This window comes from Kouleothrix sp. 19917, assembly GCF_057073505.1.
In genome coordinates this window covers 340,165-567,718 of sequence record NZ_CP097100.1, presented here as the reverse complement: position 1 = coordinate 567,718, position 227,554 = coordinate 340,165, and the positions used below count along the sequence as shown (strand labels likewise).

Here is a 227,554-nt window from a genome sequence, read left to right as displayed (position 1 = left end):
CATCCCCTCTGATCTCCCTCCCGTTCAGGCCGATGCCGACCGGATCACCCAGGTGCTGATCAACCTGCTCGGGAACGCGCTGCGCTACACGCCGTCAGAAGGTAACGTACGGGTGAGTGCCGAGCGGCAGGGGGATTCGGTCGCATTCCATGTTGCTGACAGCGGCATCGGCATCGCGCCGGAGCATCTACCGCAGCTGTTCGAGCGCTTCTACCGCGTCGATAAGGCTCGCTCACGCGCGCTCGGTGGGAGCGGTATCGGGCTGACGATCGCGAAGGCGCTCGTCGAGGCGCACGATGGACACATCTGGGCGAGTAGCCCCGGCCTGGACCAGGGCGCCACGTTCTCCTTCACGCTCCCAATCGCTCCGGGCTAAAAATCAGAGTGTCTCCCGCTGCTTTTCCCCTGTTTGGGCTCCCCGCTGCACGATATCCTTGTATTCCCTATCCTTACAAATGGCTCGATTTCTTGACCAAACCTTGATGATCGCGCGCATCAGGTCTTGATCTGACCCTGCTATACTCCAAACCATCAAACGAAACGACGCGCGCAAGCGCATCTGAAATAGCAAGGAGGCACCAACGATGATGGGCGGGTATGGACTGATGGCCGGCTTCGGCTGGCTGGGAATGCTGGTGATGGCACTGTTCTGGATCGGTGTGATCGTGCTCATCGTCTGGGGGCTGACCCATGTCTTCTCCACGCAGCAGCCCGGAGCCGAACTCGACGCGGAGGAGATCCTGAAGCAGCGCTACGCGCGCGGTGAGATTAGCCATACAGAGTTCGTGCAGGCGCGCGAGGCGCTACGGTGAGCGTAGTTTCGGCCGACGTAGGGGCACTGAGAGCCGCCCCGCGTTCCGGCTAATAATGAGGAGAGTATCATGAAGACTCGATCGATCGTCATCATCGGCGGGAGTGTGCTCCTCGCCGCAGTGGTGCTGGGCGCAATTGGGCCGTTGCTGCTTGGGGCGGCCTTCGGCGGAAGCGCGTATGGTGGGATGATGGGGCCTGGCATGATGGGCGGATATGGCATGATGAGCGGTTTCGGTTGGCTGGGCATGCTGACCATGCTACTGTTCTGGATCGGAGTGATCGCGCTGGTGGTTTGGGCACTCGGCAACCTGTTTCCGGCGCGACAGGCCACCGTCGACCCGGACGCGCTGGAGATCTTGAAGCGCCGCTACGCGCGGGGCGAGATCAGCCACGAAGAGTTCGTGCAGGCGCGCGACGCGCTGCAGTGACCGCAAACGTAGCGATCTAGGGGGGCGGTGCATCAGTTCGTCCCCGATCCTGGAAAGACGATGTCGCTCACGGGCGACAAGGAGATAACGATGAAAGCACGTTGGATCGGTGTCACTGGCGCCGTGTTGGTCCTGACCGCGCTGGTGCTGGGCACGCTTGGGCCGCGCCTGCTCCCAACCGCATTCTGGAGCAATGCCCCGGTGAGCTTGAACGGACCAGGCATGATGAACGGTGGGATGATGTCTGGCATGATGGGCAATGCCATGATGGGCGGCAACGTGATTGGGGATCCTAGCACACCCTTCGACCAGCGCTTCCTCGACCAGATGATTGTGCATCACCAGGGCGCGGTCATGTCGGCGCAGATGATGATCGCAGACTCGGCGCGGCTGGAGCTGCGCGACCTGGCCCAGCGGATCATCACCGCGCAGCAGCGTGAGATTGCGCAGATGCAGCAGTGGCGCAACGACTGGTACGGCGCCAGCAGTACGGGCACGATGCCCAGCATGATGAACGGCGGGATGATCGGCGCCGGTATGATGAACCGCGACCAGATGCGCCAGATGATGGGGGCGAACGCTGATTTCGATCGCATGTTCCTGCAGATGATGATCCCGCATCACCAGGCCGCGATCAGCATGGCCCAGCAGGCGCTCAATCAGGCGGAACACCCGGAGCTCAAGACGCTGGCGCAGAGCATCGTCACGACACAGCAGGCGGAGATTAGCGAAATGCAGAGTTATCTGCGCGACTGGTACGGCGTGCAAGGACAGTGAGGGTGCTGGATAAGATGGCGAACAGGCGGCGATGTGGACCGGCACGGCTTGTCCGGCCGTGTCGCCGCCTATCGTCCCACCAGATCCCGCTACCGACCAAATCGGTTTCACAGGAGGATGCTATGACTGGAACCATGAGCGACGACACATTGCGCGCCCGGCTTGATCTGTCCTATGCGCAGGCCATCGAGCGCGTGACCGCAGCGTTGAAAGAACAGGGTTTCGGCGTTCTGACCGAGATTGATGTCCAGGCGACCCTCAAGCAGAAACTCGGCGCCGATTTCCGCAAGTATACCATTCTGGGCGCCTGTAACCCGCCGCTCGCACACCAGGCGCTGACCACCGAACTGGAGATCGGGCTGCTGCTGCCCTGCAATGTGATCGTGTACGAAGACGACGGTGGAAGCGTGATCTCGATCGCCGATCCAATCGCCATGTTGCAGCTGGCAGACAATCCGTCGCTGGAAAGCGTCGCCACCGAGGCGCGGACCCGCCTCCAGCGTGTGATCGCGGCCCTGAGCAGGTAAGCGAGCTGGTCGAGTGGCCCTCCGGCGCGCTTGCTGGCGCCGGGGGCTGCTCACAGCTCTTCAGCGCATCGCTCTTGGCGCCACAGATTCGCGCTCGCACTTCACCAGAGCGAATCATTGCTGCCGCACGCGCGCGGAACACATCCGGCTCCCGATCTGCTCAGCTACCCCTCAGCCGTTCCTCAGCCCATCCTCAACCACACATATGATAATCAGGTTGAGCGTTTTGTTTCTCCCCTTGGAGCGCGCTGTTGGCTTGTGGCCGCACGCGGCGCGCCCCCAGGGGGTGCAAGGGCTGTTCACTACCCCCAGTTCGTTCAAGCTGAAAGGAGCGACCCATGAATCACAACAGCGATGGTGGCTGGAAGATGTGGCTGCCGATGATCCTCTGCTGTCTTGCGATGATTGGAGCGCTGCTCCTGATCGGGGGATGGCCGCGCTGAGGCGCCAGGAGCTGACATGGTGCTCGCGTTCGCGACGCCAGGGCTGGAATGATAGAGGGAGGTCGGTATGGCTCGCGACTCGATACCCGCGCCTGTGAGCGTGGTGTGGCAGCATACCGTCGCGCTGATCGATCGGCTGTTCCCACCGCCGCGGTCCTTTGCCGTGCGCCTGTGGGATGGAACCAGGCTGCCTGCTCTGGCGCCAGCGTTCACGCTCGTCCTCAACCACCCTGGCGCGCTACGGCGGATGTTCGCGCCGCCCATCGAGCTGTCACTCGGCGAGGCATTCATTTGTGGCGATTTCGAGATCGACGGCGATATCTTCGCCGCCGTCGCGCTGTTCGACGACCTCGCGGCGCGGCAACTCTCGCTCCGCGACCTCGCCACCGTGGCGCGCGACCTCCTGGCGCTTCCAATGCCCGTGGCAAAGTCCGCCGGTCGTGGGCCGGCGCGGCTGCACGGCGCGTTACACTCGCGCGAGCGCGACCGCGCCGCCATCCAGTACCACTACGACGTCGGCAACGACTTCTACGCAGCTTGGCTCGACGCGCGCATGCAATACTCCTGCGCTTACTTTGCGACCGGCACGGAAGACTTGGACACGGCGCAAGAGCGCAAGCTGGACTACATCTGCCGAAAGCTACATCTCAAGCGCGGCGAGCGGCTGCTCGACATCGGCTGTGGCTGGGGTGGCCTGGCGATGTACGCCGCCGAGCGCTACGGCGTTTCTGTCCTGGGCATCACCCTGAGCGAACAACAGGCCTACTACGCGAACGCGCAGATCGCCCGCGCCGGCCTGGGCGCGCGGGCCTGCGTCAAACTGTGTGACTATCGTAGCATCGGTGCCGGTTGGTTCGACAAGATCGTCAGCGTCGGCATGTTCGAGCACGTCGGGGTATGCCGCCTGCCACACTACTTTGCCCACGCGTACCGGCTGCTCAAACCCGGCGGGCTGTTCCTCAACCACGGCATCGCCCGCCGTGCATCGCTGCCCGCAGCGCTCGCCGGCACAGCGGCCTGCTGCGCCCCGCGACGTGCGAGCCGTGAGGCAGGCTGGCAGCGCTCGCTCCGCCGGTGGCTCCTTGGCGAGGGGCAGTTTGCTCAGCGCTATGTCTTTCCCGACGGCGAGCTGGCTCCAGTCAGCGCTGTGAACCTGGCCGCCGAGCGGGTGGGCTTTGAGGTGCGTGACGTGGAGAATCTGCGCGAGCATTATGCCCTGACCCTGCGCCACTGGGTCAGCCGATTGGAGGCGCGCCGACATGAGGTCATCGCGATGTCCGATGAAGCAACGTACCGCACATGGCGGCTGTATCTGGCGGCATCCGCCCACGGCTTCGAGCGCGGCATTATCAGCGTCAATCAGACGTTGCTGTCGAAGGCGGACGGTGGCAAGAGCAGCCTGCCGCTCACCCGCGCTGATCTGTATGTCCACTAGTTAACATTCAGAATAGACGGGTTTTGGCTTCCTGACGCTCTAAAACATGATTCGCAACTTGACGGCGTTATTTCGCTTCCTGATGCAGTGAGAGGCGATTTTGCCCCGTTATTCTGAATAAGGTCTACTAGCTCCCGCAGCTTCGCTCACACAGCGGGTCGCCCAAACGTCACAATTCACGTTGATTACGACAGTCGCGACTGGTGATTCGAAGCAGGAGGGACCAATTGTTGCGCTGGTAGGAGATCTGGCTCACCAGAATTTTACGCTCGGCCAGGAGCAGGACCATCTCACTTTTTTTCTGCGGACGCCCATATCTGGCGAAAGCGCGTCGGAAATCCCCGAACTATTCGTACCAGAGGTTTTCGCGGACACGCGCCCGCATCAAGTAATTGTGACCTACAATCGCGGAACGTTTCAGTTCTACATTGATGGCGTACGCCAGCCACACGCACAGATCATCACACCAGAGTATACATTTTTCGGCTACTTGCTGCCACCGCAGATCGCCTCCTGGATGCAGCACAAATTGTTGAATCCTGACGAGCGCTACGCCTTGCTCTATAAGCTGCTCTATGAAAGTTTGCTGTTTCTCCCGCTCGGGTTGCTCCTGGCACTCGTGATGAGATACCTGCCATCTGTAGTTAGTCCACGTCTGCGTGGTGGATTACTGGTTGCCGGTATAATCCTACCCGCTGTCCTTCTGGAAGCCGAGCGGGTGCTGGCGGGTGGCCAGACGATGCAGTGGATCAACCTTGCGCGAGGCCTGATTCTGATAGCATGTTCCTGGATGTTCTTCCGGGCGCGGATAGTATCGTGGGGCCGATATAGGCAAAAGGAGATGCGCTCGCGTGCTGGAGTTCAGCCATTCGGTCATGAAATGGCTCGTCCGACGCTGCCGGAATGACGGCCATCTGCCAGGAGTGCCGGAGCGAGCTGGTGATTGGCCCCTGCGGCGCCTGCTGCCTTGCCCGGCGACGCTGGTCGTGTCGCTAAGCGCGATCCGATTGGGCCGGCTGGGCTGTGGCGAGGCCGGCGGTTTGCTGCCCTACCACGCGCTGTCGCTGCTCGCTCTTCTTGCGCTCGTCCTGTCATCCTGCAATTGAGGCGTGCTGGCGGGGGTGTCTGCTACCAGCGAGCAGGAAGAAACACCAGCATTCGCGTCGGATCGATATCATACAGCAGCGTCTGCCGGGGCAAACGCAGCAACTGCCAGGCCAGGTGCAAATCGCCGACTGCGCCAGGCGTGTTCGTGAGCAGCACGCTGAATGCGACGCTTGCGACATAGTGGTTGGGCACGGCGAGCAGTGGCAGCATCGTGAGGGTGATCAACACAAGCGGCGCCAGTGCAACTGTGAGCGCATGATCGCGCGCTTGAAACTGCCCGAACGCGGCCGCATACGCAAGGAGCCGCCCCATGTCCATCCCATAGGACACGCGGTGCTTGTAATGACGAAGGACAAGCCCGTGGATAAGCTCATGGAAGAAGAGGGTCGCAACAGAGGCAGCGAGCATCGCTGCGATCGCAACAATATCCAGCGGCACCTCGATCGGTAGCGACAGGCCCCCATGTAGCCCGAGCGTCATGACGCTCAGCAATGGTAGCATGATGACGAAGACCACTGCTGCGACGACGTTGAGTACAGCCCCGGGATGATACACGAGATATCCCGATCCGTATCCTGCCGGCGCTGCCGGCAGCGAGTCGCGAGTTGAAGCAGGTGTAACCATCTCCACGCTTCCTATGCTGATCTGCATCGCGCCCTTAACTTCACCGGATGCTGTGAGGCGAAGCTGAGTTCTTGAGTCGGTCCTGGACCAGCGACGCCCAGCCTAACGAGTCCAGTCGTACGCTGTTATCGTCGGGATAGTAGACCAGCACCGCTCGCTCAAAATATTGCATCGTGCGCCACCGGCCGTCGGCCGCTAACCCCTCGAACTCCTCCGAGAGCGGGCGGCCGAGCAGGAGCATCCCATCGTTCCGCTCCCAGTAGGTCAGGAACGCCTCGCGGACAACGTGATCGGCGTCAGGGACGGAAGGCCCACCGGGCGGCTCAACCGTGGGCGGCAGGTTGCGTCCCACAAGGGCAGCATGACCAAGCGGCGCCAATTGGACCAGGTAGGGCGTGTCAGCCTGACCGGGGTGGATTTCCAGGATCGCCCGCTCGAACACCTGATGGGTGATCTCGCCGATGCGCTTCGATGGCGCCAGCGGCAGGCCGAATCGCTCAGCTCCCCCGTGGGCCTTCCAGAAGCGCCAGATCAACGCGGGCATCAAGAAACCGTGCTCCTCGCGATCCTCAGGCAAGAACAGCAACTCCGCGGCTTGAGCCAATACCGCCCGCACGCCGGCCAGATTCTGCGCAAAGTCAGGATTGATCCCGTCAAACAACTCCGGCGTGATCGCCGCGATCCCCAGGCTGCCAGCCCAATCGTGCATGCCACCGGTGATCATGTAGTTCGGCCAGAAGCGGTCATAGCGATAGCCGGTAGCGGTTGCGTAGACCTTCGCCAGCGCGATCGAAGGCGCGTGCTCGCAAAACGCTGGAAACACGTCGCCGCCGGATGTGTGGTAGAAGATCACGCCCGCCGCATCGAGCAAGAAATCGCGAATCAGTCGACTCTCCAACTCGGACTCGACGTATGGCCCACCGGTGTCGGACTCGATTCCGTAAGCGCCCTGGACGCGGATGTTCCAGTCGTTCTCCCGGCAAGCATCCAGGTTCGTGTTCATGTTACGGTTCAGGTCTACGCCATTTGCGTTAAAACGCGAGCCGAGTGCCAACCCATCCGGGTTGAGCGTCGGGATGATGTACAGCCGCACCGAGGGCGGCACCTCGTCCGGGTTGTTGCGGAAATGGTCGGCAAGCTCGCTCGCAAGCTGGAACGTGTTGGCCTCCGGACCACCGTGGGCGTCACCGACGAGTACAAACTTGCGCGGCCCATCGCCGATCTTGACGGCGGTGATCGGCCGGCCGGCGCCAGAGCGACCGAGCGTCAGCTCGGCGACATTGGATGCGATACCAGGTGGTTCGGGGAACCAGGGCAGTATCACAAGGGCTAGAAGCAGTGAGGTGAAGTTGCGTACCATGGAACACCCGTCGTAAATGCACTCCTGAGCGTGCTGAACCGCCGCGTGACCGATTATACATCAGAGCTGAGTCGCGCTCACAGTGCGCCTGACTGTCATAGGCGGCAACCGACTCGCCATTTCGCCTGCGCGCTCTCTACCGGCAACACACTCATACAATTGACGCGGCTTGCGAACAACGGAATACGGGTATCGTCGCCTCACGCTGTCCATGTTCGTGTCACTTGGTCGCTCCTTCGGTTCGTCGATCACGTGGGAAAAGACACAGTGATGTAGCAAAACGCACGTTCTGCCCATAAACTGAGCGATTTTCCATCTGGTAAATGTACGCTGTTGCGGCAGTTGAGCGCGAACAGTACACTCCACCAGACAGGAGTGCAATGATTCGGCGCTCCTGTGAGTCGATAGTTTGTAGCATGATGCTCTATGCGATTACCCATGTGGAGGACAAGCGGATGCGGTTTCAACGATTGTACAAAGTGTTCGTGCTCGTGCTCGTTCTGGCGGCGCTGTCCGCCTGTGCGGCAAGCCAGCCCGCCGCCCAGTCTCAGCCGACCACGGACGCGTCCATGCCTGGAATGGATCATGGTGCGATGTCCCAGCCCAGCCCACAGGCGCAGCCGACGTCGCCCGCGAGCACGCCAGGGATGCAGCATGGCCCGACCGCGCAGCCCGAAGCAACCGTCGCGGCGATGCCGGGGATGGATCACGACGGCGGCTCACAGACGGAAGGTGGCCACACCATGGCGCCCGTCGATGTAAGCGGCGCGCCTGCGGCAGCGCCTGACGCGCGCGGCAATCAACCCCTGGAGCCGAAGCTCGTCGACGGCGTGAAAGAGTTCGAGCTGGCCACGAGCGTCATCAAGTGGAACATCTTACCGGACGTGCAGGTCGGCGCCTACGCCTACAACGGCCAGGTTCCCGGCCCGCTCATCCGTGTCAACGTCGGCGACCAGGTGCGCGTGCGGGTCAAGAACAACCTGCCCGAGCCGACCTCGGTCCACTGGCATGGATTGAGCATTCCCAACGCGCAGGACGGCGCTGCCGACGTGACGCAGCCGCCGATCAAGCCAGGGGAGACCTTCACCTACGAGTACACCGTGCCAAATACACCGGGTACCTTCTTCTACCACACCCATGTCCAGGGCGATCGTCAGCAGCCGCTGGGCCTATACGGCGCGCTGATCATCGACGACCCAAACGCGCAGCCCGACGCCAGCCAGGAATACATTGTGGAGCTGGGCGAGTGGCGCGTCGCGGACGGGCAGACCTTCCTAGCAATGGAGTTCGATGGCATGCTGCCGAACTTCTTTACGATCAACGGCAAGAGCTACCCGGCCACAGAGACAGTCAAGGCGAAAGTGGGCGAGCGTATACGCTTTCGCTTCATCGGCAGCGGGCAGTTCATCCACCCCATGCACATCCACGGCGGACCGTTTGAGATCGTCGCGACCGACGGCAACCCGGTGCCGGAGGGTGCACGCCTGACGAAAGATACCGTGCTGGTCGGACCGGGAGAACGCTACGATGTCGTCTGGACCGCACGGGAGCCAGGCAAATGGCTGCTCCACTGCCACATCAACCACCATATCACCAACAATGGGGCTGAGGTTGCGGGCGGCGGCGGCCTGACGATGGTGATCGAAGTAGCACCATAGACCAGTTCCCCAGCGCTGGAGAACGGGGTGCCGAATGTCCAGGACAACAGTAATCCACCGCTCTCTGTTAGTGTGTCTGTGCCTGGTTGCGCTCCTTGGGGCTGTCTCGGCACGGGCGCAGCCGCCGCCGCCTGATGACCCGCTCAACCAGGTCGGCTTTGATCAGCGGCTGAACGAGCAGGTCCCGCTCGATCTCGTGTTTCGTGATGAGACCGGAGAGTTGGTTCGGCTCGGCGGCTACTTCGCTACAAAACCGGTGATCCTGACGCTCAACTACTATGAGTGTCCAAACCTCTGCACACTGGTGCTCACGCAACTCGTCGAAACGATGCGCAAGCTGCCGTTCGACGTCGGGGACCAGTTCGAGGTGATCACGGTGAGCATCGATCCACGCGAGACGCCCGCGATCGCCAGCGCGAAGAAGGCGACCTATATCGAGCGCTATGGGCGCAGGAGCGCGGCTGACGGCTGGCACTTTCTCACCGGCGAGCAGGCCGCGATCGAGCAGCTGGCCCAGGCGATCGGCGTCCGGTATGCGTACGATGCCCGGCAGGATCAGTACGCCCATCCGAGCGGCATCACGGTGCTTACTCCCCAGGGGAAGATCTCGCGGTATTTCTATGGCATCGAGTACTCGCCCACCGACCTGCGCCTGGGTCTCGTGGACGCCTCCGCCGGCAAGATCGGCTCGCCGGTTGACCAATTGCTGCTGCGCTGTTACCGCTATGATCCGGTCACGGGACGGTACACTGTCGCCATCATGAGCATCGTACGGGTCGTTGGGATCGCCACGATCTTGATTCTGGGAGTGTTTGTCCTCGCGATGGTTCGCCGCGAGCGACGATCCACGTCGCTGTCTTAGTTCCGCCGTAGCCCGTGGGAGATTCTCAGGGCCGGTTCCGGCGCCAGTAATTGTACGATTTGCTTCAACAGTGGAGCAAATCGTACAGTTACTGGCGCTGTCCTAGCGATTCAGTGCTGGCAACTGGTCATGATTTGCCGCGTTGCGCTGTGCTCCCTATACTGGCAGTGACATGCGGTAAAAGGAGGCCGTGTATGGATGCAATACCGATCTTTCCCGCGCTGCTGGCCTTTATGATCGCGGCGCTGAGTGCGCTTGGCTACGCGCTCCATCGCCTTGCGGAAGTGCCACATGGCTTCAGTGCGCCACCCGGGCCGGCAGCTCACTGTGCGCAGTGCGGGCGGAGTCTCGATAGTAGCTGGAGTCACTGTCCACGCTGTGGAACGTCGCGCGAACTGCCGAGCGCTGCTACGCACACGCCGCAGTAGCTCCATGATGTCGCCAGGCTCCAGAACAGTGCCAACGCACCATGACCGCATGTGACTTCGCCTGGCACACAGGAGCGATACACCGATATGGTTGAGCAGAAGGTGCATTGAGGAGCACAATGTCTGGTGATCCGTTGCCCGACTATGGTCCGATAGCGCGACGCCGGGCGACCAATCGTCGCTCGCGCCGCCGAGTCCCGCCTCACCATGCGCGACGACGCCCCGCTACCATGCTCCGCGTTGTTGCAGGCCTGTTTGGCACGCTCGTCTTGTTGCTACTCCTCGTCGCGATCGCCGGCCTCACCGCCCTGGACCGCGCCTACAGCGGGCGGATCATCTCCAACGTCGCCGTCCGCGGCCTGAACCTGAGCCAGATGCGGCCGGACCAGGCACGCGCCGCGCTGCACCAGCGCTACGCGGCGTTCCTGGCGGCGCCCGTGACGTTCCAGTTCGAGGGATATACCTGGCGACCAACCGCAGCGCAGATCGGTATATCGCTGGAGATCGACGTGGCGGTCGATCGCGCCTATGCCGCCGGGCGCGGGCCCAATCTGGTTAATGGCCTTTCAGAAGCGCTGGCAATCTGGCAGAACGGTATCGATCTCCCCCTGCGCCTGATCGTCGACCAGCGCCGCCTGCAGGCGTACATCACGAGCCTGGCGCGCGAGGTAGAGGCGCCACCGCAGAATGCGCACGTGACTGTCCTCAAGGGGCGGATCGTCAGCATGGCGCACCAGATCGGACGCCAGACGTTTGTTGACCAGACCGTGGGCGATGTGCTGGCGGGACTCGCGGCGCTGCAGCCGCAGACCGTCACGCTCCGCACCCGGATGCTGCGCCCGCTGGTCGATGACGCCGGCGTGGCGGAGGCGCGCCGACAACTGAGCGGGCTCTTACAGTCGCCGATCGCACTGACCGCCGGTGAGCAACGTTGGACCTGGACGCCGGAGGAACTGGGGAATATAGTCGAACTCGCGCGTGTTCCGAACGATGAGGCGCCAGGGTCGCGCATCGTCGCGACCCTCAACCGCGATCTGCTGGCGCGGCGATTGAATCAACTGGCGCAGGAGATCGACGCCGCTCCCGTCGAGCCGCGTCTGCAGTTCAGCACGACGGGGCTGCGGATCACAAAAGCGGGACGTGACGGTGCGAGGCTGGAGGTGGGCCAGGCACTCGACCAGCTCATGGCGGCGCTCTGGGAAGACCAGCGTACGATCGCGCTGCCAGTGACAGTACTCCAACCGCAGGCGCGGCCGGAGACACTGGCGCACCTCGGCATTGTCGAATTGGTCGCGCAGGGCAAGAGCAGCTTCGAAAACTCGGCGCCCTACCGCGTGACCAACATCCAGGCCGGCGCGCGCCAGATGAACGGCGTGCTGATCGCGCCTGGTGAGGAGTTTTCCTTCAACCGGACCATCGGCGCGGTCGACGAGTCAAACGGCTTCACGCAGGGCTACGCGATCATCGACGGGCGAACGCAGCTTGAGTGGGGCGGGGGTGTCTGCCAGGTGTCCACAACGGTCTTCCGGGCCGCCTTCTGGGCCGGCGTGCCGATTACCGAGCGCAACCAGCACTCGTTCCGCATCCGCTGGTATGAAAAGTTCGAGCCGATCGGTATGGACGCGGCGATCTTTACGGGGCCAGACGGCTACGATCTGCGGTTTGTCAACGACACCGCTCACTGGTTGCTGATGGAAACCGTCGTCGATACCGCTGGCGAGGTGCTGACCGTGAACCTCTACGGCACCAGACCCAGCCGCGAGGTGATTCAGACGCCGCCGGCGATTACGAACGAGGTACCAGCGCCGACCAAGCCGCGCTACGTGGATGATCCAGGCGTTTCGGCCGGCATAGTTAAGCAGACCGACACCGCGCGAGGAGGGATGGACGTGCGAGTGGGCCGAATTGTGAAGCAGAACGGGAAGGTGCTGTTACAGGATACGTTCTTCAGCCGCTTCCAGCCCTGGCCAGATGTTTTTGTGCGCGGCACTGGACCGTGAACGCAAGATACAGACAATCAGTATCAAGAAGGCGGAGCTGTGCTGGTGCTTGACAAGATGCCAGGCGCAAAACATCCTGATCAACTCAGGTTGCACTTGTGGAGGCATGAGCATGGAGCCGGGATATATCACCTGGAGCAGCACTCCGACTGGCTGGCTGGCAATGATCCGAGACGCACATGGCAGGACTTGGGCAGTGAGCATCAGCAGAAGTGAGGGACAGCGAATGCAACTCACAGTGACGATGCTATGCCGAGAGGCTGGACTGTACCGCAGCAATAACATGGCCCAGACGTTCAGTGAAGCTCAGGAATGGTGCTATGAGCAACTGGGATTGACCGATGCATGATTCCTTTTGCCAGGCTGAAGCATCTGGGTATTAGCGAGATGTCAGTTCAACTACCTGAGGAGCTGGGCACATGCACCAGGCTATTCTGGACGCTTGGTAATGCGCTGCTGCTGCTGGGCGTTGTGCTACTGCTCTACGTCGGCGGCGTGTATGCGCAGGCAGAGTACAGCCGCTATGCCGCACGCGGGGATACGGATGCGCCCGCACCGCGAGCGGTCGGCGTAGTGGCGCGCGAGGCGCCGGTGCCATTCACGGCGCCGATCCTCAGCACCGCCTCCATTGATGGGCAGATTGCCGGCGCGATCCCCGACGCCGCACGGGCGGCGCATGAATCGACGGTCACGCGAGTGGTCATCCCGAGCATTGGCGTGGACTCGAAGGCTGTGGAGGTCGGCTGGGAGGTCAAGGAGCAGAACGGCCAGCAGGTCGCGGCCTGGCAGGTGGCCGAGTACGCGGTGGGGCAACACCGCGGCTCGGCCAACCCCGGCGAAGGTGACAATATCGTGCTGGCAGGTCATGTTGGTGGCTACGGGAAAGTGTTCAAAAACCTGTTCTACGTCAGGCCCGGTGATCAGATCACGCTCTACAGCGCCGGGCAGCAGTACCTGTACGTCGTCCAGGAGCGGCTGCTGCTGGACGAGGAAGGCGTCTCGCCGGAACAGCGCGCGGCCAACGCGCGCTACATCGCGCCGACTAACAGCGAGGTTGTTACGCTACTCACCTGCTGGCCGCCCACGGGGCCGGACAAGTTCAGGCAGCGGGTGGTGGTTCGCGCGGTGCCATTCGGCGCAAACGCGGCGGTACAACCGCTGAGCCAGAGCAACTGGACGGCGCGTTGACTCGGTCGCGAAGGAGCGCAGATGACAACAGCCAGCAATGACTTCGGGCCTCGTGGCTTCGCCTTGAAACCGCTGCATCTAATCGGCGTCGCCATAATCGTGATGGCGATCGCGATGGGGTATTCTGGCCTGCGAACCGCCTTTCGACCCTACACGACGAGCGTGAGCGAGGCAATCAGGAGCGGGCGCAGCGTCCAGCTCGCCGGGTTCCTGAACCCGGCCGACCCGGCAGCTACGACGCCGACGGCAACTTCGCATTTAGCCTGCAAGATAGCAGCGGCAAGGTGGTGAAGGTCGTCTACACCAGGCCCAAGCCGGCGAACTTCGAACAGGCGGTTAGTCTTGTGGCGATCGGCCGCCACGATATGACGAAGGGCGTGTTCCTGGCTGATGATATGCTGGTGAAATGTCCCTCGAAGTATCAGGAGCAGTTCGATCAAGGCGGCGGTAGGTAATCGTCAGTTGTCAGTTGTCCGTCGGTCGCGGCGAGACCGAATAGCAGCACGGCGACTGATATTAACAGCGAGAAGAGGCAACTATGTATTTGCTCGGCACGATCTTCATTGTGAGCGGCATCGCCGCGGCGCTCCTCGCGACAGTGAGCTATGCACTGGTAATACGCGGCAACACTGCTGCGCTGGCTTATGGGCGGCTGGGAACCAATGCAGCCCTGGGCGCGGTGCTGCTGATGGTGGCGCTGCTGGTCGCTGTGTTCGTGGCGCGGCGCTACGACATCAAGTATGTCTACGACTACAGTTCGGCCGATTTGGAGTTTCGTTTCCGTGTGGCCTCGCTCTGGGCCGGCCAGCCGGGCTCGTTCGTTATCTGGGCGCTATGGGGACTGATCGCCGCCCAGTTCCTCATCCGCCGCACACGCCACGCCGAGCCATATGTCCTGAGCATCTTCATGCTGATCCAGGCGGCCCTGCTTTTCTTTATGTTGATCATCAACCCGTTCGCGCCGTACACTGACCCAACCACCGGCGCCGCACTCGCGCCGTCTGATGGCAAAGGGCTGAACGAGCTGCTGCACAACCCCTGGATGGTGATCCACCCGCCGATCCTGTTCGTCGGCTACGCGCTGCTGGCGCTGCCGTTCGCCTTCGCCGTCGCCGGCCTGTGGCGGCGCGACTACGATGGCTGGGTGCAGCGCGCATTGCCCTGGACGCTGGCGGGCTGGACATTCCTCGGACTGGCACTCCTGCTGGGCGGCTATTGGGCCTACGAGACGCTCGGCTGGGGCGGCTACTGGGGCTGGGACCCGGTCGAGAACTCCTCGCTGGTACCCTGGCTCACCGCCACCGCGTTGATTCACGCCATGCTGGTCCAGCGCACGAACGGCGGGCTGCGCAGATCGACATTCGCGCTGGCGATTCTGACCTATATGCTGGTCTTCTACGCGACGTTCCTGACCCGCAGCGGAGTCCTGTCCAACTTCTCAGTCCACTCGTTCGCCCAGGAGGGGCTGAAGGTCATTATGACCACAGCGCTCGGTGTCATTACCGTCAGCGGCGTCGCAGTGCTGGTGTGGCGCTGGCGCGATATCCCGAGCCGGCCGCTCTCCGAGAAGCTGCTCTCGCGCGAGAGCTTCTTTGTCCTGCTGATCCTGGGATTACTGGTGATCGCCACTGTGATTGGGATTGGCACCTCAATGCCAGTGATCTCGGCCATCCCCGGCGTCGGCCACACGCTCCAGCGTTTCCTCGGAGCGGCATTCGAGCTGGATGACGGCACGCGCTACAACCCGAACGCATCGCCATTCACCGACGGGCGGTTCGGCCTCGTAGGCAGCTTCTACACCGCCACGGTTCCGCCGCTCGGAGTTATCCTGGCGCTGCTGCTGACTATCGGACCGTTGCTGGGCTGGCGCGACACGAACATGCGTCACCTGCTCAAAGCGCTGCGCTGGCCGGCGCTGGCCGCGGTGGCGCTCACCTGCGGCGTGCTGCTGATCGGCGTGCGGGACCCGCTGCCGCTGGCCTATATCGGCCTGGGCACGTTCGCCGCCGGAACAAATGTGGTAATGATCGTCCGCACCTTGCGCAGCGGCTGGCTGCGCATCGGCGGCTACCTGGCGCATGTTGGGATGGCCGTGCTGATCGCCGGCGTGGTCGGCTCGACATCCTATGCGACGCCAGACCAGAAGATCGTTGTATCAGCGGGTGACGCTATCCGCGCCTATGGCTATGACTTCACCTTCAACGGCTGGCGTACCACGCCGCAGGGGAAGGGCATGCTCGACATGACGGTGCGGCGGGACAACGACACCTTCAGCGCGACCCCGCTGCTGTACTATAATAAGCGGATGGGCGCGACAATGGCGACGCCCTCGATCAAGAGCGAATTCGTGCAGGATCTGTACATCTCGCCCGTCGAATACCAGCCGCCGATCGACCGCAACACCGCGCAGCTCCTGGTCAACGACAAGAAGGAGATTGGCCCCTATACGATCACGTTCCTGGGGTTTGACGCCGCCGCGATGCATGAGGGCGACAGCGGCGATATCGGCGCGCGGCTCCGTGTGACGTATCAGGGGCAAGACACGATCGTCAAGCCCATCATCCGGCTCATCGCGAACGAGAGCGATCCAGCAAAGGCGTTCCAGCGGATCGCGGCAGTGCTGCCCGGCGGCAAGGATGTGGTGTTCGAGGACTTCGATCCGGTCCAGCGCTGGGCGTTCGTCCGGGTGAACGGACTGAATTTGCCGGTCGATCCGGCCAAGGCAGTGGTGAGCGTCAGCCTCAAGCCGGGGATAGTCTTGGTCTGGCTCGGCATCGTCATCGGCGTGCTGGGCGGGCTAATCGCACTGCTGCGGCGCACACTTGAGGGCCGGGCGCGCCTGGGTGGGCAGCGGGTGCGGCTCCCGCGCGGACTGGGCGAGCTGGCGAAGAGCTTTGGGTTCGGCACGACCAGGCAGCAGCCGGCGGAGTAGCGTTGTTCTGACATAGAATGGTACCAGCCTTCCAAGACCAGGAACAAGCATGAACGAGCGTGCGCAGCCTCGTTCGAGGACTGCGCACGCTTGTGCGCTCGTTTAGTTCTTCTGCTGCATGGTCTTGCCATAGAAGGGTGCCTGCTGATTGCCGCCCGGGCCTGACTGCGGTTCCCTGGTCACCGTTACCTCGCACCCGCACTTTGGGTCATGGCACTGGTAGAGGTTCCTTTTTTCCAGGCCATTGTGTCTGATCTCTTGTTGGTTGTTGCCTCTATCTCTGCCTCACGCACGCTGCATCTTTGTGGGAAGGAGCCGGCCAGCAAATGAGTTGATAAGCACCACACTCACACTCACCGCCATCGCCAGCATGGCCCACACCGGCTGAACAACTCCACTCACTGCCGCGAGAACGCCGATGCCATTGAAGGCAAGCGCAAGCGCGACATTGGTGGCGGTCAGGTTGTAACTGCGCCGCGCAAGTTCGCGGGCTTGCCCAAGTGTTTCAAGCCGCTCGCTGACAAGCACCACATCAGCCGCATCAATGGCGATGTCGGTTCCGGCACCAATCGCAATGCCGACATCAGCTTGCATTAAGGCCGGAGCGTCGTTGATGCCATCGCCGACCATTGCGACCTTTGCTCCCTGCGCCTGAAGACGGCGGATTTCGTCTGCCTTGTCTCCGGGCAGTACCTCGGCAAGCACCCGAGTAATGCCCAGCGCATCGGCAACCGTCTCAGCTGTCTGGCGGTTATCACCGGTGAGTAGCACAACATCAAGCCCCAGGCGCTTGAGCTGTGTGACCATCTCTTTTGCTCCATCTTTGAGCTGGTCTGAAACGGCAAGCAAGCCGGTTGCCTTTCCATCAACCGCGACAAGCACCGCTGTTTGCCCCTGCGCTCGCGAACGCTCCAAAAGCGGTTGAAGTGTCGATGTATCGATACCCTGCTCGCTCAAAAAACGTGGGGTGCCGACCAGCACAGTGTGTCCCTCCACGGTTGCAAGAACACCACGGCCGGGGCGCGCATCAAAGGTCCTGGGAGTTGAGAGCGTCAATCCCTGCTCCTTCGCCGCGGTGACAATGGCGTGCGCAAGCGGGTGCTCCGAGAGGCTCTCAGCACTCGCTGCCAGACGCAGCACCTCCTGGCCACCGCCATCCGCTGCCTGGCAATCCGCCAGCGTGGGCTTCCCCACCGTCAGCGTTCCGGTCTTGTCGAAGACAATAGTTCTGACGTTTTTGAAGACGTGGAATGCCTCACCAGAGCGCATCAGGATGCCTCGCTCTGCTGCCTCGCCGCTCGCCCGGACAATCGCGAGCGGTGTCGCCATGCCGAGTGCGCATGGGTAGCCCATAATCAGTACGCTTAAGGCGGCAAAGCCTGCTCGCAACCAATCAGGCTGTCCCACCCATACCGAGGGAAGGAGTGTCCAGACAAGCAAGCCCACCGCACTTGCCGCAAACACTGCTGGCACGTAGACGAGTAACACCCGGTCAACCAGCCGCAAAATTCCTGGCTTCATTGCACGGGCTTCCGCGACCTGGCGCGCGACGTTTCGCAGGAATGTATCTTTGCCGACGGCACTCACCCGAATAACGAGGCTACCGGTCTGGTTGAGCGCGCCGCCAATGACGGTATCCCCTGGCAGTTTGTCATGTGGGATAGGCTCACCGGTGACCAGGCTCTCATCAACGGCTGAGGCGCCATCGACGGTCACCCCGTCCACTGGAATGCGCTCACCGGGTCGCACACGAACCAAATCGCCCACGGCCAGGCGGTCAAGCGCCACCTCAACCTCTTCCCCATCTGCCTCAATCTGGCGCGCTGTCGGCGGCTCTAGCGACAGGAGCCGGCGCACCGATTGTGAGGCGCGCACGTGCACAAGAACCGAGACGTAGCCACCGATAAGGTGGAAAGCCAGCACAAAGACGGTTGCGCCAAAGAAGCCACCGGCCGGCACTGCAGGAATGAGCAAGCCCACACCACCGCCAATCACGCCACCAAGAGCCGAAGCCGAGACCAGTACATCTTGATTGAGAATACCGCGCCGGATTGACTGGTAGCCGTTGCGCACGATGATAAAGCGCGCTGGGCCAAGGGAGGCAAACAGCGCCAGTGCCGCCATTGTCAGTGTCCGCCAGAGGCTTGGACCATCAAACACGGTTATGAGCATGAGCGCCGATGCGGCGATAAGCAACACACCCGCGATAATAGCCTTGCGCAGCGCGATGCGTAGTTCACGCTCCTCTTGGGCAAAGATTTCTGCCTCATCTGGTGCGTGAACCGTAAAACCAATGTCCTCCAAAGCCTGCTCAATAGCGGCGGCGCTCACTCGTGTCGGGTCATAATGCACCAGGGCCTCTTGATGGGCAATACTGACCTGCACGTCTTGAACCCCGCCAAGCAGACCAAGTGTGGTATGGATTGACTTCGTGCATAGCGAGCAATGCATACCGCCAAGCTTCATTTGCAGCTTTGCGGCACCATTTCCGGGAACGACCTCTTCGTGGGGAGGTGCATCCTCTTCTACCGTCTCCGACTGAGACGCTGCGCCATCGGTTGTCGTCACCTCATAGCCCATCTGTTCAAGACGCGCCCGGACCTGTTCAGGTACAACTTTGGTCGGATCAACAGTAACCGTAACCTGCTGCGTTTTGGCGCTGGCCTGCACGTCCTCAATACCTGGCATGTGCCACAGTGCAGTACCGAGGCGCTGCTCACACCCGGCGCAATTGAGCTTTTGCTCACCCGTGATTCTAAAATTGATAGTCTGTGCCACAGTACATCTCCATTGTATCTGTTGTAGCAGGTGAAGAATTGCCCTGCGCCTGCTACACGAGTGTACTATACACCTTCCAGCTAACTGGAATGTCAAGGGAAAATGTGTTAGCATTATCTCAAAATGAGATGAAGAGGTATCAAGATGGAATACATAGCAACTGCACATCAGGTGCGTATAGGCGAACTGGCCACTGAACTAGGGATTAACCCAAAGACAATACGCTATTATGAGGAAATCGGTCTGCTGCCACGTGCAAAGCGGACTGACAACGGTTATCGGCTCTACGGTGATGCTGACCGTGAGCGGTTGCATTTTATCAGTAAGGCAAAGGCGGTCGGACTGACGCTTGAGGAGATTGGCCAAATTCTGGCGTTGCGGCGCACCGGCGCCCCGCCGTGTGAGCACGTCGTAGGACTCCTTGATCACAAACTACGGGCCGTGGAGGAGCAACTCCGCACGCTCTCGGACTTCCGCACGGAGCTGCTGACGCTCCGTGAAGAAGCACGTCAAACGCGGCACACGGATGCCTGTGTCTGTGGGATTATTGAACAACACACAGCACGCCACGGAGAGGAGTAGAAAGGGCCATGAACCGGGCCGAACGGTGCGCCCAATGGACCTGAAAGTTGTTGCTTTAAGACGACCGCCCGGCCGTACTTACGCCAACCATATCCGATCTGCGACCATCGCTCCAAACAACAGCGCCAGGTAGAGTAATGAGAATTTGTAGAGTCTCCAGGCAGCGCCGGTTGTCCCTTCACGTCGTAGTCGCAGGGCGTAACGAGTAAAGATGGCGCCAAGTGCAAGCGCCATCAGCAGGTACGGCAGCCCCATGATGTGAAGCGGCGTCAGCAGCAACGACAGCGACACCATCTGTATCGTGTACAGCACAATCTGCCGCCTGGTCTCGTCCTCGCCAGCCACGACTGGTAACATTGGCACGCCCGCGTTTGCGTAATCTTTCTGGCGAATGAGCGCCAGCGCCCAGAAGTGTGGCGGCGTCCAGTAGAAGATGATAGCGAACAGGAAAAGCGATGAGAGCGTTAAACCGCCAGTTACCGCGGCCCAGCCCACCAGTGGCGGAAACGCGCCGGCACCGCCGCCAATCACAATGTTGCTAGGCGAGCGACGCTTGAGCCACAAGGTGTAGATACCGACGTAGTAGACGAACCCAGCCAACGCCAATACCGCCGTCAGCAGGTTGACGAACATCGCCAGGATGACGAACGCCAGTGCCGCTAACACAATCCCGAGGACCAGTGCATGCCAAGCCGGGATCCGATTGCCTGGCAGTGGTCGTCGCCCGGTACGGCCCATCTTGATGTCGATATCGCAATCGAAGTAGCAGTTGAGCGCGTGTGCGCCCGAAGGCATAAGCCAGCCGCCGATCATTGTCCAGAACACGAGTTCAGGGCTGGGTAGCCCCGCGGGCGTGATACACATCGCTGCCACAGTCGTAAGCATGAGCAGCGTGATCACCCCCGGCTTGGTCAGGCTCATGTAGTCTTTTATGCGGGCAGCTGAACCATGGAAGAGCTGAACGCCCGAAGCGGTGGAAGGAGTGTTCGATACTTTGCCGCTCTGCTCGCCCGCGTCCCGCCTTACCAGTGGAGGACGAAGCGCTCGGGTTGCCAGCACGACCAGCAGCGCCCATATTATCGCCCCGAGCGCGAGGTGTGCGCCCTGGGTGAAGGCTATGTCATTTCTATTGCGTACAAGGAGCAGGTGCGCGATACCGACAGCGTTTTGGAGCAGCATCAAGCCAAATGACCAACCTGCCGCCCGTCGCAGGGCGCGCTCAGGCCGCACGCGCCATGTTTGGAATGCCAGGACTGCCATCAGCAGGGTCGCTAGCGCTGCGAGGACTCGGTGCGTCATCGCGATTAGTGCCAGATCGCTGGGCGCAGGGCAGAACGGCAGTGCGAGGCAGTCCCAGACGGCACGGCGATCAGTGACGAGCGCGCCGACAACCAGCGCGAGGTAAAGCGCGCCAGCGCTTGTGATCGCCAGAGTGCGGTAGCGTCGCTGGACTGCCTGTGCGCGGCCAGCGAGTCGTGGCTGCGCAGTAACGGGGCCGAGTTGAGTATTCGTGTAGATATACAGCGCAGCCCCAAGCGCTATCATCGCTATGGCGCTCACTACCGCACCCGTCATCGCGGGTACAAACCCACCAAACACTGTCAACCCGTACCCTGCAATTGCAGTGGCGGTGAGGAACCAGCGTGCGCCGCCTCCGGTGAGCGTTGGCGAAGATTCGGGTGCGCTTTGGTCATGCATAAGACATCTCTTCCGTGATTCTTCTGGCTGGCGCGCGTGAAATAATCACCATGGTTACAGCCCAGGCGGATAGTCCAAGCGCTACCATCCAACTCTACCCGTGCGCCTGCGAGCGCGCTATGTATCCTCAAAGCCGCAAGAGGGCTCTGTTACCTGATCAAGCCAGGTACGTGGCCACTAGCGACCGACGAAGAGCTCCCTGATCCACTCTTCCAGGCTGAGCACCCACTGCGTGAGCGATGTCTGCACCGCCCAGCGGCTCAGCGTCGTGAGCTGGCCGGTCGCCAGCAGTACGCCCATGGCGATCAGCAGCAGGCCGCTGGCGATGCTAGTGGTGTGGAGGTAGAGCGTGGTGAAGCCCAGATTGAGCGAGAAGCCCCGCCCGCGCAAGATCCGCCAGACACGCGAGTTGCGGTCACACCGGCTGAGGTAAGTCGCGAGGGCGATCAGCGGCATGCCAAGGCCGAGTGCGTAGATAAACGCCAGTACGGCGCCCTGCGCCACCGCCAGGCCCTGTGTTGTCGCCAGCATCGTGAGCAGCGCGCCCAGGATGGGGCCGACGCACGCGGTCCAGCCGAGCGCGAAGGTCGCACCGTAGACGTAGGCGCCCGCCACACCCACGCCAGGCCGGCCGGCAATCTGGATGCCAGAAAACCCCTTACCGAGGATACTCATGACGCCGAAGCCGATCACAACCATGCCGCCGATGAGCGTGAGCGTTGAGAGGTTGCGGAACAGCAGCTGGCTTAATGCGGTCGCGCTGGCGCCGAGCACGACTATCGTCGTTGCCACGCCGAAGAAGAATGCCATCGTAGTCAAAATCATCCGCTCGCGCCCGGACTGAACAGTGTAGGCAAAGTAGGCCGATAGTACAGGCAGACAGCAGGGCGAGAGGAAGCTGAGCATGCCGGCAAGGAACGCCGCAGGCGCCAGTACCAGTGCGCTCGCGCCGCCGGTTGGCGAAACGATCTCCTGCCCGCCACTACGCAAGCCCAGCAGTGCGATCAGCGCGACGGCTAGCACCGCGCCAAAGCCGACGAGCAGCGGGCGCGCCCAGGAGCGATCTGGCGGCGCGGTCTCGGTAGCGCTCGCTGGCGCTGGACGGACATCATAGCTCGACATAATACCTCCAACTACATGCAGGGTTGCCATTGAGTTGAGCCACGGGTACTGCTCCGTTCTCCTGGTACGAACGCTACTTCGTTACAATCGCATATCCCGCCCGTTCCCACGCGATCATGCCTCCGTCCAGATTCCACACGTTGGTGTAGCCGGCTTTGACCAGCTCGCGCGCGGCGATGTCGGACATACGCCCACTGCGGCAGTACACCACAATCTTCGCGTTCTTGTCAGTGGGGTACTCGTTAAGCTTTCGCGTGGTCTGGTCGAATGGGATGAAAGCGTCAGTAGGCCCGATCTCACCCTCATAGGGGATGTGCGTGTTGACGAAGAAGAAGTCCTTGTTCTTCAACATCTCGGCGAACTGCTGCGGCGCGACGTTGCTGTACGCGCCGCCCGCGACCCGCAGTGGTACGCCTGCCGGCGCAGCGGCTGGCACCTCGCCGCCGCAGCCGGACAGCAGCACAAGCGCGGCGAGTGCGATCGGCAGGAGCCGCCAATGCTTTCCCATCATGCTGTTCATACAGTTTCCTTAGCCGTTCACTGCTTACCGAGCGCCGCATCGAAGATCAGCGTGTCGATTAGCTGCTCGACCGGCGCGCGGTCGTCGGTGAAGGGGGCGTAGCGCGCCGTCTCAATGCGGAACTCACGGATCGGCGCGGAGCCTAGACGGAGCGACCAATCCATCACTGCGCGCAGCGTGGGGTTTTGCATCCGCGCGTAGTTGGCCTGAAAATTCGCCACGCCATCACCCACCGGCCGGTTGACCCCAACGACAATCTGATTGGCGAAGCCGGCGGTGTCGATGATGAATACCTGTGGAAAGACCTCGCGCATGGTGCTGGCAAGGGCCTGCCCCAGCCGGTCGTCGCCGCCGACCCCCTTGCCGGCGTTCACCACGGCCACGCCGTCGGGGGTCAGTCGCGAGCGGACGAGTTCGAAAAACTCGACGGTCGTCAGGTGAAACGGCACATACGGCTGCCGGTAGGCGTCCAGACCAATGACATCGTACGCCCCTTGATTGGTCGTCAGCCAGTAACGCGCGTCCTGCGCGTGGACACGGTAGTTCGGATAGTCAGTCGCGACCGCGCTGTCGCGCATACCAAAGTACTCGCGGCCGAGCGCGATGATACGCGGGTCGATCTCCACCGCGTCGATCCGCGTTCGCGGGCCGTACGTCGCGAGAAACTGCGCCGGTACCGTGCCGGTGGCCGAGCCGAGCATTGCCAGGCTCGCCACCGCCGAAGGATCTCGATCCGGCACGAAGTACGGCGCCACGGCAAAGTAATCCCACGGCCCGCCGCCTGTCAGTAGATCCAGCGGATCGCCGGTTTCCTCGAAGCGCGTGTTACGGATGGACTGGATCGCCTGGCCCTCGTTCATGATCAGGTTGACCGTCATGCCACGCGGCGTCTCCCGCGTGGCGACCTGGAGGTAGTTGTACGCCGATTCTTCTTCAGCGACCAGCACGCAGCCTAAGCAATCGGCCGACTTGATGCTGTCGCGCGTCGCCGTCGTATAGTAGAACAGGCCGGCGACTATCAGCAGCGGCAGCAGGTAGCGCCAGTCGCGCAGGCCGAGCAGGCCCGTGATGATCAGGAACACGGCGATCAGGTAGATCGTGCGGGTGGTGCCGATCGCTGGAATGAGGTACAGTGCGGCCAGAAACGTGCCAACGATCGAGCCGACGGTCGATAGTGCCGACAGTGCGCCGGCCACACTGCCAGCTACCGCCACACCGGCCTCGACCCGTTTGAGTTGGAGCCGGACGGCGAACGGACTGACCATCGCCATCAGGATGACCGGCAGGGAAAACAGAACGAGCACGCCGAACAGCGCGCCCAGGAAGCCGCCGACCAGGAACTGCGCCAGCGCCTGCTGGGCGAAGCGCAGGATCGGGGCTGAGAGGAGCGGGATGAATCCGGTCAACAGGCCAGCCCAGACGATCACCTGGTAGAGCGTCCGCTCGTCGGGTCGGCGATCGGCGAGCGAACCGCCGAGGCGATAGCCGATCGCCAAATAGACCAGCGTCAAGCCGATCACGGCGGCCCAGATCGGCTGGGAGGTGCCGAAGTAGGGGGCCAGCAGCCGGGAGGCGACCATCTCGATCCCCAGGGTGCCGATGCCCGCGAAGAAGACCACCAGCAGCAGAAAACGACTTGAGCGTACGACCACATCGCGCTGTGCCGGGATGGATTGTGTTGCTGATTCACGTTCCAATGGTGTCTCGTCCTTCCAGGGTTGTACAACACGCCGCCGCGGCTCACGATCTCGCGGCCTTAGGGCTGGCCGCCTCGTGCGGCGATGGCATTACGGTGTCTGCTGGTTGACCTGCTCCTGTGCGGCCCGGATGTCCGCCGGCCAGCGGCTCTTAATGTAGGCTAGCACCGCCCAGATCTCATCGTCGCTTAGGGCGCCACCAAAAGGCGGCATGCCGCTCTGGTAATCCGACGGCACGGCCGCCTGCCCGCCACGCTTGACGATGTCGAACAACAGCACGTCGGCGTGGTGCCAGGTGTGGCCGTTCACATCGTGTGGCGGCGCGGGGCGCGGTCCGTTCAGCGGCCCTTCTTTCCAATTCGGCTGACCCTCCAGGTTCACGCCGTGACAACTGGCACACCGCGCGGCATACACCTGCTGACCAAGCGCGACCTGCCGGACGTCGTTTGGATTGGCGCGGCCGGTTCGGGCCGCGCCGCGCAGACTCAGCGCGACGAAACCAACCACCAGCGCCGCGATGAGGCTGGCGACGAAGATTCGCATGCCCCTGCCGCGCGGCATCTCATGAGACTCCGTCACCTTCGCACCTCCACCCCCGCTGAACAACGTACGAGAAACACATGCCGCAGTCCGAACCGGCGAGGCTGACGTACCCCTGCGATGCCCGATCGGACAGCATCAGGTAGCGCCGAGCACTGGGATGGATAGGCTGTGGTCTAGCTGCCTCTAAAGCTCCGCCGACGACCCCGCCGGCAGCGGCTGCGGAGCGGTCAGGGGATGCTGCCGTACCCAGTAGAGCGCATAGAGCAGCAGCCCCAGGCCAAAGACCTGCGCCACACGTACTCCTCCAGGCAGCACCAGCGAATCGGCGCGTAGCGCCTCGACCAGCAGCAGCGTAAGCCCTTGCAGGCCCAGGTACATCGCTGCGAGTGCTCCCACCTGCAGCGACCGTCGCGCCAGCTGTCGCAGCGCAAACAGGCTGAGCAGCGCCGCAAGCGCAAAGTAAATCTGTGTCGGGTGGCGAGTAGCTCCAAACAGCGAGACGCCCCAGGGGAGCGTGGTTGGCATGCCAAATGCCTCGCCGCTGAGCAGCAGCCCGACGCTCGCAATCGCCTGCACGATAGGCAGCGTCAGCGCGGCGGCATCGGCCACTTTCAGCTCATCAAACCCGTTCCAGCGGCACCACACATAGCCGGCCAACAGCCCTCCCAGCAGCGCTCCCGGCCAGGTGAAGTCGCTCACGCGCAGCGCGACGAACAGGGCCGGGTTGCGGCCATAGAGGTCCAGATTGAACAGCCCGTACCACAGCCGCGCGCCGAGCACTGCGCCGATCATCACGGGATAGAAGCAGGTATCAGCCTGCTTCGCCAGCTGCTCGCCGCCGCGGGCGCGCGCGACGCGTGACAGCAGCGAGCTGCCCACGAGGATCGAGAGCAGCAGCACCAGACCGCCGCTGCTGAGGCGAAATGGCCCGATTTGCACCAGTGGATACATCTACGCGCCTTCCTGCAGCAGTTGTTCGACTGTGCCAGCGATCACGGTGCGCGGCATCGGCCCGCGGTAGACCGCGCGAATGATCCCCTTGCGATCCACGAAGAAGCTCGACGGCAGCGCGTAGGCCTGGTAGGTCTGGCTTACAGTTCCATCCAGGTCGAGCAGCGCGGGGAACGTCAGCTTGTACTCGCGCATAAACGCGGCGATCGTGCGCGGGTCTTCCTGTACGTCTACGGCCAGCACGGTGAAGCCCTGGTCGCGGTACTGCTCGTAGGTGGCCTGGATCGTCGGCATCTCGGCGCGGCAGGGCGGGCACCAGGTCGCCCAGATATTGATCAGCGCCACCTGGCCCTTGATCTTGCTAAGCATGACGCTTGTGCCATCCAGGGCCGGCAGCGTGAAATCCGGCGCCGGCCGGTCGGGCAGTGGCGCCGGTGTGGTGTCGGCGCTGACCGACCGGGCCGGCGCGGCGGCTCCGCCTGATGGCCCCACGCGCGTCGCGGCGATGAAGAGGCTGCCCGCCAGCAGCACGCCCGCGAACAGCAGGTTCCACTGGCGGCGGGTTAAGACGATCATCAGCGTATCCTTTGTATCTGTCCTGTCAGCGTTCTAATCCGACCGCCGCCCACTACGGCGCCGCCGTGGTAAATGGAAAGAAGTTGAACGCGATGCTCGACGGCCGTCCATCGGAGCCTGTCTCAGCCGAAGATGGCGCAACGGCCTCCACCCATCCATCGCGGCCATCAGGGAGCCGGATGCGGTACCAGAGCCCGTATGCTTCGGCGCTGGTTCCCCGCGAGTCTTCTGGCCCCGCCCGAACACCAAGCAGCTGGAACTGCTCGTCCGGCCGCAGCTCCAGATCGCCCAACGACTGCCGCGCCTCGTCACTGCCGGGCGGTGCCGACCAGAGCGTGACGCTGGATGAGGCCGGCCTGGAGGCCACCACGACCTCGCCAAGCGCGCCGCTTGCGTCGGAGGCGAGCGCGCGCCCGGCGATGACGTGGGTCGGGTTACGCCAGCCGAGGTCGCTGGGGTGGTCGGGCGCATCAATCGGCCAGTAACCGGGGCCGGGCGGGCAGTTCACGCCACAGCGGTAGCCGTAGCGCGGCGCCGCGCCGTTGACCTCGCGCTGGGTCAGAAAGGTACGAATCTCAAAGTGCAGGTGCCCTGGCGCCCTGGGGGCATCCGGCCCGACCGTCCCAATCAGACTGCCGCGTGAAACCCACTGACCAGCTTTGACAGCCAGCGCCGGATCGAGGTGCCCGTACATCGAAAACAGGCCATCCGTGTGTTGGACGATCACGACTCGTCCAGGGTAGTTCGCTCCCGCGTAGACCACGTCACCATCAGCGACCGCGTAGACGCGCGCGCCCACCGTGGTGCCTTCGATCGCGTACCAGTCCTCGGCGGTGTGCCACCAGCCTGGATTGAACCAGGTGTTCTCCGCGGCGTAGCTGTGTCGAATAACGAATCCATCGCCGAGCGGGCGGCCAGGTGCACCGATTGGGTAGCGGTACAGGGGGGTTGGGTAGATGGCCTGGGTAGCCGCCGGCGCTGGCGTGGACGGTAACGCGCTCGGAGCGGGCAACGTGGGCGAAGGAGCACGGTTTTCCGTTGGCGCAACGGTAGAGGACGTCGCAATCGACGTTGGCAGGCTCCCGACTGCTGTCGGGAGTCCGGACGATGCCGAAACGCCAGCTGTTGGCGCGCCACTGTCCGATACGGATGTCGAGGTCGTGCTGCACGCTAGCAGCGCCAAGAGCGCAATCGCCATCGTTAGCCCGAGGCGTATCGTTGTGCTCCCATCTCGATTGTATGTCCAATACTGTCGATCGGTCATCGATTCTATCAGGAACTTGCCGTCCACGCAGGCATTGCGCGACGCCAACTGCGAATTTGTTCCTCAGCGGCCTATAGTGTACTGCAAGCGGGCGGGGGTGCAAAAGAATCCTGATATCATCGATTTGCGCCCTTCTGATCGCGTCAAGAGTGTGGCTTTTGCTTCATATGTGTGGGATTTGCGCCAGCACGTCAATCCACAGCCCATGACATCACGTGCACTGCCAAAATCACTTGCCTCCCGTTGACTTAGACGATGTGCCGATTCCAGTTCTCGTAGCGCTCGCGAATCTTTCCATGCAGCACGCAGAAGCCGATTATGAAGCCGCCGATGATCACCGCCTTCTCAGTCTACTTTCCAAAGGTTCGGTGTACAAATTGACTCAGCGGCGCCGCGCCCGGACTTCCCGCCACAGTCCCAGGCTGAGCAGCACGGCGCCAAGTGCCACCAGGCCTACTTCCACGTAGACAGCCCAGGCGCCCGGCACCGCACGATGGAGCCCCAAGAGCCAGTGCGCCAGTATGTTGTCTACTATAGCCAGCGTCCCAAGCGCAATGAGCGCGCCGTTAATGAGCGGATCATTGCGAGCGGCCTTAGAGATATCTGCTGGACGCTCCAAATCATCTATCCTTTCGTCCATGATCCGCTCTGTTCGAGAGGCTGTTTTCCCGCAGCCCAGGGCCTCGCTTACGCCACGTGCAGCGTTAGAGCGCCGGCGCACCCAGAGCAGCCCGACGAGCGTGATATGAGCGCCAGTTCCACTTATTGACAGCAATTCCTCTATCATTATACCATTAACAATGGTACCTTTGACAAGCGTACCCTCGTATGTATAATTGAGCGAGATGTGCGCTAGAGTGGTGGCGTCGTTGGTACTGGTGCGTCCGAGCCAGGAGGATGGCAGTCGTTCTACATTGGATATTGGGGCAGCGTCCTCGCAGGATACGACGCGATTACACTGTAGGAATGGGCCTCCTGACGGCTCAGGATATGCTGCTGACGGAGACAGTGATGACGGTTGAGCTTGACTTCAGCGTGGTGCATCCCGATCGCCCCGGCATCCGCAAGGTGCTGGGCGACCTGGAGGCCGAAATTATGGAACTGATCTGGGCGCGGCCGCTCGATCAGGGCACGACCGTCCGCGATATCTTCGAGGTCTTATACGAACGGCGGCTCCTCGCGTCTACGGACGAGCGCCGGCGCATCGCCTACACCACGGTCATGAACACCATGACTCGCCTAGCCAAGAAACAGCTGCTCCGCACCGAGAAGCAGGATCAAGCCTACATCTATTACCCGAACTTCAGCCAGGAGGAGTTCGTCTCTCGCTTTGTCGAGCACATGCTCGAGAACCTGCTGGTCAACTTCGCCGGCGCCACGCTCAATGGTCTGAGCACGATCGCGGACCCGCAAGTCGCCGCAAAGGCCCGGCAACTGCTCGACAAGATCGCGCGCCGGCGAGCGACAGAGGAGGGCACATAGTGCATACGCTGCTTGGTCTCTCCAGCCTGCTGCTGGTGCTGCTCGGCAGCGCGCTGGCGCTCGGCCTGCTGCGGCGCCTGGGCGGGTGGGCATTGCGGCGCGACATGCAACTCGTAATCCTGGTTGCGCCGATTGTGAGTCTTACGCTGGGACTGGGCGGCCTGCACCATTTCGTCGGTCGCGCATGCTTCATGAGCGCCCCGACGTGGGATTATACGCTTGGTGTGGCGCTACCACTCACTATGGGAGGTATTGCGCTCGGCGGGCTTGCCCTGGGCATGATCCGGCTTGTGCTCCTGGCGTGGGTAATGGCGCGCCGGAGTGTGCCAGCGGAGCCGCAGCTCCAGGCGGTCGCTGATGCCCTCGCGGAGCGGCTGGGGGCGGCACGGCCGCAGGTGCGGCTATGCTCCTATGACCGGCCACTGGCGCTCACCTATGGGCTGTGGCGGCCGACCGTGCTCCTCTCGACCTGGATGGTCCGGCAGCTGGATAGGCGCGAGCTGGAGGCGGTCCTGGCTCATGAGATCGGGCATGTGGCGCGGCGCGACTATTTCGTGATCTGGCTGGCGACGGTGCTGCGCGACGCCTTTTGCTACCTGCCGACGAGCTGGGCAGCCTACCGCCAGCTCCAGCACGAGAAAGAGCTGGCCTGCGATGAACTGGCGGTCGGGGTGACGCGTCGGCCACTGGCGTTGGCGAGTGCGCTCACCAAGGTCTGGCAACAGGCCCTCGAAGGGCCGCGCATCGGTACGGCGCTGTCGCTCCTGGGGGCGGGCGAGGCGATCGAAGGCCGTATCACGCGATTGCTTGATGCGCCCCCAGCCAGCCCAGGTGCGCCGCGAACCCGCCTGTTTGCGCTGGGTGCCGGCGTCGCCGGACTGGCTGGGCTTGTGGCCCTTCAGGCCGTGAACGTGGCCGTACTGCTGGCACCCATGGGCTGTGGCCCGGCTGCGCCGCTCTGGAGGGTGTTCGTATGAATGAGTGATTGATGCCAGGATGCCGCCTGCTCGCGCCCGAGATGGGAACCACGATCGGCATTGCGTGTGCTGTGCTTGCCCTGCTCCTGCTTGCGGTCATCGCGCTCGGTTTCGGGCCGCTGCGCACCTGGATCGGATTTGGGAGGACGCATGCCGCCTTGTCTTTCGGCCAGTGAAGAAAGTGGCTTGCTCGCCACCTGGCGTCTATATCGTCAGCCTGGGCGGAATCATCCAACAACGGCTGGTTTTCTGCGCCTGGTGTACCAGCTTTCATCGTACCTATATCAGTGGAAGGAAGTGCGCTGGGTGTACGGCTGACGCCAGATCTGACAGACACCTTATCAGCGCATCAGCTCCCGACACCGGGGCTGCCCGGTTGACACTGGCTATTAAACCGACATATCGTAAACGAGGAGGACCAAACCATGGCGTATATTCTGTCACTGCTGCCGCTGCTGGCCTGTCCGGTCATGATGGGCGCGATGATGTGGTTGATGATGCGGGGGAACAAGGATCAGTCGGCCGACCAGGTGCGCCAGACACACATCACCCCCACTGACACCGATCACCCCTCGAACGGTGTACCGCAGAGCTCGATGAGCGGCTTCCACATCTGTCTGAATTGGAAGGTCGTCACCGGGCTGGCGGCGGTGGGGTTGGGGATCTGGGCCATCACGCCGGGTCTTGTGTGGGCGGCAGTGCCGATCCTGGTCGTGCTGGCCTGCCCGCTCTCGATGCTGTTGATGATGCGTGGCATGGGTGGTGGGCAGTGCGCGACCCTGCCTGGGCAGGAGCAGCGCACGGCGCACGCCAGCATGTCCGATGAGCGCCTGGCGGAACTGCGGGCGCAACCCTCGGCCGTTACCCGCGAGATCGCTGAACTGGAAGCCGAGCGATAGACGCATGAACTGGCTACCGAAACGACGAACTCCGCTCATGGTGATGAGCTGGAGCGCCACCCTTGTGGCGGGTTTGCTCTTGCTGGCCCTGGCTGCTATCAGGTCAGGTGTCCCAAGCCAGGGCCAGCTCCCCGATGCGGTCGGTGACTTCGGGGCTGCCCCGGCGTTCGCGCTGACCGATCAGCTTGAGCGGCCAGTCAGTTCGGATATGTTCCGCGGCAAGGTCCTCATCGCCAACTTCATCTACACGAGTTGTAACGATATTTGCCCGTTGCTCTCAGTCCAGATGCAGAGACTCCAGAATCGCCTGCGCCAGGAGCAGCTCCTTGGCAGCCATGTGCAACTGCTCTCCTTCACCGTTGACCCGGTACGCGACACGCCTTTGGTGCTGCGGAACTATGCCCAACGGCATAACGCCGACCCGGATACCTGGCGCTTTCTCACCGGACCAGAGGACACGGTCAAGCCGTTGATCGTGGAGGGCTTCCGCCTCGGCGTGCAGGCGCTGCCGCCAGCTACAGCTACGCGCAGCCTGGATGACAATGGTGCCGCCACGAACACGGAATATGAGGTCATGCACAGCGGCCGGTTCGTCCTGATCGACAAGCAGGGGCGCATCCGAGCCTATTATGACGGGCAGGAGGTTGATCTGGAACGCGTTGTGCGCGACATCCGCGGGCTGGTAGGCTGATGATCGCGGTACGAGGGCACCGGAGGAGCCTATGGGCAGGGTTGCACAGGATTGGTTCAGCATCCTCAACACACTGCTGGCCTGGTGTTCCTGCTGGCAGGGCTGAACGATACGTTCCTGTATCTGCTGCTAGCCGTGCTGCCATCGTGAGGAGCCAGGCCTCCCTGCGAAGATTCAGCGCCGCCGATCAGCGGAAGCGCACGGTGTGACAAAACGAGTAACCGTATGGACCAACAGAGTCCGGCTGAACACCGCCATGAACGGCAGGGAATTCCCAGAGCTTTGCGGCTGGCTGTCCTGGTGACCATGCTCGTCGCACTGATGACCGGTGCCGGCGTGTTGCTGGCGAGTCGGCTCGCACGCTCCGATTCTGGGCCGGCGGTTCTCGATCCGGCGGCGTTCGTCGCTCAACAGCCCGCCAGCAGCACTGGTGGTGGGGTTGCTCCGGCGGTAGACCAGCAGGCGCCAGACTTCACCCTCAAAACCCTCGACGGGGGCGAGGTCACGCTGTCCAGTCTCCAGGGCAAACCGGTGCTGATGAACTTCTGGGCAAGCTGGTGCGCGCCATGCCGCGTCGAGATGCCCGACCTCGTGCGCGTCTAATGAGGCGCACAAAGCGGATGGCCTGGTTGTGCTGGCAATCAACATGACCTTTCAAGACTCGGTTTCGGATGTGCAGGCGTTCGTGAAGGAATTCAACATGACTTTCCCAGTGCTTCTCGACGAGACCGGGGCGGTCGCGCACGACCAGTATTGCTTGCGCGGGCTCCCAATGAGTTTCTTCGTTAACCGGAAGGGTATCATCGTCCGCCGTCACATCGGGGCCATGCGCGGCGAGCAGATCGACCAGTTCGTGGGCGAGCTCCTGCAATGAACGGCTGCGTTGTGCCGGTTCAACGAAACGCTTTCCTATCGCGTAGGAGTAATGTGATGGCAGATCAAACCACCAAGTCGCGGGCGCGTCGTGCCCGCACGCGTGGTCGCACGACTGGGAGTGGTCGTATTGGGATATCGAGGCTTGTCCTGATTATCGGATTCCTGTTGGTTCTCGTGGCGATTGTCGCGGTCGGAATCTCACTACGGCGGGGAGGCAGTGAAACCGGCGGCGCTATCGCGACACTCCGAACTGGTGACTTTCACGCCCTTGCCTTCAGCCACAGTAATCCGAACACCGTGTTTTTCGGCCACCACAACGGCATCATGCGCAGCGACGACGGCGGCCGTACGTGGACATCACTGGTCGATCGCCCGAACTTCGACGCCATGAGCCTGGCCGTGAGCGGCGCCAACGGGGGACCGATCTACCTTGCCGGCCACGACGTGTTCCAGATGAGCGCAGACGGCGGCAAGACCTGGCAGCCGGTCAAGCATAACCTCCCAGGCACCGATATTCATGGCTTTGCGATGAGTCCGGACGATTCGAACCGCCTCTACGCCCTCGTTGCCGGTCAGGGAGGCTTTCAGAGCGGCGATGGTGGACGGACGTGGCAGCCACTCGGTGGTCTGCCAGGTGATGTGATGGCGCTCGCCGCGGCCGGCGGCAGCCCAGAGACGATCTATGCTGGTAGTATGAGCGCTGGTGTCCTGCGGAGCGCCGATGGCGGTCGCGGTTGGGTGCCCGCGACAAACGGGCTTGCGGCGCGCGGCGTGTATGCGCTCGCGATCGATCCATCGGCGCGACAGACAATCTATGCTGGTGTTGATGGCGGCCTCTACAAGAGCGTTGACGCGGGCGCCTCCTGGAGCAAGCTGGCCTTCCCCGGAGACAACGCCATTGCCCTCACGGTCAGCCCATCGCAGCCGAATGTCATCCTGGCGATCAGTGTGCAGGGCCAGCAGGGGCTGGTTTACCGCAGCGAGGATGGCGGCCAGAGCTGGGGCGCGTCGCAGTGAGGCCGGCGTGGGAGCGAATGCGGCGATGAGGAGGATCGCTATGGCAGAATTGCGCAATGCGGGGCGCCGGGTGATTTCTCAGGCTGATGCAGACGCTATCGCTGCCAAAGCCGGGATGCACAAGCCGCTCCTCGCGGCCCGGCAGCAGGCCGCAGGCACCAACCGGCGCGAGTTCCTGGCCGTCGCGATGGCTGGCTCGGCGGCGCTCTTGGCGGTCGCCGGGATCGTTTTCCTGACCGCGCCCGATCCGTCGGCCGACCCGCTCCTTGGGTCGGTACTCAGATTCGCGGCGGATGTCGACGAGAACACCGGCGAGAAGATCTATCCGGTAGCGGGCGGCTTCGCCTACCCGCGCATCAAGGCCGGCACGTTCGGCGGCATCTTCACGCTGGAGCAGAAGGCCAGCATATTCACGGAGGGCGACCCGCCGCTCCTGGTTGCGGACGGCAAGTTCTACATCGCCAAAGTGCCGCCCAACGCGAGCCTGAAGCCGGTGCCCGATGAGGACGGCCGCGTCAATGCCGCCAACATCATGGCGATCTACCAGGTCTGCCCGCACCTCGGCTGCCTGGTTCCGTATATCGCGTCCGAACATCGGTTTATCTGCCCGTGCCACGGCTCGACCTATGAGCGCGACTCTCAGTATGTCCGCGGGCCGGCGCCGCGCAACCTGGATCAGTTTCGCGTGACAGTTGTCAACGACACTATCGTTGTTAATACCGGGCAGCGCGTGCTGGGGCAGCCACATTCCTAAACATGGTGGTGGCGACGCTGGCCAAGAAGTGGGCACACGATATGGCATCCTCGAAACTGTATACAAAGGTTTTAGGAGCTGGCCATTCAGAGACAATCGTATTTCTGCCAGGCTTCACCGGCTCCCACGAGGTCTGGAACCATGATTTTCAGGCGCTCAGCCAGTGCTACCGGCTGGTCTTGCTGGACATGCTCGGCTTCGGCCATTCGCCAAAGCCCGCTATCGACTATACGCTCGATGATCACCTCGGCGCGATCCACCGTACGCTCCACTCATTGGGGGTGGGTACGGCGCACCTGGCCGGCCATTCCATGGGCTGCCTGCTTGCGCTTGCCTACGCGAACCGCTACCGAGCGGAGGCCGGGAAAATCGCGCTGTTTGCGCTCCCCTGGTATCACAGCGAGCAAGAGGCGCGCCAGATCATCGGGAAAAGTTCGCTCTTCAACCGCTGGCTGGCGTTGGACACCCCGCTCGCGCGGATCGGTTGCGCGGTCATGTGCCACCTTCGACCCCTCCTGATGGCCGTCGCGCCCGCGTTGTCCCCCGATGTGCCGGCGGTCGTCTCGCGCGACGCGCTGCGCCACACCTGGACCTCGTACTCGAAGACACTGAATCACGTCATCTTCCAGTTGCGTGCGGATGCGTTACTCCGTGACACTCGCAAGCCAGTGCTCATCGTACAGGGAAGGCAAGATACGATTGCTCCAATCGGCAACGTTATCGGCGCCGTTGACCGGCTTCCAAATGTCTGGCTGAAAACTGTTGATGCCGGCCATCGGTTGATTTTCACGCACAGTGACACTGTCGCACGCGAGCTGGTACGCTTTCTACAGCAACCGGCCTGAGACACATGAAACATGGTGCGAGTGGGCATGCTCGGACCTGTGACATCTCATCTGTTAGCGCTGCCGGGCTGAGGAAATACTGAGGTGCACATCGATACGCGTGCACAACGCCGACGTGGCCTGATTCTGGTAGTGGCAACCCTTACTCTGTCCCTGCTGGTTGTCGCCGGCGTCATTGTGGAACGTTCAGCACGGACACCGCTCGTCCAGGTTGGACAGGTAGCACCTGGTTTTTCGTTGCCATCGACGAACGGCGGTATCCAGTCGCTCGCAGCGGCGCGAGGACGGCCCCTCATACTAGCCTTTGTGCCGTCGGTCCAGTGCGACTTCTGTCGCGCGCAGCTTCGCGCCCTCCAAGCTGCGCTGCCGGACCTGCATACGTATGGAGCTGCGGTCTTCGCGGTATCAGCAGACACTCCGGCCGTGCAGCGTGCAGCCGCCGCCGAGCTCGGCCTGGCCTACCCGCTTCTTTCCGAGGGGCCAACGGTCAACCAGCACCCGGTCGGCTCAGCCTACGGCGTCTACCACTTGCGGCAGCGCCATCCAGGCCCGGTAGATGCGAACGCGATTGTGGTTATCGACGCGAACGGCATCGTCCGCGCAGTACGAGTGCGGCCTGGTCAGCAGATGAGCGCGGCTAACGTGCTGGACATCGTAGACGAAGCGATCGGCAGCGAAGGGGGCGCCAAATGAGCTGCGGCCCCGCAATGACATACTGGCGTATTCTGGCCTGGCTCTTCGGCCCATCACTACCGCTGATGCTTGTCTTCATCCTCTACCAGCGCTTCGACGGCACGCCGCATTTTTTCCTCCACACACTGATGGGCTGGGATGTCGGGCTCATCGTGCTACTCGCGGCGATGCACTATGGGCGGCGTCCAGCTCGATGGGATGGCATCCTTCCATTCCTGCTGGCGCTCTACGCGCTAACACCTGACTTCGTCTACATGGCCGGTCCGTTCCACCGCGACTGGATGGACGTCTTCCTGTTCCACGTCGCGCTCGACGAGATTCTTCCGTTCGCGCTGCCAATGCTGGCGCTGATATGGGTGGTGCTGCTGGTTGAATACGTCCATTGGTGGCCGACGCCTTTGCAGCACACTCAAGACGAGCGGTGGCGTACCATCGTAGCCTGATCGCTTTGCACTCCGCTATCGATTGGGTTGAGCAGTGTGGTATTTGCATCCTTGCTGCGGCATTTCACACACGTCCAAGCCGCGCATGCACCCGATTCGCACTCGGGCAGTTAAAGATTTGCACGCAGGTGCCTGGCGTTGCATGATTCGCGCCATAGCATAACATTTCAGTTTGGTCCACAGGTTGAAGTATGCACAACAAACAGACGGCTGAACAGATCATCGCGCGAGCACAGCAGGAACTGGCCGCGCGCCGTGCGGCGGAGCGTGAGGGACGCTGGAACAACCCCTGGGGCAGGCTCCTGCCGGGGCTCGCAGTGGCTATCCTGCTCGCGTTTCTCGCAGCACCACTCCCGCTGCCGCGCAAACTTCTGCTCGCGATGGGCGGGGTGTGCGGGCTGCGGCCGGCGCACTCGTACTTTGCAGGCGCGGTGCAACTGCCGATGGAGTCGCGGATGGTGGGAATCTACGCTGGCTTTTCACTGACGCTGATCGCGCTCCTGGTCTTCGGGCGGGCCGGCGCACGGCGTCTTGGAAACCGGCCCACGATCGTCCTCCTCGCGCTGTTCTTCGCCAGTATGGCCTTTGATGGGATCAATTCGACGCTGACGGAGCTGGGCCTGCCGCACCTCTATCAGTCGACCAACGTCACCAGGCTCGTGACAGGCCTGCTCTCGGGCATCGCCATCGCGCCGTTTCTCGTCTGGCTCCTCGGGGTGATGGCGACGCCACGTGCGAGTGGGCCTGCGCAAGCGGTTGTGCGCTCGCCATGGGAATTGCTGCTGCCCATCGCGGCGTGCGGGGGCTTTGCGATCCTGGTCATGAGCGAGCAGGCGGCATTCTATTACCCGATTGCGCTCCTCAGCGTCGGCGGAGTCGTCGTTGTGCTGGCGATGGTGGCGCTGCTCGTTGTGTTGGGGATGAGCGGCCTGGATGGACGCGTGACACGAATGCGCCAGATCTTGGTGCCCGGCGCGCTGGCGCTGCTCATCGCGTTCACCGTGCTTGGGCTCACTGCAGCGATTCGCTGGTCCGTTACAGGCATCTGAGGCGCGTGAGGAAACATTTGGACCTGACGGAGATGCTGGACTGGCGATGTGATAATCGTATTCAGGAGCGAAAGGTATGTCTCGAAGTCGAACGGCGGCTCAGCACCGAAGCGGCAGGCAAGCCGGACGTCGGCGCACAAGGCGCAACACGCGGACGATTATCGGCATTGTGGTGGCAGGCCTCATCGTCGTCAGTCTTGCTGGCCTGCTGATCGCGCGCCAGATAACATCCGCGGTACCCGGCGAGCAGCGCATAGCTAACCAGGGGGCCGGACACATCGCGAACGTGACGGATCCGCATACACCCTACAACTCCAACCCTCCGACCTCTGGTATCCATATCGGCGGCGGCACCGCCCCGTGGGGCGTTACGGGCCAGCAACTCCCCGACGAGCAGACTGTACACAACCTGGAGCATGGGGGAGTCGTCATCCACTACCGGCAAGGGCTCGACCAGGCGACTGTCGACCAGCTGACCACCCTGGCGCGCGATCTTCAGCGCCAAAACCCGTGCATCCTGCTCCAGCCGCGCGCGGCGGACAAGCTCGATGCACCGATCGCCGTGACCGCCTGGAACTACCTGCTCGAGCTCCAGCGCTTTGACGCCGATACGCTGACGAAATTCTTCCAGGCCCACATCGGGCGCGGGCCTGAGGCGGTTTGCCAGCGGTAGCACCAGAAGTAGGATTATGGCAATGGAGACGTACTACACCCTGCTTGACGTGCCGATCGATGCGCCCCAGGCGGATATTGAGGCGGCCTACCGCCGCCAGCGCGAGCAATACAATCCTGAGCGCGTCACCGCGCTTGGCGAGGATTTCCAGAGTATCGCTACGGTGCGCACCGCCGATCTCGATCGCGCGTATACCGTCCTTTCTGACCCGCGGCGGCGCCATGACTATGACGTAAGCATTGGCCTGGCGCCGCGCACACAGCTGGACGTGGTTGCGCGGCGGGCGGGGCTGAGTCGACGCGAGGTGGGGCTTGCAATTGGCGGCGCGCTGATGGGACTGCTGGTCATCGCAGTCGTATGGGTACTGAGCGGGCAGCGTGTCCGTCAGAACATCACACCGGTCGGCGAGGTGCGTCGGCCGGCGCCCGAGCTTGCCCTACCCTCACTTGAGGGCGGGACGGTGCGGCTCAGCGACTACCGCGGAAAGGTCGTGCTCCTCAACTTCTGGGGCACCTGGTGCCAGCCGTGCAAGGAAGAAACCCCAGCGCTCCAGCGGGCGTACCAGAAACTACGCGACCAGGGACTGGTGATTATTGGCGTGGATCTGCGCAACCAGGAGCGCTCGGGCGCAGACGGCGATGCCGACGTGCGGAAGTTCATCGAGGGCTACGGCGTCACCTACCCGATCGCGCTTGATACCACCGGCGATGTCGCGCGCGCGTACCAGATCCTGCCCATCCCGACGAGCTATTTCGTCGATCAGTCCGGCACGATTCGCTACATCGCGGTGAGCAAAATCACCGAGGCGGACGTCGAGGCGATCTTCAACCGGCTCAAGCGGGAAGCCGCGGCAGTGGCGGGAGCCGGATCGTAACAATGGAGCTCACATGCGCTGGTCGGCGTGAGTCCGGCGCGGGTTCGGTCAGGCAAGGAGCAAGTGTATGCCGAAACGACGTACCCTACGGCCTGGCGCGCGTGGCGAAGAGGTCATTGGTGCGCTGCTGGGGTTTCTCTTCGGGTATATAGCCGCTGAAGCGTTGATGGGACGATACGTGCATCCCCTGCATTGGGTGGCTGCTGTGGTGATCGCCGCACTCGCGTATGGAGGGACGTTCCTCTGGTATCGCTGGCAATATCCACGACGGCGGAGCGCAACGCCAGCGAATCGCAGCCAGAGCGCGCAGCGCCGCTGGCGGTTGCCGTGGCGGCGCTGACTCGTCAGCGTCGGACGCGACTATTGTGCCTGGGAGGGTGTGGGATAAGACGGACGGAAAGGAGCGCACATGGTGCGTGTCCATCTACGTTTCTTGGTCGGTGCCGCGGTGGTATCTCTGGCGCTGGTTGCGAGCATTCCCTGGGCGCGCCGGGCGGTCGCAGGCCAGCCGACCGTCGCCGATTTCGCACCCACGTATGCACCACGCGAAGCCGCCACCCGCGTGGCCACGGCACAAGCGGCACAGGCACAGTATCGCCGCTCTACAGATCCAGCGGCAACCGATCCAAGCCAGCTCCCGCTCGTCCCCACGGTCTTTTTCCCGCAGACCGGCCACCACCTCAGCAATCGCGCCGGCTTCCTCGACTTCTGGCGCGCGAACGGCCAGGTGGTAATCTTTGGCTACCCGGTCACGGAAGAGATCATCGAAAATGGGCGCGTCGTCCAATACTTCGAGCGCGCGCGCTTCGAGTTCCATCCCGAACTGATGGGTACTGTGAATCAGGTTCAACTCGGCCTGCTTGGGCGCGAGATCCTGGCCGACCGTGAAGTGGCTGGCGTGCCCGACCCGCAGAACGGCGCGCGCTATTTTCCTGAAACCCAGCACACCCTGTCAGGCGAGTTTCGCGGCTACTGGGAGCGGCGCGATAGCGTGAACATCTTCGGCTACCCAATCAGCGAAGAGATCGAGGAGGATGGAAGAATCATCCAATACTTCGAGCGCGCGCGCCTCGAATACCACCCCGACGATATGGCGCCCTTCTACCGCGTTATGGAACAGGCGAATGGCATCTCGCTCAATACGCTGCACGAGGTTGTGGTCAGCGATCTCGGGCGGCAGGTAGCTCGGCTGCGCGGCATCAAGACCGCGCCGGTGGCCCCACTTGTAGGAGCGCGGGAGTGGTCGCCAGCGCTGTGGAATCGCCGGATTGAGGTGAGCCTGTCGGAGCAGTGGCTGACGGCCTACGAGGACGATCTTGTCGTGTACCGCGCGCCCGTAGCGACTGGACGCGACGGTTTCAATACACCAACCGGCAGCTTCGCGATCTACGACAAGCTGCCGGTGCAGACGATGACCGGTTCAGCTAGCGGCGAGAGCTGGTTCGTGCCTGATGTTCCCTGGGTGCAGTATGTCGTCGGCGGAGTCGCGCTGCATGGCACCTACTGGCACAACCAGTTCGGCACCGGCTACCGGCTTTCGCACGGCTGCATCAATCTGAGTATGGACGATGCCGAGTGGCTTTATCGTTGGGCAGACATCGGCACCCCAGTTGAGGTGCGCGCGTAACCAGTGCGCAAGCGCCTGAGATAATAATGTTCGGACGAATCGTCTTGACGCTCCACCTGACAGCCGCTCTAGCGGTGCGCAGAAGCGGCTCATGAGTCAGCAGTGCACCGGACATGCAGGGGACGCAGTGTCACCAGGGCGCGATTAACCTTCTCCATCGACGCGTGTACGTCCTACTCAGCAGCTCGCACCAGCTGCTTCAGATAGTTCAACGCCAACCGTGCTATGGCGTGCCCTGCTATAGCTCGCATCTCTCCGAGATCGCCGATGGGATTGCGCCGTGTGATTGTATGATGATGGCTGATGGTGGGTTCAAACGCCTGGGCCATCAGCAACAGCGGCAACGTGCGATTCGTCGCCTCGATTTCCACTGCACCATCGGTCGGCCGGGCATGCCAGACAACTGGCAGTGCGATGAAGGGAAGTCCCGCCCTATATGTACCTCCCTGGCTGCCAGCGCTGCGAGCACGTGACCCCGCGGCTTCCATAGCGTTTTCAAACGAGCCTAAACATCAGACCCCACCGACATTTTACGAGTAATGCCCTCACGCGCCTCACGGAAGATTCTAGCCACCTATGCGCCATATCCTACAGAGCCGTATGATATCCCACATATCATCAATTAGCCACCCCCTCCAACATCCCATACTGATGCGTAGTAGCAGTTGCGGTCCAGGCGTCACTTGCAAAATTTGTTAAGAAAGTTGTAGACTTCGCGGATCCCAATCGTCTGTTGAAGGTCCATGTATTAGGCAAGCCCCAATGCTGCCTGGATACCGTGTCGGCGTCGAGCCGCCGACGGCACAAGGAGGTGCAGCTGCGCGAGGTATCCCATTGTCCATTTCCGCTATTCGGTGCGAGCGAATCGCTATTCTGAAGGAGGACTTCTTGTGAAACACCGCTCTATTCTGGCTGTGCTGTTGCTGATTGTGCTGGCCCTCACCGCCGTTCCGTCCGCTTCGGCAGCAATTTCAGTCGACTCGTCAGCGCTGCGCAACGCCGTCACCGTGGGCGCGATTACTGACCACCTACAAGCATTCCAGACAATCGCCGACACCAACGGCGGCGAGCGCGCCTCCGGCACCCCTGGATACGACGCGTCGGTCGCCTATGTAAAGAGTAAGCTGCAGGGCGCGGGCTACACAGTGACGCTCCAGCCGTTCCAGTTTCCGTTCTTCCGCGAGTTGACGCCGGCTGTGCTCCAGCAGACCGCGCCCAATGCGACGTCCTACGTCTACGGCGAGGACTTCTTCACCATGGACTACTCGGGCAGCGGCGACGTGACCGCGGACGTGCAGGCGGTCGATTTGCTGCTGCCGCCAACTGGCGGCTCGACCAGCGGGTGCGAGGCGTCCGACTTCGCCGGCTTCACGGCGGGTAACATCGCGCTGATCCAGCGCGGCACCTGCAACTTCTCCGTGAAAGCGCAGAACGCGCAGACCGCCGGCGCTACTGGCGTGATTATCTTCAACGAGGGCAACACCGATGCGCGCAAGCCGCTCTTCGGCGGAACGCTTGGTGGGCCTGGCATCACCATTCCGGTCGTCAGCGCCAGCTTCGCCCTCGGTACGGAGCTCAATAGCCTGCTCGGCAGCGGCCTGCGGCTGCGCCTCAAGACCGATACCATTTCGACGATCGCGACGACGAACAACGTGATTGCTGAGACGAGTGGCCGCGGTGACCGTGTGGTCGTGGTGGGTGCGCATCTCGATTCCGAAACCGGCACCGCGGCGCTCAACGACAACGGAAGCGGCTCGGCGACGATCCTGGAGATTGCGCTGCAGATGAAGAGGCTCGGCATCCAGCCGGTCAACAAAGCGCGCTTCATCTGGTTCGCGGCCGAGGAGAACGGCCTGCTCGGCTCTGAGTACTATGTCAGCACGTTAAGCACCCGCGACATCAAGAACATCGCCGTCAACCTGAACATCGACATGATCGCCTCGTCGAACTACGTGCGGTTCGTATACGACGGCAACGGCTCCAATACGGCGGTGGCTGGGCCGAACGGCTCCAAGGTTGTCGAGGATGTCTTCCGTGATTACTTCGGCGGCCAGAATCTCGCCACTGATCCAAGCGGCCTGACGGGAAGCTCGGACTACGCCCCATTCATGGATGTTGGTATTCCGATCGGTGGCGTATTCGCCGGCGCGGGTGACAGCAAAACGCCTGAGCAGGCGGCCGTGTACGGCGGCACCGCTGGCCTGCCGTATGACGAGTGCTACCACCAGCCGTGTGATAACTTTGCACACGTTACCCAGCCGAGTAATCAGACCGTGCTCGACCAGCTCTCGGATGGGACCGCGCACGCCGTGTTATCGTTTGCAATGACGACGTCGGCGGTGAACGGGACGGATAAGGGCAAAGGCAGCGGCCAGTACAAGAACCTCTTTGAGTACGACGGGCCGCTCGCGCAGCGGTAGGTTGGCTCCGCTCGCTCGTCGTGGCGGGGCGGCTGGTGACACGCCGCCCCGCTACCGGGTTGTTGAGCACTCCACCATATGATCGCTCTCGTCTGCAATTGCTCCTGTGGCAAAACACACGCAGCTGTAGCATAACCTCCATTTTTCACCCTCTCAGGCATCTATCAGCCCACGTTCAGACGCAATGCTTGACAGTTCTTCTCGTTCAGGTTACCTTCGCCGGTAAATGAACGGTTAAGCTACGTGTGAAGGAGGTGCTTGCCCGTACCAGACGCCCATCACCAGTAACCGCCGTAAGCTACAGATTTTTTCGGTATCACCTTGTATCCGCGGGGCAACGTGTATTACGTCCGCCGCCATCTCCGCTTTGTGATACCTGTCGTTGCACGCTGTAGCTTGTGTAGGTGCCTCACGCGTGAGGCCGCAGCGAGGAATGCTCCATGACCGACTTCTCCGGTTCGGCCGCCGACCACGATACGCACGCGCTCACCGCCCGCGCGCTTCGTCAGCGACAGCGTTATACTCGATCGGTTCAGCGTTCGCAGACCCTCACCACAACCATCGCCAAATACGCACACGCGTTCCCAGGCGCACTGCCCGCCCGCTACGTCATGCATGCCCTGGTTGCGCTCTTTGTCCCGCTGGCGATACTTGCCAGCCAGATTCCGCTTGCGATTCCTTTGGCGCAGCCGCAGGCAAACGCGTCAGACGGCAGCACAGGCGATTTCGTCGCGCCCATCGCACCGTTGTCACTTGACGCAAACACTGATAGTGATGCGCCTGCCCCAGATAGCGCATTTGCTGAAATCGACGCGCTACCGATAGCATCGCTGCGCCCTGAGCTACTAAAGGATCAGCCAATCGACGCAACGGTGGTGGCTGATCTGGCGAACGTACGCGGCGGCCCCGGCACGGACTATGACAAGGTTGGCACGTTGCCAGCGGGAACACCACTCCTGCTCCTGGCACAGTATAACGGCTGGTATCAGGCGCGGCGCGATGACGGTAGCACCATCTGGGTCGCCGCCGAGTTGCTCGACCTGGATGCGGCTGTCGCTGACTTCCTGCCGGACGCGACGAACATTCCCGCGCCGCCTCCACCGAAGATCGGCCTGGTCGCCGAGGAGGGACTGAACCTTCGCGACGGTCCCGGCACAGGGTACATCGGCATGACCAAGCTCCCGTCCGGCGCTCAACTCGACCTGCTGGCGCGCTACAACGACTGGTTCCAGGTGCAGACGGAGGATGGCAAAGCTGGCTGGGTACTCGCGCAGTATCTCTCGATCGGACCAGGCGTCGTGGATCGGGTGGAGACCGTCACAACCGTCCCCGATCTCAATCCAGCTCTGGTTGGATTGGTGAGCGAGGCGAACGTCAATCTGCGCGGCGGTCCGGGTGTGGCGTATGACAAGCTCGGCGCGCTCGGCCACAACACGCAGCTCGACCTGCTGGGCCGCTACCAGGATTGGTTCAAGGTTCGCACGCCGCGCGGCACGGTTGGCTGGGTGTCAAACGAGCTGCTCAACGTCAACGACTACGTGATGCGGCGCGTGCCGGCGGTGCGCGAGATCCCCGCGCTGGCACGGCCGAAGCCGGCGAGCCGCCCTCAGACGCAGAGCCGGCTGGCGCCAGCGCCAGCCGCCACCGCAGGGAGTGTGGTCGAGTTCGCGATGCAGTTTGTGGGATCGCGCTACGTCTGGGGCGGCGCCAGCCCGAAGGGGTTCGACTGCAGCGGGTTCACGCAGTACGTGTACAAGCAGTACGGCCTGAACCTGCCGCACAGCTCGGCGGGCCAGTACAGTACCGCGTACGGCACGACGATCTCGAACCCTGACGATCTGCGCTCCGGCGATATCGTGTTCTTCGTCAACACCTATAAGCGCGGCATCAGCCACGTGGGCATCTACGTCGGCGGCGGCAACGTCGTACAGGCCCTGAGCCCGAAACAAGGCGTGGGAGTAGCGAACCTGAACGGCGGCTACTGGGCGCAGCACTACTACGGCGGCATACGGCCGTCACGCTAGCTCGACTCGATTCGGGCTATCAGTACCATCAGCATACGCCTCTTCGCCGCTGGATGATCGCGAAGGAAGAGAGAGACAGAGCAGTTCGGCGCATGAGGGGTGTGGCACCGATTCGTGATGAAACAGCCAAAAGACAGAAGCAGGCGTGTCAGCGGCGACATTTTTGCTCATGTACTATGGCTGTTGGATGCACGAATCGTTGCTGCCCCCTTGAAGGGTGACGACATAAAACCGCGAGAATCGTGGGCTAAGAAGAACATCGCTTCAGAAAGCTATGCTTTTCTCATCAGGCCAGGCGTGGGACCTCCGACTGTGCAGATGATCCGCTGGCTTTATCGCAGGCTTTCGCCATCCTGATTCGTTAGCGTACAAACCACCTATTTGATACGCTGACCTGTAACTCAGAGCTTTACCAATCCTGCGCGTATTGCCACAAGTGCTGCCTGCGTTCGCTCGGCCACACCGAGCTTTGAGAAAATGATGCTCACGTAGTTCTTCACGGTACCATCCGAGAGAAACAGCCTTTGTGCTATCTCGGCGTTGCTCATACCACTCGCAAGCAGCCCAAGCACTTCGCGTTCGCGCTCGCTCAGCCCACTGATCACTTTTCGGTCCGGCAACGCCCGATCACCTTGTTCGGCGACGTGTTTGAGTAGTTTCGGCGCCACTTGCGGATCAATATGGCTCCACCCCTTCATCGTCTCCCTGATCGCTTTGAGTAAGTCTTCCTGGGGCGTATCCTTCAAGACATAGCCGGCCGCTCCAGCGCGAATCGCATCGATGACCCATTCATCGTCAGCATAGGTGGTCAAAACCAGGATGCGGACATCTGGGAATTGCTCACAAATCGCCCTGGTTGCCTGGATGCCGTTCATCCGCGGCATTTTGAGATCCATCAGCACCAGATCCGGTTGCGTTGTTCGTGTCAGTTCGATTGCATCGACTCCATTGGTCACCACACCAACCACCTCGATGTCTCGGACGCCTTCGAGAATGGCGCGCAACCCCTCGCAGACGATCGCCTGGTCGTCACAAATCAGCAGGCGAATGGTTCTCCTCGACTCCTCGTTCATTGGTTGCCTCCAAAGGAGAAGCAAATCTGTGTGCCCTTGCCGACCTGGCTCGTAACTGCGAGACGCCCACCGATCAGTTCGCTGCGCTCGCGCATCCCAAGCAAGCCATAATGGTTTCCCTCTGCGCCAAGATTGGGATCAAACCCGCATCCGTCATCGCCGATGAGCAGTCGTAAGTGATCGCGATCGCGTTTCAAGACGAGTTGGACAGTATGCGCCTGGGCATGCTCGGCGATGTTGGTGAGCGCTTCCTGAGCAATCCGGTACACACACTGCTCAACCTCAGCCCCATAATCGCCCAGATCGGCATCGATGGTCAGCTCAATGCCAAAGTCAAACCGCGTGGCGTAGGATTCGGCTAAAGCTCGCAGTGCCAGGGCCAGCCCCAGATCTTCGAGCGGCCTGGCGCGCAGCTCTTTGAGAGCGCGGCGGGTTTCACTCAGCCCTTCACGGATGGCTTGCAGCGAGTGGTTGAGCAGCACGTTGGCCCGTTCCACGTCCAGGCGCAGCATGGCTCGCAAGCCCTCCAACTCAACGGCAACCCCGCTCAGCGTGTGGGCCAGAACGTCGTGCAGCTCGCGCGCCATCCGATTGCGTTCGCGGCTGATCGTCAGCTGCTCCAGCGTGGAGGCGTAGAGCGTCAGGCGCGCATTGGCCTCGCTCAGACGCTGCCGCTGCTCTCTCTGGACGTTCATCAGCTTCACGATCATAAGCCCGACGAGCAAGAAGATAATCGTCTGGACAACAACGATACCCAAAAGTGAGCTGGAGATCATCTGCTCCAACACCATGCTTCGGGACAACAGGGCAATGTTCAGCACACTCGTCAGCGCACAGAACACGACCACCTGGCGCATCGCATACTGCCAGCTCAGCACGACCAGTGGAATCAACAGCAAGATGATCTGCCGCCACAGCACCACCTGCGCAAGTAGTTCTGGAGCGGTGTTGCTGGTGGCATGAAGGTTACTGAGGTTTATGTATGGATCGAGGATCGGTCCTGCCAGTGCGCCTGCGGCTGCCCAGGCAATGCCAATCGGGAGATAAAAGGATTTGAGAGTGCGCCGCAGAGTAGGGATCGACAAATACACGAACAACAGCCCAGGCGAAAGCAGGCTAAAGACAGCGAGCGGAACGACTGCGGAAGGTGGTGGAAAAGGGGCAACCAGCCAGTGCGCTATCGCGAGCGTGGCGATAGCGAAGTGCATGCTGACGAACAGGCGAAAGGTTGGCAAGACGCCGGGTTCTAATTCTCTACTCGGTTTCATGCCTTGATCATACCATGCACGAGTGCTTCTTGTTAGTGACGACGGCAATTTGGTTCCGTGACCAAGGTCACAACAAAAAGATTACCCAGGTCATAGCGGTCCCTTACCCCAGACACTACAAAACAGTGCGCTTTTCGCTTATCCTACGAACCGTTGCAGCATCGTTCTTTGATCGTGCATTTGCCGCGGTGAAAGCATCCAATAGAACGCTGATTATCGCAAACGGGTTCGACGAGAATTTCCTAAAATGAAAGAGGACACGCCCATGGCCGACTTGCCCCCCACCCGCGACGCCAGCGACGACACCGGCGTAAGGCCCGGCACACCACGCTGGGTGAAGGTGTTTGGGATCATCGTCATCATCCTGGCCTTGTTGGTCGGCATCATCATGTTCACCGGCATCGGTGGTCAGCACGGCCCTGGTCGCCATATGCCGTCCGGTGATGCTGGTCGCCAGATATCGCTCTCCAGCGTCAGAGAAAACTACACACCGCCCGGCGCTGAACTTGGTGGCTACCTATGATCATGCCACCCGGCCTGCGCAAGTTCGTGCTCAGCGTGCACATCACGACGTCCGTCGGATGGATCGGCGCGATCATCGCGTACATCCCCCTCGACCTCACAACACGTAGCAGTCAAGATGCTGAGACGCTGCGCGCGGCCTACCTCGCCATGGAGCTGATCGCAGTGTGGGCCATCGTCCCCCTGGCGTGGGCCGCGCTCGTCACTGGGCTCATCATCTCGCTTGGCACGCCGTGGGGCCTATTCCGCCACTATTGGGTCCTGATCTCCCTTGTGCTCACGGCGGTCGCCCTCCCCGTTCTGCTGTCGGAGATGCGCACTATCAGCGCCCTCGCGAGAATTGCAGCGGATCCGACGACGTCCGATACCGCGCTCCGCGCGCTCCCCAGTACGCTGGTCCACTCTGTTGGCGGACTGATCGTCCTGCTCGTGGTCCTGTGGCTCAACGTGTACAAGCCGCGCGGCCTGACCCCGTACGGGTGGCGCAAGCAGCAGGAGCAGCGTCGGGCGTTGCAGCGCAGCAAGCAGGACGAGCAGCGTAAGGTGCCGCAGCTGTAGATCCAACGACTCCTGTTGGGCCTCGACCGGCGAACCGAACCGGTCAAGCCGGGCGACACCATCGTCGCAGCCTTGGGCGCACTACTATCTGAGTAAAGGTCATATGATGAATGACGGGAGATGACCGCCCCCTATTCATACAAACGGTGTGTTCATAACAAAAGAGCGGTTTTCTCTGAAAGGAGCACGATCGATGCATTCGTTCGGACGTCACCGCCACAACTCAACGGACAAGGCGTCGGCCAAAGGGACAAAAGGGCTGATTCTCAACCTCGGCTGGCGCTACGACCTGACGGCATGGTTCTTCGACACCTTCGTGTTCCGTGGCAAGTGGCGGGAGCTGCGGCAGAAAACCGCCGACCTGGCCGGCATTCAAGTTGGAGAGACGGTGCTGGATGTGGGCTGCGGCACGGGAACGCTGGCGATTGAAGTCCAGCAGCGCGTTGGCCTAACGGGCCGCGTCTACGGCGTTGATCCGGGGACAGAGCAGATCGCTCGTGCCCGTTCGAAAGTGGCTCGGCGCAACGTGCCGATCGATTTCCAGATCGGGGTGATCGAGCAGCTCCCCTTCCCCGATCAGACGTTCGATGTGGTGCTCTCTACCCTGATGATGCATCATTTGCCCGATAGCCTCAAGCGACAGGGACTGGCTGAAATCGCTCGTGTGCTCAAAGTCGGCGGGCGCCTGGTGATTGCCGATTTCAAGCCCAAGCGGGAACGCCACGGCCAGGCTGCGCGATTTCACGCCGGGGGGAGCAGCATGCAAGAGCTGGCTGCCCTTGTGAAGGAAGCCGGTTTCTCACAGGTGGAAACAGAGGAGATGCAGCTCTCACGCTTCTCTGCTTTCCCAGGAGCAGGCTTTGTCAGGGCACACAAAAGCTAATACGAATTCGCCTAACCGTTTACAGGGGTATCGAAAATTATGCTGCATTAGAAAGCCGTGCAGCGGTCTATCTCCATAAGTAAATCAAGCTGGATCGGGGCAAAAAGTGTAAAGGTTTATAACTTGGCGCAAAGAAAAGAGGACTCTATGACCCATTCAAACAAAAAGAGAATGAGGCCCCTTCTGCTCGTGGCAACTGTGGTGATGATCATCATAGCAGTTAACCTGCATGCCGTTGGTGCTATTTTGCTCTCTAAAACAGGCTTCGGTGTATTCTCTCTGAGCAATCCGATCTCCTATGTCCTGATAGGATTGTTCTTTGTCGCTGCCATGTTCAAGCTCAAGCATTTGTTAGGCTTTATGCACAGAAAAGAGAAACAATCAGCGCGGGAAATTACGAATGGCGTAAGCAGCACGGGTGGCGTGCAACACGAGCAGAGCCGGGAGTAGCTACCGTAGTAAAGCTCCTCCTGCTGTGACCGCGTTCTGCTCGAGCCCGCACCTCTCCCCGGCGCCCAAGTGGACCCAGGCCGCGCAGCACAATCCAGGCCAGGCGAATGCCGCCGGGCGGGGTTCGCTCGTTGTTTCGCTAATCTGCGCAGGCGGGTTGGTGACTTGTTGCGATGTGTAGCCATACCCACATGAAAGACGCTGTGGGTGGCGTCGTCGCGGCGATGGTCTTTCACGCAAGACGAACGCCGAAGTGATCCTTGATCTCCGAGACGAGAACCGCCGACATCGATGAAAGAAGGAAAGCATATGAGTACACTCAAGGTTCCCGGTGCGCAGTTGTATTATGAGGTGACAGGCTCCGGGCCACTCCTGATCCTGATTCCAGGGGCCAGCGGCGTGGGGGAGGTCTTCCGCCAAGTCGCACGCGAACTTGCGGCACGGTATCAGGTGGTCACCTACGACCGCCGCGGTTTTTCTCGGAGTCAACTCAACGGACCTCAGGACTATGATCACCGGCTCTCTACCGATGCCGATGATGTCTGGCGCTTGATCGAGCATCTGACGGACAAACCGGCGACCGTCTTCGGCAACAGCTCGGGAGCGATTGTCGCACTCGAAGTTCTCATCCACGCTCCCAAGCGGCTCCAGACTGTGGTTGCCCACGAGCCTCCAGTCGTTTCACTGCTGCCCGATGCGGCGAAATGGTGGGCCTTTTTCGACGGGATCTACGACACCTACCGCAAGGATGGGATTCCCAAAGCCATGCACCAGTTCGCTAGCACCATAGCTGGAAAAGGAGACCACCAGCTGATGGAGCGTTATATGACAAAGCAAGCCAACGAGTACACCATGGCTAACGCTGCGTACTGGATGGAGCATGAGTTGCGCCAGTATCCGCGAGTTGAACTCGATCTCGACGCCCTCGCTGCGCATGTCAGGCAGCTCATGCTCGTTGGAGGGCGCGACTCCCAAGACCAGATGACGTACCAACCAAACAAGGTGCTGGCGAGGCAGTTGGGACTCGATATTGTTGATTTGCCTGGCGGACACCTCGGCTTCATGGCCTATCCCACCGAATTTGCAACGGAGCTCATGAATGCGCTCAGTCGATGACGCGCAAACCGCAGGCGTCGGAGAGAGCGTTTGCCCACGATGAGGAGAAGCGCAAGTCGATTCTTGATGTATTGCATGCGCCTGTGGAGGCTCTGCGTGAATTGCAGTAATACGCGGTCAGCGACCGCGTAGAACGTTCTGACGGTGATCGTGAGCACTGCTGCCTGACGGCGCCCGCGACACTCGCTAGTCTCTACAGTGTTGGCGCGCTCACCTCACGCAGTCGACAGGCCGAGGTTGCCAGGCGCGGCGCACAGGTGATGCCGTTCGATCTTGATGCGACGACCCAGATCTTTCAGCCTCACGACAACGGCGGCAGATAGCAGGTGATCGCCGACAATCCCAGTGACACCGCGCAGATCGCGCTCATTCGCGCACACTTCCAAGAGGAAGCCGCAAAGTTTCAGCGTGGCCACTTCTCCGATCTGACCACGATTCCCAGCATGGATATGCCGGCGGCGCAACTCCAGGCCGGCTACGCTCATATCGCGGTCACGTCCACTGAGCTGCCGAACGGCGCGCAACTGCGCCACAGGAATCAAACGGCTCCAGCCAACGCCCTCGGGCGACGATGGATCGACATCTGGCGGCGACCAGCACGGCTTCGAGCCGATGAGTAGCGTCGCCAGTTGGTCCCCGACCTCAACGAGATGCTGGAATTGGCGGGTGAGCTGACGTTCGTGCCAGGCGGTTAGGATCGCTTCAACGCTTGAGAAGTACTCCTACAGCGTCGCAGACCCGATGCTGGTCTCGAAGGCGATCTGCGACATCGTGAGCGGCCGCAGCCCGTGCTCGGCGAGCAGCGCCGCAGTGGTATCCAGGATCCCGCACCTCGCGGCGCTACGCCTCGATCGTCTCGTTCCACAGCCTCGGCATCACCCCCTCCGCATCCAGCGGTTCGTCAAGCGCTGCACAGCAGTCGGTATCGTTCCCGCAACTCCAGGAGGCCCTGCGCTTTCCAAAAGGCTCCGTTGAATCCTTGTTCGAGGGGTGGGCTCTGGGAGCTGTGCCACGACCCCTTCCGCATGTTGGCTATGAAGCCCGCCACGTTCTCAGGGAGCCCCCAGCGCCCGCAGCTTGCGGTAGCGCGTGCGCACCCGCCGCGAGTATAGTATAGATGACGGCGGTGTCCAGACACTCTAGCTTTGACACAGACATACTGTGGTAAACTTTCTCACGATGACCTTGACAACCCGCGACAGAAGAGACGCACATGGCTAACCTGGGATGCAAGCTGAGCTGACTGGAGGGATGTCATGCTTCAAATCAACCGTTCGATCATGACGCACCGCAGACTGCTCCTGTTCAAATGGCTCATGATCTTCCTACCTTCCGTTACGGTCACGCTGGGCCACAGCCTGCTGGAGCACACCGGGGGTGGAGAACACACCGGTGGTGGGACATACGATCTGCCAGCGACCCTGCTCGTGACATTCCTGGGCCTGGTGCTGACCTACCTGTTTGTCGAGACCCTGTTCAGGGTCCTGCGCAGACTCCAGGCTGAGGCAGTGGCCCGCGAGCAGGACATCCAGATCATGAACGCCGTGATGCAGGAACGCGAGCGGTTGAGCAGGGAACTCCACGATGGTGTGGCCCAGCTCGTCGCGCATCTGCTCTTGCGCCTGGATACTATCAAGGAGCTGGTGCAGGCAGAGCGGCCACAGGAGGCCGAAGCAGAGCTTGAACACTTGCACGAGGTTGCCGACGAAATCTACCAGGATATCGGGGAGTCCATTACTGGGCTGCGCACCAACCTGACGGAGCGAGGGCTGGTCCGCGCACTCCAGGACTACCTCGACCAGTTTGAGGAGCGGCACCAGATTGCCACCAGCCTCCGAACAGATGACGCGGCCGACCAGCTCTCACCGCTCGCAGCGCTCCAGCTCTTCAGGTTCATCCAGGAAGCCCTGACCAATGTTCGCAAGCACGCGGCGGCACACCAGGCCACTGTGACGCTCATGTCCGACGGGTCAGGGCAACTGAAGGTCGTGATTGCCGATGACGGCCAGGGTTTTATCCCTGGCAACCAGAGCAACGGCAAGGCGCGGCCTTTGGGCCTGACCAGTATGCGCGAGCGGGTCGAGGCCCTCGGCGGCACCTTCCAGGTGACCAGTCAGCCCGGTTCGGGCACACAAGTGAGTGCGACAATCCCCATTCCACCATCCAGAAGGGAGAGTGGGCATGCAGCCCTTGCGACTCCTACTGGTTGATGACCATGCGCTCTTTCGCGAGGGGCTGATCTCGCTCCTCTCCTACCAGGACGATTTCACCGTCGTTGGAGAGGCCGAGGACGCCGAGAGCGCCCTCGCTCAGGCGCGTGCGCTTGAGCCGGACATCGTGCTGATGGACATCGAGCTCCCCAGAGAGGACGGTGTGAGCGCGACGGCGCGGCTGAAGCTGGAAATGCCCGGCGTCACCGTCGTGATGCTGACGGTGCGCGACGACAGTCAGACTCTGTTCGAGGCGATCAAGGCAGGAGCGCAAGGCTACCTGGTCAAGAACGTGCGGTCCCGCGAGCTGCTGGAGCAGCTCCGTGGCCTGGCGCGCGGCGAGGCTGCAATCTCGCGTCGCATGGCTGGTCGGATCTTGGAAGAGATCCGCGGCCAAACTGCGCCTTTCGGGCCTGAAGAAGAGCTCACTGCCCGAGAGATGGAGGTGCTGGAGTTGGTGGCAGCGCGCCTCTCCAACGCCGAGATCGCTGAGCGTCTGGTGGTCAGCGAGCACACAGTCAAGAATCACATGAAGAGCATTCTCTCCAAACTGCACCTGCGCAACCGACACCAGGCAGCCGCCTATGGCGTCGCCCGTGGCTGGCTGCCACGCCTCAGGCGGCGTGGTTAGCATTCTCCTCTCACTCCCTCTGATCTCGCGAACTGTCTCGCAAAAATAGCCCTTTTCTTCTCTCCTCTGCCTTCCAGGGGTCATGTCCGGCGGACTGCTGCGACCTATACTACCAGGTGAGAGCGTCAACGCAGGTGGCTCTACGGAAGGTAGGCTTTTGATCATCGTCCGTGAGTTGCTCAGCATCTGACAAGGCGTCACCTACCAAGCAGGGAAATGGGCTTGGGTCTGACAGCCGAGTGCAGCCCGGAAGGCCGGCCCAGTGAGATTTCAGAGGAGCATTGAGAATGCAACCAGCCACCCGATCTGCGAATCAACCGCTTGGCGGCAGCAGCGGCGACTGGCGTCATCGCCTTCTTCGCTTCCATGTGCCGCTCGCGCTCGCAAGTGCCGTGATCATTGTGCTCTTCATGACGCTCCCGCCCTTCGACCCTCAGGCGTATCCCCAGATGGACATGGGCAGTGCTGCTGCGCTTCCCCAGCGGCCAGGCGAGGGCGGAATGGGCGGAATGGGCGGAGTGATGGGTCACGGTGGGAGCCAGACCTCACCACCCACAGGTCACGGCGCGAGCCAAACTCCATCACCGACGGGTCATGGTGGGAGCCAGACGCCGCCAGCGACTGATCACGGCAGGGGTCAAACGCCACCAACGGGTCACGGCGGGGACCAGACCGGACCGATGGATCCTGGCGAGATCACGGAGGCCAGAGGAAGGAGCTACCTCACCCAGCGGTTCACCGTTGCCACCGGCTACGTCGCCCTCGGGCTGCTCGGGCTCACGCTCCTGATCGGGCCAGCCAACCTGCTGCTCCGCAGGCGGAATCCCGTCTCGAGCTATCTGCGCCGTGACGTGGGGACGTGGACGGCCCTCTTCGGCGTCGTCCACGTGATCTACGGATCGCTGTTGCATAGCGGTGGACAGCTCTCCGGCATCCTCAATTACTTCTTCGTGCCCGACGGCAGCCCGCGGCTCAATAGCTTCGGGCTAGGGAACTGGACCGGACTTGCCGCCACAGTGATCGTGGTGGGGTTGCTCGCTCTTTCCAGCGACTTCGCCCTGCGCAAACTCAAAGCCAGGACCTGGAAGAACCTCCAGCGCCTGAACTACGCCTTGTTCGCGCTGGTCATCGCGCACGCGTTCTTCTACGGTGCGCTGTTGCGGACGACCTCCCCCTTTACGCTCCTGCTCGCCCTCAGCGTCATCGCAGTCTTCGCCGGGCAGGCGGTGGGGGTCTGGCTATGGCGGCGCAGGCACGCTCGTACAACAGCAAGGCAGCCAGCGTGAGCGACGCTCAGCGGGTGCTACTGAGTGACGGAACACGGGGAAGACCTCAAGATCAAGGAGTTCGGCCATGCGAGACACCACCATAGATCCAACCACCATATAGAGAGATCGAAGAGAGGGCGGTCCGAGCGCCCCGTCTGGAGGTTGACGAGGGACGTCGGCTGGGCGAGGTGACGGCTGGCTCAACAGGCTCCGCGCCCCACGGCTGAGGAGCACCATACTCGTCGCGTGTTGTGGAGAGGATGGACCGGGCTGTTGCTCGGCTGCTCCACGTACAGCCGCAGCCACTTGTGCTGTGAGAGGCTGTCGCCACCACCAGTAGCTGGCCGTTCGAAACGGCGCTGCTCGTCTCGGCGGTGCGCTGCATCTTACAGATGCTGGCCTTCAGGCGCGAAAGCCCGCCAGCTTCAGCGGCCACATGAAGCGCCAGGCTTCAGCGGCTTCAGCCCAACGCTGCATAACCAGACCATCGATCGACCATGCAAACACCCATCCATCAGATTCAGCGGTGGGATGATGCCGCTGCAGCGCGTCCGAAAGCGATAAACTGCTTGCGCTAGAACGCATTTTCTGATAGACTTGGACATGGCCTATAAAACTGCCGCCACCACCGCCACAGTGCAGCTTGTTGCCTTGCGGCAGCTCGATCCCGCGACCCGCGCGCTCTGTGACACGCTGCGGCGGGAAGCGGGGCGCTGCTGGAGCGACTTGGTGCAGGCGCACGTCGCCGCCCGCGAGCAGGGCGTGTGGCTGGCCGAGGCCGACCTGAACGCGCAGACGAAGGGCTCTCGCTAGGCGCTCCACTCGCAGAGCGTCCAGTTTCTCGCTCAGCAACTGCTCGCCAATGTCGCCACCGCCCGTCAAAACCGTGCTGCCGGAGCGACCGACGCCAACTACCCCTACCGCGAGAAAGCGTACCAGACCGTGAGTTGGAAAGGGCAGGCGATCCGCGTGGTCAACGGCCGGCTCGTGCTGCCGAATGGCCGCAGAGAGCGTGATCTCGTGCTGCCGCTGCCCTTGCGTTTTCGTGCCGCCTCCATCCGCCAGGTCGCGCTGTTGTGGCGGGCCGATCACTTTGAGCTTGCGATCACCATCTCCGGCCCGCCCGACCCGCCCGTCCGCGCCGCTGACGACGCCGACGGCCGCACCGCCGGGGTTGACCTGGGCGAGATCAACATCGCGGCCATCGTGACCGACCACGGCGACGCGCTCGTGCTCAACGGGCGCTATCTACGCTCTCTCAAGCGGCTGCGCAACAAACGACACAGTACACTCACGGCCAAGCTCGCAGGCTGCCGCAAGGGCAGCCTGCGGTGGAAGCGGCTCAAGCGGCGCAAGGCGCAAGCCTCGGCCAAGTTCTATCGCCAGCAGCGCCACATCCTCCACATTGCGAGCAAGCGCCTGGCCGACTTCGCGAGAGCGCAAGGCGTGACAAAACTGGCGATCGGCGACGTGCGCGAGATCGCCAACGGCATGGACAAGGGCCGCAAGACCAACCAAAAGCTGTCGCAGTGGGCGCGCGGCCAGTTCGAGCGCTATGTTCGCTATAAGGCGCGGCGGTTCGGCTGCACGACCGGCCACCTGCCCGAAGACTACTCGACTCGGACATGTTCGGTGTGCGGGCATGTTTACACCTGCGCACCACGAGGGCGCGTCTATCGCTGCTCTGGCTGTGGCGCGAGTGTCAACCGGGATGCCAATGGCGCGGCGAACATCTGCTCGCGGGCGGTGTTCGGCGGCTATGGGCGCGTCCAGGTTGCTAAGACCACGTATCGGCATGCCTGTCATGTCGTAGCGCCCCGGACATGGGCCAGGGCCTCGCGCTCTGTTGCTGCGCGGCGCTAACGCCGCCAGAAGCCCGCCCCATTGAGGGGTGGGAGTGTCACGCTACATCGTGCTGCCGTTCGTGCTCCCGCTCTGGGGGATCGCCACGGGCGCTGCGCTCGGCATCCTGTTGACCGTGGACGTGATCGCGACCATCGCCATCGTCGCCACGCTCCGCCGGCTGTGGCGGCTCCAACACCCGCGCCGCTGGCAGTACCTGGCGCTGGCAGTGCTGGTGGGCTTCTTCTTCATGAGCGATGTGCGCGTACTGTTCGTCTAGCCGATATGGCCGAACAGAAATGAACGCCGCGCTCGACACGTTTGTGCATCCGAGATCTGAAGTCGATGGCGTCGTCTGTGGCTGGCTGCTTCGCTCCAGGCGACGTGGTTAGCATCTTCCTCTCACTCCCTCTGGTATCGCGAACCGTCTGGTAAAAATAGCCCTTTTCTTGTCTCCTCTGCCTTCCAGGGGTCATGTGCAACGGACTGCTGCCACCTATACTAGATGCGAGCGTCAACGCAGGGGGCTCTACGGAAGGAACGCATGTGGTCGTCGTCCATGAGTCGTTCAGCACCTGCCAAGGCGTCACCAATTTCGAATCAAGCAGAGGGGGACACACACATGGCTGACTTGTCCGCCGAGCCCGACAACGGCGGCGACACCGGCGATGACACCAGCGTAGGGCCTGGCCGCAGATCGAAGCCCGGCATGCCACGCTGGGTGAAGGTGTCTCTGATCATCGTCATCGCCGTTCTGATCCTGCTGGTCGTCTTGATGCTCACTGGCGTTTTCGGTGGTGGCCACGACCCTAGTCAGTTCGGCCCTGGGCCCCACGTACCTGGGGGCGCTACACCGCCCTCCAGCCCATAGCTACGATCACTGCGCGCTGGGAGCACACTGGTCCACTCCGGTGGTGGCACGGTAGTGTTGCTCATGATCCTGGTGCTGAATGTGTACAAGCCGCAGGGCATGACCCGGTACGGGTGGGGTAAACAGGAGCAGGCGCCGGTGCTCGTGCCGTAGATGCAGCGAGCGATCTCGAACACCCGTTCTCGCTCGACAGTTCAGAAACCGGTCTTAAAGGACGCAGTCACTAAGCAGTCAGGAGGTTTGATAATGATGCACTTGCTTCGCGAAATGATGCACTCGCTTCGCACTTCGCCGATCTTCGCAGTCTTCGTGCTGCTCACCCTTGGATGGGCTGGGGTCATCGGACTGATGGTTTTCCTGATGATATTGCAGCCCGGCTTCATGGGCATGGCGCACGGCACCCAGCCAAGCCACCGCGTCCACGACCTCACGTACGGGTTTCTCTTCGGGGTGGCCGTCCTCGGGATGCTCGCCCAGCTCCGGCGGCCCACGAAGAACGTCGCCAGTATGTTGATGGCGCTGATTCCCTGGGTCGGGCTGCTGCTGGCCGCTGTCCTCTCGACAGACGCGGGCGTAATACGCTCTGCAGAGAGGATGTCGGTCGCCTTGCTGACGGTCATTGTCGCACTGCTTCACCCGAGCGGACGTGATTTCTTCCGTTCGTTCAGTGTTTCGCGAGTCAACTGGGTGATGCTGGCACTGGTCATCATCGCAGCGGTGCCGCTGCTCGTGTTCGCGTCCACGAACATCGGCCTGCAACGGAGCGTCCCCGACGACCATGCCGCCCTCGGCCACTACGGTTTCATGGCCGCCTTCAGCTTCACCATCATTGGGGTGGGCCTGCTGGCGAGCTTGCGGCCTGAGGGCTGGAGGCTCACGGCGTGGGTCGCCGGCCTGCTCCCAGCCCTGCTCGGGCTCACCTCGCTGCTGTTCCCGAACGTCTCCTCCAGTCTCGGCCTGGTCTGGGCGCTTGCGGCCATTGCCTGGGGCGTCGTGTTCGTCGCCGCGGCCAAGCTCACCAAGGGTACGGAGAGTCCGACGCTGCTCGGCTCAGGGGGCGTACTATCGAAATCGGAACGGGGTTGAGGACATTGGAGAAGAGGATATTCGAGGCGGCGCTACGCCTCGATCGTCTCGTTCCACAGCTTCGGCATCAGCCCGGTATACCTGACGGCGGTATCGAGGCACTTTAGATTTGACAGAGACATACTATCTCCATCACGATCACCTTGACAACCACGCGCGACAGAGGAGGACACGCACATGGCTGACTTGCCACCCTACCGCGAGAAAGGCAACGACACCGGCGTAGGGCCCGGCACACCACGCTGGGTGAAGGTGTTTGCAATCGTCGTCATCGTCCTGGCTCTGCTGGCCGGCATCATCGTGTTCACTGGCGTTGGTGGTGAACACGGTCCTGGTCGCCACCTCCCCTCCAGTGGCTCTGGTGGCCAGACACCACCCTCCAGCGTCATAGTCATAGAAGACGACACACCGCCCGGTGCTGGCTTTGGTGGCCACGCAGCGTCTGAGGGTGGCGAGCTATGATCATGCCACCCGGCCTGCGCAAGTTCGCGCTCACTGTGCATCTCACGTCATCGGTCGGCTGGATTGGCGCAGTCGCCGCCTATATCGCGCTGGACGTTGCCGTTGCGAGAGGCCAGGATGCTCAAACGTTGCGTGCCGCCTATCTGGCGATGGAGTGGACCGCTTCGTTCGTGATCGTCCCGTTGGCCTTGGCCACTCTGCTGACCGGGCTGGTGATGTCATTGGGGACTAAGTGGGGCCTGTTCCGGCACTACTGGACGGTGATTTCACTCCTGCTGACCGTGTTTGCCACGGTCGTCCTGCTGGCGGAAACGCGGACAATCAGCTACTTTGCAGACAGAGCAGCAGATCCGGCAACCTCCGACGAGGGGCTGCGCGCCCTGGGGAGCACCCTGGTCCACTCGGTTGGCGGCATGGTGGTATTGCTCATCAACTTGTGGCTGAATATGTACAAGCCGCGCGGCCTGACCCCGTATGGCTGGCGCAAGCAGCACGAGCAGCGCAGCGCATTGCAGCGGAGCAGGCAGGATGAGCAGCCTAAGGTGTCGCAGCCGTAGATCCAGCGACTCCTGCCTCGGCCTCGATCGAGGGAATTGTTCCGGCGTACTGTGCATGCCCTCGCGCACTCACATTGGCTCCGAGGCGCTTATGCCGTACTTCTCCATACGATAAAGCAGCGTGTGACGGGTTAACCCGAGCAGTTCAGCTGCCTTGCTCTTGTTGCCCCGCACACGCTCAAGCGCCTGGCGGATCAGTGCCTGTTCTACCTGCTCCAGATGCACCCCCTCCGGCGGCAGCTCCATGGGACTGCGCGCCGCCGGTTCGGATCTCTGTTGCACCTGATCGGGCAGGTGCACTACGTCAATCGGACCAGATCCGGCGAGGCGGGCCGCCCGTTCCACCATTCCACGCAACTCGGTCACGTTCCCTGGCCACTCGTAGTGCTCCAGCACCTGTGCCGCCAGCGGCGTAATCTGCCGATCGCCGGCAAAGGCGCGCGCCAGCAGGAGCACATCGGCCCGCCGCTCGCGTAGTGGCGGCACGAACAGCCGCACTGGAATGAGCCTCTCGAATGCGGCGGGTAATCCACTGCCGGTGGGAGCGATGGCGAACAATCGCGGCCCGGCGCGGTTCTCCTGTGCTGCGAGCCGTTCGGCGAGCTGCTCAAGCACCGCCGGTGCATCCACGACACCTCGTATCACGAGCGATCCACTGCCGGCCTCCGCCCACGCGCCCCCGTTTTCGGTCTTGCCGAAGAGGACCACCTCTTGAGCAGCGCCCTGGTAGATCCCCAGGTCCAACTCGATCAGCGGCGCCTCAGCGCGCAGGCTTGCGACATGCATCGCGCGCGCAAGCGAGCTCCGCCCACTGCCCGATTCGCCAACCAGTACCACATGATGGTCGGTCAACGCGGCTTGTTGCGCCTGTGTAACCAGCTGCTGCCAGGACGCATCAACACCAATGAGCGCCTCAAACGCAGGAGTCGTGCGTTGTACGATCCTCAGCCGCGCGATCTCCTGTTGCATTGCGCGACGCTCCAACGCGCGCGCGATCTTGAAGATCACTTCCTCAACATCGAAGGGCTTGCGCAGAAAGTCGGCCGCGCCCAGTTGCATCGCCTCCACGGCGGTTGGTACGGTTCCATAGGCGGTCAGGATGATGACGACCACTTCAGGCCGGCGTTCGCGGATGCGGCGTAACAAGGTGAGTCCATCTTCGCCCTTGAGCTTGAGATCGAGTAGCACCAGGTCAACGCCCTCGCGCCCCAGCATTCCCAGACAGTCGCCGCCGTTCTCAGCACCATACACTGTGTAGCCGGCCTGCTCGAGCGCGCGACCGAGCACCCAGCGCATGTTCGGCTCGTCATCGACGATCAGGATGGTCCGTGTCATTGGCTCCCTCGTACACGGCTGTATCGCTGTGCATCGTACCACGTCGGCACTGCGCGAACAACGTGCGCCGGCTCATGTGGACGGGCTGCCAATCCCACGCCTGGAAGCTGTGTCTTTTCCTACACCAATGGGCCATTTCACACAACCGCACCCTGATTTCGTGTGACAGCGCCGCTTCCGAATGGTTTCAACCGCTAGGTTGGCTGAAGGCAGGCTACGGCTCGTCACTGCGCAATACCACTGCCTGCACGGTCTGAGCCGATGCGGGATGGCACGCCATGTGCGACGACGGTCGTACGCCAGCACAGCACGTCGAACGTGGGCAGCGTGCGAGGAGACCTGGCAATCGGCTTTGGACGATGAGCTTCAGCTCGCGCAGAGCTGTTGGATAAAAAGGAGGGAATGTCATGACTCAGACCGCGGGCCATATGAGCAGCGAGATGCAGCAGTGTATTCAGGAGTGCCTGACCTGCCACAGCGTCTGCCTGACGACCGTCCAGTATTGCCTGCAGATGGGCGGACGACACGCGGAGGCGCGCCACATCACCACGCTGCTCGACTGCGCCGAGATCTGTCAGACCAGCGCGAACTTCATGCTGCGCGGCTCAGAGCTGCACACGCGGACGTGCGGGGTCTGCGCCGAGATCTGCGAGCGCTGCGCACAGGACTGCGACCAATTCGGCGACGACGCGCAGATGCGCGCGTGCGCTGAGGAGTGCCGCCGCTGCGCGGATTCTTGCCGCCGGATGGCCGGGATGGCGGCGTAGCGGAGCTGTCTCTACTGGCTGCGCTGTGATGGTGTGCTACCCACGGATCACCGTCACAGGCAGCGAGCACTTTTGAGGCAAGCAACTTGAGCCGTGGGTGTGATCACTGTGAGCTGTTTGTGCAGGAGGTCCGCCGGTTTTACCCGTTTTTCCCCTTCGTTGTGGCCCGCGTGCGGCAAGCGTTCGACTGGCAAGGCTACCACTTCCCCAAGCGGAGAAAAGTCATCCTGGACCTGTACGGCACCAACCAGGATGCACGGTTGTGGGAGCAGCCGGAAGCGTTTCGGCCAGAACGCTTCCGCCACTGGGATGAGAGCCCCTTTGCGTTTATTCCCCAGGGAGGCGGCGAGCATCAGCAAGATCATCGCTGCGCGGGTGAATGGATCACGATCGAGCTCATGAAGGTGGCGCTGAGCTTCCTGACCAGGTCCATGACATATGATGTGCCGGAGCAGAATCTGCGCATCAGCCTGTCGCGCATGCCGGCCATACCGAAAAGCCGATTTGTGATCAGCAAGCCTACGATAGTGGGCGCCGGCAGCGCGACCGGGCGGATCGCCCGTAGGCAGGAGATCACCGTGGAGGGCGACCGTGGGGTGGTGGAGCTGGAAAAGACGAAGGACGCGGCCATCTCCTCCACCGTTAACCGACGAGATGTACGCATCGCCCTGTTCCTTGCGGGAGCGATCGGCTTGCTGCTCGTGCTGGGCGGGCGGCTGCGACAAGGCAGCCGCCGTGCTCCAAAATGATCGGGCCGATGCCAGGCGAACAGGCGCAGGCTGAGATCGCCGGCGTGCAAAAGCGGCTCCATCGCGCGATGGGGGCCGCTCGGCATTGTGCGGGGTTAGCTACCGCCCGGCTACCTGCGCGCCCATCGACTGCGTCAGCGCGTCAGTAATCGCCTGGTCCTCACCGGCATACAGCGCGACGATCCGCCCGGCCTGGTAGAAGTGCGGCGGCGCGACCCAGTCGATCATCATCGTCGGTGGGTTGCCGTCTGGTCCAAGCTGCCCCACAGCGTCTTTCGCTGCCGCCGTGTCAGCAAACTCGAAGACCTGGACGTCCGCGGCGTTGACCTTCAGCGCCGATCCGGTCACGTCGAAGAACGGCTGCTCGACCTCGCCCGCATTCTTCACATCCAGTCCAGCAGCCCGCAGCGCATCGGTCAAACTTTTGAGATCCGTCACCTGCCGATCGCCAGCGCTGGCTTCCGCCGTTGCGCCTGGCGAAACGGTTGTCGACGGACGAGCTGGCAGGTCCAGTTCCGCGACCGGCGTACCCAGGACGCCCTCGAGCAGCTTCAGCGTCGCGGCATCATCACCCACGTAGAGCGCGATCACGCGCCCGCTGTGGTACGCATGCGGAGAAGCCACCCAGCTGATCATGGTGGTTCCGCGCCCGGCAAACGTGTCGGCGAGCTTCGCGACGTCTGCCTGCGCGGCAGCTTCGTTCTCGTATTCGAATACCTGCACGTCCGCGCCATTGACCGTGAGCAGCGTGCCACTCACGCTCAGAAAGGGCTGCTCGACCGTAGCGCCGAGCTGGACGTTCGCCCCGGCCTTGCGCAATGCGTCGAGCAGGCTCTCCTGGTCGTTCACTGGCTCACCATGACTCGTGACCACGGTGGTCGTGCTGGCTGGTTCATTTGCACTGCCGTCACTGCCCTGCGTTGGCGCTGTGGTCGGTTGCGCCGCTACGGTCGGCGCGACCGTCGCACCCGGTCCGCTGGTCGGTTGTGCAGCCGGCGCACCAGGCGAACGACCCGTCTCGGCCGTACCGCACGCGGCAAGCAGCAGGAGCAAGGCGACGGTCGCATAACGCAGCCATAACTGTTGGAAAGCAACCTGGAACATGCCATCCCTCCTCTCAGCTGAGCCAGAGCATGTGAACGAGCACCGGGACGCCAGTTCACGTTCTGGACGCCGGAGGTAGCGCAGATGTTCCAGCAAATCACGACTGTGCGACTGGCGTCCTGCCAGATTGTGCGGGAACGGGGTCGGCAGAACGACGCAACACCGGCAGGCGCACGGTGAAGCGTGTCCCTGCACCTGGCGTGCTGTGGACATCAACGGTTCCTTGATGTTCCTGGACGATTTGCTGCACAATGCTCAAGCCCAGCCCGGTGCCATCGACACGCGTGGTAAAGAATGGATCAAAGACGTGAGGGAGATCATCAGCGGCAATGCCCCGCCCAGTATCGTGAACGGCGAGGACGACGAACGACGTCGCCGATTCAGCTCCTTGTACGCTCGCGCGCACGTGCACCTCGCCGCCCTCCTTCGTCGCGTTGATACCGTTCAGCAGCAAGTTTATGAGCGCCTGGTGCAGCAGCTCCGCGTCGCCTTCGAGGGGCGGCAGCGTGCCATCCACATCCGCGCTGAGGGAGACCCCGTGCTGCGCTGCATAGGCGCGCGTCAACGTCACGGTCCGCTCGATCAGCTCGGCGATGTCGACTGGCCCACGCTGCATCGGCGCTGGCCGCGCATAGGCCAGCAGTTGCTCAATCAGCCGGTCCACTCGATCGACCTCGCTCTGGATCACCTGGGTGTACTCACTCAGGGTCGCCTGATCGGCCAGCTCGCGCTGCAACATCTGCGCTGCTGCCCGCATGATGCCGAGCGGGTTACGAATCTCATGCGCCAGCCCGCCGGCGAGCCGCCCCAGCGCGGCAAGGCGCTGGGCGCGCTGGATTTGCTCTTCGAGCGCCCGCAGCTCGGTCAGATCGTCGAGCACGAGTACCGTCCCAATCGTCTCATCATGCGCGCCGACCAGCGGCGAGCCATGCAGCCCGAGCTGGCGGTTCTTGATGGCCACCTGGCGGTAGCCGCGCGCACCCGAGGCGAGATAGTCGCGGATCAGTTGCGGCAGCTGTGTGGTGCTGCCATTCGGGCCATGGAGCAGCGCCTGGGCGGCACGATTGATGGTTGTCACGTTGCCGTGGGTGTCCAGCGTCAGCACGCCACTGTCAATGCTTTCCAGGATTGAGGCAATCGATGCGCGCATGCGCTCGGCAACGGCTGCCTGCGTCTGCAGCGCCGCATTCGCGGCGGCGAGCTGCTGGGCGGCCTCCTGGGCGCGCTGGCGCTGACGGCGCTCCGCGTCAGCGAGACTGCCGGCGAACGCGCCGACGAACAGAAACACGGCGTTTTCCAGCAGATCGTTGACCCCATCGTCGAGCATGATGCCCCACGATAAGATGACGTGCGGGATGTAGAGGGCGCTGGCGGTCAGCGCGGTCAGCACCCCGCCGCGGCGGCCGTAGCGCACAGCGGCCACGGCAATCGGAACGTAGTAGAGGCTGCGGTAGATCGAGTGGTAGGGGATGAGGTGGATGTCGGTCAGGTAATGCAGCAGCGTCGTCCCTGCCAGCGTGATCAGCACAAACCAGAGGCTGATATCGCGGAGCGCCGGGCGCACCGGAAGCGACCCTGGGGCCGATGCATCAGCAATCTGCATACCCTGTTTGCCTTTCACAACGGCATGTATCCTGATACTACAGTTCGCGGTTTAGAGTGCCAGGCTTTTGAGATGGTCCTTCTTCTGTGTGCCCTCCGAGCGCGCGAAGCGCGGACCGATGCGCTCCGTCAGGGCCTCCAGCGCAGATGACCATTGCATCATCGCCATCATTATGAGCCTCCTGCCCGCGTAGGCAAGCAATCATGATACCATAGCACTTGCATGGTCGGGATGACGCCGGTGGCCCGGTCAAAATCTGCACGATCGGTTACAAGTACATTTGCAGCCGTCACGCAATAAACCCAAAGGGCCGCTCATGGGGGATGAGCGGCCCTTTGGGTTCTTGTATAGTGGCATATACATTGCACTTTTTTGTAGTGCAAAAGATGGTAGTGCCGTTGAGATGGTGTGTGGTGGATCACCACACCGGGCAGGCTGCGGCGCATCTTCCCGGCTTACTCGGGTCCACTACTGCATCATCGCACAACCGTATGTTAGGCATCTACATTGCACGTCGTCGTATTATTTCACACACAACTGTGTCAAATAACGCAAAAGAAACTGTCTGGCAGTGAACAAGTGTAGAAAATATGGTTCACTGTGGAAGGAATGGCGTCATGATTGTACTATGTCAGCGAGAGCCTGAGGGGATACGCGATGGCTTCGACTGTGTCTGCGGCACCTGGCGGAAGAGAACCACAAGCTACACATATATCATATCTTCCGGGACTTGACGGGCTGCGCGCGTTTGCCGTCGCCGCGGTCATGCTCTACCACGCTGGCTACAATGTCGCAGGCGGGTATCTGGGAGTCGAATCGTTTTTTGTCCTCAGTGGATTCCTTATCACTGCGCTTTTACTCGCCGAGTTCCGGCACAGCGGGCAGATTAGTATCACGTCGTTCTGGCTGCGCCGTGCGCGCCGCCTACTGCCTGCGTTGCTGCTCACCCTCGCAGGGACGTTCACCATTACCGCCATCCTGCTACCCAACGATCTGCGATCGCTTGCAGGCGATATGTTAGCAGCGCTCGGCTATGTCATGAACTGGAAGCTCGTGCTCAGCCAGCAATCCTATTTCGATGCCCTGGACCGCCCCTCGCTGCTCCAGCACCTCTGGTCATTGGCGGTAGAAGAGCAGTTTTATCCGCTCTGGCCTCTCGTGTTTGCCTTTGGAATGCGCTTGTTGCGTCCGCTCGGCTTTCTCGCTGGCGTTATTGCCGCTGCTATTGCGAGCGCAGTGCTACTGTTCGTATTGTATCAGCCAGGGCTAGATCCATCGCGGATCTACTATGCCACGGACACGAGAGCTTCGGCATTGCTGATAGGCGCTGCGCTGGCATTGGTATGGACGCCAGGTGGCATATCCACGGTGAATCGCAGAATCGGCCTCGCCCTTGACGTCGTGGGCGCGAGCATGCTTGTAGGGCTGCTACTCGCATACGGCTGGCTTTTCGAACAGCATCCCTTGCTCTACCGTGGTGGATTCCAGCTTGTGGCAATCGCCACAACTATCCTTATCGTCGCAACAACCTACCCCCACGCACGATTCCTGCCGCGGCTGCTCGAATTGGGCCCGCTGCGCTGGATCGGTCTTCGCTCCTACAGTCTCTACCTCTGGCACTGGCCGATCTTCATGGTCACACGGCCGGATATCGACGTTCCCTTTAGCGGCTGGCCGCTTGAGGTACTTCGGTTTGGCCTGACAATTACGATCGCTGCTGCGTCGTATCGTTTCGTCGAGCAGCCTATCCGCAAGCACGGCGTGGCTGGGACATGGAAAGCACTATGCCGCCCGAAGAGACAACTGATGTCACGGATCATGCAGCATTACGGATCGTTGGCAACGGGGGCGTGTGTGCTGCTCATCGTCATGGCCTGTGCGATTTCCATCGCGCTGCGTCCCACAAAGGCGGCCTCGCCACGCATGCATACCATCGCGCCGGTGTCGCCAACGGCAGCGTCCGCAGCATCACCCATCCCCACAGCACAACCTGACAGCGCGGGAACTGATGGACGTGTAGCGACGGTAATGCCTCGTAACATACCCACAGACGATGCGGATGTACGCGCCGCGCCCCAGACGCCCCAGCGCACGGCAACAACAGTCGCTCCTGCGCCACCGCTCGATCCTACGCTCACGACGGAACTGCAGCATCTTCTGGATCAGGCGGTTGCCGATGGCTTTGTTCCTGGTGCCGTCCTGTCAGTCAGTGTTCCGGGGCACACGTCGTGGACGGGCGCAAGTGGCCTCGCCGACCGCGAACAGGGTCTGGCAATGGAGCCAGACACCCCCGTGCGGATCGCGAGCGTCAGCAAGATGTTTACAGCAGTCGTTGTATTGCAGCTCATTGAAGAAGGAACCATCGAGCTGGATGCGCCAATCGCAACCTGGCTAGCAGATAGTGTTCCCAATGCCGACTCGATTACCGTCCGGCAGCTCCTTCAGCACACCAGCGGCCTCTATGATTATCTGGAGGACCGTAACTTTGTCGCCCAGACCCAACGCGAGCCGAACCGCGAATGGCAGCCCGAGGAACTCGTCGCCTATGCGACACGGTTTCCGCCAAACCCAGCGGGTCGCTGGGATTACTCGAGCACCAACTACGTCATTCTTGGTATGCTTGTTGAGCAGGTGACAGGCCAGCCGCTCGCACAGCAGATGCGGCAGCGCATATTCGAGCCGCTTGGAATGCGCCAGACATTTTTTCTACCACAAGAGACGGTACAGGGTACACTGGCGCACGGCTACACAAAAGGAACAGACATCACAAACGCATCGATGTCATTCGCGTTTGCGACAGCCAATATTGCGACGACTGCCGAGGAACTCCAGCGCTTTGGACGCGCTGTTTACGGAAGATCTGCTCCGAGCCGAAACGCGCGATCTGATGTTGCAATTTGTGAGTGGGAGAGCGCAATATGATATGCCTGACCTTGAATACGGCTTAGGTGTCATGCGTAACCAGTTGCCAATCAGAGACGATGCGGAGGGGCAGCAGCGCGGGAGTGAGGCAGGACTGGTCTTAGGGCACATCGGCGGCTATGGCGGCTTTCGCGCCGCATTGTGGTATGCACCGGAGAGCAATATAGTGATCGCGCTGAGCTTGAATCAAGCCCAGGTCGATCCGAATGATCTCGCGACAAGTGTACTTGATGCCATGCTCGCACGGATAGGGAGCTAAATGTTAACACGCCGTTTGCAGCAAGGCAGATATCTACGCGAATGTGATCCCGCTGTGTTGGGCTCACCAGAGCGGCATTGCGAGCAGGTGTCGTAAAACGTACATCAGTGTAGCAAATAGGGCATTTCACGAACGCGCAGATGCTGGAGCACGCTTTCATAGTGGCATCACGTTGCAGAACCTTGGGGAGGCACTATACCCGGCCATGCATCGAGACCAGTCTGCGGAGGATGGATGCGTCACGCGATCGCGTTTACGCGCACAATGGGTTGCTCGCGTGTGTCCTGATCATAACCCTCTTCGTTTATTTCCAGCGCTTACTGCTTGCTGCTGGCGGATGCTGCCTGTGTCGCAGCTATCCGCTCATCCAGCTCCTGGGGCGAAAACACCCAGAGCTGGCCGTCGGAGGCGCGGAACACCTGGTACTCCGGGTAGCCCGGCACGCGGCCGACGTTGACCAAGTCGCCATTGTCCTCAGGGTGGGTTACGCTCCAGCCAGGGTTCGGGTAGGGCTGGCCAGTCAGCGGGTCGATCCGCTGCGGCTGGATCTCGCCGCGGCGCAGCCGATCGATGACCGCCACGCGCAGCTTTTCGTCGAGCCCACGCTGTTTCACCCGGCCGGCGGCGACGAGTGCGTCACGGCGTTCATCAGGGGTGAGGAGGTTGATATACACCAGCTCGGGTTCAATAGGAGCTGCGATACGAACTGAGGTGGTCGCGCCTGTCAAGCGACAATTAGCTATCGCACCCAACGACAATTAGAACTTTCTGTTCTGGGTTGTTCGACCCTTGCCAACGTCAACTCGATTGTGGCTCACTCGTATTTGTACGTGTCGTTGGCTTCGACGATTTGGCGGCTCCATGCTCGGCACCCGCCTGTTTCGCTCGGTAGCTGTCGAGACTCATCATATCCAGGATGACCGAATGGTGTACCACTCGGTCAATTGCCGCCATCGTCGTCATCGGATCCTTGAAGATCCGGTTCCATTCTGAAAAGACTAAATTCAGTGGTCAGTATTACGCTGCGGCGTTCATAGCGCTCGGCTAGAAACGTGAACATCACCTCCATTTCGTCGCGGTCGTGTTGCACATAGCCAATATCGTCCAGAATCACACAGACATAGCGGTCCAGTCGTGCCAGTTCGCGCGGCAGCCGCAAGTCACGTTTCGCCGCCAGTAGTCGCTGCACCAGCGCAGCGGTACTGCTCCAATAGACAGACTGTCCTTGGCTCACGAGTGTGTGCCCAAGTGCAGCCGCAACGTGACTCTTGCCGGTGCCCGGTTTGCCGACTGCAATCACGTTGACCGCCTGCTCTACAAACGCTCCACTGCGCAGTCGTTCAATCTGCTGGGTCAACAGTGGGCCAAACAAGTTCAACTCCAGCCGCTGAAAGGTTTTTTCGCGCGGTAACTGGGACTCGCGCAGGAGACGTTCCAGACGACGCTGCTGACGGTAGGCGACTTCCTGCTGGGCCAGTTCATACAGAAAGGCTTCGTGGGTCAACCCTTCGCGAGCCGCCCGCATCGCCAGTTCATCAAAGCCGCTGGCACTATGGCTGAGTTGCAGCGCCCGCAGGAGTTGCGCCAACTCCTGATGTCGATTAGCCATTCGCACACCTCGACGCCAGCAGCGCGTCGTAGACGTGGAAGTCGAGGTCAGCTGGCTTGAGCGGTGGCAGGGCTGGCACGGTGCTCGCTCGCACCAACTCACGTACTGCATCGAATGTCGGAAGCGTCTGGCTCTCGACGAGCAACTTCACCGCTGTCTCGACATCCACTTCACTCGTTGAAGCGGCCAGATGCAAAATACGTAGGTACTCACGGTCGGCACGAGCAGGCGCCTTCTCTGCGAGCGTGTCATACAGCGTGCGGAAGGCCAGTGTCGGAAACAGTTCATCACGGAAGCGATACTGTACAAAAGCACCCGGCTTGCGTACGAGTGACCAGATTACATGGCGGTAGTCGATCCGCGCCCCATAGCGGCCGTGCAGGCGCGGCAGCGTGAGTGTGCAACTCGTGCCGACATACAGTTCGAGCACCTCAGCACGAATACGCACCGTCAAGGTCGTCCCAATCAGTCGAGACGGCACCGAATAGGTATTGTGGAGCACGCGAATGGTGCTGAAACGGCTGACGACCACGTGCACTTCGCGGCAGGGATGCAGTGGCGTTTTTGGCAGTGGTCGAAGGGTTGGCAACTCGTCGTTCCAGCGCGCAGCCCGAGTCTGGTTGCGCCGGCGTATCAGCTCTTGGAGCCAGATCGCGTAGGCGGCTCGGTCGGCAAAGTCGCGGCTGCCACGCACGCGTAAAGCCTGGTCGACCGCCTGCTTGAAGCGGAAATGGGCTTGCTCGACATCGCCGTTCTCGTGCGCTTCGCCAGGTGTGTTCGCCGTCGGGGTCATGCCATAGTGGGCCATCAGCGCGGCATAGGACTCAGTCCAATCGCGCTGGTGAGAAGGCCCAATCGCGCGAACCGCAGCCGAGAGATTGTCGGTACGGTGCTGCTGTGGGACGCCACCAATCTGCCAGAAGCAGGTTTCGAGGCCCTCGGCCAGCGCCTCAAAACTCTCGGAAAAGCAGATAGTGACCGCCTCGACATTGGAGTACGTCAAGACCAAATGAAACAGCAGGTGCGGAAATGGAACGTCGGCGAGCGTGATGCTCAAGTCATCCATATGGGTAAAGTCAGACTGTGCCAGACGACCGGGCTGGTGGACCTGCTCGAAGATGACCTCACGCTCGGGGCCGTGGAGCGCACGCCAACTCGCGACATGGCGCTGAAAGGTACGCAACTGACCCTCGGAGTAGCGCTCTGGTGCTTGTTCGCACAACAAGCCGAACAGCGTCTTGGCCTGCAAGGCCGGGTCGCGCTTGAGGTGCTGTTCGACCCACGGCCAGTCAGTCGCAAAAGGATTGGCACGGGTGCGGTAGGTGCGCGGTTGTTTGAGCGCGCTAGGAAGCTTTGCAGTTCGCACATACTTGCGGGCGGTCGGGACACTCATGCCAGCCCGGGCAGCTGCTTGTTCTAACGTCTTGCCATTCTTGCGTTCGCGGAGCATCAGGTGTACCTCGCTGTCGGTTTTCATGGCACCTCCTTCTGAGACGCCATGCTACGAGTAAGAGAGACGACCGGTGCAACCACGAACAGAAAGATCTAATCGCCATCAGGTTATAAGTCTAATGATCTTTGAACACGCGCCGGCTTGTGTTGACCGTGCCATGGATAGTGCCCCTTGTCGCTCGGGTAGTCTTAGGCGACAATCATACGACAAATGGATAACACATGCAATATGGCCCATTTGTCTCTTGCGTATACAATGGCTACAATGCTGCTTCATTTCCATAATATACCGAAGTTGACGTAATAATATACGACTGGCAATATTAGCATTATGCAGACGGTATCAACATCATACGCAAGAGTGTAAATGCGCGGAGCTTGCCATCATTCCGTATAAAGCATTCCTTTGTTGCATGCATCTACAACGCCACTCATTACTCGAAGTCGTGTAAAAATGCGCTCAAAAATAGCCAATGAGAAGGTGTGTTCTCAACGGCTATTGCAAAAACAGCAAGCTTGTGCTAGGATGAGAGGCGGGATCGCCTGAGGATCTTCAACCGTATCGTTGCTTCGATAACCCTTACGGAGAAGACGAGATGAACAAGCGTTTCCAGGAAGCAGTCTGGCTGAGTGTACGCTGTGTCCCGCTGCTCACCCTGCTTGGAGCAGTGCCGTGGATGCTCATGAAGTGGTACGCCCAGATGCCCGACCTGCTGATGCAGGCCATGCAGGGTGCTGGAACTGTCCTCCCTTGGCCGGCCATGGTGATCGACGCCCAGCAACTTGTCGCCGTCATCCTTCAGGATTCCGGGTATGTAGCCATGTTGGCACTCTGCTGGATCGCACGCACGGCATTTCCCGCGCTACTTCCGCGCGCCTTCGTCACCTTGATGCTGCTACTCCTGACACTCCCCTGGATGCACACGGGATTACCGCTGTTGTTCCCCAGCGCGCTCATCACCGTCGAGTTGTTCACGCTTTACCTAAGCCGGTGGCCGGCCCGGCGTTCTGATGCGGGGGCGATGGCACGGGCGTAGGCTTCCGACATGATCAAGACCGGTCTCTATAATCCCCAAAGGTTGAGAGGCATGTGATGAACAGACGCGATCTGCTTGAGGCGCTGGCCGAAGCCGAGGCTGAATTCGCCAGGCGCCAGGTGTGGGGATTCGGGCCAGCCGGGTTCGGCCCATACTCTCCCGAGGTGCTCAGGCGCTCGACCGCCCTCGACACACCTGAGCGGCCAGCCAAGCCGCGCTGGACCGGCCGCCCGCGCCGGAACAGCAAGCAAGTTCGTCGGGAGCGCGGCGAGATATAGATCCCCCGGCTGGCACCCGGTGAATCGGCCGACGATTGCACACCTGTAGTGATATATAGAAAAAGAGGGAGGGATAGCGAGCGATGTGGTCCGACAACGAAACCGACACCGATCTCCTCGGCGTCGATCGCCTCGTGGACACCCTGGTCTTTGGGGTTTTTTGCATATCGCCCCAAAAAGGTGTATTATCCGAAATCGTGTGTGCTCCGGTTGGTAGTCCCAGATCTGCCCTATCACGGGGCGGTTCCTTCGGCCGCTTCCTCCACCGGCACGATCGGGCGCTGGGCTAATTCTGCCACAATCCCATCGAGATTGATCGGCGTGGGTGCCTTGGTGAACTCATACCGGCCGTAGAAATTGATGTGTTGCCATGCCACCGGGGAAACCTGTTTCAGCACTGCCGCACCTTCTCTACCCCCAGCGGCTTCTTTATGCGCCAACAAGCGCGAGAGAATCGTGGCGTTGTAGTAGATAATGGAGTTGCTGATCAGCCGGCTGCACTCACTCCACAGCACCTGGTCGTCTTCGCTCTTGAAGCGCAGTTTGCCGAAGTTGGCGTAGGAGACCGCGCGGCGCAGTTGGTGGTAATTCTCGCCACGGTTCAACGCCCGCTGGACATTCTGGCGTAGTGGCGGCGAATCAATGTAGTCTAGCAGGTACAGGCTGCGGATGATCGCGTCATATTCCCACAGCGCGCGCCGCGTCTTGTTTTTGCGCGCGTAGGCGCTGAGTTTGCTCACAATAATGCTCTGGGTCGTCGTTTTCAGCGCCAACGAGACGAAGATCCGCTGGAGGTTGTCCCATTCTTCACGGATCAGCTCCGTATTGATCTTCCGGATGGGCTTGAGGATCAGATCGCCGTACTGGCGCGGATGCTGGAAACCATACAGCGCTGTTCGCATTTTCTCCTGGATGTTTTTGTAGCGCGGCGCAAATTGGTAGTTGAACATGTGCAGCAACGCAAAATTGACCTCGTTGGTGCCATGCGTATCGGTCGAATGGACCTGCGATTGGATGCTGGTGGTATTGTTGAACAGCAGATCGAACACGTAATGGCTTTCGTGTTCGTTGGCGCCAATAATGCGGGCGTTGACTGGAATATGATTGGCGATCAGCGTATAGGCGACGATGCCTCTTTGCAGGCCGAAATATTTGGAGGCGTGGCGGGCGTTGAACGTCGGCAGGCGGCTCTCAAACTTTTGGCCATCGCTGCTCGAATGGACGACTTCGCCCAGATCATAGTACTGGAAGATCGGGAGGCTGGCAATCGCATTGCTGACACAATCATTGGCTGCTTTGAGCGTTTCCGGGCGAATGAAATTCTCGGAGGTGCGGGCCAGCGTCTGGTAGGAGATATCCGAGATCTCGCCCATGCGTCCCAGGCCCATGTTGGTCCCCCAGGCGATCAGACATGCCCGCAGCGCGCGGTTGTCCGCCGCCTGTTTGCCATAGCGGCCCAAGACATGATCGAACTGCGTCAGAAACTGGCAGGCCTGATCGACAAAATGGAGGAGACTGCCAATATCGACCTGGCGCACCGTATCGAAGATCGGATGGTTAACGGGCTCACTGCCACGCGGATACTGCAATGTCCAGCGGATACGCTTACCCCGGCTTTTGATCTGGAAGTGGGTATTTTCTTTCTGCACGATGCGCTGATTCACGGCCTGAATGCGCTCTTCCAGTAGGCGTTCGAGCGCGGCGAGGTGGTCCTGGACCGGCTGGAGCAGAATGAGCAGCCCGGTTTGAACGATCAAGCGTTCCTTGTCCTTCCATTGCTGGTTGTCGAGCAGATCGTCCTCAAAACTGCGGAAGCGCACGCTGTGGCGGCAGAAGATATCCCCGGCTTCGAGCGCATTGCGCAGCAGCCGATAGACCAGGAGTTCATAGCGATCGGGGATGAGGCGTTTGTGCCCCGTCTCATCGTGGGTGTACAGGTAGCGCTTGTGGCGCACCGGAATAAAGGTGGTCGGGATGGTGTCGGCCGCGAGTTGCCCCAGCGATCGCCCGTGCTGAAAGGTGGTTTTCAAGAACTGGATGGCGCTAAGGAGCGGCGCATCCGCACGGGTCGCCGACAAATCGACGGCCAGGAGCAGCGGGCGCAGATGCAGTTTGAGCCGCCTGGCCTGTTTTTCAAACTGCTCCCAATGCAAGGCCTGCTCATCAAAGCTCACCTTGGTACTGATATAGTCGGCAATGCGGTCGAGTTTGTGCCGGTCCAGTATCGCAAACGCTTGCGTGCGGACATCCTCGAAGGGGGCAGTCGCAGCAATCTGATCGGAGGTAAACAGCTTGAGAATGTGCCCGGCTTTGGCGAGATCGGCATTCCGCTCCAGCCGTTGTTCGGCGATGTCGTCCTTGACGGCCACTTTCACCTCGTCGAGTGCTCCATTCACCAGATGAATGAAACAGGTCAAGAGATGATCGTGGACGCGCTGATAGCGGTGGAGGATAAAGCAGAGCAGGTAGAGATAGACCGTCCAGCGATCGAGTTGGGTCAGACGAAAGACCGAATAGTAACCCACCAGGGACGCATAGTACTTGATAGCTTCATTGGAGATCGCCAAATAAGGAACGATGCGCGTGGCCACCTGATAGAGCGGGCGGAGCGTATCACCGCGGTTCAGCTCCTGGCGCATTTCGGTGCGGGTAAACTCTTTTGGTTCACGCTTGAGCAGGGTGATGTGGTAGAGGCCATCAACATCGTCAAAGAGTTGGTCGAGGGTCGCACATTCCGCAGCGGTCAGGTGGGTCTGGAGCAGGGACATCAGGCGATTGTGCTCAGCGGTCAGGGCCTTGCCGACGATCGCTTCTTGCATCACCGTATAGCCCGGCAGCACCAGGCGCTGATCGATGAGATACTGGAGCACCGCGCGAAAGACATAGATGGGCTGGCTACTGATTCGGGCTGCCTGCTGCGCACGGAGGAGCAACTGGTGACGCTCGGCCGCCGTACACAGCCGATACTGGCAGAGTTCGAGAATGACCTGGCGCACCTTGAGGATTGTCCGTTTCGTGAGCGGGCGCACGGGACGATGGGTGGCATCAGGAAAATAGCGCTCGACGAGGTAGCTGACATCGTCGGGAACGTCAGCCAATGCAAACGTGAACAACAGCTGTTTGGCTTTGAAATAGCCCAACTGGAGGAGAAAATAGACCTGGACATGGAGGAGGCGGAAGCGCTGGAGGATCTGCTGTTCTGGCCCCGTGAGCGTAAAGTACAGTTCGCGCTCCTCAGCCGTGAAGCAGGGGCGCCCATAGAGCGCGTCAATTTCCTCCTCGGTGAGGATCTGGAGGCGCTTGGATAGTGTGGGTTCTTCTTGATCGGTCACGGACACCCTACGGACACAGTAGCAGCACCTTTGGGTAGATTCAGGTAGATGGTGCGAGTTACGGCCGGGGTGCGGCAATGACCCCCGCGCTTTGGCGCCACCAAACAGAACGTAACCACTCCACCAGCGCCAGCCATCGCACATGCGGGTCATACTCCCGCCCGCCCGATGGCGCCGCGAACCTCGTCCTCGCTCGGTTCGGTATACATTTGCGTCGTGGTGATGCGGCTATGCCCCAGCACGCGCTTGACTTCGGCGAGATCGGCGCCGTTCGTGAGCATGCGCCGCGCCAGACTATGGCGCAGCGTGTGCGGGGTCGCGCGCTCAAGCTGGCGCGCCAGGTCATCTAGCTCGCCGGCGCGGTCAAGCGCGACATGTGGCATGTCGGCCCGCAGGCGTGCAGCGGCAGAGAGCGCGTAGTGCTTCAGCCGGCGCTGGATGGTGCGCTGGTCGACTCCCGGCCGCGCGGGTCGGCCAGGGATGGTCGGGTCGAAGTTGAGCAGCAACCGCGCACGCTCCGCCTCGCTCCCGATCGCCGGTACGCCATCCGGACAGCGCAGGCGCATCAAGTAGGCTTTGAGCAATGGTACGGCATCACGATGCAGCGGCACGCGGCGGGACCTGCCGCCCTTGCCGCGCCGCACGGCCACGCTGAGGCCAGGGATATCCAGGTCGCGGATCTGGAGGTCACACACCTCCTGGACGCGCAGGCCGGCATAGACCAGCAGCGCCAGCGCCGCTTGATCCCGCAGCCGGAGCCGCGTATCTTGCTCTTGAACGACCGTGCGGAGCAAGGCATCCACCGCTGCGGGTGGGATGGCACGTGGGCCAGTCTCCTGCTCGGCGAGCGGCTTCAGTCCCTCGAACGGGTTCTCCGTCACCATCCCCCGAGCCTGCGCCCAGATGAAGAAGTTTTTGAGTGTGCGCGCGGCGCCGTTGATGGTGCGCGCGTTCTTGCCGTCTTCGACCTGCCGATGGCGCTGCCAGGCGGCGGCGTCGCGTGCGACGACGAGCGCGGGGTCGAGCGGACGCCGCTGGGTCGTCTCCCACCAGCGTGCGAAGCCGTGCAGTGCGCTGCGATCGGCCTTGATGGTCAGCGGCGCGGCGCCGGCCTCAGCGCGGGTCGTGAGGTAGTTGGTGATAGTGTCATGCATAGGCGTTGGTTCCCTCACCTGCGCTAAACAGGGGCATCGGATTTCCCATCATCGTCTTCCCATCCCTCATCGGCATCGTCCTCCCATTCCTCTTCGTCATCATCGGCACCACTGTTATCCCCGCGACCCCATCCGTCCTCGTCGCCGTACTCAGGCGCTTCGCCACCTATGATGAGCGGCTGTGTATCCTCATAGGCGCGGAGCAGCGGTGTGAACTCGTGCATGGCTCGCTCGATGAGATCAATCGTATCGTGCAGGCTGAGCCAGGGTCGTTCGTGGTGCAGGCCGTGTGCTTCGATCGCTTCCCACATGTCTTCGAGCGCCATGCGCACGGAATCCCATTCCGCAATCCACGCACGTACGGTACGCAGAGTCGACCCGGCGAAGCGCGCCTGGGCAGAGAGCGCCGCATCACGGGCACGCTCCGCCTGAGCCATCGCGGCGCGTAGCGCATGAGGCGCGGCGGCTCTGATCGTCGCATTCGCCGCGGCCAGCGCATCGCGGGTCTCGCGCCAGAGCGCAGCGTGCAAGGACGATGCTGGCGGCGTTTCCGCGTGGAGCGCAGCCACGACGGCCGCGCTGCTGATTTTGATGATGAGGCCACCGTCAGGATCATGATCGCTGTTCGCGAGTGCATAGAGGAGCGCCAGGTAGTCAGCGGCGAGTTGGTCGATCGGCGTGTCTTGCGGGTCGGTCTCGTCGCCGCCCACCGCGATAGGTGTGTCACCCGGCTGTGCGTGTATGTAGCCGTAGAATGCGGTCTCGGGGAACTGATCATCGTACAGGCCACTCACGAACAGGGTTGCACGATTGGGCATGGAGGGCGTCCTTCTCTTCCAGAGGTGCGGTCGTCAGAACATCCGTAGCTGCTCAGCATCGTCGTCGGCTGGCGGTGGGCCAGGGCGCTCACCACGCAGGATGGCATCCAGAAGATCTTCGACGCCGAGGTGTTCGGCCCAGGTATGGAGGTATCGCAGGTTGAGCACTGACCGATGGAGCCGCACCAACGCCTGCGCGTCCTCCCACTGGTGCGGCGAGAATTCGCCATTGATGTGCGCCCACTGCGCTTTTGCCAGCAGCGCATCCTCAATGCTCACCACCCAGAGCGGGCCACTTGGTAGATCCGCCCGGATACGCCGCTGCAGCTGCACCCGCTCGTAGCGATCACCAATCGGGATGAACACGTCGAGGCGGCGTCCCGTGGCACGATGGCCAACGTTAAAGCTCGGTCGCCAGCGCCGATCGAAATCGGGATCGCTGTGAAACCGCTGCGCCTTGTCCAGCGCTTCCTGGATGACCTCGTCCTGCACATCCCACTCTAGGGCGAGCGCCTGCGCCAGCCGCCGCACATGCGCCGGTTGCACATCAGCCAGGAGATCAATGTCATGCGTCCGTCGGGTGTGCTGGTGGACAATACCGGCCACCGAGCCGACGACGACCAGCGGGATGCCGAGGTCGTCGAAGATACGCACGGCCGCCGCCGCAACGCGCAACGTGGTCTGTATCTCACGATCCATAGCCACCTGCAACCAGCGTGTGCGCCTCGGCCATGTCGTAGCGATCCAGGGTGAAACGCTCGCTCGGCGTCAAGCGCCGGACATGGGCCAGCCAGCGCGCCTCGGCATCGAGCGGGCAATCCCAGGACAGCGGGATCGTGTCCCGTTGGCTCAGCAGGGTCTGGAGCACCATTCCCAATCCCGCCGCCTCTGTCGTAGCTAGGAGATAGTCCAGGTCGAGCGCAGCGCCCTGCACCTTCAACACTGATTGCACATCATACCAAAGTTGCGATCCAGGGGTGGGTCGCGCCGCGAGCGCCGGCAACAGGTCGAGGACTGTATCTTCAGGTGAGGCAACCGCCGCAGTGAAGTTGGTCACCTGGTCGAGCACCACCATCCACGCACGTCCGAACGCCACGCGTGCTGGCCCATTCGGCCGCGCCTGGCGCACCGTGATCGGCATCTGGATATCGCAGCGAAGCAGCCTGGCGGGGGCAATCCGCACATAGTCGGGAGCGAGCGCCGTGTCGAGTGCGTGCGCCTGGTCGTCCAAGAGCGCCGCCACGATTTCGACATCGAGCGGAAGGCGCCCGATGCCGTGGATGCCCGTGGCGATCGGGCCACTGAGCATGTGACGCACGCCGAGCAACTTGAGCGCGTCGACGACGGGTCGCAGTCCGACGATCACATCATAGCGCATACCGTGGAATCTCCTCGTCACGTGCTGCTGCGGTTCGCTCAGGCAGTACAGGTGTGTGGATGTGGCCACATGGTTGCCCACTGCGGATTGTACTGCACCATGTCCGACACGTCAAGCGGAGCGGTTGGTGGGCGACGCAGCGCACCATGTCCGACACGCTGGCCGGGTTGCGCCACGCCGCGTGACGGAGATCGGGGCCATGTCCGTCACGTGGAGCTGGTGGGGCACGGACCAGTGCCACTGTGCATGTTCATAAAGCTGGCATCCGAGCTGCTCCTACGAACAGCGCGTCTATAGTGCATCAGCACGCACAATTGAGCGCAACCGGGATGATAAAGTTGGCACCTCAAAGGGCCGAAACGACAACCATTGTCCGCGTTTTTAGGCGTTGTGATGCGGAGTGACGACTTTATTGTTTGAGGAGTCAACTTTGTTGTGCATGCACAGCCACACCGGCGTCAACGCGTCCCTTATGTTGAGCGCGCCTCGGAATCTTCCTCCTTATGTTTAGCGCACCCCTCGATTCTTTGGCCCGTTCCCACTGCCCCAAAGCGGCAAAAGCGCTGGCGCTCCGTCCGGGAAGTCACGAAGGCGGTTGCACGGCACAACACAACGTATGGCGCGCAAAAGTGCTACAATCTCTGTTGTGGTTTTCCCAGGGTTCGATGCTCTCTGACAGACCGCCTTTTTCCCCGGAAAACCCGGCTTTGTTTGCTCCTCATGGGCAAGGCATGGAATAAACGGCAACCAGGATGAACAGGGAAAGCGCGCCCCTTCTGAAGACGAAGTTTCATATCCCGCCACAGCGCCCCAATCTGGTCTTTCGGCCACGCCTGATGGCCCGGATGGAGGATGCTTTGCGCCTGCGGTACCGCCTGACCCTCATCTCGGCCAGAGCCGGTTCAGGCAAGACCACACTGGTGAGCGAGTGGCTGCATCAACAAGAACGACCTTCTGCATGGCTTTCGCTTGACGAGAATGACAACGACCCCTGGCTATTCTTTAGCTATCTGGTTGAGGCGTTAAGACAGCAGGGAATAACAGCCAGCCACACCGATCTGGGTGCGTTGGAAGCCGCAGAGATTCCACCGGCTGAGGTTCTGATCACCGGGTTGATCAATGATATAGCAGCCAACACGTCGCCTTTTATCCTTGTGCTGGACGATTATCATGTCATCCACAGCGATTGGATCCACCAAGCGCTTGGATGCCTGGTCAAGCATCAGCCGCCTCAGATGCACATGGTACTGACCACGCGCGTGGATCCACCGTGGCCGCTTGCCCAGTGGCGGGTTCGTGGTCAGTTGATCGAAATCCGGGATCACGATCTGCTGTTTACAGCAGATGAGATAGGCAAATTTCTCAACGAGGTGATGGAACTGGACTTGTCTGCCGAAGCAGTTGCCACGATCCAGGTCCGTACTGAGGGCTGGATCGCGGGAATGCAAATGGCGGCTATCTCGGCGCGGGGCCATAAGCAGGATGGGGATCTTGGCGTGTTCCTTGAGGCGTTTGGCGGCACCAGCCGTTTCGTTCTGGACTACCTCACGGAAGAAGTACTCAATCGCCAGCCGCCTGCCGTCCAGGATTTCTTGATTGAAACCTCCATCCTCCAACGGATGTGCGGTGGGTTGTGCGACGCCGTGCGTTCGGGTGGAGCGGCGGAGCAAGACAGCCAATCCATGCTGGCACTGTCCTGCTCCCCAAAAACTGTACAGAATCAAATGTGAGCCTTTTCTCAGCGCGGGGACGCGAGCGTAGCAGTCCGGTCAAGACGTAACAAGAGTTGGTCAGTACCGATCTCGCCTGCCAATCCGGTTTTCGGTCCCTGAGCCTTCCATAGGCGGTCTTGACTCGGTCTGCTGTACGGCGTCGTGGCCGCGCTGAGGAAACAAAAGGCTAACATGATGAATTGACTAGATCATGGGGCTCATCACAGCACAATTGGAGCGAGCGAATCTGTTTGTGATCCCGCTCGACGACGAGCGGCGCTGGTATCGCTATCATCACCTGTTCGCCGATTTGCTCCAGAGCGTGCTGAGACAGCGCCGGTCAACCGAACAAATCCGCGAACTGCACCGCTGCGCCGGTCAGTGGTACCGTGACCAGGAATTGCCAGCCGAGGCGATGACCCATCTCATGGCGGCGTCGGATTTCGAGCAGGCCGCCGCCATCATTGACGAGCATATCGCCGGGTTGATCCACCTGTTTTCCCGCAGCAAGGCCCCGCTCATCCTGGGTTGGATCGAGAATCTGCCCGACGAGATCAAGCGCAGCCGCCCCTGGATCGATGTCTATCGCGCCAGTATGCTGGCATTGAACCTTCAAGTGGACAACGTCGAGCCGATTCTTGTGGATGTAGAAAAGCGGATCGAGCCGAATTCCCCGCGCGCCGCAGCGATTCTGAGCCACATCGCCGCCGTCCGCGCCTATGCTGCCAATTTGCGTGGGGACGCGGCGCACGCCATCACGATGGCAGATCGCGCCAGGAAGCAGCTTCCTGGAGAGGAATACCCGGTCGCGCGGGGTATGGCGGCTTACACCCTGGCAGATGCCTACTTCGCCACGGACGACATGGACAGCGCCAGTCAGGCATTAGCGGATCTGCTCAGGGTTGGCGAGAAGGTGGACCAGCTGATGATGATCGTACCGACGCTGTGCGACCTGGCAGCCATCAAGAAAGTCCAGGGGCAACTTCACCAGGCGGAGGCGCTGTATGACAGGGCGCGTCAATGGCTGGCGGAGCGCAATGGCCTGGATTCGCGTTTTCGCTGTTCCTACGAGTTCGGCCTGGCTGATTTACTGCGGGAGCGGAATCAGCTCGATGAAGCCCACGACCACGCCGTAACCGGGATCGCGTATCGCAGGCGATTGGGTGGGTACAACCTGATTGGCGACCTCGCGTTGATGCGGGTCCTCCAGGCGCAGGGCGACGTGGAGGGGGCCATGAGCGCTCTGCACAAAGCCGAACAGGCTGTGCAGACCTATCCCTTCCAACTGGCATTGATGATCGAGTTCAGGGCAGCGCGGGTTGTCCAGTGGTTGGCGGCGGGGGACGTGGCGATGGCGAGCCGCTGCGCCAAGGCGTGCTCCGGCGGCTCAGAACAGGAAACAATCGCGTTGGCGCGGCTGTGGTTGGCCCAGGGGCGCGCGGCAGACACACAAGACTTACTGGCCCGGCAGCGTTTACTGGCAGAGACGGGAGGGCGCACTGGCCGCCTGATTGAAATCCTCAGCTTGCAAGCCCTGGCGCTGGACGCTCAAGGGGTGAGCGCCGAGGCGGAGGCAGTCCTGTCCCAGGCGATTTCCCTGGCCCGTCCAGAAGGGTATTTGCGTGTCTTTCTTGACCTGGGGCAACCCTTCCGCAACTTATTGGAGCAAACAAGCGCGTGCAGTTCTGGCGTCGGGCCGACGGCAAGCGCCCTTCTGAAGCGTTTCCAGCAGGCGAGCGGAGCGCAGACAATTCCGCTTCCGCCTTCCCCCGCCGAAACAACGATCGATCCGCTCACCGCGCGCGAGTTGGAAGTCTTGCGTTTGCTTGCCGAGGGCCTCTCGAACAAGGAAATTGCTGACAGGCTGGTCGTCTCCCCAGGCACGGTCAAACAGCACCTGAAGAATATCGGCAGGAAGCTCGACGTCCATGGCCGGATGCAGACAGTCAGGCGCGGCCACGAATTGAAGCTACTGTAGTCATTCTCTCCTGCACACGCATCTGGCGATTTCCACCGTAATTCGCCTGCTATATCCCTTTTCTATCCCCTAGATTCCCCATTTGGGGAATAGTGTCTCGCGGTTCAAGTCCATAGAATGGTATCCGTTATTGCGTGGTAAGCCGGCTCCTGAAGTTTCAGGCGAGGAGTGTACGCATGAAACGATTCATCAAGTGGGCCGCCATTGTATTCGGCAGGCTGATTGGTCTGGCTTTGCCGGCGTGTCTGGCGCTGTATCCCAATGGAAACCTTGGGGACGTTCTGCAAGGCAAGTCACATCTGATAGATTTCGATACCTGGAGCTGCGCTAAATGCCTGACGAGAAGCATATCGAAGGAAGCATGTACCACATCAGGGTGAAGGGCAACCTGGATTCCAAATGGGCAGACTGGTTCGAGGGTTTCGTCCTGACCTCGCAAGACGATGGCGAGACGGTTCTACGCGGTACGGTAGCCGACCAGGCGGCCCTGCACGGTGTGCTGGATAGGCTTAATGGTCTGGGTCTGCCCCTGCTCCTGGTGGCGCTGCTCGACCAGCTTCACGCCGGTAGACGTTGTCCGTTGTGCGGTCAGCCCATCGCGTTTAGGGAATGACGATGAACATGGAGGTATGGATGGTGTTGGACAAGGTAAATAACATCACGCATCGTCGGTTCTATCGTGGGCAGCGCCCCAGTCGGATCGGACGGCTGATCAACAGCTTTTTTGCCGCGATCCACTCGTCGGGCATCGCCCCAAGCTACATGGTGACCCTGGAAGTGACGGGACGGAAGTCAGGGCGGCTTATCGCGCTGCCGGTGGCGATGGCGCTTGTCGACGGGCAGCAGTACCTGGTCTCCATGCTGGGGAATGGAGCGCAATGGGTTCAAAACGTCCGGGCCGCCCACGGACGGGCGTTTATTCGACGAAAGGGCCGCACAGCGGTTCAACTCGAAGAGGTGCCGGTCGATCAGCGCGCGCCCATCCTGAAAGCCTACTTGCGGCGCGCGCCCGGTGCGCGCCCCCATATCCCCGCGGACAAGGATGCCCCGGTCGAGGCGTTCGAAGCGGTAGCGTCGTCTTTTCCGGTCTTCCGAATTGTTCCAGACAGCGCGGAATAAGACGCCTGGTTGGAGAGAATACGATGAGACCTGATGAACTTTGACGAACGAGATCGGTAGTCAGGGGGAGCGAGCGGCGCGAGCCAGCTTGCCATCTTTATAGTGAAAACTCAGGTTCATGCAAGGCTGAGTTGTTACAAGTCTCCGTAACCCAGGGATCAAAGGAGCAAAAGAGGAAGGACCTATCATGGCTTACATACTCATCACCGGAGGGACCGGCGGGTTAGGACACGAAGTGGTCACCCATATAAATCTGGATCGAAATAGGGTGCGTATCATGAGTCGGCGTAGCCGTCCCGAAAATCTCGACGCCCGTCTCGAATGGGCACAGGCCGATCTGAGCAGTGGGAACGGACTAGCCGAGGCGGTGAGGGGCACACAGACGATTTTGCATCTTGCCACGAACCCCATCCATATCCACACTGTGGACGTGGAGGGAACGCGACGCTTGCTTGAAGCGGCGCGCAGGGAACAGATTAAGAATTTCGTGTACATCTCCATTGTCGGGATTGAGCATTTCCCGAAAATGGGTTACTACAAAAGCAAGATCGCAGCGGAACGATTGATTGAGTCGTCGGGAGTGCCCTACACTATTTTGCGTGCTACGCAGTTCCATTCCCTCGTAGATATGATACTCAGAGCAGCTAATCATCTACCGTTCCTGCTCCTGCCAACTGATTTTCAAGGTCAGCCCACTGATTCAGGCGAGGTCGCTGCACACCTGATTCAACTTGGTGAAGAAGGTGCGAAAGGGCGCGTACCGGATATGGCAGGGCCAGATCTACTACGACTCGGCGACATGGCGCGTACCTGGCTAAAGACCCGTCAGATACGAAAAGCAATCACCCATCTACCAGTGTGGGGAGCAACGGCAAACGCTTATCGACGCGGTATGAACACTGCGCCAGCACAGGTTGTAGGCAGGGTCACCTGGACCGAGTGGGTGGAACGCACATACGGCCAGCTACAGGAAGCTCTATAAGAGCATAGGCAGCCCTGCCCGTCGTATTTTCACCCAACTGAGACACCAAGCGGATGAAGGGAAATAACGATGTACTGGAAACAAACGTTTGTACGTGTACTCGCATTGAGTGTCGGCGTATCTTATGGCGTGGGGGCGTTTTTGATGCTGTTAGTTCCACAATGGTTTTTCGAGCACCTGGGTAACTACCCGCCATACAATCGACATTATGTGGGAGATGCTGGGAGTTTTTTACTCGTATTGGGTCTGATGCTTCTCTGGGCGGTGCGGAATCCTGCGCGTCACCATATCATGATCACGTTGGTGGGCATCGGTAGCCTATGCCACGCGACGAACCATGTTATTGAAGATGTCATCACGAATCCGTCTTCTGTCAGCATCGTCAATATCTTCTTGTATTACGTGTTGGCAATTGCCTTGCTACTAGCAGGCTGGTGGGCATCGAGGGATCTCCTCGCATCGCATCCCGCGTGACAGAGTACCAGAAATTCAAGGGATTCTGGCACAAAAAATCGACAAACCCTTGATGCATTTGCGTTAAGCTAAAGGCTCATCCCATAAAAGCGTCCATGAGCGCGATTGCATGGCTCTCTGCCGCAGCGTCTGCACACATCCCGGTTGGGCCGCCTGACCCTTGCCCGTAGGCGTGACTGTAGGAAATCCTGTCTTATCGCACATGCGGAGTATAATTGGACGTATCGATGAGATGGCACCCTGTAATGACACACGCTTGTTCTAAGAGACGGTGCATGGCTTCCTGATGCCTTGCACTATCATTTTGAAGAAATCTAGACCAGCAGAGGGTACGCTGGCCTGTGACGTGCTTGAGAAGGAGAACGATGAAACGCACAACCAAAGTCGGTCTCGGTCTCCTCGCAGCGTGGGCGATTCATGATCTCGAAGAGGTGTGGACCATGAGTGCGACCAGCAAGGCGATCTCTGGCAAGCTGCCGAAGAATGCACCTATTCCGGCAGGCTTGCGGCGCGCTGGTATGTCGCAGAAGCATGTGCGCATAGGCATCGGGTTCATGGCATTGGTCATGAGTACGGCGGCAGTCCTTGGGGTGAGAAGCGAGGGCAGAGCGCCCTTTTTTCGTGCTGCATTGCTCGCGTTTGGGATCCATGGCTTCGGGCATCTGGCACTCACGGCCGCGTTCCGACAGTATACTTCAGGCGTAGCCACCGCACCGACCATCGTGATCCCCTTCTGGCTTTGGGCGCGGAAGGAACTCGCCAAGGAAGGTCTCACAGATTTGAATTGGACGACAGCACTGATCGCGCTGAGCTGTCTGTCGTTACTGCCAGCCGTACATGCGTTGCTTTACAAAATCCTCAAGGAGTAATCCAAGATGTCATCCGCGAACGTGGTGGCTTCCGTACGCTCGTCTCAGCTACAGCAAACGTTTCCGTAACGCAAGCACACGCGCGGCCGAACATTTCCATCACGCGGACATGCCAAAGACAGTCCACTTCTGTCAAGGGTTATAGTTTGACATCCACTCATAATCCTCTTTTCCTGGCTGCGGTAGAATCGAGGCTGGATATTCGTGCAGCACAGGAGGCAGGAGCATGAAATGGGAACTGGTGACATGAGACCCAAGAACGGGTTCTTGCGCATCTTTCGTGCAGCGGTTTGTTATTCCTCAATACAATGAGGTGCCAAATATCAGCTACAGGGGTATCGCACGATCTTTGCGCAAGAGCCAGTTTATTGGTCTCACGACACTCCGCGGGCCACCTGCCTTATTGCGATGCGTCACCTGCAACAATGACGCGCGACTGCACCTGAAGCCTCTCGGCGCGCATCAGCAGCGCGATAGCGTCGAGGTAGTCCTGTGCTTCGGCCTGCATGTGCGCTATCGTCAGATCGGAGAGCCTGGAGGTGTATGGGACCGGCTCGCCGCTCACGAAGTTGTAGGGATCAACGAGGTGCAGTAGTGTATACTCGGCCCCACGGCCTTCCCGAGCGCGACTGCCGCCACAAGGATCTGTTCCGCCAAAGCAGAACCATCGAGCAGGAGCAGCATGCGCTGGAATCCAGGGTGAGGCTCAACGTCGTCCGGCGTTGCATCGCCTGAGCGTAGCACCAGAGTCGGCGCCGGCCGCCAATAGACGAGCGCATCGGTGATGTCGCCGAGCCAGAAGCGCACCGGTCCATTGTGGCGGTGATTTGCCAGCACCACCAGATCCAGGTCGGTGACGTCCGGGCGGGTGGCGTTCGCGTGGCCATTTGGCCCATGCAAAACATCAGCAGTGATCGTCAGATCCGATCCCGCCGCGAGCCGATGGCGAATCTGTTCCAGGTAGCCCTGCGGACGCGTGCTGGGGACGGTAGAGCGACGTCGAGCGATGTTCCGCCTTCCAGCGTGCGGGCAGCTTCTGGTTTTGGTATGTAGAGTAGACGCAATATGGCATCCAAACCACGGGCGACCTGGACTGCTATGGGCAGCACATACTCATCGGCGGCCGAGTAGTCAAGCGGAACAATAACAGAGCGATACATAGCGGCTCCTTTCTGCGTCAAGCAGCCTGGTTCTACTGATCTCTACAATCCACCCAGAATCAATCTGGACTGCTAACAGCACTCTAGTCCATCACCCTGACTCCAGGATGAAGCCGGAGTGACGGGAGCCTTACTCATCAGCGCCGGCTGCCAGCAAATAGAGCAGGCGCTCCTCCTGCCGGCGCCGCAGCGGTTCAGTACCAGCGATCAGCGAGCATCATTGATCTGGATCAACGATCCGAGCGTCCGTCTATGCTAAGCTGAGCATGGAACCACTTGTAAAACTGCAAGGTTGTCGATTTTTGCACTGTGGCGTTGATCTGTAGTGCGGCAGCTGTCCCTCTCGCGCGCAAGCCGCACCGAGGGGTGAGCTGCCTAATGGAGATGCATGATGGCCGGCGAAGATGAACTATTGGCGGCGCTGCGCCAGGTCTACGACCCCGAGGTCGGGATCAACGTTGTCGATCTGGGGCTAATCTACGGCGTGGCGCAGCGCGACGACTGCGTCCATGTCGAGATGACGCTCACTACGCCGGGCTGCCCGCTGCACGACACGATCGGCCAGGCGGTCCAGCGCGCGCTGTTGCGCGTGCCCGGCGTCGCCCGCTCGGAGGTCGAGTTGGTCTGGGATCCGCCCTGGACGCCGCTGATGATCACCGACGCGGGGAAGCGTGAGCTGGGGTGGGCATAGACGAAAGCGAGTGCGATCATGACAACCGATCTCAGCGCAGATCGCGAGGCGGTGCTGGCCGCGCTGCGCCAGGTGCGCTATCCTGGCCGCAGCCGCGATATTGTGTCGTTCGGGTTGGTGCCGCATGTGGCCGCGTGCGATGGGCTGGTCAAGCTGATCCTGGCGATTGCCCACCTGGACGACGAGCGCCAGCAGGCGATTGCTGCCGCATCCGTAGAGGCCGTGCGGGCACTGCCCGGCGTGCGCGATGTGAGCTACGAGTTGACAACCCCCGGCGCGGCTGCCCGCCGCCCAGCCGCACGTGGGACGCTGCCGGAACGGCACCGTATTCCCGGCGTCGAGCGCGTCATCGCGGTCGGGAGTGGAAAAGGCGGCGTGGGGAAGACGACCGTGGCGGTCAACCTGGCGGTGGCACTGGCGCAGCGGAATCTACAGGTTGGCGTGCTGGACGCCGACATCTACGGACCGAATGTGCCGCGCATGCTCAGCGTCACCAGCCTGCCGCCGCCCGAAGGGCAGCGGCTGATCCCCGCAGTAGGCTGGGGCGTGCGCGTCATGTCACTGGCGCTGATCGCGCAGCACGACCAGGCGGTGGTCTGGCGCGGCCCGATGATCGGGAAGCTGCTGGCGCAGTTCCTCGATCAGGTCGCGTGGGGCGCGCTCGACTATCTGATCGTCGATCTGCCGCCGGGCACCGGCGATGCGCCGCTGAGCCTGGCGCAGCGCATTGCGCTCGATGGCGCGATCGTGGTCTCGACGCCGCAGGACGTGGCGCTGGACGACGCGCTGCGCGGCGTGGCGATGTTCCAGAAGCTAGGCGTGCCGATCCTGGGGATGGTCGAAAATATGAGCACGTTTCTCTGCCCGTGCTGCGGCCACGCCGAGCCGATCTTCGGGTCCGGCGGCGCCGAGCAGGCGGCCGCGCGGCTTGGCGTCCCGCTGCTCGGGACGCTGCCAATTATCCCAGCGATCCGGGTGGGTGGCGACAGCGGCCGGCCCGCGGCTGCCGTGCGCGATACGCCCCAGGCCGCCGCATTCGAGCGCCTGACCGCCGTGGTCCTGGAGGCTGTGTCGCAGCCGTCCGGCCATCCAAATACCAGTGGCCCGCCCAGCGATTGGAGTTAAGATCGTGACGAGCCGCAGGCGCATTCCGCTTGAGCCGGAGCCGATCGCGCCGCATATGTGTTCAGTCGATCTGCGATTGGACATTCTTCGGCGTGTCCCCTTTTTCTCTGGCGTCGCCGAGGATATCGCGGCGATCAATGTGCGCTTTCGCGAGCGCGGCTACGCCGCCGGCGAGACGATCTACATGGCCGGCGACAGCGCCGCGCGACTCTACGTCGTCGCGGTTGGCAAGGTCAAGGTCGCGCGACACACCCTGGCCGGCCAGGATGTCGTGCTCGACATCCTGGCGCCGGGCGAGCTCTTCGGCGCGCTCTCGGCGCTCGGCGATCCCGAATACCCCGACACCGCGCAGGCCCTCACGCCCAGTTGCGTCCTGGAGATCGCCGCCGAGGATTTCCAGACCATCCTGCGGGGCTATCCCGCCGTCGCACTGGCGGCGCTCGACATCGTGGCCGCGCGGCTACAGGCCGCGCACGAGCAGATCCGGCAATTGAGCGCTGAGCCGGCCGCGAGCCGCGTCGCCGCGGCGCTGCTCGCGCTGGCGCGCAAGCTGGGCGAGCCGCACGACGGCGCGCTGCTGATCCAGATGCCACTCTCGCGCGAGGATCTGGCGGCGATGACCGGCGCGACGGTCGAGACCGTCAGCAGGATCATGAGCAAGCTGCGCGCGGAGGGGGTTATCCGCAGCGGCCGGCAGTGGGTCGCGATCACCGATGATGACCGGCTCGCGGCGCTCACGGGCGAGGAGACCAGCTGAACTGGCGCGATAGAGCTTTCACGATACCCTTGATCTGGTGTGCTCCCAGGTCAAGGGCTTTTTTGTGCCGCTAATTGCGCTGGATCATTCAAAAGCAGCGCCGGTTCCGCTAGAGTATGGGCAGAAACTACAAGAATGGAGGTTTGAGATGAAAACCATACTTCGCAGCTCCGAGCTGTCCTGCCCATCCTGCATCGCCAAAATCGAGAAGTCCCTAAAATCGCTCGACGGCGTGACGAACGCCAGGGTGCATTTCACAACCGGCCGTATCGAGGTCGAGTACAACCCGGATCGAGTGAGTACCGACGTGCTCGTCAAAACCATCCGTGATGCGGGGTACAACGCGACCGTCACGGCGTTCTAGATCGCTGCGGTGGAGCGCCAGATACATACAGAAACCTGAAATGAGGCAGAGCAATGCTATTCAACACGTCATGGATCACCGATCCGCTTCGCCGCCGCCAGGCACTCACCGCCGCCAGCGGGGCGCTCATTCTAGCGGCACTGGCGGCAGACTACCTTGCCGAGCTATCCACGCTCGGCGCCGGCCTGATGGTGGCCGCGGCGCTGATGGCCGGCTCGGATATTGCAATGCGCGCATGGAGCGCGCTACGCAGCCGGTATATTGGCATCGAGCTGCTGGTGACGATCGCGGCCGTGGGCGCGATCGCGATCGGCGAGTTCTGGGAGGCCGCGGCGGTCACATTCCTGTTTATGCTGGGCGCCTACCTGGAGACCCGCACGCTGCAGAAGACGCGCCGCGCCCTGCAGGATCTGCTGGAGCAGGCGCCGCTCACCGCGATCGTCCTGCGCGATGGCCGGCAAGTCGAGGTCGCGGCCAGCGAGGTGCTGGTCGGCGAGACGGTGCTGGTCAAGCCGGGCGCGAAGCTGCCGGTAGATGGCGAGGTCATCGAAGGACGCGCGGCGGTGGACGAGAGCGCGATCACTGGCGAGTCGATGCCGGCCGAGAAGCGGGCGGGCGACCAGGTGTTCGCCGGCACCGTCAGCCAGGATGGCCTGCTGCGCGTGCGCGCCACCGGCGTCGGCGCCGACACCACGCTGGCGTGGATCGTCCGGCGTGTCGAGGAGGCCCAGGAAGCCCAGGCGCCGACACAGCGCTTCATTGAGCGGTTCGCGCGCTGGTACACGCCGGCGATCATCGGATTGAGCGCGGTCGCCTTCCTGGTCACGCGCGATATCGAGCTAGCGCTGACGCTGCTGGTGATCGGCTGCCCCGGCGCGCTGGTGCTGGCGACGCCAGTGGCGGTGGTGGCGGGCATCGGCCGCGCCGCGCGGCGCGGGATATTGATCAAGGGCGGCGCGTTCCTGGAGCGGGCTGGCGCGATCTCGGCCGTGGCGCTGGACAAGACTGGCACGCTGACGATCGGCAAGCCGCAGCTGACTGATGTGATCGCGCTCCAGCCGGCGCTGGCGCCGGCAGGAATGCTCGACGACCGTGCCGAGCTAGCCACAGCGCCGTCCGCGCGCTGGTCCGAGGCCGAAGGCGAGGTGCTGCACTGGGCCGCGATCGCCGAGTTCGGATCCGAGCACCCGCTGGCGCGCCCGATCCTGGCTGAAGCCGCGGCGCTCGGCGACGTTCCGCACGCCGACGCGTTCGAGCCATACCCTGGGCGCGGTGTCCGCGCGATCTTTCAGGGGCACGAGGTCGCTGTCGGGACAGTCGATCTGATGGCCGAGCTAGGGGTTGAGCCTGGCGCGGCGGCGCTGACGCACCTCGCCCGGCTGCGGTCGGCCGGCAAGACCGCCATGCTGGTCGCGCTCGACGGCATCGCTTTGGGTATCGTGGCGGTCGCCGACCAGATGCGCGTGGCGGCGCCGGCGCTGATCGAGCGGCTGCGTGCGAGCGGAGTGTCGCGCATTGTCATGCTGACGGGCGACGACCCACGCGCCGCGGAGGCGATCGCCGCCGAGGCTGGTGTCCGCGAGGTGTGCGCCGGGCTGCTGCCCGACGACAAGCTCGCGGCGATCCGCCGGCTGCAGGGTGATGGCCACGTCGTTGCGATGGCCGGTGATGGTATCAACGACGCGCTGGCGCTAGCGGCAGCGGACATCGGCATCGCCATGGGCGCGGCGGGTACGGACGTGGCGATCGAGACCGCTGACATCGCACTGATGACCGACGATCTGCTGAAGATCGCCGAGGCGATCAAGCTCTCCAGGGCGACACTGCGGACGATCCGGCAGAATGTTGCGATCGCCCTGCTGGTGGTGGCAGGCCTGCTGCCTGGCGTGCTGCTCGGCCAGGTGCACATGGCCAGCGGAATGCTCATCCACGAGCTGTCGGTGCTGGTGGTGATCGCGAATGCGATGCGGTTACTGCGGGCGTGAGATGCGCTTGCGCCTGTGGCGATGATACGATGTGGGATAGGTGGCTCGCATGGCGAGCGCGAGTGGTGCGCGACAGTTGCTGTCGCACACCACTCGCATTCGTCGTTGGTTGTCAGCGCACTGGCCCTGACCGCTGCTGATTGCGTGGCAGATCGCGCGTCGGTGGGTTGCCTTCGGCGAGCGCACCGTCCGCGAAGACGCCGCTGCTGATGACGCCGGTGGTGCCGTTGGTTCCAGCGTTGTCGCCAACCCAGTCAGTCGCGGCTGGAGTCGCAAAGACATAGTGACGCCAGGCAAGCGCGCCCTGGTCGGCTTCGCTGCGCCCGTGCTCGGGCGCAAGTTGGCGGCTCATCGCGCGCGGCGCGTGCCGGCGCAGAATCGGATCGGCACGTTCGCACGTCGGGCTGTCGAGCAGGACCGTGAGCGACCAGCAGATCGCGGACTGATCGCCTTCCCGAGCATGCGGGCAACCGTGGGCCGCCTGCGCGCCCATACGGATGTCGGGATAGGGTATCGCGGCGTCTTGCAGCTCGTGCAGGGCCGCCTCGGTGTCGGCCAGCCTGGTGTAGCGCGCGACGAGTGTCTCGAAAACGTGCTGTGGTTGCATGGTTCTACCTCGCTCTCATCTTGCGCTCAAGTATCCTCCGTCTTGATAGTGGGTTCCTTGCGCCAGCGCAAAGAGCGGCGCGGCCCATCAGGTTAAACTGTATGGGAAATGTTGAACCCGCAACACTTCGCCGCGGAGCTGGGAGCAGAATGTCGCGGCCGAGATGGAGAAACCCATGCCTGGATACATGCCGATCACCCCCGACATGACTGTTGCCGATATCATCGCGCGGCATCCGCAAGCCATCGATCTGCTGGCCGCGCAGCACTCGGCCTTCGAGCGGCTGCGCAATCCGCTGCTGCGCAAGGCTTTCAGCCGGCTCGTCACGCTGCGACAGGCCGCGGCGATCGCCGGAGTCGACCTGGTGGTGCTGATCGAGGTGCTGAATGGAGCTACCGACTCGGCGCTGCCCGCCGCCGATACAGCGGCGGGCGTACCGAGAGACCCACCGGAATGGTTTGACGAGACTCGCGTGGCGGCGCGCCTCGACGTGCGCGCGGCGCAGCGCGCCGGGCAGGAGCCGCTGGCCGACATTCTGCGCGCGGTTCGCACGCTGCCGCTCGGCGGCATCCTGGCGCTACACAACACCTTCGAGCCGCTGCCGCTCTACACATTGCTGGGCCGGCGTGGATTCCAGGCCTGGGCGCGCCACCTGGCCGAGGACGATTGGGAGATCTTCTTCGCGCAGGTCGCGCCCGCGCCGACGCATACCAGCGCTGAAGCAACCGATGCTACGCTGGCTCGGACGATCACGCTCGACAACCGCGGCCTCGAGCCGCCGCAGCCCATGCTGCGGGTGCTGGCCGCACTGGACGCGAGCGGCCCCCACGATACGATCGTCGCGTTGACCGACCGTGTTCCGCTGCTGCTGTTTGACGAGCTGAACGAGCGTAGGCTGGTCTACACCGCCGAGCAACAGCCCGATGGCGCGCACCGCGTGACGATCGCCAAAGGCGCGGTGCAGGCGCCCCAGAAAACGAGGTCGCTTGAATGATTGCCGATCTATCGATCAGCCGCGATACCGCGCCGGCGTTGAGTCTGCCATTGCGCTTCATTTTCAGCGCGGTTGGCGGCTTTACGCTGCTCGGCGGTGTGCTGGCGCTCGACGCGCCTGCGCTGCTCGGCTTCTACTTCGCCCCGCATGTGCTGACGCTTACACATCTATTTACCCTGGTGTTTGCCAGCATGGCGGCGCTAGGTGCGCTCTACCAGCTGGTGCCGGTGGTGCTGCGCGTCCCGATCGCCGATGAACGGCTGGCCCAGCTGGGGTTTTGGCCCTACGCGGTCGGCGCCCTGACCCTGGCGCTCGGCTTCTGGCACTACACCGTGCCGGCGCTGATCGTGGGCGGAACCCTGGTGCTCCTGGGCGTGGCGGTCGCGCTGGTCGTGCTGGCGCGCACCCTGCGGAGCGTTCCACAGCTCAACCTCACCGGGCGCTACATCATCAGCGCGCTGATCTACTTCGGGTTAGTCGTGGCGCTCGGCATTATCTTTGTCGTCAACAAGCGGCTGGCGTTCTGGCCGGTTGCGGTGCTCCCGAGCATCGCCGGCCACGCGCTGCTCGGCGGCGTGGGCTGGCTAACGCTGCTGATCGTTGGGGTGTCGTACAAGCTGGTGCCGATGTTCGCGCTGACGCACGACGTCGACGAGCGGCTGGGCCGGATCAACCTGGTGCTGTTCAACCTGGCGGTGCCCAGCCTCGCGCTAACCCTGCTGCTCGACGGCCCGGCCTGGCTGCGACTACCGCTGGCGCTGGCGCTCGCGGCCGCCTGTGGCATCTACATCTACGACATGCGTCGCATCCTGCGGCGACGGCTGCGGCGCAAGCTCGACATCGCGCTGCGCGCCTTTCGCATCGCGCTAGGCTACCTGGCGCTGAGCGCCGTGCTTGGCGTCCTGCTCGCCGCCGGGCTGCTCGACGAGCGTCTGCCGGCCGGGCGCGGCGCGATGCTGTACGCCTGGAGCGGCTTCGCGGGCTGGATCGGCCTGACGATTATCGGGATGCTGCACAAGATTGTGCCGTTCCTGCTCTGGACCCATCGCTTTGGGGCAAAGGCCGGCACAGAACGAGTGCCGCTGGTGCGCGAGTTGGTCGATGCGCGGCGGGCCGAAGCGACCTACTGGCTGCTCAATGCTAGCATCCCGCTGGTGTTGGTGGGCATGCTCTTCGGCCTGTTGTGGGTGACGACCGCGGGTGGTGTGGCGCTCGCGGTCGCTGGGCTTGTGTTCGCGAGCACGATGCTCAGTGTGTTGCGCCGAGGTTCTTGAGTACATTTCCGTACGCACGCGACAACTCACAGGCCGCAGGTGGCATCGTCTTGCGACACGCGACCGATTATAAAGCTGAAGTATTTGGCGCGGAACTTTCTATTCGCTGGCGATCGAGCCGCAGCTGTCGTACAATCACGGGCAGCAGCAGGGGCATGATGTCACTTCCGCCATATCGTGTATGAGGCTATGGCGACAGAAGGTGTCCCTGGCCAGATCGCGCAGCTGGGCGTGAATCTGGTCGCGCGCGAATGGGTCATTGAAGTACTCGACCAGGAGCGCGATCGGCAGGCGATGCTCGGGACGCGGGCAATAGCTATAGATCGGCTCGCTGGCGCTGTCACGGACGCCAAGAATGCCGTCGTCGGCAAGTTCGCGCAGCGCCTCCCGCGTGCTCCAGATATCGCGGTAGATCCGCTCAGTAATGGAGTGCGCGCTTCCCTCCAGACGAGGATTCTCGTGAAAGAGCAGGGCCAGGTGCAATTTGAGGGGTGAGTTGATCGCCTGCGTGAGCAGCCGCTGAATCGGCGGATCGATCGTCACTCGTTCGGCGGCTTCCGTTCGTGTCGAACTCACCATGATGCCCTCTTTCTCATGCGCCCGGGCGTCTACGCTCTGCTGATGGATCCAAGTATACGAGCAGCGCTGGCGCGTGTCCTTGCCCTAGCGCAAAGAGGGCGATCATTAGTGGATGGCGCTTCCGCTCGCATGATCGATCGTTGCCCAGAATGAGATAGGGTGTGAGAGAGGCACAGTAGTGATGGACGCCAATATGCCCACCTCGGTTCAGGCGACGGCCGATCTCCTCAGGCGGATCGGACTGTTTCAGGGCCTTGACGCCGACGCGCTGGCCGCGGTGGTGCAGGCCGCGCATATCCGCGCGCTGCCCGCAGGGTCGTGCTACTTCTTCCAGGGCGATCCAGCCACACAGTTCTACGTGCTGCTCGAGGGGCGCGTGCGCCTGACCCAGGTCACTGCGGAGGGGCAGCAGCTGATCCTGCGATTCATCACCCGCGGTGAAGGAATGGGAATCGTCGCCGTGCTCGGCGCCATGGTCTACTCTGCGTCGGCCGAGGCCCTCGACGCATGCCAGGCGCTCGTGTGGGAGGGGATGGCGGTCGCCGTGCTGATGGAGCAGTATCCGCGGCTGGCGCTGAACGGGATGCGGCTGCTGGCACAGCGGGTACGCGAGTTTCAGGATCGGCTGCGCGAATTGGCGACCGAACGGGTCGAGCGCCGGGTTGCCCGCCTACTGCTGCGCCTGGCGCACCAGAGCGGGCACAAGGTCGCGGGCGGCATCCTGATCGATCTCCCGCTGTCGCGGCAGAATCTGGCCGAGATGATCGGGACGACGCTGTATACTGTGAGCCGCATCCTCAGCCAGTGGGAGGCACAGGGCCTGGTCGAGACCGGGCGCGAACGGGTGGTGATCCGCCGCCCGCATGGGCTTGTGATCATCGCCGACGATCTGCCGGGGGAGGACGAGCCGCGTGCGTGAGCCACGCGGCCAGCCCACACACTTCGCCTGGCGGCGGGAGTTTGCGCTGGCGCAAAGAACGGTCGGCCGCGCGTCAGTATACTGGGTTGCTAAAGGAGACGTGTGATGGACACACGCAGCATTGCTCGCGATTGGACTATAGAGCGAATATTTTCTGAGTACCCCGCGGCGATACCCGTTCTGCTGGCACACCGGCTGGCATGCGTGGGCTGCTCCATGGCACGGTTCTGCACGTTGGAGGATGCGATGACGATCTATCGTCTCCCGCATGAACAGCTCCTGGAAGATCTCCAGCAGGCGATCGGCAATGTGCGTAGGCCGGCGGGTCAGACCGACGCCTAGCGAAACGGCGTCGGCCGGGTGATACAGGACGACGAGTGACCGCTCTTTCGGCGAGAACACAATCTTAAGCATAAGGACAGGAAGGAAGATCGATGCAGACTCTTGATGTTCGTACCATCGCGCCGCGCGAGCGCCACCCGCTGATCTTCGCGACGTTTGATGCGCTAGGATCTGGCGAAGCCTTTCTGCTGGTCAACGACCACGACCCCAAGCCGCTCTACTATCAGTTTAGCGCCGAGCGGCAAGGGCAGTTCAGCTGGGAGTACCTGGAGCAAGGGCCGGAGACCTGGCGCGTGCGGGTCGGCAAATCTGCACCGGCGACATAGGCGCCGAGGAGGAACCGCCGGACTCCGCTGGGTGAAGGTGGGGAATACTGATCGGCACGCAGCAGACGAGAACGCGGCCAAACGCCGTGGAGTGAGTGCGGCGTTGATCGAGCAATCCATTAACCAGACAGACAAGCGCGCCGCCGGCCTTCGGGGGCTACCGTTTCCAGCGCGTCGTAGAGCTGTTCGGCGTTGGGCAGCAGTTCGCCAGTGAGAGCATGAAGAACGGGAACAGTTCGTCGAACATCGCCTGTCCGATTGGGATTCGCTCTTCTTTTTCCTCATCCGATTGCATTGGCGTTCACCTCATTACTACCGCTGTCCAAGTGGGCGCGCCATAACCAGGACGTTGCCATCGGGATCGGCAAAGTAAGCCGCCTCATCTCCCCAGTCACGCTTGGCCAATTTGCTAAGCATGCGAGCGCCCGACGCCTCGAGCCGAACGATCGCTGCGGGCAGATCAGCGGGATAGAAATAAAGCTCGGTACCAGTCAAAGCCCCATCCGGTGTCGCATCAGGCGTCTGTCCCGTGTTGCGCCCGAACGCCCCGCGCTCGTAAAGTCCCAACCGCTGGTCGCCCGGCATCGCGAACTCAGCGTAGACTGGTACGTCCACCTCCTGCGGCCAGCCGAAAGCGCTGCGGTAGAACCGCACTGCGCGCGGCAGATCGCTTACCGCCAGGATGATCAGTGCTGGTTGAGCGTTCATAGTTTTCGGTTATCCGCTTCGCTGTTCGCCTAGCTCCTCGCGCGCCACCAGCAACAGGGCATCGATAGCCAGCAGCTTTTCGAACCAGCGCACTGGCTGAAAGGGTGCAAGCCGGCTTGCCGCTGGTGCGTCCGCCAGGAGCAAGATCAGTGGCATCTCCTTGGTCGAAGGCAGCCGGCGGAGCGCGCCGATCGCCTCCCAGTCTGGCTCATCTAGCAGGCCGGCATCCCGGATGATTAGCTGCGGCCCTCCTTCAGAGGAGGGCCGCTCCCCCTGAGACAGGAATTCCTGGATCTGGAAACCGCGCCTGTTCAGGTTGAGGCTGATCAACCGTCGTGTATCGGGGTCGCAGCTGATAATCCAGACCGTAGACCCGTCCAAGGCTCATACACCTTATGTTTCGCAACCGCTGTCGACGAAGGTATCTCACGGCGCGGTGAGACGGCGACCAGCCTCAGGCGACGTGGCGGGCGAAGTGCCGCCTGGGTTTATGCCGGAGCCACAAAATAGTATCCGACTCCCGGTTGGGTCAAGATATAGCGGGGGTTGCTCGCATCCGGCTCGATCTTCCGGCGCAGACGTCGGATGTAGGCCCACAGATACTCGGTCTCGTCGCCACTATGCAAGTGGAGGCGGTGGTCCAGCCCGCCCTGCCCGATCGCCGCGGCTCCATCCTGGATGATCCGTTTGTCCAGGCACGGCGGCAGCTTTGTTCCTATCGGCATGATGCGCCTCTGCGTAGTGGGGATGCTTGACTCGCCATCTTACCGGCAGGTGTGTGTTGTGGAGGAAAGATATCGCAACCGCCGGTTGCCGTTGCACAACTGACTCGCTCATCAAGCTGTTATCGTGAGCCTTGCATAACCACTATCCGACGCGGTTAGTTACAGTTACCGGACATTGCCGATAGTATCTGCTACAGCGCTCTCTTCACGAAGATATCGATAACAATTGGGCTGGAGATCTGCCTACCTAGACAGCCACCGACAGTCGATATATACTTTACGAACGATGAGCAGTAGTTGGTGCATGATGTGTCCTTGCTTCTTCTTCTCCACAATACACTTCACAGCTCCGATGTTGGCCTCAGGGGATCACAGTCGTGAGACTGATCTTATAGATCCCCCGCGGTCATTCGGTTTCAGCGACAACCGCGATCGTGGCTGCATAGACTGCCCAATGTGGACCACTGGTGTGTGACGCCGCACGATGTCTCAGAGGTAGCACCATGCTGACGCCTCCTATACGTCCATCCAGCAAGTACATGCTGCCGCGGCTGCTTACCTTGCTCCAACTGGTTTCGCGCGCCACAAGTCCGATCACCATCCTGGTTGGCGTGCTCGTCCTCGTCGGCTGGACCTTCGATATCCCCACGCTCAAGAGCGTCATTCCGGGCCTGGCTACGATGAAGGCCAACACGGCCCTGGCCTTCGTCCTGGCCGGTAGCGCACTATGGCTGGCGCGGAAGAACCCACTTACCCAGCGGGCGCGACACTGTGCGCAGGTCTGCGCGCTGCTCGTTGTCGTGGTCGGTGGCCTCACACTCCTGGAATATCTGGTCGGCATAGATCTCGGTATCGATCAATTCCTCTTCACAGAGCCCTCGGCAGCCGGTGTGACTGCGCCTCCTGGCCGCATGGCCCTCACGGCCGCTTTCAACTTCCTTCTCCTCGGGGTTGCCCTGCTGCTGCTGAGCACTGACCGCGCCTACGAACTGCTCCAGCTCCTCACCCTGACAGCCTTGGGCGTCGTACTGCTGGCGTTGGTCGGCTACGTCTACGGGGCCAGTACTCTGTATCACATTGGTCCCTACTCCTCTGTAGCGATACACACTGCGATGACGTTCGCGATGCTGTGCCTGGGCATCCTGTTTGCGTGTGCTGACCGCGGGTTGATGCAGATTATCACAAGTGCGAACGCGGGAGGCGTGATAGCCAGATGGCTGGTACCGCCGGCGGTCCTTGTACCTTTCCTGCTCGGCTGGCTGCGTTTGAAGGGACAACAGGCAGGGCTCTATCCCACTGAATTCGGCATAGCGCTGTTCGTGCTCGCAACTATAATCATTTTCACAGCGCTCGTCTGGTGGACTGCCAGGGCGCTCGATCTGATAGACCGCGAGCGGCAGCACACCGTCGATGAGTTAACGGTGGAAGTCCACGCCCGTGAGCGGGTCGAGGCTGCGTTGCGACAGCAGGCCGACCGCGTTCGCGTGCAGGCGGAGGCACTGCATGCCAGCGAAGCACGGCTCGCCGGTATCATCGCCTCAGCGATGGATGCGATTATCTCGATCGATGAGGCGCAGCGCATTCTGCTCTTCAATGTGGCCGCAGAGCAGATGTTCCGCTGCCCGGCGGCAGAGGCGATCGGCCAACTGCTCGATCGGTTCATTCCGGCGCGCTTCCAGGGCATCCATTCCGAGCAAATCCGTGCCTTTGGCCGGACCGGCATCACCAACCGGTCAATGTTGTCGCTGGGCATGCTCACCGCGCTGCGCGCGGATGGCGAGGAGTTTCCGATTGAGGCCAGCATCTCACAGGTGGTCGTGGCCGGGCAGCGAGTGTTCACGGTGATCATCCGCGATATCACCGAGCGCAAGCGCCTGGAAGCGCAGTTGCTCCAGGCGCAGAAGATGGAGAGCATTGGGCAGCTCGCGGGCGGGATCGCCCACGACTTCAATAACGTGCTGTCGGCCGTCATAGGCTTTCTCGGCACTGCCCAGCAACAGCTCTCTGAGGACCATCTGGTACAGCGCGATCTGCAGGTCGCGGAAGCCTCAGCATGGCGAGCAGCACGGCTCACGCGCCAGCTGTTGACCTTCGCCCGCAAACAGATCGTCGAGCCACATGTGCTCAACCTCAACGATGTCATCGTTGAGATGGATAAATTGCTGCGCCAGCTGATTGGTGAGGATATCGAACTGGTCTCCCTGCCTGCCGACGACTTAGGGCAAATCAAAGCCGATCCTGGGCAAATCGAGCAGGTGATCGCCAACTTGGTTGTCAATGCGCGCGACGCTATGCCCCATGGCGGCCGGCTCACAATTGAGACTGCCAACACTTGGCTGGATGCCGACTACACCCGCCAGCATGTCGGGGTAGTTCCCGGTGACTACGTGATGTTGGCAGTCAGCGATACCGGGACCGGCATGGACGATTCGGTGCAGAAGCATATCTTCGAGCCGTTCTACACCACCAAGGAGATCGACAAAGGCACCGGGTTGGGACTAGGGCGATGTGCTAGTTAAAACTCAGGTCGGAAAAGCAAGTTGCTTGATACGCAACCAGTCTGGGTTGCCGAGCAAGCGATTGATATAGATGCACAGCGTGTGAGCGGTCAGCTTGGTGTACAGCCGTGCGCACAAGCCCCAGAAACTATGCGCGTGGTTGCTCTCAATCTGAAACTGCTCAGTCAATTGCCCATTCACTGTTTCGATGATTTGGCGCACCTGGTTGAGCAATCGGCGCACCTCAGACGACACCTGCTGTTTCTGGTTGGCTCGCGGCAAGGTCAGCAATCGTATGCCACAGCGTTCGAGCAACTCTTTGGCCAGTTCGGCTTTGATAAAGCCTTTGTCGCCAATCACGGTCAGGTCACGTTTGTCTTCAAGCAGGTCACGAGCGGCATCACGCTCATCACAATTGGCACTCATCAACTCGAAGTCGAGTATCGTGCCGCCGACGGTGACCAGCAGATTGAGCCGATAGCCGTAGATCGTTCGTTTCTTGGTCGGGCAGCGGCCATAAGTTGCACCATAGGCGTCCCAATCACCCGAAGACGATGGTACCAAATGGAACTGAACGACTTCGATCGGGAGACTATCAATCACGCAGTGCGTATCCTGGGCGACATCCATCACGGCAAGCGTGATCAGACGAATATGGTTGATTGCGGCCATCAAGTTGCGTCGACGTCGATTGAAGCGCGAGCGTTCGGGTTGAACGGGAAACAGATGGGTGTAGTTGCGCCATTCGCCAATGAGATTGGTTTCCTTGTCCCACTCGCGGCATTCGCCCACAATCGCCATGGTGATCAGTTCGGCATCCGAGCAGCCTGGCTCGGGACCGGGTCGCGGATAGAGATGCCGAATCTGGAGCCAGATGTCGTCAATTAGTACGTACATGCACGTCACAAAGTCATCGAAATCGGTTATCATCACAATCCTCCAGGTGTGAAAGAGCTGACCGTCAGAGAGTCTCTCTGTAGCACCTGGAGGCTCGAATGTCAAACCATTTTAACTAGCACATCGCCCGACTAGCAACTTGTTATGGCATCGTCAAGCAGCATGGCGGGAACATCTGGGTCTATAGTGAACTCGGCCATGGCACGTCCTTCAAGATTTACCTTCCACGAGTGTATGAGCCAGCGGATATCCAGTCCTGGAGTGCCGATGATGCGCTCGTGCCGCGAGGAACAGAGACAGTGCTGTTGGTGGAAGACGAGCCGTTGGTGCGCGAGGTCGCGCTCCATATCCTTCAGGAGCAGGGGTATACCGTATTGGAGGCCGAGAATGGCGTCGATGCTCTGCGAATCACACACGAATATGCAGGGGCGACCATCGCTCTCCTCATCACGGATGTGGTGATGCCCCAGATGGGTGGAAAAATGCTAGTCGAGCAGGTGACCAGCGTGGATCCTAACATCAAAGTGTTGTTCATCTCGGGGTACGCCACCGATGCGATCGTCCAGCACGGTCAACTGGAGCCAGGGACAAACTTTCTCTCCAAGCCTTTTACACCAGCGGCATTTGCACGCAAGGTACGGGAGGTGCTGGACGCAGAGGCCGGGAGCAGTCCAATGAAGTCGATGAGGTGATTCAGCCTTTAAGCGCGGGCGCGGGGTAATGGTACAAAACGCGGCGCCGCGTGGGCGACAAACGCAGTGATAGCAACAACATACAGTCAGGGAGTCGCGCCTCCTCAGAGGCGCTGCAGGTCTGAATTGATAGCTTTGTAGCCGTGAAGTATTCCTACGCGGCACATGATTGCCCAGGTCATTTCAGCGATACAGACATGAGACCAAAGCGCGAGAGGGTGTAAAATAGATTGGCTCTCCGTCATCTTTCGTGCTTGAGCAGAACAGGCTTCAACCAGGTATACTACAGGGTTCCGTAGATTTTCCTAGTGGAGCCTTCTGTGACATACGTAACCCATCCTTTGGCGTTTCTGCTTCCTGGCTTTACCGTTATGGATATGCAGCTGGACGAAACCCGTCTTACAGTAACCGCTACAGCCGCGAGCCCAACCGCGCAGTGCCCTCGGTGCGACTGCACATCGACGCGCGTCCACTCGTACTATACGCGCTCGCCACGCGATCTGCCGCTGGTCGGCTATTCTCTTCGACTTGTTCTCCATGTCCGCCGCTTCCGCTGCCTCAATCCTGACTGCCCAAGCGTCACGTTTGCCGAACGACTCCCTGGTCTGCTGGCGCCTTCAGCGCAACGCACCTTACGATTGAGGAGCGCCTTGCACGACCTTGGTTTGGCCTTGGGCGGTGAAGCTGGATGTCGGCAGAGTCAGCGCTCTTCGATGCCTGCGAGCCCCGCGACCATCTTGCGGCTGGTTCATCGTGCTCCGCTCCAGCTGCGCCCAACCCCACGCGTGCTTGGGATAGACGATTTTGCGTTGTGCCGTGGTCGAGTATATGGCACGATACTTATCGATGGCGACACGCATCGGGTCGTGGATCTGCTGCCAGAAAGAACCGCCGAAACGGTTGCCACGTGGCTTGAGCAGCATCCTGGCGTTGAGATTATCACGCGTGATCGGTCGACTGAATATGCTCGGGGAGCGACCCAAGGCGCACCTGAGGCTGTTCAAGTTGCCGACCGCTGGCACGTACTCGGCAACCTGCGTGAGGCGCTTGAACGCATGCTCGACCGGTTGCGGCCTCAGCTGCAAGACGGTCGTACAGCATCTGCCGCTGACGATCATTCTCCCATCTTGCTCGCTGATCGCGATACCCGGCGTGGTACCAAGGATCAGGTTCGTCAGCAAGCGAGTCGCGCGCGACGCTATGCCCGATATGCGCAGGTGAAGCAGTTGCAAGCCGAAGGCGATGCCATCATCCAGATCGCCCGTAAGCTGCATATCAGCCGCCAGAGTGTGCGCAAGTATATGGCCAGTGACGTCTTTCCAGAAATGCCTGCTCGGCCACGTCAGCAGAGCATTCTTGACCCCTACCTGGTTGACCTGCAAGCGTGCTGGGATGCCGGCCAGCACGAGAACAAACACCTGTTGCAGGCGCTACGCGAACGAGGCTATCGTGGTTCAGTACGTCCGATTGTGCAATGGACAATGCTCCGTCGACCGCTGCTGCCAAATTATCGTCCACCCGCAGGGAGACGCCCAGCACGGCAGGTCGAGATATTCGAGCCGCTAAAGCCGAAGATGAAAGAGAAGTCGACAACCACATCGCTGCCAGCCTCGCGACGACTTGTCTGGTTGCTTCTGCATAAAGATGAGCAGCTTGATGACGAGGCCAAAGCGCTACGAGCGCGCCTGTGTCAGGTTAGCGAAGTTGCATTGGCGCAAAAACTGACACAGCAATTCAGAAATCTGATGCGAGAACAGGCTGTGGATGGGTTGCCTCCCTGGTTGGAGGCATGCCAGTCAAGTGGCATCAGTGAAATGGTCAGCTTTGCGGATGGGCTCCAGCGGGAAGAGCCAATTATACGGGCTGCCATAGAATCGCCCCACAGCAATGGGGTCACCGAAGGGCATGTGAACCGACTGAAAATGATCAAGCGCACCGCCTATGGGCGAGCAAGCTTCGAACTCTTGCGACGTCGCGTACTTGCCGATGTTTAAGCCATCTTATCCAAGCACGGAAGATGACGGAGAGCCAAACTACTTGACAGACTCAAGCGCGACCCTCCTCCTCTATTCGTGCAGTGCCAATACGTACCGTACCGGTTCGCCGGCGAGGAACGCTGCCCGCAGGCTCTGGTCGTCGATCGTCTCGGCGAGCGCGCGCACAAGCTCGGCCGCCTGGGTGAACGACCGGCGCGCCTGCGGCTGGTCACCATGCGCGAGGAGCAGATCCCCCAGTGCTGCATCGATCTGCCAGCGCTCATTGAGCAAGCCAAACGCTTCGGCGATGGCTCACGCGGCCTCCAGGTGGGCGATTGCCTGGCTGCGCTCGCCCGCCGACCCGGCCAGTACCGCTCGCGCACGCAGCTCCTGCAGGTGATACCGGCGGTTGCCCTGAAACTGCACACCCATGCACTTAGCCGCCTTTCGCTATGCGCTGCGGCAGTTTCTGCGCTTCAGCGAGGAGTCGGCGCGGTCGGTCGGCATCGAGCCACAGCAACATCAGGCACTGTTGGCGATCATGGGCTTCCCGGGACGCGATCGAATCACCATCAGTGAGCTGGCTGAACGGCTTCAGATTCGCCACCATAGTGCTGTGGGGCTGGTCGATCGGCTGGCTGCGCAGCGGCTGGTTGGACGTGAGTCGGCGATGGATGATCGGCGACAGGTGTATGTGCGGCTCACCGCACGTGGCGATGCGTTGCTTGAGCAGCTCGCCACCGCACACCGGGAGGAGCTGCGGCTGGGATCGCAATTAAGCGCTATATTAGAGCGTTTGAATGGAGGAACTGGTTCGCCGGTGATACTTTACACGAAGGTTCGAACGAAGATAAGCCGACAAATGCCGCTCTTTCGGTAACTGTTCACTGTTGGGGTAAAGAACATTCGGTCGAAGAGGTTGCGCCTTGGCTCAACAGCTTGACGCATTCCTCAAACGGGTTGCACTTGCGTGCCTGCCAGGTCTCGAACAGACTTGCCAAGCCCAGCCGAGTCTTGGTTCCCTGCTGGCTGCGCGAGCCGCCGCTGATCTTGCGCATGACAACCAGCGGCCGGATGCTGCGTTCGGCCAGATTGTTATCCGCACTCAAGCCATCGATCAGCACAAACTGGAACAACTCTTCCTCGTGCCGCAGCAACCGTTTCGCCAGCGCCTGGCAGGCATGCTTTTTGACCCGCGCATAGGCGAACCCGAGTGCGTGCGCCCGTGCCGTCAGTTGCACGTACTGCTGCTCGCGCTGCTCGCGTATCGGCTGCTCGTGCTCACGCAGCCAGCTTTGGGCATCGTCGTAGAGCGCTCGTACCTGCTGCGCCCACTGCAGTACCCCCGCATCGTCGGCGTGCTGCTGCTTCAGCTCCCGCAGCGCGCGCAGCAGATGAACCCAGCAGCGCTGATGCTTGCCGGCATAGATGTTGTAGCCGCAGTAGAAATCGCTCACCAGGTGGCCCTCAAACTGACCAGCCAGCATGCGTTTCACAACGGCCTGTCCACGTGAGTGGTCGTAGTCGTAGTAGCGCACAGCTTGCTCGCCTGGGGTTGAAAACGCCCAGATGTAGCCGTTCATTCCATCCTCGCGCCACGACGTTTCGTCGCCGTGCAGGATCGGACTGGCACGCGCCTGTGCCTTGAGCGCCTCGAGCTCGGCTTGCAACCTCTGCCGCAACTGATGGAGTAATTCCACGATTTCGCCTGTGCTGAGCAGCAATTGATGAACGCTGTGCAGATACGCCTGGATGCGGCGGATGGGCAAGCGCAGCGTGGTACGCAAGTAGCCGAGCAGGCTGATGATGCGCACGCCGATACGCCCTTGCCCCAGCACCTGACCACTCAGATCGAGCTTGGGGCTGTGCCAGCGCTGGCAGTGCGGACAGAAGCGTTTGATTACCCGATGTTCGACGACCTCGACCGGCTGCGGTTGAGGCAGTTCAATCACCTCACGCGAATAATCGAGGCTATCGCCTTGTAAGCGGTAGAGGCAGTCGGGACAGCGCTCAAGCGCATGCTCGACCGAGCGGGTCGGGGTCATTCGCTTGCGGTTGTGATTGTGCTGAGGTGCTCGCTTCTTGCGCGGCGATTTTGGCGAGGCTGGTTTGGGTCGATTAGGTTTGACGAAGGGTGGTGGCTCGTCGTGGTGCTGTTCCAGTTCGGCAATCCGAGCCAGAGCAGCCGCTAAGGCCTGCTCTAGCTCGCCGACGCGAGCGTGCAAATCGCTATTGACTGCGCGCAGGCGCTCAACTTCGTCTTCAAGCGTCATGCAGCCGAGTATAGCATAAGCTTAGGATAACTGTGAACAGTTACCTCTTTCGAACCTTCATGTAAAGAAATTTCACACGAAGGTTCGAAAGCATCCGCAGTACTTGCGATGTATCAGTTCAGCGTGGGGTCACAAAGGTCGCCTTCCCCTACCCCAGCAACCAGATACTCCCGCAGCGAATCTTCCAAGAACAGATCCCGTTCCACCAATGCGGCAATCAGCTGTCCAAGCGGCAGTGGGAGCAGCCGTCGGCGATAGGCCGCGCGTTTGCGCACCGCCTGGCTCTGGCCAGGATTTTCTTGCAGCAATCCTGCGTGCCGTACCGGCCAACGCTCAACCAGGTGTAGCGCCCGGTGGTAAGATGGTCGGGATGATCACCGAGCGCACTCTTTTCCGGTTGATTGTCTCGCAGCAGACTGGCGCGCTTGAGTGCGCAATCGCTGGTGAGCGCCCCTCGCCGATTGGGATGCACCGTGCATTCACGCGGGTGACCTGGCTGAGGCTGACGGCGACGGTTGACGCTGGTCGTTGAGGCGATGCCGGGTTCTGTCGATGTTGCTCGGGGTACGCGGCGTTGGGCGCAGCCTGACGTCGCACATCCGTTTGGCACAGCACATTGTGACAAAAGTCGCAGTGTATCTACAGTTCATGGACTATACTTTCTGCCATCCTCGCCGCCAGCACGGCGGCGAAGCAGCCTATCTTTGTCCCGATTGAACACTGGGACGTTGCACGAGAAAGGTGTTCCTGTGACCACAATACGGCTCATACCACCATCACGGGCGACGACGCGCTGAATCGGATCGTCGAGCAGTGGCCGCAGACGCTTTTGGTCTTCCAGCGCCTTGGACTCGACATATGCTGCGGTGGTGCGCTTCCGCGGCGGGTTGCGGCCGAGCATCACGGCCTCGATCTGAGTCTCCTTCTCACGGAGCTGCACGAGGTGCAAGACCTGGGGTGAAATGTCAAGAGGCACTTTGTGAGCACCCAGATCGACAACTGGAACACCTCTTTGGCAGCACAAACTCACCGTGCGCGTGACGATGTGTTTCGCACGGGTGTGCTGTATCCCAAATGCTGCCCGGCGCGGCGCCGCCCAGGCCCCGACTGGGGCGGGCGGCCGCCCGCCCCAGTCGGGGCCTGGGCGCGCACGCACCTCCTTTCGATCCGGTGGCAGCAGCAACGGCGGAACGCGGTCGATACAGGGCAGCAGACCAGCCCACCCGCGTCCCGCTTGCTGATGCAGCCGAACCAGCAACGCAGCTGCCTATGGATCGGAAAGATCCTCGATCGCGCTTGCCCGTTTCCCGCGCCGCTGGCGGGCCGGACGCACGGTGTGCGGAGCCGTCGCCATCTGACGGGGCGATCGCTCCTCAGGCGCCATGTAGCGTTTGCCCTCGCTCAGCAAAACATCGAGCAGCCGCACCAGTTTGCGGGCGGTCAACACCAGCGCGCGCTGGTGCGCGTGTTTGGGCGTCTCGGCATATTTCGCGGCGTAGTAACGCCCATATTCCGGGCAGTGCTGCCGCACGCTGTTGGCCGCCTCAACCAGATAGTAGCGCAGGTAGCTGTTGCCGCGTTTGGTCAACTCCGTGTCCTCGGCCTGGAACTGGCCCGACTCGCGGGTCTCCCAGGTCAGACCGGCATACTGGGCGATAGCCGCTTCATCATCGAAGCGGGTGATGTCGCCCAGTTCGGCGATCAAGCCGGCAGTCCAGGCCGGCCCCAGCCCCGGCACCGAGGCCAGCGTCTGCGGAATGGCCGCCAATTCCTGGGCGATCGTCTTATCCAGGATCTTGAGTTGGGTCTGGAGACACCGGATCGTCGCCAGCGTGGTGCCGAGCACCAGGCGCAATGGCTCCTGCAGCACTTTATCCAGCCGGTACGAGTCGCGGGCGGCGCGCTGAAGGGTGGCTGCCAGGGCGTCGGGGTCGCTGAAGCGCCCGCGCCCCTTGGCCTGGAGATAGCCGGCCAAGTCCGAGAGCGACTGCTGAACCAGTTCTTCGGTGGTGAACTCATCCAAGACCGCACTGCTGGTGGCCCCGAACGGGTCGCCAAACGGCGCAATCTGACCATAGGTCGAAAAGGTCAGGAACAGGAAGCTCAGGAAATAGCTCTTCTCGCGCGCCAGGTTCTGCGCCAAATGGCAGTGAAAGCGGGTCAAGCGTTGGAGTGGGGCGTAGCGCGCATCGAGCTGGAACGGCGAGGGCAGTTGGCGCCCAAAGCGCAACCGCTCGGCAATCAGAAACGCATCGGCGCGGTCGCTCTTGGGCAGTGCCCCATAGTTGGCCCGAAAGGTTTTGATCAGGTGCGGATTGAAGGCGTAAATCCGCGGCGCGAAGGGCGCCAGTGCTGCCGCGTCCTTGAGGGCGCAGGCCAGGTGCCACCAGAGCAGCCCGGTGGCTTCCATCCCGATGCGCAGCTGATCCACCAGGTGGGTCTGCGCGAGGTGGGCCAGGGTCGTCACCAGGGCATCCGCACCCGGCTGGGTGTTGGGGACGCTCCAGCGCGGCACGGGTTCAGAACCGTCGGCGAGCAGGAAGCAGACACTGGCGTCAGCTTGAGAGACATCCAGGCCGACATAGGCGATGGCGGGCATAACATACCTCCTTGTTGCCGGTCGGGCAGATCCGGGTGTGGCCGACGCCACAACATCCTCGCGCGTGATCAGAACTCGCGAACGTGGGTGTCTGTGTCGAACCAGCTGCTGCCCTGGCCCGACCCCACGTCCGGGGAACAACCTGAGGGTCAGAAGTCCACGTCGTACCCGGAGCACACAGTCTTTGGAGAGCGATCAGCGTCGCATGGAACAACAGCATTCGTTCCGACCGGCCATACGGCGTAAGGATCGCCCAGACCTGCCAAACCGTCAAGCGGTGGACGGGCAGCAGACCCGCCCACGAACTTAGTATACGAGGAACACCCCAATGATTGGCAGTGCGCGCGTTTGTGATCGCTGGGCTCGTCGGGCTGCCCTTGCGACGCTGCGTTGCTTGCTCTCGCAGCTGGGCATGGCCAGCGCGTAGCTGGCCATGGTGCGTCTGGCCCTCTTTGCTCCTCGCCGCCGATCATGATGGCCCGCTTATGTACACCCAAGCACGCTACTTCATCCGCACTGCACTGATCTATCTGCTGGCCGCGTTTGTCGTCGGCGGGCTGGTGTTGACGAACCAGGGGCTGGCGCTCGACGGACGGATCGGAGCGCTGCTGCCGGTCTTTTACCACCTGCTGATGGTCGGCTGGGTCACCCAGCTGATCTGCGGGGTCGCGTTGTGGATGTTTCCGCCGTTCTCACGCGATCAGCCACGCGGCGACGAGCGGCTGGGCTGGTTCACCTACGGCGCGCTCAACGGCGGTTTGCTGCTGCGCACGATCTTCGAGCCATTGCTGATCTGGTTGCCCATACCCTGGCTTCGCTGGCCGCTCGTTCTCTCGGGGCTGTTGCAGGTGCTGGCGATCTGGGCGTTCGTTATCGCGATCTGGCCGCGAGTGAAGCGCCGGTCGGTGGTGAGAGCAAGGGACAACCAACCAGGCACAAAGGCCGGCATTTGATCGACTGACCGGCGTGCTCAGGTTGACGTGTATGCCGCGACTAAGCCAACTCATGATCCGCACCGCGCTCGTATGGCTGGCGGTCGGCTCCGCCGTGGGCGGGGTGGTGCTGGTGAACAAAGGCGTGCCGCTGCTGCCATGGCTGTGGACGCTGCGAGCGGCGCACGTTCATATGCTGCTGGTGGGCTGGACGGTACAGCTCGCATGTGGGGTGGCCTTCTGGATCTTGCCGCGGCTCGACGCCAGCGGCTCGCGGGGCAACGAATATCTGGCCTGGGGCTGCTACGCGGCGCTCAACAGTGGTGTCCTCCTCGGGGTGCTCTCTGACCGGCTGGCCGGGCTGGAGAACTGGGCGGCATGGCCTATCTTTGGCCGGCTTTGGATGGTGCTGCCGACACTGATGGGGCTGCTGTACCTCCTTGCTGCGGCACTCTTCGTTGCCCACGCCTGGCCGCGCGTCGTGCCGTTCCGCGCGCTGCCGCGCCCCGAGCGCGATCAACAACCGTAAGCCAGCGCTCGCTCTTGCATGACCATCCAAGCGTCGATTCCTTCTGCTCTTCGCTGCCAGCACAGACGCGCTGGTGACGGCTGTGTTCTCCGTTGCACCAACACACGCAGGTGGCCAGGCCAGCCGCTCTGTCGATTGCGTGGGTCAACCGAACATACTCGGCCACCGCTGGCGTCGCCAGATCCTCCAGGGCCTGCTGTGTTGCACTCAAGACATCCTGGAAGCAGCTCGCGTTCCGCTGGATGAGTTCTGTCGGTGCAACTGGCGCATATCGCGCTCCGCTTAGCACATCGAGGCGAACTACTGCCCCGCGCTCCTGAAGCTTCTGCGACAGCAACGACCCAGCCATCCGTCGCTTATATCTCTGCTCCAAACGCATGCCGCAGAAAGAGATGGATCCCCCCGTTTGACGCCCACCAGCGTTCCCCAAATCGGGTGCCCAGGCGCAAACCGCTTCCTTGCGACCAGGCCGGGACGCTCAGCGGTGATCGCCTGCCAGCTGGTTCTGGTGTCCTTTGCGGCACGCAGAGGGCACCCGGCGGATGTATGAGTGGATGTCAGCGGAGGCATTCCAGGGCCGCATCGGGGCAGCATCACTGGCTGCGTTTTTACCGCCATCGTTGTGGCTCAGGTCAGCTTAGCACGATGTCATGCATCGTATGCAGCAAACACGCGCGTGTCCGTCTGACGATCCGCCAACGTCTTGGGAATGATCATCACTCCATGTTCAGAATATCGTGGTATAATATCGTAATACGATATACTCATGGCTGGACTTCCATCTCGCTCTGCACATACTCCTGTTCTCCGGCCAGTTCCGCCCGTGCTGGGCTGAAAGGCGGCATATCATGGAAGCACAGGAACAGTATCGCTCGACGGCGATTGACAAGCTGGATAGCGAAGATGTCTGGATCAGCGGTGCATGGATTGGTGAAGGGCAAGGCGCTGGGCCGCGCCACGACACCGGTCGCTTTCATGCGCGCCAGTGGGTTGGCGAAGGCCAGGGTACGATCAGCCGATCGGTCGCGGGCAATGATCAATGGACCAGCGGTGAATGGGTTGGTGAAGGGCAGGGCGGTGGGCCGCACCACGACACCGGTCGCTTTCATGCGCGTCAGTGGGTTGGCAACCGCTGAACGTGTACGACCGGAACAGCGGGGTGCGGCGTCATCCACAGTACACGGGCCACATTCCTCCCTGTGAGTGTGGCCTGTCCTCTGTGTTCCGTGTCCAAACCAGTATTCGGTGGAATTCTCCAAATCGTCAGGCGCACCGTGTCCATCAACCATCCTTCAGCCTGGCCTGGATTTGGAGTGGCGAATAGCCGCCCTCGGCCGCAGGGCAACCAGTGGAATTGACCTGGCCAACTCCCGGTAATCCTCCTCCGTGCCGGTCAGGCGCCGGCCGATCATTGCGCCGGCCAGCGCGCGGAAGGCGAACGGATGCCGCTGGGCGTAGTCATGGATTGCGCGCTCGGCGTCTTCCTCCGACAGGCGCTCGGCCACCGCCTCAAGCCGCCGACGACCAGTATCGACCAGCACATGCGCCGTCTTCTGGATGTTGCGGAACCAGTCGGCCTGCACGCCCCATCCCGACGCGATGATATACGTATCCGTCATACTGTTATAGCCGACGACCTCCAACACCGTCTGGTGTGGCACGCCGCTCTTGCGCCCAATATGGGTCAACATCAAGAAGCGTCCACCCAACAGCCAGCCCAGGCGTACCTGATAGAGCCAGATCGGCATGCGCAATACCAGGCGGGGCAGCCCCCGATCCGGGTGGAGCGCAGTCAGCCTGGTGGGCATGGTCGTCTCTCCTTCCACTCCCGCGCCTGCTCCCCAGAAATGCGCTGGCCATCGCCGATCCAGCCGCCGCGTGGAGCGCGAGGCTCGAGCCGGATTCGGTGCCAACGAGCCGGCGGAAGCGGTGGCTCCTGGCGACGACAACGCAGCATTCATTCCGTAGATGCGCTCATACAACGCCGAGATCAACGGCGGTCCTCAGCGGCGCCACACCTGTCGGAGCGATTCAGCTTTGTAGGGGGCTCTCCGCCGTATCGCCGCGCGATGGCTCTGGCGAAGGACCACGCAACCACCCCGGCTCGCGGAGATGCTCCTCGTCCAGCCTGCGGAGTCGCGCGGTGAGGATCGTTGCCCGCCCGAGATAGCCGACCAGCCGGGTCGGGTCGTCGCGCGCGACTACCAGCAGGCGTCCTACATCGTTTCGTAGCATGGTCGTGACCGCGTCATCGAGCAGTTCGTCCGGGTAGGTCACCAACAGGCGCGTGCTGCCGGTCTCCAGGACGGTCGCGCTCCCGCCGGGATCGTACCCCAAGGCGCGGACTACATCGCCACGTGTGATGATTCCGGTCAGCCGCCCCGCACTATCGACGATCGGTATCGCCTGGTGGCGCGTGACCGCGGGATCTCCGCGCGCAATACGATCCGAGAGCTCGGCGATCTTCATCGTCGCGGGAATCGCGAGCCGGTCAGTGTCCATTATCTCGCCCACGCGTACCAGCAAGAAGGGGTCTACGCTGTACTCGCGCATGAGGTGATGGCCACGCCGTGCGACTTTCTCGGTCAAGATCGAGCGCCGCATGAGTAGCACCGTGACGGCATGCGCCGCAACGCACCCGGCTAATAACGCCGGCAGCACATTCAGGTCGTGGGTCAATTCGAGCGCGAAAATCATCGCGGTCAGCGGCGAGCGCATGGTCCCGCCCATCATCGCTGCCATACCGATCATGGCCCACAATCCAGGATCGTTGAGCGATAGCCATTGCGCCTCCAGCGCGCCAAGCGCACCGCCCATGATCAGCAACGGCGCGAGCACGCCGCCGGAGGTGCCCGACCCGAGCGCGATCGACCAGATCAGCGCTTTGATGATCAGCAGGCTGAGCAGCAGCCCGCCGAGGGCGTGGCCGCGCAGCAGGTCGTGGATCACACCGTAGCCGACGCCCAGCACGCGCGGGTCGAGCAGCCCGCCGATGCCGACCGCAAGCCCACCCAGGGTGGGCCACCACATCCAGTGAAGTGGCAGCTTCTGAAAGAGATCTTCGAAGCCATAGACCAGCACGGTCAACACGATCGAACCGAGGCCAGCAAGGATGCCGATGGCGAACGAGAGACCGATCGCGCTCGCAGGCAGGGCCGGGTGTGGCGGGACAGGGAAGATCGGCCCGGCGCCCAGCAGCGGAACGCGCACCACACTGGCAATGGCGGCCGCCACGGCGACGGGGATAAACGAGCGCGGCCGCCATTCAAACAGCAGCAGCTCGACGGCAAGCAGGACCGCAGCAACCGGTGAGGCAAAGATCGCGGCCATACCGCCAGCGGCGCCAGCCACCAGCAGCGTCTTGCGCTCCGCTGCGGAGAGATGGAACAGCTGGGCGAAGAGCGAGCCGAACGCACCGCCGGTCATGATGATCGGCCCTTCGGCACCAAATGGCCCTCCCGTACCAATCGAGATGGCCGATGAGAGCGGTTTCAGCACCGCGACCTTGGGCTCCATGCGGCTGCGGCCGATCAGAATGGCCTCAAGCGCCTCGGGAATGCCGTGGCCGCGGATCTTCTCTGACCCATAGCGTGCCATCAGCCCGATGATCAGCCCGCCAACCATCGGGACGACAACAACCCAATAGCCCAGGGCATGGTTGGCCGGCGAACTGTCTGCCAGCGAAAGCCGCTGATAGAATGCCAGGTTGGTGACCAGCGCAATCAGCCGCACCAGGATGGCGGCGATCACCGCGCTGCTGCTGCCGATCACCAACGCCATCAGGGCCAGGATCACGATGCGCGTGTCACGGGTGAAATCTGCTAAGCGATCGGGTCGTTTGACGGTTTCAACATTCACGGGCATGATTTATTCCTGAATACAGGCAGACACTGTCGGAACATGACATTTCCAGGTGTGCCGTGAACCAATCCGAAGCGCCTGGAGCGCGATAAGGAGCGGGTACGCCTCGGACGTATGCCGGAGGTGCGGACTCCGCACTTCGATTATATATCGTATTACGATTGTTTTCAAGGGCGGCTTGGGGATGCTGTTGGGGCGCTCCTTCGCAGGAGCGCGATCTGCATGGCGTTGCGTACAGGACAAAAAGTATGAGCACCCGGTTGAGTAAAGAAGAGTATGAGCACTTAGCCGCTTTTCGCTATGCGCTGCGACAGTTTCTGCGCTTCAGCGAAGAGTCGGCGCGGTCGGTCGGCATCGAGCCACAGCAACATCAGGCGCTGTTGGCGATCAAGGGCTTCCCAGGACGCGATCGAATCACCATCAGTGAGCTGGCTGAACGGCTTCAGATTCGCCACCACAGTGCCGTGGGGCTGGTCGATCGTCTGGTTGCGCAGGGGCTGGTAGGGCGCGAGTCGGCAATGGATGATCGGCGACAGGTGTATGTGCGGCTCACCGCACGTGGTGATACGTTGCTTGAGCAGCTGACCACCGCACATCGGGAGGAGCTGCGGCGGCTGGGACCGCAGTTAAGCGCTATATTAGAGCGTTTGAATGGAGGAACTGGTCCGCTGCGCTCCTCAGCGGGCGAGCCGAGCGGTTGAAGCACGACGGCATCGCGCACCCAATCCGCGGCAGATGTCGCCAGGGGATTACGGCGGGCCAGCTCGGTGACGAGCCGGTCCAGCTCCCGCCCCACGTCGTGCGCGGCTGACCATCATCAGCGCGCAACCACCGCGCCTTCCTCAATCCGCTGCTGCCGGACAGCGAGCACGTCGCCCCTGACCAGAGGACGAATCAGTCCCTATGAACGTCACCAATCAGGCTAGCAGCGTGATAGCGATGAACAGGTGCGAGATCGCCAGCAGAAAATCCAGACCCAGCGCCTTTGCCAGTTGGAAGGTGCTGGCGGTGTAGATCTCCGGTGGGAAGAGCACGCCCCAGTATGCGCTGTTCTTATGAACACCGCGTTCTTCCACAAGGGCGGTGAGCCATTTCACGACCGTTGGCCAAGAGCCCGGTTTTTGTTCGCTTGTTGGCGCGATCATGTTCCTGCTGAACGGTGCTGCCAATCATGGCGTGAGAGATCACCTCGTCGTGCCATTACCACTCTGTCATTGATCTGGCGCAAAGACAGCATGCCCCGATTGGAGGATGCTTATAGCACCCTGATGGGGGATGCGGCGATGTCCGTTCCATCCACTGCGGAGAGGTGCGTGGTGATCCATCCAGTTCTTATCCTGGTCGGCACGCTGACCGGCAACGCGGACTCGGTTGCCCACGAGCTCGCGGCGGCATTCGATCTTGTGGGCTTCACCCCAATCGTGCGGGACATGTATGATGCTGATCTCATAGTCTTTGAGCACTATCAGGACATCGTGATCTGCACATCGACGCACGGCGAGGGCGATCTGCCGGCTGGTGCTAAACCACTCTACGACGCGCTGGAAACAGCAGCACCTGATCTAGGCCCCATCGCGTTCGCCGTCTGCGCGCTGGGCGACCATAACTACGACCCCTTTTTCTGCGCGGCCGGCACAGCCTTCGCGGCGCTGTTCGAGCAGCTCGGCGCGACGCAGGTCATGCCGAACTTCGAGTTCGATGGCGAACCAACCGAACTGGCAGTCGAACACGCCCAGGCCTGGGCGCTGGACGTGGCTGCGTGCTTCCAGGCGGTCGCCGTGGAGGTGGTGTAACAATGCCTCAGCGAGCGCCCGCGATGTGGCCTGGCCTGTGTTGCTGTGGTTGCGGTATCGTCATCATTAGTTACGGCTTCTTCACCATGAGTTATCACTTCTTCCCTCGCGCATTGCACGAACTCACTACACTTATTACCGACGAACTTCGTGACAGGAGCCACGAAGAATGTCATGAGCCGACGGCCCAAGGTATTGTGCGCGGCTCGTTCCAGAACCATATGTATGCGTCACACATCCTGGACGCCAGAATGAGAGACTGAACGATGAAACGCCGAACCCTGATTTTGAGCATCGCGGGACTGCTGGTCGTCGCTGTCATCCTGACCGGGCTGATCTTCCTACCGCTTCGTGCGCAGGACCGTGCCACAGCTGCCTCGCCGCCCGAACCGACCGTTCCGCCGGCCGCCGCCGACGCGGTGGATATTGTCAAGAAACCAATCGATCTGCCACCGCCGATAGCGCGGACAACGCCCGAACGGGTGGTGGTCCACCTGACGACCAAGGAAGTGACCGGCTACCTCGACGACGGCACAACCTACCGCTACTGGACCTTTGGCGGCACCGTCCCGGGCCCGATGATCCGCGCGCGTGTTGGTGACACGGTCGAACTGCACCTCAAGAACGACCCGTCGAGCAGCATGACGCACTCGATCGACCTGCATGCCGTGACCGGGCCGGGCGGTGGCGCGGTCGCGACGATGGTTGCTCCAGGGGAGGAGAAGCAGGTGACCTTCAAGGTGCTCAATCCGGGGGTGTTTGTCTATCACTGCGCGACACCGCACATTCCGACGCATATCGCTAACGGCATGTACGGCATGATTGTGGTCGAGCCGGCGGAGGGCTTGCCCAAGGTGGACCACGAGTTCTATATCATGCAAGGTGAGTTCTATACGAATAAGCCGCACGGCACGCAGGGCAATCTCAGCTACAGCAGCATGCACCTGAGCGACGAGCAACCCTCGTTTGTGGTCTTCAACGGCAAGGCAGCCGGGCTGACCAAGGACCATGCGATGCACGTCCAGGTTGGCGACCGCGTGCGCATCTTCGTCGGCAACGGCGGCCCGAACCTGATCTCCTCGTTGCATCTGATCGGCGAGATCTTCGACACGGTGCATCCAGAAGGTGCAACCGAAGCGGTTCACAACGTGCAAACCACCCTGATCCCGGCCGGCGGCGCGGCGTGGGTGGAGTTCACGGTCCAGGTGCCGGGCACATACACCCTGGTGGATCACGCGCTGAGCCGGGCACTCGATAAGGGGGCCGTGGCACAGATTGTCGTTACCGGGCCGGCCAATCCAGCCGTCTTCGACGTTCCTGCTGGACAGACGATGAGCGACCACTAGCGCGGTGCTACTGCGAGGAGGTGTTCCCGCCGACGCTCGTTTCAGAGGCCGCGTCGGCGGGTGACCACCATCGCATGTTTTGTCCAACCCTCCAGTTATCGCGAACTGACCGATTCATTTTCTGCAGACCAAGAGCCATGGACCCAGGCATGGAGCGCATAACGCTCTTTACCCAGCATCAGCCCCTGCTGTTCGCGATCGCGTATCGTATGCTTGGGAGTGTGATGGATGCCGAGGATATGGTCCAGGAAACGTTTCTCCGCTGGCAGCAGGCCGCTGCCGTAGGGGTGCATTCTCCGAAGGCATATCTCATGACTATTGTCACACGGCTCTGCATTGACCATCTTCGCACTGCCCACGTTCAACGCGAGGCGTATTACGGTCTCTGGCTCCCAGAACCACTCGTCACCGAGCAGCTTCCCAGCCTGACCGATTCCGTTGTGCTGGCTGAGTCGCTCTCGCTCGCGTTCCTCGTGCTGCTCGAAAGGCTCTCCCCAGTGGAGCGCGCCGTGTTTCTGCTCCGTGACGTGTTCGCATACGAATACGCAGACATTGCGTGTATCGTCGACAAAACCGTGACGAATTGTCGCCAGATGGTCCGGCGCGCACGCCACCACCTCGCCGAACAGCGCCCGCGTTTCGCGGTGATGCCCGCGCAGCAGGAGCGGCTGACCGCACAATTCATCCAGACCTGTATGAGTGGAGATATGGATGGGTTGTTGACTCTGCTGGCTGAGAATATCGTGCTCTACTCAGATGGCGGTGGCACGGCGGGGACGGCGCGGCGGCCGATCTATGGGCATGCGAAGGTGCTACGTCTCATAGGCGCTCTATTCCGCAAAGCCCCAGGTCGCCTTATCCTGCAGCCAGGGTTGGTTAACGGCCAGCCTGGCTGTATCGCCTACATCAATGGGCAGCCGCAGGGGGTGCTCACCGCTGTGAGTGTCGATGGCTGTATCCAAACGCTGTATATGATTGTCAACCCGGATAAGTTGCAGCGCGTGCCACGGTTGGCGTGATTGCCAGACCTGCCGTTCCACTCGGCCGCAACTGTATCCAAACGACTCGCCGGGCACTAACTCCCGCTCGTAATACGCACGTCGCTCGAACCGGTGCGCCTGTCGTTCCTGGTGGCTGCCACGTCCGCTCGCACACAGATAGCAATTGTCACAAAAACCTCGGCTGTTCCGTCTCCCCTCTTGCCAGGCAACGTCATGTTGCCCTCCTTGGGCCAGCCATCACAACACCAGGGATTTTGGACGGCATGCGTGGAGCAGTGGGCTGGCATGCTCCCGAGCATACAAGGAGACAATCGGCATGCGCAGGCGGATGCGAAAGAGCGGACTTGGGGTGCTCGTGGTCTTGACACTCGGGGTACTCCTCGCAAGTGGGTACCAGGCGATGGCCAATACACGCGATGGACGCACCTATCCACCACCTGGAAGGCTCATCGATGTTGGGGGCCATTCCCTGCACGTCAACTGTATGGGTGACGGGAGCCCGGCAGTCATCCTGGAAGCCGGCATGAGTGGTTGGTCGACGGATTGGGCTGTGGTCCAGCCGGCCATCGCGCCGCTTACCCGCGTCTGCGCGTATGATCGTGCCGGCTATGGCTGGAGCGAAGAAGGGCCGCTTCCCCGCACCAGCCAACAAGTCGTGACGGAGCTCCACACGCTGCTACAGCATATCGGCGTGCTTGCAAACTATATCCTGGTCGGGCATTCGTTAGGCGGACTAGATGTCCAACTCTATGCTCGTCGGTATCCCCACGAGATCGCTGGCATTGTGCTGGTTGATTCGGTTCATCCGGAGCAAACCTTGCGGATGCGTGCGGATGTGCGGCAGCGCTATGAAGGCAATTTGGCCGGACTGACGCTGCTCGCCAGTCGCGTCGCACCGTTTGGACTGCTGCGATTAGCGAACCAACCGATCACCATCATTGCCGATAAGTTACCAGAGGCGTATCAACCAATGGATCGGGCAATGGGCTTTCAAACCAAAGCGTACCGAGCGCTGGCCGCTGAGATGGCCGCATTTCAAGCGAGTCAGGAGGAGGTGCAACATGCGGGGCCACTGCCGCATGTGCCTGTCGTGGTGTTGAGCTCCACAGAGCTGCGTGAGTTTCCACCTGGCTTTTCTGGTGAGTATATGCAACAGCTCTGGCAAGAATTGCAACAGGATCTCGCTGACCAAATACCGAGTGCCCGGCACATCGTGGTAGCCCAAAGCGGCCACTACATCCACCTCGATCGGCCGGAGGTGGTGATCGCAGCCATTGACGATCTGGTCATGCAGCAACGTAAGGGAGACTGAAACCGACTCCCCAGTCGGCTGCACAACGACCATCCGCCACCTCGCGCATGCCCAACTCGACGCGATGTGAATGTATGTCGGTAACAGGGGCGAAAAAGATGGGCGGTACGGGATTGGCTCGAAGGTGGCCCACCACGTTCAAGCTAACCGGCCTGCACGGCTTTTCGCGTAGGCTCGGTCGAGCGCAAGGTGGTAGTGGCAGGAGTGTTGCGTGGCACGCTGCCATAGGCGCGCGCCTTTCGTGGCGAGCGAGCATAACGCGGAGTCAAGTTGATATTACTGCGTAACTGTTCACTGTTGGGGTAAAGAACATTCGGTCGAAGAGGTTGCGCCTTGGCTCAACAGCTTGACGCATTCCTCAAACGGGTTGCACTTGCGTGCCTGCCAGGTCTCGAACAGACTTGCCAAGCCCAGCCGAGTCTTGGTTCCCTGCTGGCTGCGCGAGCCGCCGCTGATCTTGCGCATGACAACCAGCGGCCGGATGCTGCGTTCGGCCAGATTGTTATCCGCACTCAAGCCATCGATCAGCACAAACTGGAACAACTCTTCCTCGTGCCGCAGCAACCGTTTCGCCAGCGCCTGGCAGGCATGCTTTTTGACCCGCGCATAGGCGAACCCGAGTGCGTGCGCCCGTGCCGTCAGTTGCACGTACTGCTGCTCGCGCTGCTCGCGTATCGGCTGCTCGTGCTCACGCAGCCAGCTTTGGGCATCGTCGTAGAGCGCTCGTACCTGCTGCGCCCACTGCAGTACCCCCGCATCGTCGGCGTGCTGCTGCTTCAGCTCCCGCAGCGCGCGCAGCAGATGAACCCAGCAGCGCTGATGCTTGCCGGCATAGATGTTGTAGCCGCAGTAGAAATCGCTCACCAGGTGGCCCTCAAACTGACCAGCCAGCATGCGTTTCACAACGGCCTGTCCACGTGAGTGGTCGTAGTCGTAGTAGCGCACAGCTTGCTCGCCTGGGGTTGAAAACGCCCAGATGTAGCCGTTCATTCCATCCTCGCGCCACGACGTTTCGTCGCCGTGCAGGATCGGACTGGCACGCGCCTGTGCCTTGAGCGCCTCGAGCTCGGCTTGCAACCTCTGCCGCAACTGATGGAGTAATTCCACGATTTCGCCTGTGCTGAGCAGCAATTGATGAACGCTGTGCAGATACGCCTGGATGCGGCGGATGGGCAAGCGCAGCGTGGTACGCAAGTAGCCGAGCAGGCTGATGATGCGCACGCCGATACGCCCTTGCCCCAGCACCTGACCACTCAGATCGAGCTTGGGGCTGTGCCAGCGCTGGCAGTGCGGACAGAAGCGTTTGATTACCCGATGTTCGACGACCTCGACCGGCTGCGGTTGAGGCAGTTCAATCACCTCACGCGAATAATCGAGGCTATCGCCTTGTAAGCGGTAGAGGCAGTCGGGACAGCGCTCAAGCGCATGCTCGACCGAGCGGGTCGGGGTCATTCGCTTGCGGTTGTGATTGTGCTGAGGTGCTCGCTTCTTGCGCGGCGATTTTGGCGAGGCTGGTTTGGGTCGATTAGGTTTGACGAAGGGTGGTGGCTCGTCGTGGTGCTGTTCCAGTTCGGCAATCCGAGCCAGAGCAGCCGCTAAGGCCTGCTCTAGCTCGCCGACGCGAGCGTGCAAATCGCTATTGACTGCGCGCAGGCGCTCAACTTCGTCTTCAAGCGTCATGCAGCCGAGTATAGCATAAGCTTAGGATAACTGTGAACAGTTACATTACTGCCGCATTTATCGACAATGACAAAATCCGCGGCTGGGCGCGTCAAAAGTTGCTCACGGAAGGCCGCACGCGCTGTTTCGTCTCGTTCACTGGCGCCGAGCGCGCGGCAGCCGGGCGCGACAAGCGCAGGGCGCCCACCGCAAGACTGCGGTGGACGCATGACACGGCAGCGGGTCTTCGCCAGAGCAGTCAACTGGCCGGATCCACCGCCGGGCAGGAGGTCGAGCGATGAAGCGGCGCATGCGCATACAGTTTCCACTGCTGGCCCTTGGGCTGCTCGCGCTGCTGGCCGGATTGTGGGGCGGCCTGCTGCGGATCGGCTGGCCCTGGCCACTTCTGGCCGCACCACTGCCGATGGCGCATGGGCCGCTGATGGTGTCCGGCTTTCTCGGCACCCTGATCAGCCTGGAGCGCGGCGTGGCGCTGGGCAGGCGCTGGGCCTACGGTGCGCCGCTGCTGTGTGGCGCGGGCGCGCTGCTGCTGATCGGCGGAGCGCCGCCATGGGCCAGCGCGCTGCTGATAACGCTCGGCAGCGCGCTGCTGATCGGCGTCTTTGCCGCGATCGTGCGCCGCCAGACGGCTCCGTTTACTGTCACCATGGCGCTTGGCGCGCTCGCGTGGCTGGTAGGCAACCTGCTCTGGCTCGCGGGCTGGCCAGTGTTCCGAGTAGTCATCTGGTGGCTGGGCTTCCTGGTCCTCACCATCGCGGGTGAGCGGCTGGAGCTGAGCCGAGTACGCCAGCTCGCGCGCCGCCACGAGCTGGCGTTCGTCGCCGCCACGGGCCTCCTGGTCGGCGGCATGCTGCTCTCCGTGCGCGCCGATGATCTCGGGATGCGCCTGAGCGGCGCCGGTCTGGCGGCGCTGGCGCGCTGGCTGGCGCGCTACGACCTGGCGCGCCGCACCGTGCGCACGGCTGGCCTGACCCGCTTTATCGCCGTCACTCTGCTGGCAGGCTACGTCTGGCTCGGCATCGGCGGCGCGCTGGCATTGATCATTGGCGGCGTCGCCGGCGGGCCTTTGTACGATGCGATGCTCCACGCCGTCTTCGTCGGCTTTGTGATCAGTATGGTCTTCGCCCACGCCCCGATCATCCTTCCGGCCGTGGTGCAGGTGCCAGTGCCGTTTCATCGGATCTTCTACGCGCATGTCGCGCTACTGCATCTCTCGCTGATCGCGCGGGTGGGCGGCGACTTGGTGGGCAATTTCGCGCTGCGGCGGCTCGGCGGCCTGCTGAATGTAGCGGCGATGCTCCTGTTTCTGGCGCTGACGCTGCGCGCCGTGCGCGCCGCACTCAAGACCCAACCGACAGTGCAACCGCCAGAACAGGTCAAAGAACAAGCGGGAAGGTAAGCGACGCTAATGCTTATGGAATGTCCCCAAATGAGAATGGCTGACGTTTTTCCAGTTGAATGATCTTGCCTGGGCGAGGCTTTGGTTTCAATGGCCGGTACTCTCCCGCACGATGTGCTTTATGGACGGCTGGATCGTAGCACATCGGCTCAGGCGGTGTTTGATCCGCAGGTGTGCTCCGAAGCACCTCTTGGTCATGCTTGAGCAGGGCAAACATAAGCGTAATCATCTGCCCTGCAATCCGGCCCATGACTTTCACTTTCCCTTTGTATCGACGCGTGCGTTCATCGTAGCTACACTTAATCGGCACTAATCGGTCGTAAATCCGTTTCCATTCGCAGTCCAGCTGGATCGCGTTGCCGACGATTAAAAACATCGTCTGCTTGGTGGTCCGGCTTCCCCCGCGGCCAAGCGTGACCTGATCTACGCTGATGCCAGTTTGGACCGTGGTTGGTGCCCAGCCAAAATAGGCCTTGAGCGCGGCGGCACTGCGAAAGTTGTCGATGTGGCCGAGAGCAGCCAGCAGGGTCGCGGCTTGGATCGGTCCGACCGGCGGAATGGAGGTCAGGATCTGCCCCTGACGCGACTGTTCAACGCTGGCCATAATCTCGCGGTCGAGCTCAACCACATGATCCTGCATCAGCTGCAGCTCTTTGATCAGTTGCGCCTGCTCGAGCACGAGCCCGCGTAGGCGTGCCGCATCCTTGGTTCCGATGCTTTGGGCAGCCAGTGCTTGCAGTTCGATCAATTTGGCCCGTGCGGGATAGCGCCCGACCCGAACCTTGCTTAATGCGTCCAGGCTGGCCGTGGCGACTGCGTGCGGCGTTGGAAACTGCTGGCGGAACGCCAACGCCGAGGGCAGATTGGGATCCTTGAAAATTCGAGTGAACTCGGGAAACACTTCATCAGAGATCGCGGTGAGCTTGTTCTTGCGGCGGGTTGTTTCCTGGATCAACTCATAGCGATGGCGCAGTAAAGCCCGCAGCAGGGCTGCCGTTGGAGATGGAGCCACTGCACGGCGAATCAGTTGCAGTTTATCAGCAACTTGAATGCCTTTTTCCAATTGGTTGTAGAGGTGATTAGCTAATCCAAGGGCATCGCGCTTATCCGTCTTCACTGTCCCCTTGGGACGTTCTTGGACATGGATGAGATAGACCGCGATATCGAGTTCGAGCAGATATTGTTCAAGCGCTTTGTGATAGTGCCCTGTTTTTTCAAGTAACACGAAACACTGTTCTACTGGGACATAGGACTGAATACGATCGACGAGCTGGCGGAATCCCTCACGGGAATTCTCAAATTTGAGGACTGGGCAGACCTCGAACTGCTTATGACGATCCATCAAGGTATTCGAGACAAAGCCGGCGACATGCGTGTGCTTGCCGACATCAACACCGATATAGACTGACTCATGCGCAAGGATTGGGATGATCTGCGGGATATCGCGCTTTCGCGCTCGTGATGACATAGTGCCTGGCTTTCATTCACATCTTGGGGCAACGGAAAAGAGAAGGCGCGTCGCTGAATGGAGGTGGAGAGGCAAGCACCGTGGGTGTGTCGCTCCCATTCACATACCAGAAGTGGGTGCCTGGCCTTCAAATGCTTATGAAGGTTCCTGACCACACCCCCCAATTAGCTTCGAGGAGTAGCCTCCAGCCACCAGGTAGGGGTCTTCGGTGCTTTTGTTGGGATAGCTATGCCCAAGATGCCTCTCCGGGAGGAATCATAGCATATATGTTCGAACAATGGCAAATAAGAGCGCGAGAAAAAGGTGCAGCGTGGAGCTGGCGCCTCCCGTGCGGGAAGGATGAGTATCCCACGGCGGTCAAGGCCAAGGCGAGCGCGCGATGGGCCTTAAGCGGAGGCGCTTGTGCGCGCCGATCAGGTTGGCCCCGCGCGACCTTGACTCGCCGTGGAGGGCGGGCACATCCCGCACCGGGAGGGGACGCGGTGACGGGCTGCAGCACACGTCGGGCAGCGATGCGAGGAGCAGTATGCACGTTCAGCGGAAACGGTGGATGGGGACCGTTTCGGCAGCTCCGTCGAGCGAGTACCGCTGATTGATATGCCCAGAGCAGTCTAGGATTCCGTATGTGACACCAGGGGCAACCTGAGATCAGGTAAACCGTCGTTCTGAACCACTTGTGTGCTCAGGACGACGGTGTGTTTTAGGCTGCTGCTTCCCCCCTCGCTCAACAGCCGTTCGTTCATATCAAGAGCACATAGACGATTAGCGAGCTCGCCACCATCCCTGGCCCATAGCGCCGCGGCATGAGCCAACGCCACACATCGCGCCAATTTCACAAGCAAGCATGTGACTTTTGTCACAGCCATGCGGCTGACGGCCTGGTACACTGCTGCTCATCACAGGCCAAGCGAATGCTGTTCCAATCGCCGCAATGCCCAAACGGGTTGCGGCGATCACCGATTTCTTGCGCGAGCGCGGCTTCGCATAAACTACCTTCGATGGTTTGCCGGCGGAAACCTGAAACGGGGCCCGCCGGTGCCATACCCCGCTGGCAGTGAGTCTTGCCGAAGGCGGGGTCGTTTGTTGGGTCGATGAACCGTACAAGGAGGTGTGGATCATGTCTGTTGTGGGGGCGACAACGCTGGAGTATTTGGATGACAACGTCGTGGACTTTGTCGACGGGCGGCATCAGCTGCTGATCGACGGTCAATGGGTTGATGCTGTCTCTGGTCAGACCTTCCCTATCTACGACCCGGCCACTGACCAAATCATCGCGCATGTGGCCGAAGGCGGCAAAGAGGACATCGATCGCGCGGTCGCCGCTGCCCGCAGGGCCTTCGACAAGGGGTCGTGGCGCAGGATGACCCCGTCCGAGCGCGGACGCCTGATCTGGAAACTCGCTGATCTGCTCGAAGCCAACCTGGAAACGTTCGCCCAGCTTGAGTCGCTCGACAACGGCAAGCCGCTGACGGTCGCGCGCGCCGCCGATCTGCCGCTGGCGGTTGACATGTTTCGGTATATGGCCGGTTGGGCGACGAAAATCGAGGGCAATACGATCCCGATCTCGACCCCAAATGTCCCGAACCCGACCTTCTTTGCATACACGCACCACGAGCCGGTCGGCGTCGTCGGGCAGATCATCCCGTGGAACTTCCCGCTGCTGATGGCGGCGTGGAAGCTGGCTCCCGCCCTCGCGGCGGGCTGCACCGTCGTACTCAAGCCGGCTGAGCAAACACCGCTCTCGGCGCTGCGGCTCGGGCAGCTCTTCCAGGAGGCCGGATTCCCGGACGGGGTGGTGAACATCGTGACGGGTTTCGGCGAGACAACTGGCGCGCCGCTGGCCGCGCACCCAGATGTCGACAAGATTGCGTTCACTGGCTCGACCGAGGTTGGGCGCCTGATCGTCCAGGCGGCGACGGGGAATCTCAAGAAGGTCTCGTTGGAATTGGGCGGGAAGTCGCCGAATATTGTCTTCGCCGATGCCGATCTTGAGGCCGCGATCACGGGATCGGCCATGGCGATCTTCTTCAACCACGGCCAGTGCTGTGTCGCCGGATCACGGCTCTACATCCAGAAGAAACTCTTTGACAACGTGGTAGCGGGCGTTTCCGATATCGCCAGGGGCATCAAGCTTGGCCCTGGCGCCGACCCGGCCACTGAGATGGGGCCGTTGGTCTCGCGCGAGCAGCTCGACCGGGTTCGCGGCTACACTGAGCTTGGGATCGAGCATGGCGCACGCGCAACGGCCGGCGCGCGGCGCTATGGCGATCGCGGATACTTCTTCGAGCCGACGGTGCTGGTGGACACAACCGCGGACATGAAGGTCGTGCAGGAAGAGATCTTCGGCCCGGTCGTTACCGCGATGCCATTCAATGATCTGGATGATCTGGTCGCCCGCGCCAACGACACGATCTACGGGCTAGGCGCCGGTATCTGGACGAAGGATATCAGCAAGGCGCACCGGGTCGCCTCCGCCATACGCGCGGGAACGGTCTGGATCAACTGCTACAATGTGTTCGATGCGGCGCTGCCGTTCGGCGGGTACAAGCAGTCGGGATGGGGGCGCGAGATGGGTCACCACGCCCTGGAGCTCTACACCCAGGTCAAAGCCGTGTGTGTCGGGCTCTGAGTCAGCGCCGGCCTGAGTCGTCGCGGCGTGACGCGATGGCGCGCGTCACGCCGCCCTGCTTCAATCCCGAGTGTGCGATCAGAATATGCAAGAATGTTTCATTCTTGCATTGGTGAGGTGAGTGCATAGCAGCTCCCAGTATTGGAGCACCTTTGTCACGCATACGGGCGGCAAGTGCTACAAACAGCCTGGACGGAAGGCTGAGATGTGTTTAGCACTACTACCGTACTTGGCTTTCTAGAGCCACAGAGATCACAGAGTCACAGAGGTGTTCTGTCCATTTCTTAATCTCTGTGGCCTCTATGGCAAGCTAACTGCGGTTGTAGTATTAGGCACGGGTATCGTTGACGACAGGAGCACAACCATGAGCTACCGCTACGTCGTCCTGGGGGCCGGCCGGCAGGGCACCGCGGCGGCCTACGACCTGGCGCGCTTTGGCGCAGCCAGGGCGATCGTCCTGGCCGATGCGCGCCTCGATGCGGCGCAGCTGGCGGCAGCGCGCGTCAACCAGCTCGCCAACCGGGATATCGCCGTCGCCCACCAGCTGAATGTGACCGACAGTGCCGCGTTGTGCGCCCTCGTCAGCGGCGCAGATGTGGTCTTGTCCGCCGTGCCCTATTACTACAATCTCGACCTGACGCGCGCCTGCATCGCCGCGGGTGTGAGCTGGTGTGACATGGGCGGGAACACCGCGGTGGTGTTCGCCCAGCTCGCGCTGGACGCCGACGCACGACTGGCGGGGGTCAGCGTGGTGCCCGACTGTGGAATGGGGCCCGGCCTGATCAACACCATGGGGGTCTACGCCATGGAATTGCTCGACCAACCGCGTGAGGTCTACCTCTACGACGGCGGGCTACCGCAGAATCCATCCCCGCCCTGGAACTATCAGCTGACCTTCCACATCAACGGGCTGACCAACGAGTACGACGGCCGGGCCACCTTCATCCGCGACGGCGCCATCGTGGAGGTGGACACCTTCACCGAGCTTGAAGAGCTGGATTTCCAGGCGCTGGGCAAACTGGAAGCCTTCGTGATCTCGGGCAGTCTGTCGACCACGCCCTGGAGCCACCTGGGCCGCCTGCAGCGCTACGAGACCAAAGTGCTGCGCTACCCCGGCCACTACGCCTGGTTCAAGGCGTTTCGGACGCTCGGCTTGTTCGCCGAAGACCCGATCGAGGTGGCGGGCCAGCAGGTGATCCCGCGCGCGCTCTATCATGCGCTGCTCGAACCGCGACTGAGGGCGGCAGAGATCAAGGATGTCTGCGTGTTGCGCGCCATCGGCGTCGGCGAGAAAGACGGCCGTGCAACGCGTGTGACCGTCGACCTGATCGACCACTACGATGAAGCGACCGGCTTCACGGCCATGGAACGGCTGACCGGCGGGCACTGCGCGATCATGATGGGCTTGCAGGCGCGCGGCGTGATCGCTCCGGGCTGCCACCGCATGGAGGCGGCGGTGGCGGCAGGCCAGGTGATGGAGGAAGTGCGCCAGCGCGGCATCGCATGGACGGTGCGCGTTGAGGATGGGCAATAGCGTAAGGATCGGTGCGCACCATGACGACCCCTGAGGCCACCTGCCCGGCGTACATACATGGTACCGGAGCGGCAGAACAAGAGCGCCTTGAGCACCAGGCGAAGCTGCTCGGCGGGGCTGAATTCCTTCCCCAACTGCACCCCGGCATGCGTCTGCTCGAGATCGGCTGTGGCACCGGCGCGATCGCCCGTGAGGCTGCCCGTGCCGTTCTTCGGGGGCACGTGATCGGCCTCGACTGCTCAGCGGCGCAGCTTGCCACGGCCGCGCGCCTGGCGGCTGCCCAGGGCCTCACGAATATGCGCTTTCTCCAGGGCGATGCGCACCACCTCCCGTTGCCCGACGCCGCCTGCGACGCCGTGTACGGTCGCTTTGTGCTGGAACACGTCGCGAATCCGCGGCAGGTCATTCAGGAACTGTATCGAGTTGTGCGGCCGGGTGGATGGGTGTGTGCGTATGAGTGGGAAGCCGGCTGTATCGTACACTACCCCGACTCCCCCGCCATTGATCAGGTCTGGCAAAGTATCTATCGCTGGCAACAGGCCCAGGGCAGCGATCCATGGATCGGGCGCAAGCTGTACGGTTTGTTCAGGGATGTAGGATTTCCGAGCGTTCAAGCCGATGGCCAGGGCTGGGCGATTACGGGTGCCTCGCACGAGTCCGAACGGTTACAATGGTACGTGGACGGGGCGCGCGAGATTATCCGCCAGATCCGCGACGGACTGATCACGGCGCACCTGGTTACACCGGATACGCTGATGCAGGCCGAAGAAGAATACCAGCGGTTATTGGCGAGCGCCGAGACGTTCATTTTTCACGGTTTCTGCCGGGTACTGGGGATCAAGTGAGAGTAGAGTGGGTACTCTGTCTGGTATGCTGCGAGTGAGCCACTGCAACGGACGCACAACATAGGCCGTTAGCACTGTCATCGTGGCAAGTCCTCCGCTTGGAATCGATAGTGTAGTCATACACTTCCCTGCTGCGTTGGCCTGACGACCACTTGTGCCTGCCGAACATACGTGCTATACTCTCCCCATCCTACCGAACTGGTCTGCAAGCTCAGCTTGTGCATCAGAGCTGTCGTGTTCGTGCCAACACCAGTGCGCGCAGCGCCGTGCGTCACCTGGCCAACGATCGCTATCGTAACGCATGTCCATGCGATGCCGGCGCCGCCTGATCAAGGAGTGCCTATGATCGCGCGACACGAACTCGTCCTGCGCTACGGCGGCGCACGCGAGTATCTGGACCAGCTGATCGCCTTTGCCGAGGCGGCCCGGAACGAGTTCGCGCCGGACTCTCCTCTATTGGCTCAGTATGATTATGAGTGCTGGATGGCCGAGATCAAATCCTACCAGCAGTTCGCTTGTCAGCGCTGTGGGATGTTTGTGTCAGCAGATCCCTTTGGGCCTGGTGCCTACATGGTCGAGCACTACTGGCGAGTCTGCGACATGTGCTATGATGAGCTTACCCGCACCAGCACGACTGTACAACGCCGGCTTGCTCGCCTGGCCGTGTACGCGCACGACCATCCCGATCGCTGTGCCGAACTGATCGTGGAGACACAACGTCGGCTCCAGATGAACGACTGGCAACTCGAATGCTACCTGGGACTCGACGACATCGGTGTCGCGCGCCTGGCACTCTGCCCACGACCGCGCCCTGGTGATGAAGCTGCGGATGTCGCCAGGCTTGCGACGATTGCCGGCTGTTCGGAAGAGCAGTTGCGTCGTTTGTTCACGGACGAACCCCCGGTCGAAGCGGACGCACGTGCAGGCGAGCGCCCAGCGCCACGCCCATTCCGGCTCGACACGGATGAAGCACTGCCGTTCTAACGTCGGAGCAAGGACTTGCACGTGGCTTTGCCTGCATAACCGTACCAGGCCGAATATCACCTTCCAGACCGGCCGTTGACGAGAGATGCTACACGATTTCGGATAATACATCTTTTTGGGGGGATATGCAAAAACCCCCTCTTTCTGGCGCAGGAGCCGCAGCTCCGGCCGCTGACCGTGGGCGTCTTTGCCGACTGGGGTAGCGGCAAGTCCAGCCTGATGCGGATGGCCGAGACACGCCTTTCGGCCGAGCCGGAGCGGTTTCTCTGCCTGACCTTTAGCCCCTGGCAGCACGAAGACTACGATGATGTGAAAGCCGCGCTGATGGCAGCGGTCATGAACACGCTCCAGCAGGCGGTCGTCGACGAGCGCGGCCGTCTCGGCCAGATGGCTCACGAGACCCGCGAGCGCGTGCTCGGCGGCATCAAGCGGCTCGTGCGCCGCATCAACTGGTTTCGGCTACTTGGTGCCGGGGCTAAGGGAGCCGGCGCGCTGGCGCTGCTCGCCCACAACAACCCGGCCGGTCTGGCGCTGGCGATGCCGGCGCTGGCCGACGTGCCCGAGATCGTCAAAGGCACCGAGGAGGTGGCCGACGAGGTGCTCAAAGAGGACCAGAAGGAGGCAGCTGCCGAGCCGATCGAGCAGCGGATCGGCGACTTCCGGCACGATTTCAAGACCATCCTCAAGGAGCTCGAACTTGAGGCGCTGGTTGTGTTTATCGACGATCTCGACCGTTGCCTGCCCAACGCCATCCTGGACACGCTTGAGGCGATCCGTCTGTTTCTGGCGGTCGAGAAGACAGTCTTTGTGATCGGCGCCGACATGCGGATCATCCGCCACGCGATCGCGACGCGCTACCCGGAGCTGCCCGGGCAGCAGCTGGAGATCGGCCGCGACTACCTGGAGAAGATCGTCCAGATCCCGCTTGTCATTCCACCACTGAACGCCGCCGAGGCGGAGGGGTATTTGAACCTGCTCGGCTGCCAGCGCTATCTCGACGGCGCGCGCTTCAACACGCTGGTTGCCTGCGCGGCCGAGAACCGGCGGACGCCGGGCCTGGACGTCGCGCTGAACGAGGGGATCGCCCGCGAACAGCTGGAGGGCGAGCTCTCCGAAGAGCTGATGGCGTTCTTCGCGCTGACGGCGCGGGTGGCGCCGATCCTGTGCGCGAACCTCCAGGGCAACCCGCGCCAGCTCAAGCGGTTTCTCAACACCCTCATCCTCCGGCAGCGCCTGGCGCAGGTCCGCAACGTCAACCTCGACATGGCTGTGATGGCCAAGCTGATGGTGCTCGAGTACTTTCACGAGACCGCGTTTCGCGAGCTGTTCGGCTGGCAGCGTGGGGGCGGTGGGTTCGCCGCCGAGCTTGGCCCGCTCGAAGAGCGGGCGCGCCGGCCGATCGAGGGCCACGCCGAGGGCTGGCTCGCCGACCCCGGGCTAGTCACCTGGCTCGCGCTGGAGCCCCCATTGGCCGGCACTAATCTGGAGTCCTACTATTCCGCCGCGCGCGACCGGGTGCAGCTCGCGCTCGACACCCCACGCCGGCTCACCCCCCAGCTGCAGGAGATCCTCGGCAACCTGCGGTCGGAGAGCGCGGCGGTCCGGCGGCAGGCGCTTACGACCGCGGCCGAGCTTCCCGACGAGGGCTTCCGCGCGCTCTACGACGTACTGCTCGACCAGTTCCAGCGCGACCCGCGTGCGATCGGCGAGCAGATCGGGACGCTGATCCTCACGCTGGCCCAGCGGCGGCCGGCCTTCACCCCAGCGCTCGTGCGTGCGCTGCAGGGCACGCCGCCGCAGCGCATCCAGCCAGCGTTTGCGGTGAGCCTGGCCACCACCTTCCCGCGTGACGCCATCCCCGAGGAGGTGCGTGGACTGCTCCGTGAGTGGGTCAAGCTCGAGAACGCGCCGGGCCTGGCGCGGGCAGCACAGCAGGCGCTCGACGGGCTGGCCCGACCGCGCGCCCCGCGCCGCTGATGGGAACATCGAGCGACTATGTCGCGCCAACCGGCGGTGGCTGGCCGGCCGCCAAGCGCCAGGCCACAACCTTTGCCCGCCAGGGTGGGGCGCAGGGTACGCAGACGACGGCCGCGGCGGTCGGGGCGGCGTACGTCGCCGCCCACGGGGGCGCCGCCGCGGCGGCCCGGTCCTATCCCGCCGCACAGCGCGTCGCGCAGGCACTCGGCGGCTTTCTTGCCGGAGTCGCCCGCCAGGGGCTGGACGCCACCCTCGTCGACCGTGGGCTGGGAGATCTGGTCGGTCAGGGTCCGGGCGTGGTGCTAGCGGGGATCATCGACGCGCTCGCCGGCCCGAACCGGACTCTCGACGAGGCCGACGCACGCGCGGCCTTGATCGCGGTGCTGGCGCAGGAGCTGCCCGATCCGGCCGCCGCAGCGCTTGATGCAGGAGCGATCGCGGATCTGATCGCAGCACTGCTCGTCGAGTGCGTGTTCCAGCGCCTGCTCCAGGAGCTCGGCGCACAGCTCGCCGGCGGCGCGCTCACGGCCACGGATGCGGTGCGTGTCGAGCGCGACCTGCATGCATATGTGGTCGCCCAGGCCCAGCTGGATCTCGGGGGTGTGGACGCCCTGGCCGTCGATTGGGAGGGCGCGGAGGGGCGTGACCTGGTGGGGCATCTGCTGACGAGCGCCTACGCCCAGCTTGAGGCCGAGGTGGGCCGGTGAAAGGATGACGATGCCCTCGACATCGATAGTGATTCGCACAAGCGGGCGCCACCCCATTCCAGGTGGCGCTGCGGATGCTCTGGTGCTCGATCTGCTCCCGACCACTGCCGCATCGACGATCAGCGCCAACCTGGAGCAGCTGGTCGAGCGGGCCGGTGCGCTGCCGGCCGTGGCGCGCGAGCTGTTGCTGCTGGCGTCCGCCGTCTACGTCGGGGACAAGGTGACGCCGCGCGACGACGCCCCGGATCGCTGGACCCGGTCGTTTACCGTACATGCGCCGGCATCCGATCCAGCAGTCTGGGAGACGGCGACCTCCGATCTCCGCGAGGCGCTCCAGTTTCTGACCGGCGACCACTGGGACCCGCGTTGGCGCCAGGAGCCGACCACGATTCACCGCGTGCGGCCGCGGATGCGGTCGCGCTATGACGCGGTCTGCCTGTTCTCCGGCGGCCTGGATTCATTCGCCGGCGCGATCGACCTGCTGGAAGATCCGGCTCGACCGCGCGTGCTGCTGATCGGACACTACGACAGCGCCCACACCCCTGGACCCCAACAGCGGCTCGCAGAGGCGCTACGCGCGGCCTACGGCGGTGCGCGGCTGCGCCTGCTCCAGATCCGGGTGCGCCCGGCCCCTCGGTCACAGGCGCAGGCGGCGCCGCTTCCCGCTGGCCGTGAGCCGTCGACCCGCAGCCGCTCGCTGCTGTTCATCGCGCTCGGCATCGCGGCCGCCGCGGCGATCGGACCGGCCGTGCCGCTCTACGTCCCCGAGAACGGGTTTATCGCGCTGAACGTGCCGCTGATCCGCGCCCGGTTGGGGAGCTGCAGCACCCGCACCACCCACCCCTATTTCCTCGATCGGCTGCGGGCCGCGCTTGACCGCCTGGGCATCAGTAACCCGATCCACACTCCCTATGCCGATCGGACCAAGGGAGAGATGCTCGCGGGCAGCCGGAACCCGGATCTACTGGGCCGGTATGCTCGCGAGACGGTCTCCTGCGCGCACCCGGAGGCCGGCCGCTACATCGGCGCGCGCCCGGGCAATTGTGGCTACTGCTTTCCGTGTCTCATCCGACGCGGCGCGCTCCACGCCGTTGGCGCCGATCGCGCGGACGACTATCTCTGGGATGTCACCAGCGACATGTCGCTGTTCGAGGGGACAAGCGCGCGCGGCCACGATGCGCGGGCGCTGTTCATCGCGCTGCAGTCCTGGGCCGACCCGCTGCGCGACCCGACTCTGGCCCCGCTCGTCGCTGGCCCGCTGCCGCCAGGCGTCGACATCCGGACAGCGGCACGCGTGTATGAGCAGGGCCTGGCCGAGCTGCGGGCCTGGCTGGTGGCGCGGTCGAGCGGGGAGGTGCGGCAGTTTGCCGGCCTGGAGGACGACTGATGCCACCATTCGTCGACAGCCACTGCCACGTGTTTCAGTACCGCGACCCTGAAGCGGTCCTGGCGCCGCTGGAAGCAAGCGACACGATTGTGGTCGCGATGACTGAGGCGCCGTCGGTCTATGAGCGCCTGCGCCACCGGGCTCGCGCCCACGCCAAGGTGCGGCTGGCGCTCGGCGTCCACCCGTTGCTGGTACACCGCTTTCCCGCGCTGGAGTGGGAGCTGTTTCGCCGCTACCTCGAAACGACATCGTACATCGGCGAGGTCGGGCTCGATTTCTCTCGCGCCGGCCGGGCCACGCGTGCTGTCCAGGAGACTGCGTTTCGGAAGGTGCTGGCGGCCGTTGGCGGCCGTGCCAAGCTGCTCTCGCTGCATAGCCGCGGCGCCGAGACAGCGGTGCTGGAGCACCTCCAGCAAGCGGCGGTCGGGCCATGCATCTGGCACTGGTATTCCGGGTCGCTCGCGACGCTCGACGCGCTGCTCGCGGATGGTCACGCGGTGTCGATCAACCCGGCGATGCTGCAGAGCAGCCGCGGCAAACAGGTGATCGCCCGCGTCCCACCGCAGCAGGCGCTGGTTGAGACCGATGGTCCGTACGCGCGTATCGGCGGGCAGCCAGCAGTTCCGACCGATGTTCGACGGGTCTATGATTACCTCGCCGCACTCTGGCAAGAACCGTTGGAAGTGGTGAGAGGGTGCGTCTACGGCACCTTTCGCGCTCTGCTTGGCCACGGCGATGCCGACCGAGAGAATTGACCCTAAACATGTTTCCCCAGAAGGGACTTTGATTATGACAAGTGAGCAAACGGGACTGATCATCCTTCCGCCGCAGATCGCTGCGCTCGCGCCGCACGTGACCGATCAGTGGCTCGATCAGCATCCAGCGACCAACTACCTCAGGCGCTACGCCGGCCACGCGGAGCGCACGATGCGCAGCGCGCTGAATGCCCTGGCGGGCTTCTGGGGTGTCCCGGAGGTGCGCGACGATGCCGGGCGCGATATGCGGTATCTGTTTGTCCCCTGGGAGGAGCTGCGCCGCGAGGACACCATGCGGCTCTACGAGCTGATCAACACCTGTGTCCACGCGGATCAGGACGACGTGGACGTCGATGCCGGCGGCGAGCGCGGCCCAACGGAAGCGCCGCGCCGGCTGTCGTTCACGACCGCGAACAAATATCGCGCGGCCCTGCGCGGGGTGCTTGGGGAGTGCTTTCAGCTCGGGCTGATGAACGGCGACGACTACCAGCGCGCGATCAAGATTCCAACGTTCCGTGGCGAAGCCGAGCCCAAAGGACGGCGGATCGAAGCCGACGAGATCGAGGCGCTGCTCCAGTTGTGTGCGCAGGACCCTGGGCCGCTCGGCCGGCGCGACCAGGCTATGGTTGCGGTGCTGTACTCGACCGGCGTGCGCCGGAGTGAGCTGAGCGAGTTCAATGTCGAGGACTACAACACCAAAAAGCACACGCTCAAGGTGCGCCGCGGCAAGGGCAACGTCGGGCGGACCGTGTACGTTGTCGGCGGCGCCATCGAGGCGCTCGAGCGCTGGATCGCGGTGCGCAACGAGGCGATTGGCCTGGAGCCGAAAAGGCCGCACCCGCTGTTCGTCAGCATCCGCAAGGGTGGACACATCTCCACCCGCCGGCTGACACCGGGCGGCGTGCGCGACGCGCTGGTCGAGCGCGTAAAGGCGGCAATGACCGATCCACTGGCTCCCCACGATTTCCGGCGGACGTTCATCAGCGATCTGCTCGAGGCCGGCGAGGACCTGTCCGTGGCGCAAAAGATGGCGGGACACGCTGACATCCGCACGACCGCGAAGTATGACCACCGCGGCGAGAAGGCAAAGGAACGGGCTGCCTCCAGGCTTCGCGTTCCGGAGATCGCGCCGCCGGCCACCATCCCGACGCCGGCAGCCGCGCGTGAGCGCTCGCGGGGTGGTGTACGACCGTCGACTTCAGGCGACACCGAGAACGGCCAATAATACGTGGAAGAGGCATATATGCAGACCACCACACGAGCAGGCGCTACACAATCGCTCGTCCATCCCCAGCTTCCGCTGATTCCGGGCTTTCACTGGAAGCGTATCCGTGAGGACGAAAATCGCCAGGGCGGCCTGGAGGCAACCACGTTGCTCATGGCTCCTGGCGAGCGGGCCGCGATGGTGACCGTCGTGCTCTACCCCGACCACCTTGTGCTGCGCCACCTTCTTGTGGACTCAGGTTTCTACACCCGCGGCCACAGCTATCGCGCTCAGGGGCTGGGCTCGAAGATCGGCGCGGTCATCCTGGCAGCCTACGGCCATCTGCCTATCGACGTCTGGTTCGACCCCGACCAGGACGACCCTGGCCTGACTGCTGAGCAGCTCCGCACCTGGGCCGAGCGGCACGGCTTCGGCCCGCACCCCGATCCCGAGAAGCCGCACTGGATGCGCCGGCCGGCGCAGATAGAGCCGCCGCTATAATTTGGGCTGTTGAAACAAGGAGCGGAAGGAGTACATCATATGGCAGCACGCACCATGAGCGCCGCGGAGTGGATGAACGTCTTTCCGAGGTGGCCGAAACGGCGCGAGCTTGGGATAAGCGCAAGCGACCTCGCGGCCACGAAATATACCGATGTGTTTACCGTGGTTATGACGCCCGAGCGCTGGGAGCAGGACCCACCGCTACCCGAGGGAACCGAGGCCGAGGTCAAGCGGGCGGTCGGCCGCTGGCTCCTGACTGATTTCGCAATCGAATGCCCGGCCTCTGGCTACCAGATCACCTACGACCGCCTGGACGAACCGGACTGGTTTTATCACCTTCTCGAAAAAACCTGGTTCTACGATCCTACCGATTTCCTGGACGCCTTCGAGGCAGCGCGTGCGATTGCCCTGCCTGACGAGCCGGCTGAGGCGCGATTCCGGGCCACGGAGCGCCAGCTTGGCGAGCGGCCCAGCCGCATCCCACTTGTCTTTGCGCCGTCGCGTGTTACGGGAAGCTACCTCTACCTTCCTGGAAAGATGAAGGAGGACGAGCAGGTCGCATTCGCCGCGTTTCTTGCCGCCCACGGCTACTATGCCGAGCATCCGTGAACGAGCTGTGAAGCGCATCGCACAGCCGCGGGCGCTGCCAGCGCCGAGATGGTCACTGCTGGCGACATGAATCATTTTCTGGGATAGGTTGCGATCCTGTGCGAAACAGGCGACAATATCCGAATCAACACAGGGGCGGGGAAACGTTATGGTCGGCCGCAGCAGTGGGGATCTGAAGATACCAATGAGTAGCGCTAGGTCAACACAGTCGCTAGAGATGAGCCTGCCAGCCTTCTCCGTCCGCCAGTCGGACGATGGGATCTGGCTCCTTGCCGTGCAGCTCGCGCCGGCCGACCAGGCGCGGCTCGACGCGGCGAGGCCCCCACCGCGCGATCTGTGCTGCCAGGCCCAGCATGCGCTGGCGCAGGCTCAGTACGGCTCGCGGATCTACCCCGAGCGCACTGCGGTTGATGTGTATATCAGCGATACCCCAGGGGTGCTCGACGGTCCGTCAGTGCTGCTTGACGGCCCTGCCGCGCTCTGGTTTGTCAGCCATGCGCAGCCAGCGGATGTACGCGCGTTCCTGCAAACTGCGAAGCGCCTGATCATCACACGTCTTCCATGCGAAACACACCACGCGGCATGAAGCGTGGTGTGCGCGCCTTCTGATCGCTCAGCAGGCGATGGCGGCGACATCACCAATCAGGCAGCGCTGTGCCTCGTGGAGCGCGCTCGCCGCGCTCGAACAGCTAAGAACCTCGCCGCAGACGCGGCCGGCCGTGTCGGTGATCAGCGCCGAAAACGCTTTGGGCCCGGCCCGCCGGACTGTGATCGTGGCGCTGCCGTAAGTCCCGCTCACGTAATAGGTCGCGATCGGCAGCGTCGCAAGCGCCGCGCACCAGTCGCCGCGCCAGCGCGGCAGATCCTCTGGCGGCTCCTGGTCGGGGCGGCCGCAGAGATACAGGAACACCCGCCACCCGGCCCACAGCAACTCCAGGTCGTGGAATTCTGCCATGCGCTCGATATAAGCCACAAACGGCAGCTCGGGCTCCAGCGTGAATACATCCCCGATCAGCGCCTCGCCTTCGCGCGCAATGGCGAAGAAGCGCGTTGGTGGCTCCGCGCGAATCAGGCTGCTCGCGATCCGGTAGCTCTGGCCGTCGCCAGGGCAAAAGCCCACCGGCTCCAAGACCGTGGGAAGAAGCGCGCTGATGTTCGTAGTCGGTAGCTGCTGCTGCATCGTCATACCCCCCATCCTCTCCGTATCAAACGCTGGAATCCGCCAAACTATCATGATTTATTTTACACGTAAAAGTGTAAACTGTCAAGGGGTTTTTCGTGTTTTTTCGTCCCACATTTGTGGGCGCGGCGTGTCGCTCCGGGTGTGCAGACGGTAAGTAATGATAGAAGGCGTCCGCGCTCCTGGTGGCGGACCCCCACTCTGTGTCAGGTATCGCCACACCGCACGGCACAGCTCTCGAACGGTCGCGCTCGCTCCTGATGGGGCACAAGGTGATTCGTGCAGTCATCAAACTGCTGTCTAGTTGATCCGGGAGAGGTACGCAATTCGTTTAGGGCATATGGGATAATGCCGTATGCAGGCTCGTCTGCGACGACTCCTTCGGCGATACATGTTTTTTACTGAACGGACAATAAAATGGCGGTGATCCGTGGTTCCTTGCGCTGGGTGTTGGTGATGTTGTTGGGGGTGCAGATCGCTTGCCGCAGCATTCGTCGTTTTTCACGCCCCCAGTTTATTAGATCCCTTGTTTATCGTTGTCGGGCTGATGTTCGCCGTCACGCTCGCGGCGCTGCTTGCACTTCTCCGTGGGTATGCACGCGCGCGGATCGTCCAGGCGCAGGCGGCGCAGGCCCCGCGCGCGAGCGAGGCGGCCCTGGCCGAGCGCGAGGCGCTCTATCGCCTGCTGGCCGAGAACATAGCCAATATCGTCGCGCTCTACGATCAAACGGGTCGCTGCGTCTATGTCAGCCCCTCGGTCCAGGCTGTGCTGGGGCACGATGTAGATGTACTGTTGGGAACGCCGATCGAGCCGCTCATTCACCACGAAGACCTCGCTCATGTCCACAGCGTGCGCGCGCGGCACGTCCTCCGCCACCGTCCGCGTCCAGCATGCCGACGGCGCGTGGAGCGTCCTGGACGTCGACATCGCGGACGTGACCTGGCAGGGGGCTCCACACCTGTTGGTTGCGGCCCGCGATGTAACCGCGCGCAAGACTCTGGAAGCGCAACTCCTTCAGGCTCAGAAGCTGGAGGGGGTCGGACGGCTCGCCGGCGGGCATCGCGCACGATTACAACAACATCCTGGCTGCTATCCTGGGCTATGCCAAGCTGGCCGCGGCCGGCCTCCCCGACGCGAGTGAGGCGCGCAGCGATCTCGCCGAGATTCGTACCGCCGCGCAGCGCGCGGCCGCGCTCACACGTCAGCTCCTGGCCTTTGCGCGCAAGCAGGTGATGACGCCCACGGTGCTGCCGCTCAACGACCTGATTTTTGATCTTGACCGCATGCCGCGCCGACTGATCGGCGAGGACATCGAACTGGTCGTACTGCCGGGCGATGGGCTGCCGCATGTGCGGGTCGACGCCGGTCAGATCGAGCAGGTGCTCATCAATCTGGCGGTCAATGCCCGCGACGCTATGCCGAACGGCGGAAAGATCACGATTAAGACGGAAGGATCAGGGATGAAGGGGGGCTTCATCCCTGATCCTTCATCCCTCAGCCCCGCCCCCGCCGTCCTCCTGCTTGTCAGTGACACGGGCACGGGCATGGCGCCCGAGGTGCTGGCCCAGGCATTTGACCCGTTCTTCACGACCAAGCCGGTCGGTGAGGGGACCGGGCTCGGGCTGGCCACCTGCTACGGGATTATTGAGCAACATGGTGGTCTGATTCAGATCGACTCGCACCTTGGCGAGGGCACGACCGTGCGCATCGTCCTGCCCGCCACGGCCGATCCGCTCGACGTGATGCCGCGGGAGGACGGAGGCGCCGTCGATGGTGCGCAGGCCCTGCCTCCGGGGACAACCGTGCTGGTGGTCGAGGACGAGCCGGCCGTACGCGCGATGGCCGCGCGCGTGCTGCGCGAGCAAGGCTATACGGTATTGGAGGCCGACAACGGCGCGGACGCGCTGGAAGTGCTGGCCGCCCACCACGGCCCGATCGATCTCTTACTGGCCGATGTGGTGATGCCGCAGATGGGCGGCAAGACGCTCGCCGAGCACCTGCTGCCGCACCGGCCCGATCTCAAGGTTCTATTCATGTCGGGATACCCGGGGCGCACCATCGCCGGCCAGGGGCGATCGAGGGCCTCGCCGGCTATCTCCAGAAGCCATTTACGCCGGCGACGCTGCTATCTCACGTGCGCACAGCGCTGCGGCAAGAAATGAGCACGAGTGGATGACGGTGAAACCCTGACGGCGAACAGATGACCTGGGTGAACGAATTTCCGAACAATCCGAAATAATTCTCGAACAATCGGGAACAAATTTCCGAACAACGGGGCGATAAATTATCGAACAACTCACCCAAGCAGCGCTCTTGTCGACGCGTAGCGACGTCCGCTGCAACTTATCGCAAGTGTTCAAGAATCTGCAGAACCCGAAAGAAAGGATTGTTGGCGTCGTGAGTTGTCTGTTTAGCTAGGGCTTGAAGCTCCCGAATGCGAGCAGTATATTCTTTATTGATGACGAGTTCGAGACCATCCATCGCCCGAAGCTCGCGTGTGATATAGCCTTCGGGAACGTACGGTGACCAGAACATGTAGTGGCGTATGGGGAAGTCCGATAAGTATGTTTCTGCATACGCACGCTGGCGCTGATACTTCTTATAAATACGCTCAACCGTTTTTGGCCCCGTGCCGTAGAGGATGCCGTTCAGGTGGGTGGTGACTTCGCAGAGATAGGCTGTTTTCTGTCGAAAGTCCAGGCCGATGACGTCGAGTTCGTTCAGACCTTCTAAACCGCCACCTGGCGTGCGTGCGTTGTAGTCAATGACATCACAGTGATTGACCAGTTTGAGATATGCTCCGACGATATACTCGCCGATGTCTGTTGCCATAGCAATCGCTAGCCTCTTCAAGACTATTCGGGCATTGTAGCATAGCAGGGTGTAATGGAGTGCCGGCAAACTCCCAATAGGTGGGATGGCCACCTCGGCGGTCCTACGGTCAACATGCGCGTCGCTGCCGGATGGCGAGGGGCCCGGCAATCACGGCCATACTGGCGCCCGCGAAGAGGTACGCAGCTCTATCGTTGTCATCGATACGTCATCGAATCACCCCCAAAACCCCTCGCAGCTATGTCACAATCATCATTATTATCGGGAGGGTATTTGCGAGGTGGGCCAGGAGCGCGTGCGGGTAGGCGTGCTGCGCCTCCACCCACGCGAGCAGCGCGGCTTCCGCGGCAGCGCCGCCAAAAAGAAGCAGCGTGCGGGCCAGATCGACGTCGCGCTCGCTCCAGATCGGCGCGCTGCCTAGCAGGTCGGACAGCGCGGCCGTGGCCGCCTGGTGGGATGTTGGCAGTGGTGCGGTTGTCATGGCATCTCCAAGATCCGGCTCATTTATGGAAAGACAGAATTGATCAGTTCCAGGCCGACCAGTTCGGCGATCGCCTCGGTCGCCGGTCGGCTCACGGTCATCGCGCGGCCCAGCTCGACGCGCACGCCGTCCATGGCATCGTGCAGCGAGGCGCTGGGACCCACAGCCTGGATGCGCGGATCGTCGGAGTATTCGATGCCGAGCAGCGCGCTGACGCCGGCGTCGTCAGCGCCGTAATATTCCAGCACATACAGATCGCCGTCCTGCTCAAGGCGCAGCATCGGAGCCATCCTCACGGCTCGGCGCAACCGCTACAGCCTCTGGAACGGGCGGAGGCTCACCAGGCGCCGGGTGGAGCAGGCTCTCGTCGGTCAGAAATCGCGCGCTCACATACGGGCCAACGACTGGCCCGGGCAGGATCGAGAGGCCAACACGGCCAATCAACACCTCGCCAGTAAACGGACATGTATAGGGCGCGCCGTTTGCCGTAGGCCCGAGCAGCAGCGCGGGGATGACCGCTTCCGGCCACGCGGCACCGCGCGATACCTGCATGCGTGCGTAGCGCGCGCGAATGCTCTCGCGTACCACGGTCGCCAGATCCGGGACCTCGCCCGCGTCGATCAGGGCGAGCAGCATCGCGCGCTCCTCGTCGGGGAGCCGGAGGCTCGTGTTTCGGTATCGGCGATCGGCGGGATCGCTGGTATCAGATGTGTCTGGTGGTGTAGGGACACTCATGCTGCCCTCGCGACTGATGGTCTGTAGACTGGGTGCTCCAGGAGGTTGCGGAGAAACTCTTGGTTGACCGCCGCCTCGACGCGCTTGATCTCCCGCATTGCCAACTGGACCTCCGTGCGCAGCGTCTGCGCATGCTCGCTGCTGGCGGCGCTCATTGCCAGACGCCACAGCGAGACGGAGCGACGATCGAGCGCGGCCTGAACTTTGCGGCTCAGCACCAGCAAGCCCGCGCCGAATCCGAGCAACTGGAGTATCTGAAGCATAACAAGCATCGAAAGCATCGTAGATTGACTCATCGGCCGCCTCCGTCTCGCGCTGTCGATCCTGTGCTACGATGTTTGTGTGGTACGAAGTGGCATAAATGTACCACAATGTACCACACATTGTCAAGGGGGAATAGGCGATGACGGGAGCATGGGTTGCTGCGCGGGCCATCCGGTCTATGGTGCGATGCTCACGGGCGTTCGCCCCCTCCTTCAAACACCATGCGAATAGGGCCCTGCCAGCTCCGCCCCTCGGCCTCGCGGCGCGCCAGCGCGGCGACAGCTTCCGCGCGCCTGTCCTCAGGAATGTGTTCGATGCGCTCGCGCAAGATAGGCAGTGAGCGGTCTGAGACCACCGGCACCAGCGCCGACAGCGCGTCGATGTAGACGTCCGGCCGCCGCGCGGCGAGCATCGCGCGCATGACGGCGGGGAGCAGGCGCTCCGGGACGCGCGGCAGCAACTGGCGGAACGCTTTCCCCCGCCGCGCCTCGTTGGGGATGGCCCCCGCCGCCGCAAGCAGCTCATCCCAGAGCGCGCCGGGAGTGTGACCGGCGGCGCGTTCGAGCGCCGCAATACGCTTGACGTCGCTCGTTAGCTCGCTGATCGCGGCCAGCTCGGCCTCGAACCAGCGCCGGTGCGTCGTGGCGGACGTGGCGGCGGCGGCCATCAATCCATACGCGACCGCGCGATGCTCGGCCGGCAGCTGGTCGATCGCGAATTCCGCACGGTTGCGTTCCTCGGCGCTGGCGAGGTGTGGGTGCAGCAGCGCCAGGCCGCGCGCCCGGGTCTCGACTGGTACGCCCAGCGCGACCTGGAGCAGCGCCGTGGTCAGCGCACTCTGCCTGGCCAGGTCGTCGAGCAGGGCCTGATGCGCGGCATCCTCGGGTGCGCCAACAAGCTGGGTAAAACGACTGGTGAGTGATGGAGACACCGAACGTTCCATAGAACAAAAGCTCCTTTGAAGATCTTCTACGACGTAGGGAAGCGGCGGCGCTACGGCGCTGGCGTGGCGGGCACCGCGTTGAACTGGGCGGCCACGCTGGCGGCGCGGAGCACTCCCTGCGTGTTCTGGACCGTGGCGGTCATCCCGCCGTCAAGCCCGATCGTGAGTATCCAGCCGTGATATGGCAGCAGCGCCGGCGTGCAGCTCGGCTTTCGTTTAGCCGTGATGCGGACGATCTTTCCCATATTGAGTGCGCCGCCGTGGTTGAACACAACCTGGTCGTGCAGGCGCAGCGGCTCGCCAAAAGCGTCCAGCGGTCCACTGGGCGGCGTCGTGAGCGAAGGGGTGCTCATGCGCGCCTCTCTGCGGCGCACACATGCGCAAGCGGCGTGCCCGTATAGGCGGCGAGGCAGCGCGGACAGGCGCGATAGCCCGCCGCTTCCGCCAGATAGCGCGCGAAGCGCTGCGCCGGCTCGTCGTGCTCACGCTCTGGCCGGTGCTGGCGAGCGTAGAGAAAGTCGGCGGCGCCGATGATCAGGTGGGACTCAGCGCTACTAGGCGCGCGGCGCTCGGGCAGCGGCTGGCCTGCATGGAGCGCTTGAAAATCCGTGTCGACTTCGCCGCGCTCTCCCGCCAGCAGCGTGTCCGCAGCGGTATCGAGCGCCTCCATCAGCGGGGCGAGGGTTGAAGGTGTCTGGCCGGCGCGCCAAGCCGAGTAGTCCGCGCCCAGAAGCGCCAGCGCGGGCTGCTCGTCGACGCGTGTTACGGCACAGGTTTTGACAGTCGGGTGATACAGTGACGGTGGTGCCGAGGGTATGCTGTCCATGGGCGTCACCTGCTTGACAAACGTATCATAACCGCTTATATCATATCGTCTTATGATACTTATGTCAAGCAGCAAGGAAGTGTGGAGGCCGGTAGTAGTTGCTTCGCGGCGGCACATGCCGCCGCATCGGCGTCGAGGTCTCGTGCTATCATAGTCCTGCACGACTGAGACGCCTCAGAACATCGCGAACACATAAGGACACACTTGTGAACGGATCGCAGATCGAGACGACGATCGAGCGTTTGCGGGCTCTCCTGGCTGAGGCCCGTGCTCAGACGACGCCTGCTGAGCCGCCGGCGGCCACTGAGCGCCTGGCGGCGATCGACGCCGGGCTTGAGGGCCTGGCAGGTGAGTACCAGGCGCTGATAGCGGGATATGAAGCGCAGATTCGCGAGCGGGAGCGCGTGGAGGCCGATCTGCGCGCCCGCTCGGTCCTGATGCGCCAGGTGGTTAATCACGCCCCGATCGTGTTTTGCATGATTGATCAGGATGGCGTCTTTTCTCTGGGCGAGGGCGCGACCGCGAACGCGCTGGGCCTGAACCTGAGCACGCTGGTCGGGCGATCCGCCTTCGAGGTGTTTGCCTCCCGTACGGCGGAACTGGATCATCTCCGACGCGCGCTGTCTGGGGAAACGATGCACTGGACCGCCGCCTACCTGAGCAGCTTCGCGGAGGTCTGGCTCATCCCACTGCGCGAGAATGAGGCGATGAAGGGCGTGGTCGCGATGGGAATTGACATCAGTGATCGTGTGCGCGCCGAGCAGCAGTTGCGCGAGCGGGACGTGCTCGTTCGCCAGGTGGTCGACCATGCGCCGATCATCCTGTTTGCCCTGGACAGCGAGGGTCGCATCACCTTTACGGATGGGAAGGGATTGGCCCTGATTGGCGAGCGGCCCGGCGAGACGGTCGGGCGCTCGATTTTTGACGTCCGCCAGCACGACGCGGTCGAGCTGGATGCGGTGCGGCGCGCGCTGGGCGGGGAGGCAGCGGCGTGGGTCTCCCCGGAGCCGCCGTTTTTCGACTCGCGCATCACGCCGATTGTTAACGGCGCGGGACAGGTGGTCGGCGCCATCGGCGTCGGTATCGACATCACCGACCGGGTGGTGGCCGAGCGGAAGTTGCGCGATGCCGAGCTGCGCCTGAGCGAGCTGATCAAGCACGCCCCGATCGTCTTGTTCGCTGCCGATCGAGACGGAACGATCACGCTTTCGCAGGGCCGCGGCCTGGAATTGCTCGGCGAGGCGCCGGGTCAGACGGTCGGGCAGAATATCTTCGAGCTGTGGGCGCCGTACCCCGGGGCGGTCGAGCGGCTGCGGCAGGCGTTCGACGGGTCGGAGGTCGCCTGGGTGAGTGATGATCCTCCGTATTTCGACTCATATCTCGTTCCCATCCGCGACGCGTCCGGGCAAGTCAGGGGCATACTCGGCATCGGCGTTGATATTACCGATCGCATCCGCGTCGAGGCCGAGCGGCGCGCGCTGGACCGGCGGCTGCTGGAGACGCAGAAGCTGGAGAGTCTGGGGATGCTCGCCGGCGGCATCGCGCACGATTTTAACAACTTGCTCCAGAGCATTTTGGGAAATATCGAGAGCGCGCTGGAAGAGAGGACGGCGACCGATGCGGTCCGCGAGAGCCTGACGCGCGTGCGCATGATCACCCGTCGCGGCGCCGATCTTACCCGCCAGCTCCTGGCCTACGCCGGCATCGGACCGTGGGCGGTTGATGTTCTCGATTTGAACGCGGTGGTGCGCGATGGGATCGAGATCCTGAAGGTCTCCGCCACCAGGACGATCTCGCTGGCGGTGCGGCTTGCCGATGAGGTTCTGCCCGTCGAGGGCGACGCGACCCAGATCCAGCAGATGTTGATCAATTTGGTGATGAACGCCGCCGATGCTATCGAGGGGCCCGAAGGCGCGATCACGGTCACGACTGGGCGGCGCGTTTTTGGCGCGGCCGACCTGCTTGAGCCCGACCTGGTGATTGCTCCGCCCACGGCGGGCGACTACGCGTCCTTGAGCGTCTCGGACACCGGCCCCGGGATGGACGCGGCGACGCGCGCGCGGATCTTCGAGCCGTTCTTTACCACCAAGGCCACCGGACGCGGGCTGGGTCTGGCCGCCGTTCACGGTATCCTGCGAACGCATCGTGGTGGCGTGCGGCTTACCAGCGCGCCAGGGCAAGGCACGACATTTACCGTCTACCTCCCGGTGACGACGAAACCGCTCGCGCCGCGCCGGGAGCAGGCGGAGCCGTCTCCCGCGCTGAGCACACCCCGCTCCGCCGCCCCGGCGCGGTGGACCGGCAGCGGCACGGTGCTGGTTGTCGACGACGACCCGTCGGTGCGCGACGCGGCGGCGCGCAATCTCCGGCGGCTGGGCTTTACGACCATGAGCGCCTCAAACGGCCGCGCGGCGATCGACGTCTTCCAGGCGCACCGGGAAGAGATAACCTGCGTGCTGCTCGACCGGATGATGCCGAAAATGGACGGCGTCACTGCCGCGCGGGAGTTGCGGAGTATCGCTCCCGAGCTGTGCGTGATTATGATGACTGGCTACAATGAGGCCGAGGTTGTGGCCACTATCGAGCCGGGGCTGATGAACAGCATCCTGTACAAGCCATTTACCGTGGAGCAACTCCGGGAGGAGCTGCGCAGGTGTCTGGAAGCCAAGTCGGTCACCGAGCCGACGTGACCGGCTCTCGCGAGATGCGCGTAGTAGGGCCTACCGCATAAAAATGGGGGAATCGTATGCTAAGGATTCTCAACGGCTTGCTAACGCCAAGAAATGGGCCGTGCTGTGAGATCGATTGCACCACTGTCCGTCTAGTTGTGGAGGAGAAATAGCGCATCGGGAAGCGATCCTATTTCCTTAGCTTTCACAAAATCTTTCTTAATACGGTGCCCCATCATGGCTACCCCTTCGTGGTCTGGCTGTCCTAGGTGGCAAAGGGGTAGCTATCATGACTACTCCTTTGCAGTTCCCTCGTGTAGGGAGTTGCATCACACAACCCCGCTTGGTGAACCCCTCGCTCCCATCTCGGCTAGGAGTGCTCATCCTGACGCTTCTCGGGCATATCGTATATCGAAGGTGATAAACCGTCAACTGGGGAGGGGAGCAGGGCGCCGCTGCACGTGTGCGTCCAGGCGCCACGCCTCTACACAAGCTTCCGCGCCCGCCGTCATACACGCCGCTAACAGCGTACACCGATGGATGCGCTTGCACCGCTGGCATGCCCGGCGATCGTCGGCAAGGGTCTACGCGCGTATATGTGGCGCAGCTGCGCGCTGCACAAGCGCGGACGGACTGTGCAACTCACAGGTCGCCAGGCATTGGCTGGCCAGCAGCTGGCGGGTGGTGTGGTATACTCTGCTCCGCACAAACCTGGGCGCTGCGCGGCGCACGCTATGACCTGACCGACGAATTGGCTTTAGACGACGAGCGACCTGATTCTTGAACGGGAAAGGACACCTCGGCATGCGCGCTATGCCCGCCTCTTCCTGGCTCAGGAGCAGTATGCAGAAGCCGCTGTGACATTGAATAGAATTCCGCCGCACCGGCGCAAACCATACATCTGGAACGAGATTGGTCGTGTGCAGCTCGCGCAGGGCCAGGCTGAGCGTGCGCGTTAGTCGTTCCAGCAGGCTGTTCGCGGGGATCGGAACAATCATAATAGCTACTATCTGGTCGGTCAGGCAGAGGAGGCATGTGGCAATGTCACGCCGGCAATAACTGCTTATCGGCAAGCGGTTCGAGTTCGACGGCAGCGCTACAATCTCGCGTTTCCAGAAGCACAGGAGCAACTCGAACGACTGGAACAGGCAGCTGCGACAGCAAGCACAAAGGCCGCCAATGCCCCTCCGACACAGCAGCCGGAGGGGCTTATTAAAACGTTTCGCTCCGATCGCGGGTATGGGTTTATTGACGCGCGGCACGCGAGCGACATCTTTTTTCACATCTCCGATGTTGCCAACCCTGATTTATTGAACATTGGAGCGCACGTCACCTTTACACTGGCCACATCGGTCAAAGGGCCTCGCGCGACCCAAATCTCTGTTGTTACACAACTTTAGCAATTTGAATGCGCGCAGCAAATGCTGCTTGCACATCGGCAAGTTGATAGAGTTGACGGGCCATCGTATCTTTCGTATATCAGCGCTAGATGTGATTGTTCTTGCCTACTGAACTGACCACCGGTATGTGAAGGATAACAAAGATTGCTGCCCTTCATATTTTCGATGAAATATACAATAGCTTCCATCCCGGAATGTAGGTACGGTGGCGTCAAACATTAGTGTGTTCTTAGCATTCCATGCCTGAGAATGTCGGCACCTTTCTCGCGAAAACCAAGCTCGATCGGCGTCGGCGACCGGCAGAAGGACTCGGCATAGTTCTTCAATAACCGTGATTCCTGGAGTACATCTCCATCATCAGCGAGATGGTCGACGAGCGAGCGTGTGAGCAGCACGATGAGTTTTGCACGCGCACGCGAGGCCATGACGTTGAAGCGGTTGAGACTATAGAGAAACTCATCCTCGCTACGAATGAGATCGGCATCTCCAAGCCCAAACGAGGCGAAGATGACATCGCGTTGCTGCCCCTGGAATCGTTCAACGGTATCGACAGCATTCCAAATAGTCGTCGGATTATGGCTGGGAAAGATGGCTTGCAGACGGCTGACAATCTTGCTCATCTGAGCACGGTGCGGTGTCACAACACCTACCGCACGCTCCCAGAAGCTCTTCTCATCATGCGATTGCCCTGTCGCTGGCGTGAACTCATTGTCTATGTGTTCACCAGTCAGCTGTCGATCCAGGCGGCCATAAAGGAGCCAGATCAGCGCCGCGACAGAATCAGCCTCAAATGTATTCGATTGCCCAGCGACGTCGTCGTTGTAGATCAAGCACACGGCTGGTTGCTGAGGATCGAGTAGCTGTGCCCAAGAAGGTGTCCAATATAGCTCACTCGGCCAATCTGCCGGTCGCTCGGTGGGAAGGCCGGGAGTGAGCAACGTTAGCCGAAGATTTTCGTGATATGCACGCAGGCCGGGGTCATATCCTGCGCACTTAGTGAAGTCTACCAGTGTCTGACACGAGCGGTAGTTGACCTGCAGTGGATGTGGTGCGATTTGGTGATGGTGACGGATGTAGTTGTAGACCGAGCCGACCACATGATCGAGATCCTCAGGTGGAGTTGCTGGCTGGATTGGTGGAAGCTGTTTGTCGTCACCCGCGAGTACAAAGGCGGCGTTATCCGCTGCCTTAGAAACGACCAGTGTTGCTTCAGAGACACCAAGTTGCGATGCCTCGTCGATTATCAGCAGATCAAACCAACGCCGCTGTGTTCGAATTGGAGTTTCGTTCTTTGACCTGTTCCTGGTCGCAATGGCGAGATTATGCAATTGTTGTGGTGGTCCAGCCACGACGACAATGCCAGCTGGTGTGTCCAGCATTGACTGAAGCGCCTGAACATCCGCGGGAGCTTGTGTGGTTTTCACGATCACTGGCTCGATATCGGGATGTTTTTTGAGATCGGCCGGCGGATTGTTGTACTGGCTCTGGAGCCGGAACAGGCGGTAAGGCTTCCCTCCAACAACGTTCGCCAATAGGGTATCGATCCCAATGAGAACGTTATCGATTGCCGTGTAATTGTTTGAGGCGATCAACAATCGGAGCGGTCGTTTGTGATGATGCGCATTCCACACGGCACCACTAATGACCGCCCGTAGCGTTTGGCTCTTACCTGTTCCAGGTGGCCCCCAAATCAAGGTAAGTCGGTGGGTCAGCGCTGCTTCCCACGCAGCCCACTGTGAATCGTTGAGTTGCTCTCCACAGGCTTCCAGGTGAGCTTTGGCTCCGGCTACATCTCGTGCCACAGGAGCTGCTGCAAGTGCAGGAGCTTGCCAGAGAAACTCCGATGCGGGGGTCTCGGGAGTCGCGGTTGTTGGGCTTGGGTTCGGCAGCCCTAAAGCCCGAACAGCGCCAGCATCCTCACCAGCAGAAGCGGGACGGCCAATACCTTGGAGGGTTAGGGATAGCTTCTTGGAGAGAAAATCGTCGCCGACCGGGTCAAGCATGACATCTGTCTGGAAATCGGCGACCCCGGCTTGTTCAAGATCGATTGCGCAGTTTGTATGCCACGGCCTCAGCGCAATGAGGCCGTTAACGCGGTCGATCGCGACGACGGACACCTTGGTCAGCCCTGCATCGGCCACCGAGCCCGACAGTCTGCCGTTAATATTGATGCCCGTCCCATCGAGCAGCGGGTAGGCTGACTTGCCCAAGAACGCTGGATCGTTCCTTGGCGCAAGCGCATAACCGAGCGCGGGCGGGCGGACATTGAACTCATACGAGTCATGGTTCAGTTGATAGATGAGGAGGTCTATCGGGAGATTCAAGGGCTGTTCGACGGTCTTTTGGAGTGTATCGTATGCCTGAAGTTTTGCCTCGCCCTCAAGCCGTTTGAGTAAACGCGCGGATTTGAAACGGGCCTCGCGCTCATGAGCTGGCATAGCACGGAGAACATGCTCGTCGAGTTCGGCTATCGCCTGGTTGAGGCGTGTGTACTCATACCAAAGCACACTGCGCGGTGGAACGCCGGTGAGGCGTCTCAGATTGCGCACCAGCGGTGGCGCAGCCGCGCGGACAAGTAGGTCTTTTAGATCTTTTTCGAGCTGCGCCACGACATATGCAAGAGCTTGGAGCTTTCGTGCGGTTGTTTCTTCAATAGTACGCTGTGTCTGGGTATAGTTCCCGCGGCGCGTCCACATCTCGTGCATCCGCTCGCCAGGAATGAGATCGCTCAATGGCTCCCGGTAGAGCGGATGCACCGAGATTTCAGAGAAAGACGTTGGATGATACGTTCGCGCCACATCAAGGAGCGTGTAGTGGTGTGGCACCGGGACTGCAACCGTGTTTTGTACAATTGCCGACACAAAGGTAAAGGATGACTTGTACGATGCCTCTTCAGCATGGGTCAGGAGTTCTGGGGGCGGAAAAAGCCAGGCTAGATCGCGCAGCTTACTGTCCGCGAGAATGGCTTGAAGATGGCGACCGACAACTCGGGTGAGCTGTTTTCGCTGTGCCTCATCCCACAGATAGATTTGATACGTGCTCCGCTTCAGCTTGTCCGGCTTGGTCACATCGCCGCGACGAAGGTTGTTGATGTCTTGCTCGTCCTGTTGCTCGATCGTTGTGATAATGCTCCGCAATGCACGCAAGAACTTGATCAACTCCTCGCGCTCGCGTGTTAGGTTCCGCTGATCGACGAGAAAGACCTCTTGAAACCCTGTCGGCTTGCCATCTTCGCGGGCAGACCAACGGAATCGCTTCGCTGTTTCAGCCGAACCGTATGGCAGGGGTTCTTTCCAGAACCCGCGCAGGCTAAATGTCGCCGTGATGGCGCTGGACAGATCGTAATCCAGGAAGATGTAGATATGTAGATCCGGCCATCTTGGCATGAGGGCATCACCACCCGAGTCGGGAATGATGCCCGTCAGATCAGTCTCCAGCGCCTGTGCCCGATGCGGATAAATGGTGCGCTTGGCACGGAGCGTGGGACTGCGTTCAAACACAGCGTCATTTGACGAAAGTGATGCGAGCAAACTCACATCCGCAACCTCGGTGCGTAGAAGTTTGGCACCGCCTCTAGAAAGGCCAGCAACACGCGAAAGATGTCGCGTCGCTTCCGCTGTTGGCCAGCAGTGCAACGGGCTATTGGTCGGCTTGCCGTCTCTGTCTTTCCAAGGATAACCCAGGAACTCGCAGCCGTTGCAGGTATGCGCGACATGCCACGGGAGTTGATCCCAGGGAGTTTGGAGCACGAGCGGTAGCTCTTCTTGAAAGAATCGGCGCAGGCGTGGCGCAAAGGCATCGAACGGCGCGATCTCGATGTCATCCTCGAGTGCAAGCGCAAGTTCCTCGGGAGCAGGAGTGCGGCCCTCTTTCTGACATCGATTATGGAGTTGACGAATCTGTGAGGCGTCATACGAGCCGGGCCAGACCGCAGGCGCAGCGACAACGACGAAGGCCTGATCCCACATGTGTTCTTTGAGCCAGGCCGCGAGCGTGATGGAGTAATACACGACTTCGGCAAAATAGTGCGCACCGGGCTCTGCCGAGAGCTTGATATCAATAACACGAAGCCGTAGGCGATTGTCGGTTGGAGCAAGGGTGATAACGTCGCCGTTTGGTTGCACCGCCTGCATGGTCGCTGCAAGTCCGATATCTTCCTGAACAGCTTCCCAGGACATTGGGCTGGCCGCTGGCGGTAACACCTGAATCAGATCGGGGAGCGCCTCGCCCACACCAAGCGGCTGGCCCGCAGCATCTCGCAATGTTGAGATGCCAATAGCTTCCATAAAGGTTTTGGTGGCAGCGTCGTAGTGCCCCTCAACGATGAACTGGTATGCTTTCAGATGTGGCAATATACTTGGGAGCGGCAGGGAGTCCGGCCGATTTCCTTTCTTGATAGGATTGACGTGAACGGCGTCTTTACCGAAAACGTCGCCCAACTCGCTGACTTTCTCGTCCTGCCATTCATAGCCCATTGCGCCGGTTAATCCAAGACCCGCACGCGCCTGCTGGCGTTCTGGCATGCCGTTGGCTTTTCGCTCTTTGTCGTTATAGAGATTTAGCGCGAGCTGGCGCTGGCAACCGTTGCGGAGGTAGAGGGAAAGTGCTTTCTTCTTGAACGATGGCATCTCAGTGTACTTTCTCTAGCGAATCTGGCATAACCAGATCAACGCCGATAGCAAGACGACCTAGTTGATCGGCAACGCCAAGAGTAGTTCCACTTCCCATGAATGGATCAAGGACGGTGCCGGGTGCTGTGGGAGCATTACAGCCGCAAGCTTTCCAGCCAGATAAACGCTTTGGACCGAACGTAAACTCACGAAAATAGCCACCCAATGCTTTTTTTGCTTCATCGGCGAGCTGTTGAACGCGAGCGCCATTTCGCCCCGAGCCCTTTTGAATCTGCTTGCCCTTGCCGGCATCAGAAATGCCGACAGCACGAATTGCAGCGAGGTGCTCGTCTGTCAATCCGCGCTGTTGAAAGAGTTCCATTGCCCGCCGGGCTTGGGGGCGCTTCGGATCAAGATTTGCAGTTGGCTCCAATTGCCGCGTGTGAGGCGTACCGCACTTCGTACAAACGCGTTCAGGGCAGGCAAGCAATATCGCACGACGTGCAAGCTCAGGAGGGAAAGGAGCAGGATGACCGCTCTTACTCCGGGTGGGATGCAACTCCCACAGATCATCTGGGATATCTTCTGTCGTAGGCCAGACATCGCCAGGGTTGGCCGCTTTTCCCCGATCTTGCGCCAGTGCGTAGAGATCGAAATAGATGTTGTTGGCATCTCGTGCGCGAGTGAGATGAAACACGGATTCGTGACGCGAAGACAGCCGGTAGGCCAAAGGTTCGGGCCGACCGACTGATTTGGCCCACACAATATGATTGACGACATGCCAGCCAGCTTTTCGAGCCGCTAGTTCGAATTGCGCTGGCACCCCTACAAGAAAGCCGTTATGGTAGGTGTCGCCAACATTGAGGAACACCGAGGCATGCGGCCGCAGGACACGTACCCACTCAGTCAGGATAGTGATGAGCGCCTCGATATAAGCCTCAGGAGTCTGTTCCTGTCCCAATTGCTTCGGATGACCGTAATCCCGTCGCCGCCAGTACGGAGGTGATGTAACAATAAGATCAATACTCGCCTCTGGAAGAAACGAGAGGTCACGCGCATCGCCTTGGCGTATATCTGGAGTTGTTCCATTAACTTGGTGCCAGGGTGAGTTTCCATTGGCGTTGTTTGTGCGAGCACCAGTTGCCTGATGGGGCCGATTATACTCAGCTCCAGTTTCTACAGATGGAAGCACTTTATCTTTGAGGCGCATATGAAGTCCCTATCTATGTGAACATGGCACCTGTGGTCGGCTTCGCGACCGCATGAGCCAGCATCTTCGGCCGGCGTGCCTCAAAGTCTGTCTGGTTTACACGAGCGTAGCGCCATTCGCGACCGGATGCCGCGTACACCGATCTGCACCACTCGTCCATCGCCGCGTCCTTGACGTCCGTACCCTCCCACGCCCTACCCTTCGTTTCGATGATCCAGTTCACCTAATATCCAAATCGACCTGAGCTACTCGAGCAGCTCGTATTGCTACGCTTCATAGAGATGCCCCAGCTCCAACCCGAAAAATATCCACTTTCGTCTCCAGGCACTTCCGCAACGACAGGTCGTTCGCACCAACCTCGAACCAGCTCGTCGGCTTCTGGTAGAAGTCGAGTCCCCGACCAATCTTGATCACCCAGCCGTTGTCGATGCGGATCTCCCTGTCGTGCATCGTGGTGCTAAACTCAAGCTCCAGCACGATATCCTGCTCCAGCAGGCTCTGCTGTAGGTCGCCCAGCTTGTTCTGCGCATCAGCGCGCTGGCCTTCGTCGTCATAGCCAGTGATCAGCTTGATGCGCCGGATCGTCGAGCTTGTCAGGACAACCTCACAAAAGCGCACAAAGTTTTGGATCTGGTGTGGCATGCGGATATAGGGGTCTTCGACAACCACCTTTTGGGCACCGCGTAGGTATGCGGCCATAATCGACTCGTAGCTGTGGCCGGTGTCGCCGTAGAAGATCGTGTAGTGCTGCTCTTTGCGCTCCGGTTCGCGCGTAGCCGGGCGCGCCGGCTCGCTTGAGTCGAGTGGCGTAACAGCGGGTGCCGGTGCCGGCTGCTGGGCCTTGCTCGCGGTCTTCTTCACGTCAGCTGTTGCCCCCAGTACATGTCGGGTCGGCTGCTGGGTGGCCGCGGCACCACGCGATTCTGGACAGTACACGATGACCTCGCGTCCGTCTGCAGCGACGTACGACAGATCGATCTTCGCAAACTCATCGTCCGGCTTGCGCTTATTCATCTGCTCCTTGACCCGCCTCCGACACTCGACCGCGTAGGCGACATATTCCTCGAACTCGGCGTCGCTTGGCGAGCCGTCGGGGTGCAGAATCTTCAGGAAGGCGACGATGGTCTTTTTGATGCCCTTCTCGTCACGGCCTTCGACGGCCACGCCGAGACGGACGCGCTTGGTGACTTCTTCGTAGCGGTTGGTATGCGCGAACTGGTGGTGAAAGGCCTCGGCCAGGTAGTCGGTGATGAAGCCGTAGTTCACCGTCAGGTACTCGCTGCTGTTCTTCGGCATTTCCCAGCCCGGTAGGTAGCACGCGAAGCGATCGAGAATGGCCAGGTCGAACTCCTTCGGCAGAGGCAGAAACAGGTCATGCTCGGCCGAGTTGACCACCTGCTCGATCGAGTGGTCGATGTTGCCGACATAAACAAGGCTGGCGTCGGCGATGACCTCGATGCCGCGCGAGAACCGCCCGTTGGCCATGAAGTCCTTCATGATCTGGATGGTGTCTGGGTCGTTGATCTTGATGCCTCCAACCTCGTCGAAGGCGACCGTATCCCAGTAGCCCACTAGCCCGATGTGCTTGCGTGCATTGTTGTAGAACAGCGTAGCCTTAGTCGCTTGGCCGCCACTGACGAGCGTAGCGTAGGGCGAGAACTCGCTAAAGAAGTACGATTTGCCAGTGCCACGGGGCCCCAGCTCGATAAAGTTGAAGTTTGGTTCGACCAGCGGGGCCAGCCGCGCGATGAAGTGCAGTTTCTGGCGTGCTGAGAGCTTTGAGGGCTCCAGGCCGACCGAACGCAGCACACTATCGAGCCACTCGTCGCGACTGAACGCGCGTCGACCCTCCACATAGCCCGCGAAGTCGAAGCGGCTCAGTTGGATCGGTCGTAGGTCTTCGATATAGAAGGCGTAGTCATCGTCGTCGATCTCGTTGTAGGCAATCGTGACTTCGGCCCAGATGCCGCCTTCCAGCAGTCGGTCGTTGTCACGATAGAACTTCTCGGCGACAGCGATGCGCTGCGAATTGAAGTTCTCGAGTGCTGCCCAGTGCCGGCGCTCCTTCTCGACGTAGCGCACATGCACCTTGTCGATGAAGCGATGCTTGCCCTTGGTCGCGACCTTCGACTGCGCGGCGTTAGCCTCGTCGGGGCGCACATAATTGTCCTGGAGCGTCGCGAGCACCGCCTCCATGCCAGCCTGGATCTCGGCCGGGTCGTCGCTGGCGCAGTAGCGTGCGAGCAGAAACTCCAGCACGAACGTCGGGACGTTGGTGCCCTTCTTGATGCGGTGCAGCAAATCCTTGCGCACGACTTTTCCGTCGAAGGCATCGATCAGTTTGGTATCGAGTGTGTCCATGCGTTACACCGTATAATCCGTCTCAAGGTCGATCGATGCGTAGGCCTTGAGCGTCGTCGGGTCGAGCGCCTTGACGCTGAATTTGCCCTCGTAGGCATCATCCATCTTCAGCGTGACCTGAACGCTACTGTCCGGCGTTAGGACGACTGTTCGTGTCGCGGCGTTGACTGGCGCGCCCGGCCGTGCCTCACCCACAACGTTGCCCGCCTTGTCGTGAGCCTCCAGCAGGATCTCGAACGACTTGTCGCGCCAGAACAGATCGCCCTGTCCAACGTCGATCGCAATCACCGGCAGTCGGGTGGTGATGCGCTTGGAGGCACGCTTGTAGCTGAGTGTGATGGTGGGCTGCCGCGCCGCGCTCTGCTCGGCCTCGGCCAGTTTCACCGCAATCACTGGCACGACAGCCTCCTGGAGCGACGCGCCGCCGTGGAAGTACGCCAGGCCAGCACGGTAGGCGACCATCGCCTTCGGGAGCGCGACCTGGCTGAACTCACCCGAGATGCCGAGACTTTCCGCCGATACAACCACACTTCCGCCATCGCCTGTTCCATCGCCGAGCAGCATGCGGTCGTGCGCATTCACCCAGCGGCCCGATGGCTTCGCGCACACGTCGCCGGCCGCGGCCGCCGTGTTGAGATAGAACCCATGGTCGGCGACAATGACGGCGTCCTGGAAGCCTAGCTCACGTAGCTTCTGCATCGCACCGACAATCTGCCGAAAGGTGTGGTTGATGCGGCTGGGCGCGGCCTCGGGGTTGTTCTCAAAGTCGCTGTCCATATCGTTGCTGCGAATAACCAGCAGCTCGACGGTGCTCACTAGTTCGACCTTTGGCTGCACGAACCCAGCGAGCGTCATCTCGGCGAAGCGCTGTCCATAGCGCCGCTGTAACACATCCATCCGCTGGGCGACGGTCGTGAGCACCTGGTCACCGAGCGCCGGTGCCAGCCCGTCGTCTTTGTGCGTGATACGCAGGTGCTGCCCGGCGCCGGGTAGAAGGCTGGCCATGCCGACCGGCGTGATGCTTGGGAGTTGGGCGAAGGCTGCCTGGAGCTCGACCTGACCGCCCTCGGCGAGCTGTTTCTGCAGCTCCACACCGAGCTCGTAGCGAAGGGCATCTATCAGCAGCAGCGCCACGCGTCGCCCGCTCTCTTGGAGTCGCGGCGCCACAACCCGGTCAAATACGTCGGCGTTCGCCAGCCGACCCGCTGGCGGCCAGCCAGACTTCTCCAGGTGTCGCACGAAGGCACCCTGCACCCGGGTCACCAGCCGCTGATAGGTCAAGCGCGCCAGGCCGATGATGTCGGCGAGTTGGCCGCTCGGGTCGACATAGGCGCCGACAGCCTGCTCGAACTCGCGCTGGCGACGGTCGACGTCGCGCAGTCCGGCAAGGTAGAAATCGATCAGCGCGTCCTGGCTGCGGATGGCCTCAGGCAGCTGCCGATCGGCGTCACCACAGCCCTCGATCAGTCCGGCGGCGGTCTGGAGGATCTGCCACTGGGCCTGGTTCTCGCCGCGGCCGACCCAGATCGACTGCGTGTGCCGGTCAAGGAGCTGGCGCAGCCGATCTACATTGTCGCGCTTAAGCGCGTCCACCGCCTGGGTGAAGAATGAACGCTCCTCGAATGGGAAGGTGTCACGCACGCCCAGATCGCCGATATGGCGGCAGGCGTCGGGCAGACCGAGGCCTGCCTCAATCTCCTCGGCGCGTGTGATATAGAGCGCCTGGGTGCGCCGGTTGTTGCGCAGCAGATCGCACAAATCTTCGACGAGCGGCAGCGCCTCGGGCAGGGCGCGCGGCACGCCGGCGAGCGCGGCGGGCAGCGCCTCTGGCAGGTCGAAGGCGAACTCGCTGAACAGCAGAAAGCGCCACAGTTCGTCGGCGATCGGGCCGTAGCTCTTCGCCCGTGTCAGGAGGTTGAGGCCGAGCGCGCCATGCAGCAGCGCCTTGGCTTCCGTAAGCCAGATCTCCTGACTCTGCAACGCCTTTTTCTGGCGCTCCTCAGGGGCCAGCAGCGCGAACATGATTTCGCGCGCTGATTCGACATGGAGCGCCGCCTGAAGATTCGGCCAGCCTGCGCCCCCACCGATCGCGTCGATTACTGCGAAGGAAGGGCTGGCGTTCTCCTGGAAGATGCGGCGGACCTCGGTGGCGTGATCGGGCTTGGCCTTGAGGCACAGGCTCAAGTACTCGTCGCCGTCGCCCTCGGGAAAGATAGCCCCGCACACCGCGTAGAGCGCGAACGGGTCGCGCTGGCGCTGTTCGTCGTCCAGAGGGGCGCGTTGCGGCACGTAGACCAGCAACTCTTTGATTGGCGGCTGCTTCTCGCCGAGGAGCTGCAGCGCTGCCATCGCCGCGGCGCGGCTCTCGATGCTGCTGTCGCTGGCATCGACCACCCGGCGCTCGTCGCTCGCCAGCTCGAGGCACAACTCACGGTAGCGCTGGTCGGGGTCGTAGACGACGAGCACGCCGGTTTGCCGGAGGCGCGGGAGGAAGATGTGTGCTTGAAGGAAATCCGTTATCGACATGTCTGACCCATTCACTGAATTGTATCGAGGCGCCAGATGCACACTGCTTTGTCCAGGCTTCCGGTCATCAGTTGTGTGCTATCTGGACTCCAGGCGATACTTGTAACTTCTTCCGAATGTCCGTCGAGGGTAGCCAACAACATGCCGTCCTTCCCGTGCCAAATCTGAACTGTACCCTCGCGCCCACCACTGGCCAGAAAGCGTCCGTCAGGACTGAATGCAAGACAAGACACACGTTCTATATGACCATATTGTCGAGAAATAGGCCAGGAGTCTTTTGATGCCACATCCCATAGGTTCACTGCACCGTCTATACCTCCACTGGCTAGGCGGGAATCATCATCACTCCAAGCAACAACTGTCACTGCGCCTTCATGCTCGCTAAGTGTATCAATTATGTGGCCAGCTATGTCGCACACCCAGATGTCGCCGTCCTCTTTTAGGGAAACGAAACGTTGCTGATCTGGGCTCAAGACACGGCCTTCGTGTACAAACCGATCTTCTTCTTCGACGACTACGCCTCGAGTAACATCCCAGTAATATAAGCCTCTCCCACCGTAAGCACTTCCTAATAGGCCTTTATCATGACTCCAAAAGAGATGTGTGACGACATTCTGGTCAACCCGCAAACTACCCACTTTCTTTCCAATGGTTACATCCCAAAGATAAACTGACGCTTCGTTAGAACCAGTGGCGATGATCGTTGTTTCAGGAACCCACGTCATCTTCATCACAGGATATGCATGGGCCGGGAATTGGACTACGGCTTTGTATTTTTCGGCCTCCCAAATACGAACCTGTCCATTTTGCAGACCAGCAGAGAACATAGACGAGCTAACGCTCCAAGCGACACTCCATACTGGGCTCGAGTTCTTGATGACACAGTCGAGATATAGGTTACCAATCGTGTAGGTGAGGATGGTTTGCTCGTCCGTCACACATGCAAGTGCCTGATCAGATGCCAACCAAGCAATAGCGTTAATGCCAACGTCATCCAATGAGATAGTACAAAGTAAGCCGCCACTCATTGAATTCATGATCTGCACTCGATGAAAGCCGACTAGCACTGCCAGATACTTGCCACTCGGACTATACGATGCCTGGCAAAAGCGGTCGTCTGTCTTCAACGAATAGACTATTTTTCTTGCGATCCAATCAATGATATACAAGGCGTTTGTGAACAGACAGGTAATTTCTCGCCCTTTTGGATGCCAGCAAATGGACTGAACCGCCACTTGCTCTTGCTCATAGCCTTGAAGCAATTGACAATCGAATATTGTTCTCCCGTTATTTACCTCAATAAAGGTGACTTTAGAATTACAATCAACATGAGCGATCATTTCTCCACTCATATTAAAGCTGCAATCACCCTCAGACATGCGATCAACAATTAAGACACTGGCATTATCTGTAACTCTGAGTATCCTCAGGGTCTCTTCTCCATCGTGAAAAGCCACGCAGTCCGTCCCAGGTCGCCATTTCACGGTAACATTCTTCGGATTAGGTGCTTGGCAGTTCCATTTTCGAAGTTGTCTCCCTGTTGCTACCTCCCAAACATACACTGTCGCATAGGTTTCATAATATGTTTCGAGGGGTGCGCTAAACATAAGATCGGCGTCACTCGCCGACGCCAGTTCCCCATTCGGCGTCGCGCTCGTGTCTCCTAGCGACGCCGGATCTTCATCCGGCGTCGCCGTGCCGCCACACCAGTGGTAGCATGGAAGCGCTAACAACCCACCCACCACTTGTGGAGACACTGCCATGCTACTCGATTTGTCAACCTCGTTCAAGCGCCTCGTCGCCGCCTTCCGGCCCCAGCCGCTCTGCTCGCCTCCAGCCCCTGAGCCTGTCTGCCCGCTCAATCACCCCGACCTGCCCCTGCCCGCCTGGGTCGCAAACGACCCGATCGTCGCCAAGTATCGTGCACTCATCGGCGACCTACCCTGGGCTGACTTCCCCGAGCGATCCACCGACCGCCCCTGGCCTGGCCCTCAGCCTGACCCGCGCGCTCCCTTCGTCGCCGCCTATCTCGTCAAACTTCACGAAGGTAAGCGTTTCATGTCCGAACTGCGCGAGTACCTGCTCGAGCATCCTGCCCTGCTCTGCTGGCTTGGCTTCCAGTGTGTGCCGGATGCCTCCTCTCCTTATGGCTTTGCTGTTGCCCAAACCGTCCCCGACCGTCGTCAACTCAGTCGGGTCTTGCGCACCTTGCCCAATGACTCGCTCCAATGGCTGCTGTCCGCCTCACTCGACTTGCTCCAAGCCACGCTTCCGCCCGAGCAGCAAGCTCTGTTTGGCGACACCATCGCTGGCGACACCCAGGCGCTGCTGGCTTGGGTCAGAGAGAACAATCCCAAGCAGTATATAAAGGAAGGTCGCCTCGACAAGGACTGCCAACCTATCGCAGACCCGGACTGCAAGCTCGGCGTCAAGAAAGCCCGCAACTCTGCCCCTGCCGACGCCGATGGTGCTGCCGACCCTCCGGCTCCCGCCACTCACGCCAAACCGGCTCGCGACCTCCAGCTTGGCGTGGACATCTTCTGGGGCTACGCTTCTGGCATCGTGGTCAGCAGAATACCCGACGGCACCGAGGTCGTGCTTGCCGAGCGCACCCGACCGTTCAACCAAAGTGATGCTTCCTACTTCTTCCCGCTGATGGATGCCGTCGAGCAGCGTCTCGGTCGCAAACCGCGCTTCGGCACCTGGGATTGCGCCTACGACGCGCACTACGTCTACGAGTATTTCCACCAAGCCGGCGGCTTTGCAGCTGTGCCATTCAACCCCGGACGCAAAGGCGGCAAACGCCAATTTGACCCCGACGGTCGTCCGCTGTGTGCAGCTGGCTTGCCAATGCCACAGCTGCTGCGCTATCTCGACCGCACCAGTGGTCTGATTCCACACACGCGTGAGAAGTGTGGCTGCCCACTGCTGCACCCAGCACCGACAGGTACGAGTTGCCCAATCGCCGATCCGCATTTTGAGAAGGGTGGCTGCACCACGACCTTGGCGGCTGATGTCGGCGCGCGTATTCGGCACACGCTTGACCGTGAGAGTGCAGCGTACAAGCAACTGTATGCCCAGCGCACGATGGTCGAGCGGATCAATTCGCAGGCCGAAGCGCTAGGTATGCTCCATCCCAAACTGCGGCGTGGTCGAGCGATTGCGAACCAGAACAGCTTAACCTACGTGCTGATCAATCTGCGTGCCCTGCAGCGTATTCGTGCCGCGCAGGAGCAGCGGCCGAGCACGAGAACGACGACCCTGGCGGCATAGCTCAAGCGGACGGCCTGTGATACTCGAGGGTGGGTGGGAGTGGCAAACGGGCCGCCGAGAGAGACACCAGAACCAGGGACGATAAGCCAAACCGCACACACCTGTTCGCGAGGACGCAAGGACGGGTCGTGAGCTCGTGCGCTCGAAACGGCAAACCAGCGCTGTGATGCGGCAAAACGTGCCGAAAAGGACGAGCGCGCCCTCAAGCAGCCCCGGCACAGGCGTGCAGCACCAGCGTTGAGCGCCTGACGACATCTACCAAGAGGGCTTGCGCTTGCTTATGTTCAGCGCACCACCAAATCGCTTCCCTTATGTTTAGCGCACCCCTCTGTTTCATACAGATTCTCACGTGCATAACAGACTCCAGCCAAAAACAATCCGTCATCACTTAATACAAAATCCGAGAACGACACGTTCTCGTCGTCGTTTCTTACAAGAATCACAGGTTGTCTATCTTTAATATTGTAGCTATAGATATGTTTCCCTATAAGGATAAACTCACCGGCATTCTTCAAGAGCACAATTCCATGAATAGACCTATATATGTTATAACACTGAAAGTTGTCCCGCTTAGCTTGGACAGCTGTTTTTTGTGTGCAGGACGGTCGCTTAAATTCCGGAATTGGGGGCGGAAAAACTTCCTCGCCTTGTGCAACCCGCTGTATTGTCTTGGAAGCGTATTTTTTTAGGCGTAGTCCATACTTGCGGTAACCTGCGAAACCGCCGCTGTCGCTTGCTTCCCAAACCACAACACTTGCACCATCGGGCGAGAAGTCGTACGCAGTATGATTCCAATTCCTAGCTCGAAGGGGAGAGCAAATCAAGTCACAGTGCAGCGACATCTCTTCGCCTCGCCTATAGCTCAGCAGCATCTGCTCGGTGTGGCGTAGTTTCAACCGGAAGTGGAGTTGATTCGGTTCCTTCCAAAGTAATTCGCTTATATATTGCTCTGCGGTCACCCCCGCAGCAGATGCAAGGGCTGTAATTTGGTAGAAGAAAATAACGTCTCTGACGTCGCTCTTGCTTGGCATGCTGTGCCTGCCCTTTCCCTCTCGACTTCCCAAGCCGGGAAGCACAAACCCCTGGGTCTATTTACCTCGCCCCCGCCCCTTCTTCGCCCCCGCCGGCGGCTCGACGTACAGCGTCTCTAGGTCGTGGGCGATCGCCAGTGACTTGTCGCTCCAGCACTTATCGCGCACACGCTCTGGCCAGATCTTGTAGGCCAAGTGCGCCCAGTCGTACTCGCCAGCCTCCAGCTTCTCCGAGATCTCCTTGAGGCGCTTCTGCCAGGGTTTGTGCTGGAACAACTTCCACAATGGGGCGGCAGTGATTTGCACGCCGTCGTTGAGATTCGGCTTCCAGAACGCTGCCACCCTCAGAAGCTCGGCGCGGAAGTCCTGAAGCTCCTGCTCCAGGTCGGTCAGGCGCTCCAGCTCCTTCTCGTCGGCGCGGATCCTGCCGCTCTTCTGGCGCAGCCGTCCCAGTTCGTCGCGTACCTGCGCCAGCTTCGGGTCGACGAAGTCGTTGACACAGGAGTACAGCGTCTGGTCGGTAAGGCGGTGGTAGTAGAGCCAGAGCGTATAGCTGCCCGAGGGTGTGGAGAGCGGCCAGTAGATCGGCGCCTGGCGGCGGCTCTTGGAGTAGCGCTGTAGGTGGTCGGCGAAGAACAGAGCCGGCTTGCGGAAGTACTCACGCAGGGTGCGGACGCCAAGGATCTCGCAGGCTTCCTGCTCGATCACCTCGGCGCGCTCGTTCCAGATGACCTGGATCGCCTCGCGCACGCGGCACTCGATGTCCTCGGGGTGGCCCTCGTCGTCCACCAGGATTCCTGGCCAGCAGATCCGCAGCGGGTACGGCGAAGGCACGTCGCCGGGCATGGCAGGCAGGCCCTGGTCGTTCTGGAGCATGCCCGGCGGGCAGACCGGCAGCGGCGCAAAGGGATCGGACAGCCCGGGCGCGGACCGCTCGCCCGTGGCGTAGCGGATGTCCCAGCGACCGTAGGCACTGCCAAGACAGTATGAAAAAAGTTCAGCCGCTGTTAGTTGCAGCTCTAAACTATGCACGTTTCTCTTAGCAAAGGAAGATGTGACGACATCAATTACTGCTTGGAGTTTTAACCCGAAGAGATGGGCAATTAGTTCCAATTTGCGATCAACCATTTGGGCGTTTTTTGTGACAAACCTAGATCCTCGCCCAATCTTGACTTTAAGCGATGTAATTATCGCTGAATCAGTGTCCATGAATTGTGTTAATATCGACGAACATGTTTCCTGCGTCGGGACCTCTGATGGGTATGCATATACTGATGGTCCCATTAACTCGCTTAACATCTCCTCCTCTTGCTTGGTTAGTTGAAGTATGGCGTCTACTATGGTTTCGATTTGTTCCTGTTGATCGGCGATATCTCTGCAAATATCTAAATGGGATAGAATCCGTGCAGTTGTCGATCCTGTTACTCCGCCTTGGATTATTGGAGAGACAAAGCTCCTGGCAGTCTCGTCTGTTGTGAACAGCAGCCTTCTGTTTGAAACAATATTCTCAACAAGTTTTGCAAGCCGCGATTGACTATCAACACCAAGCGGAGGAAATGGTAGACGATTAACCATCCCATTTGTATAGTTACGAGCGGCGGTGCCAGACACGGAAGAGTCACCACCACCAAGACTCATTTCAACAAGGAATTGACCTGCTCGTGAAAGCATGAGACCGAGGTAGCATAGAGGGCTTGCCTGTGTCTCAAACATAATGGCAAGGCCACCTGTTGAAAATACGCAATCCCTTGGCAATACTCTAGGCCCAAAACTACTGGTGGTCCGAAGGGGGTAGGTAAGGCCGGGCCGGAGATAATATCCTGGGTTTCGTATATCTCCACCGGACAGAAGAATCGAGGCGCCCTTATCTTTCCAGTGAACAAGAAGATGTATGTCGTCCCAGTATGGATTCCACTCACCGCCTTTTGCGAGGAAATGCCAAGTGCCACCCTTACCTATAGCTGAAGGAATAACTTCCCATGCAGTTCTCAAATATCGCTCGTCGTCTGATGTATTAAGCCCCTTCAGTGCTCGAACACCATGATCTTCTAGTGGCGTCCAGGAAAGAATTTTCTGGGCAAGACTATCCTCTATATTGTAAGCCATTACAGCGGCCGGAAAGTCTGCAAAAACAGACGGTTTGCGAACAAAGACATTTGTGCTGCCATTTCTGGCGTTTGCCTCTTCTACATTGAATTGAAGGGCAGTTTCCTTGTCAGCAAAATCCAGGCACGATATGAAGACGCAAGAATCCTTGGCGGTTAAATCGATTACACTTGCAGCCGCCTCAACAATGGCGGCATCGAGAACACCATAACCTAAGTCGGCCACACATGCCAGGGTGCGATTTCTGAGCAAATACTGTGTTCTCCAGCCTTCAAAGCTAGACAAACTCATCAAAGTCCGAGTAGCTAAAACACCAATGACCCCCCCAAAGCTCATCAATTGTATAACTCGCTGAACCATAGCAGCGGCTAGGTCTAGTTTCCCTTCTGGAAAATGCTTATCGATAAACTCCTTTGTCTTCGTTGAAGCCAATCCAAACGGCGGATTCATCAGCACAACGTCGTAGCGTTTACGGCACAGGTCAATGAACGCGAAGCCGCGGGCTGCGTCGTCGGCGAACAGGCGGCGGCGGTAGGCGCCCTCGCCCTCAGCAAATGCCGCATAGTCCTTCAACGCGGCGTCGATGCGCTCCTCGGCGTGTGTCCAGAAGGTCGCGTCGGTGATACCCGAGGCGTCCAGGCCCAGCGCCCGCTGTGTAGTGCGCTCGGCTTTGTCGGCGAAGAAACTGCTCTGCGCCAACTTCGGCCCCTGCCGCCACTGCTTCTTCGCCTCGGCGACGATCGCGGTAATCTCGTCCTCGATCTTCAGCAGCGAGCCGGCCTCGCCCGCCAGCGCCATCGCGTCGAAAACCTGGCGCAGCATCCAGGCGACGACCTTGTCCTCTGCATTGCCAGAGAGGTGGCGGGCGATAAACTCCTCCAGCAGATCTTTGTCACCTGGCATCGGCTCGGCGCAGACTACGTTCGTGCGCTTGATTTGTGGGCGCTCTTGCGGCTTGAGGCCCTGATCTCGCCAGCTCTTCTGGGCGCGCAGCCACAGCGAGAGCCCGGCGATCTGCACGGCGCGCGGGTCGATGTCCACACCGTGGATATTGCGCTCGATGATCAGCCGCGGTACATCGCGCAGAAAGGAAGCCTTGTCCGGGTAGGCTTCGTGGAGCGGGGCATCCATCGGCGCGCGCGCCAGCGCCTTGGGGCCGCGCTCGCCCTCTAGCTTCCAGGCTTCATCGTAAATTCGCTCGAACAAGTCGAAAGCGTACAAGCCGAAGTGCATTGATCCACAAGCCGGATCGAGCATGGCGATCGCCCGCGGGTCTTTGAGCGTGCGATGTGGAATGTAGACGGGCTGACGCAGCAGACGTTCTTGCGACGGATTTTCGGTAGAGTCCTGCGGCGCAGGCGCCTTCTCGCCAGAGTCAAGGAATATCTCGTTTGGTCGACGCACCAAATAGCGGCAGCTCTCCTTGAGGCTGGTCTCGCCCTTGGTCATCTCGTACCAGATCCGTCCGAGCGTGTTGTCGGTCAAGAACTCGACCACATAGCGCGGTGTGAAGAACTGGTTGCGCACGGCCAGCTCGCGACTGTTGCGCGGGGCGGTCGAGGCGTCGCGCATGGCCTTGCGTTCTTCCTTACTGTTGAAGTATTGGTAGATCCAGCCGATCGTCTCGTCCTCGGCCCATAGTGGCTCGATCTCTGGGTGGTTGACCAGATCGAGCAGCGCCAGCAGCGCCGTCTCGCCGGGGAACAGCCGGCCCTCTGGGGCAAAACGATCGAATAGTACGAGCAGGTCCACGGCGAACTCGTCGAACAGGCTGAACAGGTAGATACGGTAGGCGTCGCCGGTCTCGCCCAATGCAGCGCTGGCCAGGCGGGCGTAGAGCTGGAACCCGCGCGACTGGTAGCCAGCGGTGACGGACTCAATCAGCAGCCCGCGCGCCTCAGCCATGCGCAAGGCGCAGAGGCGGTTGAGCACGGTGAACGCCTGCTCGCGCACGATCCGCTCGATCGTATCGCGGCGGCTCTTCGCGGGAAGCCGCGCGAAGCTGGGCAGGTAGTGCTCGGCAGTCTCGCGCAGCAATTCGGCCGTCTGCCGCTCGGCGTCGCTTATGCCAGCAAGGCGGTCGACAGCGGTGACCTCACCGCTCGTCGGGTCGATTCCGTAGTTTCGCTGGAGCTGGCGAGTGAACTCCTCGGTCAGCAGGGTACGCGCGTCGGTCACGAAACGGGCCAGCCGGTTGCGGGTATTCTGATCGAAAGCCATGATAGTTAGTTCTCCAGCTCAATCGTGACGTCGACATCCGCCGCGTACAGCATCTTTTCGCGCAGCTCCTGAAGCTGGCTGATCAGTGTGTCTAAATCAGCAACACTGCGCAAGCGCGGTCGCAGCTGCACTTTCTGGGCGAACCGTAGCTGTTTTTCTCCTAGCTCGCCATCGCCTAGCTGTTCTTCGTCACGCTTCCGGCGTTCCTCCTCCTCACGCTCCGCCCGCCGCTGATTGCCCCGTTGCTCGACGCTCTGTTTGAGGGCGCGCACACGCGACTGAATTGCATACTCCTGATTGAGTAGCTGCTTGATGCCCTGCAAGGCGCGTGGCGGGTCGATCGCCAGATCGTCAATTTGCGCCAGCGTCGAGGATTGTTCCTGCTGGGTCAGCTCGCTCCACACGCCAAGCTGTTGCAACTCCTGCTGGGCCTCCTTCAGCCGCTCGTGCTGCGCCCCGGCCATCTGCTCGGCGGTAGCGGCCACACGCGCCTTGATCGTCGTGAGCGCGCTCCGCAGATCGGCAGCGTGCTTCGCAAACCCGGCATAGGCCAGCCGCTGCTCCACCAGGTCAAGCTCGCCGGCCAGATCAGCACACAGCTGGCCGGGAATGCCACTGTCGGGCAGCGCGCCGATCTCCTGGCGGTGCTGCTGGAGCTCGCGCACGGTCGGCTCAAGGCCATTCTTGAGCGCCGTGTCGACCTCGCGCGCCCAGCGCAGCCGGTCGTACAGCACCGACTCGACCCCGCCGAGCCGCTGCGGCGCGTCGGAGCCGTCGGTCGAGAGCACATCGGCCAGCTCCTGGGCCAGGTCGCGAACCGCCTCGGCGCCTGGCAGGCCGAGCGCCTCGAGCCGCGCGGGCAGCGACCCGTAGCGGAGCTGGAGCTGCGGGAAGGATTTCGTCGCGGCCTTGCTGATGTCGTCCTCCAGCGGGATGACCGTGTCACCAGAAATGTCGGTGAGCCGTTCAGCGGCACGTCCCAGTACCTCGTTCGAGGGCTTGCTATTGCGCAGTGCTACGCCCACGGTCTTGAACGACTGGTTGGTCCGCAACGCGTCGATCGCCTGCTGGCCGTTGACTGTCACCTCACGACCGGAGACCTTGAGCGTAATCTCCCCGGCCACCAGCAGTGCGGCCAGCATGTAGCGCAGGGTATCCGGCGACCAGCCGAATGGCGCGTCAGTGAAGATCTCTGTGAGGCGCTTGCCGTCCACCGTACCGTTACGGTCGATATAGTCGCGGATGCTGATGAGCGCCTTGTGGGCGGTCTTGATCTGCGGCGTGCCGCCGCTCACTTGCACCAACCCAAGCGGATCGATCGTGGAGGTGACTGCGCGCAGGTTGCCGACCTTCAGAAACTTCTCAGCCAGCGTCGTCTCTGCACGGACCGGCGCCTCTTTGTAGCGGTCGAACACCTGCCCAGCGACTTCAATCATGTGCTTGTCGGATGCTTTCTGCAGGTCATGGTCGAGCGCATCGACCGCCGTCGGGCTCCCGCGGAAGATGAACGAGCCCTGGCTGAGCTGGCGCCGCAGTAGGCGGGCCAATTCGTCTTTCAGGCGGTTTGCGCGATCCGTCTGGGAGGTGCAGTAATCCTTCACCTCCTGGTCGGGGTCGTTACGGTAGCGCTGGACGATTTGCTCGCAGCGGTAGATCTCGTTGGCGCGCTCCTCGATCTCGGGCGACATCCGGCCGAGCAGGAGGATCGTGTGCTGGGCGCTGCGCTGGCGCGATTCGTCCAGCAGCCGCGTACGCGCCGCCTCGTAGCCGGATGGATCGACCAATTCCACGACCGTTTGTACCGTCTCGCGATCGCCGGCGATGGGGTATAACTGCGCGCCGATCTGGGCCTTGATGCCGCTCTTGACTGTCAGTGTGCGCTCCACCTGGGCCGAGGGAAGATCGGCGAACACATCGCGCAACGCCTCATTCCGAATGCGGAGCGTATCCATGCCGCGGAGCGGGATCTGGAGCCGCTCCTGGTCGATCTCATTCAGTTTCTCGCTGAAGAAACACAGGTTGCCATCCTTTTCGCCGAACGGCACGAAGGCATCGCCGATCAGATCCGTAATGGCCGCGTCCACCGCGTCACGCCGAGCGGGCGCGTCCACCGCTGGATGCATCAGGCTGGTCACGTTTTGCGGCGTGACCGGCATGTTCTCCAGGATCTGTAGCACCGCCACCGTCTTGGCGACCTCAATGTGGAGTGGCGAATCGAAAAAGCGCTCCTTGGCCTTCTCCACCGCCTTATGAATGGAGGGCTCGGCGCGGCGGATATCCTTTTCCAGCGCGTCGTAGAGCGTGACGGTCGTCGCCAGCCAACCCACACGCTGGTCGGCCACTGGGTCACGGCCAGCCGGCCCTTCGACCAGGATATCTTGGATGACGCGGATGGCCGAGCGCAGCCCAATGCCGCCCGTGGATTTTGCTAGCGCAGCAAGCAGGCGCAGCAGAATTTCGAAGTGCGCCGGTAAGAACGGATAGAGATTAACGAAGGTCGTACGGTCAAAGTCGGCATCGTAGAAGCGGGCATCCTGCAACTTGGTGTTGTGGCGCAGCGCCTGGCCGTACTGGTCAAAGAGCGCACCGAGTTGACGCTCGCCGGCGGATGACTTGCCAAGCAGACGGCGATAGCAGATTTCCTTAATATCGCTGGACTCCAGCTCGATCTGGATCGGGAAGCGATCCTTGAGCTTGTACAGCAGCGGTGAGTTCAGCGCGGCCTTCGCGTCGTCCTCGGTGAGGGTCTGCTGGGCCGTGCCGATAATCCAGACCTTGCCGTCACCGATCTCCTTGAGGTTCTTGGCCAGGCCGTCCAAATTCAGGATGAGATTCTGGCGCGCGCCGACATACTGCCCCACCTCGTCGATGATGAAGATGATTGACTGCTTGCCGGTGTGCTCGCGCACGATGTCGATCATCTCCTTGACGCGATCGGTCTCGAAGCGCACGAAGTCGCCGGTCTCCGTCGTGAACGCGCTGGAGGATTTGAAGAGCGCCGGGTAAAGCGTATGCGCGATATCTGGAATGAGGCTATCAATCACCAGCGGGTCGTCTTTGATGTCCGGCCAGGCGCCAATGTTCGCCTGCTGTACGAGGTCGAGGAACTCCTGATAGCGCCCGTCACGCTTCAGCCGTCGCTCCAGCGCCGCGACCTTGAGGTTGCTTGAGTAGCCGGCCCACTGAAGCACCTTGTAATACAGCACGGTGGCAACATCTTCCATCGTCGCACCGGCGAGCATCTCGCTGGCCAGATCGAGCAGCACCACCGCCGCAGAGTAGCGGCCGGCCAGCGTGTTGAGCAGCGCGCGCGTCTGCGGTCGGTTCAGCCGGTCCTGCAAATGGCGCAGGAAGCGCACCCCATCGACCTGCACCCGGTCGTCGAGCGCGAGGCCGAGGTATTTGGTAAACGAGCTCTTACCCGAGCCGTAGAACCCCGAGACCCACACGCCGACCTCATTCCCGCCACCGTGATCCATCGCGGCTTGCATGCGCGTGAGCAACTTGTCGAACTGCTCCTCAATATGCTCCGTCACGATGTACTCAGTGATCTCGGCCCGCAGCCGTGCCTCCTGCGCGGCGTTATAGGTGATCACTTTCTCAATCGTGCGGTAGATATCCTTGGCCGGGTCAAACAGGGTTTTGATACTCATGGCAGAATGCTTTCCTTGTTGTTTAGCCGCCGACGTGAACCGAGCGGTAATTGCCGTCTTCGGGGTAGAAGCCCAGGAACTTCAGGCGCGACTTACCGGTCCGCTCGCCGGGATAGAAGAAGATCGTTGGAATGGCAAACGAGCCATACAGAAATGTTTCGATCGCGCCGATGCGCGTATACGGGTGCAGCGCCTCAAGGTCGGTGACCAGCAAGATCGCGCGCCGATTGTCCTTCAGCTGTTCCAGGCGCGCCTTGAGCCGGCCATGCAGCGTATCGTCGCCAGTCGTCACCGCGGTCGTGAGTGCCTTGTTGGTCTTATCCCAATCGAGCGGCGCCTTGCGATCGGCATTCAACCAGAGCGCACGCCGTGGGGTCGCCTCCAAGATCGCGGCCACCTGCTCGGCGATCGAGAAGCGCTGCACATCCCAGCCGTCGTTGAGCAGCCGCGCAGTCCATGCCGGCAGCGCCCGCTTCACATCGAGGATGTGGCGCGGGTGGAAGACCAAGTAATAGACCGGCTCGAAGCTGGCGTGCCCAAGCTCGCGGCCCTGGCGTACGCGCGCCATCAGCTCGTCAAAGTGCTCCGTGAGCAATTGCATCGATAACCTCGTCGATCGTCTTGTACTGCCATCCGATATGGGTCACGCCGCCCGCCGTCTGCACAATGATCACGCCTTTGAGCGCCAGACGCTTCAGCTCACTCAGCACGTCGTTCGGCTCCAAACCAAACAGTGCCCAGTCCGGATCGGCAAGCAGCCGGTTATCACCAAGCCCGGCGAAGTGCAGATCGTGGGCAAGGATCGCGACGACCCGCGGCTCGATCCGGTAGGGTAGAATGCGGCGCGCCGTGCGATGGCCGCGTTCCAGGAGGCCGAAATCCGCGCAGCAGCCGGTTACGTAGCGGGCCGCCCGGGTAATGGTGCTATCGGACCAGGGTGTAGTCGTTTTCCCATCCTGGTTGGCGCGGGTGATGAACGTACGCGCCGCTTCATTGTCGAGCGTATCTCGGCCGGCTGCATAGGCGCGCCAGTAGACTTGGCGCACGAAGTCGGCCAGGATCGCGTGGGCGCGGCAGGTGTAGAGAAACATCAACTGCTCGAGCTCACGCCGCGACATCACCGGGCTCAGCGCCTTCAGCAGCCGCGCTGGCGCCCCCTTATCCACCAGATAGCGGAGCGCGAACCCGTCGGATACCAGATTCTCAAGTCGGCTGGCGGACATGCTCGGGAAGCGACCGGACTCGCGGGCCGTGCGGGTGAGCGTGCTGGTATCCATGCCGTCGCGCCACAAGTCGAGTAGGATGACCGTCTCCTCGATCATCCCCAGTCCGGCCGCCAGCCGGACGGTATAGGCTTTGTCGTGCGCCACCATCATAGCTGATCCGTAAAGAATGGAAAGACCTCGTCGCCGTTGTTGAACGCCTGCGCATACTGCGCTGCCACCGCACGCCAGGTTCGCGCATCGCGCAGGCTGCGTGCATCACCGATGCGCGTCGGGCCAACACCCGCTGCACTGGTCGCGCGAGCCATGTTCTGGAGATGCTGCAGTGCAACCTCTTTGTTCGTAACCGTTGTCGCGACCCGCTGGGCGACTGCGGGCTGTTGCAGCGCCTGATGGATACCCTGTTCGATATCCTCTGGCAGGCGAAACAGGTGAAACACCCGACCGACGCCGATGCGTTCGTCGTGAACGAGGCTCGCCGCGCGCGTCACGCCCGTCGTCTGTGCCAGCAGCTGGGTTCGCCCAAACACCGGCGCCAGAAACGCACGGCTTTGCGCAGAGAAGAAGGAACTTTGCCACCAAGCATACTGTTCTCGTTCACCAAGAAATCCGATAGCCGCCCGCACAATTGCCAGCGTCTCAAGTTGTGTGGCTTCCATATATACCTCTTGAGGGACTTCCATCATCCAGAAAGTATCACAGGCCCTCGCCCACATATGCGGACGGAACTATGTCTTGTTCGATTAGATCGCTCCGGTTCGCGGAAAATATGGCACATGCACCAACTCGACGGCCCGTTGCTTCGCCGCCTCACCACGCCGGTCGTAGCGCGAGGTCGTTGCCGGATCTTCGTGCCCGGCCAACCGTTGCACCGTCGTGATATCCGCGCCGGCGTCAAGCAAGCTGCTTATGAATGTCTGCCGCATATCATGCGGGGTGAATGGTGCTACCCCCGCCTCGATCGCTCGCGCGGCGCAGATGACGGCGATTGCCTGGTCGGCGAGGCGGCGCACGACGAGCCGGCCACCTTTGGTGATTCCATAGAATAGGGGCCCTGCGGCTCGCCCACGCGTGATGAGCCAATCGTCGAGCGCGGCCTTTGCTCCGCCGGCCACATAGATCAGGCGTTCTTTCTTCCCGTTGCCGCTGCGAATGGTGAGCGCTCCGGTGGCCGGATCATAGTCGGCAAAGTCGAGTGCTACCGCCTCGCTGCGCCGCAGCCCCGTCCCACGAAGGAGCGCGATAATCGCAGCGTCCCGCGCGCCGGCCGGTGTGAGATCATCAGCACATACGCGCATGAGGCTTGCAATCTCGCCATCACCGAGCGTGCGACCGCGCGGCCGCCGCGCACCCCGGACGTTCTTGAGGTCGCTGGCCTGGTCGTAGTCATCGGCGCTCATCTGCCCAAGCCGCCGCGCCTCCTTGAGCACGCGCCGGAGCGCCGCCAGCAGCTTGTTGGCCGTCGCTGGGGCATAGCGTTCCTGAAGCGCGGCGCGGATAGCGGCCGTATGCTGGTAACGCAGGCTGGCCCACGGAACAAAGAGGCAGCGTACATCTTGCCCAGCCTCGTTCAGAGTCTCGCCCACGCCGAGCAGTTCGCCGATGATGTTGAGCGCCGTGCGCATCGTGCGGCGCGATCCATCACTGAGACTGGCGAGGTAGACCGCAGCTGGGGACTGGTCGTTGGCGACTGGGGTATAGACCGGAAGGGCAGCCGGGAGCGGGGCGAGGGCCAGGTTGTCGGCAACTGGATCGGTGGTCATCTTTGCGCCGTAATATGTGGGAACAGTCGTTCCCGTGACAAATATAGCATACCACTGCGCCGCCTACAAGCCATCCGGGGATCCTTTCGCGGAGCGAATCAGGAACATTTCCGCAATCAAGTGGCAGAGCAGCAGCGGGCCAGCGATATATCTACAGATGAGAACGTTACGATAGAGGTTCGAAGATACGGGTATGCTATCCTGCGCTTCCATATGAGGAAGGGCTGTGTAGCCAACCTGGAAGATAGCACAGATTTGCTGCCAGGCGGTGAGGCCGAGGAAACCCCCTGCCAGGGTTTCGCGCCATCTACCACCGTGGACATCAGGAACGAGATCGTTATTTGCGTGCATGGCACGGGAATGCCTTACAGCATCGGACGAATCTCATTTCACATGTCCCAAGAGTGTACTGGCGCGAGACCCTGCATGTATTGCCTCTAGGCCAGCCGCCGACGTTCCGTTGAAGTCGCCGGACTCAAGGTAGGTGCGCGTGATGGTGTTCAGGATATCGGATTTCGATAGGTTAGTCATGCCCTAATTATACCTTGCGCCCGCAAAACGAGCCTACCCTTCGATTTGCTCGATCAGCTCGCCCACTTGCCGGCTTTCAGTCGGCGGATAATGGGCTCGCCCTCGGGTGGCGCGGCGTGGCGCGCGGGGTCGAAAGCAGCGACGGCCGCCGCTACCAAAGGCCCTCGCTGAGGTACTGGAACGGATATGGGGGGCTACCGGCGTAGCCCCTCCTATGCTGAGCATTTGATTGTAATAAAGCCGGGCAGCACTGCCCGGCTTTCGACTATCGGCCCTTCCTGGTGGTCTGTCGGTACGTCGTGCTCGGGCTCTTCTTCACGGTGCTGTTCGAGACGAACTTACCCGTTTTCGCGCTTTTGTTGACTTTTCCTGGCATTTGCCATCACCTCCCTTCCGTTGAGTAGTCGTCGGTTCGCGGTGCGGAATTTTCTTCGAGTTACACCGAGTAGGAGTAATAGGAACTGCAGCCATAGTCGTAGATGGATATCGAGTTACCGCTCACAGATCCTTCAAAGTGCTTGCCTTGTCCATAATCGTAGCCGCTGAATTTGTTATCTTTCATCTCCAGAGAGACATGGCATTTGCGGCCATAATCATACAAATCGGGCAAAGTCCCGGAGACATGGCATTTTCTATCGTAGTCGTACACCTCCACATTTTTGCCGCTGATTCTCCCACTTATCGAGACATGCTTCGACTGCGCGTAGTCATACACGGAGTCACTCAGCCTGTTTTTGACAACACCGGCGGCAATTAGCGCGATGCATGCACGGATACTATCTTCCATAGTTTCGCCTCGTTAATCTTCAATTTGCGTTATACCATAGCTGCCCCTGATCTTCGGGCACCACTGAATGCGTCCCCGCCGGAACCAGAAATGCGCCCGGCAGTCCTTCTGGCGCCAAACCGATGGGTGGAGCGTGGCCGTTCCATCCTCGTGCCGCGTCAGGCGCCAGCAAGGCCGCTCGTCAGGAATCAGGTTCATATGGAGGGTGCGGCCACAGCCACACGGGCACAGCATGGCCGCTTGTTCCAGAAAGCCGTCTTCCTGGACGATGTAGAGGGTTCGTTTCCGAAGACGCGCCGGCAGGCTTTCCTCGGCGACCACCGTCCGGTATGACGGACGGAAGTGATCACGCAGCCAGCTTCCAAGGGGGGCAAACCAGCGCTTTGGCCAAGCGATCACGTGATCCGCCTTTCCGCCAGTTCCATCAAGCCCAGCAAGGGCGTGGTATCTCCCTTGCCGACGTGCTTATGCAAGATCCCGCATTGCCCTTCTTCGGGTTCGGGAATCAGCTCCATGCTGGACAGGCTGAACGTCACGCTTGCATACTCGCGGTTTGGCTCTTCACGGTAGGGATGGAGCCGTGCCAGCAGTTCGTTCACCACAAGTGACGCTGCGAACATATTGACGCTGATCACCGCAGGCCGATGTGCAACGACGCCGGCGATATAGCCATCCTGAACCTGGTGGGCGTGCGCCTCGGGATCGTGGCGCCGCAGGCCTGCCTCGCCGACCTGCTTCATGGTAAAGAGCCCGCGGCTCATCAAGCTCGACCGGCCTGGTTGGAGATAATGGACGGTGCCGCATACTTCCCGGATTCGTCCCTTGTCGGCGCCATCCGGGACGGCGTCCAGCCTCACGCCGATATCGAAGTACGGGATAGTGTAGTAGGTCGCCAGCGCGTTCAGCAGGAAGCGCCCATCGACGGTGTCCATACTTCCAATAACGACATCGCACTGCGCGACCGCACGGACTACAGCAGGATCCCAAAGGTTTTTCCGCAGCGTAATGACCTGGGTGCCCAGCTCCGCCCGCTGAACAGCGTCTCCCAGGACATCTACCTTCGGGCGCTCCTCGCGCACGTCCTGCATCGTGGAGTTCAGGATACGATTGACGTTCCGCTCTTCCATCTGGTCATCGTCAACCAACACCAACTCCCCTACCCCCAGCCGGAACAGCTGCTCGACCACAGGACTGCCGGTTCCCGAGCACCCGACGACGGCAATCGAGAGCCTGCGCAGCCGCTCTATCGTGCCCTCGTCGAAGACCTGGGCGTGCGAAGCCACGAAGCTGGGCAGGTCCGCGCTGCCGGCCTCTGGATACCAGAAGTGCAGATCGGCGCCAACGACATTGATAGCGTCGAGCGGCTCAAGCTCCCCCTTGCCCCAATAGACGCGGCCGAACATCTGCCCGCCGGGCAGCATGACGGCGCTGCCATGGGGAATATCCGCTTCGACCCAGCCGTGAATCATCGGCAGGAGTTGAGCATCACCCGCGTCGTCTGTTGAAGAGAACGCAGCATACCCCGCCGGATGACTGTGGATCTTGATGACCGAGAGCTGCTCCGCCGCCGCGCGGTCGAGCACGGACTCGATCAGCTCTGGAGGCCACGTGACCCGCACGGCCGTACGTTCCGAGCAGGCCTCATATGGAACTTCTTGAATATCGCGTACCATCAGCCGATGCCGCCGATCGCCGGCACGACGGCCGCACACAACGAGCGCCACGGCTTCCTTGCCGTCGCCGGGGAAAAGGAACCGCCGCAGGCGTTCGTGCTGCTCGGCAGTGAAGCTCAGTGTCACCGGTGGCTTTTTCATTTGTCGAACTCCCGTTGCAACCAATCCTCGATCAGGATGATATGGCTGCCGAGGTTGTCCTCACCGGGCTTCCACGGGTTGGTGGACGTACGGTGACGAGACCAGCGCTGGAATGTCTTGCCATCCAGCTGCTGGGGCGATTCGGTGGCGCCGATTGACTTCCCGTCTTTGCGCGCGAGCGCGGGGAAGAAGTAGACCATGTTCAGCTCGGTCATTGGGTAGCCTGTCTCCATGCGGATCGCCACCGTCACGATAGTGTGGTTGTAACCGTCGTGGGTAGGGAAGTCGTGGATCAGCACCCACTGGGAGCCGTCCACGACTGTTTCCCACGGCAGGCCATAGTCCTCAAGGAACTTTTCATCCTCTGGCAAGAGGTCGAACTGCCGGCGGAGATCCATGATCAGCCCTCCGTCTGGTCGCGCGGCAGCGCCTTGAACTTCTCCACGCCGGGGTGACGGAGATCGACCTTCTCGTCGAGTTCGACCTTGCGCGGCCGCTGGCCGGCGATCTTCACCCGCAAGGTGTAGTTTTCCGGTGGCGTCAGCCCGGCCAAGGTCAGAACCTGCCGGCCAGTGATGAATTCCTCATGCACGACGAACGGCTTGCCGTTGACGAGAATCCGGTAGCCGCGCGCGCGCGGCGGCTTCTTGCCTTCACGGGCGTACTTTTCCAGGTCGACGATCTCGTCCAGGATTTCCTCCTCCAACGTGCTGGTCATTTCCGTTTCCTTTCCATAGCATCGGTTGCAGACGTAGGCAGGCCAGCAAAGGAGCTGACTGCCACATTGCTAATTATAGCACGCGCGCTAAGTTCGTCAAGCAACAATCAAGCATGCTTGATTTATTTAGCAATCGTGGTAAACTAACTATGGGCGTATGCTGCCGCCCGCCCCAGCCTAGTAGGAGGATGGATGACCGATGACAGAGGGAACCAAAATCGCACGGAGGTGTTTGGCGCGTACCTGAAAAGCTTGAGGACTGGCCTGAAGATGTCGCTCCGGGAGGTCGAAGAGGCGACGGGAAAAGAGATATCCAACGCCTACCTCAGCCAACTTGAAAACGGGAAGATCTCGAAGCCGTCCCCCAGCATCCTGCACAGCCTCGCTGGCGTGTACAGTGTGCCGTATGAGAAGCTCATGGAGCGTGCTGGCTACCTCCCCTCATCAGGAGCGGGTCGCACGGAAGGCGCGAAGCACGGCCGTGCTGCGACCTTCTCGATCGAGAACCTGACAGAGGAAGAGGAAAAGGAACTTCTCGACTATCTTAACTGGTATCGCAGCAAGAGGGAGAAGTCTTGAGGAAGCCCGACGACTGCACCCTGACACCACAACAGTACGCCAAGGTTCGTGCGGAGGCCGAGCGCGTCTTGCGAAAAGCAGATGCGCTCGGCCGGTTCCCAACCCCGGTTGACGACATCATGGCCGCCGCCGACGTCGAGGAAGTTCGCGAGGACGTGCTCAATGAAGGCTTCATCGCAAAGATGCGTCAGAAGGCCGGCGACGCACTGAAGCGCGCCCTGCAGAAGGTCATCGGCTTGTTCGATGCCCGCTCCCGGCTGGTATTCATCGACCGAACCCTGTACATCGTAAAACAGACCTTTCTCAAGCTGCACGAGACCGGCCACGGCTTCATACCCTGGCAGCGGGATCTCTACGCGATCGTCGAGGACTGCGAGCAGAGCCTTGACCCCGAGATTGCCGACCTGTTCGACCGCGAGGCCAACGTGTTCGCTTCCGAGGTGCTGTTCCAGTTGGATACATTCGCCGAGGAAGCCGAAGAAAGGGGGTTCGGAATTCTCACACCGGTCAGGATGTGCGGCAAGTACGGTGCTTCGATCTACGCCTCCGTCCGACAATACGTGTCAAAAAACTGGCGCGCCTGTGTCGTGCTGATCCTCAACCCGCCGGAGTTGGTCGCTGGAGATGGCTTCAGAGCGACGCTTCGCCGCAGCGTCCCATCGCCCCGCTTTCTCGAACTGTTCGGCCACATCCAATGGGAAGAATATTACACCCCCGACGATGAAATCGGCGCCATGATCCCCGTCGGCCGGCAGCGAATGACAGACAAACGCATCCTCATACTGCTTGACTGCAATGGCGTCCGTCACGAATGCATTGCCGAAGCCTTCACGAACACGCACCAGGTCTTCATCCTGATCCATGCGGCGAAAACCCTGACGGCGACGACGATCATTCTCCCGACCCGTGCCACTAGTTGACTTTACGTTCCCTCTTGGTTAAACTAAGCGAAGCCGCTATGCGGGGCAATCGATATCATTGACGGCGTCCTAATGCTGAACAGCATGAGATTCGTCTCGATTGTGTCCAGAGCCAGTAACCCCAGGAATGGTTCTTTAAACCGCTTTCGGATGCACTATTTCAATAGACCCAGCCCTTGGTGTCACCTTCGCTTACTCCACCCTTCTTCAGCAGCTGGCGGAAACGCCGATCGACACCGTGCGCACCATCTATTGGTCACCAGACAATCAAAAAGCAGTTTCCGCTGGAACCAGCTAGGCGCGACAATGAGCGCGAAGGCCATCAGGGGCGCGAAGACTTCATCTCGCCCTTGACGTGTCTAGCAACGATTTGCGGCAACCAGCACGCGCTGCTTGTGCGCGAGCAGGTCAGCCGCCGCCGCGGGGACGTCGGCGATCGCGATGCTCTCACCACTATCGAGCCGCCGCATCTGGTCGCCGTCGCGGTAGATCAGCACTGCCCGTGGGTCGGCCTCCAGCGCTTTCTGGATGGCTTTGTGCTCGGCGAGCGAGGTAGGCGTTGTGGTTATGGCTGCTTTCGACATTGGTCTCTTCGATTGGCGGCGGCCAGTTCCAAACATTCCGAGTTTCAAACTTTCATTTCGGGTTTCAGACTTTATTCCTGCGTGATGATGCCGGCCAGGTGCGCCGGTGTCGCGTGCTCGGCCAGGGTGAGCATCAAGGCTCGCTTGCCTGCCCTGAGCGCCTCGGCGAGCCCCAGGGCGCACACGTCGTGCGCGACCAGGAGCGACCAGACGGTTGCCAAGACCTGCTCCAGTATGAGGAGTGGCGGCATCTCGCACGGCGGCGGCGGAAACAGCAGCCACTCTTGTCTTGTGGCAGGAGGCTCCAGCGGCTGAACCCCGCCGATACCTCGATCATGATCTGGCGCCCCGGCCCCACGTGCGACATGGACCAGACCAGGAACGGCCGGGGCGTCGCGGCGCTGTGCGGCCACAGCGCGGTCAAGCGCCCGGATGACGGGCGTCGCGCTCTTCGTCATCCGCCGTGCCCAGTCCACGATTTTGGCCCGGATCTGTGGCGGTCCATCAGGGCCCCTTGCGCCGCCTGACCCAGTCACGCCCGTCGCGCGCGAAGTTCGGCGACATGCAATGCAGCCGCCCGTTCACCGCCCTGACCGCGTTGATGCCCTGGATCTTGATCAGTGACTATCCCAGGTCGGCCAGCTCTTTTGGGAAGGCGGGAAGCGGCTCGGTTCGTTGCGCCATCGCCACCTATCCCTCCGCCAGGAGGCCGAGGAGCTGGCTGTTGAGCCGCGCGAAGTCCCGCGCGGCGCCGGTGATGCGGCACACCTGCTTGGCCGCCAGGTTCAGCGCCGATCTAAGCGGCACTGCCACCAGCGCCGTCAACGCGGCGTCGCCTGTGCAGCGCTCGACGGGCGTGGGGCCGGGCGTATCGACCGCGCAGGCAAGCTGCTGGTCGTCGATCCAGATGCCGGCCTGAACGCTCACAAACGCCTGGTCATCACCCGGCCGGCGTGGCGCAGCGACGCTGAGCCACACCTGGGTCGGCCCGGCGGTCAGCAAAACGACGCTGATCGCCCCGTCGATGATGCGCGCGCGGGGGTCGCTTGCCGCAGCCTTGCGCCACGGAAGCACCCTGAGATCGATGTCGTCGGGCGGCAGCGGCGGCAGTGCCGTCGGCGGGAGCAAGTCCAGGTCGGGCCGGCCAATCGGGTTCTGGATCAGAATATGATAGAGCGCCGCCCGCCAGCCGCGTCCCCTCCACTCCGGCCCGCCAGAGGCCGCGTTGGTCTCCGTGTAGTAAAACCACCTGATCTCGGGGGCCATCCCCTGCCAGTTGCCCAGCGCGCGATCGACGTCGGCGATCTGGGCCGGGCTCGTCACGTGCTCCAGCGCCCACGCGAGCACCATCAGCTCTTTCCCGGCGTGCCACTCCAGCGGGGTGATGCCCCGGGCGAGGAAGCGCCCGGGCCGGTCGCCGTGGCGGACCAAGCGCGCATTCAGCGTTGCGGTAACGGGCTGCGCGATGCGATTCCAGACGAAGCCAGGGATTGTGATGCGCACGGCTCCTGGCGCCTCCAGAGCGTCATGCTCACTGACCACGGCCCCTTGCCCCGGGCCGCCGGTCGTCACCTGGAAGTGCAGCTCGCGCTCCTCGGGGTAGAAACCAAATCCGCGCGTCTGCCGTCGTAGCCGATCGCGTTGTCTCAGCGTCGTGTGCCTGGCTGTCATGTGCAGATTTCCTCGTTCATCGATAGCATCAGGGAGCGCGGCACTGCCGGCCTATTGGTCGACGCCAAAGCCTATGAGCGCCAGGGTGAGGGTTTCAATGTCAATCTCCGCGACGCTTGGCCCGCCAGGGTCATCACGCTCGCGCAGTAGCCGTGCAAGATACGCAGGAAGGCGTGCAGCGCCAGCTCAGCGCTGCTGGCGGGGAGCTGGGCAAATGCGCGCAGAACGGCGCCTACGTCGTCGCTCAGCCCGCCTGCCGCCCGCCCTGGCACGACCGATGTGCGGCTGTCGCTGCCCCTGGATTCGCAGGCGGCGTAGAGCCGCAGCAGCTCGGTGGCAATGCCGCCCGTGGCTGGCGTTTGTTGGTTGGATGTCATAGAGCGTTGTCGCTTGTAGTCTGCCGGTGGCGGATCGGGGTTCGTCCAGCACTGTCCTGTATACGAGAATAATATCATTTTATGATACACTTGTCAAGCTATGGACTGCGCCTCGTGCTGGGTCTGAACCCTGGGGGGAATGAGCCGGACGTGGAAAGCCTTTTATTTTTGTGCTAGTATTGCAACATGAGCAATATTCCTCAAGCATACCCAGCGCACCCGCTCGGGCCGCTGGCCGGCCTGCCGGCTCTTGCACAGGAGTGGCGCACGCGCGGCGCTGGCCGCGGCGCAACCTGGGCCGGCCTGTGGCATCCACGCCAGCACGACGAGATTATGCAGGTGGTGCTCCAGCACGCCCAGCGCGTCGACGAGGCGCTGAGAGGACGCCTGGCGCGCAAGTGGGCGCTGCCGGGCGTGCGGGACTACTCGCTGCTGCTGGCGCTGTTACCGCTTGAACCGAACGAGCCCGGGCGGGAAGACGACGCCGAGGGCACCGCGAGCGATCCCGGAGCGGCGGAGGAAGCCGGAGATAGAGACGACGCTGCGCCCGGCATCCCGATCTGGAACCATGGCGAGCTGGAGCGAGCAAAGCTCACGCCGGTACGCCATGCCGTGCATCTCGTTCGCTATCTCAACGACTATCACGAGCCCACGGTGGCGGCGGAGCGCCGCCGGCGACTGCGCGCGCTCAGCGACGAAAGCGCGGAGGTGCGTCGCGCCGCCGCCCGCGCAGTCGCCGACACGTTTTTGGAGAACCCGGTGCGCTGGCGCGACGTCGTCACGGTCGCGGTGCATCTGGCGTGCGTGCGCGAGCTAGAGCAGCAACTGGGACACCGCCTGAGGGGCCCGGGCCACACCGTTGAGCAGCTCGCGCAGAAGATCGAGGCTGGAATGGCGGCGCTCAGCGACGAGGGCGCCCCGGATGCCGCCATACATGTACACCAGGAGCTGGCCCGCAGGCTTGATACTCTGGCGGGCGCGACGGCCGTCCTGATGTATGAAGAACATGAATATCTGCGACTGACCGGCGTACGCGCGGGGCGCTCGGTGCGCCGTCACTTGCCGCGCGGACTGCACCTGATTTTCAGCGATCAGCGCCACCGTCGCGAAGACCGAACCGCCGGGCTCTGGCTGGAGCAGAGCGCACCCGAACGCAGCACGGAACCGTACTACTGGTCAAAAGGAATACCGCCCGCCTACGCTGCACGCAAGAAATCGGACTATTTCCGCCTGGAAAACGCGGCCGCCGTGCGGCGGTACGTCGAGCAGGCGGAACTGTAATTGATTTTGTGCAAGTAGCACAAAATAACAGCAGATTTTCGCTGGCCGGCTCGAAAAGTCATCTTAGGGCTCAACCAAACGTGGTAGCCCTTTACGATTTCTGTGGCGGGCGACCTCGCGATACCTCACCCCGCTCCACCCCGGCTTTATAGCTCTCGACGGCGGCAATCGTCGTGTACCAGCGTCCGCCACGTTTGGTTCCGGGGAGTCGACCTTGCCGGATCAGCCAGCCAAGGTGTTCCTTAGTCAGGCCTGTGGGTTCTTCCAGGTCAGCCAGCAGTAGATACTCATCCTCAGGCGCCGCGGTGCAGGCGTCCAGGTAGACCTGCAAGCCGCGTTCAACGGCGCGGCCGATAACATTGGCCAGCGCGTCGTAGTCACCAGCGTCAGCCTGGGCCAGCGCGCGGATATATTGCAGTCGCTGCTCGCGGAGCAGCAGTGCCGGCGCAAACCCGTCTCGCATCAGGTGCAGGTTGAGGAGCAGCCGCCCTACTCGGCCGTTGCCGTCGGCAAAGGGGTGGATCGCGACAAATTGGTGGTGCGCGATGGCGCCGCGCAGGATCGGGTGATACTGCAACGCGTCAGTGCGGAGCCAGGCAAGCCACGCTGCCATCAGGCTGGGCACCTGCTTTGCGTGCGGCGGCTGGTGGCGCGACCTGGCCAGGCTGACAAACCCGATCCGCCACTGCCCGGCCTCGGGGTGCAGCTTTTCCAGCACCAGGCGGTGCAGCGCGAAGATGTGTTCTTCCGTAAGCGGCTCGTTCCGGTCGACCAGGCTGGTGAGCATGCTGTACGCCTCGGCGTGGTTGGTGGCCTCAAGGTGTTCTTTGAGCGAGTGCCCACCGATGGTGATGCCTTCCTCGATGACAAGCTGCGTCTCGCCCAGGTCGAGCGTATTCCCCTCGATCCCAGTGCTGTGGTAGGTGAGCAGCACGCGCAGTTCCTCGTGCAGGCGGCGCACGATGTGCGGCGGCAGTGGGCGGTACATATCGAGTGTGGTCTTCTTGTCGTCAAGCCGCCGTGCCAGACGTGGATCAAGCCGTGGTTCCGGGATCTCGCGCATCGTATGGGGCCTTTCTCGCCGGAATAATTACAACGGTTTCTATTATAGAACAAAAACCGTTGTAATTATTCCGGCTGATCTACCATGCTCTCTTGTGTGCCGCGAACAAAACACGCCACGAACTAGATACTGCCCGCCAGGGCTGCTGGCAGCCGCTACGCAAGGCAGAAGTTGCGTGATGGTGAGGGACAGCCCTGGATTTGCGAAGTGTCGTTTTCCGACGTCCTTACGCGGCAAAACCCGTATCGTAGCGCCGTTGAGCCGATCCGCCAGAAGCCTTCCTACGCACACCGGCCCTCGGACACCAAGCGCTGCACCAGTGCCTGGTGTCCGAGGGCCGGTGTGTTAGCCCTGCTCCCGGTGTGCCTCAAGCAGTTTTACCGCCCACGGCGGCAGCGCGTCGCCGATCGTCGTGCAGCGCCAGGTCTCATCACCGCCAGTAAACACAAAGGCGGCCAGGCGAGCCCCATCCAAAGTCTGGATTACCAGCGTATCTCCCAGATCCAGATCTTCGTCGAGAAGGCTTGGATCGGCAAAGCGCGTCGTGCGCACGTATGCGGCGATCGTGTCCCAGAGGTAGGTCTCGCCGACTGCGAAGGGCACGTCCGCGCGCTGCCGCGGCCGACCCCAAGCCTCGGGCACCTGGCGGTAGAGCTTGTCGTTCAGCGTCGGCCGGAAGCGCGGCCCGATGCGGTAGGTGAGTGTCGGGAGGTCGTTCGGATCTCCCTCCCCGCGATACCAAGCGCTCGCCTGCTCGGCGCCCTCCGTCTCGCCGGGGTAGATTTCGGAGATACATACCCAGGCGCCCCAGCCATCGAAGAAAAAAGCCACGTTAGCGGCCGCGCACTGCCGGCGCAGATCCTCGAAGCGGCGGACGTTGATTGGCGTATCGACGCCGGCGGCGATGACCCAGTCGAGCCGCTCCGGGCCGCTCAGCCAGGCCGAGAGATCGATCGGCTCGGCGGGCGGGCGCACCAATATCCCGCGCAGTGCTGCTCGGCAGCGCAGGAGCCCCGGCAGCCGCGCTTCCGCCTGCGCCTGCGTGGTAACGTGGGCGAGGATGCCGACGTTCGGCGGCGCCTCTTCGGCGAAGGCTCCAGCCAGGGCGGCGGGGTCGGCCGTTACGAGCAGGAAGCGCTGATCCCACGCGGCGCCGCGGCGCAGAACCGCGAGCAGCTCGGCCTGCGTGGCGGCATCCAGGCCGGCCGCGTCCTCGGTGACGATCCACCGCGCGCGCGGCCAGCCGCGGATGCTGCGGGCGACCTCGGGGTCAAGCGCGCCGCTTGCGAGCAAGGAAAGCGGCACGTAGGGCGAGAAGTCGATCGCCGGGATCTGGTCGGTTGCCGGTTGCGTCGTGTCCATGCGGCTCCTCGCTTTAGCCCATCAACGTTTCATCGAATCCGAACATTCCCGAGCTTACACGCCGGCCAACTCAGCCAGACCAACGTCGACGACCTCCAGCAACGACCGGAGAAGCGGCTGGACAAGCGTCTGTGGCTCGCTCAACGTTTCCGGCGCAAAGGCGACCAGCGGAACGCGCGTCTGCTGGTCCGTATCGGTGGCCGCGCCCACAAGCGGCGCGTAGGTGATCGCCTCGTCGCTCGCGACGGCGACGAGGACGAGTTGCTGCGAAGCAACTCGTAACGTGACCAGAAACAGCAGGCCCGAGGGCAGCTCGTGGCGTTGTTCGCCGGCCACGCTGTTGGTGCTGATGATCGCCGGTACACCCGCCTGCACATCGACCTGCAAGTCGATCGGGCGAGTGTCCGCGGGATAATTGGCGAATCGCTCGGCCATCTCAGTCCACACCGGCCGCAGGCGGCCGATCCGGGTATGGAGATCGTGCCAGACGCGTCTGGCAAAGGTTTTCGCGTACTGCTGGACGCCAGGTGTGGTCATAGGGCCACGCTCTCTCATTTCAGGTAATTGATAGCCAGGCAGAATGAGTGCTGGGTGCTGAGCACTCAGCACTCAGCCTAGCCCTTAACCGTCATAATCGGGTGCAGTTCAACGACTGGCTCGGCCACTCCCGCGCCGCGCAGGGTGTCGATCACGGGGCCAATGTTTTTGTAGGCAAAAGGGGCTTCCTGCTTGAGTTCAGCCCTCCAAGCCTCGACCAGGTCGGCGCGGCCACGGATCTGGCGCGGGTCAACCGGCGTGACGACGCGGAAGCGGGCCAGAAATTCGTCCAATGCCTGGTCATGCCCACGCTGTGCCTCGCCGCGCGAGAGCGCTCGGCCGGCGCCGTGGCAGGCGCTGTAGAGCGCGTCGGGGTTGCCCAGGCTCCGCAGGATGAAACTCGGCGCGCCCATCGAGCCCGGGACGATGACCGGCTCGCCCCATGGGAACGCGGTGTTTGCCAGCGCCTCGGGGCTGCGCGCCGGCGTCGAGCCCTTGCGGTGGACAACTACGCCGTCCTCCTCCTCCCACAGCAGGTTGTGCGGCGAGTCCCACAGCAGGCTCGCGCCGACCTCGCCGATCTCCTGCTCCAGCGCCCGGATAGCCATCCGGGCCAGGTAGAACCTGTTCGCGAAGGCGAAATTGGACGCTGTCTGGATGGCCGCCTGCACCGCCGCCCGAGCCTCCGCGCAGCCCTCACCGAGCGGCAGCACCGTGATGCCGTTGTTTGGCATTGGCATGCTGCTCGGCAGCAGCGCGCGCATCGCCTGCTTGCCGATCGCGCTGGCCGTGTGGCCCAGGCCCAGGCTGCCGGTATGAACCATGATCACCACCTGGCCCTCGCGCAACCCCCAGGCGTGCGCGGTAGCGCGGTCGTGAATGTTCATTATTATGTCAACTTCGAGAAAGTGGTTGCCCCCGCCTAGACTCCCGATCTGCGTGTCGTAGGACACTGGGCCAGCGCCCCCCGATCCCTGGATGTAGTCATTGAACATGGCCGGGACATCAGTCGGCGCGCCGCCCCCGCCGTTGATGCGGTTCAGCTCATCCGCCGCCGCCAGCCATGCGTCGCCGCCCAGTGCATCGGATTGGAGCAGGCCCGGGATGCCCTCGGCGAGCATCGCCTGGCGTTGCGTCGCTGTCAGGCCAATCTGCCGGCCGCCCTGGAAAAAGATGTGGCGGATGCGGCGCTCCAGCGCGTCGAGACGACCCTCCACCTGGTCGTAGGTGAGGCCGGTCGTTTGCACCCTCATGCCGCAGTTCACGTCCGTGCCGACGGCCTGCGGTACGGCCACGCCGCGCGTCTTCAGCGTCGTGCCGATCGGGATGCCCGCGCCGCGGTGGAAGTCCGAGGAGAGCGACACCGCCTCCAGATAGGCGTCGCCGTCGAACAGCTCGGGCGCCGCCTCGCGCATCCGGGCGATCGTCTCCCGAAGCTCAAGCAGGCCGAGCAACTCGTCGACTGCGGCGCGCTCGATCGGCACGCCGTCGTTGGCGAAGATCCGCACCGGAATGCCGTAATCGTTGGGCAGTTCGAGCCGGTTGGCGTCCAGCCGCCGCAGCCGATAGTCAGTTTTGCGATGGTTCGTCATAGCGTTTCCTGCGGGCGTCGCACCCGATCACGAGCCCCAAATATCATCAATATCCACCAGGAGCAGCGCGACCGCGCAGTCGCTGTCCCAGAGACGTAGCGCGTAGCCTGTGTAGACGCCGACCTGACGCTCGCTACACGAGAGCAGGATGCTCAGGCCGAAATGCCGCGGCGTACCCGAGCCGATGTCGGCCAGTACCGCGTCGACGTCCAGCGGCAGCCACGTGATCGCGACGAAGCCGAGACAGACGCGGTAGGCATAGGTACCATGCGCATACAAACCACCCCACAGACCGAACGAAACGACCGCGCTGCGCATCTGCGTCATCCGGTACAGGAAGGCGATCTGCCCGATCGCGGGAGTGATGCCTGCCACGATGGCGTCCGCGATCGTATTGTTATCGTTCCCTTGAACCATAGCGTTCTCTTGCGTTCTCTTGCGTTTTATACCACCTGCTCCCACACGATAGTGCGCCCGCGCTCCAGTAAACGGCAATTTCGCGGGCGCGCGGTGGCGGGCTCACCAGGCACCCGCTTGAATGCCACAAGCCCGTTCGAGTAGATGCTGTTGATCTGCTTGACCCAGCGACCCTTCACTCGTACGATGTCTCCCTTCCGAAAGCCCGCCAGCTCCTCGTGTACCTGATAGCGCACGCGTCCCAAGCCCTTGCGCGGGAGATCGTGAAACTGCCTCCTGGTCTGCCGGGGCCGGAAAGCGATCCGGTAGGTGTTGGGACAGTCAGGGGTGACTATCTCACCACTCCCGAGCGTGGCAACACACAACGCGTCAGCCGTATGCGTCTTTGCCAGCCCCCTTCGTTTCCGAAAAGCGCTGGTCTCGTAGCCGAACACCGTCGTGAGTGGGACGGTCGCACCGAGGGTCGTATAGAGATACGTTTTGCCCTGCATACTCCGCTGGGCGATCTGGTCGAACTGCCCGCTCACACCAGTCACTTTCAGGGTGATTGTACTGGCGTGAACCTTCTCGTGACAGCGTTCGCACAGCGTCAACAGGTTGGCGAGCGTGTCCTTGCCGCCATGCTCGCGGTAGACGATGTGGTGCGCCTCCAGTCGGCAATTGCGCGTGCCGCAGTGCCGGCAGGTATACCTATCCCGCATCAGGCAGGCGATCCGCAGGTTCTCATCCAGCCGGTTCGGGTCCTGGTAGCGGCTGCCACGGAGCGTCGAGTCGTTCAGCCGTGCAATGTCGACCTGCACGTCCTCGGCCACGATCTGGCTGATCGGCAGCGGAAGCTGACGCACCACCCGGATCACTTCCTCCACATTGGTTTTGATGCTGGAAGGCAGCCGCCCGCTTCGTTTGCTGGATGCCCGGTTGAGAAAGCGCGCTGGCCGGTACCATTTGCGCAACCGCCGGCTGCGGCGGTGCGCGCGGCGGGTGTCGAGCTTGTCTTTCACATCGCGGCGGTGGTGGATCTCGGCGGCCAGCAGGACTGCTCCGTTACCGACACAACTGATGCCCGTCACGCTGCTGCCCTTGTCGATCCCGACCACCACCGCCTGCACCTGCCCCTCACATTGCCACCCTAGCTGGATCGTGAAAGGCGTGTGGGCGACCACGCGTGCCTTGCCCGCCCGCAGCAGCTTGCGCGCTTTGGCAGGGGTACAGGGCATCAATGGGGTGCCGTCCTGGTTGCGAACAAAGACCTTCATGTGGCTGTAAGCCCTCCTTGCGGAGTGAGATGCTCCTCGCGAGTGTTCAATGGGCTTGTCGTGCTTCGGTCACCTTCACCTTTCGGCTACCCTTAAACCGAAGCCACAGAGCTACAGACTGGAACAACATCCGTAGGTGTGTTGACCCATCGAACTGCTCCCCGTGCGGGGCCGCTGGTAGTTCCATCAGTCCCATGTGATAAAACACATGACTTTTAGGAACTATCGATCAGCCACATCCAGAAGCGGATACCGCACTCCAGGGAGGCTGCGGACAGCGCGCGCTGCGCGCTGGTGATCTGCTGCATCAGTGCGCGCATATTATACCCCCGCTTGGCCAAAGGCAATCGCGGCTGCCCGCGCCTCGGCCAGCTCCGCCTCGCTGAGCTGCCAGCCGCAGCGGGCCAGCACCAGCGCCACCTGGCCGCGAATAGTCGCGCGCTCCTCGGGCGTGATGATCATGCCGGTCACGTGCGCGACCGCCTCAATCGCACCTTCGACCGTCGACCGGTAGAGATATTTGTGACTTGTAACGCGCTGCGCAACGGCGATCGTCAACTCGTGGACAACCGGAACGGGCTGTGTTGCTGGCTGGGTGGTCATCAAAATCGCGCGCGGAGACCGTCGCGTTTACGCGGCTTTAAGCGCGCTCCTCCTTCCTCGTTGCATAGGCGTAGCCATCGACACGCTGGATAACCTGACAATGGCGGTGGCTAATCCCCTGTACCAGGCCAGACGCAGTAGTGATATTGAACTTGCCGCTTGTGCGGATGCTGACCCGCCCTACGTGCGTACCAGCATATTTGCCTTTTGGCACCACTGCTTTCACCAGATCGCCGGTCTTGAATCCGAACCAGCGCTTCTGGCGTGGCACATGCCTCCTTGGGAAGCCGAACTCGTCCGTCCGGCACATCTGTCTACTCCCGTGTCCTTTGGCGGCGATCAGCAGCACGGATGTGACTGCCACGCGCAGATTGTCGGGTGTGGAGGCTCCCACACAGGCGGCGTCGAGAAAGTGCGCTTTGGAAAGGTTCAGCCGTGCCCGATTGTAGCGCGTGCGCCCGCCACTTCCGACCTCGATAGGCAGGCCAGTCATGAGAAGCCGCCGGTAGAGCGCAAGGCGGGTCGCGTTCACCACAGCGGCGTCCTTGAGGGGTGCGCGGGCCTGGGCCTGCACCTCTGGGTGTCCAAATTCCTCCGCGGTGCGGTTGCCCTTGGCCTGGTTACAGTCGTGGCAGGCCAGTGCCAGGTTGCTTACCCGATCGGAGCCGCCGCGATCCCTGGGCATCACGTGGTCGATCTCGAACGGTACGTTCTCAGTCCCGCAGTAGGCGCAGCGGCGGCCCCACTTCTCAAGCAAATAGGCGCGTACCTCCCAGCCGAGCAACTCCCCGCGCTGGTACTCGACCCCGCTGATTTCGGGGTTCTGCATGAGCTGCGTGTCGAACTTCGCCAGTTCGACAGAGAGTGCCGTAACCGGGCAGAAGCGCCGGAGCCGATTGACCCAGTTTTCGGTCGTGAGAACCCGGTGCAGCAGGCTTGGCGCGAGCCAGCCTTTGGGCCTGCGCCGGTTGTCGAAACGAGCGGGCCGGTAGCGGGTCTTACGTTGCCTGCGCGAGCGGCGGATACCCCTGCGAGCCAGCAGCGCGTCGCGGATAGCCTGCCCCCGGTGTGTCAGTTCGGCGGCGAACACCACCCGCCCTGTCCCCTCCTGCACGACGGCGATGCCGGTGGTCTTGCTCCCCGGATCAAGTTTCAGGCAGTGCGTAGCAACCACCGACTCGGCCCGTGTCCGGTCCTTCAGTTTGATCGTCAACGGGAACATGCGCCAGACCGCCGCGCGGCCCTTCTTCAAAAGCTCTCTGGCCCTGGCCTCGTGGCAGGGGTCAAGCGGCGCTCCATTGCTTGAGATCACAAAGACCATTTGCGTCGTTCCTTTGCCCCGTTACCGGGGCCGCTCCCTTTTCAGGGGTAAGGTGGGCCTCGCCCATGCGCTTCCGGCTTGTCGTGCCCGCCAGATGCCTGCCTTACCCCAGCAGGGCGTTCTGACGGGCGATAGAGCGACGGCCTGGCCCGCGCAGCCGTCGGTATCCTGACCGGAAGGGCGTAGCTCCAGAGGAGCTTGGGCTGGTCAACGTGGGCTTGAGTCTCGGCTCAAGCCGGCGTGTGAACGCGCCAGTTGTTGACCGGTAACGTCCTTCGGCAGTATCTTTACAAAAGTATCATAACTTGTTTGTATAATATCATATTATGATACTTTTGTAAAGTAGATGTTGGGGCGTTCGCGCGCACGCAAGCACGACCAACCCGCCTCGGCCGCGACCGCAGGCGATTGACCATCGTGCGTAAGCGCGCCGGGTACTATTGTTCCGGGCGCCGCGCGGCCTCGGGGTGGTGTTGGTGCCACTCCTGGTTCGCGCGGTACGCGCGCACAGCCGAGCGCACGCCGAACCAGAGGACTGCCGCACAGACGACCGCGGGGATAACGCTGCCTGAGGTGATGCTGAGAATCGTGCCTGCCAGCGAGCCGCCGACCCACAGCAGGTAGAGTTTGAGCACCGCGAACTCGGTGTCCTCGTGGATCTCGGGATCGTCGCTCATATACTGGCGCATCAGCGCGCGCGGATCGGTGATCAGTGAGTAGATGCCAAAGCCGGCGACTCCCACTACGAATCCGCCGAATGCGAGAATAACCGTCCAGCGCGCGAGTGTCTGAAACCAGGGGAGATCCGTGACGCCCAACCGGTAGATCCCAAGATAGCAGAGCAGGCCGGCCGTCGCGGCGCCGGTCATCGCCAGCATCACCCGCGCCATCGGCCAGAACAGTTCTTTGAAGCGCTGCTTGAAGCGGCCGGGCGCGCCCAGCGACGCGGCCTTGGCCACGACGCCGATGAGGAGCAGCGGCAAGATAATCAGCGCCGAGATCACGTTTTCCAAATTCAGCCAGGGTGGAATCGCGCAGCCTTTCACGTACGGATGTGCTGATGATACCACGAGTATCGCGCTGCCGCAATGCACAGCGTCAGGAGGCCAAGGACGCGCGCAGCGCGTGCAGGCGTGTCAGGAGCGCCTCAAGGCACGCGATCGCGGTGTCTAGCTGAGCTGGCGACGGCTCGGACGCCTGCGACAGCGTTTCGCCGATCCGCAACTCGCGCAGCTCGGGGTCGCGCGCGGGCCGCGTGACGATCGTCAGCGCCACCTCCGGCGCGCCGCCGCCGGCAGCCGGAATCCGCGCGCGGGTGGTCAGCGTGGCGGCCTGCTCGGCCTGGTCTGCCCGGTAATTGCGGCCCCGATCGTAGGAGCGTTTGATGGCAGCCAGGCTGCGCTGGCTCACGGGATAGTAGCCCGCGGCGCGTGCCACCCATGCCTGGGCAATGTCCATCTGGCCGCTGTGCGCGGCCAGCCGCGCGTTGGTCAGGCACTTGCGCTGCTCGGCGCGCCGCGCTTTGTCGGACGCGCCGGCCGGGAGCTGTCTCACCGGGTGAATACCTGCGGCCAGGCGCTGCCGGCGCTCGGGAGTTACGACGGCGATCTCGTCCTGTTGCAGATCGGGAGGGATGATGATTGCGGTCATACAACGTCCTCGACCAGGTTGAGCGTCGCCTCGATTGCCAGTGCCGCCGTGCGCAGGCGTGCGATGATCTCGGTCAGGCTGATCGCAAGCACACGGCGCTGGTAGGAGCGGTACGGACTGTCGGTGTCTTTCTCCAGGAAGTACAGCAGGCCGCCGGCGATCCCGGAGAGGTCTTTGTCGATACGCGGAGAAGTCGCGATAGGTGCGCACGCGCTGCGCAGCGCCTGCCGCGTCGCCTTATCCAGGCCAAAATACACTGGTTGCGAGCCCGCAAGGCTCGGCAGCCCGAGTAGTGCGGCCTGAAAAGCGTCGAAAGGGCATGGGCTGTGAGGCCGGTCGGTGAGGTAACGCCCGCAGCGCTTGCAGAACGGGACGCCGGCCGCCTCGCAGAGCTGCGCCGCAAAGCGGGCGCGGAAGCCTTCTTGCTGGTAGCCGCGGCCGCCGCGAGTTTTGATGTACTCCTCGGCAGCTTTGCGGAGCGCCTCGCCGAGGTCGGCGAACTGGAGCAGCGCGCGGGCCGCCGCGAGCGGGCGCCGCACGCCGGGCCAGTTGGTCCGGTCGTTGGCAACCTCGATAGTCTCGGGGTTGGCCGCAACAAACTGCTGCGCGAGCGCGGAGACGGTGGTTGGCTTGGACGTTCGGGTTGGCAATGCCATCTCCCTGACAAAGGTATCATAACCTGATATGCAAGAGTATATCATGCTTTTTAGTTATGTCAAGTAAGAGTGCGAGACTATCCCACGATAGCCGCCGCGCGTGCGTCACTGTGTCCCTGGCTCAGACGGCATCTCGCTCGGGATGTCCTACGACATAGACCGTCGACGTCCCGAGCGACACTCCCTGCTCGGAGGTTTGTGGCTCCTGCTCGATGCTCAGCAGCAGCCAGCCGCGCCGGAACAGCAGGTTGACGTTCTCGCCGCGATCGCTCCGCACCCGCCGCACGGTCTGAATGGCCTGTAGCTGGAGCACGCCGCTTAGCACCGCCGGCGAGGGCACGGCGGGGTTGGCCTCGACGGCGCCCGAGCGCATCAGGTCGCCAATAAGCGCCGCCGCGCCGCCGACCAGGTCGACGCCGGTGTAGCGCGGCAGGCCGCGGGGGCCTGTTTGCGGGGCTATGACGTGCCAGAGCGCTGGCCGCGGCTCAGGCTGAAAAACGTGATCGTAGTGTTCGGCAAGAAATGCTGCCGCGGCCGTTCCCCTGGCCAGATCAAGCTCGGTCGCCCGGCCGTCGGAGAGCGCGTAGATCCGGCTGCCCGGCACATCAAGCGGCGCGAATGTACTGAAGCACGGAGCCAATGCTGGAATACGCGCAACGAGCTGGCTGCGCAACGCGGCCTGGCTGTCCGCCAAGAGCGTCTGCGCGCCGCTGGTGGTGTGGATCGTCAGCGTATAGGCGGCATCGGTTGGCACATCAGTCTCCATCAAGTGGTTCTTTCAGAGTGGCCTATGGGCCTGCGCCTCAACCCGCCATTCGCAATGCGGGCATACTGTGCCGGGCAGCACCTTCTCGAAGGTGTTGCCGCGATCGGCGTCGGCCTTGCCGTCCTCGCCGACCGTGCATCCGACGATCTCGCCGCCGGATAGAATGAGATAGTGCGCTGTGCGCGTGTCGCTATCCTCCAGGCGGTCCGCGAGCGCCTGGAGGGCGTGTCGCGCTTCCAGGTCGAGACTGATCGCGCCGTCGATCGCCGCGCAGAGCCGCGCGATTGCATCAGACGGCAGGGCGCCGCGCAGCGCGTCGATCTCACGTGGGGTTAGCACGGCTGTTGATGTGCTCAAAATCGTTCCTTTCGGGCGGCTTAGCGCCCGAGCTGGACAAGCGCCTCGCGGCGCGCCTGGCGGTCCGCGATCGCACGGGCGGCGTGCTCCAGTTCGCGGCGCGCGTCCGTGCGCGTGCCGCGCTTCAGCCGGTAGATGATGTTCTTTGCCTGCCCAATGCAGACCATCGGAAAGTCGTGCGGCGGGACCTCGCGGATTGCGGCGAGAACTTCGCCAAACACCGCGTTGCACGCCTCGCCCGCGTCCAGCACGTGGATAACGGTGACCAACGCCAGCGCGCGGTCGTACGGGTCGGCCTCGGCGCGCGCCTCGACGAGCAGCGTGTCAAGCGCGCTCTGCCGCTCGGCGTCCGGCAATTGACCGGCGATCTGCGCCAGCGCGACGTAGCGTTCGTCCGCCGTGCAACGCAGCACCAGGTCCCGCAGCGAGCGCAACAGCTCCGCCCGCGCCGCCTCGTCGGCGATGTGCTCTGCCAACCGCGCGACCTGCCGCGACCAGACCGCGCGCCGGTCGTCGTGCGGGTCCTGCTCCGCAATCAGCGCCACGCATGCCCGCAGCCGCTCGATGAGCACGTCCTGCTCGTCGCGATGTCGCCGTGCCGCCTGGTAGGTCGCGCGGTATGTACTGCTGCTCGGGGCTGTTGCAAGCCGCTCATCACCGGTTCCGATCTCTTGCTTGACAATAGTATCATATAATGTTACAATAATACCATCTTATGATACTATTGTCAAGTAGCGGTCGAGGCCGCTGGAACGTTCGACATCCCGGAGCAGGCGCCATCATGCTTTCATCGACACACGCGATCAACCATACCGGCGTGCTCGCTGCACAGGAGGAACAATCAATGCCCCGGCTACAGCCTGAAGATGTGAGCGGCGAACTCCACCGCATTGCCCGGATGCCCATAGCAGGCGCCAGCGCCACGATGGGCGATGCAGAAGCCGAGCAGGAGCGCGCGAACGCGCTGGGCCGAATCCTTGACCTGATCCCGCCGGACCTTCTCCCGGCCGCGATAGCCCTGCTCGCGACGCTGCCGCCGGCGGTACGCAGCCGCCTGATGGAGCGCTATGTCGATCGCGCACGGAAGGCCGCAGCGCCAGCGATCCTGGACGCTGTGCTGGCGGTTTCCGACGCGGGCGCACGTATGGAGCTGCTGGAGGAGCTTGCACGCAAGCTCCCACGCCAAAGCATCGAGACTGCCGCGGAGGCCGCGCGCGCGGCGCTCCCGGCAGTAGAGCGTACTGGTGAAGACGCCGAGGCTGAGAACGCCGCGCTATTCCAGCGGCACCGGGTCGCCGATGTGCTGCTCGTGCTGGCGCGGCGCGCCGACGTGCCCGAGCTGAGACTCCGGCTCGCGCGAGAGGCGCGCGACCTGGCACTCACAACGCCGCTTCTGCTCGGCTCGTGGCAACTCCGCGCGCTCACCCGCGCCAGCCTGTTGCTGCCTCCTGATGAGCGCACGGCGCTCCAGGACCTGACGATCGACATCGCGCTGCACGGCGAATTCGAGACGGCGCGGCCCGAGTCGCAGGCGCTGCTGCTGTCGGTGATTGCCGGCAAGCTGTACGGCCCCGCGCGCCGCCGTATCCTGCGGCTGCTTCCGCAGTTTGAGGCCGATCACCAGATGCAGATACGCGCTGGCCTTGCCGACCGCGGCGCGCTGTAGCTGACACAAGAGAGAGCACAACTATGCAGATTCTTCGCGTGACCAGCGACCGCTACCGCCGCAGCTACATCTGGCACAGCGGCGATTTTATCCCAGCCCTCAGCTACATCGTCACGGTCGCGCCCGACGGCCGCGTGAGCTTCGAGACGCCCTCGCTACGCAACGCCAGCCGGGAGGATCTGGACGTGGTCATCGAGCTGCTCCAGGAGTGCCGCCGCGAGGCCGAACGGATCGCGCACGGCGAGGTGAGCTTTCTGAGCACGGCGGAGGCCGAGGCGTGGCTTGCTGCCTACCGCGCTGAGCTTCAGCAGACTGATGCCGCCGCGGCAAACACGCTCCTGAGCGGCGGCGCGCACGCGCTGACCCCCCGCGACGTGCTGCGCGACCTGGATCAGGCAATCGGCCAGTTCGGCGAGTACACGCTCGTTGACAAAGGCGCGCACGAGATCATGGACATCGCGCCGATCGCCCGCGCCCTGCGCGAGATGGAGGCGCCGATAGCAGCGCAGTTCCTGGCCGACCTGCTCGCGCACGAGCACGGCGGCAGCGTTGTATCGGCCGTCCTCGGCGACCTGGACGGCGCGCCCGAAGCGTGGTGGGACGCGCTGATGGCTGCGTGGCCGGGGCTACAAGAATGTTACTAGGCGGTACATACCGCACCGGAGTACACATGGCACGACAATCGAAAAAAGCTGCCCCAACAAACAGCAGGATCACATGGATGCTTCCGAACACGCCGCGGGTGCTGCTCGCGATCGCGCAGCTTCTCGCGCTACCGAACCTTGAATCGGTCGACGTCAGGCGCAGCGACGACGGCTGGGCGGTGACCGTGACCGTCCACAAGCCGCCTGGCTGCCAGCGGCTGTCGCAGCGGATCATCTCCGGGGCGCTGGCGGCGTCCGACCACCCGCTCGTCGGGACGGTGGTGACGGCGGTGCGCCCGATGAAACCGGCCGAGCTGGAGGCCGAGGGATGGTCCGGCCAGGTCGAGGCGGTGGACTTTTCCAGCGGCGCGCTGCTCTACGCTGCCAGCGAACCCCTTCGCAGCGCGCCCGGCGTGCTGGTCGCGCGGGTATTCGACGAGACCTTTGACCTGCTGCCGCCGCAGGCGGCGCAGGCCGTGTGAGGACATTATGAACCTGGCACCGCGACAGATCGAGCGCTTCCTGGCCGCGCTCACGGCGCTCACGCGCCAGCATGGCATCGTCATGAGCGGCCCGCAGATGGAACTCTACGCGCTGACTGACGGCCAGCGCGAGCGCAGCGAGCGCTACACGCTGGACCCCGCCAGCGGCTCGGTCGAGCTGCCCCTGCACGCCACCGATCAGCCCCTCGATCGCGCTGCCGATCTGATGGAGGGGGCTGCCGACGGCCCGCAGATGCTCTACGGGGCCACGTTTACGACCACGCTCGTTCATGCCGGCTATCAGACCGATGCCGAGATCACCGCGATCGTGGGCGGGCGCGCACGCCACGAGCGGTTTGGCGTCTCTCGTGGTTTGAGCCCCGAGGCGACCGAGCAGCTCGCGCAGCTCCTGCGGGCCCTGGCGATGCGGCCGGAGCTGATCGGCGCTGCGCACGCCGCGATCGCGGCGCAGGACGGCGCACAGGAGGCGCTCACGCCGCGTTTTCCGCTGACGGTGGCCGGCTGGATCGACTGCGCCGCTGACGGCGGCCGGCAGGTTCTCGCGGTGCGCTACCGGATGTTCGCCACGGACGAGAGCGAGACCGCCACCGCCGCGCGAAGCGCGGTCGCCCAACACGACCCGAGCGCGGTGTGGCTTGTGGGGCCGCGCCTCGCCACCGCCGCGGAGGAGGAAGCGGAGGCCGCCGCGCGAGACACGGACCGGCCCGGCCTCGCCACACTCACCCTGATCGTCCCACCTTGTACCGAAGAGGTTACTCATGGCTAACGCACTCGTCCCCCACGTCCTACACGTTGGGGAATCACACCACCCGTGGCAGGCGCCGCCGATCGAGCGCCTGGAGGTCCTCGGCGACACGCCCGATGGCGTGCGCGTCGTGCCGGGCACGCTGCCGGCGGTGACCCCGCGCCCGGGCCAGCGCGTCGTCAACCGGCCCGATCACCTGGTCGTCTGCCTCCCAGACGAAGCGGCCTGGGTCGAGGTCCAGGCCGCGAGAGCGCTTCATCAGACCACGCTCGACGCGCTGGCGGCGGCGCTGCGCGACTATGGCCGCTATGACGAGCGCCTGGCCGCGTCGCAGGGCGGTTCCAACCCACTGACTCCGACCGTCGTTCATGCCTGGCTGCCGCCCGACCGGTATTATGCGCCGACGTTTTTTTGGGACGGCGCCGTCCCCGAGATTGTGCGGAAGCGCGCCGAGGCACACACGCCGAAGCGGGTTTCGAGCGGCGGCGTGTACCTGATGCAGACGCACTGCTATCTGTGTCCGGATGACGCGGCTTGGAAGCATATCGCCGGCCTGTACCAGGCGGCCGTGAGCGCGGCCGCTGCCTGGCATGCCTTGCGCGCGCGTCTGGGGACGTACGCCGAGGCGCGGATCGATGGACGCTGGTCGGCGCGGGACACTCAGGTACGCACATGAGCAATCGAGCAGTGGACCGGCGGCCCCTGGTCATTTTAGCGCTTGAGGCGCAGGGCTTACGCATTACATTTGTGCTACTCCTGCGGATTATTATGGAGGACTTTCAGGACATAGGCATCGTCCCACCCTGCACGCAACCGCTTTTGACGGAGGCTGGTTTTCAGTGATGTTTCTTGTCGGAGTAGATTGAGCACCAGATGACGAATGATTGCCAGATTATGGGCTGAATGCCCGATACGCACGCGGCTTTCATCTGCAGCAAACACCACATCGAGCACCCAATGAACCGGATTCTCAATGCCCCAGTGATTTCGAATAGCATAGGCCACGCGCTCGGCACCACTCGGCAAGCTCGAGATATACTGGCGTGTCTCGACGCTGGTACACCCATTGCTGGTGCGCTCGGAGCGCACCATCGCCACCGAGCGCAACTGGCTCCAGCGCCCACGATCGCGGATCGGGGCAAGATCGTCAGTACTCCAGTACTCGCGCACTTCCCGACGCCCATGCGCTTCGCAGATCGTCTGACAATAGTCGAAGCGTGTAGGATCGAGCTCCGCTTCCTCTACCTGCCGAAAGAGACACGCGACATCCTCTGCCAAATGGCCTTGATTGCCTTTGCAGGCCAACACATAGTCGGCACCTTGGGCGACAATCTGCTCGGCAATCGCCACCTGACAACCCATGGCGTCAATTGTAACAATGCAATCTTCGAGGTCAAGTAAATCGAGCAGAACAGGAATGGCGGTGATCTCGTTCGATTTGGTATCGACACGCACTTGACCAAGCACCAGACGATTGGCGGTCGACCAGGCACTGACGATATGCAAGGGCGACAAATCAATCGCACGGTCGTGAGTACGCCGCTCGGTCTTGCCATCAATGGCCACCACATCACCTGGAAGCTTCAGGCGGATCGCATCGACCCAGGCGAGAAAGGCAGACTGAAACGCACGCGGGTCAAGGTGGGTAAAGACTCGACCGAAGGTGTCATGGGAGGGGATGCCATTGGGAAGGTCGAGGAACTGCTGGAGAAAGGCGTGTTTCGCGCGTCCGTATGCGGCGATATCAGTCCACCCGTCGGCATTGCTGATGACCGCACAAATTGCGATAGTGACAATATCAATCAGCTTGTGGTGTTTGCAGCGGTCGATGCGCGGATCTGGGAGGGTGTCAAAATGAGCACTCAACGTTGTCGCGTGTTGCATCAGTGATAGGCTCCATTTCTCATTATCAGTGTACGCTCAGAGCAGGTATTCTACCACGCGAGCGGAAACACCGAACTGCCAGACGATCACGAGCGTTGGAGCACAGATGACGTCACTTACAGAACAGAAGAGGGTATTACAGCGTATTATCCTTTCTTGTCGTAATCTAATTACTTTGTGCTCGATTTATAATGCGTAAGCCCTGGTATGGTGTGCTTTTTTCTGTGAAGATTTTCAAGTCGTTGTCGGCTCCTAGCCCATCAAGGGGGATGTCGAGGTAGATGAGCCGCTGGTCATAACTCGTACCTGTTCCCTATGGACTATAAACACGCCCCACCGACATCTTCAGGGCTAAATAATCGAATAAACGTAATTTGCTCAACATACCCTCTTGTTTTACTATGTCTTTGTGGTGACGTCAATATCACCATAGGAATGCTGCTCACAGACACGAACGTACTTGTATACTCCTTCTTTTGGCGGGCAGTTATATAAAGGCATAATACCACCCCGAATAGTCAGTTATTCGATGCCTAGCGTCTCATAACACCATTCTTGCGCCTCGCTAATACTCTTTAGTGCGCTGGTAGAGTGCATTCTTCCTGCGGAGCGACACATCAATATCGCAGTGAGCCGGTTAACGGCAACACGGTAGTGGCGCAATCTAGACTGATGCAAGACATCCAGTTCGTTCGAGTTGCCGATTGTAGTGATCGATGAACAGCCGGATGCGAACCTCATGCCAGTGTTCATCTTTACTGAAAGAGAGTGTCCGGCGCACAAGATTGGCACACCGTTGCCGCAACGTATTATTGAGGCGTTCGACGTGCGCCGTTTCGCCAGTCTCTTTACCGACCGAACGGTGACGCTGAGAAGGCAATACCAGCGCATATGGCTCCCAGAAATCGCTGTAACAGATCGCACGTTTGCGATAGTCAGCTGGCAGTGAAGCCCAGAGCTTGCGGCAGGTTGTTGCCGAGCGATCGCCTAGCACAAATCCGACAATCCGGCGCGTTTGGCGTTCCAAGGCAATCCAAATCCACTGTTGATTGGCTTTACGGCCCACAAATGACCAGAGCTCATCAAGCTCCAGGATCGGACGCTCTTGCAATGGTCGAATCGTCTGAGCAATCGGTGACAGAGTTTTTTTTCAGAAGCGCAGCAATCGTATTGCGGCTCATTCGGACAGTACGGGCGATCGCACGTTGTGACAAGCGTTCCAGCTGGAGTTTCTCAATAGTGGCACGTCGGTGCGCTCGCTCCTGCTCCTTTGTGTCAAGCGTGCCATAGAAATTGCAGGCTTTACAATGGCACTTCTGTTGGCCAGTGGGCGTGCGCCCATTTTTGCGAAGATCGGTGGAGCCACAGCGGCGACAGGTAATCGCGATCATATAATCTCCTGGATCTCTTGTTTTTCTTAATCGCCATACTACCATACATCAGTTCGCATAGAGCCACTACCCCTTTCGCGTGGCCCTCATAGTATACAGCATGGGGTCATCGTATTTTCTTTAGGAAAATATACATCTAAGCCTGAAGCGGCATTTTACCGCATTCAGATGCGCTCGACGTCTTGTCCTTAGCGCCTTTCCTCGTATGCATGTTCGCCCCCTTGCGTTGTCTCGTCCGAGAATCGCTGTCGGAGAATAAGTTTTCGTTATCCCTCATCCTGCTCGTCGCAGGTGTTCGCGTCGATCTCGGCCTAAGGTCGGCAGCGGACGTAACTGAGAGCGCGACCACTGCCGCTCCTTCGAGAATTGGTAGCGGCCCAGAGATTGATATGTTTCCAGCCCAGCGGCGAGAGATGCTCCAGGAGTTGCGCCTCGATCAGTTTTCCCTGGATGGCCTAGTACGTTTCGAGCGCCTTGGCCAGCTCGACCCTATTCCACGCCAATCGCCCGAGGAACCAGGCCCGATCGCGTGGGAAGAGGCCCAGGCTGTGCTCGACGCCGGCGCGGGCGTCGACAATAAAAAGACGATGCCGCATAAGGAAGCTACTTCCAGCAAGCCAGCTCGCTTACCCTGAGTCGATGTCAGAAAGCAGCCGCGCTACCCGAGAGACGAGGTCAGCGTACGCGAACGGCTTCGTTATAAAGTCCGTGGCTCCAGCAGCTATGCCACGCTCGCGGGCACCTTCCTCTCCGCGAGCAGTAAGGAAGATCACCGGCCTGGTGTCGCCGGCGGCGCGCCGGTCCTGGCACAGACTGATGTCGTCGCTACGTGCAGTTGTGCCGCACCACGAGCGCGCGGCCCGCCCCACAAGCACCAGGCCATTCGTCCCAGGCAGGATGCGATCCAGCAACCGCAGATGGAAGGGCTGGGGCTGGATCCGCTTCACTCCTTGTGGGCCAGGCTATGAACAACGGTCAGGCTACTTTGCGGCTTCGGGCAGCTGACCGTGCCGGGCGATCTCCGCAGCACACCATGCCTGAGCGTCCTCCATCCATCGAAACACGTAGGGGGCCATCCGCCGCGCCTGAGTAGTGCCAAGCGGCTCGATTGCCGCGATCCACTCAGCCCCACTTACCCACCGCGCTACCACGCCGCGCCAGCCATTGCGACTTGCTTCCCATTGTTTCGTATCGGGGTTGTACCGCCAGTCCATCGACACCCCTCCTGCCATCCTCGACCGCCGATCAACGTTGCACCGCATGATAATACCGTTCCTGCGGGGCGGTGCGGGGTAAGAGCAGAGCACCGGATCTGAAAAGGGTGGTGAATGACAGATATTGACATCTGTCATTCCATAGTCTATACTCCGCTCATCTCGATCGGGCGGCTGCGCCGCTCAAGCGAACGTGCAAGGAGGATAGTATGCAAACACGCACACTTGGCGCCACCGGCCCGCGTGTCTGCGCGCTTGGCCTGGGCTGTATGGGCATGTCCGACCTCTACGGTCCCGCCGATGAGGCCGAGAGCATCGCCACGATCCAAGCCGCACTCGATGCCGGCATTACACTGCTCGATACCGGCGACTGGTACGGCATGGGCCACAACGAGTTGTTGCTGCGCGAGGCCTTGCGGGGCCGCAATCGCGAGCAGGTCGTGCTCAGCGTCAAGTTCGGGGTGCTGCGCGACCCCGGCGGCCAGGTCCTCGGCACCGACGGCCGTCCCGCGGCAGTAAAGGCCTTCCTGGCCTACACGCTGCGCCGCCTGGGGACGGACTATGTGGACATCTACCGTCCCGCCCGCGTCGACCCCGCCGTGCCGATTGAGGAAACCGTCGGAGCGATTGCCGACATGGTGCAGGCAGGCTACGTCCGGCATGTTGGGCTCTCGGAGGCTGGCGCCGACACGCTGCGCCGCGCCCACGCCGTGCATCCGATCGCCGATGTGCAGATCGAGTACTCGCTGGTTTCACGCGGCATCGAGACCGAGATCCTGCCAACCTGTCGCACGTTGGGCATCGGCGTGACCGCCTACGGCGTGCTCTCGCGCGGCCTGATCAGCGGCCACTGGTCCAAAGAGCGCGCCGCGTCCGACTTCCGCAGCCACCTGCCGCGCTTCAGCGGCGCGAACCTCGACCGCAACCTGGCGCTGGTCGAGGCGCTGCGCGCGGTCGCAACGGCAAAGCGAGCAACCGTCGCGCAGATTGCGATCGGCTGGGCGCTGTCGCGCGGGGACGACATCGTGCCGCTCGTGGGGGCGCGACGGCGCGAGAGGCTGGCCGAGGCGCTGGGCGCCCTCGACCTCAAGCTGACGGCCGACGACCTGGCGCAGATCGAGCAGGCGGTGCCGCCGGATGCGGTGGCCGGCGAGCGCTACCCCAGCGCCCAGATGGCCGTCCTCGACAGCGAGCGTGGCCGAGGTGGCGCGGCATGACCGAGACAGCCCTCACCCCCGACCGAATCCTGGACGCGGCGGAGGATGTCCTGCGTCGCTTCGGGCCGGCCAAGGCGACGGTCGTCGATGTCGCCCAGGCGCTCGGCGTCAGCCACGGCAGCGTCTACCGCCACTTTCCGAGCAAGGCGGCCCTGCGCGACGCGGTGACCGCGCGCTGGCTCGCGCGCATCGCGGCGCCGCTGGCGGACGTGGCGGCCGAGGAGCGCCCGGCATCGGAGCGCTTGCGGCGCTGGCTCGACCTCCTGATCGCATCCAAGCGGCGGCTGGCGCGCGAGGACCCCGAGCTGTTCGCTACCTACCTGGCGCTCGCCGCGGAGGCGCGGGCTGTAGTCCAGGCGCATGTCGACCACCTTGTGGGACAGCTCGCCCAGATCATCGCCGACGGGGTCGCACGGGGCGAATTTACGACTGTGGCCCCTGCCGTCACGGCGCGGGCGGTATTCGACGCGACTGCCCGCTTCCACAACCCGGCCCACGCGCCGGAGTGGGCCGACCCGGGCATCGATGCCGCCTTCGAAGGCGTCTGGGCGCTCGTCCTGGGCGGGCTTGGTGCGCGCAGGGCCGGAGCTTGACCCCGCTCAGCCGGCTGAGCGGCTCAGAACGCGGCGACGGCTGGGATGACCTCGCGTCCAATCACCTCCAACGGCGCGAGCTCGTGGACATTCGGCAGGCTGAAGATGAAGTGCTGGATGCCCACGTCCGCAAGCGCACGGCAGGTCGCGATCAGGTCGGCGGCCGTCATGGCGCCGGGCGCCAGGTTGACCACGCCCAGCGCGGTGCGCTCGATGTCGTCGTATGGCCGGCCAACCTCGTCACAGTGCCGTTTCAAGACCTCCAGCTTCTGGCGGATGACTTCCGGCCCGGCGAAGGCGAACAGGTTGCAGGCATCGGCGTACTGGGCGACCAGGCGGAGCGTTTTCTTCTCCCCCGCTCCGCCAATCAGAATCGGCGGGCGCGGTTTGGTCAGCGGCTGTGGGTGGTTGAGGGTCTCGGCCAGCTGGTAGTGTTGACCGGTGTACGGCGCGACTGTTCCCGACCACATCTGTCTGGCGATCTGCAGCGCCTCCTCCAGCTGCTCGAAGCGTTGCTTGAGCGGCGGGAACGGCACGCCCAGCCCGCGCGCTTCGCGCTCGTACCAGCCCGCGCCGATGCCCAGGTAGGCGCGGCCGCCCGAGAGCACGTCGAGCGTCGAGACGGTTTTGACCAGGATGCCGGGGTAGCGGTAGATCACGCCGGTGACCATCGCGCCCAGCCGGGCGTGTTTGGTGACGCCCGCCAGATAGCTCAACGCGCTGTAGGCCTCCAACATCGGTTCCTCGGCCGAACCGACCCCCGCGATCTGGAAGTGGTGATCCATCACCCACAGGCTGGCGAAGCCGGCCTCGTCCGCCGTGCGTCCGATCTCCGCCAGGCGCATACCGAGCGCGTCGGGGTCACCTGGCCAGGTGAAGCTGGGGATCTGTAAGCCGATTTTCATGGTTTGGCTCCTTTAACTCGCTTGCCAGCGTCGTCGCACCGGCTGCCCATCGGCTCCATACACGGTAGAAAAGGCGCTCTCGACACTGAGCTCGAACAGGATGAAGTGCGCATCCCGAGAGAAGGACGTGACAGCATTCGCTACCTGGCGTACGGCTGGGTCTTCTACCAGCGCCGCGCGACCATCAACGCAGAACTCGTACAGCTCCCATGGCTCACTACCGGGATCAGTGACGGGACCATGCAGGACGTAACGGCCATCGCGGCGCAAATCGTCCCCCTTGGGTGAGGTAGGTTCCATGAAGACGAAGAGATGGTCGTCGCCAACGATCGGCCTGACCGGGTGTAAACGCGGCGCGCCATCCGTGCGAATCGTGGCCAGGTACGCCACCTTGTCGTGCAAGCGTTCTTTGCCAAAGGCGGCCAATTCAGGATCGGCCGCTGCGAAGAGATGCCAGCTCATTGTCATATCTCCTTATAGGTTTTTCCTTTGTGACCCGCGCCCGTCAGGGCGGCGACCGGCACCCTTGCGCGCGCACAGTACAACTACCCTCGCCAGGCCAGCGTCACCTGATTGAGCGCCTCGTTCTCCGCTGCTGTCAAGCAGAACGCGAGCGCTCCCGCATTGTCAGCTGCCTGCTTGCCGTTCTTCGCGCCCGGGATGGGCAGGACACGCTCGTTTTCAATCAACCACCGCAATGCCACCTGCGCCGGGCTTTTGGCGTAGCGCTCACCAATCTCACGCAACAGTGCCACAACTGGCGCTAGCGCGTCCAGCCCTCTCCCGCGAAAATACCCCATAAACCGCCGCAACCCCGTGGCCCGCGCCCCCGTTCCATACTTGCCGGTCAGCGCACCGCTCGCCAGCGGTTGGTAGGCGATCAGCGTGATCCCCAGCTCGCGGCAGGCGTCAAGAACGCCGTTTACCTCCACCTGGCGGTGCAACAGCGAATACTCGACCTGGTTGGAGGCCAGTGGAATACCGCGCCTGGCGAGCGCCGCGTGCGCGATCCGCATCTGCTCCGCCGAGTAGTTGCTCACGCCGACCGCCTTGACCTTGCCCGCCGCGACCGCATCCGCCATCAACTCCATCAGTTTCGGGATCGATACTCGGTTGGAGGGGAAGTGATGCTGGTACAGATCCACCCAACTCCGCCCCAGACGCGCCAGACTCGCGTCAAGCGCATGCGGCATATCTTCCGTGCGAGAAAACGGGCTGGGCGGGAACTTAGTGGCGATCAGCACATCCTTGCCGCGCGCCAGCTCGCCCAGACGACGTTCGGAGGCGCCGCCGCTGTACATCGCCGCGGTATCGAATAACGTCACGCCCGCCGCCACGCTCGCCTCGAACGCGCGCTGCTCTTCCTCGCGCCCGTGCGCGCCGCCATAGGCCAGCTTGGCCGGGGACAGGCGGGCCAACCCCGTCGGCTCGCCCCAGGTCATCGCTCCCACGCCAAGGCGGGGTACTTGGAGGGTGCTGCGGCCTAAGGGTGTTGTCAGCTTCATTCCTCCTCCTCAGCGCACCACTTTGACATTGAATAGCCCAGTTCCCAAGGCGCCCCACAGCCGCAGCCAGATCAGCAGCATCTCGGTGCCGCGCGCGGTGCTGATGTCGCCCAGGTCGATCACGTCGCTCCAGCCGAACTCACGCAGGATGTCTATGACATCCGCCTTCGCTTCCGCGTCGTTGCCGCTCATGAATACGCTGTGGTCACCCTGAGCCAGCTGCTGCGGGTGCGCCATCACAAAGGCGTTCATGGTGTTGAGGGTCTTGACCACCTTGATGTTGGGGAAGGCGCGCTGGATCTGCTCGCCCAACGAGTCGGTGTTGACGATGCTCAGTGACGGCGGCATGCCCTGCGAGAAATCCAGCTCTCTGGCGATGTCGATCAAGCACCTTGCCGTCGAGGTTAGCCGCACCAGCCAGGCTGAGCGCCTCCAGCGAGGCCGCGTCGTTCGTCGCGTTGATGACGACCGCGCCGAAGGCAGCGGCGTCGGCAAAGGTGCCGAGGCGGACCCGCGGGTGCTGCTGCTGCCAGATGTTGAAGGGTGGATTGCCGTAGACGTCGGGTTCGGTGCGGGCCAGGGTCTTGGCCACATCGCGGGTGCCGATGGTCACGTCGTGGCCAAGCTCGACCAGGCGGGCGCCGATCGTCCGGCCGACGCTGCCCGAGCCGAGGATACCGAGCTGCATGGCTTGCCTCCTGTGCGATCGCTGTGGTATACTACTAGACAGACCTGTCTATCTTCTGGTCGCTATTATAGAGACAGGTCTGTCTCATGTCAAGGGCAGTTGACCGGTGAGGGAACCATGGTCGACGATCCGCGCTCCGCCCGGCAGAAAATCCTTGCAGTGGCCAGCGAGCGCTTCTACCGCGAGGGGTTCCGCGCAGTCGGGATTGATACGATCATCGCCGAAGCAGGCGTGGCCAAGATGACGCTATACCGGCATTTTCCGTCCAAGGACGATCTGATCGTGGCCTATCTGGAGGAGGCCAATCAGCAGTTCTGGAACTGGTTCGAGGCGGCGCTCGGCCAGGGCAGCCCACGCGAGCAGCTGCTCGCGCTCTTCGAAGGGGTAGGGCAGCTGGCCTTGAGCCCGAGTTGCTACGGCTGCACCTTTCAGCACGCGGCGGCCGATTTTCCCTCGCTGGATCATCCCGGCCATCGGGTGGCGCTGGCGCACAAGCAGGCGGTGCTAGCGCGGCTGGGTGCGCTGGCTGTAGCCGCGGGCGCGCGCGACCCTGACCGTCTAGCGGCGCAGCTGTTGCTGCTGATGGACGGGGCGTTTGTGGCGACGCGGATGTTCGGCCCCGACAGCCACGCGGCGCATGTGGCGCAGGCCGCGGCTGTGCTGATCGCTGCGCAGCTGCCACAGCCGTGAGGCACCGGGTCAGTGCGGCGGTGTGATACCAATGTCGACTCTACGTGCTTGGCAGTCTGTCACAATCGGCGCATTCAGCAACATCGGGTCTTTCGCGGCCTGGCCGCACGCGGCAAGACATCAGTCGACTGGTTTTTTGGCTTCAAGCTGCATCTGCTGTTCAACGACCGTGGTGAGTTGTTGAGCTTCACGCTCACGCCAGGCAATGTCGACGACCGCAAGCCGGTGCCGCAGTTTGCCAAGCGTCTATTTGGCAAGCTGATTGGCGACAAAGGCTATCTGTCACAGCCGCTGCTCAAGCAGTTGCAAGAGCAGTTTGGTATCGAGTTGATCACCGTGCGCCGCAAGAACATGAAAGCGTGTGAGCTTGGGCTGTTTGACAAGCTGCTGTTACGCAAACGAGCGATTGTGGAAACGATCATCGATCAGCTCAAGAACATCTCGCAGATCGAGCACACACGCCATCGTTCGCCAATCAACTTCCTGGTTAATCTGGTGTGCGGGTTAATCGCCTACTGTCATCAGCCCAGAAAGCCATCGTTGCAGCTCAATACGCTGCCGCCCATGATGCTTGCTTAACCCGAACCGACGTTAGATAATCACAGTAATTGAGCCGTGACCACAGCAGATCTATCTGTCCAATGTCTGATGCGTGAGGTGCCACGTATGCCCTACGATACACGCCAGCAATCCGAGGTCAGGTATTATCTCACACTTCTGCAGGATTGCTTTGTGATATGGATGGAAACGATGGACATGGTGCTGCACCAGGGAGAGACTCGCCTGACACATCGGCGTGTTATCGAAGCGATTGAACCAATTGCCATCGCCCAGCGCCTCCTTGGCCAGTATACGGTATCGAACGAGATAATGTTCGCGCACCGGGCAGCACTGGCCTTGCTGCAATCTGCGATGGAGGCACTCCATGCCATTGCATACGGCGCGGGAACGCCGGCTATTCGGGAGGTGAGTGAGCAACTGACCATATTTGAGTATTGTGATGAGCCCCATGATCTAGTCAATTCATCATGTTAGCCTTTTGTTTCCTCAGCGCGGCCACGACGCCGTACAGCAGACCGAGTCAAGACCGCCTATGGAAGGCTCAGGGACCGAAAACCGGATTGGCAGGCGAGATCGGTACTGACCAACTCTTGTTACGTCTTGACCGGACTGCTACGCTCGCGTCCCCGCGCTGAGAAAAGGCTCACATTTGATTCTGTACAGTTTTTGGGGAGCAGGACAGTATGAACTCTGTCGGCTCGCGGAAGTCGTTGGTTTTACTGACATGAAACCCTAAAAGTGGCTCTTACGCAAAGATCGTGCAATGCCCCTGTGGCTGACATGTGACACCTCATTGTAGTGAGGGGTAACAAATCGCTGCACGGAAGTTGCGTAAGAGCCGATTATCCGTGATGACATGCGAATCACAATCAAAAAGCCGCCTCACTTGGAGCAGCTTTTCTTGCGTCGATAATGAATATTGGCTCATGTGTAGTTAGCTTGCGCTAACGGATCGCCGAAACACATGCGACGGATGAGAGCCGCGGTCACCTCCCGCTCTGGGCGTAACTCGTTCGGTTGCGGCCGGCGCGCTTGGACGTGTAGAGTTGAGCATCCGCGTGGGCAAGGAGCTCGGTGAGTGTACTACCGTCGTCCTTGGCGAGGCCGATGCTGACTGTGACCCGTAGTCTGGGATGGATGTCGGACCAGTTGTGCTGCTCGACCGTTGTGCGCAGGCGCTCGCAGATGCTGTAGGCGTCGTCAATATTGGTCGATGGCAGCAGCAGAACGACCTCCTCGCCGCCGTAGCGGCTGATGAGGTCGGTGCTCCGCATTGCGCGCGTGATGAGCTCGGCCAGCCGCTGGAGCACCAGGTCACCCACCTGGTGGCCCAGCCGATCGTTGATCTGCTTAAAGTGATCGACATCAATCATTGCGGCACAGAGGTCGCTCTGGTAGCGCTGGGCGTAGCGCAGCAGGCGTCCCCCCTCCTCGCTGAGATAGCGCCGGTTGTGGAGGCCAGTGAGCGGGTCGCGCAGACTGCTTGCCCGTAGGGTAACTTGGAGCTGCTCAAGCTCCTGGATGTAGTGCTGGAGCTCGGCATTGCGCTGTCGCTCGGCCTCGGCGGCGCGGCGGGCGGTCTCGACCTGATGGATGACATCGAGCGAGCGCATCTTCTGTTCGCTGGCTTCGATGAAGGTGCGCTCGCGGGTAGCGGCATATGCTCGATAGTGGCTGAGGGCGGCGCGGTAGTCGCCGAGCCGCTCGTGGCAGTCAGCGAGGGCGGCGTGGCAGTCCGCGAGCAATTCATACTGGCCGGAAGGGGCAATCAGCGCAAGGGCGTCCTGGAACAGCGCAAGAGCGCCCGTGTTGTCGCCGATGGCTGTCAGGTGGAGTCCCTGGCAGAACTGCACATGCGCCATCAGCTCGGGGCAGTGGTGCGCGGCCAGGGCGCGCGCCTCATCCAAGAGGCCCTGAGCCTCACTGTGAAGCCCGAGCGCCGAGGCCGCCTCGGCCTTGAGCGTGGCGATATGGATGGTCAGGTAGAGCCTCATGCCCTGCGTGCCGCTGGCGCCCAGGATCTCAAGCGCCTGGCCGGCATAGCTGGCAGCGAGCTTTCGCTCGCCAGCGTGCTGGTGGATATTGGCCATGTTGTAGAGGACCAGCGCCTCGTTCTCAGCGTCGTCGCTTGCACGGAACATCGTGCGGGCTTGGGCGAGGGTCGCCAGCCCGCGACGGGGATCGACAGCAGCCTGGAGCAGGCCGAGGTCGTGGTAGCCGAGTGCCTCGTACGTGCAGTCGCCGAGCTCGTAGCTTAGCCGAATTTGCTGGTCGAGATAGGTGCGGCTGGTATCGCGCTCGCCGAGATCGAAGTGGATGATTGCGAGGGTATTGTAGAGCCGGGGTAGCCAGGGATCGGTCGGATTCACCTCAAGGATGGCCAGCGCCTCCAGACCGGCGGCGGCGGCCTGCTCGTACCGCCGCTCGCGGTAGTCAAGGTAGCTGAGGACGACCTTGGCTAACGCGGCGGCACGCAGATCAACATCTGCGCTGGACAGCAGGGCCTCGCTTGCCGAGCGGACGGCGGCCCGGTCGCTGTTGCGCAGCGTCCACGCCTCCTCGACAGTGCTGATTGCGGGAACCCCCACGTGAGCCTCCCTCGCTGCGGAGCTACTCCCCGCGCTGGTGATTCATCGATCGACTGGGCTGATAATGGGCATCAAGACCGCATTACTGGTGATGACGAGAAGTAACGTCTTGAAAAACCGTGGATGGGCTCAGAGGTAGTGCATTGCCTCGACCCCACTTCTGCGCGGCATGATGAGATCTATCACGAGCATGTGGGCATCCCAGTGTTCTGCGACGGCCAGCGCTTCGATTCCGTCACCCGCCTCACGCACATAAAAACGATCTCAATGTGTAAGAGCCGTCGCAGAAAGGTGCAGATACCTGGTTGAGTATCCACGACTAAGATCCGAAAGGGTGCCATCAGATCCCTGCTTCACATATCCGCTGCCATACCGTATCAAGTATAGGGAAGCATCAGCACAGTTGGATTACCACGGCGGTGGTACGACGGAATCCGAGCGACATAAAATCAATCTCATACGACGTGGTTGAACACCTGGGTTCGTGGTTGCATGACCATCTACGATGCCACATCTGATAATAATGCGCGCACGACTTGATCCAGTTCATCCAACGTAAAAGGTTTCACGAGGAAGACATCAATGCCCGCAGCAAGAGCAGCCACTTCTAATGCATTGGTGGGTGAAGCGGTGATGAGCGCGGTGCGCACAGTAGGCGAGGCTGCTTTAAGCGCCGTGATAATGCTCAAGCCGAGAGTGTAAGAGAAGATCGCACTCTTATCTCAAGCGTGATTCCCCACGGCTCAATGCTGCCTGGTCATAACTCGTCCCGCTCTGACTCACCCGCGGCGCCCAGCCACAAAAGGCCTTAGGGCGTGGGATTTCAACCACGTTCTAAAACGGTATCTACCACTCAACCTCCTTATGCTCACCTACTGTGTGGCCAGCAAGCAGCGTCAGTCGTTAGCCAAAAGTGGCTAACACTCTGGGTGGGCTGGAAAACAGATGCTGAGCAGGGCGATAATCATCGCGTTGTTGGCTGCCGCTGCTCTACGCAGCGGTTATGTTGCCTGCCTCCGAGCGAGGGATTCACGTTGCGCCCTCCCCTCGACAAGCTCCGCTAGTTCAATCAAATCTTCAAGGTGGTGTGCCCGTGAGCTATCCTGAGGGTTGCTGCGGTCACGAACGATGTACCCTGCTCCATCAGAAATGACCTCATACCCGTGCGTTGCCAGGCTGTCAATCGCTTGCTGTTCACGCTCGTGCATGTCTCACTCCCTTCTTGCTCGCCATATCGATGCAAGAGGAGCAGCAGGGCGAGTGCCATTGAGCGAGCATAAAGGAGCACATTGCAACGAAATTATGTCTTCAAGACGCTTACAGCGCGCGAGACGTTTGCGGAAGCAGACAGTCAGACCTAGGATTCTGGCACGGATACGCGCGTTTCCGTCTAGGCCCTATCCGCCCGCAATCTATCACCCTACAAGGCATAGCATTATGCCCCGCTACCAGCTGCGCCGATGATCGCGGCTGTGCTCCTACGGTTCGCATGGCATACGACGACCCTTTGTCGATGGTCTTGGCTCATTATAAGGCGAACATTGACAGAAGCGACGGCGAGCACACTGCCGATCGTGGGCAGTGAGGAGCACTGCCTGTATGTGCCACGCGACAGCCCTCGGCACACTGAGCCGATCGTGAGATGCAGGAGACCGTGGGCGGTGAGGACCGGGCGGTGGAGCGGCCTACTCCCTTTTGCCGCCCGGTATGTTCACCCGCACCTGAGAATCGCTTTCGGCGCGGTGGTACTCGTACAGCAGCACCGCACGTGCCAGCCGCAGATGGAAACACCTCACTGAACAATCACTTTCCATCCGCAATGGACAAAACTGTTCAAAGATCATTAGACTTATAACCTGATGGCGATTAGATCTTTCTGTTCGTGGTTGCACCGGTCGTCTCTCTTACTCGTAGCATGGCGTCTCAGAAGGAGGTGCCATGAAAACCGACAGCGAGGTACACCTGATGCTCCGCGAACGCAAGAATGGCAAGACGTTAGAACAAGCAGCTGCCCGGGCTGGCATGAGTGTCCCGACCGCCCGCAAGTATGTGCGAACTGCAAAGCTTCCTAGCGCGCTCAAACAACCGCGCACCTACCGCACCCGTGCCAATCCTTTTGCGACTGACTGGCCGTGGGTCGAACAGCACCTCAAGCGCGACCCGGCCTTGCAGGCCAAGACGCTGTTCGGCTTGTTGTGCGAACAAGCACCAGAGCGCTACTCCGAGGGTCAGTTGCGTACCTTTCAGCGCCATGTCGCGAGTTGGCGTGCGCTCCACGGCCCCGAGCGTGAGGTCATCTTCGAGCAGGTCCACCAGCCCGGTCGTCTGGCACAGTCTGACTTTACCCATATGGATGACTTGAGCATCACGCTCGCCGACGTTCCATTTCCGCACCTGCTGTTTCATTTGGTCTTGACGTACTCCAATGTCGAGGCGGTCACTATCTGCTTTTCCGAGAGTTTTGAGGCGCTGGCCGAGGGCCTCGAAACCTGCTTCTGGCAGATTGGTGGCGTCCCACAGCAGCACCGTACCGACAATCTCTCGGCTGCGGTTCGCGCGATTGGGCCTTCTCACCAGCGCGATTGGACTGAGTCCTATGCCGCGCTGATGGCCCACTATGGCATGACCCCGACGGCGAACACACCTGGCGAAGCGCACGAGAACGGCGATGTCGAGCAAGCCCATTTCCGCTTCAAGCAGGCGGTCGACCAGGCTTTACGCGTGCGTGGCAGCCGCGACTTTGCCGACCGAGCCGCCTACGCGATCTGGCTCCAAGAGCTGATACGCCGGCGCAACCAGACTCGGGCTGCGCGCTGGAACGACGAGTTGCCAACCCTTCGACCACTGCCAAAAACGCCACTGCATCCCTGCCGCGAAGTGCACGTGGTCGTCAGCCGTTTCAGCACCATTCGCGTGCTCCACAATACCTATTCGGTGCCGTCTCGACTGATTGGGACGACCTTGACGGTGCGTATTCGTGCTGAGGTGCTCGAACTGTATGTCGGCACGAGTTGCACACTCACGCTGCCGCGCCTGCACGGCCGCTATGGGGCGCGGATCGACTACCGCCATGTAATCTGGTCACTCGTACGCAAGCCGGGTGCTTTTGTACAGTATCGCTTCCGTGATGAACTGTTTCCGACACTGGCCTTCCGCACGCTGTATGACACGCTCGCAGAGAAGGCGCCTGCTCGTGCCGACCGTGAGTACCTACGTATTTTGCATCTGGCCGCTTCAACGAGTGAAGTGGATGTCGAGACAGCGGTGAAGTTGCTCGTCGAGAGCCAGACGCTTCCGACATTCGATGCAGTACGTGAGTTGGTGCGAGCGAGCACCGTGCCAGCCCTGCCACCGCTCAAGCCAGCTGACCTCGACTTCCACGTCTACGACGCGCTGCTGGCGTCGAGGTGTGCGAATGGCTAATCGACATCAGGAGTTGGCGCAACTCCTGCGGGCGCTGCAACTCAGCCATAGTGCCAGCGGCTTTGATGAACTGGCGATGCGGGCGGCTCGCGAAGGGTTGACCCACGAAGCCTTTCTGTATGAACTGGCCCAGCAGGAAGTCGCCTACCGTCAGCAGCGTCGTCTGGAACGTCTCCTGCGCGAGTCCCAGTTACCGCGCGAAAAAACCTTTCAGCGGCTGGAGTTGAACTTGTTTGGCCCACTGTTGACCCAGCAGATTGAACGACTGCGCAGTGGAGCGTTTGTAGAGCAGGCGGTCAACGTGATTGCAGTCGGCAAACCGGGCACCGGCAAGAGTCACGTTGCGGCTGCACTTGGGCACACACTCGTGAGCCAAGGACAGTCTGTCTATTGGAGCAGTACCGCTGCGCTGGTGCAGCGACTACTGGCGGCGAAACGTGACTTGCGGCTGCCGCGCGAACTGGCACGACTGGACCGCTATGTCTGTGTGATTCTGGACGATATTGGCTATGTGCAACACGACCGCGACGAAATGGAGGTGATGTTCACGTTTCTAGCCGAGCGCTATGAACGCCGCAGCGTAATACTGACCACGAATTTAGTCTTTTCAGAATGGAACCGGATCTTCAAGGATCCGATGACGACGATGGCGGCAATTGACCGAGTGGTACACCATTCGGTCATCCTGGATATGATGAGTCTCGACAGCTACCGAGCGAAACAGGCGGGTGCCGAGCATGGAGCCGCCAAATCGTCGAAGCCAACGACACGTACAAATACGAGTGAGCCACAATCGAGTTGACGTTGGCAAGGGTCGAACAACCCAGAACAGAAAGTTCTAATTGTCGTTGGGTGCGATAGCTAATTGTCGCTTGACACAAAACCTCCACATCACTTCCAAGAAAGCTATACATACCAGGACTCTCGAACCGTTCAGCCAGCTCGCTCGGCGAGCGCCGGGGTGTGGTGTTTGCTCGGCCGAACGGCTGCACGATTTTCATAGACCCTAGCCCTACATCGGCATTCCCACCAATAGGGATGTGCAGACAATCGACTAGACGCGCGCACTGTACGATCTGCTGAACTTGGGCATTCTGGAGCAAATGTGGACGGCCGGCGGTGGCGTGGTGGCGAGGCGACACTAAGCCGCGTAGAACGTCAACGGCCGCCCTGCTCCCGACAGGGAGCAGGGCGGCGCACATACCGCTGCCAACCATGCGACACGCCCCTGATTCAATCCGATGCGAGGCGCAGTCAAGTCTTGGCACAGGTTTTGCACTGCAAGCAGGCAGATAGATGCACTCATAGGTTGTGCGGAGATGGATGGTATGTTGCTGCTTGTGAAGGGAAACGGGGGGCAAGGACTGGCTGCGCATGTTCCAGATAGCACTGGGTCTCCCCTGTGCAAGACCAGCCTCAAACTCGCTGACTGGCATATTGAAGATCGTTCTGAATGTGGTCGCGTTATATGCTACCACTGCAAGCGGCTTCAAGGGAAAACTCGCGCAGTTGGCCAGGACTCATCGCAGTGCTGATAAACGTCCTGGCACAGTGACTCCGGAGTGATTTCAGGAGTTTTGTGCTGCTCCAGCGGGGATAAGGAGGGGCAGCAGTGGTCCTCGAATGAGACATCAGGCGTACTGCGTGATACTGTATGCGCTACGCCTGACGTACGATGAAATGCCCATCAGTTACTAATTGCCGGCGCCTTGCGAATGTACGCGCCGTTCTGTAGCTGATCGAGCATAAAACCAGCCATGTCGGCGCGATTGATCTGCATCCCCATGCCATTGCCAACGTAGCCAACCTTGATTAGGCCGGTCTTGGGGCCATCGATCAAGCGCGGTACTCGTACGATCGTCCAGTCATGCTCGGAAGCGCGGACGACGTCGACCGCGCCCTTCATATCTTCGTAGACATTGCGCGCGAGCAGCTTGAGCAGCAAGTTGATGGCTTTGTTGGATAGTTTGGGCGTATCGTTCGGGTCGCCCACTCCCGCGCCAGCGGAAATAATCAGGCGCCGAACGCCATGTTTCTGCATAGCAGCGAGTATATGTCGCATGCCCTTGCTGACCTCGAATGTTGGCTCGTTGCTGGTCGGGCCGAGCACGCTGATAACTGCCTCTGACCCTGCGACGGTCTTTTCGACAGCGGAAGGATCCTGCACGTCTCCTCCGATGACTACGAGCCGCTCGTGCTTAGGAAGCTTCGCGGGAGTACGCGCAAGCGCCGTGATAGAATGTCCCGCCGCCAATGCTTGCTCGACGACGTGTCGGCCTGTGCGGCCTGTGCCACCAAAGACCGCAATGTTCATACTGTTCCTCTTTCTCTATTGGCCAGTCGTTATATATGGCCCAAAAGAAGCGGCATAGCCAGCTTCTTGAGACGTCGCCTTAGCGTTCTTTGGCTGCCCGCAGCACCCAGCGTAGCTGCTCGGCGACGTTCCGTAGTGGGTCGCCGGTGTGGTGGACTCGGCTGAGGACGATGCCGCCCTCGATCGCCGCAGTGATGAATGTCGCCAGCTCGTGCGCCTGCGCGAAGCCGCTTTCCACGAGCTTGGCCTCGAACGCCCCTTGCAAACGGGTGTATGCAGCGCGGCAGGCCTGGTTCAGCCGCTCGTTGGTCGTCGCTGTCTCCATGGCCACCGTCATCAGTGGGCCACCGCTGCGAAAACCAGATACCTCCACGAAGTGGGCAATGTTGGCCACAAATGCCGGTATTGCGTTGGCTGCATCCCCATCTGCCAGCCCGGCGCGGATGCGCTCTGCGACAGTGCGGCCAGCTCGCTCGATCGCCGCCTCGGCGATCTCGTCCTTGCCGTCGGGGAAGTAGTAGTACAGCGAGCCTTTTGGCGCCCTACTCTCCTTCACAATCTGGTTGAGACCAGTGCCGTGAAACCCCTGGCTTTCCAGGAGCTCGCAGGTAGCGTCGATGATCTGATCCTTGGTCGTGCTCATCGAGCCGCTTCCTCCAGCACGATCTCTATATACCTCGTGCCGCTCGCCGAAGCAGGGGCATCGCCCTGTATATCTGCGGCCACGCCCATGCGCTGAGCCATTGCTTCGCCGTGTTTCTCGATGAGCAGGCGTACAAGGTCGGTGATGCGCGCACGGTCGTGGAGCAGCTGGGCTCTGCCGCGTACGGTTCTCCCACGCAGCCGCACCCCGACGGTCGCGCCATCGCGGAAATTGTTCGACCAGGCGCCGTGGCTGAACACAAAGAGGTGATTGCCGCGCTCTACATAGCCCACTGGTATCGTGTAGCGCTTGCCGCTCTTACGGCCTTGGAATATCAGCACCATAAGCGATCGGCTGACTAATGTGTGCAGCGGCGACCGCAAGAGAAAGATCAGCACCGGGTTTGCGAGCGTGTAAGCAACTTTGGGCAATGGGGGACCAGTGCGAGCTTTGGTGTCTTCTATTGTCATTTCATCACCAAGCTTCTTATTATTACACTCGATAGTTCAATAAAAGCTGGTAGAATTATAATGACTGGTCTATATACTGTCAAGGCAATTTGAAGGTCATGGTGATGAGCGTTCCAATCCTTATTACGGGTGCACTCGGGCAGGTTGGCGCCGAGGTTGTACGGCTGCTGGAGCGCGACGGGCAGCCAGTTCGCGCGGCCGTACGCGCTCCCGTAGCCAACCGGGGTGCAGGGAATCACACTGTGGATATCGTGCAGTTCGATTTCACTATGCCCAAGACATACGGTCCCGCTTTCGAGGGGGTCGAGCGAATGTTCCTGATGCGCCCGCCGGCGATCGTCGATGTCCGGCGCCACATCTTTCCCGCGCTCGACGCGGCGAAGCAGGCAGGTGTCCGTCAGGTGGTCTTTCTGTCGCTGATCGGCGTGGAAAAGAACAAGATCCTCCCGCATTACAAGATCGAGCAGCACATCCTGCACTCGGGCCTGGAGTACACTTTTCTACGGCCCAGCTTCTTCATGCAGAACCTGAGCAGCACCCATCGCGAGGAGATCCGCGATCGAAGCGAAATCTTCGTGCCGGCCGGCAGTGGCAAAACCAGTTTCATCGACGTGCGTGATATTGCCGCCGTAGCTGCGCGTGCGCTGACTGAAGAAGGGCACAGGCACAAGATCTACGAGCTGACGGGAGATACTGCGCTTGACTACGGCACGGTGGCGGCCCAGCTCTCCGAGGTTCTGGGACGGCAGATTACCTACCGTTGCCCATCGCTACGTCAGTTCATCCGCCAGCAGACTGCGCAAGGAACGCCAATGTCTTTTGTGCTTGTGATGGCTGCTATCTACACCACGGCACGCCTCGGTCTCGCGGGGCGCGTCACCAGCGACATCCGGGAGCGGCTTGGCCGCGCCCCGATCGCATTCCATCAGTTCGCGGAAGATTACGCGTCTTTCTGGCAGCCCATAGTAGGCGTATCCGCTGTGGGATCGCCAGCCAAGTAACACGGTGACGTAACTCAGGTTTCTGCGAGGCCCTGAAGGATTGCCAGAGTCTCCAAGCCGCCTTATTCGCCTATGTCGGTGTCGTGGCCTTCGATCAGCGCGCCGCAGCACCTTGCCCGGTAAGCGAATGCGCCAGCACCAGCGGCTGCGTGAGCAGGGAGCAGCACAAGCCGCGATCGTCGTCGCGGCACACTGTGCCTGCAGTGCGGTATTTCTCGGCGGGCTTCCACAATTAGAGTCCGAATCTGGCGAGGTGCTGCGGTGAACAAGCAATACTAGCAGCTTTGCTGGTGCTGAGTCATGGCAGAGGATATATTAACGTCAGTTCGGGATAAGGAAAACTCGATTTTCGGCTTTATAATGCGTAATGGCATCAGGTCGACAAAAAAGGAACCGTTCAATCGCGCCGGTTTATCCTATCCGAGCCCGATTCTCGCTCATCATCTACGCTCGCATAGCGATTAGCATTGGCGAAAAACGTTCTCTGAAGGAATATTCCCGTTACCCGTGCGGTTCGCTTATCCCGAACTGACGTTATATTAGCTGAGGAAGCCGGCCTTCTCGGAAACGCCAGTATTCGTACCTCTCCCTACATCACCACATCTCCAAGCGGCACACCGAATCCACTGCCGCACGGAGTCATCGGCGGCGAGCCGCTCCTACTCGATGCGCCGATGCTCGCCGCTGTTCTCGTGTGTCTCGCATGGTACGAAGGTGTGACACGGCGTTCCGTGGATCGGGCGGATCAGGTCTTCCTCAGTTTAGTCCTTGTTGTTACTATTGAGCTGGCGTTTCGGACGAAACACCCCTGCAGGGTGCTGGGAGCTAAGTTACTGAAGCGGCACTATACGCGTGGAAGCCAATAGTGGCGTTGTGTCTCCACCAAAAAACGGCAGGGTGATTTGGGTAGTACGGCTATCAATGAACACCTCTGGCGCGTATAGCCTGGTATCAGCACGAAGCAGCAATCACCTCAAACCTAGGCCACACAGCTTCGGGTTAGTGAACGACGGACGGGGAGCATTCCCGGCTATTTCTGCCTGCGCGGGCCGAGATTGCGGCCCAGACGGTGATCAGTAGAAACATCAGCAGTGTCACGGCGTTCAGGACACCGCCCCAGCGGCGGAGCGCGCCAATCCCAGCCAGATCGCCCGCCACGCGCAGCGCCAGCGATAGGTGCAACAGCGCCAGGTGCACATAGAAGGCGCGACTGAACCGCAGTGATAGGCCCAGCACGGCTGGAAGAATGATCGGGGCGTGACCAAAAATCATCGCGAATGTGAAGCCGACAAAGGCCATGTGGAGCATGGCATCATAGATCGGGCCGGCAGGCGTGAAGCCATAGATGATCGCTGTCAATCCGTTCAGGCCAAGCCAGCCATAGCCTGAGAGAAGACAGACAGCGATGTAGCGGGTGAGCCCGCCCTTGCGGATAGTGCGACGTGCAATGTCGTACTGCAGCAGCCACCCGGCGAGCCCCAGCGCACCAGCGCCTGCTATTCGGGTGCCGAGATCTGGTGCCGCCAACGTGGCGCCTGTTCCAACAACCAATAGCGCCGCCAGCGCCATGAAGCGATACTCGATATTTGCGGGAAGCTGCCGTAGGCGGCCGAGTTCGAGGCGCTCGCCGGCAATCGTGAGTACCAAGAACAGCGACCACCAGAATACGACAAGAGAGAACGGCCGACCGATCATCCAGAGCAGATTACCAACCAGCAGTGCCAGCGTGCCCGCAGCCATACACACGCTGTGCTTGCCTGCGTGGATGCGCAGTACCACCACAAAGACGAACGCGAGCACCAGGCTGCCGAGCACAAACAGGAGTGGGCCGAGGCGGCCAGGCACTCCCAATATCAGAACGACGCTGCCAAGGCCATTCAGGAGCGGCGCGGCATACGGCCAGCGCCGCCGCAGCGCAACCGCGCGCTCGATGCTGATGACTGTGCCGAGCGCCCCGGCGATCATTAGCGGACCATGCGCGCCAGCCAGCGCCGGCTGGGGCATTGGTATGCGCCACCCAATCCGATTGAGGCCAGCGTCGAGACCAGCTGCCAGCGCCAGCATGGCTAGCACCATGAGCGGCCAGCGATAGCGTGTATCCAGACCCATAGTTCGGCTCCTTGCCAGAATAACTGAAACCAGTACGAGCACAGTATATGGCGTAAGAGCAACGCAGGCAGCGATATTTGTCTCTTGTGAGACCGGCGCGAAGGCAGCATAACGTCGTGCTCTCGCGACCTCAACGGTGACGGCGGTATAGATTATGCTGAATTCGCTTGAGATTCCCTTATACGTAGGAGCACATCCTTGGTATAATTGACATGAGACCAACAAACTGGCCAGGTTGATATGTTAGGATCCTCCTACCAGGAGGAAGACATGAAAACCAACCAGCATACGGCCGAACAGATCATCAAGATCCTTGAGCAAGCCGAGAAGGGTGAGCAGACGATTGCAGCCGTGTGTCGCGAGCATGGGATTGCTGAGAATACCTTTTATCGCTGGCGCAAAGCCTACGGCGGCATGTCGGTCAATGAGGCCCAGCGGCTCAAAGAACTGGAGAAAGAGAACGCGCGCCTCAAGCGATTGCTGGCCGAGCGCGTGCTTGAACTTGATCTGTTCAAAGAGTTGCTCTCAAAAAAGGGCTGACGATGGCCGAGCGACGTGAGGCAGTGCAGTTCTTCGTCGCCGGCGGCGTGTCGGTGCAACGGGCCTGTGCATTGGTGCACATCTATCGCTCGACTTTCCGCTACGCCGCACATCCGACCGACGACACCCAGTTGCTGACCCAAATGCAGGCCTTGGCTACCCAGCATCCGCGCTACGGCTATCGCCGGATCAACGCCCTGCTAAATCGGAGCGAGAAGGTCAACCACAAGCGAGTGCGCCGATTGTGGCGGCTCCATCGTTTGCAAGTACATCGTGTCGTGCGCAAACGCACGCGCCGCACGTGCCCAGAGCGCTTGCAAGCCGCATATCCTGGCCATATTTGGGCCTATGATTTTGTCGAGGATGCCTTGGCCGATGGTACACCGCTTCGGATCTTGACCGTGATGGACGAGTTCACCCGCGAAGGGCTGGCGCTTGATGTGGCAGTGACAACATCGGCTGAACGAGTGATTGGTGTGCTGACGGCTTTGGTTGGGCAGCATGGACCACCGGCGTATCTGCGCAGTGACAATGGTGCAGAATTTGTAGCGATAGCCGTGCAGGCGTGGCTGGCGCAGTACGGTATTCAGACGCTGTACATCGAGCCAGGCAAGCCGTGGCAGAATGGAAAGGAGGAACGCTTCAACGGGACGGTGCGCGACGAGTGCTTGAATCTGCATGTGTTCACCTCGCTCGTTGAGGCATCGGTTCGGCTTGGCGCGTACCGGCGCCACTACAACACTGAGCGACCGCACAGCCAGCTCGACTATCTCACGCCACTGGAATTCAAAGCGACCTGGCTCGAAGGCCGAACAAAAGTGCAGGATCCCTAACATTGGGACTTGACCAGTTCTTGGGTCTCATGTCATAATCGTGGGCATACGATTCCAGTCTTCACCATACTCACTTATTGTGTGCGCTCTCAGCTGTAGCGTGCCATCACACTAATCTCTGTGTACGCCTCGTATGGCGAGCTCTCTCGCACGCCAGCTTGGCTCTACATTGTGTCACTAGAAAGGGTTCTATGACGCGACGCGCCTTTCCTGCAACCGTGCTCGCGATAGTCTCGGCACTCCTGCTCGTGCTGCTAATCTTCCTTGGCTCGCGCGGATTCAGAGACTTCGACTCGGCGCTGATTGGCTATGCCGTGGCGACGGTGTTTGCCATTGCGGCGATCGTCTATCGCTACACGCTCTGGATCACGCGCCCGCCAACTTGGCGCTACTTCAAAGGCGGCTGGGTCAACTTCCTTTCCTGGCGCAACTTCCGCCGCTACACCACCCTCATCCCACTGGCCTGGTGGCACGATATCTTCGGTCAGACCTTCATCCTCAAGCGCAGCCTGGCGCGCTGGGTCGCGCATATGTCGATCTTCTGGGGAGTCATGCTCTCGCTGGCGATCACCCTGCCACTGACCTTCGGTTGGCTGCGCTTCACACTCGTGCCGCCGGATCAGTACCAGCTGTGGTTCTTCGGCCTGCCGGTCTTCCAGTTTCCAATTGAGGCCGGCACCGGCTTTGCGCTGTTCCACGGGCTGGATTTCACGGCGCTGCTGCTAATTCTCGGTGTCGGCATGGCGCTATGGCGGCGCATCAACGATGTCGGGCTGCTCACCACTCAGCGCTTCGGCTTCGACCTCATGCCGCTCATCCTGCTGTTCGCGATCGCCGTGACTGGGCTGGCGCTGACCGCCTCCTCGCTGTGGTGGGAGGGCAGGTTCTACTGGTTTCTCTCACTAACCCATCAGGTCGCAGTGGTGGCCTGGCTGATCTCGATCCCGTTCGGCAAGTTCTTCCATATCGTCCAGCGGCCAGCCAGTATCGGTGTCACACTGTATCAGACCGTCAACCAGGATGTCGAGCACTACGCCGCCCAGCCGCAGACCGGCCGCTGCAAGCGCTGCGGCCAGGCGCTGCCATCGCAGCAGTTCGTCGACGACCTGAAGTCCACGCTCCACGAGCTGCACCAGAACTACGACCTGGGTGGCGAGCGCGGCTGGCTGCAGGATTACTGCCCGACCTGCAAGCGTGTACTACGTGGCCAGGCGTACTACCAGCTGATGGGTAAGCGATTCTTGTGACTTGCCTTACGCGGGCTATTGCGTAATGTATCGATGCGCCTGCGGCAGCAAGGTACTAGATCATCTTCTGTGTGCAGGGTAAATAAAAGGCAAGCGACATGAGCGTTAACAAAGACTTCTTCCACGACCGCGACACCAACGCCGACTTTCAGCGTGCCGGGCGGTCGGAGAGTGGCTGGGAAAAGGCCGACAGGCTGCCCGATCTGCTCGTCCCCACCCACTGCTGCTTCTGCGGCGTGCAGTGCGGCATGTATTTGCGCGTGAGCGACGGACAGGTCACTGGCGTCGAGCCGCGCGACTTCCCGCACAACCGCGGCTCGCTGTGCCCCAAGGGCGTCGTCGCCTACCAGCAGGTCAACCACCCCGACCGACTGACCTACCCGATGATCAGGCGCGGCGGCAAGGGCGGCAGGCTGGAGCGTGCGAGCTGGGACGAGGCGCTCGACTACATCGCGCAGCGCTGGCAGGCCATCCAGCAGCAGCACGGTCGCGACGCGGTCTCGGTCTACAGCGGCTCGTCGATGACCAACGAGAAGTGCTACCTGATGGGCAAGTTCGCGCGGGTCGGGCTGGGCACGCGCCATATCGACTACAACGGCCGCCTGTGCATGTCGTCCGCCGCAGCGGCCTACACCAAGGCATTCGGGCTCGACCGCGCGCCGATCCCGATGACCGACATCCCGCTGGCCGACTGCATGCTCG

221 protein-coding genes and 7 pseudogenes (2 of these 228 running past the window's edge) are annotated in these 227,554 nt (G+C 61.6%); 124 read left to right on the top strand and 104 right to left on the bottom strand.

Going from position 1 to position 227,554, the window contains the following annotated elements; all coding sequences use genetic code 11:
• The 7 genes from M1P90_RS37675 to M1P90_RS37645 all read left to right on the top strand — a co-directional run.
• A protein-coding gene (locus M1P90_RS37675; protein WP_483705191.1) for a sensor histidine kinase crosses the window boundary here: on the top strand, positions 1-376 show its 3' end. Its footprint begins 752 nt before the window's first position; 376 of the gene's 1,128 nt are visible here — the last part of the coding sequence; the start codon falls outside the window, past its left edge; the stop codon is at positions 374-376.
• Between the two features lie 208 nt (positions 377-584).
• Positions 585-812: an SHOCT domain-containing protein gene (locus tag M1P90_RS37670; protein ID WP_483705189.1), complete on the top strand. Its 228-nt coding sequence runs from the start codon at positions 585-587 to the stop codon at positions 810-812.
• Positions 813-881: 69 nt separating this feature from the next.
• Positions 882-1,241, top strand: coding sequence for an SHOCT domain-containing protein (locus M1P90_RS37665; protein ID WP_483705187.1), 360 nt, complete (start codon positions 882-884; stop codon positions 1,239-1,241).
• Positions 1,242-1,331: 90 nt separating this feature from the next.
• Positions 1,332-2,018, top strand: coding sequence for a DUF305 domain-containing protein (locus M1P90_RS37660; protein ID WP_483705185.1), 687 nt, complete (start codon positions 1,332-1,334; stop codon positions 2,016-2,018).
• A 122-nt stretch (positions 2,019-2,140) separates the two neighbouring features.
• A complete protein-coding gene (locus M1P90_RS37655; RefSeq protein ID WP_483705184.1) occupies positions 2,141-2,545 on the top strand; it encodes a DUF302 domain-containing protein in 405 nt (134 codons plus the stop codon).
• A 510-nt stretch (positions 2,546-3,055) separates the two neighbouring features.
• On the top strand, positions 3,056-4,423 hold the full coding sequence (locus M1P90_RS37650; RefSeq protein ID WP_483705182.1) for a class I SAM-dependent methyltransferase: 1,368 nt from the start codon (positions 3,056-3,058) through the stop codon (positions 4,421-4,423).
• Positions 4,424-4,604: 181 nt separating this feature from the next.
• Positions 4,605-5,330, top strand: coding sequence for a hypothetical protein (locus M1P90_RS37645; protein ID WP_483705180.1), 726 nt, complete (start codon positions 4,605-4,607; stop codon positions 5,328-5,330).
• A 221-nt stretch (positions 5,331-5,551) separates the two neighbouring features.
• Here M1P90_RS37645 and M1P90_RS37640 read toward each other — a convergent pair whose 3' ends face one another.
• Positions 5,552-6,154, bottom strand: a complete 603-nt coding sequence (locus tag M1P90_RS37640; RefSeq protein WP_483705178.1) for a DUF3267 domain-containing protein — start codon at positions 6,152-6,154, stop codon at positions 5,552-5,554.
• A 40-nt stretch (positions 6,155-6,194) separates the two neighbouring features.
• A complete protein-coding gene (locus tag M1P90_RS37635) occupies positions 6,195-7,514 on the bottom strand; it encodes a M14 family metallopeptidase (RefSeq protein ID WP_483705176.1) in 1,320 nt (439 codons plus the stop codon).
• A gap of 416 nt (positions 7,515-7,930) precedes the next feature.
• Here M1P90_RS37635 and M1P90_RS37630 point away from each other — a divergent pair, with 416 nt between their 5' ends.
• From M1P90_RS37630 to M1P90_RS37595, 8 genes are all read left to right on the top strand, one after another.
• Entirely contained in the window at positions 7,931-9,172 is a 1,242-nt protein-coding gene (locus M1P90_RS37630) for a multicopper oxidase family protein (protein ID WP_483705174.1), read from the top strand.
• Positions 9,173-9,206: 34 nt separating this feature from the next.
• Positions 9,207-10,034, top strand: a complete 828-nt coding sequence (locus M1P90_RS37625) for an SCO family protein (RefSeq protein ID WP_483705172.1) — start codon at positions 9,207-9,209, stop codon at positions 10,032-10,034.
• A 194-nt stretch (positions 10,035-10,228) separates the two neighbouring features.
• Positions 10,229-10,462: a zinc ribbon domain-containing protein gene (locus M1P90_RS37620; RefSeq protein WP_483705170.1), complete on the top strand. Its 234-nt coding sequence runs from the start codon at positions 10,229-10,231 to the stop codon at positions 10,460-10,462.
• Positions 10,463-10,692: 230 nt separating this feature from the next.
• A complete protein-coding gene (locus M1P90_RS37615) occupies positions 10,693-12,462 on the top strand; it encodes a VanW family protein (protein ID WP_483705168.1) in 1,770 nt (589 codons plus the stop codon).
• 387 nt (positions 12,463-12,849) lie between these two features.
• On the top strand, positions 12,850-13,650 hold the full coding sequence (locus M1P90_RS37610; RefSeq protein WP_483705166.1) for a sortase: 801 nt from the start codon (positions 12,850-12,852) through the stop codon (positions 13,648-13,650).
• Between the two features lie 21 nt (positions 13,651-13,671).
• Positions 13,672-13,941 (top strand): hypothetical protein, encoded by a 270-nt coding sequence (locus M1P90_RS37605; protein WP_483705164.1) that lies wholly within the window; start codon positions 13,672-13,674, stop codon positions 13,939-13,941.
• The gene (locus tag M1P90_RS37600; protein WP_483705162.1) at positions 13,935-14,105 is read left to right on the top strand and encodes a cytochrome c maturation protein CcmE domain-containing protein; all 171 of its coding nucleotides are present in this window, start codon (positions 13,935-13,937) and stop codon (positions 14,103-14,105) included. The genes M1P90_RS37605 and M1P90_RS37600 overlap by 7 nt, the downstream gene beginning before the upstream one ends.
• Positions 14,106-14,188: 83 nt before the next feature.
• Positions 14,189-16,582, top strand: coding sequence for a heme lyase CcmF/NrfE family subunit (locus tag M1P90_RS37595; protein ID WP_483705160.1), 2,394 nt, complete (start codon positions 14,189-14,191; stop codon positions 16,580-16,582).
• Between the two features lie 285 nt (positions 16,583-16,867).
• On the opposite strand, the gene M1P90_RS37590 is transcribed toward M1P90_RS37595, so the two are convergent.
• Complete coding sequence (locus M1P90_RS37590) at positions 16,868-19,360, bottom strand: heavy metal translocating P-type ATPase (RefSeq protein WP_483705158.1); 2,493 nt, start codon at positions 19,358-19,360, stop codon at positions 16,868-16,870.
• A gap of 144 nt (positions 19,361-19,504) precedes the next feature.
• Between M1P90_RS37590 and M1P90_RS37585 the strand changes: the two genes are divergently transcribed.
• Positions 19,505-19,942, top strand: coding sequence for a heavy metal-responsive transcriptional regulator (locus M1P90_RS37585; RefSeq protein ID WP_483705156.1), 438 nt, complete (start codon positions 19,505-19,507; stop codon positions 19,940-19,942).
• Positions 19,943-20,020: 78 nt separating this feature from the next.
• Here the strand turns inward: M1P90_RS37585 and M1P90_RS37580 are convergent, their stop codons facing one another.
• The 8 genes from M1P90_RS37580 to M1P90_RS37545 all read right to left on the bottom strand — a co-directional run bounded on the left by M1P90_RS37580 (position 20,021) and on the right by M1P90_RS37545 (position 28,247).
• Positions 20,021-21,640: a heme o synthase gene (locus M1P90_RS37580; RefSeq protein ID WP_483705154.1), complete on the bottom strand. Its 1,620-nt coding sequence runs from the start codon at positions 21,638-21,640 to the stop codon at positions 20,021-20,023.
• Positions 21,641-21,817: 177 nt separating this feature from the next.
• The gene (locus tag M1P90_RS37575; RefSeq protein ID WP_483705152.1) at positions 21,818-22,762 is read right to left on the bottom strand and encodes a cytochrome c biogenesis CcdA family protein; all 945 of its coding nucleotides are present in this window, start codon (positions 22,760-22,762) and stop codon (positions 21,818-21,820) included.
• Between the two features lie 73 nt (positions 22,763-22,835).
• Positions 22,836-23,282: a rhodanese-like domain-containing protein gene (locus tag M1P90_RS37570; RefSeq protein ID WP_483705150.1), complete on the bottom strand. Its 447-nt coding sequence runs from the start codon at positions 23,280-23,282 to the stop codon at positions 22,836-22,838.
• A gap of 17 nt (positions 23,283-23,299) precedes the next feature.
• A complete protein-coding gene (locus M1P90_RS37565) occupies positions 23,300-24,979 on the bottom strand; it encodes a spermidine synthase (protein WP_483705148.1) in 1,680 nt (559 codons plus the stop codon).
• Positions 24,980-25,069: 90 nt separating this feature from the next.
• Entirely contained in the window at positions 25,070-25,522 is a 453-nt protein-coding gene (locus M1P90_RS37560; RefSeq protein ID WP_483705146.1) for a c-type cytochrome, read from the bottom strand.
• Positions 25,523-25,705: 183 nt separating this feature from the next.
• A complete protein-coding gene (locus M1P90_RS37555) occupies positions 25,706-26,473 on the bottom strand; it encodes a prolipoprotein diacylglyceryl transferase (protein WP_483705144.1) in 768 nt (255 codons plus the stop codon).
• On the bottom strand, positions 26,474-27,049 hold the full coding sequence (locus M1P90_RS37550; RefSeq protein WP_483705142.1) for a TlpA family protein disulfide reductase: 576 nt from the start codon (positions 27,047-27,049) through the stop codon (positions 26,474-26,476).
• A gap of 52 nt (positions 27,050-27,101) precedes the next feature.
• On the bottom strand, positions 27,102-28,247 hold the full coding sequence (locus M1P90_RS37545) for a M23 family metallopeptidase (protein WP_483706089.1): 1,146 nt from the start codon (positions 28,245-28,247) through the stop codon (positions 27,102-27,104).
• Positions 28,248-29,324: 1,077 nt separating this feature from the next.
• Here M1P90_RS37545 and M1P90_RS37540 point away from each other — a divergent pair.
• The 17 genes and pseudogenes from M1P90_RS37540 to M1P90_RS37460 all read left to right on the top strand — a co-directional run bounded on the left by M1P90_RS37540 (position 29,325) and on the right by M1P90_RS37460 (position 41,213).
• Positions 29,325-29,795 (top strand): BlaI/MecI/CopY family transcriptional regulator, encoded by a 471-nt coding sequence (locus tag M1P90_RS37540; protein ID WP_483705141.1) that lies wholly within the window; start codon positions 29,325-29,327, stop codon positions 29,793-29,795.
• Complete coding sequence (locus tag M1P90_RS37535; RefSeq protein WP_483705139.1) at positions 29,795-30,772, top strand: M56 family metallopeptidase; 978 nt, start codon at positions 29,795-29,797, stop codon at positions 30,770-30,772. The genes M1P90_RS37540 and M1P90_RS37535 overlap by 1 nt, the downstream gene beginning before the upstream one ends.
• A gap of 11 nt (positions 30,773-30,783) precedes the next feature.
• A complete protein-coding gene (locus M1P90_RS37530; RefSeq protein ID WP_483705137.1) occupies positions 30,784-30,948 on the top strand; it encodes a hypothetical protein in 165 nt (54 codons plus the stop codon).
• A 249-nt stretch (positions 30,949-31,197) separates the two neighbouring features.
• Positions 31,198-31,671, top strand: coding sequence for a DUF2933 domain-containing protein (locus M1P90_RS37525; protein ID WP_483705136.1), 474 nt, complete (start codon positions 31,198-31,200; stop codon positions 31,669-31,671).
• Between the two features lie 37 nt (positions 31,672-31,708).
• The gene (locus tag M1P90_RS37520; RefSeq protein ID WP_483705134.1) at positions 31,709-32,362 is read left to right on the top strand and encodes an SCO family protein; all 654 of its coding nucleotides are present in this window, start codon (positions 31,709-31,711) and stop codon (positions 32,360-32,362) included.
• A 225-nt stretch (positions 32,363-32,587) separates the two neighbouring features.
• Positions 32,588-32,965 (top strand): redoxin domain-containing protein, encoded by a 378-nt coding sequence (locus tag M1P90_RS37515; RefSeq protein ID WP_483705132.1) that lies wholly within the window; start codon positions 32,588-32,590, stop codon positions 32,963-32,965.
• A gap of 10 nt (positions 32,966-32,975) precedes the next feature.
• Positions 32,976-33,236: pseudogene (locus M1P90_RS37510) on the top strand (peroxiredoxin family protein); the annotation flags it as partial.
• Between the two features lie 56 nt (positions 33,237-33,292).
• Positions 33,293-34,255: a WD40/YVTN/BNR-like repeat-containing protein gene (locus M1P90_RS37505; protein WP_483705130.1), complete on the top strand. Its 963-nt coding sequence runs from the start codon at positions 33,293-33,295 to the stop codon at positions 34,253-34,255.
• Between the two features lie 40 nt (positions 34,256-34,295).
• Positions 34,296-35,009 carry a QcrA and Rieske domain-containing protein gene (locus M1P90_RS37500; RefSeq protein WP_483705128.1) on the top strand — a complete coding sequence of 238 codons (714 nt, stop codon included), beginning with the start codon at positions 34,296-34,298 and terminating at the stop codon, positions 35,007-35,009.
• Between the two features lie 41 nt (positions 35,010-35,050).
• Positions 35,051-35,854 (top strand): alpha/beta fold hydrolase, encoded by an 804-nt coding sequence (locus tag M1P90_RS37495; protein ID WP_483705126.1) that lies wholly within the window; start codon positions 35,051-35,053, stop codon positions 35,852-35,854.
• An 84-nt stretch (positions 35,855-35,938) separates the two neighbouring features.
• Entirely contained in the window at positions 35,939-36,547 is a 609-nt protein-coding gene (locus M1P90_RS37490) for a peroxiredoxin family protein (protein ID WP_483705124.1), read from the top strand.
• A 14-nt stretch (positions 36,548-36,561) separates the two neighbouring features.
• Positions 36,562-36,990 (top strand): hypothetical protein, encoded by a 429-nt coding sequence (locus M1P90_RS37485; protein ID WP_483705122.1) that lies wholly within the window; start codon positions 36,562-36,564, stop codon positions 36,988-36,990.
• A gap of 191 nt (positions 36,991-37,181) precedes the next feature.
• Positions 37,182-38,039 carry a DUF2085 domain-containing protein gene (locus tag M1P90_RS37480; protein ID WP_483705120.1) on the top strand — a complete coding sequence of 286 codons (858 nt, stop codon included), beginning with the start codon at positions 37,182-37,184 and terminating at the stop codon, positions 38,037-38,039.
• A 76-nt stretch (positions 38,040-38,115) separates the two neighbouring features.
• On the top strand, positions 38,116-38,712 hold the full coding sequence (locus M1P90_RS37475; protein WP_483705118.1) for a DUF3105 domain-containing protein: 597 nt from the start codon (positions 38,116-38,118) through the stop codon (positions 38,710-38,712).
• A gap of 22 nt (positions 38,713-38,734) precedes the next feature.
• Positions 38,735-39,586 (top strand): redoxin domain-containing protein, encoded by an 852-nt coding sequence (locus M1P90_RS37470; RefSeq protein ID WP_483705116.1) that lies wholly within the window; start codon positions 38,735-38,737, stop codon positions 39,584-39,586.
• Between the two features lie 67 nt (positions 39,587-39,653).
• Positions 39,654-39,926, top strand: a complete 273-nt coding sequence (locus M1P90_RS37465) for a hypothetical protein (RefSeq protein ID WP_483705114.1) — start codon at positions 39,654-39,656, stop codon at positions 39,924-39,926.
• A gap of 69 nt (positions 39,927-39,995) precedes the next feature.
• Positions 39,996-41,213 carry a L,D-transpeptidase family protein gene (locus M1P90_RS37460; RefSeq protein WP_483705112.1) on the top strand — a complete coding sequence of 406 codons (1,218 nt, stop codon included), beginning with the start codon at positions 39,996-39,998 and terminating at the stop codon, positions 41,211-41,213.
• A gap of 173 nt (positions 41,214-41,386) precedes the next feature.
• Here M1P90_RS37460 and M1P90_RS37455 read toward each other — a convergent pair whose 3' ends face one another.
• Positions 41,387-41,584 (bottom strand): hypothetical protein, encoded by a 198-nt coding sequence (locus M1P90_RS37455; protein ID WP_483705110.1) that lies wholly within the window; start codon positions 41,582-41,584, stop codon positions 41,387-41,389.
• Positions 41,585-42,103: 519 nt separating this feature from the next.
• Here M1P90_RS37455 and M1P90_RS37450 point away from each other — a divergent pair.
• Complete coding sequence (locus tag M1P90_RS37450; protein ID WP_483705108.1) at positions 42,104-43,633, top strand: M28 family peptidase; 1,530 nt, start codon at positions 42,104-42,106, stop codon at positions 43,631-43,633.
• Positions 43,634-44,073: 440 nt separating this feature from the next.
• Positions 44,074-45,657, top strand: coding sequence for a C40 family peptidase (locus tag M1P90_RS37445; RefSeq protein WP_483705106.1), 1,584 nt, complete (start codon positions 44,074-44,076; stop codon positions 45,655-45,657).
• A gap of 401 nt (positions 45,658-46,058) precedes the next feature.
• Here the strand turns inward: M1P90_RS37445 and M1P90_RS37440 are convergent, their stop codons facing one another.
• Entirely contained in the window at positions 46,059-46,730 is a 672-nt protein-coding gene (locus tag M1P90_RS37440; RefSeq protein ID WP_483705104.1) for a response regulator transcription factor, read from the bottom strand.
• A complete protein-coding gene (locus tag M1P90_RS37435; protein ID WP_483705102.1) occupies positions 46,727-47,998 on the bottom strand; it encodes a sensor histidine kinase in 1,272 nt (423 codons plus the stop codon). The genes M1P90_RS37440 and M1P90_RS37435 overlap by 4 nt, the downstream gene beginning before the upstream one ends.
• Positions 47,999-48,263: 265 nt before the next feature.
• On the opposite strand from M1P90_RS37435, the gene M1P90_RS37430 reads away from it, so the two are divergent.
• The 5 genes from M1P90_RS37430 to M1P90_RS37410 all read left to right on the top strand — a co-directional run bounded on the left by M1P90_RS37430 (position 48,264) and on the right by M1P90_RS37410 (position 51,527).
• Positions 48,264-48,521, top strand: coding sequence for a hypothetical protein (locus M1P90_RS37430; RefSeq protein WP_483705100.1), 258 nt, complete (start codon positions 48,264-48,266; stop codon positions 48,519-48,521).
• The gene (locus M1P90_RS37425) at positions 48,518-49,078 is read left to right on the top strand and encodes a DUF2269 family protein (protein ID WP_483705098.1); all 561 of its coding nucleotides are present in this window, start codon (positions 48,518-48,520) and stop codon (positions 49,076-49,078) included. Before M1P90_RS37430 ends, M1P90_RS37425 begins: the two co-directional genes overlap by 4 nt.
• Positions 49,079-49,271: 193 nt before the next feature.
• Entirely contained in the window at positions 49,272-49,961 is a 690-nt protein-coding gene (locus M1P90_RS37420) for a class I SAM-dependent methyltransferase (protein ID WP_483705096.1), read from the top strand.
• Positions 49,962-50,108: 147 nt separating this feature from the next.
• Positions 50,109-50,411 (top strand): hypothetical protein, encoded by a 303-nt coding sequence (locus M1P90_RS37415; RefSeq protein WP_483705094.1) that lies wholly within the window; start codon positions 50,109-50,111, stop codon positions 50,409-50,411.
• A 309-nt stretch (positions 50,412-50,720) separates the two neighbouring features.
• Positions 50,721-51,527, top strand: coding sequence for an alpha/beta hydrolase (locus tag M1P90_RS37410; RefSeq protein WP_483705092.1), 807 nt, complete (start codon positions 50,721-50,723; stop codon positions 51,525-51,527).
• A gap of 215 nt (positions 51,528-51,742) precedes the next feature.
• Here the strand turns inward: M1P90_RS37410 and M1P90_RS37405 are convergent, their stop codons facing one another.
• Positions 51,743-52,069, bottom strand: coding sequence for a hypothetical protein (locus M1P90_RS37405; RefSeq protein WP_483705090.1), 327 nt, complete (start codon positions 52,067-52,069; stop codon positions 51,743-51,745).
• 180 nt (positions 52,070-52,249) lie between these two features.
• Positions 52,250-52,312: a hypothetical protein gene (locus M1P90_RS37400; protein WP_483706087.1), complete on the bottom strand. Its 63-nt coding sequence runs from the start codon at positions 52,310-52,312 to the stop codon at positions 52,250-52,252.
• 471 nt (positions 52,313-52,783) lie between these two features.
• On the opposite strand from M1P90_RS37400, the gene M1P90_RS37395 reads away from it, so the two are divergent.
• The 9 genes from M1P90_RS37395 (at position 52,784) to M1P90_RS37355 (ending at position 60,454) form a co-directional block, all read left to right on the top strand.
• A complete protein-coding gene (locus tag M1P90_RS37395) occupies positions 52,784-53,737 on the top strand; it encodes a sensor histidine kinase (protein ID WP_483705088.1) in 954 nt (317 codons plus the stop codon).
• Positions 53,709-54,368, top strand: a complete 660-nt coding sequence (locus tag M1P90_RS37390; RefSeq protein WP_483705086.1) for a response regulator — start codon at positions 53,709-53,711, stop codon at positions 54,366-54,368. The genes M1P90_RS37395 and M1P90_RS37390 overlap by 29 nt, the downstream gene beginning before the upstream one ends.
• A 680-nt stretch (positions 54,369-55,048) precedes the next feature.
• Positions 55,049-55,654, top strand: coding sequence for a ferric reductase-like transmembrane domain-containing protein (locus M1P90_RS37385; RefSeq protein ID WP_483705085.1), 606 nt, complete (start codon positions 55,049-55,051; stop codon positions 55,652-55,654).
• A 585-nt stretch (positions 55,655-56,239) separates the two neighbouring features.
• On the top strand, positions 56,240-56,449 hold the full coding sequence (locus M1P90_RS37380; protein ID WP_483705084.1) for a hypothetical protein: 210 nt from the start codon (positions 56,240-56,242) through the stop codon (positions 56,447-56,449).
• A gap of 39 nt (positions 56,450-56,488) precedes the next feature.
• Positions 56,489-57,499: an RNA-guided endonuclease InsQ/TnpB family protein gene (locus M1P90_RS37375; protein ID WP_483706085.1), complete on the top strand. Its 1,011-nt coding sequence runs from the start codon at positions 56,489-56,491 to the stop codon at positions 57,497-57,499.
• 34 nt (positions 57,500-57,533) lie between these two features.
• Positions 57,534-57,758 (top strand): hypothetical protein, encoded by a 225-nt coding sequence (locus M1P90_RS37370; protein WP_483705082.1) that lies wholly within the window; start codon positions 57,534-57,536, stop codon positions 57,756-57,758.
• Between the two features lie 837 nt (positions 57,759-58,595).
• Positions 58,596-59,435: a hypothetical protein gene (locus M1P90_RS37365; RefSeq protein ID WP_483705080.1), complete on the top strand. Its 840-nt coding sequence runs from the start codon at positions 58,596-58,598 to the stop codon at positions 59,433-59,435.
• A gap of 177 nt (positions 59,436-59,612) precedes the next feature.
• A complete protein-coding gene (locus M1P90_RS37360) occupies positions 59,613-59,897 on the top strand; it encodes a hypothetical protein (RefSeq protein ID WP_483705078.1) in 285 nt (94 codons plus the stop codon).
• Positions 59,894-60,454 (top strand): hypothetical protein, encoded by a 561-nt coding sequence (locus M1P90_RS37355; RefSeq protein ID WP_483705077.1) that lies wholly within the window; start codon positions 59,894-59,896, stop codon positions 60,452-60,454. The genes M1P90_RS37360 and M1P90_RS37355 overlap by 4 nt, the downstream gene beginning before the upstream one ends.
• Before the next feature lie 69 nt (positions 60,455-60,523).
• Here M1P90_RS37355 and M1P90_RS37350 read toward each other — a convergent pair whose 3' ends face one another.
• Positions 60,524-61,789 carry a sigma-54-dependent transcriptional regulator gene (locus tag M1P90_RS37350; protein ID WP_483705075.1) on the bottom strand — a complete coding sequence of 422 codons (1,266 nt, stop codon included), beginning with the start codon at positions 61,787-61,789 and terminating at the stop codon, positions 60,524-60,526.
• A gap of 407 nt (positions 61,790-62,196) precedes the next feature.
• Between M1P90_RS37350 and M1P90_RS37345 the strand changes: the two genes are divergently transcribed.
• Together M1P90_RS37345 and M1P90_RS37340 are read left to right on the top strand one after the other, a co-directional pair.
• Positions 62,197-62,556, top strand: a complete 360-nt coding sequence (locus M1P90_RS37345; protein ID WP_483705074.1) for a four-helix bundle copper-binding protein — start codon at positions 62,197-62,199, stop codon at positions 62,554-62,556.
• Between the two features lie 101 nt (positions 62,557-62,657).
• Positions 62,658-63,071: pseudogene (locus tag M1P90_RS37340) on the top strand (cytochrome P450); the annotation flags it as partial.
• A gap of 333 nt (positions 63,072-63,404) precedes the next feature.
• On the opposite strand, the gene M1P90_RS37335 reads toward M1P90_RS37340, so the two are convergent.
• Both M1P90_RS37335 and M1P90_RS37330 read right to left on the bottom strand, forming a co-directional pair.
• Positions 63,405-64,409 (bottom strand): hypothetical protein, encoded by a 1,005-nt coding sequence (locus M1P90_RS37335; protein ID WP_483705073.1) that lies wholly within the window; start codon positions 64,407-64,409, stop codon positions 63,405-63,407.
• A 97-nt stretch (positions 64,410-64,506) separates the two neighbouring features.
• The gene (locus M1P90_RS37330; protein ID WP_483705071.1) at positions 64,507-66,012 is read right to left on the bottom strand and encodes an ATP-binding protein; all 1,506 of its coding nucleotides are present in this window, start codon (positions 66,010-66,012) and stop codon (positions 64,507-64,509) included.
• Positions 66,013-66,669: 657 nt separating this feature from the next.
• Here M1P90_RS37330 and M1P90_RS37325 point away from each other — a divergent pair.
• A pseudogene (locus M1P90_RS37325) lies at positions 66,670-69,193 on the top strand (serine hydrolase).
• 317 nt (positions 69,194-69,510) lie between these two features.
• Here M1P90_RS37325 and M1P90_RS37320 read toward each other — a convergent pair.
• The 4 genes from M1P90_RS37320 to istA (M1P90_RS37305) form a co-directional block, all read right to left on the bottom strand.
• Positions 69,511-69,867, bottom strand: coding sequence for a hypothetical protein (locus tag M1P90_RS37320; protein WP_483705069.1), 357 nt, complete (start codon positions 69,865-69,867; stop codon positions 69,511-69,513).
• Positions 69,868-69,991: 124 nt separating this feature from the next.
• The gene (locus M1P90_RS37315; protein WP_483706083.1) at positions 69,992-70,147 is read right to left on the bottom strand and encodes a hypothetical protein; all 156 of its coding nucleotides are present in this window, start codon (positions 70,145-70,147) and stop codon (positions 69,992-69,994) included.
• Positions 70,134-70,802 carry an ATP-binding protein gene (locus M1P90_RS37310; protein WP_483705067.1) on the bottom strand — a complete coding sequence of 223 codons (669 nt, stop codon included), beginning with the start codon at positions 70,800-70,802 and terminating at the stop codon, positions 70,134-70,136. Before M1P90_RS37310 ends, M1P90_RS37315 begins: the two co-directional genes overlap by 14 nt.
• Positions 70,795-72,279, bottom strand: coding sequence for an IS21 family transposase (istA, locus tag M1P90_RS37305; protein ID WP_483705065.1), 1,485 nt, complete (start codon positions 72,277-72,279; stop codon positions 70,795-70,797). Before istA (M1P90_RS37305) ends, M1P90_RS37310 begins: the two co-directional genes overlap by 8 nt.
• A gap of 571 nt (positions 72,280-72,850) precedes the next feature.
• Between istA (M1P90_RS37305) and M1P90_RS37300 the strand changes: the two genes are divergently transcribed.
• Both M1P90_RS37300 and M1P90_RS37295 read left to right on the top strand, forming a co-directional pair.
• Positions 72,851-73,291, top strand: coding sequence for a hypothetical protein (locus tag M1P90_RS37300; RefSeq protein WP_483705063.1), 441 nt, complete (start codon positions 72,851-72,853; stop codon positions 73,289-73,291).
• Positions 73,292-73,347: 56 nt separating this feature from the next.
• The gene (locus tag M1P90_RS37295; RefSeq protein WP_483705062.1) at positions 73,348-73,569 is read left to right on the top strand and encodes a hypothetical protein; all 222 of its coding nucleotides are present in this window, start codon (positions 73,348-73,350) and stop codon (positions 73,567-73,569) included.
• 233 nt (positions 73,570-73,802) lie between these two features.
• Here the strand turns inward: M1P90_RS37295 and M1P90_RS37290 are convergent, their stop codons facing one another.
• The 5 genes from M1P90_RS37290 to M1P90_RS37270 all read right to left on the bottom strand — a co-directional run bounded on the left by M1P90_RS37290 (position 73,803) and on the right by M1P90_RS37270 (position 80,251).
• On the bottom strand, positions 73,803-76,901 hold the full coding sequence (locus M1P90_RS37290) for a Tn3 family transposase (protein WP_483705060.1): 3,099 nt from the start codon (positions 76,899-76,901) through the stop codon (positions 73,803-73,805).
• A gap of 149 nt (positions 76,902-77,050) precedes the next feature.
• On the bottom strand, positions 77,051-78,055 hold the full coding sequence (locus M1P90_RS37285; RefSeq protein ID WP_483705058.1) for a tyrosine-type recombinase/integrase: 1,005 nt from the start codon (positions 78,053-78,055) through the stop codon (positions 77,051-77,053).
• Positions 78,056-78,078: 23 nt separating this feature from the next.
• On the bottom strand, positions 78,079-78,873 hold the full coding sequence (locus tag M1P90_RS37280; protein WP_483705056.1) for a hypothetical protein: 795 nt from the start codon (positions 78,871-78,873) through the stop codon (positions 78,079-78,081).
• A gap of 33 nt (positions 78,874-78,906) precedes the next feature.
• Complete coding sequence (locus M1P90_RS37275; protein WP_483705054.1) at positions 78,907-79,572, bottom strand: DUF6036 family nucleotidyltransferase; 666 nt, start codon at positions 79,570-79,572, stop codon at positions 78,907-78,909.
• On the bottom strand, positions 79,562-80,251 hold the full coding sequence (locus M1P90_RS37270) for a hypothetical protein (RefSeq protein WP_483705052.1): 690 nt from the start codon (positions 80,249-80,251) through the stop codon (positions 79,562-79,564). Before M1P90_RS37270 ends, M1P90_RS37275 begins: the two co-directional genes overlap by 11 nt.
• Before the next feature lie 752 nt (positions 80,252-81,003).
• Here M1P90_RS37270 and M1P90_RS37265 point away from each other — a divergent pair.
• The 7 genes from M1P90_RS37265 to M1P90_RS37235 all read left to right on the top strand — a co-directional run bounded on the left by M1P90_RS37265 (position 81,004) and on the right by M1P90_RS37235 (position 87,385).
• Entirely contained in the window at positions 81,004-81,981 is a 978-nt protein-coding gene (locus tag M1P90_RS37265) for a winged helix-turn-helix domain-containing protein (protein WP_483705050.1), read from the top strand.
• A gap of 193 nt (positions 81,982-82,174) precedes the next feature.
• Positions 82,175-83,941: a LuxR C-terminal-related transcriptional regulator gene (locus M1P90_RS37260; protein ID WP_483705048.1), complete on the top strand. Its 1,767-nt coding sequence runs from the start codon at positions 82,175-82,177 to the stop codon at positions 83,939-83,941.
• Between the two features lie 331 nt (positions 83,942-84,272).
• A complete protein-coding gene (locus M1P90_RS37255; protein WP_483705046.1) occupies positions 84,273-84,554 on the top strand; it encodes a hypothetical protein in 282 nt (93 codons plus the stop codon).
• Positions 84,551-85,060, top strand: coding sequence for a nitroreductase/quinone reductase family protein (locus M1P90_RS37250; RefSeq protein ID WP_483705044.1), 510 nt, complete (start codon positions 84,551-84,553; stop codon positions 85,058-85,060). The genes M1P90_RS37255 and M1P90_RS37250 overlap by 4 nt, the downstream gene beginning before the upstream one ends.
• Before the next feature lie 187 nt (positions 85,061-85,247).
• Complete coding sequence (locus M1P90_RS37245; protein WP_483705042.1) at positions 85,248-86,042, top strand: SDR family oxidoreductase; 795 nt, start codon at positions 85,248-85,250, stop codon at positions 86,040-86,042.
• A 69-nt stretch (positions 86,043-86,111) separates the two neighbouring features.
• On the top strand, positions 86,112-86,516 hold the full coding sequence (locus tag M1P90_RS37240) for a hypothetical protein (protein ID WP_483705040.1): 405 nt from the start codon (positions 86,112-86,114) through the stop codon (positions 86,514-86,516).
• 365 nt (positions 86,517-86,881) lie between these two features.
• Positions 86,882-87,385 carry an HXXEE domain-containing protein gene (locus M1P90_RS37235; protein ID WP_483705038.1) on the top strand — a complete coding sequence of 168 codons (504 nt, stop codon included), beginning with the start codon at positions 86,882-86,884 and terminating at the stop codon, positions 87,383-87,385.
• 561 nt (positions 87,386-87,946) lie between these two features.
• Here the strand turns inward: M1P90_RS37235 and M1P90_RS37230 are convergent.
• Together M1P90_RS37230 and M1P90_RS37225 are read right to left on the bottom strand one after the other, a co-directional pair.
• Positions 87,947-88,285, bottom strand: coding sequence for a hypothetical protein (locus M1P90_RS37230; RefSeq protein WP_483705036.1), 339 nt, complete (start codon positions 88,283-88,285; stop codon positions 87,947-87,949).
• Between the two features lie 17 nt (positions 88,286-88,302).
• Complete coding sequence (locus M1P90_RS37225) at positions 88,303-88,545, bottom strand: hypothetical protein (protein ID WP_483705034.1); 243 nt, start codon at positions 88,543-88,545, stop codon at positions 88,303-88,305.
• A 388-nt stretch (positions 88,546-88,933) separates the two neighbouring features.
• Here M1P90_RS37225 and M1P90_RS37220 point away from each other — a divergent pair, with 388 nt between their 5' ends.
• The 5 genes from M1P90_RS37220 to M1P90_RS37200 all read left to right on the top strand — a co-directional run bounded on the left by M1P90_RS37220 (position 88,934) and on the right by M1P90_RS37200 (position 93,467).
• Positions 88,934-89,236, top strand: a complete 303-nt coding sequence (locus M1P90_RS37220) for a metal-sulfur cluster assembly factor (RefSeq protein ID WP_483705032.1) — start codon at positions 88,934-88,936, stop codon at positions 89,234-89,236.
• A gap of 18 nt (positions 89,237-89,254) precedes the next feature.
• Positions 89,255-90,361 (top strand): Mrp/NBP35 family ATP-binding protein, encoded by a 1,107-nt coding sequence (locus M1P90_RS37215; protein ID WP_483705030.1) that lies wholly within the window; start codon positions 89,255-89,257, stop codon positions 90,359-90,361.
• A 4-nt stretch (positions 90,362-90,365) separates the two neighbouring features.
• A complete protein-coding gene (locus M1P90_RS37210; protein WP_483705029.1) occupies positions 90,366-91,118 on the top strand; it encodes a Crp/Fnr family transcriptional regulator in 753 nt (250 codons plus the stop codon).
• A 148-nt stretch (positions 91,119-91,266) separates the two neighbouring features.
• A complete protein-coding gene (locus tag M1P90_RS37205) occupies positions 91,267-91,482 on the top strand; it encodes a heavy-metal-associated domain-containing protein (protein ID WP_483705027.1) in 216 nt (71 codons plus the stop codon).
• 53 nt (positions 91,483-91,535) lie between these two features.
• Complete coding sequence (locus M1P90_RS37200) at positions 91,536-93,467, top strand: heavy metal translocating P-type ATPase (RefSeq protein ID WP_483705025.1); 1,932 nt, start codon at positions 91,536-91,538, stop codon at positions 93,465-93,467.
• 112 nt (positions 93,468-93,579) lie between these two features.
• On the opposite strand, the gene M1P90_RS37195 is transcribed toward M1P90_RS37200, so the two are convergent.
• The gene (locus M1P90_RS37195; protein WP_483705023.1) at positions 93,580-94,074 is read right to left on the bottom strand and encodes a hypothetical protein; all 495 of its coding nucleotides are present in this window, start codon (positions 94,072-94,074) and stop codon (positions 93,580-93,582) included.
• 175 nt (positions 94,075-94,249) lie between these two features.
• Here M1P90_RS37195 and M1P90_RS37190 point away from each other — a divergent pair, with 175 nt between their 5' ends.
• Both M1P90_RS37190 and M1P90_RS37185 read left to right on the top strand, forming a co-directional pair.
• Positions 94,250-95,068: a DUF2249 domain-containing protein gene (locus M1P90_RS37190; protein WP_483705021.1), complete on the top strand. Its 819-nt coding sequence runs from the start codon at positions 94,250-94,252 to the stop codon at positions 95,066-95,068.
• Positions 95,065-96,342, top strand: a complete 1,278-nt coding sequence (locus tag M1P90_RS37185) for a hypothetical protein (protein ID WP_483705019.1) — start codon at positions 95,065-95,067, stop codon at positions 96,340-96,342. Before M1P90_RS37190 ends, M1P90_RS37185 begins: the two co-directional genes overlap by 4 nt.
• A 135-nt stretch (positions 96,343-96,477) precedes the next feature.
• On the opposite strand, the gene M1P90_RS37180 is transcribed toward M1P90_RS37185, so the two are convergent.
• Positions 96,478-96,921, bottom strand: a complete 444-nt coding sequence (locus M1P90_RS37180; RefSeq protein WP_483705017.1) for a hypothetical protein — start codon at positions 96,919-96,921, stop codon at positions 96,478-96,480.
• A gap of 181 nt (positions 96,922-97,102) precedes the next feature.
• On the opposite strand from M1P90_RS37180, the gene M1P90_RS37175 reads away from it, so the two are divergent.
• From M1P90_RS37175 to M1P90_RS37165, 3 genes are all read left to right on the top strand, one after another.
• Entirely contained in the window at positions 97,103-97,840 is a 738-nt protein-coding gene (locus tag M1P90_RS37175; protein WP_483705015.1) for a Crp/Fnr family transcriptional regulator, read from the top strand.
• A 105-nt stretch (positions 97,841-97,945) separates the two neighbouring features.
• Complete coding sequence (locus M1P90_RS37170) at positions 97,946-98,182, top strand: DUF1858 domain-containing protein (RefSeq protein ID WP_483705013.1); 237 nt, start codon at positions 97,946-97,948, stop codon at positions 98,180-98,182.
• 92 nt (positions 98,183-98,274) lie between these two features.
• Positions 98,275-98,508, top strand: coding sequence for a DUF2249 domain-containing protein (locus tag M1P90_RS37165; protein WP_483705011.1), 234 nt, complete (start codon positions 98,275-98,277; stop codon positions 98,506-98,508).
• 157 nt (positions 98,509-98,665) lie between these two features.
• On the opposite strand, the gene M1P90_RS37160 is transcribed toward M1P90_RS37165, so the two are convergent.
• From M1P90_RS37160 to M1P90_RS37145, 4 genes are all read right to left on the bottom strand, one after another.
• Positions 98,666-98,803, bottom strand: a complete 138-nt coding sequence (locus M1P90_RS37160; RefSeq protein WP_483705009.1) for a hypothetical protein — start codon at positions 98,801-98,803, stop codon at positions 98,666-98,668.
• A gap of 17 nt (positions 98,804-98,820) precedes the next feature.
• Entirely contained in the window at positions 98,821-99,216 is a 396-nt protein-coding gene (locus M1P90_RS37155) for a VOC family protein (protein WP_483705007.1), read from the bottom strand.
• Between the two features lie 9 nt (positions 99,217-99,225).
• Positions 99,226-99,597 (bottom strand): ANTAR domain-containing protein, encoded by a 372-nt coding sequence (locus M1P90_RS37150; RefSeq protein WP_483705005.1) that lies wholly within the window; start codon positions 99,595-99,597, stop codon positions 99,226-99,228.
• 107 nt (positions 99,598-99,704) lie between these two features.
• On the bottom strand, positions 99,705-99,941 hold the full coding sequence (locus M1P90_RS37145; RefSeq protein ID WP_483705003.1) for a winged helix-turn-helix domain-containing protein: 237 nt from the start codon (positions 99,939-99,941) through the stop codon (positions 99,705-99,707).
• A 503-nt stretch (positions 99,942-100,444) separates the two neighbouring features.
• Here M1P90_RS37145 and M1P90_RS37140 point away from each other — a divergent pair.
• On the top strand, positions 100,445-102,460 hold the full coding sequence (locus M1P90_RS37140; RefSeq protein ID WP_483705001.1) for a two-component system sensor histidine kinase NtrB: 2,016 nt from the start codon (positions 100,445-100,447) through the stop codon (positions 102,458-102,460).
• 3 nt (positions 102,461-102,463) lie between these two features.
• On the opposite strand, the gene M1P90_RS37135 is transcribed toward M1P90_RS37140, so the two are convergent.
• Complete coding sequence (locus M1P90_RS37135; protein WP_483699052.1) at positions 102,464-103,369, bottom strand: IS982 family transposase; 906 nt, start codon at positions 103,367-103,369, stop codon at positions 102,464-102,466.
• 266 nt (positions 103,370-103,635) lie between these two features.
• Between M1P90_RS37135 and M1P90_RS37130 the strand changes: the two genes are divergently transcribed.
• Positions 103,636-104,028: a response regulator gene (locus tag M1P90_RS37130; RefSeq protein WP_483704999.1), complete on the top strand. Its 393-nt coding sequence runs from the start codon at positions 103,636-103,638 to the stop codon at positions 104,026-104,028.
• Positions 104,029-104,399: 371 nt separating this feature from the next.
• Positions 104,400-106,022 carry an ISL3 family transposase gene (locus M1P90_RS37125; RefSeq protein ID WP_483706081.1) on the top strand — a complete coding sequence of 541 codons (1,623 nt, stop codon included), beginning with the start codon at positions 104,400-104,402 and terminating at the stop codon, positions 106,020-106,022.
• A gap of 72 nt (positions 106,023-106,094) precedes the next feature.
• Here the strand turns inward: M1P90_RS37125 and M1P90_RS37120 are convergent, their stop codons facing one another.
• Positions 106,095-106,295, bottom strand: coding sequence for a hypothetical protein (locus M1P90_RS37120; protein ID WP_483704997.1), 201 nt, complete (start codon positions 106,293-106,295; stop codon positions 106,095-106,097).
• Between the two features lie 139 nt (positions 106,296-106,434).
• Here M1P90_RS37120 and M1P90_RS37115 point away from each other — a divergent pair, with 139 nt between their 5' ends.
• Positions 106,435-106,884 (top strand): MarR family winged helix-turn-helix transcriptional regulator, encoded by a 450-nt coding sequence (locus M1P90_RS37115; protein ID WP_483704995.1) that lies wholly within the window; start codon positions 106,435-106,437, stop codon positions 106,882-106,884.
• 4 nt (positions 106,885-106,888) lie between these two features.
• On the opposite strand, the gene tnpC (M1P90_RS37110) is transcribed toward M1P90_RS37115, so the two are convergent.
• Entirely contained in the window at positions 106,889-108,277 is a 1,389-nt protein-coding gene (gene tnpC / locus M1P90_RS37110; protein WP_409569855.1) for an IS66 family transposase, read from the bottom strand.
• A 637-nt stretch (positions 108,278-108,914) separates the two neighbouring features.
• On the opposite strand from tnpC (M1P90_RS37110), the gene M1P90_RS37105 reads away from it, so the two are divergent.
• Complete coding sequence (locus M1P90_RS37105) at positions 108,915-109,238, top strand: DUF542 domain-containing protein (RefSeq protein WP_483706079.1); 324 nt, start codon at positions 108,915-108,917, stop codon at positions 109,236-109,238.
• Positions 109,239-109,544: 306 nt separating this feature from the next.
• Here the strand turns inward: M1P90_RS37105 and M1P90_RS37100 are convergent, their stop codons facing one another.
• Complete coding sequence (locus tag M1P90_RS37100; protein ID WP_483704993.1) at positions 109,545-110,876, bottom strand: IS110 family RNA-guided transposase; 1,332 nt, start codon at positions 110,874-110,876, stop codon at positions 109,545-109,547.
• Between the two features lie 485 nt (positions 110,877-111,361).
• On the opposite strand from M1P90_RS37100, the gene M1P90_RS37095 reads away from it, so the two are divergent.
• The 3 genes from M1P90_RS37095 (at position 111,362) to M1P90_RS37085 (ending at position 113,473) form a co-directional block, all read left to right on the top strand.
• A complete protein-coding gene (locus M1P90_RS37095; RefSeq protein ID WP_483704991.1) occupies positions 111,362-111,829 on the top strand; it encodes a hypothetical protein in 468 nt (155 codons plus the stop codon).
• A 52-nt stretch (positions 111,830-111,881) separates the two neighbouring features.
• Positions 111,882-112,337 (top strand): hypothetical protein, encoded by a 456-nt coding sequence (locus tag M1P90_RS37090; RefSeq protein ID WP_483704989.1) that lies wholly within the window; start codon positions 111,882-111,884, stop codon positions 112,335-112,337.
• Positions 112,338-113,185: 848 nt separating this feature from the next.
• Positions 113,186-113,473: a hypothetical protein gene (locus M1P90_RS37085; protein WP_483704987.1), complete on the top strand. Its 288-nt coding sequence runs from the start codon at positions 113,186-113,188 to the stop codon at positions 113,471-113,473.
• 156 nt (positions 113,474-113,629) lie between these two features.
• Here the strand turns inward: M1P90_RS37085 and M1P90_RS37080 are convergent, their stop codons facing one another.
• Both M1P90_RS37080 and M1P90_RS37075 read right to left on the bottom strand, forming a co-directional pair.
• Positions 113,630-114,145 (bottom strand): nitroreductase family deazaflavin-dependent oxidoreductase, encoded by a 516-nt coding sequence (locus tag M1P90_RS37080; RefSeq protein ID WP_483704985.1) that lies wholly within the window; start codon positions 114,143-114,145, stop codon positions 113,630-113,632.
• 223 nt (positions 114,146-114,368) lie between these two features.
• Positions 114,369-116,201 carry a chloride channel protein gene (locus tag M1P90_RS37075; protein WP_483704983.1) on the bottom strand — a complete coding sequence of 611 codons (1,833 nt, stop codon included), beginning with the start codon at positions 116,199-116,201 and terminating at the stop codon, positions 114,369-114,371.
• 245 nt (positions 116,202-116,446) lie between these two features.
• Between M1P90_RS37075 and M1P90_RS37070 the strand changes: the two genes are divergently transcribed.
• Complete coding sequence (locus tag M1P90_RS37070) at positions 116,447-116,899, top strand: MarR family winged helix-turn-helix transcriptional regulator (protein ID WP_483704981.1); 453 nt, start codon at positions 116,447-116,449, stop codon at positions 116,897-116,899.
• A gap of 216 nt (positions 116,900-117,115) precedes the next feature.
• Here the strand turns inward: M1P90_RS37070 and M1P90_RS37065 are convergent, their stop codons facing one another.
• Positions 117,116-117,343 carry a hypothetical protein gene (locus M1P90_RS37065; protein WP_483704979.1) on the bottom strand — a complete coding sequence of 76 codons (228 nt, stop codon included), beginning with the start codon at positions 117,341-117,343 and terminating at the stop codon, positions 117,116-117,118.
• A gap of 168 nt (positions 117,344-117,511) precedes the next feature.
• Here M1P90_RS37065 and M1P90_RS37060 point away from each other — a divergent pair, with 168 nt between their 5' ends.
• The 4 genes from M1P90_RS37060 to M1P90_RS37045 all read left to right on the top strand — a co-directional run bounded on the left by M1P90_RS37060 (position 117,512) and on the right by M1P90_RS37045 (position 121,650).
• Positions 117,512-117,991, top strand: a complete 480-nt coding sequence (locus M1P90_RS37060; RefSeq protein WP_483704977.1) for a flavodoxin domain-containing protein — start codon at positions 117,512-117,514, stop codon at positions 117,989-117,991.
• 266 nt (positions 117,992-118,257) lie between these two features.
• Entirely contained in the window at positions 118,258-119,337 is a 1,080-nt protein-coding gene (gene nirK, locus M1P90_RS37055; protein ID WP_483704975.1) for a copper-containing nitrite reductase, read from the top strand.
• 149 nt (positions 119,338-119,486) lie between these two features.
• Positions 119,487-120,356 carry an RNA polymerase sigma-70 factor gene (locus M1P90_RS37050; RefSeq protein ID WP_483704973.1) on the top strand — a complete coding sequence of 290 codons (870 nt, stop codon included), beginning with the start codon at positions 119,487-119,489 and terminating at the stop codon, positions 120,354-120,356.
• A gap of 298 nt (positions 120,357-120,654) precedes the next feature.
• Positions 120,655-121,650, top strand: a complete 996-nt coding sequence (locus M1P90_RS37045) for an alpha/beta fold hydrolase (RefSeq protein WP_483704971.1) — start codon at positions 120,655-120,657, stop codon at positions 121,648-121,650.
• A 291-nt stretch (positions 121,651-121,941) separates the two neighbouring features.
• Here the strand turns inward: M1P90_RS37045 and tnpC (M1P90_RS37040) are convergent, their stop codons facing one another.
• On the bottom strand, positions 121,942-123,330 hold the full coding sequence (gene tnpC / locus M1P90_RS37040; protein WP_409569855.1) for an IS66 family transposase: 1,389 nt from the start codon (positions 123,328-123,330) through the stop codon (positions 121,942-121,944).
• 32 nt (positions 123,331-123,362) lie between these two features.
• Between tnpC (M1P90_RS37040) and M1P90_RS37035 the strand changes: the two genes are divergently transcribed.
• Together M1P90_RS37035 and M1P90_RS37030 are read left to right on the top strand one after the other, a co-directional pair.
• Positions 123,363-123,611, top strand: a complete 249-nt coding sequence (locus M1P90_RS37035) for a hypothetical protein (RefSeq protein ID WP_483704969.1) — start codon at positions 123,363-123,365, stop codon at positions 123,609-123,611.
• An 8-nt stretch (positions 123,612-123,619) separates the two neighbouring features.
• Positions 123,620-124,729: a hypothetical protein gene (locus tag M1P90_RS37030; protein WP_483704967.1), complete on the top strand. Its 1,110-nt coding sequence runs from the start codon at positions 123,620-123,622 to the stop codon at positions 124,727-124,729.
• A 13-nt stretch (positions 124,730-124,742) separates the two neighbouring features.
• Here M1P90_RS37030 and M1P90_RS37025 read toward each other — a convergent pair whose 3' ends face one another.
• On the bottom strand, positions 124,743-126,197 hold the full coding sequence (locus M1P90_RS37025) for an IS110 family RNA-guided transposase (RefSeq protein WP_483704965.1): 1,455 nt from the start codon (positions 126,195-126,197) through the stop codon (positions 124,743-124,745).
• A 1,117-nt stretch (positions 126,198-127,314) separates the two neighbouring features.
• Here M1P90_RS37025 and M1P90_RS37020 point away from each other — a divergent pair.
• The 12 genes from M1P90_RS37020 (at position 127,315) to M1P90_RS36965 (ending at position 139,915) form a co-directional block, all read left to right on the top strand.
• On the top strand, positions 127,315-128,826 hold the full coding sequence (locus M1P90_RS37020) for an aldehyde dehydrogenase family protein (protein WP_483704963.1): 1,512 nt from the start codon (positions 127,315-127,317) through the stop codon (positions 128,824-128,826).
• A gap of 364 nt (positions 128,827-129,190) precedes the next feature.
• Positions 129,191-130,360: a saccharopine dehydrogenase family protein gene (locus M1P90_RS37015; protein WP_483704961.1), complete on the top strand. Its 1,170-nt coding sequence runs from the start codon at positions 129,191-129,193 to the stop codon at positions 130,358-130,360.
• 20 nt (positions 130,361-130,380) lie between these two features.
• Positions 130,381-131,205 (top strand): methyltransferase domain-containing protein, encoded by an 825-nt coding sequence (locus tag M1P90_RS37010; RefSeq protein ID WP_483704959.1) that lies wholly within the window; start codon positions 130,381-130,383, stop codon positions 131,203-131,205.
• A 342-nt stretch (positions 131,206-131,547) separates the two neighbouring features.
• Positions 131,548-132,189, top strand: coding sequence for a hypothetical protein (locus tag M1P90_RS37005; RefSeq protein ID WP_483704957.1), 642 nt, complete (start codon positions 131,548-131,550; stop codon positions 132,187-132,189).
• Positions 132,190-132,366: 177 nt separating this feature from the next.
• Positions 132,367-134,166, top strand: coding sequence for a KAP family P-loop NTPase fold protein (locus M1P90_RS37000; RefSeq protein ID WP_483704955.1), 1,800 nt, complete (start codon positions 132,367-132,369; stop codon positions 134,164-134,166).
• On the top strand, positions 134,166-134,873 hold the full coding sequence (locus M1P90_RS36995; RefSeq protein WP_483704953.1) for a hypothetical protein: 708 nt from the start codon (positions 134,166-134,168) through the stop codon (positions 134,871-134,873). The genes M1P90_RS37000 and M1P90_RS36995 overlap by 1 nt, the downstream gene beginning before the upstream one ends.
• An 82-nt stretch (positions 134,874-134,955) precedes the next feature.
• Positions 134,956-136,260, top strand: coding sequence for a Qat anti-phage system QueC-like protein QatC (qatC, locus tag M1P90_RS36990; RefSeq protein WP_483704951.1), 1,305 nt, complete (start codon positions 134,956-134,958; stop codon positions 136,258-136,260).
• Positions 136,260-137,015 carry a TatD family hydrolase gene (locus M1P90_RS36985; protein ID WP_483704949.1) on the top strand — a complete coding sequence of 252 codons (756 nt, stop codon included), beginning with the start codon at positions 136,260-136,262 and terminating at the stop codon, positions 137,013-137,015. Before qatC ends, M1P90_RS36985 begins: the two co-directional genes overlap by 1 nt.
• A gap of 34 nt (positions 137,016-137,049) precedes the next feature.
• Entirely contained in the window at positions 137,050-138,240 is a 1,191-nt protein-coding gene (locus M1P90_RS36980; protein WP_483704947.1) for a tyrosine-type recombinase/integrase, read from the top strand.
• 147 nt (positions 138,241-138,387) lie between these two features.
• Positions 138,388-138,720, top strand: coding sequence for a hypothetical protein (locus M1P90_RS36975; RefSeq protein ID WP_483704945.1), 333 nt, complete (start codon positions 138,388-138,390; stop codon positions 138,718-138,720).
• 39 nt (positions 138,721-138,759) lie between these two features.
• A complete protein-coding gene (locus tag M1P90_RS36970) occupies positions 138,760-139,329 on the top strand; it encodes a hypothetical protein (protein WP_483704943.1) in 570 nt (189 codons plus the stop codon).
• A 217-nt stretch (positions 139,330-139,546) separates the two neighbouring features.
• Entirely contained in the window at positions 139,547-139,915 is a 369-nt protein-coding gene (locus M1P90_RS36965) for a hypothetical protein (RefSeq protein WP_483704941.1), read from the top strand.
• Between the two features lie 27 nt (positions 139,916-139,942).
• Here the strand turns inward: M1P90_RS36965 and M1P90_RS36960 are convergent, their stop codons facing one another.
• The gene (locus tag M1P90_RS36960) at positions 139,943-140,515 is read right to left on the bottom strand and encodes a hypothetical protein (protein ID WP_483704939.1); all 573 of its coding nucleotides are present in this window, start codon (positions 140,513-140,515) and stop codon (positions 139,943-139,945) included.
• A gap of 541 nt (positions 140,516-141,056) precedes the next feature.
• Between M1P90_RS36960 and M1P90_RS36955 the strand changes: the two are divergent.
• The 3 genes and pseudogenes from M1P90_RS36955 to M1P90_RS36945 all read left to right on the top strand — a co-directional run.
• Positions 141,057-141,383, top strand: a pseudogene (locus tag M1P90_RS36955) (PAS domain S-box protein); the annotation flags it as partial.
• A 185-nt stretch (positions 141,384-141,568) separates the two neighbouring features.
• Positions 141,569-141,727, top strand: a pseudogene (locus M1P90_RS36950) (histidine kinase dimerization/phospho-acceptor domain-containing protein); the annotation flags it as partial.
• 15 nt (positions 141,728-141,742) lie between these two features.
• On the top strand, positions 141,743-142,672 hold the full coding sequence (locus M1P90_RS36945) for an ATP-binding protein (protein ID WP_483704937.1): 930 nt from the start codon (positions 141,743-141,745) through the stop codon (positions 142,670-142,672).
• A gap of 181 nt (positions 142,673-142,853) precedes the next feature.
• Here M1P90_RS36945 and M1P90_RS36940 read toward each other — a convergent pair whose 3' ends face one another.
• From M1P90_RS36940 to M1P90_RS36905, 8 genes are all read right to left on the bottom strand, one after another.
• Positions 142,854-143,342: a hypothetical protein gene (locus M1P90_RS36940; RefSeq protein ID WP_483704935.1), complete on the bottom strand. Its 489-nt coding sequence runs from the start codon at positions 143,340-143,342 to the stop codon at positions 142,854-142,856.
• A 238-nt stretch (positions 143,343-143,580) separates the two neighbouring features.
• Positions 143,581-143,823, bottom strand: coding sequence for a hypothetical protein (locus tag M1P90_RS36935; protein WP_483704933.1), 243 nt, complete (start codon positions 143,821-143,823; stop codon positions 143,581-143,583).
• A gap of 23 nt (positions 143,824-143,846) precedes the next feature.
• Positions 143,847-144,104, bottom strand: a complete 258-nt coding sequence (locus M1P90_RS36930; RefSeq protein WP_483704931.1) for a hypothetical protein — start codon at positions 144,102-144,104, stop codon at positions 143,847-143,849.
• Positions 144,091-144,558 (bottom strand): hypothetical protein, encoded by a 468-nt coding sequence (locus M1P90_RS36925; RefSeq protein WP_483704929.1) that lies wholly within the window; start codon positions 144,556-144,558, stop codon positions 144,091-144,093. Before M1P90_RS36925 ends, M1P90_RS36930 begins: the two co-directional genes overlap by 14 nt.
• Positions 144,555-144,854, bottom strand: coding sequence for a hypothetical protein (locus tag M1P90_RS36920; protein WP_483704927.1), 300 nt, complete (start codon positions 144,852-144,854; stop codon positions 144,555-144,557). The genes M1P90_RS36925 and M1P90_RS36920 overlap by 4 nt, the downstream gene beginning before the upstream one ends.
• Before the next feature lie 158 nt (positions 144,855-145,012).
• Positions 145,013-145,765, bottom strand: coding sequence for a hypothetical protein (locus M1P90_RS36915; protein WP_483704925.1), 753 nt, complete (start codon positions 145,763-145,765; stop codon positions 145,013-145,015).
• Positions 145,766-145,815: 50 nt separating this feature from the next.
• Positions 145,816-146,118, bottom strand: coding sequence for a hypothetical protein (locus M1P90_RS36910; RefSeq protein WP_483704923.1), 303 nt, complete (start codon positions 146,116-146,118; stop codon positions 145,816-145,818).
• Complete coding sequence (locus M1P90_RS36905) at positions 146,115-146,591, bottom strand: hypothetical protein (protein WP_483704921.1); 477 nt, start codon at positions 146,589-146,591, stop codon at positions 146,115-146,117. Before M1P90_RS36905 ends, M1P90_RS36910 begins: the two co-directional genes overlap by 4 nt.
• Before the next feature lie 206 nt (positions 146,592-146,797).
• On the opposite strand from M1P90_RS36905, the gene M1P90_RS36900 reads away from it, so the two are divergent.
• Together M1P90_RS36900 and M1P90_RS36895 are read left to right on the top strand one after the other, a co-directional pair.
• Positions 146,798-149,281, top strand: a complete 2,484-nt coding sequence (locus M1P90_RS36900; RefSeq protein ID WP_483704919.1) for a hybrid sensor histidine kinase/response regulator — start codon at positions 146,798-146,800, stop codon at positions 149,279-149,281.
• Positions 149,282-150,270: 989 nt separating this feature from the next.
• A complete protein-coding gene (locus M1P90_RS36895) occupies positions 150,271-150,660 on the top strand; it encodes a cold-shock protein (protein WP_483706077.1) in 390 nt (129 codons plus the stop codon).
• A gap of 218 nt (positions 150,661-150,878) precedes the next feature.
• Here M1P90_RS36895 and M1P90_RS36890 read toward each other — a convergent pair whose 3' ends face one another.
• The 5 genes from M1P90_RS36890 to M1P90_RS36870 form a co-directional block, all read right to left on the bottom strand.
• Positions 150,879-155,288, bottom strand: a complete 4,410-nt coding sequence (locus tag M1P90_RS36890) for a DEAD/DEAH box helicase (protein ID WP_483704917.1) — start codon at positions 155,286-155,288, stop codon at positions 150,879-150,881.
• A gap of 1 nt (position 155,289) precedes the next feature.
• The gene (locus M1P90_RS36885) at positions 155,290-156,480 is read right to left on the bottom strand and encodes a DNA-methyltransferase (protein ID WP_483704915.1); all 1,191 of its coding nucleotides are present in this window, start codon (positions 156,478-156,480) and stop codon (positions 155,290-155,292) included.
• Between the two features lie 273 nt (positions 156,481-156,753).
• A complete protein-coding gene (gene brxL, locus M1P90_RS36880) occupies positions 156,754-158,841 on the bottom strand; it encodes a BREX system Lon protease-like protein BrxL (RefSeq protein ID WP_483704913.1) in 2,088 nt (695 codons plus the stop codon).
• 3 nt (positions 158,842-158,844) lie between these two features.
• The gene (locus tag M1P90_RS36875) at positions 158,845-161,367 is read right to left on the bottom strand and encodes a PglZ domain-containing protein (protein WP_483704911.1); all 2,523 of its coding nucleotides are present in this window, start codon (positions 161,365-161,367) and stop codon (positions 158,845-158,847) included.
• Positions 161,368-161,378: 11 nt separating this feature from the next.
• Positions 161,379-163,130 carry a WD40 repeat domain-containing protein gene (locus M1P90_RS36870; protein WP_483704909.1) on the bottom strand — a complete coding sequence of 584 codons (1,752 nt, stop codon included), beginning with the start codon at positions 163,128-163,130 and terminating at the stop codon, positions 161,379-161,381.
• On the opposite strand from M1P90_RS36870, the gene M1P90_RS36865 reads away from it, so the two are divergent.
• Positions 163,129-164,640 (top strand): hypothetical protein, encoded by a 1,512-nt coding sequence (locus M1P90_RS36865; RefSeq protein WP_483704907.1) that lies wholly within the window; start codon positions 163,129-163,131, stop codon positions 164,638-164,640. The genes M1P90_RS36870 and M1P90_RS36865 overlap by 2 nt on opposite strands.
• A gap of 284 nt (positions 164,641-164,924) precedes the next feature.
• On the opposite strand, the gene M1P90_RS36860 is transcribed toward M1P90_RS36865, so the two are convergent.
• The 12 genes from M1P90_RS36860 to M1P90_RS36805 form a co-directional block, all read right to left on the bottom strand.
• Positions 164,925-165,671 (bottom strand): hypothetical protein, encoded by a 747-nt coding sequence (locus M1P90_RS36860; RefSeq protein WP_483704905.1) that lies wholly within the window; start codon positions 165,669-165,671, stop codon positions 164,925-164,927.
• A 57-nt stretch (positions 165,672-165,728) separates the two neighbouring features.
• Positions 165,729-169,997, bottom strand: coding sequence for a BREX-1 system adenine-specific DNA-methyltransferase PglX (gene pglX / locus M1P90_RS36855; RefSeq protein ID WP_483704903.1), 4,269 nt, complete (start codon positions 169,995-169,997; stop codon positions 165,729-165,731).
• A gap of 5 nt (positions 169,998-170,002) precedes the next feature.
• Complete coding sequence (brxC, locus tag M1P90_RS36850) at positions 170,003-173,650, bottom strand: BREX system P-loop protein BrxC (protein ID WP_483704901.1); 3,648 nt, start codon at positions 173,648-173,650, stop codon at positions 170,003-170,005.
• Positions 173,651-173,672: 22 nt separating this feature from the next.
• Positions 173,673-174,251, bottom strand: coding sequence for a BREX protein BrxB domain-containing protein (locus tag M1P90_RS36845; RefSeq protein WP_483704899.1), 579 nt, complete (start codon positions 174,249-174,251; stop codon positions 173,673-173,675).
• Positions 174,226-175,026, bottom strand: coding sequence for a BrxA family protein (locus tag M1P90_RS36840; protein WP_483704897.1), 801 nt, complete (start codon positions 175,024-175,026; stop codon positions 174,226-174,228). The genes M1P90_RS36845 and M1P90_RS36840 overlap by 26 nt, the downstream gene beginning before the upstream one ends.
• Positions 175,023-175,532, bottom strand: a complete 510-nt coding sequence (locus tag M1P90_RS36835) for a BrxE family protein (RefSeq protein WP_483704895.1) — start codon at positions 175,530-175,532, stop codon at positions 175,023-175,025. The genes M1P90_RS36840 and M1P90_RS36835 overlap by 4 nt, the downstream gene beginning before the upstream one ends.
• A gap of 84 nt (positions 175,533-175,616) precedes the next feature.
• A complete protein-coding gene (locus M1P90_RS36830; protein ID WP_483704893.1) occupies positions 175,617-176,636 on the bottom strand; it encodes a tyrosine-type recombinase/integrase in 1,020 nt (339 codons plus the stop codon).
• 967 nt (positions 176,637-177,603) lie between these two features.
• Positions 177,604-177,954, bottom strand: coding sequence for a hypothetical protein (locus tag M1P90_RS36825; RefSeq protein WP_483704891.1), 351 nt, complete (start codon positions 177,952-177,954; stop codon positions 177,604-177,606).
• 12 nt (positions 177,955-177,966) lie between these two features.
• The gene (locus M1P90_RS36820) at positions 177,967-178,353 is read right to left on the bottom strand and encodes a ubiquitination-like system serine protease family protein (RefSeq protein ID WP_483704889.1); all 387 of its coding nucleotides are present in this window, start codon (positions 178,351-178,353) and stop codon (positions 177,967-177,969) included.
• Positions 178,350-179,768, bottom strand: a complete 1,419-nt coding sequence (locus M1P90_RS36815; RefSeq protein WP_483704887.1) for a ThiF family adenylyltransferase — start codon at positions 179,766-179,768, stop codon at positions 178,350-178,352. The genes M1P90_RS36820 and M1P90_RS36815 overlap by 4 nt, the downstream gene beginning before the upstream one ends.
• Positions 179,765-180,166, bottom strand: coding sequence for an E2/UBC family protein (locus M1P90_RS36810; RefSeq protein WP_483704885.1), 402 nt, complete (start codon positions 180,164-180,166; stop codon positions 179,765-179,767). The genes M1P90_RS36815 and M1P90_RS36810 overlap by 4 nt, the downstream gene beginning before the upstream one ends.
• 2 nt (positions 180,167-180,168) lie before the next feature.
• Positions 180,169-180,486: a multiubiquitin domain-containing protein gene (locus tag M1P90_RS36805; protein ID WP_483704883.1), complete on the bottom strand. Its 318-nt coding sequence runs from the start codon at positions 180,484-180,486 to the stop codon at positions 180,169-180,171.
• Positions 180,487-180,678: 192 nt separating this feature from the next.
• Between M1P90_RS36805 and M1P90_RS36800 the strand changes: the two genes are divergently transcribed.
• Both M1P90_RS36800 and M1P90_RS36795 read left to right on the top strand, forming a co-directional pair.
• Entirely contained in the window at positions 180,679-181,065 is a 387-nt protein-coding gene (locus tag M1P90_RS36800) for a helix-turn-helix domain-containing protein (protein ID WP_483704881.1), read from the top strand.
• The gene (locus M1P90_RS36795; RefSeq protein WP_483704879.1) at positions 181,062-181,985 is read left to right on the top strand and encodes a hypothetical protein; all 924 of its coding nucleotides are present in this window, start codon (positions 181,062-181,064) and stop codon (positions 181,983-181,985) included. Before M1P90_RS36800 ends, M1P90_RS36795 begins: the two co-directional genes overlap by 4 nt.
• 359 nt (positions 181,986-182,344) lie before the next feature.
• On the opposite strand, the gene M1P90_RS36790 is transcribed toward M1P90_RS36795, so the two are convergent.
• The 4 genes from M1P90_RS36790 to M1P90_RS36775 form a co-directional block, all read right to left on the bottom strand.
• On the bottom strand, positions 182,345-182,569 hold the full coding sequence (locus tag M1P90_RS36790; RefSeq protein WP_483704877.1) for a hypothetical protein: 225 nt from the start codon (positions 182,567-182,569) through the stop codon (positions 182,345-182,347).
• Positions 182,570-182,640: 71 nt separating this feature from the next.
• A complete protein-coding gene (locus M1P90_RS36785) occupies positions 182,641-182,790 on the bottom strand; it encodes a hypothetical protein (protein WP_483704875.1) in 150 nt (49 codons plus the stop codon).
• A gap of 469 nt (positions 182,791-183,259) precedes the next feature.
• Complete coding sequence (locus tag M1P90_RS36780) at positions 183,260-184,240, bottom strand: DUF3780 domain-containing protein (RefSeq protein WP_483704873.1); 981 nt, start codon at positions 184,238-184,240, stop codon at positions 183,260-183,262.
• 71 nt (positions 184,241-184,311) lie between these two features.
• Complete coding sequence (locus tag M1P90_RS36775) at positions 184,312-184,617, bottom strand: hypothetical protein (protein ID WP_483704871.1); 306 nt, start codon at positions 184,615-184,617, stop codon at positions 184,312-184,314.
• A 186-nt stretch (positions 184,618-184,803) separates the two neighbouring features.
• Between M1P90_RS36775 and M1P90_RS36770 the strand changes: the two genes are divergently transcribed.
• Positions 184,804-185,898, top strand: coding sequence for a hypothetical protein (locus M1P90_RS36770; protein ID WP_483704869.1), 1,095 nt, complete (start codon positions 184,804-184,806; stop codon positions 185,896-185,898).
• A 91-nt stretch (positions 185,899-185,989) separates the two neighbouring features.
• Here M1P90_RS36770 and M1P90_RS36765 read toward each other — a convergent pair whose 3' ends face one another.
• The 14 genes from M1P90_RS36765 to M1P90_RS36700 form a co-directional block, all read right to left on the bottom strand.
• Positions 185,990-186,961 (bottom strand): Fic family protein, encoded by a 972-nt coding sequence (locus tag M1P90_RS36765; protein WP_483704867.1) that lies wholly within the window; start codon positions 186,959-186,961, stop codon positions 185,990-185,992.
• 345 nt (positions 186,962-187,306) lie between these two features.
• On the bottom strand, positions 187,307-188,323 hold the full coding sequence (locus M1P90_RS36760; RefSeq protein WP_483704865.1) for a DUF5131 family protein: 1,017 nt from the start codon (positions 188,321-188,323) through the stop codon (positions 187,307-187,309).
• A 54-nt stretch (positions 188,324-188,377) separates the two neighbouring features.
• Complete coding sequence (locus tag M1P90_RS36755) at positions 188,378-188,860, bottom strand: hypothetical protein (RefSeq protein ID WP_483704863.1); 483 nt, start codon at positions 188,858-188,860, stop codon at positions 188,378-188,380.
• Positions 188,861-188,937: 77 nt separating this feature from the next.
• Complete coding sequence (locus M1P90_RS36750; RefSeq protein WP_483704861.1) at positions 188,938-190,452, bottom strand: RtcB family protein; 1,515 nt, start codon at positions 190,450-190,452, stop codon at positions 188,938-188,940.
• A gap of 27 nt (positions 190,453-190,479) precedes the next feature.
• On the bottom strand, positions 190,480-190,869 hold the full coding sequence (locus M1P90_RS36745) for a hypothetical protein (RefSeq protein WP_483704859.1): 390 nt from the start codon (positions 190,867-190,869) through the stop codon (positions 190,480-190,482).
• A gap of 26 nt (positions 190,870-190,895) precedes the next feature.
• On the bottom strand, positions 190,896-192,125 hold the full coding sequence (gene iscB / locus M1P90_RS36740; RefSeq protein ID WP_483704857.1) for an RNA-guided endonuclease IscB: 1,230 nt from the start codon (positions 192,123-192,125) through the stop codon (positions 190,896-190,898).
• 321 nt (positions 192,126-192,446) lie between these two features.
• Positions 192,447-192,728: a hypothetical protein gene (locus M1P90_RS36735; RefSeq protein WP_483704855.1), complete on the bottom strand. Its 282-nt coding sequence runs from the start codon at positions 192,726-192,728 to the stop codon at positions 192,447-192,449.
• 37 nt (positions 192,729-192,765) lie between these two features.
• Positions 192,766-194,049, bottom strand: a complete 1,284-nt coding sequence (gene iscB / locus M1P90_RS36730) for an RNA-guided endonuclease IscB (RefSeq protein WP_483704854.1) — start codon at positions 194,047-194,049, stop codon at positions 192,766-192,768.
• A 437-nt stretch (positions 194,050-194,486) separates the two neighbouring features.
• Positions 194,487-195,062 carry a hypothetical protein gene (locus M1P90_RS36725; protein ID WP_483704852.1) on the bottom strand — a complete coding sequence of 192 codons (576 nt, stop codon included), beginning with the start codon at positions 195,060-195,062 and terminating at the stop codon, positions 194,487-194,489.
• A gap of 85 nt (positions 195,063-195,147) precedes the next feature.
• Positions 195,148-195,699: a hypothetical protein gene (locus M1P90_RS36720; protein WP_483704850.1), complete on the bottom strand. Its 552-nt coding sequence runs from the start codon at positions 195,697-195,699 to the stop codon at positions 195,148-195,150.
• Positions 195,696-196,349 carry a hypothetical protein gene (locus M1P90_RS36715; protein ID WP_483704848.1) on the bottom strand — a complete coding sequence of 218 codons (654 nt, stop codon included), beginning with the start codon at positions 196,347-196,349 and terminating at the stop codon, positions 195,696-195,698. The genes M1P90_RS36720 and M1P90_RS36715 overlap by 4 nt, the downstream gene beginning before the upstream one ends.
• A gap of 127 nt (positions 196,350-196,476) precedes the next feature.
• Entirely contained in the window at positions 196,477-197,121 is a 645-nt protein-coding gene (locus tag M1P90_RS36710) for a hypothetical protein (RefSeq protein ID WP_483704846.1), read from the bottom strand.
• Positions 197,122-197,133: 12 nt separating this feature from the next.
• Positions 197,134-197,478 carry a hypothetical protein gene (locus M1P90_RS36705; protein WP_483704844.1) on the bottom strand — a complete coding sequence of 115 codons (345 nt, stop codon included), beginning with the start codon at positions 197,476-197,478 and terminating at the stop codon, positions 197,134-197,136.
• A 20-nt stretch (positions 197,479-197,498) separates the two neighbouring features.
• Positions 197,499-198,050 carry a hypothetical protein gene (locus tag M1P90_RS36700; RefSeq protein ID WP_483704842.1) on the bottom strand — a complete coding sequence of 184 codons (552 nt, stop codon included), beginning with the start codon at positions 198,048-198,050 and terminating at the stop codon, positions 197,499-197,501.
• A 209-nt stretch (positions 198,051-198,259) separates the two neighbouring features.
• Between M1P90_RS36700 and M1P90_RS36695 the strand changes: the two genes are divergently transcribed.
• The 5 genes from M1P90_RS36695 to M1P90_RS36675 all read left to right on the top strand — a co-directional run bounded on the left by M1P90_RS36695 (position 198,260) and on the right by M1P90_RS36675 (position 201,712).
• On the top strand, positions 198,260-199,144 hold the full coding sequence (locus M1P90_RS36695) for a hypothetical protein (protein WP_483704840.1): 885 nt from the start codon (positions 198,260-198,262) through the stop codon (positions 199,142-199,144).
• A gap of 23 nt (positions 199,145-199,167) precedes the next feature.
• The gene (locus tag M1P90_RS36690) at positions 199,168-199,788 is read left to right on the top strand and encodes a hypothetical protein (RefSeq protein WP_483704838.1); all 621 of its coding nucleotides are present in this window, start codon (positions 199,168-199,170) and stop codon (positions 199,786-199,788) included.
• 77 nt (positions 199,789-199,865) lie between these two features.
• Entirely contained in the window at positions 199,866-200,270 is a 405-nt protein-coding gene (locus M1P90_RS36685) for a hypothetical protein (protein WP_483704836.1), read from the top strand.
• A gap of 7 nt (positions 200,271-200,277) precedes the next feature.
• On the top strand, positions 200,278-201,057 hold the full coding sequence (locus M1P90_RS36680; RefSeq protein WP_483704834.1) for a hypothetical protein: 780 nt from the start codon (positions 200,278-200,280) through the stop codon (positions 201,055-201,057).
• Positions 201,050-201,712, top strand: a complete 663-nt coding sequence (locus M1P90_RS36675; protein ID WP_483704832.1) for a hypothetical protein — start codon at positions 201,050-201,052, stop codon at positions 201,710-201,712. The genes M1P90_RS36680 and M1P90_RS36675 overlap by 8 nt, the downstream gene beginning before the upstream one ends.
• Positions 201,713-201,786: 74 nt before the next feature.
• Here the strand turns inward: M1P90_RS36675 and M1P90_RS36670 are convergent, their stop codons facing one another.
• The 5 genes from M1P90_RS36670 to M1P90_RS36650 form a co-directional block, all read right to left on the bottom strand.
• Positions 201,787-202,920: an ISAs1 family transposase gene (locus tag M1P90_RS36670; RefSeq protein ID WP_483704830.1), complete on the bottom strand. Its 1,134-nt coding sequence runs from the start codon at positions 202,918-202,920 to the stop codon at positions 201,787-201,789.
• A 664-nt stretch (positions 202,921-203,584) separates the two neighbouring features.
• Positions 203,585-204,031 carry an IS1 family transposase gene (locus tag M1P90_RS36665; protein ID WP_483704828.1) on the bottom strand — a complete coding sequence of 149 codons (447 nt, stop codon included), beginning with the start codon at positions 204,029-204,031 and terminating at the stop codon, positions 203,585-203,587.
• Entirely contained in the window at positions 204,003-204,311 is a 309-nt protein-coding gene (locus M1P90_RS36660; RefSeq protein ID WP_483704826.1) for an IS1-like element transposase, read from the bottom strand. Before M1P90_RS36660 ends, M1P90_RS36665 begins: the two co-directional genes overlap by 29 nt.
• 455 nt (positions 204,312-204,766) lie before the next feature.
• Entirely contained in the window at positions 204,767-204,907 is a 141-nt protein-coding gene (locus tag M1P90_RS36655; protein WP_483704824.1) for a hypothetical protein, read from the bottom strand.
• 30 nt (positions 204,908-204,937) lie between these two features.
• On the bottom strand, positions 204,938-205,180 hold the full coding sequence (locus tag M1P90_RS36650; protein WP_483706075.1) for a response regulator transcription factor: 243 nt from the start codon (positions 205,178-205,180) through the stop codon (positions 204,938-204,940).
• A gap of 554 nt (positions 205,181-205,734) precedes the next feature.
• Between M1P90_RS36650 and M1P90_RS36645 the strand changes: the two genes are divergently transcribed.
• Both M1P90_RS36645 and M1P90_RS36640 read left to right on the top strand, forming a co-directional pair.
• Positions 205,735-206,742, top strand: coding sequence for an aldo/keto reductase (locus M1P90_RS36645; protein WP_483704822.1), 1,008 nt, complete (start codon positions 205,735-205,737; stop codon positions 206,740-206,742).
• On the top strand, positions 206,739-207,335 hold the full coding sequence (locus tag M1P90_RS36640) for a TetR/AcrR family transcriptional regulator (RefSeq protein WP_483704820.1): 597 nt from the start codon (positions 206,739-206,741) through the stop codon (positions 207,333-207,335). The genes M1P90_RS36645 and M1P90_RS36640 overlap by 4 nt, the downstream gene beginning before the upstream one ends.
• Before the next feature lie 23 nt (positions 207,336-207,358).
• On the opposite strand, the gene M1P90_RS36635 is transcribed toward M1P90_RS36640, so the two are convergent.
• The 4 genes and pseudogenes from M1P90_RS36635 to M1P90_RS36620 all read right to left on the bottom strand — a co-directional run bounded on the left by M1P90_RS36635 (position 207,359) and on the right by M1P90_RS36620 (position 210,433).
• Positions 207,359-208,240 carry an LLM class F420-dependent oxidoreductase gene (locus M1P90_RS36635; protein ID WP_483704818.1) on the bottom strand — a complete coding sequence of 294 codons (882 nt, stop codon included), beginning with the start codon at positions 208,238-208,240 and terminating at the stop codon, positions 207,359-207,361.
• 12 nt (positions 208,241-208,252) lie between these two features.
• On the bottom strand, positions 208,253-208,702 hold the full coding sequence (locus tag M1P90_RS36630; protein WP_483704816.1) for a pyridoxamine 5'-phosphate oxidase family protein: 450 nt from the start codon (positions 208,700-208,702) through the stop codon (positions 208,253-208,255).
• An 83-nt stretch (positions 208,703-208,785) separates the two neighbouring features.
• Positions 208,786-209,745, bottom strand: coding sequence for an aldo/keto reductase (locus M1P90_RS36625; RefSeq protein WP_483704814.1), 960 nt, complete (start codon positions 209,743-209,745; stop codon positions 208,786-208,788).
• Between the two features lie 9 nt (positions 209,746-209,754).
• Positions 209,755-210,433: pseudogene (locus M1P90_RS36620) on the bottom strand (NADPH-dependent F420 reductase).
• 117 nt (positions 210,434-210,550) lie between these two features.
• Here M1P90_RS36620 and M1P90_RS36615 point away from each other — a divergent pair.
• From M1P90_RS36615 to M1P90_RS36605, 3 genes and pseudogenes are all read left to right on the top strand, one after another.
• The gene (locus tag M1P90_RS36615) at positions 210,551-211,123 is read left to right on the top strand and encodes a TetR/AcrR family transcriptional regulator (protein ID WP_483704812.1); all 573 of its coding nucleotides are present in this window, start codon (positions 210,551-210,553) and stop codon (positions 211,121-211,123) included.
• A pseudogene (locus M1P90_RS36610) lies at positions 211,119-211,702 on the top strand (IS982 family transposase); the annotation flags it as partial. The gene M1P90_RS36615 and the pseudogene M1P90_RS36610, both read left to right, overlap by 5 nt.
• An 87-nt stretch (positions 211,703-211,789) precedes the next feature.
• Positions 211,790-212,158 carry a hypothetical protein gene (locus M1P90_RS36605; protein WP_483704810.1) on the top strand — a complete coding sequence of 123 codons (369 nt, stop codon included), beginning with the start codon at positions 211,790-211,792 and terminating at the stop codon, positions 212,156-212,158.
• A 512-nt stretch (positions 212,159-212,670) separates the two neighbouring features.
• On the opposite strand, the gene M1P90_RS36600 is transcribed toward M1P90_RS36605, so the two are convergent.
• Both M1P90_RS36600 and M1P90_RS36595 read right to left on the bottom strand, forming a co-directional pair.
• A complete protein-coding gene (locus M1P90_RS36600; RefSeq protein ID WP_483706071.1) occupies positions 212,671-214,272 on the bottom strand; it encodes a GGDEF domain-containing protein in 1,602 nt (533 codons plus the stop codon).
• Positions 214,273-214,772: 500 nt separating this feature from the next.
• The gene (locus tag M1P90_RS36595) at positions 214,773-214,922 is read right to left on the bottom strand and encodes a hypothetical protein (RefSeq protein WP_483706069.1); all 150 of its coding nucleotides are present in this window, start codon (positions 214,920-214,922) and stop codon (positions 214,773-214,775) included.
• A 1,288-nt stretch (positions 214,923-216,210) separates the two neighbouring features.
• Between M1P90_RS36595 and istA (M1P90_RS36590) the strand changes: the two genes are divergently transcribed.
• Positions 216,211-217,695 carry an IS21 family transposase gene (istA, locus tag M1P90_RS36590; RefSeq protein ID WP_483705065.1) on the top strand — a complete coding sequence of 495 codons (1,485 nt, stop codon included), beginning with the start codon at positions 216,211-216,213 and terminating at the stop codon, positions 217,693-217,695.
• On the top strand, positions 217,688-218,497 hold the full coding sequence (istB, locus tag M1P90_RS36585; RefSeq protein ID WP_483705487.1) for an IS21-like element helper ATPase IstB: 810 nt from the start codon (positions 217,688-217,690) through the stop codon (positions 218,495-218,497). The genes istA (M1P90_RS36590) and istB overlap by 8 nt, the downstream gene beginning before the upstream one ends.
• A gap of 885 nt (positions 218,498-219,382) precedes the next feature.
• On the opposite strand, the gene M1P90_RS36580 is transcribed toward istB, so the two are convergent.
• From M1P90_RS36580 to M1P90_RS36570, 3 genes are all read right to left on the bottom strand, one after another.
• Positions 219,383-220,009 (bottom strand): NAD(P)-dependent oxidoreductase, encoded by a 627-nt coding sequence (locus M1P90_RS36580; RefSeq protein WP_483706067.1) that lies wholly within the window; start codon positions 220,007-220,009, stop codon positions 219,383-219,385.
• 79 nt (positions 220,010-220,088) lie between these two features.
• Entirely contained in the window at positions 220,089-220,652 is a 564-nt protein-coding gene (locus M1P90_RS36575; RefSeq protein ID WP_483706065.1) for a TetR/AcrR family transcriptional regulator, read from the bottom strand.
• On the bottom strand, positions 220,649-221,122 hold the full coding sequence (locus M1P90_RS36570; RefSeq protein WP_483706063.1) for a nitroreductase/quinone reductase family protein: 474 nt from the start codon (positions 221,120-221,122) through the stop codon (positions 220,649-220,651). The genes M1P90_RS36575 and M1P90_RS36570 overlap by 4 nt, the downstream gene beginning before the upstream one ends.
• A gap of 104 nt (positions 221,123-221,226) precedes the next feature.
• Between M1P90_RS36570 and M1P90_RS36565 the strand changes: the two genes are divergently transcribed.
• Entirely contained in the window at positions 221,227-222,123 is an 897-nt protein-coding gene (locus M1P90_RS36565; protein WP_483706061.1) for an SDR family oxidoreductase, read from the top strand.
• Between the two features lie 999 nt (positions 222,124-223,122).
• Here M1P90_RS36565 and M1P90_RS36560 read toward each other — a convergent pair.
• A complete protein-coding gene (locus M1P90_RS36560) occupies positions 223,123-224,232 on the bottom strand; it encodes a hypothetical protein (protein ID WP_483706059.1) in 1,110 nt (369 codons plus the stop codon).
• A gap of 270 nt (positions 224,233-224,502) precedes the next feature.
• Here M1P90_RS36560 and tnpA point away from each other — a divergent pair, with 270 nt between their 5' ends.
• From tnpA to M1P90_RS36540, 4 genes are all read left to right on the top strand, one after another.
• Complete coding sequence (gene tnpA / locus M1P90_RS36555) at positions 224,503-224,772, top strand: IS66 family insertion sequence element accessory protein TnpA (RefSeq protein ID WP_483706057.1); 270 nt, start codon at positions 224,503-224,505, stop codon at positions 224,770-224,772.
• Positions 224,773-224,774: 2 nt separating this feature from the next.
• A complete protein-coding gene (locus tag M1P90_RS36550; protein WP_483706055.1) occupies positions 224,775-225,605 on the top strand; it encodes an IS3 family transposase in 831 nt (276 codons plus the stop codon).
• 191 nt (positions 225,606-225,796) lie between these two features.
• Positions 225,797-226,852: a hypothetical protein gene (locus tag M1P90_RS36545; RefSeq protein WP_483706053.1), complete on the top strand. Its 1,056-nt coding sequence runs from the start codon at positions 225,797-225,799 to the stop codon at positions 226,850-226,852.
• Between the two features lie 98 nt (positions 226,853-226,950).
• Positions 226,951-227,554: the 5' end (the start) of a molybdopterin oxidoreductase family protein gene (locus M1P90_RS36540; protein WP_483706051.1), read on the top strand. 1,694 nt of this gene lie beyond the right edge of the window; only the first 604 of its 2,298 coding nucleotides appear in the window; its start codon is at positions 226,951-226,953; its stop codon lies beyond the right edge, outside the window.

Excerpts from the sequence above, each read along its gene's own strand:
- M1P90_RS37670 (WP_483705189.1), top strand. The coding sequence starts at position 585 with ATGATGGGCGGGTATGGACTGATGGCCGGCTTCGGCTGGCTGGGAATG.
- M1P90_RS37665 (WP_483705187.1), top strand. The coding sequence starts at position 882 with ATGAAGACTCGATCGATCGTCATCATCGGCGGGAGTGTGCTCCTCGCC.
- M1P90_RS37660 (WP_483705185.1), top strand. The coding sequence starts at position 1,332 with ATGAAAGCACGTTGGATCGGTGTCACTGGCGCCGTGTTGGTCCTGACC.
- M1P90_RS37655 (WP_483705184.1), top strand. The coding sequence starts at position 2,141 with ATGACTGGAACCATGAGCGACGACACATTGCGCGCCCGGCTTGATCTG.
- M1P90_RS37650 (WP_483705182.1), top strand. The coding sequence starts at position 3,056 with ATGGCTCGCGACTCGATACCCGCGCCTGTGAGCGTGGTGTGGCAGCAT.
- M1P90_RS37640 (WP_483705178.1), bottom strand. The coding sequence starts at position 6,154 with ATGGTTACACCTGCTTCAACTCGCGACTCGCTGCCGGCAGCGCCGGCA.
- M1P90_RS37635 (WP_483705176.1), bottom strand. The coding sequence starts at position 7,514 with ATGGTACGCAACTTCACCTCACTGCTTCTAGCCCTTGTGATACTGCCC.
- M1P90_RS37630 (WP_483705174.1), top strand. The coding sequence starts at position 7,931 with ATGATGCTCTATGCGATTACCCATGTGGAGGACAAGCGGATGCGGTTT.
- M1P90_RS37625 (WP_483705172.1), top strand. The coding sequence starts at position 9,207 with ATGTCCAGGACAACAGTAATCCACCGCTCTCTGTTAGTGTGTCTGTGC.
- M1P90_RS37620 (WP_483705170.1), top strand. The coding sequence starts at position 10,229 with ATGGATGCAATACCGATCTTTCCCGCGCTGCTGGCCTTTATGATCGCG.
- M1P90_RS37615 (WP_483705168.1), top strand. The coding sequence starts at position 10,693 with ATGCTCCGCGTTGTTGCAGGCCTGTTTGGCACGCTCGTCTTGTTGCTA.
- M1P90_RS37610 (WP_483705166.1), top strand. The coding sequence starts at position 12,850 with ATGTCAGTTCAACTACCTGAGGAGCTGGGCACATGCACCAGGCTATTC.
- M1P90_RS37605 (WP_483705164.1), top strand. The coding sequence starts at position 13,672 with ATGACAACAGCCAGCAATGACTTCGGGCCTCGTGGCTTCGCCTTGAAA.
- M1P90_RS37595 (WP_483705160.1), top strand. The coding sequence starts at position 14,189 with ATGTATTTGCTCGGCACGATCTTCATTGTGAGCGGCATCGCCGCGGCG.
- M1P90_RS37585 (WP_483705156.1), top strand. The coding sequence starts at position 19,505 with ATGGAATACATAGCAACTGCACATCAGGTGCGTATAGGCGAACTGGCC.
- M1P90_RS37580 (WP_483705154.1), bottom strand. The coding sequence starts at position 21,640 with ATGCATGACCAAAGCGCACCCGAATCTTCGCCAACGCTCACCGGAGGC.
- M1P90_RS37575 (WP_483705152.1), bottom strand. The coding sequence starts at position 22,762 with ATGTCGAGCTATGATGTCCGTCCAGCGCCAGCGAGCGCTACCGAGACC.
- M1P90_RS37570 (WP_483705150.1), bottom strand. The coding sequence starts at position 23,282 with ATGAACAGCATGATGGGAAAGCATTGGCGGCTCCTGCCGATCGCACTC.
- M1P90_RS37560 (WP_483705146.1), bottom strand. The coding sequence starts at position 25,522 with ATGCGAATCTTCGTCGCCAGCCTCATCGCGGCGCTGGTGGTTGGTTTC.
- M1P90_RS37555 (WP_483705144.1), bottom strand. The coding sequence starts at position 26,473 with ATGTATCCACTGGTGCAAATCGGGCCATTTCGCCTCAGCAGCGGCGGT.
- M1P90_RS37550 (WP_483705142.1), bottom strand. The coding sequence starts at position 27,049 with ATGATCGTCTTAACCCGCCGCCAGTGGAACCTGCTGTTCGCGGGCGTG.
- M1P90_RS37545 (WP_483706089.1), bottom strand. The coding sequence starts at position 28,247 with ATGGCGATTGCGCTCTTGGCGCTGCTAGCGTGCAGCACGACCTCGACA.
- M1P90_RS37540 (WP_483705141.1), top strand. The coding sequence starts at position 29,325 with ATGACGGTTGAGCTTGACTTCAGCGTGGTGCATCCCGATCGCCCCGGC.
- M1P90_RS37530 (WP_483705137.1), top strand. The coding sequence starts at position 30,784 with ATGCCAGGATGCCGCCTGCTCGCGCCCGAGATGGGAACCACGATCGGC.
- M1P90_RS37525 (WP_483705136.1), top strand. The coding sequence starts at position 31,198 with ATGGCGTATATTCTGTCACTGCTGCCGCTGCTGGCCTGTCCGGTCATG.
- M1P90_RS37520 (WP_483705134.1), top strand. The coding sequence starts at position 31,709 with ATGGTGATGAGCTGGAGCGCCACCCTTGTGGCGGGTTTGCTCTTGCTG.
- M1P90_RS37515 (WP_483705132.1), top strand. The coding sequence starts at position 32,588 with ATGGACCAACAGAGTCCGGCTGAACACCGCCATGAACGGCAGGGAATT.
- M1P90_RS37505 (WP_483705130.1), top strand. The coding sequence starts at position 33,293 with ATGGCAGATCAAACCACCAAGTCGCGGGCGCGTCGTGCCCGCACGCGT.
- M1P90_RS37500 (WP_483705128.1), top strand. The coding sequence starts at position 34,296 with ATGGCAGAATTGCGCAATGCGGGGCGCCGGGTGATTTCTCAGGCTGAT.
- M1P90_RS37495 (WP_483705126.1), top strand. The coding sequence starts at position 35,051 with ATGGCATCCTCGAAACTGTATACAAAGGTTTTAGGAGCTGGCCATTCA.
- M1P90_RS37485 (WP_483705122.1), top strand. The coding sequence starts at position 36,562 with ATGACATACTGGCGTATTCTGGCCTGGCTCTTCGGCCCATCACTACCG.
- M1P90_RS37480 (WP_483705120.1), top strand. The coding sequence starts at position 37,182 with ATGCACAACAAACAGACGGCTGAACAGATCATCGCGCGAGCACAGCAG.
- M1P90_RS37475 (WP_483705118.1), top strand. The coding sequence starts at position 38,116 with ATGTCTCGAAGTCGAACGGCGGCTCAGCACCGAAGCGGCAGGCAAGCC.
- M1P90_RS37470 (WP_483705116.1), top strand. The coding sequence starts at position 38,735 with ATGGAGACGTACTACACCCTGCTTGACGTGCCGATCGATGCGCCCCAG.
- M1P90_RS37465 (WP_483705114.1), top strand. The coding sequence starts at position 39,654 with ATGCCGAAACGACGTACCCTACGGCCTGGCGCGCGTGGCGAAGAGGTC.
- M1P90_RS37460 (WP_483705112.1), top strand. The coding sequence starts at position 39,996 with ATGGTGCGTGTCCATCTACGTTTCTTGGTCGGTGCCGCGGTGGTATCT.
- M1P90_RS37445 (WP_483705106.1), top strand. The coding sequence starts at position 44,074 with ATGACCGACTTCTCCGGTTCGGCCGCCGACCACGATACGCACGCGCTC.
- M1P90_RS37440 (WP_483705104.1), bottom strand. The coding sequence starts at position 46,730 with ATGAACGAGGAGTCGAGGAGAACCATTCGCCTGCTGATTTGTGACGAC.
- M1P90_RS37435 (WP_483705102.1), bottom strand. The coding sequence starts at position 47,998 with ATGAAACCGAGTAGAGAATTAGAACCCGGCGTCTTGCCAACCTTTCGC.
- M1P90_RS37430 (WP_483705100.1), top strand. The coding sequence starts at position 48,264 with ATGGCCGACTTGCCCCCCACCCGCGACGCCAGCGACGACACCGGCGTA.
- M1P90_RS37425 (WP_483705098.1), top strand. The coding sequence starts at position 48,518 with ATGATCATGCCACCCGGCCTGCGCAAGTTCGTGCTCAGCGTGCACATC.
- M1P90_RS37420 (WP_483705096.1), top strand. The coding sequence starts at position 49,272 with ATGCATTCGTTCGGACGTCACCGCCACAACTCAACGGACAAGGCGTCG.
- M1P90_RS37415 (WP_483705094.1), top strand. The coding sequence starts at position 50,109 with ATGACCCATTCAAACAAAAAGAGAATGAGGCCCCTTCTGCTCGTGGCA.
- M1P90_RS37410 (WP_483705092.1), top strand. The coding sequence starts at position 50,721 with ATGAGTACACTCAAGGTTCCCGGTGCGCAGTTGTATTATGAGGTGACA.
- M1P90_RS37395 (WP_483705088.1), top strand. The coding sequence starts at position 52,784 with ATGCTTCAAATCAACCGTTCGATCATGACGCACCGCAGACTGCTCCTG.
- M1P90_RS37390 (WP_483705086.1), top strand. The coding sequence starts at position 53,709 with ATGCAGCCCTTGCGACTCCTACTGGTTGATGACCATGCGCTCTTTCGC.
- M1P90_RS37385 (WP_483705085.1), top strand. The coding sequence starts at position 55,049 with ATGGATCCTGGCGAGATCACGGAGGCCAGAGGAAGGAGCTACCTCACC.
- M1P90_RS37380 (WP_483705084.1), top strand. The coding sequence starts at position 56,240 with ATGGCCTATAAAACTGCCGCCACCACCGCCACAGTGCAGCTTGTTGCC.
- M1P90_RS37365 (WP_483705080.1), top strand. The coding sequence starts at position 58,596 with ATGATGCACTTGCTTCGCGAAATGATGCACTCGCTTCGCACTTCGCCG.
- M1P90_RS37360 (WP_483705078.1), top strand. The coding sequence starts at position 59,613 with ATGGCTGACTTGCCACCCTACCGCGAGAAAGGCAACGACACCGGCGTA.
- M1P90_RS37355 (WP_483705077.1), top strand. The coding sequence starts at position 59,894 with ATGATCATGCCACCCGGCCTGCGCAAGTTCGCGCTCACTGTGCATCTC.
- M1P90_RS37350 (WP_483705075.1), bottom strand. The coding sequence starts at position 61,789 with ATGACACGGACCATCCTGATCGTCGATGACGAGCCGAACATGCGCTGG.
- M1P90_RS37345 (WP_483705074.1), top strand. The coding sequence starts at position 62,197 with ATGACTCAGACCGCGGGCCATATGAGCAGCGAGATGCAGCAGTGTATT.
- M1P90_RS37335 (WP_483705073.1), bottom strand. The coding sequence starts at position 64,409 with ATGTTCCAGGTTGCTTTCCAACAGTTATGGCTGCGTTATGCGACCGTC.
- M1P90_RS37330 (WP_483705071.1), bottom strand. The coding sequence starts at position 66,012 with ATGCAGATTGCTGATGCATCGGCCCCAGGGTCGCTTCCGGTGCGCCCG.
- M1P90_RS37315 (WP_483706083.1), bottom strand. The coding sequence starts at position 70,147 with ATGGCGGCAATTGACCGAGTGGTACACCATTCGGTCATCCTGGATATG.
- M1P90_RS37310 (WP_483705067.1), bottom strand. The coding sequence starts at position 70,802 with ATGGCTAATCGACATCAGGAGTTGGCGCAACTCCTGCGGGCGCTGCAA.
- istA (WP_483705065.1), bottom strand. The coding sequence starts at position 72,279 with ATGAAAACCGACAGCGAGGTACACCTGATGCTCCGCGAACGCAAGAAT.
- M1P90_RS37300 (WP_483705063.1), top strand. The coding sequence starts at position 72,851 with ATGAACAAGCGTTTCCAGGAAGCAGTCTGGCTGAGTGTACGCTGTGTC.
- M1P90_RS37295 (WP_483705062.1), top strand. The coding sequence starts at position 73,348 with ATGAACAGACGCGATCTGCTTGAGGCGCTGGCCGAAGCCGAGGCTGAA.
- M1P90_RS37285 (WP_483705058.1), bottom strand. The coding sequence starts at position 78,055 with ATGCATGACACTATCACCAACTACCTCACGACCCGCGCTGAGGCCGGC.
- M1P90_RS37280 (WP_483705056.1), bottom strand. The coding sequence starts at position 78,873 with ATGCCCAATCGTGCAACCCTGTTCGTGAGTGGCCTGTACGATGATCAG.
- M1P90_RS37275 (WP_483705054.1), bottom strand. The coding sequence starts at position 79,572 with ATGGATCGTGAGATACAGACCACGTTGCGCGTTGCGGCGGCGGCCGTG.
- M1P90_RS37270 (WP_483705052.1), bottom strand. The coding sequence starts at position 80,251 with ATGCGCTATGATGTGATCGTCGGACTGCGACCCGTCGTCGACGCGCTC.
- M1P90_RS37265 (WP_483705050.1), top strand. The coding sequence starts at position 81,004 with ATGAACAGGGAAAGCGCGCCCCTTCTGAAGACGAAGTTTCATATCCCG.
- M1P90_RS37260 (WP_483705048.1), top strand. The coding sequence starts at position 82,175 with ATGGGGCTCATCACAGCACAATTGGAGCGAGCGAATCTGTTTGTGATC.
- M1P90_RS37255 (WP_483705046.1), top strand. The coding sequence starts at position 84,273 with ATGCCTGACGAGAAGCATATCGAAGGAAGCATGTACCACATCAGGGTG.
- M1P90_RS37250 (WP_483705044.1), top strand. The coding sequence starts at position 84,551 with ATGACGATGAACATGGAGGTATGGATGGTGTTGGACAAGGTAAATAAC.
- M1P90_RS37245 (WP_483705042.1), top strand. The coding sequence starts at position 85,248 with ATGGCTTACATACTCATCACCGGAGGGACCGGCGGGTTAGGACACGAA.
- M1P90_RS37240 (WP_483705040.1), top strand. The coding sequence starts at position 86,112 with ATGTACTGGAAACAAACGTTTGTACGTGTACTCGCATTGAGTGTCGGC.
- M1P90_RS37235 (WP_483705038.1), top strand. The coding sequence starts at position 86,882 with ATGAAACGCACAACCAAAGTCGGTCTCGGTCTCCTCGCAGCGTGGGCG.
- M1P90_RS37225 (WP_483705034.1), bottom strand. The coding sequence starts at position 88,545 with ATGTATCGCTCTGTTATTGTTCCGCTTGACTACTCGGCCGCCGATGAG.
- M1P90_RS37220 (WP_483705032.1), top strand. The coding sequence starts at position 88,934 with ATGATGGCCGGCGAAGATGAACTATTGGCGGCGCTGCGCCAGGTCTAC.
- M1P90_RS37215 (WP_483705030.1), top strand. The coding sequence starts at position 89,255 with ATGACAACCGATCTCAGCGCAGATCGCGAGGCGGTGCTGGCCGCGCTG.
- M1P90_RS37205 (WP_483705027.1), top strand. The coding sequence starts at position 91,267 with ATGAAAACCATACTTCGCAGCTCCGAGCTGTCCTGCCCATCCTGCATC.
- M1P90_RS37200 (WP_483705025.1), top strand. The coding sequence starts at position 91,536 with ATGCTATTCAACACGTCATGGATCACCGATCCGCTTCGCCGCCGCCAG.
- M1P90_RS37195 (WP_483705023.1), bottom strand. The coding sequence starts at position 94,074 with ATGCAACCACAGCACGTTTTCGAGACACTCGTCGCGCGCTACACCAGG.
- M1P90_RS37190 (WP_483705021.1), top strand. The coding sequence starts at position 94,250 with ATGCCTGGATACATGCCGATCACCCCCGACATGACTGTTGCCGATATC.
- M1P90_RS37185 (WP_483705019.1), top strand. The coding sequence starts at position 95,065 with ATGATTGCCGATCTATCGATCAGCCGCGATACCGCGCCGGCGTTGAGT.
- M1P90_RS37180 (WP_483705017.1), bottom strand. The coding sequence starts at position 96,921 with ATGGTGAGTTCGACACGAACGGAAGCCGCCGAACGAGTGACGATCGAT.
- M1P90_RS37175 (WP_483705015.1), top strand. The coding sequence starts at position 97,103 with ATGGACGCCAATATGCCCACCTCGGTTCAGGCGACGGCCGATCTCCTC.
- M1P90_RS37170 (WP_483705013.1), top strand. The coding sequence starts at position 97,946 with ATGGACACACGCAGCATTGCTCGCGATTGGACTATAGAGCGAATATTT.
- M1P90_RS37165 (WP_483705011.1), top strand. The coding sequence starts at position 98,275 with ATGCAGACTCTTGATGTTCGTACCATCGCGCCGCGCGAGCGCCACCCG.
- M1P90_RS37160 (WP_483705009.1), bottom strand. The coding sequence starts at position 98,803 with ATGCAATCGGATGAGGAAAAAGAAGAGCGAATCCCAATCGGACAGGCG.
- M1P90_RS37155 (WP_483705007.1), bottom strand. The coding sequence starts at position 99,216 with ATGAACGCTCAACCAGCACTGATCATCCTGGCGGTAAGCGATCTGCCG.
- M1P90_RS37145 (WP_483705003.1), bottom strand. The coding sequence starts at position 99,941 with ATGCCGATAGGAACAAAGCTGCCGCCGTGCCTGGACAAACGGATCATC.
- M1P90_RS37140 (WP_483705001.1), top strand. The coding sequence starts at position 100,445 with ATGCTGACGCCTCCTATACGTCCATCCAGCAAGTACATGCTGCCGCGG.
- M1P90_RS37135 (WP_483699052.1), bottom strand. The coding sequence starts at position 103,369 with ATGATAACCGATTTCGATGACTTTGTGACGTGCATGTACGTACTAATT.
- M1P90_RS37125 (WP_483706081.1), top strand. The coding sequence starts at position 104,400 with ATGGATATGCAGCTGGACGAAACCCGTCTTACAGTAACCGCTACAGCC.
- M1P90_RS37115 (WP_483704995.1), top strand. The coding sequence starts at position 106,435 with ATGCACTTAGCCGCCTTTCGCTATGCGCTGCGGCAGTTTCTGCGCTTC.
- tnpC (WP_409569855.1), bottom strand. The coding sequence starts at position 108,277 with ATGACGCTTGAAGACGAAGTTGAGCGCCTGCGCGCAGTCAATAGCGAT.
- M1P90_RS37100 (WP_483704993.1), bottom strand. The coding sequence starts at position 110,876 with ATGCCCGCCATCGCCTATGTCGGCCTGGATGTCTCTCAAGCTGACGCC.
- M1P90_RS37095 (WP_483704991.1), top strand. The coding sequence starts at position 111,362 with ATGTACACCCAAGCACGCTACTTCATCCGCACTGCACTGATCTATCTG.
- M1P90_RS37090 (WP_483704989.1), top strand. The coding sequence starts at position 111,882 with ATGATCCGCACCGCGCTCGTATGGCTGGCGGTCGGCTCCGCCGTGGGC.
- M1P90_RS37085 (WP_483704987.1), top strand. The coding sequence starts at position 113,186 with ATGGAAGCACAGGAACAGTATCGCTCGACGGCGATTGACAAGCTGGAT.
- M1P90_RS37080 (WP_483704985.1), bottom strand. The coding sequence starts at position 114,145 with ATGCCCACCAGGCTGACTGCGCTCCACCCGGATCGGGGGCTGCCCCGC.
- M1P90_RS37075 (WP_483704983.1), bottom strand. The coding sequence starts at position 116,201 with ATGCCCGTGAATGTTGAAACCGTCAAACGACCCGATCGCTTAGCAGAT.
- M1P90_RS37070 (WP_483704981.1), top strand. The coding sequence starts at position 116,447 with ATGAGCACCCGGTTGAGTAAAGAAGAGTATGAGCACTTAGCCGCTTTT.
- M1P90_RS37065 (WP_483704979.1), bottom strand. The coding sequence starts at position 117,343 with ATGATCGCGCCAACAAGCGAACAAAAACCGGGCTCTTGGCCAACGGTC.
- nirK (WP_483704975.1), top strand. The coding sequence starts at position 118,258 with ATGAAACGCCGAACCCTGATTTTGAGCATCGCGGGACTGCTGGTCGTC.
- M1P90_RS37050 (WP_483704973.1), top strand. The coding sequence starts at position 119,487 with ATGGAGCGCATAACGCTCTTTACCCAGCATCAGCCCCTGCTGTTCGCG.
- M1P90_RS37045 (WP_483704971.1), top strand. The coding sequence starts at position 120,655 with ATGCGCAGGCGGATGCGAAAGAGCGGACTTGGGGTGCTCGTGGTCTTG.
- tnpC (WP_409569855.1), bottom strand. The coding sequence starts at position 123,330 with ATGACGCTTGAAGACGAAGTTGAGCGCCTGCGCGCAGTCAATAGCGAT.
- M1P90_RS37030 (WP_483704967.1), top strand. The coding sequence starts at position 123,620 with ATGCGCATACAGTTTCCACTGCTGGCCCTTGGGCTGCTCGCGCTGCTG.
- M1P90_RS37025 (WP_483704965.1), bottom strand. The coding sequence starts at position 126,197 with ATGTCATCACGAGCGCGAAAGCGCGATATCCCGCAGATCATCCCAATC.
- M1P90_RS37020 (WP_483704963.1), top strand. The coding sequence starts at position 127,315 with ATGTCTGTTGTGGGGGCGACAACGCTGGAGTATTTGGATGACAACGTC.
- M1P90_RS37015 (WP_483704961.1), top strand. The coding sequence starts at position 129,191 with ATGAGCTACCGCTACGTCGTCCTGGGGGCCGGCCGGCAGGGCACCGCG.
- M1P90_RS37010 (WP_483704959.1), top strand. The coding sequence starts at position 130,381 with ATGACGACCCCTGAGGCCACCTGCCCGGCGTACATACATGGTACCGGA.
- M1P90_RS37005 (WP_483704957.1), top strand. The coding sequence starts at position 131,548 with ATGATCGCGCGACACGAACTCGTCCTGCGCTACGGCGGCGCACGCGAG.
- M1P90_RS36995 (WP_483704953.1), top strand. The coding sequence starts at position 134,166 with ATGGGAACATCGAGCGACTATGTCGCGCCAACCGGCGGTGGCTGGCCG.
- M1P90_RS36985 (WP_483704949.1), top strand. The coding sequence starts at position 136,260 with ATGCCACCATTCGTCGACAGCCACTGCCACGTGTTTCAGTACCGCGAC.
- M1P90_RS36980 (WP_483704947.1), top strand. The coding sequence starts at position 137,050 with ATGACAAGTGAGCAAACGGGACTGATCATCCTTCCGCCGCAGATCGCT.
- M1P90_RS36970 (WP_483704943.1), top strand. The coding sequence starts at position 138,760 with ATGGCAGCACGCACCATGAGCGCCGCGGAGTGGATGAACGTCTTTCCG.
- M1P90_RS36965 (WP_483704941.1), top strand. The coding sequence starts at position 139,547 with ATGAGCCTGCCAGCCTTCTCCGTCCGCCAGTCGGACGATGGGATCTGG.
- M1P90_RS36960 (WP_483704939.1), bottom strand. The coding sequence starts at position 140,515 with ATGACGATGCAGCAGCAGCTACCGACTACGAACATCAGCGCGCTTCTT.
- M1P90_RS36945 (WP_483704937.1), top strand. The coding sequence starts at position 141,743 with ATGACGCCCACGGTGCTGCCGCTCAACGACCTGATTTTTGATCTTGAC.
- M1P90_RS36940 (WP_483704935.1), bottom strand. The coding sequence starts at position 143,342 with ATGGCAACAGACATCGGCGAGTATATCGTCGGAGCATATCTCAAACTG.
- M1P90_RS36935 (WP_483704933.1), bottom strand. The coding sequence starts at position 143,823 with ATGACAACCGCACCACTGCCAACATCCCACCAGGCGGCCACGGCCGCG.
- M1P90_RS36930 (WP_483704931.1), bottom strand. The coding sequence starts at position 144,104 with ATGCTGCGCCTTGAGCAGGACGGCGATCTGTATGTGCTGGAATATTAC.
- M1P90_RS36925 (WP_483704929.1), bottom strand. The coding sequence starts at position 144,558 with ATGAGTGTCCCTACACCACCAGACACATCTGATACCAGCGATCCCGCC.
- M1P90_RS36920 (WP_483704927.1), bottom strand. The coding sequence starts at position 144,854 with ATGAGTCAATCTACGATGCTTTCGATGCTTGTTATGCTTCAGATACTC.
- M1P90_RS36915 (WP_483704925.1), bottom strand. The coding sequence starts at position 145,765 with ATGGAACGTTCGGTGTCTCCATCACTCACCAGTCGTTTTACCCAGCTT.
- M1P90_RS36910 (WP_483704923.1), bottom strand. The coding sequence starts at position 146,118 with ATGAGCACCCCTTCGCTCACGACGCCGCCCAGTGGACCGCTGGACGCT.
- M1P90_RS36905 (WP_483704921.1), bottom strand. The coding sequence starts at position 146,591 with ATGGACAGCATACCCTCGGCACCACCGTCACTGTATCACCCGACTGTC.
- M1P90_RS36890 (WP_483704917.1), bottom strand. The coding sequence starts at position 155,288 with ATGCCATCGTTCAAGAAGAAAGCACTTTCCCTCTACCTCCGCAACGGT.
- M1P90_RS36885 (WP_483704915.1), bottom strand. The coding sequence starts at position 156,480 with ATGCGCCTCAAAGATAAAGTGCTTCCATCTGTAGAAACTGGAGCTGAG.
- brxL (WP_483704913.1), bottom strand. The coding sequence starts at position 158,841 with ATGGACACACTCGATACCAAACTGATCGATGCCTTCGACGGAAAAGTC.
- M1P90_RS36875 (WP_483704911.1), bottom strand. The coding sequence starts at position 161,367 with ATGTCGATAACGGATTTCCTTCAAGCACACATCTTCCTCCCGCGCCTC.
- M1P90_RS36865 (WP_483704907.1), top strand. The coding sequence starts at position 163,129 with ATGCTACTCGATTTGTCAACCTCGTTCAAGCGCCTCGTCGCCGCCTTC.
- M1P90_RS36870 (WP_483704909.1), bottom strand. The coding sequence starts at position 163,130 with ATGGCAGTGTCTCCACAAGTGGTGGGTGGGTTGTTAGCGCTTCCATGC.
- M1P90_RS36860 (WP_483704905.1), bottom strand. The coding sequence starts at position 165,671 with ATGCCAAGCAAGAGCGACGTCAGAGACGTTATTTTCTTCTACCAAATT.
- pglX (WP_483704903.1), bottom strand. The coding sequence starts at position 169,997 with ATGGCTTTCGATCAGAATACCCGCAACCGGCTGGCCCGTTTCGTGACC.
- brxC (WP_483704901.1), bottom strand. The coding sequence starts at position 173,650 with ATGAGTATCAAAACCCTGTTTGACCCGGCCAAGGATATCTACCGCACG.
- M1P90_RS36845 (WP_483704899.1), bottom strand. The coding sequence starts at position 174,251 with ATGCAATTGCTCACGGAGCACTTTGACGAGCTGATGGCGCGCGTACGC.
- M1P90_RS36840 (WP_483704897.1), bottom strand. The coding sequence starts at position 175,026 with ATGATGGTGGCGCACGACAAAGCCTATACCGTCCGGCTGGCGGCCGGA.
- M1P90_RS36835 (WP_483704895.1), bottom strand. The coding sequence starts at position 175,532 with ATGGAAGCCACACAACTTGAGACGCTGGCAATTGTGCGGGCGGCTATC.
- M1P90_RS36830 (WP_483704893.1), bottom strand. The coding sequence starts at position 176,636 with ATGACCACCGATCCAGTTGCCGACAACCTGGCCCTCGCCCCGCTCCCG.
- M1P90_RS36825 (WP_483704891.1), bottom strand. The coding sequence starts at position 177,954 with ATGGAAGATAGTATCCGTGCATGCATCGCGCTAATTGCCGCCGGTGTT.
- M1P90_RS36815 (WP_483704887.1), bottom strand. The coding sequence starts at position 179,768 with ATGAAAAAGCCACCGGTGACACTGAGCTTCACTGCCGAGCAGCACGAA.
- M1P90_RS36810 (WP_483704885.1), bottom strand. The coding sequence starts at position 180,166 with ATGGATCTCCGCCGGCAGTTCGACCTCTTGCCAGAGGATGAAAAGTTC.
- M1P90_RS36805 (WP_483704883.1), bottom strand. The coding sequence starts at position 180,486 with ATGACCAGCACGTTGGAGGAGGAAATCCTGGACGAGATCGTCGACCTG.
- M1P90_RS36800 (WP_483704881.1), top strand. The coding sequence starts at position 180,679 with ATGACCGATGACAGAGGGAACCAAAATCGCACGGAGGTGTTTGGCGCG.
- M1P90_RS36790 (WP_483704877.1), bottom strand. The coding sequence starts at position 182,569 with ATGTCGAAAGCAGCCATAACCACAACGCCTACCTCGCTCGCCGAGCAC.
- M1P90_RS36780 (WP_483704873.1), bottom strand. The coding sequence starts at position 184,240 with ATGACAGCCAGGCACACGACGCTGAGACAACGCGATCGGCTACGACGG.
- M1P90_RS36775 (WP_483704871.1), bottom strand. The coding sequence starts at position 184,617 with ATGACATCCAACCAACAAACGCCAGCCACGGGCGGCATTGCCACCGAG.
- M1P90_RS36770 (WP_483704869.1), top strand. The coding sequence starts at position 184,804 with ATGAGCAATATTCCTCAAGCATACCCAGCGCACCCGCTCGGGCCGCTG.
- M1P90_RS36765 (WP_483704867.1), bottom strand. The coding sequence starts at position 186,961 with ATGCGCGAGATCCCGGAACCACGGCTTGATCCACGTCTGGCACGGCGG.
- M1P90_RS36760 (WP_483704865.1), bottom strand. The coding sequence starts at position 188,323 with ATGGACACGACGCAACCGGCAACCGACCAGATCCCGGCGATCGACTTC.
- M1P90_RS36755 (WP_483704863.1), bottom strand. The coding sequence starts at position 188,860 with ATGACCACACCTGGCGTCCAGCAGTACGCGAAAACCTTTGCCAGACGC.
- M1P90_RS36750 (WP_483704861.1), bottom strand. The coding sequence starts at position 190,452 with ATGACGAACCATCGCAAAACTGACTATCGGCTGCGGCGGCTGGACGCC.
- M1P90_RS36745 (WP_483704859.1), bottom strand. The coding sequence starts at position 190,869 with ATGGTTCAAGGGAACGATAACAATACGATCGCGGACGCCATCGTGGCA.
- iscB (WP_483704857.1), bottom strand. The coding sequence starts at position 192,125 with ATGAAGGTCTTTGTTCGCAACCAGGACGGCACCCCATTGATGCCCTGT.
- M1P90_RS36735 (WP_483704855.1), bottom strand. The coding sequence starts at position 192,728 with ATGACCACCCAGCCAGCAACACAGCCCGTTCCGGTTGTCCACGAGTTG.
- iscB (WP_483704854.1), bottom strand. The coding sequence starts at position 194,049 with ATGGTCTTTGTGATCTCAAGCAATGGAGCGCCGCTTGACCCCTGCCAC.
- M1P90_RS36720 (WP_483704850.1), bottom strand. The coding sequence starts at position 195,699 with ATGACCGCAATCATCATCCCTCCCGATCTGCAACAGGACGAGATCGCC.
- M1P90_RS36710 (WP_483704846.1), bottom strand. The coding sequence starts at position 197,121 with ATGGAGACTGATGTGCCAACCGATGCCGCCTATACGCTGACGATCCAC.
- M1P90_RS36695 (WP_483704840.1), top strand. The coding sequence starts at position 198,260 with ATGCTTTCATCGACACACGCGATCAACCATACCGGCGTGCTCGCTGCA.
- M1P90_RS36690 (WP_483704838.1), top strand. The coding sequence starts at position 199,168 with ATGCAGATTCTTCGCGTGACCAGCGACCGCTACCGCCGCAGCTACATC.
- M1P90_RS36685 (WP_483704836.1), top strand. The coding sequence starts at position 199,866 with ATGCTTCCGAACACGCCGCGGGTGCTGCTCGCGATCGCGCAGCTTCTC.
- M1P90_RS36680 (WP_483704834.1), top strand. The coding sequence starts at position 200,278 with ATGAACCTGGCACCGCGACAGATCGAGCGCTTCCTGGCCGCGCTCACG.
- M1P90_RS36675 (WP_483704832.1), top strand. The coding sequence starts at position 201,050 with ATGGCTAACGCACTCGTCCCCCACGTCCTACACGTTGGGGAATCACAC.
- M1P90_RS36670 (WP_483704830.1), bottom strand. The coding sequence starts at position 202,920 with ATGCAACACGCGACAACGTTGAGTGCTCATTTTGACACCCTCCCAGAT.
- M1P90_RS36660 (WP_483704826.1), bottom strand. The coding sequence starts at position 204,311 with ATGATCGCGATTACCTGTCGCCGCTGTGGCTCCACCGATCTTCGCAAA.
- M1P90_RS36655 (WP_483704824.1), bottom strand. The coding sequence starts at position 204,907 with ATGCGGCATCGTCTTTTTATTGTCGACGCCCGCGCCGGCGTCGAGCAC.
- M1P90_RS36645 (WP_483704822.1), top strand. The coding sequence starts at position 205,735 with ATGCAAACACGCACACTTGGCGCCACCGGCCCGCGTGTCTGCGCGCTT.
- M1P90_RS36640 (WP_483704820.1), top strand. The coding sequence starts at position 206,739 with ATGACCGAGACAGCCCTCACCCCCGACCGAATCCTGGACGCGGCGGAG.
- M1P90_RS36635 (WP_483704818.1), bottom strand. The coding sequence starts at position 208,240 with ATGAAAATCGGCTTACAGATCCCCAGCTTCACCTGGCCAGGTGACCCC.
- M1P90_RS36630 (WP_483704816.1), bottom strand. The coding sequence starts at position 208,702 with ATGAGCTGGCATCTCTTCGCAGCGGCCGATCCTGAATTGGCCGCCTTT.
- M1P90_RS36625 (WP_483704814.1), bottom strand. The coding sequence starts at position 209,745 with ATGAAGCTGACAACACCCTTAGGCCGCAGCACCCTCCAAGTACCCCGC.
- M1P90_RS36615 (WP_483704812.1), top strand. The coding sequence starts at position 210,551 with ATGGTCGACGATCCGCGCTCCGCCCGGCAGAAAATCCTTGCAGTGGCC.
- M1P90_RS36605 (WP_483704810.1), top strand. The coding sequence starts at position 211,790 with ATGCCCTACGATACACGCCAGCAATCCGAGGTCAGGTATTATCTCACA.
- istA (WP_483705065.1), top strand. The coding sequence starts at position 216,211 with ATGAAAACCGACAGCGAGGTACACCTGATGCTCCGCGAACGCAAGAAT.
- istB (WP_483705487.1), top strand. The coding sequence starts at position 217,688 with ATGGCTAATCGACATCAGGAGTTGGCGCAACTCCTGCGGGCGCTGCAA.
- M1P90_RS36580 (WP_483706067.1), bottom strand. The coding sequence starts at position 220,009 with ATGAACATTGCGGTCTTTGGTGGCACAGGCCGCACAGGCCGACACGTC.
- M1P90_RS36575 (WP_483706065.1), bottom strand. The coding sequence starts at position 220,652 with ATGAGCACGACCAAGGATCAGATCATCGACGCTACCTGCGAGCTCCTG.
- M1P90_RS36570 (WP_483706063.1), bottom strand. The coding sequence starts at position 221,122 with ATGACAATAGAAGACACCAAAGCTCGCACTGGTCCCCCATTGCCCAAA.
- M1P90_RS36565 (WP_483706061.1), top strand. The coding sequence starts at position 221,227 with ATGAGCGTTCCAATCCTTATTACGGGTGCACTCGGGCAGGTTGGCGCC.
- M1P90_RS36560 (WP_483706059.1), bottom strand. The coding sequence starts at position 224,232 with ATGGGTCTGGATACACGCTATCGCTGGCCGCTCATGGTGCTAGCCATG.
- tnpA (WP_483706057.1), top strand. The coding sequence starts at position 224,503 with ATGAAAACCAACCAGCATACGGCCGAACAGATCATCAAGATCCTTGAG.
- M1P90_RS36550 (WP_483706055.1), top strand. The coding sequence starts at position 224,775 with ATGGCCGAGCGACGTGAGGCAGTGCAGTTCTTCGTCGCCGGCGGCGTG.
- M1P90_RS36545 (WP_483706053.1), top strand. The coding sequence starts at position 225,797 with ATGACGCGACGCGCCTTTCCTGCAACCGTGCTCGCGATAGTCTCGGCA.